Below are 230,686 nucleotides of genomic sequence, written 5' to 3'. Positions count from 1 at the left end.
CCTCAAGAATCCATCCATTACTGGTCCTGCTCGCGTATTTGATTCTGAAGATGACGCAATGGCTGCCATCATGGCGCAAAAGATTAAAGATGGTGACATTGTGGTCATTCGTTACGAAGGCCCCAAAGGCGGTCCTGGCATGCGTGAGATGCTAGCTCCTACCTCCGCCCTGGTTGGTCAGGGCTTAGGCGAGACAGTAGGCCTCATAACCGATGGCCGCTTCTCTGGCGGTACTTGGGGCATGGTTGTAGGTCACGTTGCCCCTGAGGCTTTTGTAGGCGGCGTGATTGCCCTCATTCATGAAGGTGACTCTGTCACGATCGATGCTCATAAGTTACTTATTCAGTTAAACGTTGACGAGGCAGAAATTGCTAAGCGCCGTGCAGCTTGGGTTCAACCAAAGCCACGCTACACCCGCGGCTTGCTTGCGAAATACGCAAGCTTGGCAAGTAGTGCTAGCAAAGGCGCAGTGACTGATTTGGATTTAAAGATCTAAATTGATTCACGCAACTAAAAAGCCCCTAAGTCAAACTAGGGGCTTTTTTATTACTCTTACCACTTGAGATTTAGCTTAGTGCTTGCTTGCTCCGCCATGACCTGCTCCAGCACCCATAGCATTCACAGGCATCTTCACTTCTACCTCACCCGCTTTAGCAAACTTGAGTTTGACTGGAACGGTCTCGCCTGCAGCCAATGGAGCCTTAATGTTCATGAACATTAAATGTAAGCCGCCTGGCTTGAGCTCAACAGCTCCACCTGCAGGCACTACTACCTCTTTAACTTGGCGCATTCTCATGACGTTACCTTCCATTGCCATTTCGTGTAACTGAACTTCACCAGCTACTGGTGAGCTTGCAGAAATCAATTGATCCACAGGCCCCTTGTTTTCGATTTTCATAAAGCCACCTGCAGCCATTTGACCTGGAACAGTAGAACGAGTGTAAGCATTTTCAATTTGCACGCTTCCCACCTTGGCATTTTGTGCATGAGTTAGGCCAACCACACCAAAACTTAATACAGCGACAGATAATGCATTTAATAATGTATTACTTTTCATTGATACATCCTCCTAGTTAATTTTCAAATTCCGATCTATATCTCAGATTAATTTCATTAATTATTCTTATTGAACCAGCTACTTAACTGAGAAAAATCCATAGGCCCCGTTTTTCTATTGGCCTGACCTTTTCTATTCACTAAAATAGTAATGGGAGTTTCTCCGCGCCATTTGGGATCAATCTCATAACGTAAACGCTCGTCAAATGGGCTGCTCACATAATAATGGGTAGCATCATCAAGCTTTGCTTTGGATAGCATCTTCTTAATCATCTCCGGGGAAACATCATCAACCTGAATAAAAATAATCTTCAAGTTTTTATTCTTCTCAACAAACCTTCCCCACTGCGGCATTTCTTTTACACAGGCTGGGCAAGTCACCCCCCAGAAGTGAATGGCTATTGGGTCATGATTCGCAGATTGGAGAATTGAGGGCCACTCACCCTGTTGATATGGCTTTAAATTAATTGGATCAGCATATGCCGCATGACAAATAGCCAGAAAAATGGAAACTGCCAGTACGATTCTCTTCATTACGGTGAGCCTATTTTGATGAATTGATAACCATCATCACGTGTTAGCCAAGACAGATAAACAACATTACCCTGGCTAATTAATAGAGGGTGATCAGAGTAGCCTGATGTTTCAAATACAGCCTGAGGTGGTGACCAAGTGCCGCCATCATCCATAGATTTTTTTAAGTGCACAGTGGAAGACTTGCCATTAAATTCTTTCCATACTAAATAGACCGTATTCTCTAAAGCCAAAATATATGGTCTAGATATATTGGCACCATCAGCACCAATCCTAGTAGGCTTCCCATAACTACGCCCCTGATTGCTTGAGTTTGCATAAAAAACACCTGAACGAGTTTCACCCTGAGTAAACCAAGCAGCATGTATTTTTCCGGACTGGGAAACAGCAATTGCAGGTCCATGATGTGGGCATGCATCCGTCTTCCACTGATCATCTGAAACCCGCCTTATTGGTTCAGCACCCTTAGAGCTAATAATCTGAGTTGCATGATCCCTGATGCCTCCGGGGAAGATTGCTCTATAAATCATGATGGGGTTAGAAGTTACGTCGAGGGCAGTCCCTATGCGACAGCACTCACAACTATTCTCGTTGGCAATACGTTCAATCTGAAAAGTTCGACCATGATCGCCAGAAAAGGAATAGGCAATCGAAGCTCCTAATTTTTTTGCACCACTCTGCTTAGCACTCGCGACTAAGCGTTTATCAATCCAGGCTGCAAAGATGGATCCATCTGGTCTAATTAATATAGAGGGAAAGCGCTGACTAGATCCATCCTCAATCAATGAGACTGGAACAGAGAAGGTGTTGCCACCATCATTAGAACGCGAAGTATTAATCTGAGCGTTCCAATTGGAATCCTTAAAAAAGGCGTAGGCCAAAAATATATTTCCGCTTGAATCAGCGACTATCTGAGGGCGTGCATCACTTCCTGCGTCTAAGGATTTACCATGTTCAGCAATTTTTACAGCTGAATTAAATGTTTTACCCAAATCATTGGATTGAGCAAATGACACTACGCCACCCGCAGTCCAAGTTAGAAATAATTTTCCATCATTGCCTAAAAAAGGAGTCGCAGCGTTTGCGCAATCTAAGCCGTTGCCTATACATACATTTTTAGGCTTTTTAGATACGCTCAGCCCTGAGTGGGATAGGTGATCCATTTGAGCCCATAAGTTACCAGATGCCCCTATGTTCAATAGAGCAAACAGAAGTACCTTACATAGAAAATCACACTGAGATGGATGGCTAATTTTCATAATTTTAAAATGTGATGCGAGCCCCGATAGTACCCGTTTGTGGCTGTCCCCGAATAATTGGACCGCCTGTACCACCAAAAGTTACATAATTTCGATTGAGTAAGTTCACCGCACTAGCAAACATGGTCACATTAGGTGAGATTTCATAGTTAGCTCTCAAGCCTACGACAAAATACGTTGGGACCTCTACTGTATGCAGGGAATCCCACCATGAAGGGCCAATATAGCGGAGGGTAGTTGTTAGGCTTGACTTGACTGTTGGGTAGTAGGTCAAACCCAGATTACCCATTTTGCCTGGCGTACCAGGTAACTGAGAATTAATTGGCTCAGTACTCAAGTTTGCCGCTGCTTGGGATGTCAGAATTGACTGAGTTAAGGTATAGCCGGCTTCCGCTGACCATTGTCTATGAAAGTCATAGCGCCCTTGAACTTCCACACCTTGTGCATGAAGTGTTTGACTATTGGATTGTTGAGTTGCACTGGTACATCCCGAGTACCCGCTTGGGCAATCAACGGTAACAGGATTGATAGCGTTATAGACATTTGCTTTATAACCAGTAAGCTGAAAAATACCTTCATTCCAACGGTAATCAAACCCTGCCTCATAGCCCTTCATTGTTTCTGGAGAAAGATTGGGATTTGCCAATGTATACCTTGAAGTACCGTAGCTACGAATCATGTTATTTAAACCCGGTGCATGAAAGCCTTGATACGCGGCAGATCTTAAATTAATATTTTTAGTCAATTCATATAGCAAACCTAAGTTAGGACTAAATTCGGTCTTGCTTTGATTTGGTGAATTGGTGGGGGTTTGAGTACCTGTCGTCGACTGTACGTAATACGTTGGCACTTGGCTCATCCATTGATCAACACGCGCAGACAGCGTCATTTGCAACGGAATAGACTGAAGTTTAGATTTGACTTGTCCGGAGGCGCCATAAAACTGCTGCTTACCCTGCGCATAAAACCCCGCCCCAGTTGCCACTCCACTAGAGTTAATAACTGCTCCATTATTAATCGCCTCAACAGTTCTAACATCTGCCCCCACTGTAAATTGATCAATCATTTGCTCTTTTAAATCTTGCACATATTGAATTGATCCACCAAGTGTGTTGTAAGGATTTTTATCAATGCGACTCACATAGGGATTGGCTGAAGCAGTTGCTGCAGTTATATTTTGCTGTATGAGGGTAGTGTTTTCATAAAATAGATTAGTGGCTAATTTTTTACCATCCCCAAACCGAGTATTCGTGCCACCTGAAAACGTTGATTCCTGAGTAGCTTTTACCCCCTGAACATAGCCTCCAGTTGGGAGGTTTTGCATTTCGTGATAACCCATTTTGAAGAAGCCATCTGTATCGGGACTGAATTTAAGGGATCCCTGTAGGCGATAGTTCGATCCATTGGCAAACTCCGGGCCCATTCCCTTAGCAACGCCAGTAGAGCCTGTCGATGTAGAGCTAACGGAAGATGATGCAATGCCACCAATATTTCTGGCTGGGTAAATCGTAGCTGCCTGCACATAGCCCGCAGTGTGAAAATAATCTGTAGAAACTCTAAGCTTCAAAACATCATTGATGGCAATATCTTTTGAGGCTGCCACATTTTGCGTGCCATAACTTCCATAGCTCGCTGATACTTCGTTGCCATTGTCCTTCATCGGCTTAGTTGTAATATTAATCACGCCACCCATTCCATAGTTTCCATATAAATTAGAAACACCGCCACGGATGAACTCCACATCTTGAATAGATGACATGGGTACTAAATTCCACTGCACAGTTCCGTACATCGCATCGTTAGCCGGCACGCCATCAATCAATACTAGGGTTCTCGCAGTTCCCAATCCGCGGACATTGATACCCTGTCCAGTAGGGTCCTTCTCATAATATGGCTGATCATTTAGAAAAACGCTGGGCGTATTTTTGAGCACTTGATCAATGGTTTGATCTGGTGATATCTCCAGCTCTTCCTTCGTCAAAACCGTAGTGTTTTGAGTCATATTTTTTAGTTGCGTACCGGATATAGTTGCACTCACCACAACATCCCCCAACTTCTGATCATAATCAGGAGGTGGTGCAATTTGAGCCTTGGCACCCGTAGACAATAGTATTGAAATAGATAGCATGCCAATACATGCACTAATTTTCTTTTGCTTGAACAACATCTTCTTCTCCACACAATATTTATGCAACTTGCCTGGGGCTTGTTGCTAATTACATAGCTTTGCTATGCCCTAAAAGATTTAGGTTTGTGTGGGAGGCGCTGCTGAAGGAGGTCTTACCCAAGCTGCGAGTGGCTTAGGTGATTGATAGAAAAGCTGTGGCAGCAAAGCAAGTGTTTGCGGAGCTTGGAAAGTGAGATTGGTATTGAAGGCTGGTGTGATGGCTGTGTGAGTAATGCAATACGGACATGGCTGAACTGACTCAGCCAACTCTGTTTGCTCAGAGCTTTGAACGCTAATTTGTGACTTTGTGCCATCTGCCGCACAAATCTCCATTGCAAAACCTTGGCCATGCTTCGCTAGCGATACCGCTTGAGAAACTGCTGGCGCAAGCGAACTCATTGCGATTGCTAAAGCGGCAATCCAGTGAATGAGGCGGTTTTTACGGAAATTCATGATGTGGCGATTTTATCGGATTTTTTGTAGGCATAGAAAAAGGGGGCTTATGCCCCCTTCTCTTTGCTCAATTTTTGCTTTTGACTAGATTGAGCTGTATTTTTACTTCTACAGCTTACGCTGCAGCTGCTTTTTTCTTGCCTGTGAGCTTGCCAATTAATGGCCAGAACAACAATACCAAGGCTAGAGTTGTAATACCAGCTACCAAGTAGTTTGAGAAGAACACGTCAACACTACCTTGAGAAATCAACATGGACTGACGGAATGAATCTTCCGCACGGTCGCCCAATACCAAGGCTAAGACCATTGGCGCCATTGGGTAGTCGAGTTTCTTAAAGATGTAGCCGAGCAAGCCAAAGCCCATCATCAACCAAACGTCGAAAGTTGCATTGTGAACGGTGTAAGCACCAACCGCACAAATCACAATAATGACTGGAGCAATGATTGAGAATGGAATTCTCAAGATCGAGGCAAACAATGGAACGCAAGTTAATACAACAAACAAGCCTGCCAAGTTACCCAAATACATACTAGCAATTAAGCCCCAAACGAAATCTGGCTTCTCAACGAAGAGCAATGGTCCTGGTTGTAAGCCCCAGATCAACAAGCCACCGAGCAATACAGCCGCTGTTGGTGAGCCTGGGATACCTAGTGAGAGCATTGGTAGTAAAGCAGCAGTACCAGCAGCATGGGCTGCTGTTTCTGGAGCAACAATACCTTCCATCTCGCCCTTACCAAAGTTCTCGCCCTTCTTGGACACGCGCTTAGCAACGCCGTAGGCCATGAAAGAAGCTGGAGTTGCACCACCTGGGGTGATACCCATCCAGCAACCAATCAAGCAGCTGCGCAGTGTTGTAGCCCAATACTTTGGCAACTTCGCCCAAGTCTCAAGAACCACTTGACGACGAATCTTTGCAGCAGCACCCTTAAACTCGAGGCCTTCTTCCATCGACAACAGAATCTCGCCGATACCAAACAAACCAATAACAGCAATTAAGAAGTCAAAACCACGCATCAACTCGTGACTACCGAATGTCAAACGCAATTGACCTGTCACTGTATCCATACCAACTGAGGCTAGAGCAAAGCCCAACATCATGGCGGAGATCGTCTTAAATGGTGATCCCTTATTCATACCCACGAAACTACAGAAGGTAAGCAAGTACACCGAGAAGAATTCTGGCGGACCAAATTGCAGGGCAAACTTTGCGACCAAAGGCGCCAAGAAGGTGATCATCACAATCGCAAAGAACGCACCAACAAATGAAGATGTGAACGCTGCTGTTAAGGCTTCGCCAGCTTTACCTTCACGGGCCATTGGATAACCATCAAAGGTAGTCGCAACAGACCAAGGCTCACCAGGAATGTTAAACAGAATAGATGTAATCGCACCGCCAAATAACGCGCCCCAGTAAATGCAGGAGAGCATGATGATTGCTGAAGTTGGCGGCATTGTGAAGGTCAATGGCAACAGAATCGCAATTCCGTTAGCGCCACCTAAACCTGGCAATACGCCAATAATCACGCCGAGTGTCACACCAACGATCATTAACAGTAAGTTAAAGGGTGTCATTGCAACGGCAAAGCCGCTGAATAGAGCGTTAATTTCTTCCAACTTGAACTCCTTCTTTTCTAATCTTTTTTAATAGTTATTCTTTTTTACTGCACGCCAATGAACTCAAGCGGATTAATCCAGGAGCCGTGTGGCAATGGAACTTGGAACCAGTACTCAAACATGAGGTACAAGGCCACACTCACACCTACAGAAACTGCTGCTGCTTTCCATAGTGGGTATTTACCAAGCCAGACCATGAATACGGCAATGTAAATTACAGAAGAAACATAAATACCGATCAGCTGAACACCGAGCACAAAGACAATAGCCGGCAACATCACGGCCATCACCTGCTTGAACGATTCTTTATCAACAAATGTTTCTGTCTCTTTTTTCTTATCAACCACTACGGCTTGATAGAGCGTCACTGAGCTAGAGAGCAGAATAATTAAGCTAATGTAGAAAGGGAAATAGCCTGCCTCAGGACCGTCGCTACCCCAACTGGCGCCTAACTTAATGCTTCCTATCATGACCACTAGACCTACGGCAATGAATAAGAGCGCAGTGAAGATATCCATCATCCTGACACTGATCATGGATTCTTGATTTGTATTATTTGTATGTTCAGACATGTGCTTCGTTCGCTAATAAATGGTTAATTAATACTGCTTTGCGTTTAATACTCAGTGCTACTACGTTTTACATTTAAAAAATAGGGCCTCCTCGCAGAGGCCCCATCTCATATCTAAAAAATTACTTAGCTAAGAAACCTGCTTCAGTCATTAACTGCTTATGGAGCACTTCATTCAATGTCAACCAGTTAGTAAATTCTTTACCGGTCATGAATGTTTGGTTAAATGCGCCATCAGCCATGAACTTCTTCCACTCAGGTGTCTGTAGTACTTTCTTGAACACATTGATGTAGTAGTCAATCTGCTCTTGAGTAACGCCTGGAGCCATGAAAATACCGCGCAACATCACGTAGTCAGTAGTAACGCCAGCCTCTTTACAGGTTGGAACGTCATACCATGATTGCGTAGCAGTAATCTTCTCTTTGTAAGGCATACGAGTGTCATCAAATACGCACAAGGCACGTAATTTGTTAGCACGCCATTGAGCGACTGCTTCGATTGGGTTATTCACAGTAGAGTCAACGTGATTACCTACGAGCTGCACAGCAACGTCGCCACCCCCTTTAAATGGGATGTAAGTGAACTTAGCACCAGTAGCTTTCTCAAGGGCAACAGTAATGATTTGATCTTCCTGCTTAGAGCCAGTACCACCCATTTTGAATTTACCTGGGCCAGCTGCTTTAGCGGCGTCGATATATTCTTTGGCTGTTTTGTATGGCTTGTCTACGTTGTTCCACAGCACAAACTGATCTAATGCCAACATGGCTACTGGAGTGATGTCTTTCCAGTTAAATGGGACGCCAGTTGCCAATGGAGTTGTGAACAAATTTGAGAGAGTAATCACAATCTTGTTTGGATCGCCCTTAGCTTCTTTCATTGCCAGGAAACCTTCAGCACCAGCACCAGCAGATTTATTTACTGGAATAACAGCCTGCTTCATCAGATTATTCTTTGTGATGATTCCTTGGATCATACGAGCCATTTGGTCAGCACCACCGCCAGGACCGGCAGGAATGATGAACTCAACTGGCTTAGTAGGTTCCCAAGCAGCGAAAGCAGGTGAAACAGCAGCAGCACCGAGGGCTAATGCGGTAGAAATCAATGCCCCTTTTAACTTCATCTTCATGAACGCTCCTCCAAAAAAATTTGAATACCAATATTACTTTGGCTTTTATTTGTTATGTGAGGATTTTTATCCAAGCTGAGGCGTGAACACTTGATAAAAGTCAACAATTATCAAATGGGTAGTTAGGGCAAACACTAACTCCTAAGTAAAAACCCTAGCAAGACCTTTGCAGGATATTTGCTTAGCGGAATCGATCCAAAAGCTTCTTGCTGACTTTATCCAGTTGAGTGGAATCTTTAATCAAAAATTGCAGGCCATTGGAATCTGCAATCAGAAGCGTATTACCTGCAATGCGACGAATATCTTCCTCACCCTTGAGGCGAATTCTGGTGGGGCCGCGATCGGTTTCGATATCCCAAATGCTCGGGGTGGCAAAAGTGGATACCTCGGTGATTTTTTCAATCACCGGCATGAACTCGCGGGCAGCTAACCCTTCCTCAAGGAGGGCTAACTCGCCTTCAGGAATGGTAGTGATGCCATCAAACCAACATAACTCTTTGCCCGACTGATCCATGATTGAGATGCCAGCGCCTGGTGCGGTAATCGGGAATGCTCTTACCGGATAGACACCAACATGACGAGTACCGACTGCATCAATCAGCACTAGTCGACCAAGGGCATCACGCTCAAGCTGATGTGGCTTTGGATACTGACTCATACCCCACCCCCAGTTTCTTTAGCAATGACTTGGAGACTTTCTTGTTTGAGCTCACTCTCATCAATACTTTCACCAATAGCGCCACCCTCAACCAACTCAGCAGCATGACGCAACTGAGCTTGGTATAGGGCGTAATAAGCACCCTGCGCATCCATTAACTCATCATGCGAACCAATCTCCACGATCTCACCTTTATCGAGCACGACCAAGCGATCTGCTTTTCTTAAAGTAGAGAGACGATGGGCAATCGCAATCGTAGTGCGGCCCTTCACCAAATTATCTAAAGCGCGCTGAATTTCTTTTTCGGTGGTGGTATCCACAGATGAGGTGGCTTCATCCAAAATTAGAATACTTGGATTAATCAACAGCGCACGTGCAATGGAAATACGTTGACGCTCTCCACCCGAAAGAGATTGGCCGCGCTCACCTACTAAAGAGTCATAACCGAGTGGTAAGCGCAGAATAAATTCATGCGCATGTGCTGCGCGGGCTGCTTCAATAATTTCTTCACGAGTGGCGTCCGGTTTTCCGTAAGCAATATTTTCTGCAATCGTGCCAAAGAATAGAAATGGCTCTTGTAAAACCAAACCAATACGTTTGCGATAGTCGGCAATCCTGATGCTACGGATATCACGCCCGTCCAAGGCAATCGAACCAGCACTGACGTCATAGAAGCGGCAAATCAAGTTCACCAAAGTGCTCTTACCAGAGCCACTATGGCCTACTAAACCAATCATTTCTCCAGGGGCAATATCCAGATCAATCCCTTTAGAAACAGCACGGTTGCCATAGCGGAAACCCACACTTCGTAAGGAGATATGGCCTTTCACTGCACCCAAAGGTGCTGGATTAATTGGCTCAGGAACACTCGAAACATGGTCCAAGATATCAAAAATACGCTTAGCTCCAGCCGCAGCTTTTTGCGTATGCGAAACGATGCGACTCATTGAATCGAGTCGAATGTAAAAACGTCCGATGTAAGCAAGGAATGCAATCAATACACCAACGGTGACCTTTTGATGCGCAACCTGCCAAATACCAAAACCCCACACTACCAAAAGACCAGTTTCTGTTAACAGCGTCACCGTTGGGGAAAACAATCCCCATACGCGGTTGACGCGATCATTGATTTGCAAATTGTGTTTATTGGAATCAACAAAACGTTTGAGCTCACGATCTTCTTGAGCAAACGCTTTGACTACCCGGATCCCTGGAATCGTATCAGCCAAGATATTAGTTACTTCAGACCAAACGCGATCAATCTTCTCAAAACCAAATCGCAGCTTATCGCGCACCACATGAATCATCCATACGATAAATGGCAATGGCGCCAAAGTGACTAAGGCTAGCAAAGGATCAATTGATACCAAAATTGCTGCCGTCATCGTAATCATGATGACATCGGTTGCAAAATCCAAAGCATATAAAGATAAGAATACGCAGATACGATCTGTCTCAGCACCAATACGTGCAATCAAGTCGCCAGTTCTTTTGCCACCAAAATACTCTAAAGATAATTTGAGCAAATGCTCAAAAGTTGTGTTCCGCAGATCTGCGCCGATGCGCTCACTCACCAATGCGAGTAAATAGGTTTTCCACCAACCGAGGCCCCATGCAACAACTGCTGCAGCGAAGAGGGCAAGCAGATATTTAGTTGCTAAATCAAAATCAATCGGATTACCTTTTTCATATGGAATCAACACATGGTCCATCAAGGGCATCGTCAAATAAGGCGGAATCAGTGTGGCACCGGTTGACAGTAAAGTCAGAACAAAACCCAGTAAGAGCTCTTTTTTATACGGGCGCGCAAAGCGCCACAACTTAAATAAAGTCCAAGTCGATGGAGGGGCATCCTCCTCTGGATCGCACGTTGGGCAAGCGTCTGAGTTAGCAGGCTTTGGGCTTAAACACACCGGACAAACCTGCTTATCGTATACAGAAGACTCGGGCTCGTTACCAAGCTGGTCACCCCGGATTAACTGCCTAAAACTGCTCTGCAGGCGCAATACTTGGGGATTAACAGCCAAAGTAAAGTACCAAAGCCGCAGCAGGCTAGCCTCAGACTCCAGCTTGAGATGCCCTACTCCAGCGTAATCGCCATGCAAAAGATGGGCTCCAGGGCTAATCGGCCAGAATTCCGAGCGAATACCGTCACTCCAAAATAGACCTGTAGGAATCAAGCAAAGCAGGCTTCTCTCAAAGCGCATTTCACCATCGAGATCAAGCTCAACCCATGCCAGTATGGAGTTGAGATCTTTTACTGGGGATTGAGAAGCTTCTAAAACACTAGCCCAATGACCTGGCAAAGTGTGGGCGGATGGGGAAATTTCAGGCTTCATTAATCCTAAAAGTATAGTGGAGCTAGGTTTTTTAGATTTAGTAATACTGTCAACCTTAGTGGGTAGAAAGCCGTTAAATTGACAAAGTAGGCTTTTTTAAGCATTTTTGCTAATTTTGTGGATTTTGAATAATTACTAGAACTAGAGAGACAGTCTGAGACATCTCCGCCCTCATTTTCCATGTTGGCGCCGTGATCCCCCACTCCACATATGCCCCAATTACTAGATAAAACCATTGAAATCCTGAGCCATAGACATCTTCGTGGCCCCAATATGTGGAGCTATAACCCAGCGCTTGAGGTATTGATTGATATAGGCGACTTGGAAGATTACCCATCTGACCTCATTCCCGGTTTTTACGATCGCCTTAGTAAGTGCCTTCCCAGTCTGCATGATCATCGCTGCAGCTACGGAGAGCCAGGCGGGTTTTTAAAGCGCGTTGAAGAAGGTACTTGGCCTGGACATATCCTAGAACACCTCACCATTGAGCTGCAAAACTTAGCTGGCATTGCGGGTGGCTTTGGCAGAGCTCGGGACGGTGGCCGTCGAGGCGTATATAAAGTCATTGTGAGCGCTACTGAAGAGGCCGTAACATTGCAGGCCTTTCAGTTTGCACGCGATCTTCTCCTCACCTTAATTAAAGATAATGGAGATGCTATTGCGCAAAGAGAACAGATTATTGAAGACCTTCGCGATTTAAGTGATGACCTCTGTCTTGGTCCCAGTACAGCCTGCATCGTCAACGCTGCAACCGCACGAGAAATTCCTTACATCAGGCTATCAAGCGGTAATTTAGTACAACTTGGATACGGTTCTAAGCAAAGACGTATTTGGACAGCAGAAACTGATCAAACCAGTGCCATCGCAGAAACTATCTCGCGTGATAAAGACCTTACTAAGAGCTTACTTGCTAGTGCTGGCGTCCCTACTCCAGAGGGTAGAACTGTTACTAGTCCGGATGACGCCTGGGAAGCGGCGCAAGATATTGGCCTGCCAGTAGTTGTAAAGCCAATTGATGGCAATCATGGTCGTGGTGTATTTATCAACCTCTATACCCAGCAAGAAATTGAAGCGGCATATGCTGTTGCTATTAACGAAGGTAGTGAAGTTTTAGTAGAGCGACACATCATTGGTGACGAACATCGCTTATTGGTAGTAGGCAATAAAGTAGTTGCAGCCGCCAAAGGTGAAACCGTTTGGATTACGGGGGATGGCAAACATACCGTTCTTGAACTCATTCAGATTCAAATTAATTCTGACCCACGTCGGGGTACCACCGAAGAGTGCCCCCTCAATCCAGTACGTATCGATTCTGCGGTTGAGTTAGAGCTTGCACGCCAGAAACTCACTGGTGACAGCATTCCCAGTGTTGATCAAAAGGTACTCATTCAAAGTAACGGTAACGTAGCATTTGATGTAACTGATCTAGTTCACCCTGAAGTAGCTCATCAAGTTGCTTTGGCTGCACGCGTAGTAGGATTAGAAATTGCTGGTATTGACCTTGTGGCCCAAGATATCAGTAAACCACTTGAGTCACAGAATGCTGCCATCGTCGAGGTCAATGCAGGTCCTGGCTTATTAATGCACCTAAAACCTGCCAGTGGCAAACCTCAACCTGTAGGCGAAGAAATTGCAAATCATTTATTCCCGCCAGGTTACGATTTTAGGATTCCTATTGTTGGCATTAGTGGCAATTCTGGAAGAACCATCGTCGCTGAAATGGTTGCCCATTTTATTAGACTGACTAACGCGCATGTTGGCCTCTCTACCAGTAATGGCCTGTATTTCGGTAGTCGCACCATTAAGCAAACCTCCTCTTCTCATTGGGACAATGCGCGACGCACACTACAAAATAGGGCCATCGAAGTCGCTGTAATTGAAAATGACAATGCCTCTCTTTTGCTAGAAGGTCTCGCATACGACCAATGTCAAGTTGGCATCGTTCTCAACATTGATCCGCTTAAGCTCTTTCCAGAACACTACATCAGCGAAGAAGATCAATTATTTAACGTGGTTCGAACTCAGGTTGATGTCGTGTTGCCGACAGGCACTAGCGTGTTAAATGCAGATGACTCCATGATTGTGAAAATGGCCGAACTCAGCAAGGGTGAAGTGATGTACTTCTCTCAAGACCCAGCCTCCCCTGTAATAACTGCTCACCAAGAAAAAGATGGCCGCTCAATCATTGTGGGCCTATCTTTCATTACCCTCAAACAGGGTAAGCTAGATAAATTAGTTATCCCCATCCCCCCAACTGTGAGAGATGCATCTCTTGATTGGGTCTCCAACTTAAGTCTTGCAGCTGCCATTGGAGCTGCTTGGGCTTTAGATATTCCGTTCAACGTTATCGAAGCTGGTGTTGAAACATTTGTTTCCAGCTCCAATATTCCAGCAGGGGCTTAATTGGAAATCACCCGTATTCGCATATTGCGTGGCCCGAATTTATGGAGCCGCCATACTTCTTTAGAAGCAATTGTTTCTTGTGACGAATCAGAGCGCTCAATCGACTTAATTCCCCAATTTGAAATCAAGATTCGCGAACGCTTTCCCCAGTTAGGTAGTATGCGCCGAGGTGGACACAATGAAGCTCTCTCCCTAGCCCATGCCTTGGAGCATGCTGCATTAGGCCTTCAGTCTCAGGCTGGCTGTCCAGTCACCTTTAGCCGCACAGTACAAACTGTTGATGCGGGCGTCTATCAAGTCGTAGTGGAATACACAGAAGAAGTCGTTGGTCGCATGGCTTTTGACTTTGCATTTGGACTAATCCAGGCAACTCTTAATGATGTACCGTTTGATTTAGCAGCTGCCCTCTCAGAATTAGAGGCTTTGTATGAGGATGTACGCCTAGGCCCGAGCACTGGATCCATTGTTGACGCTGCAGTACAAAGAAATATCCCTTATCGCCGTATGACTGAGGGCAGCATGGTGCAGTTTGGTTGGGGTAGCAAACAAAAACGTATTCAAGCCGCCGAGACCAGCGATACAAGCGCAATTGCAGAAGCCATTGCACAAGACAAAGAGCTCACTAAAAATCTCTTAGCAGCCGCTGGCGTATCAGTTCCAATTGGCGAGGTAGTCACCACTGCTGATGATGCATGGCGCGCGGCACAGAAAATTGGCGGCCCCATAGTGCTTAAACCTAAAGATGGTAATCAAGGTAAAGGTGTTGTTGCGAACATTCAAACAGAGGAAGAGATACGTGCTGGCTTTGTTGTGACGCAAGCCTTTGGTCGAGAAACTATTGTGGAGCGCTATTTACCCGGCGCAGACTACCGTTTATTAGTAGTCGGCAATCGCCTATCTGCTGCGGCACGTCGCGAACCCGCTCAAGTGATTGGCGATGACAAGCATACCGTTGCTGAACTAGTTGAGCTGGAAAATAAAAATCCATTACGTGGTGACGGTCATGCAACAGCATTAACAAAGATTCGGTTTGACGATATTGCTCTTGCGCATTTAGCCAGCAATAATCTGAGCCCCAAATACATTCCCAAAACTGGGGAACGCGTTTTGCTGCGTAACAATGCCAACCTGAGTACTGGTGGCACAGCAACTGATGTTACAGATGATGTCCATCCTGATGTTGCAGCCAGCGCTATCGCTGCTGCGCAAATGATTGGCTTGGACATCGCAGGTGTTGATATTTTGTGCGAAGCAATTTACAAGCCTTTAGAAGCTCAAGGCGGTGGAATTGTTGAGGTCAATGCCGCACCAGGCCTACGTATGCATCTCAAGCCTTCCTATGGCAAGAGCCGTCCTGTAGGCGAAGACATCATTAATACGATGTACCCTCTTGGCGAGGATGGCAGAATTCCAGTTGTTGCAGTGACTGGAACCAACGGTAAAACAACTACCGTACGCCTGATTTCTCATCTACTTAATGAGACTGGCCTACGTGTTGGCATGACAACCACTGATGGCGTGTATATCAACCATCGACTGATTGATTCTGGAGACTGCAGTGGGCCCAAGAGTGCTCGTAACGTCCTCATGCATCCCGACGTAGATGCCGCTGTTTTAGAAACAGCTCGCGGCGGAATGCTGCGTGAAGGCTTGGGTTTTGACCGCTGTGAAGTTGCTGTTGTTACCAATATTGGCGAAGGAGATCATCTCGGTCTTAACTACATCACCAGTGTTGAAGACTTAGCGATTCTGAAACGGGTAGTTGTTCAAAATGTGGCGCCGTCTGGCGCCGCAGTTCTCAATGCTACGGATCCTATAGTAGTGAAGATGGGGGATGTTTGCACTGGTCGAGTGATTTTCTTTGCGCAAAATCAACATCACCCCGTGATTGCGGCACATCGAGCTAAAAACAAAAAAGTGATTTACTTTGATGGGGCCTTTATCGTCTGCTCCAAAGGATCACGCGTTCTCTTTCGCTTCCCGGTTAGCGAAATTCCGTTGACCCAGAATGGCGTTTTAGGCTTCCAAATTGAAAACGCCATGGCTTCTATTGGAGCGGCTTGGGCATTAGGCTTGGATGCTGAAAAGATTGCGCGTGGCCTCCACTCGTTTGAGAGCTCTGCAAATGCTGTGCCAGGTCGCTTTAATCAATTCCAGCATAAAGGTGCCACTGTCATTGCTGACTATGGCCACAATCCAGATGCTATGCGCGCTTTAGCTAGCGCAATTGAGGCCATGAAACCCAAGAAGAGTCACGTTGTTATTAGCGGTGCCGGCGATCGTCGTGATGAAGATATTCGCGATCTAACTCGTATTCTTGGCAATAGCTTTGACAATGTCATTCTGTATCAAGATCAGTGTCAGCGTGGCCGCGAAGATGGTGAAGTGCTCAAGCTTCTTCAAGAAGGTTTAGTAGGCACCAAGAAAGCCAAGCAAGTTAAAGAGATTACTGGTGAATTTCTTGCTATTGATACGGCTCTGAATGATTTGTCTGCCGGCGATATCTGCTTGATACTCATTGACCAAGTCGAAGAATCGCTAGCCTACCTTAAAGAGCAGGTTCGGCCATAATCGTTTAATTCATTTTTTAGGCAACGGCCTGAAGTAAAAACGCCAATCAGTGAGTTGGCGTTTTTGTTTGATCTTACTAGCTCAGGAAGAGGCAAACACCTACACCTGCGAATGGTAATGCTGTAAGCGCTCAATCTCTTCTTTAGACCCCAGCATGACAGAGACACGCTCATGTAATTCTGTAGGAATCATGTCCATAATTAATTGGTCACCATTAGTTGATGCGCCACCAGCCTGCTCTACTAAAAAGCTCATGGGATTAGCTTCATACATCAGGCGTAACTTGCCTGGCTTATGGGGTTCACGTTGGTCCCATGGATACATAAAGATACCGCCACGCGATAAGACGCGGTGAACATCGGCAACCATGGACGCAATCCAGCGCATGTTGAAATCTTTATCACGTTCGCCACTGACACCTGCTAAGCACTCATCTACATAGCGGCGCACAGGCTCGGCCCAGTGACGCATATTCGACATATTGATGGCAAACTCTTCCGTTGAGTGCGCAATCTCAACTGCATGCTTAATTAAGATGAATTCACCAGTCACCTTATTGAGCGTAAACATCACTACGCCATCGCCCAGCGTTAATGCCATGGTAGTTTGCGGACCATAGACAACATAACCTGCGGCCACTTGATGACGGCCTGATAATAAGAAATCTGAAGTTTGTAATGAGGCTGCAGGATCCTGCTTCTTGAGTACAGAGAAAATCGTACCGATAGATACATTCACATCGATATTTGACGAACCATCCAATGGATCAAACAATAGCAAGTAGTCGCCAGTGCCCTGAACTGGGAGTGGTAATTCCATTTCTTCGGAAGCCAGACCGGCCAGGGATTTACATCCCTGTACACCATCAATTAGTAAGTCATTGGCAATCACATCCAGTTTTTGCTGAACTTCACCCTGGACATTACCAGTGCCAGCAGAGCCTAGTAAACCAATTAAAGCGCCTTGTGCGACCTCATGACTCAGGGTTGAACAAGTATGTGCAACTGCTAATAACAGTTCTTGTAAGCCAGCGGGTATGCCAGCACCCTTCACCTTAGCGGATATCAGGTATTGCTTGAAATTAGTATTAAAGGTGCTTGAAGCGCTCAAAAGAAATTTCTCCGAAATGGGGTTGGTTCTGCGATGGCTCTATTTTGCCCTGTTCTGAATCGATTAATTACCCAAAGCCTTTGAAACCACCTCTTTCACATCTGGAGAGAGGGTTTCGCAAGCCGCAACCTGCTTTAGGGCTGCCAGCATATGGTCTTGATAAGGCTTGGCAAATTGACGCCAGCGATCTAATCCCCTAGCTAAACGAGCGGCAACCTGAGGATTGATGAGGTTTAAGGCCAAAACGGATTCAGCCCAAAATGCATAACCACTGCCATCTGCCTGATGAAAGCTAGCGGGATTATTCATACAAAAAGCATGAATGACGCTGCGAACTCGGTTGGGGTTATTCATCTTGAAGGCTTCGTGCTCACGCAAGCGCTTGACTTCATTCAATGTCGATTCAGCATTTTCGACTGGGGGTCTGCTTGATTGCAATGCAAACCATTTATCAATGACTAAAGCATCGTCAGCAAACCGGGAATAAAAATCCTCCAAACAAGCAGTCGCTGATTTTGATCCATGAATGGCTAAGCCAGCTAAAGCAGCATATCGATCAGTCATGTTGTCAGCATTCTGATACTGATTGACTGCCATTGGCGCCCAGATCAAAGGGTCCGCTTCAAGCAACATACTTAACGCCAGATTCTTTAAGCCGCGCTTACCAGCGCTTGCTGCATCTGGATTAAATGGTCCTGGCGTTTGCATCTGCTGATAGAGCGCTGCCCACTCGATGCGTAACTCACTAGCTAGAGCATGACGGAAAGCACGACGCGCATGATAAATTTGTTGTGGATCAACGCTCGCACACTGCTCATATAGATAAGTCTCGGCAGGAAGGGTCAGCGCCAGCTCTTTGAACGCGGGATCTAAGTTCGAATCAGTCAACAAAGTGCGATAAGCCTCAATCAGCGCTTTATCAGGCAAACGATTACCCAGAATCATTTGCATTGCCAGTTTCTGACCAGCCTCCCAACGATTGAAGGCGTCATCATCACTCGAGAACATGGTGAGTAGGTCGGCCTCACTTTGATCAAAATCTAAATTAATCGGGGCTGAGAAATTGCGATTAATCGATAACACTGGACGGCTCATCACCTGATCAAAAGTCCAGGCTTGCTGACCTTGTGTTAACTCCAACAAAGTTTCAAGCTGGTCATTTTCAGATGTTAGTAAACGCATCTTCAGTGGAATATGAAAAAGCTTACTATCTTTGTGCGCTGTATTTGCTGAGGGGCTTTGCGTCAAAGTCACTTGATATTGCTTTTTATCCGCATCATAGAGTTCCTCCACCTTGACCTGAGGAGTACCGGCCTGGCTGTACCAGTTTTTAAACTGGGAAAGATCGCGGCCATTGGCATCAGCCATGGCAGCCAAGAAATCATCGCAGGTAACTGCTTGACCATCATGACGCTGGAAGTACAAATCCATGCCTTTACGGAAACCCTCAACACCCAATAGAGTTTGATACATCCGCACTACTTCTGCACCCTTTTCATATACAGTGACGGTGTAGAAATTATTGATCTCTTGGTATTCGTCTGGACGAATTGGATGTGCCATTGGCCCCGCATCTTCTGGAAACTGTAGTTGACGCAATAAGCGCACATCTTCAATGCGCTTTACCGCTCTACCAGACTCAGTCCCCATCTGATCTGCAGAGAACTCTTGATCTCGAAATACAGTTAAACCTTCTTTTAATGAAAGCTGAAACCAATCCCTACAGGTAACTCGATTGCCGGTCCAGTTATGAAAGTACTCATGAGCTACGACGCTTTCTATGTTGGCAAAGTCGGCATCGGTTGCAGTCTCTGCTTGAGCGAGGACATACTTAGTATTAAATATATTCAGGCCCTTATTTTCCATCGCACCCATATTGAAATCACCAACTGCCACAATCATGAAGCGCTCCAGATCTAACTCCAGGCCATAGCGTTTCTCATCCCAACGAATTGAGGCAATTAAAGAATCCATTGCGTGACGGGTCTTTTTCAAGTCATGTGGTTCAACCCAAATCTGTAATAACTTTTTTGCACCGCTGCCTGTAGTGATGGTTTCTTCTATGCATTCCAGTTTTCCGGCAACCAAGGCAAACAAATAAGATGGTTTTGGAAACGGATCTTCCCAAACAGCGCTGTGCCAACCATTCGGTAATTTTTCAGCACTAATGAGGTTGCCGTTCGATAACAACACTGGGCATTCTGACTCACGAGCACGAAGAGTCACGCGATAACGCGCCATCACATCAGGTCTATCGAGGAAGTATGTAATCTTTCTGAACCCCTCAGCTTCGCACTGGGTAAAGAAATTCCCGTTGGAAACATATAAGCCCATGAGCGAGGTATTTTTCTCAGGTACACATACGCAGATAATCTCAACAATGAAAGCTTGCTTACCCTCATTCGGCAAAGCATGGATAGTCAGTGTTTCTGGATTCAGTTCAAACTGGCGATGGGCTTCACCATTAATGCGCAAACTCACGAATTCAAGTTCATAGCCCTGCAGAACTAAAGGTGTACCAGCCTCATGACTAGCGCCAGGCAGAACTTCTAATCGGCTCTTCACTATCGTCCTAGCAGGATCTAAAGCAATGTCTAGATCAACTTGTGAAAAGGTGTAATTGGAAGCGCGGTATTCGAGCCTGCGAAAGCTCTGTGGCAGATCAGTTTTCATAAGGTAATTTTAAGCCCCATGGAAAAATTCGACCTAACCCCAAATAAGAGTAGCAATACCAATGGCGATGAAGGTGACAGCGGCAACCGCATGTACCCACTGAATGGGCATACGATTCGTGAATTTTTGCCCAATCCAAACTGCTGGGGCATTCGCCAGCATCATCCCCAAAGTAGTGCCAACCGTCACAGAAAAGACATCGGAATATTTTGCACCCAAGGCGATCGTAGCGATTTGGGTCTTATCTCCCATCTCAGCTAAGAAAAAGAGTCCGACCGTCAGCATAAATACCTGAAAAGCTCTATCGGCTACTTTTGATCCAGCTGCATCATCAATATGATCAGGCACCAAGAGCCAGAGACCTATTCCCAAAAAGCTTAAGCCCAAAATCCACTTGAGCAGATCTGGACTCATAAAAGTAGTGAGCCAATGCCCCAGTAAAGCCGCACACGCATGATTAGCAATTGTTGCGATGAATATCCCACCAATAATGGCGAGCGCCTGCTTTGGATAACGCGCAGCCAACATCAAAGAGAGTAATTGGGTTTTATCACCCATCTCCGCAAGAGCGACGACGCCGGTAGAAATTACTAATGCAGATAGGTCCATTCTTAGGATAATAGAGGAAAGCTTGGGAGCCTAGACCCCCAAGACACTCCACCATAGGACTGCAATCAAACCATTAGGCAGCCAATAATTCTTCCGCCAATACAAAATCTACTCTTTGCGCTTTAGCAACTGGCTCGGATGTGAGCTGACCTCGGTGCACACTTAAACCATTGCGAAGATGATGATCATGCGAGAACGCCTTCACCATACCCCGATTTGCCAAGGCTTCAATGAAAGGGTAAGTTGCATTCGTCAAAGCAAAGGTAGAAGTTCTTGCGACTGCACCGGGCATATTCGCCACACAGTAGTGCAGCACGCCATCCACGATAAAAGTGGGATCAGTATGCGTAGTGGGTTTGGATGTCTCAAAACAACCACCTTGGTCAATCGCTACGTCTACTACTACTGCACCCGCCTTCATTTTGCGTACCATCTCGCGTGTTACCAGTTTTGGGGCTGCAGCACCAGGTAACAACACGGCACCAATGACCACATCTGCTTCACAAACCTCGAGCTCGACCAAAAGTGGATCAGCATAAAAGGTTCTCACACGATTGCCATAAAGTATGTCAATCTGTCTTAAGCAATCAATATTGCGATCAAAAATATAAACATCTGCACCCATCCCAACTGCCATCTGCAAAGCATTGCGCCCCACAACTCCCGCACCCAATATCACCACTTTTGCAGGTGCTACTCCAGGTACACCCGCCATCAAGATACCTAAACCTCCATTTGTTTTTTCTAGATGCGTAGCGGCTGCTTGTATAGACATTCTGCCCGCAACTTCACTCATCGGGGCTAGAAGTGGTAATGCACCATTAAACGAGGTCACGGTTTCATAAGCAATACAACTTGCGCCTGATGCGAGCAATGCTTTAGTCTGCTGCGGGTCTGGTGCTAGGTGTAAATAGGTAAAGAGAATTTGATCCTCACGCAACATCGCACATTCCTGGGGTTGAGGCTCCTTTACCTTAACTACCATCTCTGCCTTTGCAAAAACTTCAGCAGCGCTATTGATTAATGTAGCACCAGCCAGACGATAGGATTCATCGCTCAAGCCAATTTGCTCACCTGCCCCACGTTGCACTAAGACAGAATGGCCTTGCTTACATAAACCCCTCACATTACCTGGGGTCAAGCCAACACGAAATTCATTATTTTTTACTTCTTGAGGTACGCCAACAATCATTTATGTCTCCTTATTTGAATTCACGACTCAGTTTTGTTTTGCGATGCAAGCCAACGATGTAGAACATGGCGAGATACACACCTAATAAGCACGGACCTAAGACTAAGGCAATCCGTGCATCCTCATGAAAGCCCATCAGCACCACTACTAGGGCAATAAATGCCAATGCGAACCACGAGGAATAGGGCCACCAAGGCGTGCGATATGCCAACTCAGCAACCTGGACTTTTGTCAGTGAGCGACGAAACTGAATTTGCGTGATCAAAATAGCAATCCAAACCATCAAACCGATAAAGGTCACTGCGGCCATGATGTATTGAAATGCTTTATCAGGAACAAAGTAGTTCAGCACTACGCCAGTCATACAAACCGCTACGGTAGCCATCACTGCACGATGTGGAACACCATACTTTGATAACTTCGCAAATGGCGAAGGTGCGTACCCATTGACTGAGAGTGCATAGAGGAGTCGACCACCACTAAAGATGCCGGCATTACAAGATGACAAGGCAGCAGTAATGACTACGAAGTTAATGATTCCAGCCGCTTCGCGTAAACCAATTCGCTCAAACATCACCACAAATGGACTGCCTTGTTGTCCAATCTCATTCCAGGGGAAGATCGCTAAGATGACAAAAATCGCACCCATATAGAAAATGAGGATGCGCCACGCTAATGAGTCGATCGCCATCGGAATAGTTTTGCGTGGATTCTCTGCTTCACCAGCAGATAAACCAATCATCTCAATGCCAACATAGGCAAATAGAACCATCTGCAAAGAGAGTAGCATCCCACTAATGCCATTAGGGAAGAAGCCACCGTGCTGCCATAAGTTAGCAAGGCCAATGGGATTCCAGTCATTAGTAAAGCCAAAGAAAATGACTGAGCCACCCAAGGCAATCATGGCAACAATAGCAACCACTTTGATGAGAGCAAACCAAAATTCAAACTCACCGAATACTTTGACAGCAATGAGGTTAATTAGACCCATCATCAAAATGGAAGATAAAGCCCAGATCCACTGCGGCGTATCAGGAAACCAAATCCCCATATAAATGCCAACCGCGGTAACTTCGGCTATTCCAACGACGATCCAGTAGGTCCAGTAACCCCATCCAACCATGTAGCCAGCAAGAGGTCCTACATAAGTATTGGCATAAGCCGCAAATGATCCTGCGACTGGTTCATGCACTGCCATCTCACCCAAAGTGCGAAGCACGATGAAGGCTACGATACCAGCCAGTAGGTATCCCAACAAAATTGAAGGTCCTGCGATTTGAATCGCACTTGCCGAGCCTAGAAATAATCCAACGCCAATAGTGGACCCCAAAGCCATGAGGCGAATATGCCGCACTTTGAGGTGGCGCTGTAAACCAGTTTGTTCAGTCTGCAAAAGAGACCTCCTTTCGATTTGTCGTTGGTAAATCACCAACGAGGCAAAGTCTAGGGAGGACTGCGCATCTGCACTAGGGGATATAAATGCGCAAAGTATTTAAACAAATAAATTTGATGCGTAATAAATGAGCGTTCTATATTAGAGCAGGCTTAATAGGCTATTAATAAATCTGGGATGACATCAGAATCAGTAATTTCCTACAGGGATTCCCCTTAAGGATTCATAGATGAATTTGAAAGAATGGCTTACTGGGCAGCAATAAGATTCAAAATTTCAGCGGCAGCGGCTAAACCACAAGCTGCCGTGACCATTACGGTAGAGCCATAACCAGAGCAGGCAAGACCACCACTAGCAGCTCCCGCGCGTGGCTCATGAGAATAAATTGCGCGAATACCTATTTTTCTTTTCAAATTTCTAGAAAAGCCATGATCTTGTCTAAGGCCTTGACGCACCTTTGCTAACAAGGCATCTTGCTCAGTTCGCGAAAGATCATCGCAGCGCACAGAAGTAGGATCTGACTTTCCACCGGCTGCACCGCACATCACTAGAGCACGCTCATTTTTGTTTGCCCACACAGCCAAAGCAATCTTGGTTTGCACTGAATCAGTCGCGTCTAAAACAATTGCATTTTCTGGAATCAAGATATCCAGATTTTCTGGCTCCAAAAACGCATCATGGGTAGTCAGCATGATTTCAGGATTAATTTGGCGAATGCGATCAGTCATAGCCTGTACTTTTGCCTTGCCAAACTCACCCTCCAAGGCATGAAGTTGACGATTGGTATTACTTTCGGCAATGTGATCAAAATCGATCAAGACGAGATGTCCGATGGCAGTGCGAGCTAATGCCTCAGCAGCCCATGACCCCACTCCACCTAATCCTGCCACTACCACTGTTGCATGACGAAAACGCTCACGCAGCTCTGGGCCATATAGACGAGCTACACCCCCAAAACGACGATCTCCCAAACTGTCTTCTACCTTGTCTTCTACCATAGACTCTCTTTATACTGAAAAAATGGACTCCATTGCTCAACTCCGCAAAAACTACACCTTCGGTCAGCTTTCAGAGACTGAGGTTTCACCAAATCCACTGAATTTATTTCAAGTTTGGTTTGATCAGGCCGTGAAAGCGGAGTGCCCCGAACCCAACTCCATGACTTTGGCAACTGCAGATTCTGCGGGTAATCCATCAGCCCGTATTGTCTTACTAAAAGGTGCGGATAGCGCTGGTTTCACCTTCTTTACCAATTACGAAAGCCAAAAGGGTAAAGAACTAGCTGCTCGCCCACACGCTGCCTTGTTATTTCATTGGCACGAGCTAGAGCGTCAGGTTCGTATCAAAGGGGTGGTTGAGCGCGTTAGTCCTGCCGAGAGCGATGAATACTTTCACTCCCGACCAGCAGCATCTCGAATTGGCGCCTGGGCTTCACCACAAAGCTCCGAGATTCCCAATCGCGAATTTCTTGAGGAAGCTGAAAAGCGTTTTGCAGCAGACTTTGGAGATAAGCCACCACGCCCAGAGCACTGGGGTGGATACCGCCTACAACCTACTGAGATTGAGTTCTGGCAAGGCCGTCCTTCACGCTTACATGATCGTATTCACTATCAACTTGATGGTGCTCAATGGCGCATTACTCGCTTAGCGCCGTGAAAGATTGAACTACGCTTGACCTAGTTACTCTAGCGAAACTCTGGCGCAATTAGAGATTGAAACTTTGCCCTGAATTTTGCTAACTTAGGAGCAACGACTGCCATACAGTAGCCCTGCCCCGGATGCTGACGAAAATAATTCTGGTGATATTCCTCGGCTGGATAAATAACAGGCGCCATATCAATTTGAGTCACTATTGGATTGGAGTAAATCTTCGCATCCTCTAACTCTTTGACTATTTCATGAGCAGTTGCAGTTTGACTATCGCCGTGAGTAAAAATCACCGAACGGTATTGGATTCCACGGTCATTGCCTTGATAATTTAAGGTAGTTGGATCATGAATCACAAAGAAGATTTCCAATAAATCACGATAGGACACTATCGCCGGATCAAAGTAAATGTCGACGATTTCAGCATGCCCTGTTTGTCCAGAGCAAATAGAGTCATAGTCCGGATTTGGCATTACCCCTCCCGCATACCCGGAGACCACAGCACTTACGCCGGAAATTTGCTGATAAACCGCCTCCAGACACCAGAAACAGCCACCGCCTAAAGTAGCGCGCTCGAGAGTTTGGTGATTTTTGAGAATAGTTTCGTTCATGGCTTTATCCTAATGCCTTATTCAATCGTTTGCTTGCTCTACATAAAACCCCATGCCGATAAACCGCTTCACAATTCAATTAGACGAAATCAAGGCAGCTTATGCCTCAGAACCGAACCCCTCCCTACAGGTTCGCCTTGAGCGGATTGGGCGTATTGAGCGAATGATTGCCGCCAATGAAGAAAAAATCTGCAAAGTTTTGGCTGCAGATTTTGGTACTCGCCACCCCACTGAGAGTCGACTTCTTGAGTTTCAAATGATTTATCAGGCTTGCAAACATGTTCGTCAGAATCTAAAAGAGTGGATGAGGCCGCAACTAGTGCCAACGCCTGGATTTTTGGGTTCATCTCACGCTTGGACACAAATGCAATCTATGGGTGTCGTGGGCATCATGAGTCCCTGGAATTACCCAGTACAACTAGCACTTTTGCCAGCGATCGCTGCTTTTGCAGCAGGTAATCGCGTTTGGCTAAAGCCGTCAGAAAGAAGTTCTCGCACCTCTGGATTCTTGGCAACCTTGATTCAAGAATATTTTCACCCAATTGAATTTTGCGTAAGCGTTGGCGGTACCGAGGTTGCAGAATCTTTTGCAGCACTCCCTTTTGATCATCTATTTTTTACGGGCTCCGGAGATATTGGAAAAAAGGTTATGCGTGCGGCAGCAGATCACCTAACCCCAATTACTTTAGAGCTGGGCGGCAAGTCTCCAGTAATTGTTGACCCCTCAGCCAAGCTCAAAGAGGCAGCTGCTAGCATCATTTATGGAAAGTTAGTGAATGGCGGACAAACTTGCATTGCGCCGGATTACGCCGTCATTCGCGAAAGTGATTGCAATGCATTTATTCAAGAGCTGCAGAATGCAGCGCAAAATCAGTTTTTTAACCCAGAAGAATTCACTGGCCCGATTGATGAGCAGCAGCTTGCACGCTGGCAAAAACTCGTTCAAGATGCAATAGATCATGGTGCACAAGCAATTCCACTGATTTCCCCAAGGAACAATACTGGACTGCCATTTACTCCAGTAGCACTCTTAAATGTTTCTGAGGGTGCGCTGATCATGCAAGAAGAAGTATTCGGCCCCATTCTGCCAATCGTGACAATCAACGATATCGATTCAATCATCCGCTATATTAATGAGCGCCCAATGCCATTAGCCATGTACTGGTTTGGTAGAAATAAAGAAGCGATGAAGCGCGTATTAAATGAAACTCGCTCTGGTGGCGTCACAATCAATGACACCCTTTTGCATGCTGCTGTAGAAGATTTACCCTTTGGGGGCATCGGCACAAGTGGTATGGGCGCATACCATGGCAAAGCAGGTTTTGAGGCATTTAGTCATCGCAAATCTGTTTTAGAGGTGCGCGGTTTCTTTGGCCTTCCTTTTTTATGTGGCACTCAGTTGGCAAGACCACCCTACGGTAAAGGTGTTGAGCGCCTATTGCGTTGGCTCAAATAATCGCTCATCAAAATTTGTTAATAGAGTAGTAGCTTTCCAGCAAAGCCAATTAGCAGAGCTCCAACTAGAAACCAAAGAGCTGCGGCGTAATGAGGGTGACGATTAAAGAAGCTGAGAAAAAATTGCCCAGCACAGATGAGGCTGATCAAGTAGGTCATGCTCACTATTTGCAATACCAGAGCTAGGTATAAAAAGGTATGCACTGGATGCGCATACTCCGGTTGAATAAACTGCGCAAAGAATGAGACAAAGAAAAAGATTGCCTTCGGATTAGTTAAAGATAAAGTCAGTGCAGCTATTGCTGGATGTAGGGTACTTAAGTAATGAGACTGACTATCTCTTGATACCAGTGCTTTAGTGCCGTGCCAACGCGCCAGGCCACTCCGAATAAAACCGTACCCCATCCACGCTAAATAAGCGGCGCCAAGCAAACGCAAGATATTGAATGTGGATGGCGATGAGTTAAGTAAAGTTGCAGCACCTAAGGCGATGCCGATCATCAAGATAGCATCGCCAATAAAAATACCTACGGATGCCCACGCACCAGCGCGCCATCCCTTAACCGCAGCAATCGCCAACACATACAGGGAATTTGGGCCGGGAAATAGGATCGTAAAAATGACACCCACAAGGTATGCAGGGAAATCAATAATGCCCACGCTTGAGGGCGTAATAAACCAATTCATCACCTAATCATAATTAAATTCGGGAAAACCCTTGTAATCACCCTCTTAAAATGTCATAATAAGAGGCTTTTTAAAGCAATTTGATTCATCGCCCCCCAGCTATATTTCAGCGTACCGTTTAGAAGTCATAGACACCGAATTTACAAAACGCGCTGCCGCCTGTCTGATGGTCGATGCCTTTGACCATCACACTCAATAAAAAAACAGAGAGTGTATACACGGAGACATCCCACTAACGGGATGTGTAATAGCATGACTTTTTCTAAAGAAACCATTCCTACTGGAACAGAATTCCAGAATTTCGCCCTAGCGGCGCCACTCCTTAAAAACGTTGCTGAATTGGGTTATACCCAAGCCACTGAAGTGCAAGCTCAGGTTATTCCTGCTGCTCTCGCTGGTGGTGATTTATTGGTCAGTAGCCAAACTGGTAGCGGTAAAACCGCAGCCTTCTTATTGCCTTTGATTAATCAACTCATTGAGGACAATCCAAATGGTTCACCTGTACCAGGTCGCGCACAGCCTAAAGTACTCGTGCTCTGCCCTACTCGTGAATTAGCTCAACAAGTTGCCGCTGATGCAGTGAACTTAGTTCGCGGCATGAAAGGCATTCGTATTGCAACCGTCATGGGTGGCATGCCTTACGGCAAGCAAATCCAAGCACTGAAAGGCGCATTGTTAGTTGTTGCAACTCCTGGTCGCTTACTTGATCTGACCGACAGCAAAGCAATTCGCCTAGATGATGTAAAGCAACTTGTAATTGACGAAGCCGATCGCATGCTCGACATGGGATTTGCTGATGATCTCGAGGCAATTGATAAGCGTTGCGCTAGTCGCACCCAAACTTTGATGTTCTCTGCAACTTTTGCGCCAAAGATTATGTCTTTAGCTAATGAGTTAACTACTAATGCTAAGCGTATTGAACTGGCTCATGCTGGTGAGAAGCACGCGAACATTGAACAAAAGCTACACTGGGCTGACAGCATGTCACACAAGCATAAATTGCTCGAGCACATTTTGGCTGATGCCTCTTTAGATCAAGCGGTTGTGTTTGCAAGCACTCAAATTGAAAGTGAAAAAATTGCTGACACCTTGCGTGCTAATGGCTACGAAGCTAGCGCCTTACATGGTGCCATGCCTCAGGCAGTACGTATGCGTCGTCTTGAGTCACTCCGCAAAGGTCATACCAAGATCTTGGTTGCAACTGACGTAGCAGCTCGCGGTATTGATGTACCACGTATTAGCCACGTGATTAACTTTGGCCTGCCAATGAAACCAGAAGACTACACGCACCGTATCGGTCGTACAGGTCGCGCTGGTCGTAATGGTGTTGCTATCACTTTGGTTGAACATCGTGATCGCGCCAAAATTCGTAATATCGAACGCTTTACACAGCAAGATATCGTTGCTTCAGTGATCGCTGGCCTCGAGCCACAAGCTAAGCCTAGCTTTGGTGGTGGTGGCGGTCGTCCAGGCGGCGGTCGCTCTGGTGGTGGCTTTGGTGGCGGTAATCGCTCTGGTGGCGGTGGTGGTCGTTATGGTTCTGGTGCTCGCTCAGAGTCTCGTTCTGGTGGCGGAGGCGGTGGTAATCGCTCAGGCAATCATTTCGAATCTCGCTCTAGTGATTCCCGTCCTGCTGGTGACTCCCGTCCATCTGGTGACTCACGTCCTGCTGGTGGTAATCGTTTTGCTGATTCACGCCCTACGCGTTCTGGCGACTCACGCCCAGCCGGTGGTAATCGCTCTGGTGACTCACGTCCGTCTGCTGGTCCACGTTTTGCTAAACCCAAAACTGGCGGTCAACGCAGAAGCTTTAGCGGTAACTAAAAATGATTCACCGTCGTCGCCTCCGTTCTTCATGGAATCGAGTCGATTCCGGTGAATTGCATCAAGCGCCACGTCAGTGGCAGTCTTGGCTTAGCGATACCGGCTCTTTAACCCAAAAAATTGAACGTGCAATCGGACAAAAACTAGAGGTAGTAGTTTTGCGTGATTGCCGTCAAAACCTCAATAGCGACGAGAGTCGCTATTTTCATTTCAATATCAAACGCTGTCGCATTCGAGAGGTACTGCTTTGCGCAAACGGCATGCCACTAGTGATGGCCAACAGTATTATTCCTGGTAGAAGCTCGAGCGGTAGTAACCATGAAGTTCTGCGCTTAGGAAAGAAACCATTAGGTGCGGTGCTTTTTGCTAAAACACGGATGCGCTCCAAAAAGAAGCCTCTCAGAGAAATTGCTCGCCTTGATAAACGAAACATCCTATGGAAAAAATGTTTTCAGCAATATCAAAAGTTGCCAGCGGTCAGCTGGGCAAGAAGGACCTTGTATCAACTAAAAGGGCGTCCACTCTTAGTGAGTGAAGTTTTTCTGCCAGCCCTTCTTAACTATCCCAATAATTAGTTAGCTAGCCAGACCTGCGATGCGGCAATTAAAGCCTCATCCCCAGGCTCACAAGTAGTCACTTCACCAAAGCCGATTTGTTCAGCCGCAGCGGCAATATTATGGTGTGAGCAAACAGCTGTAGCGAGAGCAAGCGGCAGTTTAGCTTGACCTAAATACCTGACTGCCTCCGATGAAGTCAGAATCCAAAACGAATTAGCAAACTCCATCTTATGAATTTCATTCCAGGCCGAACTATTAAGATCTAAAGGAACGCGGGCATAGACTGAGAATGCTTCAACTTGCGCGCCAGCATTTTTTAGAGTGTCGGCAAGCCAATCGCGCCCGCCCTCACCTTTAAAGATAATCACTTTTTTAGTGGGCCAATTCCAGTGTAGATTCTGCAATTCGGTCCATAAGCCCTCAGAATCCCACTGCATATTATTCTGAGGAAGAATGACTTTTGCGGGATTAGCCTCAAGACCAATGCCATGATTTTTGAGAGCTGCCATGCTGCTACCACCCATCACCCCAATTGGTACAGGCTTGTTAGATAACGCTTTCCAGGGGCGCTCCAATAAACGCATCGTGCATTCAATGGCATTCGGACTAACAAAAATGGCTAGGTCTGCAGTCTTTAGAGCTGTACCAATCTGTCCCACCAAAAGATCATCGTCCTTTGGGGCAATAGTCAGTAAGGGTAAAGAAATGATCTTGGGGGCAGATTCGGGAGTAAAGCCGCTATTGCGTAAACTCAGCTGAAGCGCCTCTGACAACTGACGCGCCTGCCCACTGGGGCGGGTGATAACAATGGTCTTATTGCTCATCCGCAACTTGTCTAATAGGTCTTGCTTATCAACTTTTACTTAGGCAGGCCATTAGGCAATAAACGCTCAGCACCTTGAGCAATGAGGTCTTGTGCAACCAAGAGACCCAAAGCCTCTGCATCTTCCAAGCTCTTGACGGCACCTTGGGCGCTAGCCAAGCAACTTGCAGTGCCATCGACACTAGCTACAAATGAGCGGATATTCATATGATCTTTGTCCCAAGTGGCATATGCAGCCAAAGGTACTTCACAAGATCCACCTAATTGACGCGACACCATGCGTTCAGCAGTCACCGCAAAGAGTGTTGGCAAATCGTTCAAAGGGGCAAGCCACTCTCTAATTCTGGGATGCTGAGCCAAGGTTTCGATACCAAGAGCGCCTTGTCCCGCAGCCGGCGTGTAAGGATCAATCGGCAGTAGAGCCCGAATGCGGCTTCCTAAACCTAATCGCTTGAGACCTGCTGCCGCCAAAATGATTGCCTGATACTCGCCACGATCGAGCTTACCCATACGGGTATCTAAATTTCCCCTCAAGGGCTGAATCACCAAATGCGGAAATCTGGATCTCAGAACAGATTCTCGTCGCAAACTTGAAGTGCCCACTACCGCACCCTTTGGCAAATCTTCCAAACTAGCATAGTCATTAGAAACAAATGCATCATGGGCATCTTCCCGCACCATGACACAGGACAGATCAAAGCCCTCTGGCATGACCATGGGAACGTCTTTCAAAGAATGCACCGCCAAATCTGCCCGACCATCTTCTAGGGCAGTCTCGAGTTCTTTTACAAATAAGCCCTTGCCACCTACCTTAGAAAGGGCTTTATCCAGTATTTGATCTCCTCGGGTAGTCATACCCAGGATCTGTACATCGCATGCCGGATAGAGCTTTTTAAGGCAATCTCGGACGTGTTCAGCCTGCCACATAGCGAGACGACTCTCACGGGTGGCAATTACAAGGCGCTCAGGAGTACCAGAGTTGGAGGCTATAGGGCTAAAAATAGGTGTTTGGGACATAGCATTTAAAATAATTAAAGATTTACATCAATATACTGCGTTTATGAGCTCATCCAAAAATTCCCTCTCCAACAAAGCCCAAGCTTGGTCGGCTCGGTTTAACGAACCTGTTGACGAACTAGTTCAACGTTATACCGCCTCTATTGGCTTTGATCAACGATTTGCCTTGGTCGATATCGCAGGATCTTTAGCCCACGCTGAAATGCTAGCTACTCAAAAGATTATCGGCGCTCAGGACTTAGCGGATATTCAAAAGGGTATGGCCCAGATCAAAGCCGAAATCGAAGCCGGGGAATTTAAGTGGCAACTAGCGCTGGAAGATGTGCATCTGAATATCGAGGCTCGCCTGACTGAGTTAGTTGGCGATGCTGGAAAGCGTCTTCATACTGGTCGCTCGCGTAATGACCAGGTGGCTACTGATTTACGCTTATGGTTGCGTGGCAGTGTTGATGAAATCGCAGCCACCCTCAAAACCCTACGTAGTGCTTTGCTGAACCTCGCTGAGACTCATGCTGCGACGATCATGCCTGGCCACACTCATCTACAAGTGGCCCAACCAATTACTTTTGGTCATCACTTAATGGCCTATTACGAAATGTTTAGTCGCGATGCGAGCCGTTTGGCTGATCTGCGTGCTCGCTTTAATCGTTTACCACTTGGTGCAGCCGCTTTAGCCGGAACAACTTACCCCATCGATCGCGAGCAGGTTGCCAAGATTTTAGGTTTTGACGGTATCTGCAACAACTCTCTTGATGCGGTATCTGATCGTGACTTTGCAATTGAGTTTTGCGCCTTTGCATCTATCCTGATGATGCACGTTTCCCGCTTGTCTGAAGAGTTGGTACTGTGGCTGAGCCCACGCTTTGGCTTTATTGATTTGCCAGATCGATTCTGTACCGGTAGCTCGATCATGCCGCAGAAAAAGAATCCAGATGTACCGGAATTAGCACGCGGCAAAACTGGTCGCGTCTACGGTGATTTGATCTCTTTATTAACTTTAATGAAGAGTCAGCCATTAGCCTATAACAAGGATAACCAAGAAGACAAAGAGCCCTTGTTTGATGCGGTAGATACCGTACAAGATACCTTGCGCATCTTTGCTGATATGGTCCCCCATATTCAGGTTAAGGCCGATGTGATGAAAGCCGCCGCTGAAGAAGGCTTCGCAACTGCTACTGACTTAGCTGATTACTTAGTTAAAAAAGGCTTAGCTTTCCGTGATGCTCACGAAGCAGTAGCTCATGCAGTGAAAGCCTGTGTAGGCCGCAACTGCATGCTCACCGACTTATCACTCTCTGAATTGCGTTTTGCTTGTGGCTTAGATAACCGTCCTGAGCTCATGGGTGATGATGTGTTTGCCTTACTGACTGTGGATGGCTCCGTGAATTCTCGTCAACATGCTGGCGGTACCGCTCCAGCCCAAGTGCTTGCTGCAATTAAACGGGGTCGCGCAGATCTCTAATCCGCATGGGCTTTTGGGGAACGCTCTCAACAGGGATTGACCGCTTAAATCAATTTCTGGGCAAGGTAGCCGGCATCATGATCTTGCTATCTTGCGTAGTATCAGCCGCTAATGCCCTGGTTCGCTACAGTCTAGATATCAGTAATAACTGGCCACTAGAATTACAGTGGTATTTATTTGCTGCCGCTGTCATGCTGGGAGCTGCATACACCCTTAAGCGCAATGAACATGTTCGAGTCGATCTCATTTACTCACAGCTTTCTGATCGCGGACGTCTTTATATAGACCTTTTTGGTTTGATTGTTTTTTTATTGCCCGCTTGCTTATTGTTCGTCTGGCTATCTTGGACAACTTTGTTTTACCCCTCATGGTTGGTCTCAGAACATTCACTTAACGCAGGCGGCTTGTTGCGCTACCCCATTAAATTTGTTGTGCCTTTTGGTTTCTTTATGCTGAGCCTCCAAGGCCTATCAGAAATCATCAAACGTATTGGCATCCTCAAAGGCAAAGCAACATTACCCGCCGCTGATCTCCATTATGAAAAGCCCATGCAATGATTCCACTTGAATGGATGCCGCCGCTCATGTTTGGTGGGCTGATTGTGTTTATGTTGATCGGTTTTCCGGTGGCTTTTTCTTTAATGGCTGCGGGATTATTTTTTGCTGGCATTGCAATTGCTGAGAATTTCTTTGGCATGCCGTTTTTGCAAGCCATTCCTCAGCGCATCTTTGGTAGCGTTCTTGCTAACGACCTACTTCTAGCAATCCCCTTCTTCACCTTCATGGGCGCCATCTTGGAACGCTGCGGTCTTGCAGAAGAAATGTTGGACTCCATGGGTCAGCTCTTTGGACGCATTCGGGGTGGGCTTGGCTACTCCATCATCATTGTGGGATTTATTTTGGGGGCAATTACCGGCACAGTAGCCGCTCAGGTGATCGCCATGGCAATGATCTCCCTACCTGTGATGATGCGTTATGGCTATAACATGCGCTACGCTACAGGCGTTTTAGCGGCCTCTGGGACCATTACCCAGCTAGTGCCGCCCTCCTTGGTTCTGATTGTCCTAGCTGACCAGTTAAAAACCCAGAGTGGCAGCGCCGATGTGGGCAGCATGTATCTGGGCGCTTGGGGTCCTTCACTCCTGCAAATTGGTCTTTTTGCTCTATACACATTCTTCCTCTCTCGCTTTAGACCCGACTACCTACCTGCGGCTCCTGAAAGCGAACTCACACTCAAGGGCTGGGCGCTCTGGAAAAAATGTCTCATGGGGATCATTCCCTCGGCAGTGCTGATTTTCTTGGTACTGGGAACCATCATGACTGGCATCGCAACGCCAACGGAATCTGGCGCCATGGGCGCGATGGGCGCTTTGCTCTTAGCTTGGATACGCAGGGCCAGCATTCCTAATCTCAAAGGATTAATTCAAGAGGCTTACCAAAACACCATGCGCATTACTACGATGGTGGTTTTTATCTTAATTGGCTCCACCTGTTTCTCGGTTGTCTTTCAAGGAGTTGATGGTGGTCACTGGGTAGAAGAGTTATTTTCTGATTTGCCGGGAGGCTGGATTGGATTCTTAGTTGCTGTGAATCTGTTTGTTTTCTTCTTGGCATTCTTCTTGGACTTCTTCGAAATCGCTTTCATCGTGGTGCCACTGCTTGCGCCAGTCGCCGTCAAACTACTTGGACCAGTGCTGCTCGCCTCCATGAACGGCAATCCCCAAGCAGCAGCTAGTGCTGCTCTAGTGTGGTTCGGCGTAATGCTCTGCGTGAACATGCAAACCTCATTTATGCATCCGCCTTTTGGATTTGCCTTGTTCTATTTACGTGGCGTTGCGCCAAAAGAGGTCAAGAGCAGCGATATCTACTGGGGCGCTTTACCTTGGGTTGTTCTGCAGCTGATCATGGTTGTGGTGGTTGCGGCATTCCCAGCCTTAGTCACCACCCTGCTAGATAAGCCTGCGGCAGTAGTACAAAGCCAAGACTTTAATTTCACAGGCAGTGAAGAAGTTAAACCAGACTCATTGCCAAGCAAAGTTGATGAAGATGCGCCGGTTATCTTTCAGCTAGATAAGCCAGGCAAATAAAAAACCACCCGTAGGTGGTTTTTTATTAAGCAGATCTCAATTACAAAGTGATATCTGGCTCTTGTCTTACGCAATCAACGTAGTACTCGGTACTTCCATTGACGTCACCCTTTACTAAGCCATGAATATCAGTCTCAAAGCCTGGGAATTGCGCATTGAAGTCACGAGCAAAGTAGAGATAATCAATGATGCGTTTGTTGAAGCGCTCACCCGGAATCAATAATGGAATGCCTGGTGGATATGGCGTTACCAACATTGCAGTAATGCGATCTTCAAGTTGATCCAAGGGAACACGATCTACTTTTTTGTGCGCCATCTTTGCCCAAGCTTCTGAAGGCATCATTGCTGGCACCATATCTGAGGTGTACATCTCCGTAGTCATACGGGCAACGTTGCGGCTCTTATAGAACTCATGAATCTGCTGGCAAATATCTTTGAGGCCGACGCGCTCATAGCGAGGGTGCTTGGCAACAAACTCTGGCAACACTTTCCAAAGCGGAGCGTTCTTATCAAAGTGGTCTTTAAACTGCTGTAGCTCAGTTACCAAAGTATTCCAGCGACCCTTGGTGATACCGATGGTGAACATGATGAAGAAGGAATACAAACCGCACTTCTCTACGATCACGCCGTGCTCAGCCAAGTACTTAGTAACAATACTTGCCGGAATGCCCATGGAGCCAAAGTTACCCTCAATATCTAATCCCGGCGTTACCACCGTAGCCTTAATTGGGTCCAGCATATTGAAGTCTTTAGCCAGTTTGCCAAAGTCATGCCAGGCAGCAGATGGCTCTAAGATCCAATCAGAGCGCTCACCAATACCCTCTTCAGCCAGATGATCTGGACCCCAAACCTTAAACCACCAATCTGCGCCGAACTTATCATCTACCTCACGCATCGCGCGACGGAAGTCCATTGCCTCAGCAATAGATTCTTCAACGAGCGTAGTGCCGCCAGGAGATTCCATCATGGCAGCAGACACATCGCAAGAAGCAATAATGGCGTACTGCGGGCTAGTAGAGGTATGCATCAAATAGGCTTCATTGAAGCAATCACGATCAAGCTTTGTATCCTCTGCGTCCTGTACCAATACCTGCGAAGCTTGTGAGAGACCAGCCAATAACTTATGGGTCGATTGGGTTGCAAACATCAAACTCTTTTTAGTACGTTTACGATCCGACCCAATGGCATGCATGTCTTTGTAGAAAGGATGAAATGCAGCATGTGGCAACCAAGCTTCATCAAAATGCAATGAATCGACTTTGCCATCGAGCATGTCTTTAATCATCTCAACGTTGTAAACGATGCCGTCATAAGTACTTTGCGTAAGCGTCATGACCCGAGGCACCACGTTCTTATCCTTAATGAAGGGGTTGGCATCAATTTTCTTCTTGATATTTTTCCACTCAAACTCTTCTTTAGGAATCGGGCCAATAATGCCGAGGTGATTACGCGTTGGCATCAGGAAGATCGGAATCGCGCCCATCATCGTGATCGAATGAATTACCGACTTATGGCAGTTGCGGTCTACCAGTACTACATCACCAGGGGCAACGGTAGAGTGCCAAACAATCTTATTGGATGTCGATGTGCCGTTTGTCACAAAGAACAAATGATCAGCGTTAAAGATACGCGCAGCATTACGCTCACTTTGCAAGACAGGGCCAGTGTGGTCTAGTAACTGACCTAATTCTTCTACAGCGTTACAGACGTCAGCGCGCAGCATGTTCTCACCAAAGAATTGATGGAACATTCTTCCTACTGGACTCTTCAAGAAAGCGACGCCACCAGAGTGCCCTGGGCAATGCCAAGAATAAGAACCTTCAGAGGCGTAATTAGTTAAGGCGCGGAAGAATGGGGGCGCTAATGAATCAAGGTATACCTTAGCCTCACGAATAATGTGGCGCGCTACAAACTCTGGCGTATCTTCATTCATATGAATAAAGCCATGCAATTCGCGCAAAATGTCATTTGGCATATGGCGTGAAGTACGCGTCTCGCCATATAAGAAGATGGGGATATCTTCGTTACGTTTACGTACTTCAGTAATAAAAGCACGCAAATTATTTAATGCAGGTAAATCATGATCTTCAGAGTCAGAGACAAACTCCTCATCATCGATCGACACAATAAAACTAGAGGCACGGGAGGCCTGCTGGGCAAAGGATGTGAGATCTCCATAGCTAGTTAAGCCAATCACCTCCATGCCTTCGTTTTCAATCGCTTCCGCTAAGTCACGAATACCCGAACCTGAAATATTTTCAGAGCGAAAGTCCTCATCAATAATGATGATTGGAAAACGAAATTTCATGTGTACCCTTTAAAGTCGCCAATACAGCGATTAAGCAGATTAAGCAGATTAAGCCTTTGGCAGAGTAACGCCGACTTGGCCTTGATACTTACCACCACGATCTTTGTACGATATGCCACACACTTCATCGCTTTCAAAGAACAGAACTTGTGCGCATCCTTCGCCAGCATAAATCTTTGCAGGCAATGGGGTCGTATTAGAAAACTCGAGTGTGACGTAACCCTCCCATTCAGGCTCAAATGGAGTGACATTCACAATAATTCCGCAACGTGCATACGTACTCTTGCCAACGCACACCGTTAAGACGCTACGCGGGATCTTGAAGTACTCAACTGTTCTTGCTAATGCGAAAGAGTTTGGTGGAATGATGCAAACTGGGCCCTTAAAATCGACAAACGATTGTTCATCGAAATTCTTAGGATCCACGATCGTGCTGTTAATGTTCGTGAAAATCTTGAACTCATCAGCACAACGAATGTCATAGCCATAGCTTGAAGTGCCATAGCTCACAATTTTTTGCCCGGCGGCATCGTGGCGGACCTGCCCAGGTTCAAATGGGCTGATCATGCCTTGCTCGCCCATACGGCGGATCCAGTGGTCAGATTTAATAGTCATGGCCGAATTGTAAAACCATCACAGGCCAGATGCCCACGAATTTATGAGGCGGCAGGTGGAGAGGTAAAAATCACCCTCTCAGGGGCATTGAAGATCTCAAAATGCTTACCGGAACAACGAGATAGCAGTGTGAGATTGGTTTTGCGAGCCAGCTCCAAGCCCATTAAGGTCATGCCAGAGCGGGTCATCAAGAAAGGAATGCCCATCTGAGCGCCTTTAATCACCATCTCAGAGGTGAGGCGTCCAGTAGTAAAGAAGATCAGGTCTTTGCCTGGCTTATCTGCCAACCACATCAGCCCAGAGATTGAGTCAACGGCATTGTGACGCCCAACATCCTCAATAAAATGGAGGAGGCGTACATTATTGTTGCCGTCACGCTCAAATACGGCGCAAGCGTGAACTGAGCCAGATTTTTTATAGATGGTGTCATGAACCCGAATGCTATCAATCAGATCAACGATTGCCTCTTGGGTTAACTGCGGGCCATCCGGCAATCTGATCTCTGCCATCTCCTCCATCAAGCCACCAAACATGGTGCCCTGGCCACAGCCGGTTGTTACAACGCGCTTACTAGTGAGGGCATCGATGTCGACCGTGCTGCGATGAGTTTTGACTGCAGCTGAATCAGTTTCCCAATCCACCTGAATGCTCGCAATATCGTCTGGTGACTCTACTAGGCGTTGATTACGCAAATAGCCCAGAACTAGGGCCTCAGGTGCACTCCCCAAGGTCATTAGAGTGACTACTTCCCGCTTATCCAAGTAAATGGTTAAAGGCCGTTCCCCAGGGATATGGGTGGTCTTGATGCGCCCTGCCTCATCCATGACCCGCACCTCGTGCACCAAGGGCACGGAGGCATGAGACATCTGAATGTTGTGGGGCAAAGCCATAAAACGCCTCTTGAATAGGTTCAAATCGGTGTTAACTTTAACCGCAGACTAAAATTAGTGCTTAAACAGGCCTCCAAGCCCCATAATCTTGTATTGCCATTTGTTATCACTTTTCTATTTAAGTCCGCATGAGTAGCCCCAAACGTCGCTTGCTAGTTACCTCCGCCTTACCTTACGCCAATGGCCAGATTCACATTGGGCATTTAGTGGAGTATGTTCAAACAGATATTTGGGTTCGCTTCCAGAGAATGCGTGGTCACGAAGTGCACTATGTTGGCGCTGATGACACCCACGGCACTCCGATTATGTTGCGCGCTGAAAAAGAGGGTCTCACCCCGAAAGAGCTCATTGCCAATGTTTGGAAAGAACATAAGCGCGACTTTGATGATTTCTTAATCTCGTTTGATAACTACTACACCACTGATAGCCCTGAGAATAAAAAGCTGTCTCAAAGCATCTATCTCAAGTTACGTGATGCTGGCTTAATTGAAATGCGCTCGATTGAGCAAGCATACGATCCCGTTAAAGAAATGTTCTTGCCAGATCGCTTTATCAAAGGCGAGTGCCCCAAGTGTGGCGCAAAAGATCAGTACGGCGACTCTTGCGAAAAGTGTGGAGCAACCTATTCCCCAACAGATTTAAAAAACCCGTTCTCAGTAGTGAGCGGTGCAACACCAATTAAAAAAGTTTCCGATCATTACTTCTTTAAGTTATCCGATCCCCGCTGCGAAACCTTCTTGCGTGACTGGACTCAGGTAAGAACCCCACTGCAACCTGAAGCTCGCAATAAAATGAAGGAATGGGTTGGGCAGCCTGGAGACAGTAATTTAGGTGACTGGGATATCTCCCGTGACGCCCCCTACTTTGGCTTTGAGATTCCGGATGCTCCCGGCAAATATTTTTACGTGTGGCTTGATGCACCGATTGGCTATTACGCCAGTTTCCTCAATTACTGCGAGAGCAAAGGCTTGAACTTTGAGGAGTGGGTCAGGCCAGATACGACCACCGAGCAGTATCACTTCATCGGTAAAGATATTCTGTATTTCCATACACTCTTTTGGCCGGCAACTCTGCACTTTGCAGGTTACCGCACGCCAACCAATGTGTTTGCTCATGGCTTCCTCACGGTTGATGGCGAGAAGATGAGTAAGTCACGTGGCACTTTAATTTCTGCACACAGCGTCATTGAATCTGGGTTTAACCCTGAATGGTTCCGCTATTACTTTGCAACCAAACTGAATGACAGCATGGAAGATTTGGATTTGAATCTTCAAGACTTTGTTGCACGCGTGAATAGCGACCTACTGGGTAAGTACATCAACATCGCCAGTCGCAGTGCTGGTTTCTTGGTCAAGCGTTTTGGCGGTGTAGTTTCTGATGGGGCAATGAACAACCCATTGCTTGCTGATATTGCATCTGCCAGTGAAAAAATTGCTGAGCTATATGAAGCTCGTGAGTACGCCAAGGCATTGCGCACCATCATGGAACTAGCTGACAAGGTCAACGCTTTTGTTGATGAAAATAAGCCTTGGGAAATCGCCAAGGATCCTGAGCGCGAGCCTGACTTGCAAAGAGTTTGCAGCGTCACTTTAGAGGCATTCCGCTTATTAAGTCTTTACCTCAAACCAGTACTGCCAGAAGTTACAGCTGGGGTTGAGGACTTCCTCTCTGTACCAGCAATGACTTGGAATGACGTTAAAACACCTCTTTCCAGCCAAAATCCGATCAAACCCTATAAACACCTCATGACGCGCGTTGAAGCGCCTCAAATCGAGGCTTTATTGGCAGCAAACCTATAAAAATGACCCCAAAAGAGCTAATTTTTAAGAATGAGTCAAAAAGCCGGCAGGTTTGTAGGAAAAATCGTTAATAATGATGAACTAGGCAATACATTGCTTCGCAGTAATTTTTTGTAAGTTATTGAATTAAATAAGAATTTTAGGAAATATGATGGCTAGGTATACATCTGAATTCACCCAGTTCTTAAATGAGCTCAAATCCGAGAAACCACAGCTCGAAGCAGGTCAGCAAGCTGGTCGTGCCCTCCTTTGGGATAAAGAGCCTTTGACTATTGAAGATCAACGTCGCGCTAAGGCAGCTAAATTAAAGCAACGCGCTTACGTGTATTCGAATGACTAACTCAGGTAGTGGCTTAGGGGCAGAGCCAAGCATTCAAACCGAATTGCTTGACAGCACACCGTCGGTGACTGATGGGATGTCTTCGGCATTCGCCAAACTCTATGGTGAGCCGCTATTTAAGCTTCCGACAGATCTCTATATTCCGCCTGATGCTCTAGAAGTTTTTCTAGAGGCATTTGAAGGTCCACTCGATCTTCTACTCTATTTGATTCGTAAACAGAACTTCAACGTACTTGATATTCCAATGGCACAGGTAACTCAGCAGTATCTGAGCTACATCGATCAAATCCGTCATCACAACTTAGAACTTGCTGCCGAATATCTTTTAATGGCGGCCATGTTGATCGAGATTAAATCTCGCATGCTACTTCCAATGAAGAAGGCTGATAGCGATGAAGAGGTTGAAGATCCTCGTGCAGAATTGGTTCGTCGCCTCCTAGAATACGAGCGCATGAAACTGGCTGCACAAGAGCTTGACCAAATTCCACAACAAGGGCGTGATTTTCAAGTTGCCCATGGTTATGTCGACACCACTATTGCAGTGACTTGGCCTGAGGTTAATCAAGATGACCTACAGATGGCTTGGCGTGATGTGCTTCATCGCGCAAAACTGAATCAACACCATACTATTACCCGTGAAGAATTATCTGTTCGCGATTTCATGACGCGCATCTTGCGTCGCTTACAAAACACACGCTTTGTCGAGTTTGGCGAGCTATTTGAAGATGCCATCAAATCTGGTAAAGGTATTCCGGTCGTCATCGTGAACTTCATTGCGATGCTAGAGCTCTCACGCGAGGCTTTAGTTGAAATTACCCAAGCAGAGCCATACGCTCCAATCTACGTTCGCCTTGCCTATACCCCTGTTGCATGAAAATTATTAGCGATATACAAGAGCTGCGCGACCATTTGCGCGGTCAAAATCGTGCGTCCTTTGTGCCAACCATGGGCAATCTCCATGAAGGTCACTTATCACTGATGCGTCTTGCTAGGCAACATGGTGATCCAGTAGTTGCCAGTATCTTTGTGAACCGCCTACAGTTTGGTCCAAATGAAGATTTTGATAGCTATCCGCGCACTATGCAGGCGGATATTGATAAGCTTGAAAAAGAAGGTGTGTATATCTTGTTTGCGCCCACTGAGCGCGATCTATATCCACAGCCTCAAGAATACCGTGTAGATCCGCCTCAACAGCTTGGAGACATCCTAGAAGGTGAATTCCGCCCTGGCTTCTTTAAAGGTGTTTGCACTGTTGTGCTTAAGCTTCTATCTTGCGTACAACCCAAAGTAGCAGTCTTCGGCAAAAAAGATTACCAGCAACTGATGATTATTCGTCAGATGGCAAAACAGTTCACCCTCCCAGTTGACATCATCCCAGGGGAAACCATTCGCGCCGAAGACGGTCTTGCCCTCTCCTCTCGCAATGGCTATCTCTCTATCGAAGAACGTCTAGAGGCACCCGAACTTCAAAAAGTCTTGAAGGAAGTTCGTACGCGCGTGTTGGATCTGAGTGAGCGTAATACGCACTCACTAATCCAGATTGAAAAACTTGCAGTAGATATTCTCACTGGCCGCGGCTGGCAACCAGATTACATTGCCATACGTCAGCAAAGCGATTTAGCCCCAGCCTCAAATGAAAGTTTGCAAGCTGACGAGCCGCTCGTGATTCTGACGGCTGCCAAGCTAGGTAAAACGCGCTTGATTGATAACCTAGAAATCTAATTTCCAAGGATTAGATTTGTAATGCGATTTACAGCGTGAAGAACTGACCCACTTCTAAGTTCAACTCTTTAACTAATTCTGCACCCGTTACTTTTCCTGCTGCGCCTTTTGCTTTAAGAACTTCGATTTGTCCGCCATGACAGGCAACGAAGAATGAGTCCAGAGTAATTTGGGTAATTTCACCAGGCTTGCCTTTAACGGCACCAAAGGTAGCTACTATGTGCTTATGACAATCGTAGATCTGCACTTTTTGTTCGCCAAATTTAGTCCAAGCACCGGGGGCTGGATTAGATGCACGAATCAAGTTGTAGATCTGATTGATATGTGTAGCCCAATGAATTTGAGCTGCATCAATACCAAACCAACCTTCATAATTTGCCAGCGATTCATCTTGGGCAACTTCTTGATGCTGATTAGCAATCACGAGATCTGCAGCTTCAAGTAATGCTTTGATTCCAACTGGAAAAAGATGATCAAAATACACCTTACCCAAAGTGTCATTAGGCCTAATCACAACCTCTTTTTGCAAGATCACCTCGCCTTCATCCAAACCATCAGACGGACGGAAAATAGTGAGGCCAGTTTTATCTTCGCCCAAAGCAATCGCCCAGTTAATGGCGCTAGGACCTCGGTACTTAGGCAATAAAGAAGGGTGGTACTGAATAGTTCCATGCTTTGGAATCTTGCAAAGCTCTTGGGGCACGAACTGCAACACATATGCCATGACGCAGATATCAGCCTTGCTTTCAATCATCGCTTGCGCTGCATCAGGGCCTTTCAGAGTGGCGAATTGCAAAGGGGTTAAGCCCCTTGCAATCGCTGCCTCTTTCAGCACTTCAGGCTTAGTCGATTTCGGATTATCAGGTGGACAAAAGACGGCAACAATTTCATCACCGCGATCCAAAAAAGCCTCTAGGGCTGCCTTACCAAAATCAGCACTACCAATTAGCGCAACCCGCATCTTAGATCACCTTATCGTGGCGCAGAGCAATCAGCTCGTCGGTTGAATAGCCTAGTTCACTCAGAATTTCATCAGTATGCTCACCTAATAATGGTGAACGCGTCACATCAGTTGGGCTATCAGACATCTTGATTGGATTACCTACAGTAAGGTACTTGCCACGAATTGGATGATCCACCTCAACCACAGTTCCGGTCGCACGCAATGCGGGCTCTTCCGCAATTTCTTTCATTGACAAAATTGGACCGCATGGAATGTCGTATTTATTCAAAATATCCATGACTTCAAACTTAGTCTTAGTCATGGTCCACTTTTCAATTTCACCAAAGATTTCCATCAAATGTGGGAGCCGAGCCATTGGGGACGCAAAACGCACATCCGTAATCCAATCCTCACGACCAATCACTTTACAGACTGCCTCCCAAACTGGCCCTTGCACGATAACGTACATATAGGAGTTTGGGTCTGTTTCCCAACCTTTACATTTCACAATCCAGCCTGGTTGACCACCACCAGAGGCGTTACCAGCGCGAGGTACAGAGTCACCAAACTCTCCATTAGGGAATTGTGGGTACTCTTGCATCAAGCCATTACGCTCTAAGCGCTGTTGATCACGCAGCTTCACGCGGCATAAATTCAATACGGCATCTTGCATTGCTGCCAATACTTTTTGACCACGGCCGGAGTGTGTGCGCTGATAGAGCGCTGTAACGATACCCAAAGCTAAATGTAATCCAGTACCGCTATCGCCAATCTGCGCACCAGTCACCATTGGCGGGCCATCATCAAAACCTGTGGTCGATGCTGAACCGCCAGCACACTGAGCGACGTTCTCGTAGACCTTACAGTCCTCGTAAGGGCCAGGACCAAAACCTTTAACCGAGGCCATGATCATCATTGGATTGAGTTCCTGAATGCGCTCCCAAGAAAAACCCATACGATCTAATGCGCCAGGGGCAAAGTTCTCAACCAGAACATCACACTCTTTAATTAAGCGCTCCAGAATTTCCTTGCCTTTTGGAGTTTTGGTATTCACAGTGATTGAGCGCTTATTATGGTTCAACATTGTGAAATACAAACTATCTGCATCCGGGATGTCGCGCAATTGGCCACGAGTAGCATCGCCCTCACCAGATTTTTCTACTTTGATTACATCGGCACCGAACCAAGCGAGTAGCTGAGTACAAGTGGGACCAGATTGAACGTGCGTGAAGTCAAGAACCTTGACCCCTTCTAATGCTTTTGCCATGATTGAAGTCCTAATAAGAATAAAATTTTTAATTGGCGCAATTTTACCAGCGCCGGATTTTGGCGCAATACGGGATGCCTATTTATTAGGCATCCTTGCTATTAATGCCCAAGAATAGCCATTTGACTGCAGACTTTGGACTTTTTCATGATCGAGCAAAGGAGCTTTGTTACCGATAATGCGTAAAAAAGGCGCCCACATGGAGCGCCTTTCAAGTTAAAACGAGTACTACTAATCGTTATTAAACTGCTTTTGCTGCGTGCAACTTAGCGATGTCGTCAGCGCTATAGCCGAGGTCAGCCAATACTTCATTCGTATGTTCACCCAATACTGGTGATGGACCCACTTCGATTTCCAAATCAGAGAACTTGATTGGGCTACCGATAGTCAAATACTTACCACGTACTTTGTGGTCCACTTCAACAATAGAACCACTCTTACGCAAGTCAGGTGATGCAGCCAATTCCTTCATTGACAGCACTGGTGCGCAAGGGATGTCGAACTTACGGAGGATGTCCACAGCTTCGTACTTAGTCTTGTCCTTAAGCCACTCTTCGATTGTTGCGAAGATATCAAAAATCTTATCTTGACGCGCTTCTGCAGTCATGTACGCTGGATCAGTTGCCCACTCTGGCTTGCCCAAAGCTTTAGTAATTGGCTCCCAAGCATGACCTTGAATAGTGAAGTAAATGTAGGCGTTTGGATCTGTTTCCCAACCCTTACACTTCAATACCCAACCTGGCTGACCGCCACCACCAGCGTTACCGCCACGTGGAACTACGTCAGTGAATGTACCGTGCGGGTACTGTGGATACTCTTCAAGGTAACCAACTTTGTCCAAACGCTGTTGATCGCGCAACTTCACGCGGCACAAGTTCAATACGGCATCTTGCATTGAGCAAGAAACTTTTTGACCCTTGCCAGTTTTTTGACGCTGCATCAATGCAGTCAAAATACCAATTGCCAAGTGCATACCAGTGTTGCTATCGCCCAAAGCAGCAGCAGAAACTGTTGGAGGACCATCCCAGAAACCAGTTGTAGAAGCGGCGCCACCAGCACACTGAGCAACGTTCTCATAAACCTTTAAGTCTTCGTATGAGTGACCATCGCTAAAGCCTTTTACAGAAGCCATGATCATCTTTGGATTCAATTCTTGAATGCGCGCCCAGCTAAAACCCATGCGATCCAAAGCGCCTGGACCAAAGTTCTCAACCATGACATCGGAAGTCTTGATCATCTTCTCTAAAACTTCTTTACCTTCTTGAGTCTTAGTATCCAAAGTTAATGAACGCTTGTTACCGTTCAACATAGTGAAGTACAAAGCATCTGCACCTGGAATATCGCGCAACTGGCTACGAGTAACGTCGCCAGAACCTGGACGCTCAACTTTAATTACGTCAGCACCGTACCAAGCCAACAACTGAGTACATGCAGGACCTGCTTGTACGTGTGTGAAATCGATGATGCGAATGCCGTCTAATGGTTTAGTCATGTTTGATTCTCCTTAAAGTATTGCTTATTTATTACTAAATTTAGTTCGAAAATATTACGTCTTGATTACCAATAAATTACTATTAATGCTTAACAGCAGCAGTTGATGGATTCAAGTTAGTTAAACGTCCACTTTCTGTACCAGCAGTTTCATCAATCACAGCATTAATCAAAGCAGGCTTGCCTTCAGCAATCGCTTTAGTCAATGCAGCCTCTAACTCCGCCGGGGTAGTCACGTAGTAACCAACACCACCAAATGCCTCAATCATTTTGTCGTAACGGGCATTTTTCACGAATACTGTTGGGGCCACATCAGCACCGCCAGTAGGATTCACGTCAGTGCCACGATAAACACCGTTGTTGTTAAACACTACTGTTGTGATTGGCAGGTTGTAACGGCAAATCGTTTCTAGCTCCATACCGCTAAAACCAAATGCGCTATCGCCTTCAACCGCAACTGTAGGCAAGCCGCTCGTTACAGCAGCGCCAATGGCGTAGCCCATACCGATACCCATAATGCCCCATGTACCAGAGTCAAAACGTTTGCGTGGCTTGTACATGTCCACGATTGCACGGCAATAGTCGAGTGTGTTTGCACCTTCGTTTACCAAATTGACATCTGGGTTCTTCTTGATCACATCACGAATAGCGCGCAAAGCACCATGGAAGTTCATTGGTGAAGCTTCTTTGGCTAATGTTTCAGCCATCTTCGCCAAGTTCTTATCTTTTTTCTCGTTGATCGCGCTAATCCACTCTGCAGATGGCTTTGGTACTGAAGCAATCCCTTTTAGGAGCTCGCCAACAACAGAGCCAATATCACCAATCAATGGGGCATCGATTTGTACGTTGCTATCCACTTCGTTTGATTGAATATCGATCTGAATAAATTTCTTAGGATCTTTACCCCAGGTCTTGCCTTTACCGTGTGCAAGCAACCAATTCAAGCGCGCACCAACCAGCATCACTGCATCAGCCTCAGCCAATACAAATGAGCGCGCTGCAGAAGCAGATTGTGGGTGGTTGTCTGGCAATAAACCTTTAGCCATCGACATTGGCAGGTATGGAATACCAGACTTCTCGATCAATGCACGAATGTCAGTATCAGCTTGAGCATAGGCAGCGCCCTTACCCAAGAGAATCAATGGACGCTTAGCACCCTTCAATACATTCAATGCACGCTCGATTGCATCAGGCGCAGGAATTTGACGTGGAATTGGATCGATTACTTTAAAGATCGATTTCTTAGCTTCTTCAACAGGCATTGTTTGGGCTAGCAACTGTGCTGGCAAGTCTAGGTAGACGCCGCCCGGACGACCTGAAACGGCCGCACGAATTGCGCGCGCAAATCCGATGCCGATATCTTCAATGTGATTAATACGATATGCAGCTTTGCAATATGGCTTAGCTGCATTGAGCTGATCCATCTCTTCGTAGTCACCTTGTTGCAAGTCAACAATCTCACGCTCACTTGAACCAGAGATCAAAATCATTGGGAAGCAGTTCACAGTGGCATTTGCCAAGGCTGTTAATCCATTCAAGAAACCTGGTGCTGACACAGTCATGCAGATACCAGGCTTTTGAGTCATATAACCTGCAATCGCTGCAGCATTACCAGCATGTTGCTCGTGACGGAAACCAATGAAGCGCAAACCTTCAGCTTGAGCCAAACGGCATAAGTCGGTAATTGGAATACCAACGAGACCAAAAATGGTGTCTAAGTCATTTGCTTTTAAAGCATCGATGACGAGATGAAAGCCATCAGTGACTTGGGTATTTTGATTATCTGTTGTCATAGAAATTTATAGTTAATTACACCGCCCGAACGTAAAGTTCGCTCAGTGCAATTTAGCTTTCGCTAACTGTCTCCAATTTAGTTATTAGTAGTGCCACGGGTAAGAAAACTCTCCCGTTAAGGCTGACATGAATGTTAGGCTTTGGGATCGGGTTCATCATTGACTTCGGTCAATTTCCCCTGAAATCTAGAAACATCTAGGCCTGCTATTTAGATAAAGAGCTCTTTATGCTTTGTTTTAAGGCGGCTCAATGTCTCTGGGGAGAGATTAAGGTAAGCAGCCAGCTCTTTTTTGGGGAGCAACTCAAATAAGTCTTCGTATTTACGCAAGAATCGCTCTACCCGACCTGGTGCATCTAGCATATGCAGCGTGATGGTATGTGCCATGATCTCACTCATTAAGCGCATTACTTCAAACTCAAAGCTCTCTTTGAGGGGCTTATGGGCATCCAGAAATTCAGCCCACTTCTTAAGAGGCATACGGGCAACTCGCGCCTTGGTAACCGAGGCAATGCTATACGGGGCAGCCGTCTTCAGGCGCCAAGCCGCATAACTTGTTTCAATATCTTTTTCGATGGCGAATCGCAAAATCATTTCTTTTGCATCAGCACTAGAGACAATTCGCTTCAAAATCCCATCTAAAACAAAATATTGCTCCATCTGATGGTCGCCTTGATGGAGCAGGATTTCTGATTTTTTCAGGTCTGAAATCACTAAATGACGCTCTAAATCAGCCATCGCTTCAGGATCCAGGCTTTTTAACACCGAGTTTTGGCTCAACTGCAAACGAATCAGGTTTTTTTCGGGGTGTTTATCTAATGCTGTCATGAATCCTTGTTCCTAAAGGGTGCATTGTAGGCTTATTTGACATTCAATACGGTTTAAACCCTATTGATAGGATAAAATTGAAAGGTCGTGGTGCTTTGTTGCAATGCAATAAAGTTAAACGGGAAACACTAAACGTGTGCTGCCCCCGCAACGGTAAGTAAATGCACCCTAACCTCAAGGTAAAGGTGTCAGGAGTCTGAATAAGCCACTGTGCGCGTCAATTGCATGGGAAGGCCAGATTCTGAGATTTACTAGCCCGGATACCGGCCAAGACAGGTGGAATTTTGCGGACGGGGACCTTCGCGCGCCGATGAAGCATCCCCTGCCAGACTGGCATGGTGCCCAATTGACGCCTGAGTACTCTCAATGTGAAATTCTGTTCGACCCAGCTTACGGGGGAGTTAGCTAGGTGATTCGAAGGCAGAAGGTTCATCATGAAGCAGCAGTTCTGTAATAAAGCAATAGTCGCCCTACTTTGTGGCGCAGCAATCACACTCAGCACGGCAGCAATTGCCCAAACCAATCCAACGGTTTCGGTAACAAACTCGCCAAATCCAATGAATCCAATCATTGTGACGGCAACTAGGACCCCGACAAAAGCAAATGACGTTCTAGCTGATAACGTTTACATTGGCTCAGAAGAGATTGCACAGGCAGGTCAAACCAGCCTTGTCGAATTACTTCAACGTCAACGCGGCGTTGAAATATCTTCAGTTGGAGGGGCGGGATCACCTGCAAGTATATTTTTACGCGGAGCTAATTCAAATCAAACACTAGTGTTGATTGATGGTGTAAGAACACAATCAGCGCTTTCAGGAAGCTCTACCTTACAAGCCATTCCACTTGGAATCATCGACCATATCGAAATTGTTTTTGGACCACAAAGCAGTCTTTATGGTTCGGATGCGATAGGCGGTGTTATCCAAATTTTTACCAAGAAAGGAGTTGGGGCTGCAAAAGTTTCAGCATCAACTGGCTATGGAAGCTATGGAACCAGCATCACTGATGCTAGTTTGTATGGATCGCTAGGTGAAAAAAATAATACTAGCTATTCATTGAGCGCAAGCCAAGAGATATCCACTGGTTTTTCAAGCATTGCCAGCAATAATCCCTGTAATCCGAACACACAATCAAGTGCAACCTTGGCCAGCAATTTTTGTAACAGCCCAAAACTTTCAATGGGAAGAACTGGTTACACCAAGAGTGGCGCCTCCGGGAGACTGTCTCAAGAGTGGGATAAAGGCCAAGAGGTTGGTATTCAATTCTTAGCTAGCCGTCTGGAAAATCAATATCCAGTAACTTCATATTATGGAGGAGGTATCGGAGACCAAGTTAATAATCTTGGAGTATTTTCTGCATACTCAAATAATCAAGTTAATCAATACTGGAAAAGTAGTCTTCAGTTATCTCAATCCTACGATTTGGGGCAATACATTTACACATCAGGAAATCCAGTTACTAAAACTAAGTTGTCCACTTACACTTGGCAGAATGACTTGAATATTGGCGAGGACTTGCTGCAACTTATTGCGGAACGAAAGACTGCAAATGCAATCGCAAATGACGGGAACATCAATCAGGATCAAAATACAAATACCTTAGCAGGAGCCTATAAGCTGCAAAGGGGAAGTCATTTAGCAAATCTCGCACTGAGAAACGATAGCATCACCGGATACGGACCACAGACAACTGGAAGTGCTTCGTATGGATACTTTTTTACACAGCATGTCAGAGGAAATATTAACTATGGAACAGGGTTTAAGGCCCCCTCTTTTTATGACTTGTACTATCCAGACTATGGCAACACCAGTCTACTGGCTGAGAAAAGTAAAAATACAGAAGTAGGCTTGCATTATGAGTCGAGAGCCTTAGATCTTCATGCTACTGTCTTCAACAGTACGATTAGCAACTTGATTCAATATACAACTACATCTCCTCCATGTACGACTGCTCAACTAAATGGCTCCCAAGGCGGTTGCGCAGGAAATGCTGGGGTTGCGAAGGTCTCAGGAGTTTCTTTAGGTGGCGTCAGCAGAATTTCTGATCTACTGCTCAGGGCGTCTTTCGACCAACAAAATCCTGTTGCTCAAACTACCGGCTATTTATTAGCGAAGCGTGCAAGGCAATTCGGAAATATTGCTGCGGAATATTTGATTAAATCTACAAAAGTTGGGGTTGAGGGTACGTTTCAAGGAGGGCGCTACAACTCTGGTAACTCAAACTACATGGGCGGCTATGGTCTTTACAACTTATACGCCAGTCATGAGCTTGAAAAAAATCTGAGCCTTTTTGGTCGATGGAACAACGTATTTAATAAAGACTATCAACTAAGTTATGGATACAACACTCCGGGTTCAAATATCTTTGCGGGCATTCGCTACGCAATGTAGTTAAATATGAAAAGCTTCACTCAACCCTCGATCCTCACGCGCTATTTGGCGGTCGGGGGGTTTTTATTTCTACTAGGATTCTCCTTAGCTATTTTTGCTGCACCGGTTTCGGTGGTTGACGATCGAGGTGTTGTGGTGATGTTTGATAAACCACCACAGCGTGTTGTAAGTCTTCTCCCCTCTCTCACTGAGTCTGTTTGTGCCTTGGGAAAGTGTAGTGCTTTAGTTGGTGTAGACCGATTCTCAAATTGGCCACTATCAATTCAAGAATTGCCTAAGCTAGGCGGTATGGGGGATATCAATATCGAGCGTATCGCGCAACTCAAGCCAGATGTTGTGTTGCTGGAAAAAGCCTCACCCGCGATTGCAAGACTCAACTCTTTAGGGGTCAGAACATTTGCACTCGATGTTAAGTCGATGGGTGACGAGGAGCGAGCCCTTAAAAAACTAGATACCTTACTGGGAACATCTGAGAGTACGCGAGTTTGGAATCAGATTCAGAAGGAGATCATGCGCGCCAATAAACAACTCTCTTCCAAGGGTGGCAATATTAGCGTGTACTTTGAGGTAAATCCTGCACCATTTGCAGCAGGTAGAAGCTCCTTTATCGGGGAAATTCTGACTCAATTAAATTTGTTTAATATCATTCCAGAATCTCTCGGACCGTTTCCTAAAATCAATCCTGAGTTTGTGGTGCAGGCTAAGCCTGATGTGATCCTCCTCACCGAATCTACTACCAAAGATATTCAGAAGCGCCCTGGATGGAATTCGATTCCAGCAGTAAAGAGAAATCGCATCTGCAGTTTTACTGCTGATCAAAATGATGTCTTGGTTCGCCCCGGACCACGCATGGGAGAGGCAGCACTAATCATTTCTCAATGCATACAAGAGAAGATGTCATCATCTCAATAATGCAAAAAAATTATTTTCTTGGAAAGCTATCTGGACTGCTTATTTTTAGTGCTGTCTTAGTGCTGATGGGCACCCTACTGGGTAGTACTGGTGCCAGCTGGAATTTCATTGATGCTGACCAAACTCTGGTTTTTGATATTCGGCTTCCACGATCATTGGGGGCTTACCTTGCAGGAGCTTTATTGGGGCTTGCTGGCGGTATTGCCCAAAGCCTATTTCGCAATCCTTTGGCCGACCCCTATTTACTTGGAAGTGCATCGGGCGCACTACTAGGTGTGGGCAGCATCCTTTGCTTTGCTTACCTTGGTAACTCTTGGCTAGAGATCATTGGTCTTAATGGTGGCGCATTTCTTGGAGCGTTAATTGGTGTTCTGGCCTCATTAATTTTGGCGGGCGGCTACCGCGGTTCCTTGCGTCTCTTATTATCTGGGGTGGTAATTAGTGTGATTTTAGGTGCTGCAAATTCCATGTTTACCTTTATTCGCCCTGACCTTTTTCAAAGCATTCAATCCTTTATGCTGGGCAACACCACACTGTTGAGTTGGTCTGGTGTCGAGATCATGGCAATCGCTTTAGTGCTTTGCCTGCTTGTCACCCTCATCATTAGCCCTACACTCGATGCGCTATCACTGGGTGAAAATACAGCTCGTACATTAGGCTTACCTCTAGATCAGTTGCGCCTAGTATTGATTGGCATTCTGGCTCTTGCGACTGGGTGTGCTGTTGCTCAAACCGGCTTGATTGCTTTTGTTGGATTAGCTGCTCCGCACTTAGTCAGAAAGCTGGCCGGCGGAAGACAGCGAGTGCAGCTGTTATTTTCCTGCTTAGGAGGTGGAATCTTATTGCTAAGCTCAGATCTGATTGCACGCACCCTCTTTGCTCCAATTGAAATTCCGGTTGGCCTTGTCACTGCAGTCTTGGGTGGCCTCTATTTGCTGATACTACTAAGAAGAACATCTCTTGGAGGGCGCCCGTGAAAACCCACCAGCTCAATGTATATAGAGGTCCATGCGCCATTCTCTCTGACTTAAATATAGATGTTCCACAGGGCAAATGGACCAGTGTTATTGGGCCTAATGGCGCAGGTAAGTCATCCCTCTTGCAAGCAATAGCGGGCTTACTCAAGTGGGATGGCTCAATTACCATTGATGGTGTAGATATATCTGCATTTACTAAAAAAGATCTTGCTAAGAAAATAGCTTGGCTTGATCAGGGCTCGAGTTCGCCAGATGAACTAGGCGACTCGCTCAGCGTCTATGAGGTCGTCATGTTAGGGCGACTACCTCATCAAGGCTGGCTACATTTACCCTCTGAAACCGATCATCTATTGGTCGAGCAGGCCTTGAAGCAGAGCGATGCTTGGCATTTACGCCAACGCCCTCTTCAGCAACTATCTGGGGGCGAGCGTCAACGAGTCTTATTGGCGCGCCTTATTGCTGTGGGCTCCGACATTCTTTTAATGGATGAACCGTTAGCGAACTTAGACCCCCCTCATCAAGCCGATTTTTTGAAATGGCAAGTCAATTTACTGGGGCAAGGGAAAACCTTGGTCACTGTTTTGCATGAGATTCATTTCGCACTCCGAGCTGACCATGTGATCATGCTCAATAAAGGCAAACTGCATTTTCAAGGATCCAGTCAAGATCCTGCAACCCATCAAGCCCTGATTGCGCTATTTGATGGCCGTATTCGATTAGAAAAGCTTGGTGGAGATTGGATAGCTTTACCCAACTAAGCCCAAAATCGGGGGTTTCACAAAGCATTTCCCTAAGGCTACAATGCCTATATGACCGAGTACAACCCTCACGTCCCAAGCGACTCTGCTGAACCTGATCCGATAGCCGCATCTCTGCAGAGGCTTGCCGGAAAAATTCAGCTAATTTCTGATGCCGTCAAAGCACTACATCAGGATCGCATCCAACTTGAGACCAAAATTGAGGATGCACAAAAACGGGTTCAGCATATTTTGAGTCGCCTGCCAGAGCAGAGTGATGGACGTCAATTGAACTTGCTCAGTGAGCCTGTGACACCAACTAATCCAGAGGATGACAATGAGCCAACAACGCATTGAAGTAACCCTCGCCGGTCAAAAAATTACTTTAGCTACGAGCACTGAGCATGAGCCACTACTTCGTGCAGCCTGCACATTAGTCGATGAGCAAATTCAACTGGCAATTAATGGTGGTAATCGCAGCATCGAACGTGCGAGCATGATGGCCGCGCTGAAGATTGCAGGTGATCTCATTAAGCTCCAAACCGCATCTCAAATTACCTCAGCACAGAGCAGTTCATCCAACCCTAGTTCAGAAGAAATTACTCGGCTCCAGAATGAAATTTATGCTCTGGAAGATCAGGTGGATGCCCTGATGCAAACCCTTTCCCTGCCTGGTTCGCCAAGGCCAATAGTTCCTTGAACCGATGCGCAAGCATCAGGAACGATCTTTACACTGCGGGCGTGAGCGTTTCGAATTTTCAAAGTGGCAGCTTCGCGCTGTTCACTCCCTGAGCTTCTTAATGCACCCGAAGCAGAGTAGCCGTTCCACCTTGAACCTTAGGGTTCAGGATGACGGCCTAGCGGCTAAGGCGGGGAATTCATGTCAATAGCCGATATCGCTATGCTGATGCTGTGCGGAAGCATATCGGGCTTTCTAGCAGGCCTCTTAGGTATTGGGGGCGGCATGATTTTGGTGCCATTCATGATTGTGGTCTTCAACCATTTAGGGTTTAGCCAAAACATCATCGTACATATGGCTATTGCGACTGGTATGGCTACTATCCTCTTCACCACCACCTCAGCCATCTGGGCGCATCACAAACATAACTCGATCGACTGGAAGTTAGTGGCAGCGCTTAGTCCCGGTCTAGTGATTGGCAGTCTGGTTGGTGGTAGTGAGATTTTTGAGGCGATCAACACCTCCTGGCTATCCCTCTTCTTCGCCATTTTTATTGTCTACACCTCGATCCAAATGATCATTAATAAAAAGCCTACGGCTGGACGAGAATTACCTGGTGCATTTGGTCTTTTCTCATTTGGAGCGCTAACAGGCGTAATTGCGAGCCTAGTAGGTGCAGGCGGGGCATTTATTACTGTGCCATTTATGCTTTGGTGCAATGTCAAACCACACACTGCGATGGCAAGTTCGTCAGGCTTAGGATTTCCGATTGCAGCTGCAGCGACGATCGGTTACATGTATGGAAGTTGGGGCAACCCTAACCTTCCCGAAGGTTCACTTGGATTTGTTTACGTACCAGCGGTGCTCTGCATTGTGGCAGTCAGCATATTTACCGCCCCACTAGGCGCAAAGATGGCTAGGAAGCTTAATGTAGCTCAGCTCAAACGCATCTTCGGTGTCATGCTCTTTATGCTTGCAGCTTTCATGTTCAATGAAAGTCGCAAGGCATTTGGTTTTTAAGAAACCGGCTACTGCTCTTAGCTAGTGTATTGCTGACGCAGAATATTCTTCTGAACCTTACCCATTGCATTACGAGGTAAGTCAGAAACAATCTCTAAACGCTTAGGAATCTTAAAATTTGCGATTTGTGTTTTTAGTGTTGCAATCATGGCCTGGGAGTCCAACTTAGCGCCTGCTTTTGGCACAACTACCGCCATTACCGCCTCACCAAAATCAGGATGCGGAATACCAATCACAGCACTCTCATCCACGCCGTCCATATCATCGATAAAACTTTCGATCTCTTTTGGATATACGTTGTACCCACCAGAAATAATTAAATCCTTGCTACGACCAACGATGCAGAGATAATCCTTGGGTGCTTTACCACCATTAGCATCGCCACCCCAGCGACCAACGTCACCAGTCTTGAACCAACCATCCTTAGTAAATTCTTCGGCAGTTTTTTCTGGCATGCGCCAGTAGCCCTTAAATATATTCGGACCCTTCACTTGGATGCTGCCAATTTCATCAGTACCGCACGGCTTATTACTTTCATTCACCACACGTACTTTGACGCCAGGTAGAGGCAAACCAACCGACCCACCTACGCGATTACCTTTATATGGATTAGAAACAAGCATCACGGTTTCACTCATGCCATAGCGCTCAAGAATGGGCTGCCCAATCACTTCTTTAAAAGAGTTAAATGTTTCAGTCAGTAGTGGAGCAGAACCAGAAACAAACAGGCGCATATTGCGCGTGACGCTCTTATTAAAGTTTTTATCTGCGAGCAGTCGCACATAGAAAGTCGGCACACCCATCATCACAGTGGAATTTGGCATGTGATGAATCAATTGCGCAGTATCTAGACGTGGCAACCAAATCATTTTGCTACCGTTAATTAATGCCCCGTGCGCAGCTACAAATAATCCGTGTACGTGGAAGATTGGGAGCGCATGCAATAAGACATCGCCTTTTTTCCAACCCCAAAACTTTTGCAATACCTGCGCATTGCTGCCCAAGTTTTTATGAGTCAACATTGCACCCTTGCTACGACCAGTTGTACCGGAGGTATACAAGATAGCCGCTAAATCATCATCCTTTACAGCAATAGTTTTGAACTTATCGCTTTGACCAGCGGCACGCTCTAATAAGGTGCCTTTGCGATCCTCATCTAGAGTAAAGACATGCTTAGTGCCAGCTTTAAATGCAACCTTAGATACCCATGAGAAGTTTTTGCTACTACAGATAACTACCGCAGGCTCAGCATTCTCTAAAAAGTATTGAATCTCCGCCGCTTGATAGGCAGTATTCAGAGGTAGATAAACATAGCCTGCTTTTACAGTTGCTAGATACAGAAAGAGTGCCTCAGGCGACTTTTCAACCTGAACAGCAACACGAGACCCTGCCGGTAATTTGAGGCTCTTCAGTAGGTTTGCCATCTTGGAAGTAGCGCGCTCCAGATCACTCCAGGAGTAGTACAAACCATCATGCGTTTCCAATGCACAAGCCTGCTTATCTTTTGGAAAACCTGTTTCCAACAAGGAATATAAATTCATTCGAGCCTCAAAAAACCAAACAATAAAAACAAGTATTAATTAATCTAACGTAGCACCAGATTTCTTAACCACACCAGACCAACGTGCTACGTCGGCACGAACCTGCTTGCCGAAGGCCTCACCATACAAATTAGGTGCATCTGAACCACTCTTTTCCCAAATTGCTTTGAGCTTTGGTGTATTCAAGGCCTTTTGCACTTCAACGATCATTTTGTCTACGATTGGTTTAGGAGTGCCAGCTGGAGCAAACATAGAGTACCAAGTAGATACTTCGTAGTCAGGCAAGCCAGCTTCCTTAAAAGTAGGCACGTTCGGGATAGCAGTTGAACGCTTACTTGATGCCACAGCAATTGCCACTAACTTACCGGCATTAATTTGTGGTGCTGAAGTTGCAAGACCATCAAATTCAAGATCAACTTGACCAGCTAACAAGTCATTCATAGCGGGGCCTGCACCACGGTATGGAATATGCGTAATAAAGGTGCCTGTTTGAATCTTAAATAATTCACCGGCTAAGTGATGCACTGTGCCACTACCCGCGCTAGCAAAATTATATTTACCTGGATTCTTCTTCATGAGCTCAATGAACTCTTTAGCATTACGTGCACTCACGCGCTGTGGATTCACCACCAATACTTGAGGAACGCTTGCAATCATCGCGACTGGAGTAAAACTCTTCTCAATGTCGTAATCCAAATTTTTATACATGGATGGAGCGATTGTGTGATGGGTTGCGCCAACTAAAAAAGTATAGCCATCTGGGGCTGCTTTTGCCGCCACTGATGCGCCCACGGTTCCGCCTGCGCCACCCCGATTGTCAATCAGAAATTGTTTACCTAGTTGCTCGGTGAGTTGGGCTGCCAGCGGCCTAGCAAAAGTATCTGTGCCTCCACCTGCGGGAAAGGGAACAACAAAAGTCACTGGCTTATTAGGCCACTCTTGAGCCATGACTGTCAGAGGTGCTGCGCAGAGCAAAAAAAGTGCTTTTTTCAAGGCACTCTTTGAAAATACAAAGGGCTTCATTTTTTGAGTAAACATCGTCATCTCCTTTATTTGCCAAATAATGTATTGGCTTGATTTTTTTAAATGCCAGCTTATTTTAAGGGTACTTATTCCACGACGCGGAAGTCATATTAAGGGAAAACACTAGGGAGCCATGAGGCGACCTACAGCCCTCGAATACACGATTTCACCATTGGCAAAGCGCTCATGGTTGTCCTCCACGCTTCCCAGGTCGTAAAGGTAGTTGACCATCAAACCGGCGGATTGACGCAGCCCTTTGCGTGATAGATCGCCCGCCCAGTTCACCAGATGCAATTTGGCACCATTACCCAAATGAAACTTCGCCACCGGATTACCATCGCGCCCAGTTGAGGCAAGACCCAAATACAGGCTTGCTAAGCTCAATAAAGCTACTTTTTCTTTTTCAGAAGCTAAATCGGGGTGCCATCCAGCCGCTAAACGTTCAACCCAGGATTGACTCTCGAGCCCCAGCACTGCCAAAGCAGCATCGCGCGCCACCTTGAGGTTTGGCTTCAATCTATCGGCCGGCACGCCATCGCTTAAATTCGCACCAGCAGCCACCCAATCCATGAATCCTGGAATAGGCGACAAAGTCACAAAGGTTTTTATTCCAGGGAACTCTGCATGCAATTGTTCGGCTACCCGCTTAATTAAAAAGTTACCCATCGATACGCCGCGAAGTCCAGACTCGCAATTGCTAATCGAATAGAAAACAGCGACTTTGTATTGGGATGCCTGATCTACCGTTTCCGCTTTTTTATCCACCAAAGGTGTGATCACCATTGGAATCTCAGGTAGGAGTGCCACCTCCACAAAAATGAGGGGCTCGCTTGGAAGTTGCGGATGAAAGAAGGCAAAGCAACGACGGTCAGGCTGCAGGCGGCGGCGCAGGTCATCCCAACCATCAATCGCATGAACGGCCTCATGTTGAATCAGCTTCTCAAGCACCTCTGCAGGAGACTTCCAGTCCACCTGATGCATTTTCAGAAATCCTGGATTAAACCAAGAAGACAGCAAGTGGCGCATATCGAAATCCACGGCAGCCAACTCAGGCTTTTTGTCTAATAGCTGCAATAAATCACGGCGCATTTGCACTACAGCAGCCGTACCCTGGCTGGCACGATTTAAGCGGCGAAAGAATTCTTGACGAGGAGACTCGGAAACTTTTTGCAACTGGATGTAATTGCGTGCACTAGAGTCGGCTACAAAATTTTGCGCTGCTTTCAGTACTGCATCAGCTTGGGGGTTGAGCTTCTCAAACAAAAAAGTAAAAAATGAGACGTATTGGTCTTTTGACAACTTCCGATAGTTATTCACCACATCATCAGCCATGCTGAGCGCATTGGATTCTCCTCGCTCCGATATCAGGCGCTTAATAGCGTTATTTGCCTTAGACAAATTTCGAGCTTTAGTGAGCTTCTCCAGCATGGATTTCTTTCGATTAAGATAAATATGACCTGAAATTAGGCGGAATCAGCAAAAAAACCAATGTTTTCATGGGTAATTAAGATCATTTAGGGAACTTAACTACAAAAGAGCCAGAAAATCGGATTTTTAACTACTGATAAGCACCTGTTTTCGTATTTACTCTCACTATAAGGTAAATTCCGAAAATGATCATGGGGATAGAAAGCCACTGACCCATGGAAAGACCCAGACCAAGAAGCCCTAAAAAGGCATCAGGCTCTCGAGCAAATTCTGCCAAGAAACGACAAACACCATATCCCAACAAAAATAAGCCTGAAATCTGCCCCACCCTACGAGGCTTGCTGGAGTAAATCCAAAGAATGATGCCTAGACAAATGCCTTCACCAAAAAACTGGTAAATCTGGGAGGGATGACGGGGAATGGAGTCAACCATTGGGAAAACCATCGCCCAAGGTAAGTCTGTCGGCCTACCCCACAGTTCGCCATTAATAAAATTACCCAATCGACCAAATGCCAGACCAAATGGCACTAGTGGCGCAACTAAATCACTGACAACAAAGAATGAAACTTTGCGACGATAAGCAAACCAGAGCAATGCAAGCAATACACCTAGGAGTCCACCATGAAAAGACATGCCACCCTCCCAGATCTTGAAAATACTTAGGGGATTTGCGAGGTAGTAGCCTGGCATGTAGAACAAGGTGTAACCCAAACGTCCACCCAGCACTACGCCTAAGACACCAACAAATAAAAGATCCTCAAGATCTTTATATGACCAGCCCAAGGATTGATATCGTGGAGCGCGTATGCGTGAACGACCCAGCAATAAAAATTGAGCAAACGCCAAGAGATACATCAAGCCATACCAGTGGATGGCAAACGAGCCAATGCGAATTACGGCAGGGTCAAATTCGGGATGAATCAACATACTGAGGCGCGAACAATAATCACGCTTTAGATTGATCGAAGTTGTGCAGCTCATGACCTAAGTCACGATAGGTTTTGTAACGCTCACGACCAGCAAGGCGCTCCGCTTCATCAATCGTCACAACCTCCACAATTCGAGGAAAGCGGGCAAGTAAACCTGGAACATCAGACGGCATACGCATTCCCAAATGAATCAATACATCTGCATGGGGAAGATGGGATAAAGCAGGTGACAGAAAATCATCCGCCAGCAAAATAGGTGTATCAATTGCCACCTCATCTTCAATCAAGCAATGGGGCAAAAAATCTGTTGCACTAAATGCCCACAGTAATTCATCTAACTTTTTGAGATCTGCTGTCTCGCCCACCATCACAATATTGCGAACAGGCTCACCCACGGGCGTGGCACTCCAGATCTTGCGTGTTAAGCGACAAGCGTATTCCAGCTTGTTGCTAACATTGCTATGAAAATCAATCCGGGCCATGAATTACTTTTGCTCTAGCAAGTAATTTACCAGCAAGGGAACTGGGCGCCCAGTTGAACCTTTGGCAGCGCCACTCTTCCATGCAGTACCTGCAATATCTAAGTGAGCCCATTTGTATTTTTCGGTGAAGCGCGATAAGAAACAGGCTGCAGTCACGCTACCTGCTGGACGTCCACCAATATTAGCCACATCTGCAAAGTTCGATTTCAACTGCTCGTGATAAGCAGCATCCAATGGCAAACGCCATACAGTATCTAAAGAGGCATGACCTGCCTTCGTGAGTGAATTGACTAATCCCTCATCATCAGAGAAAACGCCGCTATGTACATGACCCAATGCAATGATGCAGGCGCCAGTTAAGGTGGCTACATCAATTACCGCTTTAGGCTTGAAGCGCTCAACATAAGTTAAGGCATCACACAGGATCAAGCGTCCTTCAGCGTCGGTATTGAGAATCTCAATCGTTTGCCCCGACATACTCTTCACAATATCGCCAGGGCGAGTGGCATTACCGGAAGGCATATTTTCACAAGTCGGAATCACACCAATGACATTCTTTTTCAGCTTCATCAAAGCTGTAGCGTACATCGTGCCAATGACAGATGCAGCGCCGCACATGTCGTACTTCATCTCGTCCATCGCCTCACCAGGCTTAAGAGAAATACCGCCAGTGTCAAAAGTAATACCCTTACCCACCAGCACAATTGGAGCCTCACCTACTTTGCCTCCGAGGTGACGCATCACAATAAATTGTGGTGGCGTATCTGAACCTTGGGCTACAGATAAAAATGAGCCCATACCTAAAGCTTCAATTTGCTTGCGACCCAAAACCTCAACCTTTAATCCAGTCTTCTTACTTAAGCCTTGCGCTGCCTTACCTAAATAAGTTGGCGTACAAATATTGGGAGGTAAATTACCCAAGTCTTTAGCTAAGTTCATACCCTCAACCATTGCAGCGCCCTCGGGGACTGCGGCCTTGAGTTCCTTAGCACAAGCATCATTTCCAGCAAAAGTGAGGTGGTTAAACGTATCTGCCTTATCTTTGGCCTTGAACTTCATTGCCGGTTGGCGAACCCCAAAGCGATATGCCTGGTCACCAGCATACTGAATGGTCAAGCGCACCTCTTCGGCAATGAACTCTGCGCGATGGCCCAAAGCGAAACTTGGAATAAACCACAAAGCACTTTGGATGGAGCCACCGCTGAGCTGCTTCAATGCGGCGCGCGCAATTTTTGAATATGAGCTCAGACTACGTGCACTCTTAGGCGTAATGTCACCCAAAGAAACCAAAAGAATGCGTTTTACTTTCACTCCAGAGGCGACCCAAGACTTTTCGGCACGAATCACACAGGTTGAGGCCTGCTGAGCATCGAGGTCACCAACGAGATTGGCATGGGTGACAGAACCGCCAAGCAGACGATCTAATTCAACCAAAAGTCCAGATTTAGATTTGGCAGTCTTTAGAGCGTCTAAGTCTGTCTTTGAGTAAGCTAAAACCAAACAGTCGGAGCTCTGCGCCACTAAAGTGGCAAGACCTGCTTTCAGCTGCTTGGGGTTAATCAGATCGGCTTGCGCGAAAATCTTAGTGCTAAATTGGATAGTCATCATGTCTTGAGGTATTTTTAAGTCAATTCAAGGAAAAAAATGGGTGTTTTTCCATTATCCTCCGAGATGCAGGTTCACATCTTGAGTGAGCCAATAACAGTGAACTCGCTATTTATTCATGATTTTTCACCAAGCCCTTCGCCGCGAACTCAGTTTTACGACTGGTGGCGTTTTTTTGGTCCTGGTTACCATCATGATTACCACCCTGGTTATCCGAATTCTGGGCTTTGCAGCCAATGGTGCCGTTAATCCAGAAGATGCTCTCGTCCTCATTGCGTTGGCCACTCTGGGTTATATGGCCGTTCTATTGACCGTCTCTCTTTTTGTGGCAGTTCTCATGGTGCTAGTGCGCTGGTACAAAGATTCAGAAATGATTGTTTGGTTTGCCAGTGGTCTCAGTATTGCTAGCCTCATTCGACCCATCCTGCGCTTTGCAGCGCCGCTCATCGTCATCATTGCCCTTTTAGCCCTTTTTGTTTGGCCTTGGGCTAACCGCGAATCCACCATCATTAGCCAGCGCTTTCAGCAACGGAGTGATGTGTCTATGGTTGCTGCAGGTCAGTTTAGGGAATCAGCCAAAGCCGAGCGTGTATTTTTCATTGAAGAGTTAGATGTTGATAAAAGCGAAGTGAAAAATATCTTTGCAGCAGAAACCAAAAATGGTCGACTGAGTGTTGCCGTTGCCTCTACAGGATTTATTGAGAATGCAGAGCGTGGTGGCAAATCCATAGTACTCAATAATGGCCGACGCTACGAAGGCGTACCAACACAGCCTGATTTTAGGATTCTAGAATTCGCTCAGTACAGTACCCATATCCAAAACAAGAGCACGCTTGATCCAGCGCCACGTGATCGTGAAAAATCGGTATCCGAGTTGTTAAATGATCCCAATGTAGCGGCCGTTAATCCTAATCATGCTGAATTACTTTGGAGGATCGGTTTACCGCTAATGGCACTTGGGCTTGTGTTGATTGCAATCCCGCTTGCCTATGTCAATCCAAGGCTAGGTAATTACACGGCAATGTTTTATGCGGTGCTGATATACCTTATTTACAGCAACCTCTTAAACCTCACGCAAAATTTTGTTTCGCAAGGCAAAGTGAATGTTTTTGTAGCGGCTTGGCCCATACACGCCCTCGCTTTTGGCATAGCTTTTCTACTCATTCGTAATCGTATCAACCCGTCTCTGAAGTGGTGGCGCCGTCAACTACCTGCGTTCTTGGCTAATAGATGAAATATTTATTTCCCTATATCTTTGAACGCTATTTAGCCAGGCAAATTTATGCTGCCTTTGGTTTCATCCTATTTGCCTTAGTCACACTGTTCTTATTTTTTGACATCCTCAGTGAACTTGGTTCAGTTAAAGGTCAATACACCTTGCCACTAGCCTTGCTACATGTTTTATTAAAAGCACCAAGCCGCATTTCTGAAATTATTCCCATCGCTGGTTTGATTGGCAGCATCTATGTATTTGCGATGCTAGCAAGCCAATCTGAGTTCACCATCTTACGTATTGCGGGATTGGATATGCGCAGGGGCTTAACTACCTTAGCGAAGATTTCGTTACCTTTAGTTATTGTGACGCTCGTGATGAGCGAGTGGCTTGGGCCTTACGCCGAAAGCTTGTCTGACCAGATTCGCATGAGGGCTTTGGGCTCATCCTATAGCTCTCAATTCAAAACTGGGGTGTGGGTTAAAGATCGCTTACGTGATGAGGATGGTAGTGGCCCAATTAGGCCGGGAGTTCGATATGTCAACGTTGGCAAAATTGAACAAGATAATGAAATCAAAAATATCCGCATGTATGAGTTTGATGATGCCTATCGTCTGCTATCCATTCGGAGTGCCGTATCTGGGCGCTTTGATCAAACTGGAACTTGGATTCTGGATGACGTTACCGAAACTCGCTTTAAAGAAACTAAGCAGGCCGACCCGCTGAACCCAGTGTATTCAGCGAAAACTGTTGCGCACCCGATTGTCAGCCTAAGCTCTGAAGTCACTCCACAAATCTTGAATGTACTCTTGGTCAGCCCAGAAAAAATGTCGATCTTTAGTTTGGGTCGCTTCATCTCTCACTTAACAGATAACAAACAAGATGCGCAAAGGCACTCCATTGCCTTTTGGAAAAAAGTGATTTATCCATTTACGATCTTTGTCATGCTAGTGCTGGCCCTGCCGTTTGCCTACTTAAAGGTTCGAGCAGGCAGTGTTGGAATTAAGGTGTTTGGCGGCATCATGCTGGGCATGAGTTTCCAACTCTTTAACTCGCTCTTCTCAAATGTGGGGCTTTTAGGATCATGGCCGGCATTGCTGACTGCCCTAACACCTCCATTGGTGTATTTCATTTTGGCAATGGTGGGTTTACGTTGGGTATCTAGAGCTTAATACCTCAAAATCATATAGAATTTGATTCCTATATCTCAGTTGATATAAAGAATGGAATCCATATGAATTTACATCAATTTCGATTTGTGCGTGAAGCCGTTAGGCAGAACTTTAACCTCACCTCGGCCGCTAAGACCCTCTTTACCTCTCAGCCAGGGGTTTCCAAAGCCATTATTGAGCTAGAAGATGAGCTTGGTGTTGAGATATTCCGACGCCACGGCAAGCGTATTCGCTCACTCACTGAACCGGGCAAGCGCATCCTGATTTCGATTGAGCGCGTTTTGGATGAGGTGGAAACCCTAAGAAGGGTGGGTAAAGACTTTGCCAGCCAAGATCAGGGTAACTTTGTGATTGCCACTACCCATACTCAGGCCCGTTATGCCTTGCCTAAAGTGCTCACTGAATTTACAAAACGGTTTCCAAAGGTACGGGTAAGTATTCAGCAAGGTAGCCCAGGTCAAATTGCGGAGCTGCTCATTCATGATCGTGCTGATATCGCAATCGCCACCGAGGGCATTGCCAACACCCCAGGTGTGCTGGCACTTCCAGGCTACCAGTGGCAACACGTCGTCATGGTGCCACTAAGTCACCCACTCCTCAATCAATCCACAATCACCCTAGAAGAAATTGCGAAGTATCCACTAATTACCTACGACAAAGCATTTGCAGGTCGAAGTAAGATTGATGCTGCCTTTGCACAACGCAATCTCAGTCCCGATATTATTTTGGAGGCGATTGATGCAGACGTCATTAAGACCTATGTAGAAACAGGGATGGGCGTAGGAATTGTTGCTGGCTTAGCCTATGATGCAGATCGAGATCGCAACCTCAGAGTCATTCCGGTTAGCCATCTATTTGGCAGTAACGTAACGCATCTAGGTGTAAAGCAAGGCGCCTATTTACGCTCTTTCGTTTTCACCTTCATTGAACTATTCTCACCCACGCTCACCAAGAAAATCGTTGAGCAAGCCATGAATAGCGAATCAGAAACTTACGAAATTTAAGATTTAGAACGGTTCGGGTAGCAAATAACAGTCTGCTTAAGATGGTGCCCCGGGGCGGACTTGAACCGCCACGCCTTGCGGCACCGGATTTTGAGTCCGGCACGTCTACCAATTCCATCACCGGGGCAGGTGTTTGCAGTGGAAATACTGCATTGAAGCTTACTAAGACGTGAGAGTGTAACAAAAAAGTTGTAGGACGCTCATTCTTAGGCTCATAAGACCTTAAAATAGGGTCTTCAAGCCACATTACTCAAAAGGACTTACCCGTATGGCCGGCCATTCGAAATGGGCCAACATTCAGCACCGCAAAGGACGTCAAGACGAAAAGCGCGGCAAGATTTGGACCAAACTCATTAAAGAAATTACGGTTGCAGCTAAATTAGGTGGAGGCGATATCGCTACAAGCCCCCGTTTACGCCTTGCGATCGATAAGGCTAAAGATGCCAATATGCCTAATGACAATGTGCAACGGGCAATTCAGCGTGGTACTGGCTCCTTGGAAGGTGTTAACTACGAAGAAATTCGTTACGAAGGTTACGGCCTCAATGGCGCCGCCATCATTGTGGATTGCTTAACGGATAACCGTACCCGCACTGTTGCTGAAGTACGCCATGCATTTGCAAAAAATGGAGGCAACATGGGCGCCGAAGGCTCAGTTGCCTTTATGTTCAAACACTGCGGTCAGATGTTGTTTGCGCCAGGCACCAACGAAGATCAACTTATGGAGATCGCGCTAGATGCTGGCGCCGAAGATGTCATCACTCATGATGATGGTTCATTTGAGGTGCTCACCCCAGTGCCTGAATTTCCTAAGGTACAGGACGCACTTTACCAAGCGGGTTTAAAAGCAGAGCTAGCAACAGTGACGATGCGTCCTGAAACTGAAACTGAACTCGAAGGTGATCAAGCAGAGAGCATGCAAAAACTATTAGATGCGCTTGAGAACTTGGATGACGTTCAAGAAGTATTCACGAACGCCTCTTTGTAATCGGCCAGCTTTTTAACACTCATCATTAATACATCTTTTAGTCCTTTATGAAAATTCTTTTAATTGGTTCTGGTGGTCGTGAACATGCATTAGCATGGAAGCTAGCGCAATCTCCACAAGTTCAAACTGTATGTGTAGCCCCGGGCAATGGCGGTACAGCTACTGCAAAACAAACTGCAGCCGGTATCCAAAACCTCCCGATCTCAGACCTTCAAGAATTGGCAGACTTTGCCAAACGTGAAAAGATCCACCTCACCGTAGTGGGCCCTGAGGCGCCATTGGCTGCCGGTATTGTGGATGTATTTCGCAAGAATGGATTGCGCATCTTTGGGCCTACTCAGTTAGCAGCCCAATTAGAGTCTTCCAAAGATTTCTCTAAAGCATTTATGAAACGTCATGGCATCCCAACAGCGGAGTATCAGACTTTTTCAAATGCATTAGAAGCTCACGCTTATATTGATGCTAAGGGCGCGCCCATTGTTATTAAGGCGGATGGTCTTGCTGCAGGCAAAGGTGTAGTTGTAGCAATGGATTTAGTCGAAGCTCATGCAGCTGTCGATATGATGCTAGCCGATAACAAACTGGGGAATGCTGGCGCACGCGTAGTCATTGAAGAATTTTTGACTGGTGAAGAAGCTAGCTTTATCGTACTTGTAGATGGCAAACATGTTTTAGCTTTAGCAACTAGTCAAGATCACAAGCGCCTGCTCGATGCTGATCAAGGCCCCAATACTGGCGGCATGGGCGCTTACTCCCCTGCCCCAGTAGTTACCCCAGAAATTCATGCGCGCGCCTTACGCGAAGTCATCATACCGACAGTTAAAGGCATGGAGGCTGATGGCATTCCATACACTGGCTTCCTCTATGCGGGGCTCATGATTTCCCCCGATGGGAAGATTAAGACTTTAGAATTTAATTGCCGTATGGGCGATCCAGAAACACAGCCAATCATGGCGCGCCTGCGGAGCGATCTCGTAAACGCACTTGATCATGCTATTGACGGCACACTCAATGAGGTAGAGTTGGAGTGGGATCGTCGTACTGCCCTAGGCGTGGTATTGGCAGTTCACAATTATCCCGATACTCCGCGTAATGGCGATGTCATTACGGGTATCCCTGCTGATACTGAAGATCAATTGACTTTTCATGCTGGTACAAAGTTACAGGATGGGAAGCTAGTCACCTCGGGTGGTCGTGTCATGTGCGTCGTAGGTCTATCGGATACCGTTCGCGGTGCACAACAAAAAGCATATGAAGCGATTGCTCAGATCCAATTCGATGGCATGCAATATCGCAAAGATATTGGCTATCGGGCAGTGAAATAACTCTAACTAAGAAGGACTTTTCATCCTTGTCATCTACTGAACAGACTCAAATTAATATTGCAGAACTAGAATCTTATTTTTTAGGTCTGCAAGATCGCATTACTACTGCAATGAGTGCGCTTGACGGCAAAGCCTTTGTGGTGGATGCCTGGGAAAAGCCGGAAGATAGCAAGCTGCGGGGTTATGGACATACTTGTACTTTAGATGGCGGCAATATATTAGAAAAAGGTGGTGTGGGCTTTTCTCATGTTCGCGGTGATCAAATGCCTCCTTCAGCTTCACACCATCGCCCAGAAGTTGCTGGACGTAGTTTTGAAGCCATGGGTGTTTCTTTGGTCTTTCACCCAAACAATCCCAAGGTGCCAACCACTCATATGAATGTGCGTTGCTTTATTGCGCAAGCTCCCGATAAAGAGCCCGTTTGGTGGTTTGGAGGCGGCTTTGATCTTACCCCCTACTATGGCGTTGACGAGGACTGTAAACACTTTCATCAAACCGCTAAAAATGCTTTAGACCCGTTTGGCAAAGAGCTATACCCTCGATTCAAAAAATGGTGTGATGAATATTTTTATCTTAAGCATCGTGAAGAGCCCCGCGGTATTGGTGGCGTATTCTTTGACGACTTCAATGAACTGGGTTTTGAGCAAAGCTTTGCCATGACGCGTGCTGTTGGCGATGCATTTATTGAAGCTTACTTGCCGATTGTGGAGCGTCGTTATCAAGACAGCTTCACCCCAGAAGAAAAAGCTTTTCAAGAATACCGTCGTGGACGTTATGTGGAGTACAACTTATTATTTGACCGAGGCACCATTTTTGGCCTGCACTCTGGCGGGCGCACAGAGTCTATTTTGATGTCTATGCCACCCGTAGTGCAGTGGTGGTACAACTGGCAGCCAAAACCAGGGACACCAGAAGCAAAGCTTTACGACTACTACCTTAAGCCGCGCGACTGGCTTGCCTAAATGATCTCAGAACATTTGGTTACCCTAAAAAAAATTGGCATTCTAGGCGGCACGTTTGACCCACCCCATCTTGGCCACATTAAATTAGCAACCCATTTTGCAAAAATCTTGCATCTTGACCAATTGTTGCTCGTTCCCAGCGGGGAGCCCTGGCAAAAAGAGTCTAGCATTACCCCCTCTGAGCTTCGCTTTCAGATGACTGAAGCGGCTGGCATCGATTTAGCTATTGAATTTCTACAGCAGAATTTAGCAACGCAAATTAGTACTGATCGCATAGAAATGGATCGAGCGGGTCCAAGCTACACACTTGATACAGCCAAAGCTCTCAGGAAGCATTTTGGACCCCAGGTTAGCCTGACTTGGCTAATGGGAGCCGATACTCTTCTGAACCTACCAACCTGGAATTCTTGGGATCAATTACTGAATTATCTGAATTTGGCAGTGGCCAGTAGGCCTCACCATTCAATTTCTGCAGAAATAAGCCCTGAAGTGCAGGACTTACTAGAAAAGCATCAATGTATTTATGCCGACGCCCTTGCAAAAAGTCCTTTTGGACGCATCTACTTAGATAACAGTCTATCGGTTGACCTTTCATCTACCGAACTTCGAAATCAACTTAAAAGCGCATCTCGTGAGGAAATTGCACTTAAGCAGATTCCCGCTCACGCTTTAGAAATCATTACAAATTTAGGTCTGTACAAGTAATCAGGCTAAGATCATCCTTATATACAAAATCTCAGAAAAATATTAAAGAAACTATGGAATTAACTAAATTACAACGTGTCGTGATCGATGCTCTGGAAGATGTCAAAGCACAAGATATTCGCGTTTACGACACCACTAAACTCAGCGAGTTATTTGATCGCGTGATCATTGCTACCGGCACCTCCAATCGCCAAACTAGATCGTTGGCCATGTCAGTTAAAGAGGCTGTCAACGCCAAAGGCGGGGAAGTCATCTCAGTCGAAGGTTTAGAGACTGGTGAATGGGTGCTCGTTGATTGCGGCGATATCGTGGTTCATATTTTGCAACCTGCACTGCGCGCTTATTACCAATTGGAAGGTATGTGGGGTGCTAAGCCAGTTCGCGTCAAATTGGCTGCAGACAAGGGTCTTGTAAAGGCAAGCGAACCCGACGACGAAGAGTAATACTTTAGCAATGCGTTTAACGATTGTTTCTGTTGGTCACAAAATGCCAGAATGGGTTGCAACTGCAACCCATGATTACATTAAGCGCATGCCCGCAGATTGCAGCATTGAAATCAAAGAGATCAAACCTGATCTCAGTCCAGTCAAAGAAGCCGTCAAAATTGCAGCAGCTATTCCGAAAGGCTCTCGGGTGATTGCACTGGATGAACGTGGCAAAGATCAGACAACGCAAAATCTAGCTACCCAGTTGGCAGGCTGGCGACAGGAAGGTTTTGATATTACCTTTTTGATTGGTGGTGCTGATGGACTCGATCCCAGCCTGAAAGAGAATGCTCAAGCGATGTGGCGCCTCTCGAGTCTCACTCTGCCACATGCTATGGCCAGAGTCTTGTTAGTTGAGCAACTCTACCGAGCTTGGACTATTTTGCAAGGCCACCCCTATCACCGTGAGTAAGTCTTTTATGTTTTCTTATATTTACCTCGCCTCACAAAGTCCACGACGCCAAGAGATACTCAAACAGATTGGCGTCAATTTTGAGATGCTGGTTGCAGCACCTGGCGAAGATACGGAAACCCTTGAGACACCCCTCCCCAATGAAAAGGGACGTACTTACGTTGAACGAGTTACCTTTGCCAAAAGTGCTATTGCCTTAGCCAGGTGGCAAAAAAGCGGTAAGCCTTGGGCACCTGTCTTGTGTGCAGATACTGCCGTCAGCCTACCTAGCAATCCAGATGGTGAAATCCTTGGAAAACCAAATGATGCTTCCGATGCTAGGCGTATTCTCAAAATGCTCAGCGGTCAAACGCATCAGGTTTTAACTGCAGTTGTACTCACAACTGATCCCAAAATAAATCCTTTGTGCTTGGTACATGTATCTGAAGTGGAATTTGCCCACTTAACTGAAGCACAAATTGAGAGCTATATTCAGAGTGGTGAGCCCTTTGGTAAGGCTGGCGCATATGGCATTCAAGGTCTTGGTGGGGCTTTTATTCCTTCTATTAAAGGCAGCTATAGCGGTATCATGGGATTACCCATTTTCGAAGTTAACCAATTATTAGATTTCGCAAAAGTCGCCCGCATATGAACGAAGAAATCCTGATCAACATCACCCCCCAAGAAACACGGGTGGCACTAATTCAGCAAGGTGCCGTTCAAGAACTTCAGATTGAGCGTACGCGTCAACGCGGTATCGTCGGCAATATCTATTTAGCTAAAGTGGTACGAGTGCTACCTGGTATGCAGTCCGCCTTTATTGAAATCGGCTTAGAGCGCACTGCTTTTATGCACGTCGCCGACATTACTCAAAATAATCCTCAAGCCCAAATCGAAAAACTGCTCTTTGAAGGCCAAAATGTTTTAGTTCAAGTTCTGAAAGATCCTTTAGGAACCAAAGGTGCGCGCCTCACCACCCAGCTGAGTATTGCTGGCCGCAATTTAGTTTACTTACCACCGGCTGGCACAGATGCAGCCGCCGAGAAATATATTGGCGTATCCCAAAGAATTGATCAGCCAGAAGAGCGAGAGGCTATCAAGGTTCGTCTTGCAGGACTCATGCCTGCTGACGAAAAAGGCGGGATCATTGTGCGTACTAGCGCACAAGATGCCAGCGATAATGAGCTTAAGCATGATATGCATTACCTGCGCACAACTTGGGAAAAGATTCGTGAGGCCGTGAATCACAAGGCCGCACCTAGCTTGCTCTATCAGGATCTCAGTCTGGCCGAACGCGTATTACGTGATCTTGCTAGCGAAGAAACTATAAAAATTCGAGTGGACTCAGCAGAGAACTTTGAAAAGCTTAAAGGGTTCGCTACGCTGTATATGCCAAATTTATTGGACAAGCTCACACTGCATCGTGGTGAGCGTGCCTTATTTGATTTATTTGATGTTGATGCCGAAATTAATAAAGCACTCGGCAGAAGGGTGGATCTCAAATCAGGTGGCTACCTGATGATTGACCAAACAGAATCCATGACTACGATTGATGTCAACACTGGAAGTTATGTAGGCGCACGCAATCTAGATGACACTGTCTTTAAAACTAATCTTGAAGCTGCTCAAGCTATTGCCCGTCAATTGCGCTTGCGCAATCTTGGCGGCATCATCATCATCGACTTTATTGATATGTTGAGTAAAGACCATCAAGAATCAGTTTTGCACGAACTCAAGCGCAATTTAGAACGCGATCATGCTCGCACCTCGGTGAATGACTTTTCTTCATTAGGCCTAGTGGAGATGACCCGTAAACGCACCCGGGAATCCCTAGCCCACATCACCTGTGAACCATGCGCTACGTGCCAAGGCAAAGGTGAAATCAAAACTGCGCAAACAGTTTGCTATGAGATTTTGCGCGAGATTGTGCGCGAGCATCGCCAATTTAACCCTCGAGAATTTAGAATCGTTGCAGCACCTGATGTGATTGATCTTTTCCTTGAGGAGGAGAATCAGTTCTTGGCACAGTTAGGTGACTTTATTGCAAAGCCCATCAAGCTCCAAGCAGAAGGCAGTTTTCGCCAAGAACAATACGATATCGTTCTCAGCTAATGATTGATTAAGCATTCGAAAACTGAATACGATGCAAGTTAGCATATAAGCCATCCTTAGTAATCAACTCTTCATGTGAACCATTCTCGATCACATGGCCATGCTCTAGAACCACAATCCGATCAGCATGCTCAATGGTTGATAGGCGATGGGCGATAACCAAAGTAGTTCTACCGGCCATTAAGCGCTCTAAGGCATCTTGCACTTGACGTTCGGATTCAGAATCGAGTGCCGAAGTTGCTTCATCCAAAATCAGAATAGGTGCATCTTTATAGATGGCTCTCGCGATAGCCAAACGCTGGCGTTGTCCGCCTGATAGACGATTGCCGTTATCACCAATTTGAGTATCAATTCCTTCAGGCATCTCTTTCATGAGCGCAGATAAGTTTGCCGCCTCAAGAGCTTCTATGACACGTCCGCGATCAATACCATCAGTGCCAGTAGCGCCATAGGCTACGTTTGCCGCAATACTGTCATTGAATAAAATGACATCCTGACTCACAAAAGCAATCTGTTTACGCACATCAGCCAGCACAATATCCTCCAGCGGAATCTCGTCCAAGAAAATTTGCCCGCTGGTCGGCTTAAAGAAACGCGGCAATAAATTGACCAGCGTAGATTTACCACCGCCAGACGGACCGACAAAGGCAACCACTTCTCCAGGCTTGATATTTAAATTCACGCCAGTGAGAGCATCTTTTCGTCCAGCCTCCTGCTGATATGAGAAACCAACATCTTCAAACCGAATTGCGCCCTTTGCTTTGCCTAGGGATTTCATATTCTCTTTGCGAGATTCATCCTCCTCGAAGGATTGATCCATGAGAGAGAAAATCATTTCTGCCGCAGTCAAGCCACGCTGCAAGGGCTGATTAATATCAGCTAGATGCTTAATCGGTGAGATTACTAACAACATGGCAGTAATAAAAGAGGCAAAGCCGCCAACCGTAGTCCCCTCAGAGGCAGACTGCATCAAGGCGATAACTAAGACGATCGACAGCGCCATCGAAGCAATGAGCTGGGTGATCGGCTGATTCAAGCCGCCTGCAACTGCTGATTTCAAAGCAAATTGACGAAGACGATCCGCTTTTTCCATAAAGCGGTTCATCTCATACTCTTCAGCACCATGCACCTTCACGATCTTGTACCCAGCGGATGATTCTTCAACAATATAGGCAAGCTCACTAGTCATTGTTTGCTGCTCACGATTCAGTGAGCGCAAGCGTTTATTAATCTTTCCAATGATGAAAGCGATGATGGGGAAAATCATCAACACGACTAATGTCAGTTGCCAATTTAGGTAAATCAAGTAGCCAATCAATCCAATCACAGTGAGAGAATCACGCACCAAACTAATTAATATGCCGCCCATAATGGAGAGGGCATTATTCACCTCAAAAACTACCGCATTAATTAAGCTGGATGCAGAGTTCTTTTGAAAGAACGTAGTGCTTGAATGTAGTAATGCCTTAAACATCTGCATGCGCATCTTCAGCAAAACAGCATTGATAACGCGATTTAAAAGATAGCTAGACAAAAATTGCGCCATCCCTCGCACAAAGGCTAGGCCGACCAAGAAAACGGGTACTAGCCAGAGTTTTTGATCCAACTGACCAGTGAAACCACGATCTAGCAGAGGCTTCATGAGGGCCGGCATAGAGGTTTCTGCGCCAGCAACCAGCGCCATGGCCAATATAGAGCCAATAATTAAGCCAATATGGGGCTTAAGGTACTGAATTAAGCGATTTAGGGCGGTACGGTCTTGAGCATTCATATAATGAATTATGCCCACCTTATCCGTCATACTCATTACTCGCAATGAAGAGGCCAATTTGGCCGATTGTTTGGCCTCCCTAGAAGGGATTGCCCAGCAAATCGTGGTGGTCGATACCAACAGCACCGATAACACCCTGGAGATCGCTAAAAAGCATGGGGCGCTTATTAGCCAGCCGGCCGACTGGCCTGGATTTGGCTCCCAAAAGAACCGAGCTTTAGACCTAGCTACAGGTGACTGGATACTTTCCTTGGATGCGGATGAGAGACTCACTCCCGCCCTCAGAAGTGAGATTCTGACTGCAATTCACCATTCAGCCCATGTTGACTGTTTTGCAATTCCACGCCTATCTTGGTATTGCGGTCGTTTTATTCGGCATTCTGGCTGGAGTCCAGATTATGTAGATCGATTATTTAAGCGTGGTACTGCCCGCTTCTCGGATGATCTAGTTCACGAGCGGCTGATACCTAATGGGCAAGTAGCCAAGCTAGAGAATCCGATGTTGCATTTCAGCTTCATGAACTACTCGCAAGTACTCCAAAAGCTAGATCGCTATTCAACAGCTTCAGCAGAGCAAGCATTTTCTAAAGGTAAAAAGAGTAGCCCATTAACTGCAGTACTTCATGGTATTTGGGCTTTTACTCGTACCTACTTCGTACGACTTGGTTTTCTGGACGGCCCCCAGGGTTTTGCATTAGCAATCTCGAATGGGCAAGGGACTTACTATCGCTATATGAAGTTATGGCACTTGCACCAAGAAGCAAACTCCAATAACTTTCTCAGCAAATGATCTCCGTTCTTCTGGCGACCTATAACTGGCCACAGGCCCTCAAACTCTGTCTTGAGTCACTGAGCACTCAAGCAGATTTCCATTTTGAAATCATCATTGCCGATGATGGCTCAACTACAGACACCAAAGATCTCATAGAAGCAATCCAGAAAAATTTCCCAGTAAAAATTACTCATCTTTGGCAAGAAGATCAGGGATTTCGTAAGACCCGCATTCTCAATCAAGCCATTCAAGCGGCTTCCGGTGAATATCTCGTATTTCTCGATGGTGATTGCGTTGTACAGCCAGACTTTATTGCACAACATCGTGCACTGTCTCAGGCAAACCATCTAGTGACAGGTAGTCGTGTTTTACTGAACGACCAACTCAGTAAACAATTGCTTTCATGGCCTCATTGGGACTCCAAGAAATTCACTGATAACTTATTAAGCTATCGACTATCCGGCGGTATCAATAAGTATTGGCCCCTCAAAGTCAAGTTGGGTAATGGCGCCTGGCGCAACTACAAAAAATTTGTCTGGCGCCGTATTAAAGGCTGCAATATGGCATGTTGGAAAGCTAACGCTCTGGCGATAGGCGGCTTTGATGAAACCATGACAGGCTGGGGACATGAAGATGCCGATTTTGTTTTCCGATTACAAAATCGTGGGTTGATTAGAAAATCTGGATCTTGGGCAACTGAAGTGCTGCACCTCTACCACCGCATCAATGATCAATCCAATGCTGCAGAAAATGCGCGTCGCGTCCGTGAAAAAATTCTCGCTAAAGTTAAGTAGGATTTAGTTACATTACCCCTATGTCTGCATTCTCAGCGCTCAAGCCTAAAAAAGTTTTATTTATTGCGACTCGCCAAATTGGCGATGTCCTTGTCACTACACCGCTCATTTCACAAGCTCGTGAACTGTGGCCTGATGCTGAGTTTCACTTTTTGGGCTACCGCGGCAAGCTCGAGATGCTCAAAGGCAACCCCGATATTGCTCAGATCATTGAAACCTCAGATCGCCCCAAGCTTGGGGAATATCTCACTTTATTTTTTAAACTCTTTCAACGTTATGATTTAGCAGTGGTTACGCAACCCAGTGATCGCGCCTATTTCTATGGCCTAGCAGCAGCTCATCACCGCGTGGGCGTTCTAGGTGGCCATCCTCAAGGCCTCACTGAACAAGATAAAGCTAAAAAAAGTAAAAGTGATCAACAAAATGCCTGGAAAAAAACTATTAGCCTGCATACAGTTGACGTAGATTATTTTGCACAACATGTTATTACTGAAAAGCTTCGCCTGCTCGAGATCTTTTATAAAAATCCACTGGAATTATTTAAGAAACCAATCTCGGTAACAGCTCCTGCTGGTGATCCGATTATCCCAAGTATTGCAAGTCAACTTCACTCACCTTATGTGGTGGTTCACCCCGGACCTTTAACCGCATATAAGCGTTGGCCACTTGCGTATTGGCAAACATTGCTGACATGGATTACAAAACAAGGTTGGCAAGTGGTGCTGAGCGCATCTCCCGCCAAGCAAGATCTGCAACTCAATCAAGATATTCTTTCATTGCTTGATGAAGAAACCCGCAAGCATGTCCTTGATACTGCGGGCCAGCTCACTATCCCGCAGGCGGGGACACTGATTCGTGGAGCGATAGCTTATGTTGGGGTAGACACCTCTATTACGCACTTAGCAGCCGCATGCAATTCACCCACCATTGCCCTATTCGGTCCAACACCACCCACCAACTTTGGGCCATGGCCTAATGGTTTTGTTGGTGAACAGCCATATCGATTAAGAGCTCGCTCGCAGACGGTTGGTAATGTCACAATCCTACAAGGGCCTGGTGAATGCGTCCCCTGCCGCAAAGCAGGTTGCGAGGATCGCGCAAGTAGTAATAGCGAATGCTTGGACCAGCTAGACCCAAACCAAGTGATTCAAGCACTGCAAAGCGCTATAAAGAAATAAAACTGATACGCGCTTAGAGGTACTGAACTTGAACAGTATTAGATTGCTTGGCTGCCAAAATTTGATTCAAACTATGTAAGCAAGCGTCATCTGGATAAATTCGGAGCTCTTCCGGAAATTGCATCAGACAGGCTCCACCACTAGTGGTGACTGCAGCAGTAAGCATTAAACCCTTCATGCCTTCGCTAGCGCTTGGCATAGAAGCTACCGCAGGACCTAGCTTAGGATCGCGTACCCGGTTACTCATCAAGTAAGGTCCAATTTGGCTACGTAAGGATTTGAGATCAATTGCTGAATCGATGGATAGATGAAGGTTGCGTGCAAAACGCATACGGGCTCCCGTAATATCCATGACCGCCTCAGAAACGATTCTCACTCCACCAGAAAACTTATCCGGAGTGATATTGACTTTGGCCACCAGCAACTCATCTTCTTTGAGCCAAGAACGATTGGGTTCATAGACTTCGCTGTAGAGCGTCACTTCAATCGCAGCAGTGCCATCATCAATAGTTGCAATCATCATGCGTCCACGCTGCCCAGTCAGCATCCGAGCAGAAGTAATAATGCCGGCGATTAACTGGTCTTTACCCTCAGTCACCTTGACTAATGGCTGGCGAATAAAATGCGCCGTCTCGTCACGATAGGCGTCAAACATGTGGCCAGTTAAACAAAGTCCTAAAGCGCTCTTTTCATCTTGGAGACGTTTCTTTTCAGACCATGGTAATTCGCGAACTAACTCTGGCAAATGACGATCATCTTCTCCTGCCATCTCAAATAAACTCACTTGATTAATTGAGGCTTCAGCTTGTTCGGCAGCCTCAATTGCACGCGCAAGAGAAGCCAATAAAGTAGATCGAATATCGTAAAGATTGCCACCAGCGGAAATGGAGTCCTTATACAAGCTATCAAAGGCGCCAGCACGCATTAAAGCCTCAATCGCTCTACGGTTCACCTGTCTACGATCAACGCGTGCGCAGAAGTCAAACAGATCCTTGAATGGACCGCCAGCCTCACGCGCCTTCACAATCACTTCAATTGCCGCTTCACCAGTTCCCCTAACCGCACCTAAACCATAACGAATATGACTAATCGGGGAATCTGGGGCAGCATCTGGCGCACGTAATGGCGTGAAAACATACACACCAGTATTAATGTCTGGTGAAAACACGCGAATATGATTTGCCAAACAATCGTCATACAGAATCTTCACCTTATCGGTGTCATCCATTGCGAGCGATAAGTTGGCCGCCATAAATTCAGCGGGGTAGTAGGCTTTTAGCCAGGCAGTTTGATATGCCAAGAGCGCATAAGCAGCAGCGTGGGATTTATTAAATCCATAGCCTGCAAAACGCTCCATCAAGTCATAAATCTCGTTGGCTTTACCTTCAGTAATACCGCCTGCTTTTGCGCCATCACTAAAAATCTTGCGATGCTGCGCCATCTCTTCAGGCTTCTTCTTACCCATCGCACGACGCAACATGTCTGCGCCACCGAGTGAGTAGCCGCCAATCATCTGCGCCATCTGCATCACCTGCTCTTGGTAGACCATGATGCCGTAGGTTTCTTGCAGAACGGGCTCAATGCGAGGATCCGGATACTCTACTTTTTGCCGCCCGTGCTTACGTTCAATAAAGTCCGGGATCAGATCCATTGGACCAGGGCGATAGAGCGCGACGAGCGCAATAATATCTTCGAAGCGGTCAGGCTTAGCTTCACGCAGCATGCCTTGCATGCCACGACTTTCTAACTGGAAGACAGCGACCGTATTGGCATTCTTTAAAACTTCAAAAGCCTTTTGATCATCAAGCAGAATTTCACCGATATTCCAATCTTTACGATCGGTATGTAGCGTTTTAATCCATTTCTCAGCAGCTGCCAAAATTGTTAAGGTGGTTAAACCTAGAAAGTCGAACTTCACTAGACCAATCGCCTCTACGTCATCTTTATCAAACTGACTAATGACTGAACCACTCTCTTGGTCTTTGGAGTCTTTCGCCTCTTGCGTATAGAGCGGGCAAAAATCGGTTAAACGACCAGGCGCAATTAATACACCACCCGCATGCATGCCCACGTTACGAGTCATACCCTCTAACTGCTGCGCTAGAGATAACAGTTGACGCACTTCATCTTCATTCTTTTCACGCTCGCCTAATTGCTTCTCTTCCTTCTTGGCTATTTCAATAGTCATGTACTGACCTGGCTTGTTCGGAATCAATTTTGCGATACCGTCAACGAAGTTATAGCCTTGCTCGAGCACACGACCAACGTCACGAATTGCTGCGCGTGCAGCCATTGTTCCAAAGGTAGCAATTTGACTAACTGCATCTTTTCCATATTTATCTTTTACGTACTGAATCACGCGATCGCGCCCATGCTGGCAAAAGTCAATATCGAAGTCGGGCATCGATACCCGTTCAGGATTTAAGAAGCGCTCAAAAAGGAGGTTGTAACGCAACGGGTCAAGATCAGTAATTCCCAATGAATAGGCTACCAAAGAGCCAGCACCAGATCCACGACCGGGGCCAACTGGTACGCCATTATTTTTTGCCCAGTTAATAAAGTCAGCAACAATTAAGAAGTAGCCTGGGAAACCCATTTGAGCAATTGTCTTTACCTCGAACACCAAGCGCTCGTGATACCGGACCTCTTCCTTAGCGCGCTCCTCTGCGTCAGGAAAATTGCGCACCATATGGCGCTTCAGACCAATCTCTGATTGCTGCAATAAATAATCGTCGAGCGTAATACCTGGTGGCGTTGGAAAATCCGGCAAACGCGGCTGACCTAAAGTCAAAGAGAGGTTGCAGCGCTTGGCAATCTCCACGGAGTTTGCAAGTGCAACTGGTAAATCTGCAAAGCGCTTTTCCATCTCCTCTTGAGATAAAAAATACTGCTCTTCATTAAATTTCTTGGTGCGACGAGGATTACCTAAAAGCTCGCCTTCTGCAATACAGACTCGGGCCTCATGGGCTATGAAATCACTACGCTGCATAAACTGCACTGGATGCGTAGCAACAATTGGTAAATCCATTTCACTAGCAAGGTGGCAAGCCAACTGAAGTTGCTGCTCATCCTGAGGATGACCGCCGCGCTGCACTTCAATGTAAAAAGCATTTGGAAATAAGCTCGCCCAACGCTTGGTAGCAACTTTCGCTAAATCTTCTTGACCAGCCAGGAGAGCAGCACCAACATCACCCCAGCGTCCACCTGAAAGCGCAATCAATCCATAAGACAGCGTTCTTTTTGCAGCTTTATCTTCAGCCTTTGAAGCTGGTTCGCTAAACCAGTTGAGATCGACCTCAGCTCGACCTCGGGATTGATTCTCAAGGGAGGCCTTACTTAAGAGCTGGCATAGATTGAGGTAGCCAGAGTGATTTTGTACCAGGAGTAATAAACGATGAGGTTGATCTGGGTCTTGGGGATTGCTCACCCAAACATCCGCGCCTGCGATTGGCTTAATTCCGCCAGAGCGTGCAGCACTATAAAAACGAACTAGGCCAAATAAATTACTTAAGTCAGTGAGAGCCAAGGCGCCCATACCGTCTTTTTCAGCGGCAGCTACCGCATCGTCAATGCGAACAACGCCATCCGTAATCGAAAACTCGGAATGGACGCGTAGATGAACAAAACGGGGTGAAGCCATGAGATCATTTTAGCTGTGCCGAACTTCAAAAACCCCTCACCCCCAGCCGACGGCTATCGCGGGCGATTTGCCCCCTCGCCCACTGGCCCGTTACACGCGGGATCGCTCGTTGCTGCCCTAGGGAGCTGGTTAGATGCCCGTAAAAATCATGGAAAATGGCTACTCAGAATGGAGGATTTAGACGCTCCCCGTTGTATTCCGGGGGCAGATCAAGAAATCCTGCGCCAATTGCTTGCTTGCGGCCTCTCTTGGGACGAGGAGCCAACCTGGCAATCCAAGCACCAAGAGCGCTATAAACAGGCCTTGGAGCGCTTAAATCAGCTCCAAATCATCTATCCCTGCACCTGCTCTCGACAAGCCATTGCAAACGCCCTAGAAGCTCGTGGCGTAACGACTCCCCGCAATCAGGAGATGGTCTACCCCGGAACCTGTCGCCCTCATCAAATTGGCACATACGATGAGGTGGAAAGACCATCAACCGAAGTCGCTTGGCGACTTGCCCTACCACCAGAGATCACCATGCATTTTGAAGATCTGGCCCTGAGCAAGCAAACTCAAGATCTCAATCGAGATGTAGGAGATTTTGTGTTGCGGCGCCGGGATGGCATATTTACTTATCAACTGGCCGTCGTGGTGGATGATGCCGAGCAAGGAATTACGCATATCGTGCGCGGGGCAGATTTACTAGACAACACCGCACGACAAATTTATCTGCAGCGGGTCTTGGAGTATGAAACTCCGAGCTACCTGCATCTACCTTTAGTGCTTGATGAGCATGGCGAGAAACTCAGTAAGCAAACTCTGGCAAGCGCCATTCATATTGAGAATGCGCAGCAGGCTTTACAAGAATTACGTAAAGCTGGAATGCATTTAGGACTGAGAGATCTTCCAGATGGGAAGGAAACTTCGATTGCTGAGTGGCTTTTGGCAGCCACCCAGGCTTGGGACAGAAAAATTACTTTTTCTTAAAGCCGCCAAGTAAAGCGCCGACTGCTGGTTTTGCTGGAATGATGCCGACTTTTTTCTCAGTAGGATTAACAGCCTCTGATGCTGGCTTGACTACAGCAGTAGGCTCATAAGGCTTATAGAAAAATGGATCTGACATTTTTGCTGGTGCATCTGATCTCGACGAATTTCTGCTGGGTGCGGGGCGTGAGCTGCCCTCAGGCAATGGCTGAATATCCAACTTGCGCTTCATCAACTTTTCAATATCGTCGAGTAAACGTTTTTCACTGGCATCAACCAATGCAATTGCATCGCCCTTACTACCAGCGCGACCTGTACGGCCAATACGGTGTATAAAATCTTCAGCATTAAATGGCAACTCGTGATTAATCACGCAAGGCATCGATGGAATATCCAGACCGCGAGCGGCTACATCGGTTGCAACTAAGGCCTCGATCGCTCCAGACTTAAAGGCATCTAAAGTGAGAGTGCGCTCACCCTGACTCTTATCACCATGAATCGCGCCAGCCTTGATACCATCACGCTCCAATGAGCGAGCTAGCCTTGCACAACCTAAACGACTGTTGGTAAAGATGATGCACTGACGAGATAGGCCTTGACGAGTACGCGCTTCAAGTACTTTCACAATTGCCTGTTGCTTATCAGCACTAGCCACCATATGAACTACTTGCTTAACAGTATCTGCCGCGGCATTTTGGCGCGCCACTTCAACAGTCACCGGCGTACGCAAATAACTTTGTGCCAACTTTTTAATCTCTGGTGAAAACGTCGCTGAGAACAAGAGAGTTTGGCGCTGAGCTGGAATCAAATCAATGATGCGCTGTAAGTCAGGCAAGAAGCCCATATCGAGCATGCGATCGGCTTCGTCTAGCACCAGAATTTCTACTTGAGACAGGTTGGCTACTTTAGAGCCTATGTGATCCAGCAAGCGTCCCGGAGTAGCAATCAAAATCTCTACACCACCACGCAGTATGGCCACCTGCTCTTTCATATCCACGCCACCGTAAACCACGGCAGCACGCAAATCGGTGTGCTTGGAATAACTCGCTGCGTTCTCAGCAACCTGAACCGCTAGCTCGCGTGTTGGCGTTAATACTAAAGCACGGATCGGATGGCGAGCAGGCGAAGCACTGCTACTTGCATGACGCAGAATCTTTTGAATGATGGGCAGTACAAAAGCAGCCGTTTTACCGGTACCCGTTTGCGCCGCGCCCATCAAATCGCTTCCCGCCAAAACGTGCGGAATGGCTTGCGCTTGAATCGGAGTTGGAGTGTTGTAACCCTGCTCAGATACCGCTTTTTGAATCTTTGGATCTAAGCCAAAGTCAGCAAAGGTAATTGTTGCTGGGGTGGCGCCACTCTTAGTGGCGCCGGTAGAGGAATTTATTTCAGGAACAGTATTTATCAAGGTAACTTACAGAATGGCTGCAATGCCGGCCTTTGCGGTTTCGGCATCCTCAGTCGATTTAACGCCGGAAACGCCGACTGCGCCGATGGTAAACCCGTTTACCTCGATATTGACGCCGCCTTCCAACATCCCCGAAATATGTGGGGCAGATAAAAAGGAAGTGCGGCCATTATTAATAATCTCTTCGTATACACGACTCTCGCGCTTACCCATGGCAGCAGTACGCGCTTTTTCTTGAGCGATATAAGCGGAGACAGGAGCGCATGTATCACGACGGATCAAACCTAAGAGATGACCACCGTCGTCACAGACAGCAATCGTCACAGCCCAGTTATTGGCTGCAGCGTGCTTGTCAGCTGCATCCAAAATCTTTTGAACATCAGCCTGGGTTAAATACGGTTTAGTTGCCAACATGTGAAGTCTCTCTGTCTCGAATGTGTTTTATTTGATGAAACTGCTATCTTTATAAGTACTTGAATTATAAGGGGTGTAAGCCAGTTGATTCACTAGCCGACACCCCATTTACACCCAACTTACTGATTATTTTAGAAATTCTTGGGCAGCAACAACACCGCTTGCCTTGGGCTTATAGCCTATCGCACCCAAACTCATCTCTACCCCGCTCAGCGCAGCCATCAGGCTAAGCTCATTGCAATCGCCTAAATGACCAATACGGAAGGCCTTGCCTTTGATTTTTCCAAGACCTGTACCTAGGGATAAATTGAACTTCTCCAGGGCATGCTTACGCAAAACATCTGCATTCATACCTTCTGGAGTAGCAATACAAGTAAGTACTGGCGAGTAGCAATCTTTATCTTGGCACTGGATTTCTAGACCCCATGCATTGACTGCTTCACGACAAGCTGCCGCCAAACGTTGATGACGGGCGAAGATAGTATCTAAACCTTCCGTCGTCATCATGTCAATTGCTTCATGCAAGCCATACATTAAATTAGTGCTTGGAGTGGTTGGCCAATAACCTGTTTTATTGGACTCTAAAATTTCATCCCAGGCCCAATAAGACTTTGGCATCTTATTGGTTTTGCTGACTTCAATTGCTTTAGCCGACAGCGCATTAAAACCAATACCTGGAGGCAGCATTAAACCTTTTTGCGATCCAGACACAGTCACGTCAACGCCCCATTTGTCATGCTCATAGTCCGCAGAGCCTAAGCCAGAAACGGTATCAACCAATAACAAGGCCGGATGCTTCAGTGAGTCAATCGCCTTGCGAACTGCCGCAATATTCGAAGTAACCCCAGTAGAGGTTTCGTTATGAACTACACAAACTGCTTTGATTTCATGTCCGGTATCTTTGCGTAAACGCTCTTCAATTACTGATGCATCCACACCCCAACGCCAAGTATCTTGACCAGGCTTACCCACTACCTCAACATTTAAACCGAGACGCTTACCTAAGGCAACCCACAAGTTAGCGAACTGACCAGTTTCATAAAAGAGCACCTTGTCGCCGGGATTGAGAACATTTACCAATGCACCTTCCCATGAGCCGGTTCCAGAGGCAGAGTAAACAATGACTGGTTGCTCGGTCTTAAAAATCTTTTTAATACCTTCCAAAACCTTAAGACCAAATTCCCCGAATTCAGGACCGCGATGGTCGATGGTTTGATAGCTAATCGCTCTCAGGATCCGCGAAGGTACTGGGCTTGGACCGGGGATATGTAAGAAATGACGCCCCGAGAGGTGGTTATCTAGTTTTAGCATGCTGAGTCTCGCTTGGTTTTTGTAGTTAATCTTGGAGCTCAGTGTAAGTCACTTTTGGGCAATTTACAATTTTTGTATGCAAAATAATTATCAAATAATCAAAAAAATAAGCTATTTACAGCATAATTTATGCTTCTAGATGCGTTATAGTAATTATGTATACAAATTTAAGGCATTTCAAATGATGCTCACAACACCAGCAAATACACAAAACCTGCATGAAGCGATCTTTCTTAAGCTCAGGGCTTTATTGGTAGAGGGCGCCATTGCGCCGGGAAGCAAGTTGAATGAACGTGAGCTAGCAGAGCAGCTCAACGTCTCTCGCACTCCTATCCGCGAGGCGATTCGACGCTTGGCCGCTGATGGACTGGTTGAGTTAATTGCTAACCGTGGTGCCATTGCCGTTCAACTGAGCAGAGACGACATCATTCACACCTTTGATGTGATTGCCAATTTAGAAGGCTTCTCTGGAGAGCTAGCAGCACAAAATATTAGTGATCAAACACTAATTGAACTTGAAGCACTCCAATATGAAATGATGGCCTCGTATGCCCGCAGAGATTTATCAAGCTACTATCGACTCAATCTCAAAATTCACCAAGCTATTAATCACGCAGCGAACAATCCTGTCCTTAGCCAACTATTTAGCCAAGTCAATGCTCGCATTGAAGCGCTCCGCTTTCGCTCTAATCAGAATGGCGTCAAATGGGAAAAAGCCGTTGAGGAACATCAAGAAATGTTGGACGCATTAAAGGCTCGCGATAGCGTGCGGATGCGTAAGGTCATGATGCAGCATGTAATGAATAAACGTGAAGTCGTGATTCAATTAATTGACTCAGAATCTCAAGAGAAGGTTGCAGCATGAACAAGCCAGTTGATTTGCCATTGCCAGAATTCGTTGCCAATAAGGCAGAGTTAGCCAAGCGCCTCAGTCAAGAAACCTCTGGTGAAGTGATGACGGACATAGCCAGTCGCGGCCGCTATGCAACCGATGCATCAATCTATCAAGCCATGCCTGTTGCGGTTTTTATTCCCAAAACAGCTGAAGACATTGCGACAGCGATTCAGATTGCAGCTGACCTCGGTATTCCAGTTCTGCCTCGTGGTGGAGGCACTAGTCAGTGTGGGCAGACTACCGGCACATCACTTGTCATCGATAACACCAAATACTTTCGCAAACTCCTGCATGCAGATCCAATCAAGGCCACAGCCATTGTTGAGCCGGGCATTGTGCTAGATCACCTCAATGCTGCACTTAAGCCACACGGCCTTTGGTACCCAGTAGATGTTTCTACTGGAGGACAAGCAACCATTGGCGGCATGGCAGGTAATAACTCTTGCGGCAGTCGATCAATTGCTTATGGCAACATGGTGCATAACGTTTTAGGTATTGATGCCTGGCTGGCAAATGGGCAGGTGGCTAGCTTTGGAAATTATGCCCACAGTTCTGGCGCTGCAAAACAATTGGGCGACTTTGTTAAAGGGCTTGCCAATACATTGCAACCTGAGATCGAGGCGCACTTCCCCAAAGTCTTGCGTCGTGTCGCTGGCTATAACCTAGATGTATTCCATCCACAAAGCGAGCTTCCCTACACCCAAGACGGTAGTGTTAACTTAGCTCACTTACTAGTAGGCAGTGAAGGCACATTAGCGTATTTCAAATCACTTGAGCTGAAGTTAGCGCCATTACCGCAACACAAAGTACTTGGAGTAGTGAACTTTGCAAGCTTCTTCAAGGCAATGGATAGCGCGCAACATATCGTCAAGCTTGGGCCTACCGCTGTTGAGTTAGTTGATCGCACCATGATTGACTTGGCGCGCCACAATCCTAGCTTTAAGAAAACTATTGAGACCGCACTGATTGATGCTAGCGCTCAAACGCCTGAGGCTATCTTATTAGTAGAGTTTTCGGGGGAGGCACATGCACCCTTACTTGAAAAAATAAAATCTTTGCAAAGCTTAATGGGTGATCTTGGTCTTCCAGGCTCTGTAGTTGCGATGCCCGATGCTAGTTTGCAAAAAAATCTCTGGGAAGTGCGTAAGGCTGGCCTGAACATCATGATGAGTCTAAAAGGTGATGGTAAGCCAGTGAGCTTTATTGAGGATTGCGCAGTTCCACTAGAGAGTCTTGCTGAATATACCCAAGCACTCACAGATGTATTTTCAAAATACGGTTCACGTGGCACTTGGTATGCACATGCTTCCGTCGGCACCCTCCATGTTCGCCCTATTTTAGATATGCGTCGTGATGGCGCACAAAAGATGCGTGCAGTTGCCGAAGAGGCGTCTGCCCTAGTTCGCAAATACAAAGGAGCGTATAGCGGTGAGCACGGTGATGGACTGTGCCGTGGTGAATGGATCTCCTGGCAATTTGGCCCAAAGATTACGCAAGCCCTCGCTGAAATCAAACATGCTTTTGATCCAAAGGGATTATTTAATCCCGGCAAGATCGTCAACCCGCCAAAGATGGATGATGCGAGTAACTTCCGCTTCCCACCGAGCTATAAAGTGATTCCGCTGCAACCAGCCTTAGATTGGTCTGCCTGGAATGTACAGAATAATCCCGTTACTGAAGAGACCAGTGCACCAGGCACCGGCGGCGATCCTGCGATGGGCTTCGCTAAAGCAGTAGAGATGTGTAATAACAATGGTCATTGCCGTAAGTTTGATGCGGAAGTGATGTGCCCAAGCTATCGCGTTACCCGTGATGAAAAGCACCTCACCCGTGGCCGCGCCAATACATTACGCCTAGCTCTCTCAAATCAACTGGATATTAAAGACGAGAGTTCACCGCTTGGTAGCGACGCCATTAAAGAAGTGATGGAACTTTGCGTCAGCTGTAAAGCTTGCCGCCGTGAATGCCCTACCGGCGTTGATATGGCGAAGATGAAGATTGAGTTTTTATCTGCCTACAAGAAGCGAACTGGTCATACGATGCGTGACCTCGCTGTTGCCTATTTACCAAAATACGCCCCTATCATCAGCAGCATTCCGGGGCTTCCGGCCTTACTCAATCTACGCAACCACCTTACACCTATAGCTAAGTTACAAGAATTGATTATGGGTATTTCTGCACAAAGAAGTCTGCCAATCTGGAAAGCAAAGACCTTCTGGAATAATCAGAGCGCTATTGCATCCTATCAATTTACTCCCGCAGAACTGAGCAAAGTAGATGCAAATGGTAATAAGGGAGTGGTGTTGTTAGCCGATACCTTCAATGCCTATTTTGAGGATGAGAACTTACGTGCGGCCCTACAAGTTTTACAAGCGGCTGGATATCGTGTTCACATTCCTCAAAAGACTAAAGCTTCAAGCGACAGCACCAATACCTGCTCTAAAGAATTTTGCTGTGGTCGCACATACCTAGCAGCAGGTATGGTCGATAAAGCCAAAGCAAGCCTAGATGAATTAGTCAACCATCTAGCTCCTTTTGCAGAAAAAGATATTCCTATTATCGGCCTAGAGCCTTCCTGTCTTTTCACCTTAAAGGACGAAGCATTAGTGATGGGCTTTGGTGAGCGCGCAGTTACTGTTAGTAAGCATGCGCAGCTCTTAGAAGAATTTTTAGCAAGTGAGGCCAAAGTAGGCAAACTCAAACTGTCATTGAAAACGGCAACGCGCCCGGTGTTATTTCATGGCCATTGCCATCAAAAAGCATTTGCTGCTGTCACGCCTGCAATGGAACTTCTGAAACTCATTCCGAATGCAGAGCCTAAACTAATTGAGTCCTCCTGTTGCGGTATGGCTGGTAGCTTTGGTTACGAAGCAGAGCACATTGAAGTATCCAAACAAATGGCAGAAGCCAGCCTCTTACCCGCGATTCGTAAAGCACCAGATAGTTGGGTAGTCGCAGATGGCACCAGCTGTCGCCACCAGATTGCCGATGGCACCCAAAGAGACGCTGTACATATTGCCAAGATCTTGGCAGCCCATCTCTAAAACAGGATATCAATACCAGCTAACGAATAAGGCCGTACGCTAGCATTAGTAAAGTTCCAGTCAATAAGGCTGGAACTAGACGGTGTGTTGGTTTTGAAACCATCACACCAATACTTAAGGCGCAAATCAGCAATCGAATCCATACGGGTACGGTTGAGAGAAGGCCAATCGGCATGAGAACCATTCTGACAACAAGGGCCGCTACCATCGCATAAGTAACCGCAGAAAGATAGCGAAAGATTTCGCTCTCTTGATTAATTCTTTTGGCGAGCAAAACACCAATGGCACGACAAATATAGGTTCCGATGGTAGCGCCTGCTAAGGCAATCCACAAACCCCAACCTTGGAGTCCAGCATTCATCAACTGATCACCCCTGCCCTTTTGCGCAGCACTTTGCGATCAAATACATAAGCGATCGTTCCTCCTACTAGACCAGTGGTCAGCAAACTGGTGTCGCGATCTAAGAGAAAGAAAAAGGGGCCCAATATAAAACCCAAGCCAATGGCGATTCGGTTAATCCAAGGCTTCACCTCGGCAAAGGTCAGCAAAAAGAATAATGGGTTAATGAAAACGAGGCCAAGCGTGACGTACGGCGGCACGACGCCTGCCAATAAATAACCGAGGATAGTGCCCGGAATAGAAATAATCCAGCACAGTAAACCAAGACCGATGAAGTAACTCGAGCGGTGCTTCGCTTCAATCGTCTGAAACTCACGCATGGAAATAGCCCAAGCAGTCATCGCTAGAAGATGAACCGAGGCATAAAGCCCACGATTACGATCTTTTTCATGAAATTGTGGAAAGAGCGTCACCGTCATCGTGATGAAACGCGAAGAAGTTAAAGTCACTGCGAGGGCAATAGCAATAACTGATGATCCGGTAATTGCCATCTCGAGCAACACTACTTGTCCAGGTAATGCGAACATAAAGAAGCTAGTGGCAGTGGTAAACCAAGCATCCATACCGCTAGTTTTACCCATCGCACCAAAACCCACCATGCCAGCAAAGAGCACCATGGCAGGTGCACCAGCCGCATCCCGAATCCCTGCCCAAAAAGCCTCACTGCGATTTTTATAGCGCTGCACCACTGAAGCTTCTAGCTTGATTTCACTGGGGTCTATAAAAGGTTGATCAGCTGATGACATGCTTTGATTGTAAGAGTTACTCCGTACTTTGCCAAAAAATACTTAGCAACTCAGCGCCCAGTTGATGTGCTCAGCTACCAAGGCATCTGCCAAAGGCAAGGCGCCCTGCAAAGCCTGCCGCAGAAGATCTTTATCTGATTCGGGCAGATCATTAGCTGCTAAAGCATTCCCCATAGCCACTGCTAAGTTTCTGCGCCACCTGGAGTAGCCAATACGACGAATAGCACTACCCTCATGGCGTTTCTCAAATTCATCCTCAGTCCAAGACCAGAGTTGCAAAAGACTTGCCTTCCCGAGGCCATGGCGTTCAGCAAAATCTGGCAAGGCTGTGCGTTGAGCAAATTTATTCCAAGGGCAGATCAATTGGCAGTCATCGCATCCGTAAACACGATTACCCATCGCTTTACGAAACTCTGTCGGAATGGCATCTGGATTTTCAATCGTCAAATACGAAATACAGCGTCTCGCATCCAATTGGTAAGGCGCAGTAATGGCTTGTGTGGGACAAATATCTATACAAGACTGGCAAGTTCCGCAATGCGACTCCTGCTCTTGATCTACAGGCAACGGAACATCAATGAGGATCTCACCCAAAAAGAATGTTGATCCAGATTCACGATTGAGCAACAAGGTATGTTTGCCTCTCCAACCCAAACCTGCCTTACGAGCTAACTCTACTTCCATCAAGGGTGCAGAATCAGTAAACACACGATAGCCAAATGCTCCGATCCGTTCTTCAATCAGTTGAGCAAACTCTTGCAAACGATTGCGCATCACCTTGTGATAATCACGCCCACGGGCATACATCGATACCACTGCTTGAGCAGAATCCTTTAATCTATCCCATTCATGGTGAAAGTCGATTGCGGGAGATAGGTAATTCATGGTGACGCAAATGACTCTCACCGTACCCGGAACTAAGAGGGTTGGATCCGAGCGTAATTGAGCATGCTTGGCCATGTACTCCATCTGACCGTGCCGCCCTTGTGCGAGCCAATCATTCAGACGCTCAGTTGCAACACCAAGATGGGTATCAGTAATGCACAAATCATCAAAACCTAATTTTCGAGACTGCTCACCCAGCCATTCACGCAGATTAGCCTGATCAACAGAGTTAGGTATTTGAGAAGAAGTCATTAGGAATACAGAATGTAGCTTAATAATTGAATAAACTAGGCAAATGGCTCAGATTTCATTTACTCAACATTGTAGGCAAGAAGCAGATACAGCCGCTTTAGCGCAAAAGCTTGCCTCTAGTCTTAGCCATCTTTTTCAAGCCAATCAAAGCGCTCACCTCAATATCTTCCTAAAGGGCGATCTTGGGGCTGGCAAGACCACCTTTGCCCGCCATCTCATTCAAGGCTTGGGATATGAGGGTCGAGTGAAGAGTCCAACCTATACCTTATGTGAACCCTATCCGCTAATAATCCACAGCAAGACTCTAGCGATGAACCACTTTGACCTCTATCGCATGCGAGATCCTTTGGAGTGGCAAGAGGCTGGCTTTGCAGAATATTTTGATGAGCCCGGATTCTGTTTAGTGGAGTGGTCAGAAAAAGCTGAGGGCACGCTTCCTACTTTTGATATTGAAATTCATCTGAGGGCTGGTGCCGATGAAAATGAAAGAAATATCATCTTCCAAGCAAGTTCAAGTCAAGGAATGACTGTTCTCGACAAGATGAATACCTCATAGCAATGAGTAAGCCTCTCATGAATTCCTCCAGAAGAAAGCATCTCAAAACTTCAGCAAAGATGCTGGGCTTTATTCTCTTCTTCAGTGAAGCAGAGATTGCTTGGGGGGCCAAGATCTTGGGTGTACGCATTTGGCCCGCAGAAGATTACACACGTATTACTCTTGAATCGGATAAAGCGCTTCCCATTACCCAACAACTACTTACCAATCCAGATCGTTTGGTAGTTGATGTTCAAGGTATGGAACTCAATTCCACCCTGAAAGATTTAGTAGCTAAAGTCAAACCTAATGACCCTTACGTTTCACAAATCCGGGTGGGGCAATTTCAACCAGGTATGGTCCGCTTAGTATTTGACCTAAAAGAGCCCGTTAAGCCACAACTCTTTACGCTAGAGCCGATTGCGGAATACCAATATCGTATGGTGCTAGATCTTTACCCAACTATCCCACCAGATCCACTGATGGAGCTGGTCAAGAGCAGCGCCCGCAAAGAGAGTGCTCTAGAAAAAGCCAATGAAGAAATTGACTTGATTGCGCAGTTCGCAACTAAGAAAGAAAAAGAGGCTCCGAGGGCGCCAGTGGCCCAAGCCATTCCAGACGTCAAAGAGTCTTCCATCAAAACCAAACATAAGCGCCTTATCACTATTGCAATTGATGCAGGCCATGGCGGAGAAGATCCAGGTGCGATTGGCGCCATGGGCTCTAAAGAAAAACATGTAGTGCTCTCAATTGCTAAGCGCTTACGCGACAAAATTGAGAACGATCCGTATATGCGTCCATTTCTCACACGAGATGGGGATTACTTTGTACCCTTGCATACCCGAGTACAAAAGGCACGCCGCGTTGAAGCGGATTTATTTATCTCGATTCACGCAGATGCTTTTATAGAGCCTAGGGCCAAAGGTGCCTCTGTTTTTGCACTCTCACAAATGGGTGCCAGTAGTACGACGGCACGCTGGATGGCCAATAAAGAAAATTCATCAGATTTAATCGGTGGCATCAATATTAAGACGCAAGACAAGCAGGTAGCTAATCTATTGCTAGATATGTCTACCACTGCCCAGATCAAAGACTCGCTTCAAGTGGGCACCTCCATCCTCAAGCAAATCAGCGGATTTGCCACGTTACACAAACCCAAAGTTGAGCAAGCCAGCTTTGCCGTTCTAAGGGCTCCAGATATTCCATCCATCTTGGTGGAGACAGCCTTCATCAGCAATCCCCAAGAAGAGGCTCGTCTCAATGATGATGCCTACCAAGACCGAATTGCTGAAGCAATTATGAGGGGAATTAAGGACTATTTCTCTAAAAACCCTCCCGTTACCAGACGCGCAAACGCATAGCACTCTTGTAATTACAAGGGGCAGAGGGCAAACCCAGCAAACCCAGGTAAGCCAAACCAAGTTCTTGCTATAATTTCCGTTTTACTGGGTCGGTAGCTCAGTCGGTAGAGCAGCGGACTTTTAATCCGTTGGTCGCGAGTTCGAATCTCGCCCGACCCACCAAGCATTACTAAGCCTCGCTCTGCGGGGCTTTTTACTGCCCAAAGTCTATGAGATCATAGAACCATGTCCAGCAAACTCTATGCATCATTTCTTAAAAAGAATCCAAGCCCTCAAGAGCGGCTTAGTTTAGGAAAATCGATTCGCAAAGAGGTTGATCGTTCCTCACTTGGTCAATTTACTGAAGTGAGCAAGCGCCAAGGACCAATTGAGATTCTGCTTGCTCAAGCTAAAACCCGAATTCCTGAATACGTTCCAATTCGCCATGCTCGAATGGCCGCTGATCCCTTTGCGTTTTTTAGAGGTGGGGCAGCAACTATGGCGCATGACTTAGCCAAACTCCCGAGCCCCTCCATTCAAGTTCAATTATGCGGAGATATGCACGTTAGTAACTTTGGGTTCTTTTCGACAACTGAACACCAATTAGTTTTTGGAATTAATGATTTTGATGAAACGCTTCCCGGAAATTTTGACTGGGATTTAAAGCGGCTGACAGCGAGTGCGATGATTGCCTCGAAGTTACTTGGCCAAGATCAAGCTTATGGAGAGGATATTGTGAGAAATATCTCCAGAACATATAGAAATTATCTTCATCAATATGCCTCTATGCCCTACATTGATCTCAAACGTTCGTATATAGATGAAAAATCATTGACAAGTGTCGCCGCAAAAAATGCAAATGCTGCAAGCCAAAAGTATTTAAAGGGCTTATTAGATAAAGCTCGGAAAAATAGTGGCCATGGCATGCTTGGAAAACTGACAGAGCTAAGTAGCGAGGGAATTCGGCTCATCAATAATCCTCCGCTCATAGAGCATCCCGAATTTTCGCCTCATGGAATAAGAATTACCGTGCTCAACGACGAAGGTTTAAATTCCTATATTCAATCTTTAGCGTCAGATAGAAGACATTTGTTGGAGCGCTACAAATGGATTGATTGGGCAAGAAAGGTTGTTGGGGTTGGCAGCGTAGGCACTGCTTGCTGGGTAATGTACTTCGAGGGGCTCGACGCAAATGACCCACTTTTCCTCCAAACGAAACAGGCGCAAAAGTCGGTTCTGGCTTCCTTTTTTCCAGATACGCAATTTAAGTCGGAAGGAGAACGCGTTGTTGATGGGCAATGCTTAATACAAGGCGCTCCAGACCTCTTTCTTGGCTTTGGAAAAACAGCAGAATCCGATTTTTATGTAAGGCAACTGCGCGACATGAAGGGTGGAATTTCAGTTGGAGGAGACGGCATCAACACCAAAGTATTTCCTGATTTTGCAAAACTCTTTGGATGGGCACTAGCTAACGCCCATGCTCGATCAGGAGATCCTGCGGTTCTTGCCGGCTACTGCGGAAAAAGCGAAGCCGTAGATGATGCTCTCGTCAAATTCTCGATTGCTTACAGCAAACAAAATGAGACTGACTATGCCACATTTTTAAAGGCAATTAAATCGGGCAAAGTCTCTTGTGCTACAGATAATTTCTAAGATCTAGCTACTAAAGAAAAATTTCATGTTTCTACTCAGAGTTTGATGCTGGGATTACAAGCATGAACTTTGTGAAAAGATCAATCACTGCTCTCATAAGCTGCTAGCTTTGCCTTTAATTGGCGCTCCTCTTGAAACCGCTCCGTTTCATCTCGAATGATTGCCGCTATTGCAATAGCTTGCTTTTGCTCATCGAATAACATACTTACTGAGAATGCAATTGAAATAGAGCGTCCATCTTTATGGACTGCAGGGACCCTCAATAAAGTATGTCCATACTTAGTTTGCCCAGTCTGAATGGTATGAAAGTAGCCTTTCGAGTGACGCTCTCTAAAGCGCTCAGGCGTAATGATGCTGAGTGTTTTTCCCAGGGCTTCATCTGGAGTAAATCCAAAGATCCGCTCGGCAGATGCATTCCAGAATAAGATATTTTCATCCCGGTCAGAAATAATGACCGCCTCACCCAGTTGTGACACTAGCGCTTTGAAATCTAAGTCGACTGACATATAAATAGTCTTTGCTATTAAGTTGAATCAATATCAATGTAACAGTAAACGCCACCCTAAAGTGGCATAACTCAAAACTAGCCTATCAGGCAAGATAAGCCAAAGGCTTTTATGATGGGATCTTGCATTATTAACGAGGTCAATCTCACTTGTATTTCAGTAAATATATTTTTCCTATGTGGATGAAGCTCAGCTTATGTATCGGAGTAGCCCTCAGCTGCTCCGTAATGGCGCAGCCTATGGAAAAAAATACTGTAGTTGGCTCAAAGCGTTTTACAGAAAGCTACGTACTCGGGGAACTGGTCAATCAAACATTACGTGATGCTGGCGTTCAATCCATCCATCGGCAAGGCCTAGGCAATACTGCGATTGTCATTCAAGCACTGACAACGGGTCAGATTGATGTTTACCCAGAGTACACCGGCACCATTCTGCGAGAAATTCTAAAGCGCTCAGAAACCCAGTCATCACTGAGTGAGCTCAATCTTTGGCTTAAACCTAAAGGTTTAAAAGTAGCGATACCACTTGGGTTCAATAACACCTATGCACTTGCCATGAGGGCAGAGCAAGCGAAAGCCTTGGGTGTGAAGCGTATTAGTGATGTTGCAAACCTCAGCACTGAGCAGCAAGCCACTTTGCGAATTGCCCTATCTCCAGAATTTAAGACTCGGGCGGATGGTTGGTCTGCGCTGGTTAAAAATTACCGCTTAACAATGAAGCTAGGGAAAGTGCTAGAACATGGCTTAGCCTATGATGCTCTGGCGCGTGGCGATGTGGATATTGTGGATGCCTACTCTACCGATGCTGCAATTGCGCAAAAGAATCTGGTTCTATTAGAAGACGATAGGAAGTCTTTTCCACGCTACGATGCCATCCTGTTGATGCGTTCTGATTTTGATGAAAAGTCTTTACAAAGCTTAGAGGGAAAATTAGACGAATTTACCATGGCCAAGCTCAATGGACTAGCTGAGTCAGGCCTTAGCTTTGAAAAAGTGGCGAATGTATTTTTAAACACTAGCGCCAATGATCAACAGAGTCCTACCCAGCTCTCCCGGTTTTTTAAGCTACTGTTTGGTCCAGATTTTTTTACTGCTCTGCGTGATCATGTTCTGCTGGTACTGATCTCCTCAACGATGGCCCTTCTCGTCGGAATTCCTCTGGGCATTCTGGCATATCGACGACCCCGATATGCAGCTTGGATTTTAGGGGCTACTGGTATTTTGCAAACCATACCTTCACTTGCACTCCTTACGATATTGATTGCCCTACTAGATCAAATAGGTGCTGTACCGGCAGTGTTAGCTTTATTTCTCTATGGTCTACTACCCATTGTGAATGCAACCCATATTAGCTTGGTGGAGGTTCCATCTAATCTAAAAGAAGCGGCGCTGGCTCTTGGATGCAATGAATGGCAATTACTATTGTCTATCGAGCTTCCGTTTGCTCGGCCCGTCATCATGACGGGTTTGGCATCGGCAACCGTGATTGGAGTTGGTACCTGCACCCTAGCAGCGCTAGTAGGTGCCGGTGGATTTGGTGATCGCATAGTAGCTGGGCTGGCCGTAAACGACCACGCGTTGATGCTTGCTGGAGCCATCCCAGCCGCTATGCTAGCTCTGCTAGCTCAAATAATTCTGACGCCAAAACACAAATCAAAAAATATCTAGTATTTGATTTACTTCGGCCTTATTTGAGCCTTGTTTCAGACTTCTTTCGGAGGTCTATGCATTGCACAAATCTTATTGCCAGCGGGATCTCTTAACCACGCTATATAAATAGTTCCAGCGACACCATCGCGGTAGCCAGGATCGCCCTCACACAATGTCCCACCATGCGCAATACCAATTGCATGAAAGGCATCTACATCTGCTATGGATTTAGCAGCAAAGCCAATCGTTCCGCCATTGGCATGAGTAGCTTCCTTGCCATCAATAGGCTTAGTGATGGCAAAAACGCCACCAGGGCCACGATAATAATATCTATCATTACCGAAGCTGCCAGGCTTAACTCCCAATGCCCCTAAAGCAGCATCATAAAAATCTCTAGAGACTTCTAAATCGTTTGCACCTAACATAATGTGACTGAACATAATTTTCCTTATTTAAATACATATACTAAAAATGGCTACGGTTGGACAGACCTAATAGACTGAAAAGAAATGATGTGTCAGGTATTAGCGTAAATTGGCTTTTATGAGACTCATGACATCATCATAAAATTGCTGCAACCTTCTTTTAATCTGGAATAAAGAGCACACGGAGTTTATCTTTGACGAGTCTAAAAAAAATTAATTAGGAATGTTCTGCAAACTAATAACTTACCTATATAGCGATAATACGTACTAGTGCGATATTTGCAGTATCTTTGCGAAAACCCCTCTATTTTGATGCCGAAGTGAATTGCTTGCCACCCCCTGAAGATTTGCCTGAAAATACCGTATGTCTGAATTCTTGAGCAACGATTACCTTCTTTATCCTCCGTACCCACCTGCGTCAACCTTGGCTCAGTGGCTAGAGGAAAGCAATGGCATTACCCGTCAAATTTTCAGCAGTATTTCGATAGCAGATCAGGTAGTTCCTCAGATCAATATCCTCAATCCCCCGCTTTGGGAATTGGGTCACCTAACTTGGTTTCATGAATTCTGGGTTCATCGCGATGGCCAAGAGAGTAAGCCATCATTCATGAAGAACGCAGATTACTTATTTAATTCTTCAGAGATGGCACATCAAGATCGTTGGTCCACGCCAATGCCATCCTTAGATAGCGTGCTGGAATACAACCACAGCGTCATTGAAAGCATCCAAGAGTTACTGCGCGCTACAATTGACAATAAAGTTGCTTACTTTATCCAGCTAGCGATCTTGCATCAGGATATGCACAATGAGGCTTTTGCCTATATGTGGCAGACCATGGGACGCCCTATCCCTTTTGCTCCTTTTAGTCCCTTCACCAAAGAGAGCGAGCTGGAGACCAATTCGCAAACTTGGATTCATTTTCCAAAATCCACGATACAAGCTGGTTCCGAGCAGGGCTCCGGCTTTATTTTTGATAATGAAAAGTGGGCTCATTCTATTGACCTACCCGCATTTGATATTGCCAGTACACCCGTCACCAATGGCGACTATCTAGAGTTTCTAGAATCGCCAGGTAATCTTGCCCAGTCCAGTCCTGTGGCGCCACCATTCCATTGGAAAAAAGAAGGGGATGTTTGGTTAGAGCGAATTTTTAATCAATGGCTACCCCTCAATCACGCAGCAGCTGTTCGTCACATCAGCTATTTAGATGCTCAGCGTTTTTGTGAGCGCAATCAAGTACGCCTGCCTAACGAACATGAGCTTAGCCTACTCATGTCTCAAAAACAGGGAGCTTGGCAATCATCTAACTTATGGGAATGGACTAGCAGCACTTTTGTACCCTTCCCAGGATTTAGTGCCGACCCCTATGTCGACTATTCACAGCCCTGGTTTGATGGCAACTATCAGGTGCTGAAGGGTGGCAGCTCGTTTACCCCTGATCGCTTGAGGAGAGTGGCATTTCGTAACTTTTATCAAGGTCAGAGAAGCGATCATTTTTGCGGCTTTCGTACGTGTTTACTCTAAATTGAGTAAGCTCATGATGTTTCGGTAATCCCTACCTTTAATTTACATTTTGAATCTTTATGACTACACCTTATAACGGCCGCCTTACTTCTTTATCTCATGGTGGAGGTTGTGGCTGCAAGATTGCACCCGGCGTCTTGAGTGACATCCTCAAGGCATCCCCGATGCGCAATCTGCCTGCTGCTTTGTTAGCGGGTTCTGATAACAACGAAGATGCTGCTGTTTATCAGATTAATGAAAACCAGGCGATTGTTGCTACGACGGACTTCTTTATGCCAATCGTAGATGATCCATTTGAGTTTGGCCGCATTGCTGCCACCAATGCAATTTCTGACATTTATGCAATGGGTGCTCAACCCCTGTTTGCACTAGCCCTACTGGGCATGCCAATTCAAGTATTACCTTTAGAAGTGATCCAGCAAGTGACTGCTGGCGGCGAATCTGTCTGTAATGATGCGGGCATCATGATTGCTGGTGGGCACTCGATTGATACGGTAGAGCCAATTTATGGGCTCGTCGCGATTGGTATAGTCGACCCTAAAAAATTGAAACGTAACAGCGGTGCTCAAGCAGGCGATAGCATCATCCTCAGTAAGCCCTTGGGCGTAGGTATTCTCTCTGCAGCATTGAAGAAAGAAGTTCTCTCTGATGCAGGCTATAAAGAGATGATTGCCCTCACTACAAAGCTGAACAAGCCTGGTGTTGCACTCTCCCAACTAAATGGCGTACATGCCTTAACTGATGTCACGGGCTTTGGCTTGGCAGGGCATTTACTAGAGATGGCGCGAGGCTCTAATTTAATGGCCCAAATCGACTGGGATGCTATTCCAGTTGTGCAGGAAGCAATTGAGCACGTCAAAGCGGATATCTTTACTGGTGCATCTACGCGCAATTGGGCTGGCTACGGCAAAGAAATTCAGCTCGCGAGCAACCTAGAGCTATGGCAACAAAATGTGCTTACCGATCCACAAACCAGCGGTGGTTTACTCATTGCTTGCGCACCAGAGCAAGAGGCTGAAGTCCTTTCAATTCTCAATGCAGGCGGCTTTGCTAGTGCTCAGAAAATCGGTCAGTTCGTAGCGGGCAAGGGCTTGTCTGTTACCTAAAGAATTGAACCAATGAAAAATAGTTTGACTGAAGAGTTGCTGGTCAGCCTTAGCGCTGATAAGCCATCGATATCGCCAAAGTTTTTTTACGATGATGTCGGCTCACATCTTTTTGATGTGATTACACTGCTCGATGAATACTATCCAACTCGCACAGAGAAATGGATCATGAATGCCTATCGGCGTGAGATTGCTGATGCTGTAACTCATTGCGACATTTTAGTAGATCTAGGTGCCGGTAATTGTGCCAAAGGAAGTCAACTTTTCACTAGTATTAAGCCAAAACAATATAGAGCGCTCGATATTTCAAAAGAATATTTAGAGGCTGCCGTTGCTGATCTACAAAAGCAGTTCCCTCAAATTGAGATGTCAGCTCATGCCATCGATCTGAGCTTGCCGCTAACGTTTCCTGAACTTCAAGCACTTCGGAAAGTATTTTTCTACCCAGGTTCCTCAATCGGCAACTTTGATCCAGAAAAAGCAGATCAGTTTTTTATAAATCTTACTCAGGAGTGCTACGGGAATGGCGGACTTTTAATTGGAGTTGATCTTGTTAAAGATACACAAACCCTAAACCTAGCCTACAACGACCCTTTGGGAGTCACTGCCGCATTTAATTTGAATGCCTTGCTAAACGTCAATCGACTGATTGGCAGCAACTTTAAACTTCAGGATTGGGAGCACTATGCTTTTTACAACACCTCTCAGTCCCGTATTGAGATGCATCTGCGAGCACGATCTGATGTGCAGGTGACTCTGCCGGGCAATGGAAGTCAAGATCATGTTATTTCCTTTAGTGCAGGCGATTTAATCCATACTGAAAATAGCTACAAATACACCCAGGAACATTTTGTAGAAAAGCTTGGTCGCGCTGGATTCACCAAGATCCAATGCTGGACTGATCCAAATAAGCACTTCCTAGTTTGTTTTGCAAACGCCTAATAGATACTTGTCTTAATCCTTAAGTAGCTGAGTCGTCAGCTCTTGAATCGATTGCATCTCCCGATCAGGGCTTACCAAATCTTTTAGAGTATCAATCTGTTTTTTTAGTGCAGAGTAAAAATCAGGCATGGTTTCAGCACGAGATAGCAAGCTTGCAAGTTCAGCCTCATCGCCCACCGGATAGTAGCCCAGATAGTCATCTCCAAGCAGACCTCGATTCCCCGGAATATCCGAAGCAATCACTGGTACCCCTAGTGCTATTGCCTCTGAAACCACATGGGCGCCGCCCTCCATCCGACTAGAAATCACCATCAGGCGACTCCGAGAGAGCGCCTTTAATGTATCTACATGACTGAGCTCACCAATCCATTGGTAACGCTCTAAAGTTTCGCTATATTCCCCGGCAGTACGTTCCATTTGCTGATTCATGGCCATACCTAAATGCAAGACCATGATCTTTGAATTCAATGGCATTAAGGGGAGACAGCGAGCGATACAAAAAGGATCCTTCTCCTCCCTCAAATGTCCAATCACTATTACCGGGAAATCCGTACTCGTCACTGTATTTGGGGCATCAACCTGAACCGATTGATAAATTACTCGGGCTTTATGTCGCAGATGCGCTGGAATTGAATCTAAGGCTGAGGACTGAAGGACAATCAATTGATCTGCTGTCTCCATTGAGCAAACTACCTCATCATGGACTGCCATATCTCGATACAAATCAGTACCTGTCAAAACCAAGATAATTGGCCGATCAGGGAACTGCTCATGAAACGCCATGATGGATGAATAGCTTCGATAGGCATGCAGCGCTATCAGCATAGCGGCATCGTCACCTGACCAGGATTCACTAACTACAACCGCATAGCCGAGTTTCTCTAAGAAATTCTGCCAGCGTAATGCAGTGATCCGATTTCCGTGCAAACTACCTCGCGGTGCCGGCGTTACGATTTCAATCAGAGGTTTGATGTTGGGCCTATTAAAAAGTACTGTTTTTTGTATCTCTAATGGTAATGGAGATTTACTGTGCTAGTTAAGACACCCCGCGGTAATCCCTACTGATTAAATTACCTACAAATACACTATAGTTAAACCTGTTCCGCTACACCCCCAACTAGTACTAGGACGTAAATGACTCTTACTGAACTTCGCTATATCGTCGCAGTTGCACGTGAACGCCACTTTGGAAGAGCGGCAGATGCCTGCTTTGTATCTCAGCCCACCCTATCAGTAGCCATCAGAAAACTAGAGGAAGAGCTGAATACGCAAATCTTTGAGCGTACCAATACTGAAGTTGCAATGACTAGCCTAGGCTCACTGATTGTGGATCAGGCTCAAAGAGTGCTTGAAGAGGCTAATTCCCTAAAGCACTTGGCAAAGCATGGCCAAGATCCTTTATCTGGACCACTCAGGCTTGGTGCGATCTACACCATTGCGCCTTACCTACTACCCAGCTTAGTGCGGGTTGCAAGAGAGCGCTTGCCTCTTGCCCCTTTATTTTTAGAAGAAAACTTCACCGTTCGCCTTCTTGAAGTCTTACGTCAAGGAGCCTTAGATTGCATTGTGATTGCAGATCCTTTTGCCAGCACTGGGCTCAATCAAATTGATTTGTATGACGAACCTTTTTTAGTAGCAGTACCTAAAGGTCACCCTTGGGAAAATAGAACATCCATTCCGCATCGAGAGCTGAAAGAGCAAAATACTTTGCTACTAGGTACTGGGCACTGTTTTCGAGACCATGTGCTGGGCGTCTGTCCAGAATTGAATCGACTGGGCTCTGGAACAACGATTGGCGAACAGCGAAGCTTTGAGGGCTCATCCCTGGAAACGATTCGACAGATGGTAGCCAGTGGCATCGGCATTTCAGTACTGCCTAGAACGTCCGCCTCTGATAATGCATCTGCTGATCAGCTCATTCGCTATATTCCATTCGAGGATCCTATTCCCACCAGACGAGTTTGTCTCGTCTGGCGGAAAAACTTCCCACGCGCTGCTGCGATGAATGAACTAGCCGAAGTAATTCGTCAATGCGCCTTACCTGGCGTTCAATATCTTTAAGATCTAATGCTTGCTTTAGTTCAAATCAGAAACGAGCGAAGCTAATGTTTCTGAAGGAAGGGTTTGTACATGCATCGGATAACCCTTGTGATCACAGCCAACCATCATCTGAGCGCCAGCCTTTAGTGCCATCTTCATATCAGCCGTGAGATCAAAGCGCATGAAATGCACCGCAGAAGTTTTTTCGGCAGTAGAGCGCTCTAAGTCTTCGTCAGCAATTGCATAGACACGTGCTTGACCTTCGATCTCAATAAAAATCTTGTGCTCTATACCCACTAACTTCGCAAGCGCAACTTTACGATCCGCTTCATTGGGATACTCAATCATCATAGTGGCTTTGAAATCTGAACCACTAGGCACTAAGGGGTTGTAGGCATTTAACTCATCTTCGATGCCAGCATCTTCAAATGTTTTTTCTACACGCAGCATCTCTTGAATTTGATAGCGCATTAAAAACTCATTCTCAAAAATTAGTGTTACGTGATCTCCAAGATGCACGGTTCGAAGGCGGCGTTCTTTAATTGCCTTTTCACGAAAGACGGGACGCTCTTTGTGGTAAGTCTCAAGACTTAAAAGACTATCGCGTGTAATGATTCCCATACTGCTTTCTTCCTTTATTTGTATGAATTAAAGACCATATGCTTTTGCAAGCAAGGTCAATGGGTGAGCCATCTCGGACTTAGGTAAACCTAACTCTTCCATACCTTGCTCAATATGATGACCCGCTAGCTGACAGTCAGAGCTAATATAGTTTGATTCTTCCTCAGCCATTCTTCTAAATACAGGCTTACCAATTTTCATTGCCATTTCATGAAACTCTTTCTTAACACCCCAAGTACCGGAATGTCCTGAACAACGCTCTACAACATTCACCTCAGTACCAGGTACTAGCTTCAGAGTTTCTGCAGTTTTTTGACCTACGTTTTGAACCCGTGAATGGCAGGCCATGTGGTAACTGACATGTCCGAGCTCTTTACTAAAATCCTTCTTCAAGAGGCTATCTGAGTTTCGTGCCATAAAGTATTCAAAGGGATCCCACATCGCCTCTTTTACCAATTGCGTATCAGCACAATCTGGGAACATGAGTGGCAATTCTTGCTTAAACATCAAAGTGCATGATGGGATTGGAGTCAAGATAGCATAACCTTCACGTGCTAACTTAGCCAACTTCGGAATATTTTTTTCCTTGTTCTGTGCAACAGACTCTAAGTCACCCAACTCGAGCTTAGGCATGCCACAACAAGCTTCTTTATCCACAAGCTCATACGGAATAGCATTGTGTTTCAGAATCTTGATGAGATCCTGCCCTATGCCTGGCTCGTTGTAATTGATATAGCAGGTGGCATAGATAGCAACTTTTCCAGGCGTCTTAGCACCATCTACTACTGGCAGATTTTCAGATTTCTCGGCTAACTGTGGGAATGTTTTAGGGGCATATTCAGGGATCCATGCATTCTTATCTACTCCCAAGGCGCCATCCATCACCAAACGTGCCAGCCCAGTGCTATTCACAGCATTGACTGCTTGCGTAACAATTGGAATACCAGCAAAGTGGCCAAGCTTATCTGTGGAGGAAAGTAGCTTGTCGCGGAATGTAGCTTTGTCATCCTTGAAATTCACTGCCTTTGCACGAAGCATTAAGTGAGGAAAATCAATATTCCAAGGGTGTGGAGGAACATAAGGACATTTGGTCATGTAGCAAACATCGCACAAGTAGCATTGGTCAACTACCTTTTGGTAATCGGCCTTATCAACCTGCTCCATCTCCAAATCTTCAGTAGCATCAACCAGATCAAAAAGGGCTGGGAATGACCCGCAAAGACTGACACAGCGACGGCAACCGTGACAAAGATCGAAGACACGTTCCATCTCAGCTTCTAGATCAGCTTTATCGTAAAACTTAGGGTTTTGCCAATCCAAAGGATGTCTGGTTGGGGCCTCTAAACTACCTTCGCGAGTTGTCATGTATATCCTCTACTATTTGAACGTATGCAATGCATTAATTTTGTAGGGGTAAGTTTAGAGCTCGGCGAGTCGATAGTGAAATTGTATTAATTAACAATCTTCATAGAAAATACCTAATTAGCTTGATTAAACCCAATTAGAAACCCTCTCAATTGATAAATAATAGGTAGTAACCACTAACTTTTATTCAACTCCATTCCTTATTCAACGCACTGGATAGCAAAAAACCTCATAAAATAGCTTTAATTAGCGTTATATTTTATTAATTGATATTTACTTATCAGTTGTTTTTAGCTATCAAGTCAATACAAAAATATGATTATTCAAATCCACAGATTTGTTCATAATCATCGGCAGGTGAACTTTACAAAGCTAGTTACTTAGCGAATCACCCTATTTCAACTAACCGTTTTTAGGAGTTAATCATGGCTAAAACTGTAAAAGGTACAAAGACTGAGCAGTCTTTGAAAGAAGCATTTGCTGGAGAATCACAAGCGAACCGTCGTTATTTGTATTTCGCGAACCAAGCTGATATCGCTGGTGCGAACGATGTTGCAGCAGTTTTCCGCTCAACAGCTGAAGGCGAAACAGGTCATGCCCATGGTCACATGGAATACTTGATCGAAGGCGGCGCAGGCGAGCCAGGTACTGGTATGCCAGCTAAGACAGTTGCCGAAGCATTGCAAGCAGCTATCGCCGGCGAAACACATGAGTACACAGATATGTACCCAGGTATGGCTAAGACAGCACGCGACGAAGGCTTTGACGAAATCGCTGACTGGTTTGAAACATTAGCTAAGGCTGAGCGTAGCCACGCTAATAAGTTCACTAAGACTTTAGAAGCACATTTGGCAAACGCTTAATTAGCTAAGTCATTTAATTTGAGAGCCCTCGAATGAAAATTCGGGGGCTTTTTTAGGCCTACTCAATCCAAGCTGGATGCTTGTGCATGACCGAATTAAACAATTCGGATTCAATCAGTTCACCAAGCCAATTCTGAATGTTGGGGAGCGGCAATCGCTCAAAGTTTTTTTGATCAGACATTGAAAATTGCCGAATAAACGGAAAGATAGCTACGTCTACCCAAGATAGCTTATTACCCATTAAATAAGCATTTAATTTCAGCGCGGCCTCCATTGGTCCGAGCATCAACTCTATTGCGGCATTCAAAATCGCTTCTCGATTGAGATGAGGATATCTCTCGGGATACTTGTATTGATCTAATAGAGTTTTAAATGGGCCATCATTTTTTTCGAGCCACTCTATCGAGATTAGTTGATCAACCTCCAGCCAACCATCTGGATCAGAAATACCCAAGGCCCAGCGCATGATGTCCAGACTCTGATCCAGGATTAGCTCATCAACACACAAAACTGGAACAGTTCCTTTGGGGGATACCCGCAACATGGATTGTGGTTTATCGCGCAAAATAATCTCCCGGTGCTCATATTCAATACCGGCGTATTTCAAAGCCATACGAGCCCTCATTGCATAAGGGCATCTACGGTAAGAATACAAAATTGGTCTCATCGCAGCATTATCAAGCCAGTGCTCAATTTACTGATCTAAAAAAACGATCATTTATATCATTATTATTTGTTATACAAATATAGCATTCCGCTTCAGAATGACTCCTGTCGTGCATTAACTCATTTATTTTTAACAGGAAAACCCCATGTCATTAATCAACACACCAGTAATTCCATTCAAAACCCAAGCTTTCCATAACGGTAAGTTTGTCACCGTTTCCAATGAGTCCCTCAAAGGTCACTGGTCGGTATTCATTTTTATGCCAGCAGCATTCACATTCAACTGTCCAACAGAAATTGAAGATGCAGCTGATAACTATGCTGAATTTCAGAAAATGGGTGCAGAGGTTTATATCGTTACTACCGATACTCATTTCTCACACAAAGTATGGCATGAGACTTCACCTGCAGTAGGTAAGGCGAAGTTTCCATTGGTTGGTGATCCAACACATACATTGACACGTGGTTTTGATGTGCATATTGATGAAGAAGGTCTTGCTTTGCGCGGTACATTCATCATCAATCCAGAAGGTGTTATCAAGACCGCTGAAGTGCACTCAAATGAGATCGCTCGCGAAATCTCTGAAACATTACGCAAAATCAAGGCTGCTCAATACACAGCTGCTCACCCAGGCGAAGTATGCCCAGCCAAGTGGAAAGAAGGCGCAGCAACATTGACTCCATCTTTGGATCTCGTAGGCAAGATCTAAGTATCAAAGTCAGAAGTAATTAGCAATCAATAGACTCTCTTTGGAGAGTCTATTGGGCAGGATGAGAAACAAAATCCCTACCCAATAGACTCATCAAGATTCAACACTAAGGAATACAGCATGTTAGATACCAATATCAAAACCCAACTCAAAGCCTATTTTGAAAAAATAGAAAGCCCGATTATTTTAGAAGCCACTTTGGATGACAGTACTCACGCGGCTCAAATGCTAGAGCTACTGAATGAAGTTGCCGAGCAATCTACTAAGATCACTGTAAAAACCTCAGGTAGTAGTAAAAATATTCCTAGCTTTACCGTAGGTAAGGTGGATGAAGTTGCTCGTATTGCATTCTCTGGCCTACCTATGGGTCATGAAATGACTTCTTTCATTTTGGCTATTTTGCAAGCTAGTGGCTACCCACCAAAGGTTGAGCAAGATGTGATCGAGAGTATTAAAAGCTTGGAAGGTAAAAAGCACTTTCAGACATTCATTTCTTTGTCATGCCATAACTGCCCGGATGTTGTTCAGGCCCTAAACCTGATGGCCGCTCTTAATCCCGATATCGAACATGAAATGATTGATGGCGCCCTCTTCCAGGGTTTGGTTGATCAATATCAAATCATGGCTGTACCTACCGTGATTCTGAATGGCGAAGTATTTGGTCAGGGTCGTATGAGCGTTGAAGAAATTGCTGCTAAATTGGATACCAATACCTCAGCACGTGATGCAGAAAAATTGAGCGCTAAAGCTGCTTATGACTCTCTGATTATCGGTGGAGGACCAGCAGGTGCTTCAGCTGCAATTTACTCTGCCCGTAAAGGAATCAGGACTGGTGTTGTGGCTCAACGCTTTGGTGGGCAGGTAGCTGATACCGTAGGGATTGAAAACTTCATTTCCGTTAAAGAAACTGAGGGCCCTAAATTAGTGATGGCGCTTGAGCAGCACGTCAAAGAATACGAAGTCGATGTCATGAATCTGCAGACCGCCAAGAGCCTGAGCAAGACTGGCGATGAGATTACGATCACCTTAGAAAATGGTGCCGTTCTGAAGAGTAAGACAGTCATTCTGAGTACAGGTGCACGCTGGCGCGAAATGAATGTGCCGGGCGAACAAGAGTACCGCGGTAAAGGCGTTGCTTACTGCCCTCACTGTGATGGTCCGCTCTACAAAGGCAAGCGTGTCGCAGTAATTGGTGGAGGCAACTCTGGGGTTGAGGCTGCAATTGATTTGGCGGGCATTGTGAGTCATGTCACCTTAGTTGAGTTTGACACTAAGTTGCGTGCCGATGCCGTGCTGCAGAAAAAAATGCATAGCATGCCTAACGTTACGGTAATTACTAACGCATTAAGTAAAGAGGTGTTGGGTGCCGACGGTAAGGTAACTACCTTGCGCTATGAAGATCGCACTAACAACCAGATACATGACATTGCGCTTGAGGGTATCTTTGTTCAGATCGGCTTGCTACCGAATACAGATTGGCTCAAGGGTGTGATTGATTTATCTCCTCGCGGTGAAGTGATCATCGATCAAAAAGGTGAGACTTCCATGCCCGGTGTCTTTGCTGCCGGAGACTGTACTACAGTACCTTACAAGCAAATTATCATCGCTATGGGTGAAGGAGCAAAGGCATCACTTTCAGCATTTGATTATTTAATTCGCTCATAACAGCGAGCTCGCTCAGACCCCAATCAGGTCTGAGCGCCAATCATCTAGCTTTCGGCTGCTACCTGTGCCTCAGCAAATCTCATTTCTAAAGCGAGACGCTTAAAGGCCGACTGATCTGGATATTGTTTTGCCAAATAATAAATAAGCTCACGATCAGTTTTGCCAAACTGATGATCCTTAAGCATCGTTCTTAAAGCCCAAATTAACTGCAGGGAGGCGCGCTCATCTAACAAAATACTCGCCTTGTCTTCTGCACTCTCATCTAACTCTTGAAGATTAATTTCTTTGGCAAAGGATAGTAGCTTTTGTGGCATGTCCCACTTGACAACATTATGAGCCCAATACAAAAAACGTTTTAAGTCGACCCGCATATTCTGAGCGGAAAAATTTTGCATCCAAGCATGCTCGATCAGCAGATCTAGCTTAAGCTTAAAATCAGAATAGAGGTCTTCAAAATTATCCCGGTCGAAATGGAGCTCTCCCGCAGAATCCCTTCTTGGGAATTTAATTTGACGGGGATTTATTCCGAGCACTAAAGCAGCCGCTTGCCATGTATAAACATATTGCTTAGAAACCCAATGGTCCCAATCCAATTCAGTCATAAATTTCACTTCATTTGATATCAATAAGAACATAGCTTACTACGCCTTAGATATTAAATATTGAGAAGTGGTGGGGACTGAGTGAGATAGACTCTTGATAACCCAACCCACTTGTATCTACGTAAACTCTGTATTTCAAAAATAAGACCTTGAGGCTCATAAAAACCTCAAAGTACGGCCTTGATATGGTCTTAGTTCTTTGAACCTTCTGAGGTTTTAGAAGCCTCAGAGGCATATTTTTCAGCGATAAAAGAGAAATGTTTTTTGACTTCAGAGTCTATCGCAACATCTTCAGATTTAAGAGGCCCTGAATTTGGTTTAGCCTCATACATAAAAAAGTAGAACCCCGCTATCATCACTAATAGGGCAAAGCTAATCGGGCCAATATATGTCCTCATGGGCTTTTTCCAGCTTAGGATATCTTGACAATATCAGCCCGGAGAGGATGAATTACATTTGGCAATATTTCTGTTGGATTGAATGATCTTGCAAGCCGCTCCTGCCAAAGTAGTCGATCCTTAACCAAATCATCAATTTCTAATTGAATAAATGTTGCTGAGACTGCTGATAAATCACTCTTTGCTTGGAACTGGTTCATAACCTTATCTCCTAATAAAAGCGTCAACACATGATTACTATCCTAGACGCTCTTGCAAGCGAGATAAAGCTATTTGAGCAAGTAAAAGCCGTTTTCTCGCCTAATGAAATATTTTCATAAGTAATTGATTTATATCTATTTTATTAATGGCAATGAAGGCAATTACTACCCTCGGAATACTCTTTAGGTAGATAAATGAGTAACTTCATTAATCTATCGAAAGATTTTAAAAAATATATAAGGTAAGCATTAGAACTTGTTGATAAATATGGAATTTTATCGTTCTGGGCATTTCAATATAAATAAAAGTAGTGCGAGAAGGCTTACTTATACCCAAATTGTCTGCATAAAGACTGAAACCAAAATTAAGGGTCTATCTCTTAAACATTAATCATTTCCCAGCTACCTTTTAATTTCACATGAAAGGCATCGGTATAGCGATAAAACTCAATTTCATTAAAGCGTCCATCAGCATTCAAAAGATGATTAAACAAAGCAGAAATATTCCAGGGCTCCCAATCAAAGCCTGGTTTTTCTGCCCATACCTTGGTGCCCTTTTCCTGCTTAATAAACTGACTCATAAAACCAATCATCGTGGCAACATCTTCGCCATAGGTCACAACTGCGCGTAAATATTTAGGCTCATCAAAAAACTTCATTTGTATAACTAAATAGGGTAAGGCAAAGGCTAAACATTTATGCCTGCGGGAGTTGCGAAAATAAACCTGTTTGGTAACTGACCATGGCTGATCTGAGCTATTTAGAGAAAAGTCAAAGACCCAAGAAGTATTGTAAAAAAAGATGCATTGGCGACCAGCTATTTCATTAATGACTTTTTGTAGAGGAGTAGTCTCGCGAAGTAATCGCAAGTGCTCTATAGGGTGAAGCTTGTCTTCTTTTTTAGATGCTGAATTATCTATATCACTCACTCTTGCCTCTTAAATTGCTCAAAGATGAATGCTGACTTATCACCTACGTCTCTACTAATACGATAGACATAATTCTGATCGTAGATAAAAAAATATTTTCGTAAAAATGGATCAGCCAATACAATCTTTTTAAAATTACCTTGGCCAAGGTTATTTACCAGGGCCACAATCTTCTGAGAATCAATTGTAGGGGTTTCAAGTAAAGCTTGCTGAGCTTGCACTCTTGTCAATAATTCAGCTTTATTGGTTGACCCCTCATAAAAAGCTGGGCAACACTTTACAACGCCCTTGGGCCGAGCTCCAAGCCATACAAACTCATCGTTACCATACTTTATTGCAGCAGGAGTAATCGACAGCTTTTGAGCGCTGCCTTCTGCCACCCATACCCCCAACCAGCGCTCATTGATAGCTACAGTTTGAGTATTAAGCTCAGCTGGAGCTGCATCACTACCAGATGTTTCTGTACTAGCGTTTGGATTACTAGAACTAGTCTCTACAGGACCCTGAATTTCTATAGCCTTAGGGGCCTCGACAATCTCAGGGCCAACGATATTTTGAGAAAGTGCGTAAAACATGCCCCCTAGGACAATTAAATACAGCATGGAGCCGATGATCATGGTGATGGGCAATGAATTTCTAGATCCTTGCCCGACTCTGCGTGAAGTATTCACAGGTGATTGGGTGTGAGCGACTTTTACTGATTCAGAGGTGGTTTCGGAGAAGTTATCCTTTAAGGAATCCAGGGAGGGGGCTGTGTGGCTAGGATGCTGTGATGGACACTCTAGCGAATGTGCATAAGATAAAGCCTCCTCCAAACTTGCAAAGACTTTATTGCGGCATACCAATTGGTTTAATACCGCATTTCTCTCTAGATTGTATTTAGTAACCAAATACAACTTATAGGCATCGTGTTGCAAGTCTTTGGGGCCAGAGTATCTCGCACCCCTTTTTTGGGGCATCGGAAAAAAAATCCCCGCAACTAAAAAAGCTAGTCCCACCAGTAATTTAAATTGCACTGGATTTTGTATTTGACTCCGAATAAATTGCTGCAATCCCTCGCTATCCAGTCCCATAACTTGACTTTGGACTGCAGCGAACAACAAAGTAAGACCGCACAAAACAGCGATCACCTTCAATACAATCTGCGAGTAGCGAGAATATGCTGAATTGTCAGGCACTAAAATTCCTTAATAAATATAAAAGGAGTACATATTGAACTCAAGGACCCAAAAAAAATTTCTACCAATTAATCTATTTGGCGGCCCACTGTATGATCAAACCAATGCCATTATGCTCAAGCCGAAAGCCCTAAGGATGGACTAGGATATGCGTTTTGGAGGGGCGCCATCCGCTACTTGCTGTTGACTGGACTCCCCCCCTTTTGGGCTAGCCGAAGGATCTGGCTCTTTATCTTTAGCGGCCTCTTTTGGAGCCTCTGCAGGCTCGTCAATTCTTACAAAAGTATCCGTTGTACCAAAGTTATCGACCCAGTGGAAGACTTCCATAAACTGTTCTTTGGGCATAAAACGCAAAGCGGAGTCATCGTAATTTTTATACTCAACATAGCTCACGCCTAACTCATTGGGAGTATAGAGTCGCTTCACGGCAACTCGATGTCCATATTCATCTTCAAATACGTCGTTTCTGTACGGATCTTTCGTGCTTGTCATGAGTTAATTGTCACCCCTTCTCAAGAAAGAGGGCACCAAGCCCACCTTCTTCAATCGATGTTCTGTTGAGCCTTCATCTTTTAGCTCCGACACAGGTAAGGTGTTTGCAATGCCGCCGTAAAAATTGAGGCCACGTGCTCTTTCACGATAATCATCTAGGACGCTCACTTTTTTCACGATCGCACGATTTAAAGAGTTGCCACTAATCGAAATTGATTTTCTAACAATGTTCCGTTCAATGATTTTTTTAGAAATATATTTCCCAAAAATAGAAAAATTCTCTGCAATTTTTTGATCAGGACAGACACATAAAAAATCTTCATACACATAACTATCAATTGCTGGTGTTCGATAGACAGGTGGAGTAATTTGGCAATTCATGAGAAAGTCTAAGTTGGTAAATGTTGCGTGTGAAGAGTACCCCTCTTCCACCTTACTAGGAACCACCAAAATAAACTGTTTGTTGACCGCAAGACGAGACATGCACTGTTGCGCATATTTCAGAATGAAAATTTCAGTACTTGCCATTTCAAATTTAGAGTTCGAACTGGGCACTAAAACCATATCAAAATCTAAGATAAATTGTTCAGACATAGCCGGCGTCCAAGTGAGGTCACAAATACAGACCTCAACTCCGGATGAATACTTGCGAACGCCCGAGCGAGCACTCAGAAGAGCCGCCCCGCTACTTTCATAATTGACGTCTAGGCAATGGACTTGGACGCCAATATCTGGCGCTTTCTTAGCCCAGCGAGAAGAAGATGCTTGAGGATCCATGTCAATCAAGGATACTTTGATGTTTTCTTGTATCGCAAGATAAGCTGCTAGGTTAACGGCAATCGTGCTCTTACCAACACCACCCTTTTGGTTGGTCACTAGAATTTTGATTGTGCCATTGGTATACATATTAATAACTCTTTTTTGCCAAAAATACTCGGATCCTATTTGTCATCATGATCATCATCGCTGATAATTTTGGAAAGTAGCCCGCTCAAACGTGCGCCTTGTTCGATACCAATCTGAGCGTAAATAATATCTCCATGGACATCTGCGCCACTGTGTAATTCCACTCTTTCAGTTGCAAGCACATTGCCTTCTACTCGGCCTGCAACCAAAACTCGCACCCCAGAAATATTACCTTGTACTAAGCCAGTTTTACCAAGCGCAATACAAACGTCTGCTCCTGCCTTAGTTTTGATATCACCAACCACCGTACCATCGATTCTTAGAGACTTTGTTGCCAACAAACTCCCAGTGATTTCTAAATCAGACCCAATAATTGAGCCGAAGGTTTCTTTAGATGGATCAAGTAAGCGTATTACAGTATTTTGTTTCAAAGCAATATTAGTTGCAGGTTAGTTTTTATTAAATTTACCGCTAATCTTGCCGCCACGTTGAATATGAATATATTTGTAGTTGATATTTCCACTCACGTTAGCAAGGGGGCCAACATTCAAGTCATCGCAGTTGACATCACCCTTCAAGTTTCCCTTAATCACCAGGTTTTCAGTGTTAAGTTCACCATCAACTTGGCCGGTAGAATCAATCAAAACAGATTTGGCGGTGACCTTACCACGCACAATCCCAGATATATTCAAGACTCCATCAGAAACTATCGTACCTTCAAAGGTAAAACCTTCACTCAGAATCGATGGCTTGGTATTGATGGGAGAACGAGTAGGCATTTCACTTCTAAAATTTTGATCGACTGGCTCAGATTCAAGCTCTTCGGGCGCATTTGACTGAGAAAAATTGTCAGTCTGCTCTTGCATATCTTGCTCTGGGTTATTTTGTGAAGTGGAATTTTTTGAAAAGATAGACATCGTCGTATGTTCTGCTTAAGATGATTAGGAATGGGGATTGAGATTATGTAATTCACCATGCAAATGGCCACCTTTTTCAATCTCAATTTCAGAATAATTAATAGAACCGCTAACCTTACCAGTAGACCGAATAATTAAACTACGGGTTGAAGAAATATACTCATTCACTTCACCGCGAATATCTACAGTCTCACCAGACAATTTGCCACGTACGACACCCGTTGCCTCTATGATGACTTGTTTTGCAGTAATCTCACCCTCAACGACTCCTGAAATGGAGGCAATATCTGGAACTTCAAAATTCCCTTTGAGAACCACACCTTCACCTACAAATAGGCAACCTTGTTGATTTGCTTCAGCCATGCTTAACACTCCTTGGGCGCAGTACTTCTATTATTGACATTAATTACAGTGATTTTATCAGTTGAAACACCCTTCTAGGGCTTAAACGCACTATATATGAACAATTTAAATATTTCACGCCCCAAAATTTACCCTCTATTTATGACAAAAAAATGGACCTTGATGGTTTTAACGGCTTTTTTACTTAACCCGCTTAATGCCAGCTATGCTGGGTGGAGCTTTGTCTCCTCTGATGCACTGGGAAATAACTATTACTACGATGATAGTAAAACCGTCAGGGAATCCCAATCAGAGCAAGTGAGCACCTGGCTATTAACAAGCTATTCTCAAGCTCTCTCTGGCCCAAATGGAGAACCTACTCTTTCTGTAATTCAAGACATATCCTACTTTTGCCGTGCTGGCTATGAGAGCTATAAGCAGTTTTATATTGGCTATTACGCAGGTTCGGAGGGCTCTGGCACCAGTTTGGGGGCTGAAAATACCCCGAACTCGCCCTGGGAACGTGTCATTCCCGATACGATGAGTGATGTCTTATTCCAGTTTTTTTGTAAACTAGGTCAGCCCAATAAGGGTCAAAGCGACAAGTAGTCGCTGGAGCTAATTACTGCTTCACTTCTGGAGCAGAGTCTGGCTTATTTTCAGCAGCGTTTGCAGGTTTGGAGAAGTAACTCATTGGATAAGTAGTCTCGGCTCCAAATGGCCCCCGAATCCAGATTTGATCGTTATATCTCACGTAGCAACTGCGGCTCACGCTACCTGTGGCACTGACGCTGTAGGAAAAAAACCAATTGGGCTCAATCCTGCCTGTTTCAGAGGTACAAGGCTGAGCGGTAATGTACAAAATATCGCCATGGGCCGGCATTTGGCCAATGATTGCTCCTTGAGCTATTGGATTGCCTAATAGAAAGCAGCCAGCTAACAGGATTTTAAAAGTGGGACGTAATAAATTCATGGGGAGCGAATGACAGGATCACTGTAAAGTAAACTTGTTGGTATTATAGGGTACCTTGTAGCTCAAGCTAAGTAATTTTATTCAAAAAAATCAAGCACTTATAGATTATCAATGCAACTATTTTGGGTTTCTGGATCGACTGGTTCGATTAAACAAATCAATATCACCAAAAAGAGTGTCTTACGCTTAGTGGCTGTTGTTAGCTGCGCGTTTTGCGCCTTTGGGATTTTGATTTTTTATACCGGCATTACCATTGCATTTGAAGTTAACCCTGAACTAGCTAAAGAAGTTACCGGAGTAGTCACACCTGAAGAGCGCTCAAGACTAGACGGTATGTATCGTCGAGAGCTGGCTTCATACCAAGAGCGTCTCAAGGAGGCCAGCACCACCTTTAATGAACTCAAAGCCATTAAAGACCGCTACCTTGCCATCTCTACCCCAAGCACTATTAAAGAGAAGCTCCTAGATCCCGCACACCTTGGCGGCCCTCTAAAACCAGTGAACTTTCAATTAGATCCCACCAAAGCATTGGTCGATAATCTTGAGGATCTTGTCAACAAATCAAATCAAATTCTCGATATTGCCACCAAGTTAGAGCCTGAGTGGCAAAAGCAATATAGCTGGCTCAGAGCCCTACCGATTGGTCCGCCGATTGATGCTAGGCTGGGTATGACCAGTAACTTTGGTGTCCGTATCGACCCCATCACTCAGCAATTGGCACAGCACTCTGGCATTGACTTTATTACCCCGACAGGCACACCTATTGTGGCATCAGGTGATGGCACGGTGCTTAAGTCAGCGTTTGATCCAGCGTACGGCAACTTTATTGAAATTGCCCACAACGAAGGCTTTGTTTCTAAGTATGCTCATAACAGCAAACTCTTGGTCAAGGTGGGGCAACTGGTGAAGCGCGGTCAAGTGATTGCACATTCAGGATCTACCGGCAGATCGACTGGCCCGCATCTTCACTATGAGATCCATCAACACAATACTTATCTGAACCCAGCAAAGATTCTGGTTTACGCCCCACCCTCAAAGTATTGGTAAGCCCACTTAGACCTCTACAACCTTCTAGGCTCATAGCGAATGGTTTTGAATGTCTCCGCTACTAGACAATTCAACAAGTACCTTCTACTAAGCAAGTTCTCTGTGAAGTAACCTTTATTGAGCTATGCCCCGACTATGAAACCTTTCTACAAATACCTCATCAGCGTACTCATCTTCTTAGGCCTAGCAGTTTCGATTGATCAATTCATTTGTAATAAATGGGTCTACCATGATTACGCTGCCGGCATGGATCTTAAGCTGGCCTGTTTTTGGAAGTCTTAAGCTTTTCCTTTTTAGCAGCTTTACTCAAATAACTTGATCCCTCAAACTCTTTTTTACTAAAGCACAACTGTCACTCATGACCGTAAAAAATGCTGCAGATATTCTGGCGCACCTTCATCAAGGGCAAGTTAATCTAGGGGTAAAACGTATTGAGTCTCATGATGCCCAAGTTGCTCAAGCTATTTTGGATCATCTCTTTAGCTTTGAAGACTTAGTATTTTTATCTGATATTGATATGCAGACGCTCCTGCTCAAGATTTCCGATAAGACCTTAGTTATTTGTTTAAAAAATGTTAGCAAACCGCTTGGTATCAAAATACTGAGAGCCATGACTAAAGCTAGGGCAAGCAGTATCGGGCAAGATTTACAAAATAGTGAAAAGTTAAGAGTCTCAGAAATCGAGGCAGTGCATTTAGAGGTGTTAAAAGTGGCTTATGAGTTACACCAAGCTCAAAAAATCATACTACGTAAATCTGCCGTAGATGAGAAATACATTTAAGCTGTCATGGGCATTTCAGATACATTAACAATGATTGCCAAGCTAGGCATTACTTAATATCACTGACCACAACTAAACAGAAATGCCCGCCCTGAATGAGTTACTTATGAACGCCTGCTTCTTGCATAGCCAATGCATGCGCTTTGCGCTCAGCAATCTTTTGCGCCGTCTTTTCGATCTCATGATTGTGCAATAAAACTTCATGCAATCTGCGATAGAGAAACTCCAAAGAGATGGCAATAGCAAGCAACACAAAAAAAGTGATCCACTTGTCATAAATCAGGCAAAGATCAGCTGCAGTTAAGCCCGCCAGGGCTTTTAAGCGAATAAAAGTGGTTTCAGGAAAATGTACCGACAATACGCTCATGATTAAGAATGCTTATTAATGGATGATTAAATGTAACAAAAAGTTATTGCAATATAAAGTCGCACTGCACAAAAACAGGGCCTCCCTAGGCCATATGCCTTTTTGCCCTATCTTTCGCGCATCTTTTAGTTACGACATTTCAGGCATTCCCGTTAAGAAACCATAATAATTATAGGGTCTATATACGATCTTGATGTATTTTACTTATGTAATTTAGGTCCACTGACCCCCATCGAGTAGTACCTGACTTTCCTGCAAATCAATTAATTTAATCAATCCAGGCTGTAATACTTCGCTTAATTGAAACGGTAATCGCTTTTGTACACTGATTTCTTGAGCAAGCTGAGCAATACTGTTTAGTGGCAACCCCCTGAACTGTGGCAGAGCAATCACAATCTTGTTGCCTGCCGTAGGGACTCGTAAGGTATACACTTCCTTAAAGACCTCTTGATAGGTTCGCAGCATCGACCTGTAGAGCGGATTGACTTTAGGGGTACTCCACATATTGGCGATAATCGCGCCAGAGGGCTTGAGCGCATTTTTAAGTGAGAGCAAAAACTCCCTAGTTGCCAAATGCGTGGGGATCCCTGCTGCCGTATAGGCATCTAAAAAGATGAGGTCATAAGGCTTTTGAACATTTTCAATAAATGCTCGGCCGTCTTGAATGTACGCCTTCAATAAGTCATCTTCCAGAAAATTAAAATACTGTTTGGCCAAGGTAATAATTTGTGGATCAATATCGACCACATCTATTTGGGCAGCTGAGTAATATTTACGCAAAAACATCGGAATATTGCCACCCCCTACCCCAAGCACCAAAATGCGATCGAGCTGCTGGGTAAAGGCCAGGCCAATCATGGCTGATCTAGCATAGGGCAAACCCAAATAATCAAGATCGCCTTTTTTGACCACGCTTTGACGTGGTCCATGTTGCCCAAAGCGCAGTGTACGAATTCCGTCAAGATCTTGAGTCACCCTCGTTAGCCCAAACATCGTTTGGCCTTCATAGAGCAAATCTTCTTTAGTCGTGACGAGCCTTACACCGTCAGCCGACCTCACAACAGATAGGAAGGTCTTAATTTTGGTAAGCATGGTTAGGGGTGATCACGCTAGTGCCTAAATATATGTTGAGTATGAAAAAGGGGCAGCTTTTGTAAAGAATCTGATTTCACTCGGAAAATTGCTATTTCATTTTACAAAAGGCAGTTTTTACTCCTACTTCGCTAATTTATCTATTGCATATTCATGCTCATCAACTCTATCGAATTGCAGGACTTGCGAACCCTAGACCGTCTTTGAGCGCAAACCTAAGACGATTCATGCTACTGCTATCGCAAGTTAATAAGGTAAACTTGCAGTGCATTATGGTAATAAAAACTATTGTTTAAGATAATCAAACCAAAAACATCGAAATTTAAACAATGGCTTAATTAGGCTCTAGCTGTCGAATAAACATTAAATTTTTGGAGTTAATTAAATTATTCCCACTAAATTAAATCAGGGCAGGCTACCGTTCATTATCTGCGCCCCGCCCTATAGAAACTCCTCTGCGGGCATAACTTGTTTACATGAATTATGCGACATGTTGGTTAAATTGGGCTATGAAGCTCACCTTGTCATTATGGGTGGTTTTGCTCCAAATTTTACATTTCACACAGCGCAGGACTTAAGCCACCTACACCCCGATCTCAAACATTCGGGACAATTTTCTTTGGATGAACAAGAGAAACTTAAAATAATTCTTGATGAGGGCGTCACAATTTATCCAGAAGTGGTTGTCGGCAACCCGCTAGGCGCAAAAAGAATTGTGCGCTACTTTCTAAACCATGATGGCGCCGTAACGGGACATAAATCAAACTTTACTAAAGATGATTTTATTCTCGCATACACGAGTCTTTATTTTAAAGACCCACATCATGTTTTGAATAAACCCATTACAGATAATAATTTTAATGATACGAATGCGCCAATCTGGGATAATAGGACCATTAATGCAACTTACATTGGTAAAGGTAGCAACTATCTAAAATGTCATGTCATTGAAAATACATTAGAAATCGCCAGGGAATGGCCTGCGACCAAGCATGAACTAAGCTTACTATTGAAAAATACCAAATATTTATATTGCTGGGATAATCTGACCCAATTATCTGCTGACGCAATTTTATGCGGCGCAAAAATAGTACTTTTACAGGACTATCAAATTAATAGACTAAGTGGACAACTTGGTAACTTTCCTTATTTAATCGGAACTATAAGAGGCAATAGGATTGAATTAAATGAATACGAAAACTATGAGTCAGACAGGAAGTCTTTCATTGAGGATTATAAATTCCGGCTAAATAATTGGGATAAAAATGTGAATGAATCAGTTATAGCTATTGTCAACTTTTTTCTGTAACCCCCTGCCATCAAACAACATATTTATGAATCCAGCCGTCCTTATTACTTGCGCAATCAATCCACCCTCTGGCATCAAGTATTTGAACTTAAGCGATCCGACTCAGCGATTAATAACTACAAAGTCCTCTGTATATTTTTGGGCTTCAATTGGAATCAAAAAGCTCTTAATTGTTGATTCAACTTCAACAAGTGTGTTGGATGAAAATGAACTTGAAACTTTAAAGATCTCAGGTATTGATGTTGAACAGATTACTTTTCAACAAAAAGATGAATCTATGATTCAAAAGGGTAAAGGTTATGCCGAAGGAAAACTTATTGAATTTGCATTAAATCACTCTAGAATTTTGAAAAGTGAAACTTCTTTCTTCAAAAGCACTGGAAAAGTTTTTTGCCGCAACCTACCAAAAATTATCAATTTAATAAGTACAAGTGAAGTTAAAAGTATTTTTTGGTCACTTTTTGAGCATGGTAAATTTGATACTGTAGATACGCGCTTTTTTTACGCTTCGATTGAAGATTGCCGCACAATACTTCTTCCAATTTATGATAGTTTAAATGAAACAACCATCGGCAAGTGTATTGAAGAAACACTTCCCATATATTTTGATCAGCTATTAATTAAAGGTAGATCTCTTCGACCTCAATTATCCGGCTTTGCAGGTGGCCATGGAAAGCAGTGGGAAGAAACTCATCTAGGGGATATTGAAAATTCTTTTCCTTGCTGGTTTAAAAAATGAGTTCGAATAGCTAATGCCATAGAATTAAAAAATTCTCTTGGAAAAATATCCCACAATAAATTAAGAATCTCGTAGTAGCGCCCAGAAAAGATTACCGCATACTGAACCTGGTTAAATCCGAATCAAACTTAATTGCTACGCACCAATAAAAGCTTTAGAGTTAGCGTTTTAAGTCTAATTTTTAGACTGATTAATATTTTGATGACACGAATCCTTAAAAATCCTAGTTGAAATAAATAATTTTTTTCTTTACACACTCAATTTCATAACGAATTTGAATTTGAATTTACCGTTCTAGGGAACCTGTAATCAGGCACATCTTACCCATCACCCCTCTTTACCTTACCCCGCAAATCCTTCCAAATCCCCCTTAACCCTCTCTATGACACCCTCCCAATCCCCCATCTTTTCTTGTTGATAGAGCGTAATTGTTGGGTACCAAGGACTATCTTTTCTATCTAATAGCCAACGCCAGCAAGTATCAAATCGATTTAATAGCCAGACGGGTTTACCCATTGCTGCAGCTAGGTGTGCTGTTGAGGTATCTACACTAATAATGAGATCCAGATTCGCAATCAGTGCTGCCGTATCTGAAAAGTCCTCCAGTTCACTCACAAAGTTATAAAAATTTGATGGATCCCAATATTGATTACCGCTTTGGATAAGTTCAGATTCTGCAGGCTCGCCTTTTTGCAAGCTATAAAAATCGATATCTGGAATGCTAATTTGAGCGATTTGGGCAAGAGGAATATTGCGCCTAGCATTCAGACTCCAAAGCTCGGGTTGATTGGGACGAAAGCCCCCATTCCAAACAAGACCTACTTTAAGCTTTTGGTGCGCTGCTAGCTTGGTTTTCCAATAATCCTCTTGTCTTGGGGGTGCTTTAATGTACGGAACCTGATTGGGGATGCTCTCAATTTCTGTTTTAAATGCTAGAGGCAAACTCAAGAGTGGGCATTGGTAATCAAATGCAGGTAAGGGATCACCCATCGCCACAAGCTGACTAACGCCTTCTAAGTTTTGCAGCAGTTTAATTAAAGGGCGTTGCACTTCTAAAATGACTGTAGCGCCAAGCTGGGCGACTAAAGAAGCATAACGACAAAATTGAATTGTGTCTCCTAACCCCTGCTCCGCATGGAGCAAGATGGTTTTACCCACCAGGGATTGTTCTCCAAGCCACAGGGGCTGAGGGAAGTTTCGGTTACTTTGTAGGCGAGTGACGCTCTCGTTCTTCCAGCGCCATTCATATTCTTGCCAACCATCCTTAAAATTACCCAGTAACAAGTGGCATAAAGATAAATTGTGGTGCGCAACCGTATAGTCGGACTTAATCTCAATAGCCTTCTTGTAACTTACTAGGGCTTCATCAAACCGTTTGAGATCTTTTAAAGTAACCCCCCGATTAGAGTGCGCTTCTGCGTAATCAGGCTTCATGCGTATGGCTGTATCAAAGCTGACTAGAGCCTCCTCGAAACGCTGAAGTTCTTGTAAGTTAACACCACAATTAGAGTAGGCTTCTGCATAATGGGGATTGATGCGAAGCGCATCGTTGTAACTGATTAGAGCCTCTTCAAAACGCCGGAGTTCTTTTAAGACATTGGCACGATTAGCATGAGCTTCTGCATAATCAGGCTTGATGCGAATCGCTTCGCTATAACTAGCTAAGGCCTCCTCTAAACGTTGAAGAATTTTTAAGGTAACGCCGCGATTGGAATAGGCTTCTGCGTAGTGGGGGTTAATGCGAATCGCTGTATCGTAACTCGCCAAAGCTTCTTCTAAACGCTCAAGCTCTTTTAAGGCGTTGCCGCGATTAGAGTGGGCTTCTGCGTAATCAGGTTTGATGGCAATAGCCTGATCGTAACTGGCAAGTGCCTCATCTAAACGTTGAAGCTCTTGTAAAGCAATGCCGCGATTAGAATAGGCATCTACAAAATTAGGATTGACCTGTATTGCTTTAGTTAAGAAATCAACCGCTTTTGTAAATTGCTTGGTCTGGGTGAATAATGTACCTAACAATTGTAATGCATCAAGATGATTAGGCTGCAATATTAAAGCCTGCTCATAAAGTACTTGCGCTTCTTTAAACCTACCTTGCTGATGCAAGGTAAAGCCTTGTTCTACTAAGCGCGATACTAGATCTTGATGTGACACTTATTTAACTAGGCTGGATTACTTGCACTGAGGGACATTGGATATGGTAATGGTTAATACATTCTATCTAATAAGATCCGAATTAAGATGTCAGATTATTACTTACATATTACTTTAATTATTACTTAGCCCATGCAAAATAAAACCTATATGGTTATTGATCAAAAAGTATGCAATTAAAAATAAAAATGGGTTATTTTTTAATTAACTACTGTTTAAGCTCTGCACCGCAAATCCTTCCAAATCCCCCTTAACCCTCTCTATGACACCCTCCCAATCCCCCATCTTTTCTTGTTGATAGAGCGTAATTGTTGGGTACCAAGGACTATCTTTTCTATCTAATAGCCAACGCCAGCAAGTATCAAATCGATTTAATAGCCAGACGGGTTTACCCATTGCTGCAGCTAGGTGTGCTGTTGAGGTATCTACACTAATAATGAGATCCAGATTCGCAATCAGTGCTGCCGTATCTGAAAAGTCCTCCAGTTCACTCACAAAGTTATAAAAATTTGATGGATCCCAATATTGATTACCGCTTTGGATAAGTTCAGATTCTGCAGGCTCGCCTTTTTGCAAGCTATAAAAATCGATATCTGGAATGCTAATTTGAGCGATTTGGGCAAGAGGAATATTGCGCCTAGCATTCAGACTCCAAAGCTCGGGTTGATTGGGACGAAAGCCCCCATTCCAAACAAGACCTACTTTAAGCTTTTGGTGCGCTGCTAGCTTGGTTTTCCAATAATCCTCTTGTCTTGGGGGTGCTTTAATGTACGGAACCTGATTGGGGATGCTCTCAATTTCTGTTTTAAATGCTAGAGGCAAACTCAAGAGTGGGCATTGGTAATCAAATGCAGGTAAGGGATCACCCATCGCCACAAGCTGACTAACGCCTTCTAAGTTTTGCAGCAGTTTAATTAAAGGGCGTTGCACTTCTAAAATGACTGTAGCGCCAAGCTGGGCGACTAAAGAAGCATAACGACAAAATTGAATTGTGTCTCCTAACCCCTGCTCCGCATGGAGCAAGATGGTTTTACCCACCAGGGATTGTTCTCCAAGCCACAGGGGCTGAGGGAAGTTTCGGTTACTTTGTAGGCGAGTGACGCTCTCGTTCTTCCAGCGCCATTCATATTCTTGCCAACCATCCTTAAAATTACCCAGTAACAAGTGGCATAAAGATAAATTGTGGTGCGCAACCGTATAGTCGGACTTAATCTCAATAGCCTTCTTGTAACTTACTAGGGCTTCATCAAACCGTTTGAGATCTTGCAGGGCATTACCCCGATTAGAGTGCGCTTCTGCGTAATCAGGCTTCATGCGTATGGCTGTATCAAAGCTGACTAGAGCCTCCTCGAAACGCTGAAGCTCATGCAAAACATTTCCACGATTGTAGTAAGCTTCAGCGTAATCGGGATTGATGCGAAGCGCATCGTTATAACTAATCAGAGCTTCCTCAAAACGCCGAAGTTCTTTTAAGGTAACGCCGCGGTTGGAGTAGGCTTCTGCATAATGAGGATTAATACGAATGGCTTGATCACAACTGATCAGAGCCTCGTCTAAACGTTGAAGAATATTTAAGGCAACACCACGATTAGAGTAGGCTTCTGCGTAGTGGGGGTTAATGCGAATCGCTGTATCGTAACTCGCCAAAGCTTCTTCTAAACGCTCAAGCTCTTTTAAGGCGTTACCGCGATTAGAGTGGGCTTCTGCGTAGTGGGGAGCAATACGAATCGCTTCGTTGTAGCTAATTAAAGCCTCATCAAAGCGCTCTAGATTTTTTAAGACAATCCCCCTATTAGAGTAGGCTTCTGCGTAATGGGGATGAATGCGAATGGCCTCGTTGTAGCTAATTAGAGCTTCGTCTAAACGCTGAAGCCCTTGCAATACAACGCCTCGATTAGAATGGGCTTGTGCGAAATTGGAATTAATGCGAATCGCTTGATCGAAACTCAGTAGGGCTTCGTCTAAAACCCCAAGCTCTTGCAGGATAACGCCGCGATTGTAATAGGCATCCTCATAATCATGCTTAATGCGAATAGCTTCGTTATAGCTCGCTAAAGCTTCATCAAAACGCTGAAGCTCCTTTAATGTGTTTCCACGGTTAGAAAAGGCCTCCGCATAATGAGGATTAATATGAATAGCCTGGTTGTAACTCTCCAAGGATTCTTCAAAACGTTTAAGTTCTTGTAAGATGACGCCGCGATTAGAAAAGACTTCTGCATTACTGGGATTGATACGAATAGCTTCGTTGTAGCAGATTAGAGCCTCGTCAAAGCGACGAAGTTCTTGTAAAGCAATACCGCAATAAGAAAAACAGTTCGCATGATTTTGATTGATCTGGATCGCTTTAGTTAGAAAATCAACGGCTTTGGTAAATTGATTGGTCTGAGTGGACAATATACCCAATAACTGTAGGGCATCAAAATGATTAGGCTGTATCGCTAAGGCTTGCTCGTAAAGAACTTGTGCCTCTTTAAGTTTTCCTTGTTGATGCATGGCTAATGCCTGCTGAATCAAAGTTTCTAGTTGACCTTGTCGTAGAGAATACTTAGCTGAGCTCGGTAAATTACGTTTAGGGATATTAAGTGGACGAGACATTGGCAAATTCTAATATATTTGGTTTTTAATTTCTACGCTTAAAAAGAAATCAACGGCCTTATGCTTCGTAAAGCCTTTTAGATGTTCGCATGACTTGCCCTTAGTTCTTTAGAAATTTCCATAGTAGTATTTAGCCCATATGAGATGTTAGAACCAATCGAAAGGTTTGAGTGGAGACAGTTTGATTAATCCTTCAATGGATTTTGTAACCCTTATGGCAATAAAGTAACTCTTTCAACCCATTTTCATAAAAAAATAGGATTTATGCTGCGTGGATTAGGCAATAATTAAAGAAATGATGAATTTTGAGGGGGAATAATATTGAGCAATAGAGCGATAAATCCGTTGATTGAATATCTAGAGCAAAACCCTAGCGGCCAGATTGTTCATCGCTGGCGACATTATTTCGACATATACCACCGACACCTGTCACGCTTTCGGGGAGAACCAATAACAATGATTGAAATTGGGATTTTTAACGGGGGCTCTTTAAAGATGTGGAAAGATTATTTTGGTTCCATGGCAACAATAGTTGGGGTTGATATCAATCCGGGCTGTAAAAAATATGAAGAGCCAGGAATTGAGGTGGTCATTGGGGATCAAGCTGACCCAAAATTCTTGCAGGAATTATCTAAGCAGTATCCAAAATTTGCCGTTGTGATTGATGATGGGGGCCATAGAATGGAACAGCAAATTACAACTTTAGAGGGACTATATGCTCCATTGCGTGATGATGGCGTTTACCTTTGTGAAGACACTCATACCTCTTATATGCCAGCCTTTGGAGGGGGACACTTAAAGACAGGCACGTTTATTGAGTATTCAAAAAAACTAATAGATCAACTCAACGCCTTTCATGTCGAGGAAAGCCCTTCTTTATCGAAAAATTACTTTACACAAGCAACTGACTCAATTCATTTTTATGATAGCGTTGTAGTGATTGAAAAGAAGTCTCGCATACAACCAAATCAAGTCGTTTATGGCAATCAAGCCGATTTTACTTATGTTGCGCCATCGCTTTCTGGTAAAAGTCCTTAGAATAATTCTTTTTACCTTTCTATAATCTAGAATGCCTTAATTGAAATAACGATATAGCCCAAACTTAGGTGTGCCAAGGCAAATACGATTTTCTTTATATTCATTTAATCTGGCTCTAGTCTTATTTACTTACCGTCACCAAACAACGGGATCAGTGATAGCTTTATATTGCATATAAGAGATTACCAATTAGTTTTTATGAGACATATTATTTATTGTTAAAATTTATTAATGTCTCGCCGACCGAGTATTCCTAATAGCAAGTGATCAGGCTTAGCCAAATGATGCAAGAAAATCAAATATCTGATTTAGTTGAAAAAGGCATTGCCTTACATCATGAAGGGAAGCTTGAAGAGGCGGAAGCCATTTATCAACTAGTACTAGCAATAGAGGCAAATCATTTTGATGCGCTACAGCTGTTAGGTACTTTATCAGTTCAGACTAAGCAATTTACAAAAGCGCTTAATTTCTTAACTAAAGCATTAAAAATTAACCCCGATTACGCAGAAGCCTACTCTAATTATGGCCTTGCATTAAAAGAACTTCAGCGTTTTGAAGAAGCACTTCTCAGCTATAACAAAGCTATTGAAATCAAACCCGATTACGCAGAAGCCTACTCTAATCGTGGTAATGCCTTAAATCAACTTCAGCGTTTAGAAGAGGCTCTTGTAAGTTACGACAAGGCGATTGAGATCAAGCCTAATCTTGCCGAAGCCCATTTCAATCGAAGTAATGTCTTAAAAGAACTTCAGCGTTTAGAAGAGGCTCTTGTAAGTTACGACAAGGCGATTGAGATCAAACCCGATTACGCAGAAGCCTACTCTAATCGTGGTAATGCCTTAAATCAACTTCAGCGTTTAGAAGAGGCTCTTGTAAGTTACGACAAGGCCATTGAGATCAAACCCGATTACGCAGAAGCCTTCTCTCATCGCGGAAATACCTTAAATCAACTTCAGCGTTTAGAAGAGGCTCTTGTAAGTTACGACAAGGCGATTGAGATCAAACCTAATATTGCAGAAATTCACTTCAATCGCAGCCTTATCTTAAAAGATCTTGGCAGGCAAAGTGAAGCAAAGGACAGCTATAACCAAGCTTTAAGTATTGATCCCGACTTTGCCTTGGCTCGTTGGGGACGAGCTATATCCGTATTACCCATCATTCAAAACCATATTGAGGCATCCAAATCCTCTCGTGTAGAATTTTTACAAGAATTATCTGATATGGACATCTGGTTTACACAAGAACGTCTTGAGGATGGGCATAAAGCTGTCGGATCAGCACAGCCTTTTTATCTCGCTTACCAAGAAGTGAATAATCGAGAGCTCCTTTTAAAATATGGGGCACTATGTCACAGACTTATGAGACATTGGCAACGAAAAGAAAGTTTCTTTCCTGAGCCAAATCTTTTTAATAAACCCATAAAACTAGGAATAGTTTCTCACCATATTCATCAACACCCTGTTTGGGATGCAATTACTAGGGGGTGGGTTGAGCATCTTGACCCTAATCGTTTCGAGTTGATTTTTTTCTATACTGGATACAAGATTGATAAAGAAACAGAATTTGCAAAATCAATTTCGAAAGACTTCATTACATGCGGTGATGATCTAAGTTCTTGGGTGAACGCTATTATTGCCGCCCAAATTGATGTTTTGTTATACCCGGAAATTGGAATAGATCCGATGTCAGCAAAGCTAGCTAATCTGAGATTAGCTCCGGTCCAAGTTGCATCATGGGGCCATCCGAACACAACTGGATTTCCAACAATTGATTACTACCTATCTGCAGATTTATTGGAACCTGATAACGGTGAAGAACACTATACAGAGCAGCTAATTAAATTGCCCAACTTGGGCTCTCACCATAAACCTTCAAACTTAACTCCCATTTATACGGATTTAGAAAAATTCTGCATTAAGGCAGACCAACCTTTGCTACTCTGTCCCGGTACGCCGTTTAAATATCAACCGCAGCATGACCATATTTTTGTTGACATAGCCAAACGGCTGGGGAAATGCCAATTTATATTCTTTATATATTCAAATAAACAACTCACTTATCTTCTTCAAGAGCGGCTTACTTTGCAATTTTTGGAGTCTGGGCTCGATATTCAAAACTATTGTGTTTTTATACCTTGGCAGCCCAAGTCGGCTTTTTATGGCTTAATGAGTCGAGCTGATATTTATCTTGATACTATCGGCTTCTCTGGATTCAACACAGCATTTCAAGCAATCGAATGTGGACTTCCTATTGTTACCCGCGAGGGAAAATTTATGAGGGGACGCTTAGCAAGTGGAATTTTAAAAAAAATAGGTTTGCAGGAGTTAATAACCCAAGATGACGATGATTTTGTAAATCTAACAGTAAAAGTTATCACCGACCAAAAATATAATCGATTTATTAGCAATAAAATTATGGAAAGTCGTGATTCGCTGTATTTTGACCTTAAGCCTATTAGGATGCTTGAGCAATTTTTAGAAGATTCATATTTGAAATCAAAAAACACCTTACCAATTTCATCTTAAGGCATGACTCTGTTAGTTACTATTTAATAGCGTAAACTACTTCTTAGAGATTTGATCTTTCTTATTTTTTAAACTATCCAAAGGAATTTCACAGGTCACTAAGCTTCCTGAATTTGACATTGATTTAATTGAAATTGATTGTCGACCAACTTGCCCTTTAGCTTAATTTATCAATTTTTTTCCAGGTTATTTGAATCCTCGCCAAATTAGGCTATATTAGATTTTTGGCAACTTCCAAACAAAAACCTATGTACATCCTTCGCAATTTTAGTAGAGCCGTCTTAGCCTTCAGCACCGTCAGTCTTTTAGCCTGCGGCAACAATGACCCCGCTCCTAAAGCGGAGATTTGGCTACCGGATACTGTAAGCGTCAAGCTACCGATGGAAGAATATGCTGGCATCCCATTTAATATCAGCGGACAAGAGGCGATTGAAAAATTTAAGTGCACCCAATATGACTTAACCTATAGTTGTAAGGTTAAAAATGGTGAAAAAGATGAAGATCTTTGGCTGATCTATAACGAGGCTGGTCGCATGGTCCTTATGAAAAAAGAGTTGGGGTACTACAAGCAAGAGGTGGCAGATGCGATTATTGAACGCTTCACTATCAAATATGGACTAGATTACAGCCCCTCCGCCGGTCAAGAAAGCGCTTTTGCATCCGGGGTTCGTAAGACAAAAAGTTATGTTTTTGGAGGCGGACAGGTAGCCTTTCAGATTGGCAGAAGCCTCAATAACCGCAATGAATTAATGCTGGTTTACTTTTTCCCTGAAGATGTCGGCGCCACCTTTGCCAAGAGCGTCATGAACTAACCAAAATCTTATCTAGATCTGCCAGTCGACGCTAGTGAAGCTAACTTTTGCTAAATTAAGGGTTTACCCGGCTTGAGCTGAGTTGCAACAAAGTCCACCTGAGGAATTTCGCCAGGCGCGCCTGATTCCTTGGTGTCATAAGCCCACGCCAAAATTTGGGCAATTGCCTCAAACAGAGGTAAGGGAATAGACTCTCCAATCTCCAGTTGACTATACAAGTAGCGCGCCAAAGGAGGAATTTGGGCTATAGGGACATTAAAGTCTTTGGCAACCTCTTGAATGCGTAAAGCCATCTGGTCGGCCCCTTTAGCAACTACGATCGGTGCTGACATCTTTTCCATATCGTAGCGCAGTGCTACAGAGTAGTGTTCTGGGTTGGCTAACACTACGTCTGCCCGCTCTATGGCTGCCATCATCCTCGATGCGGAAATTTGCCGCTGCATTTGACGTAAGCGCTGCTTAATCTCAGGGGAGCCTTCAGTCTCCTTACCCTCCTGCTTCATTTCTTCAGGACTCATTCGATTTTGCTTGCGAAAGTCAAATAGTTGCAACCAAGAGTCCCCAACCGCAATTAATAATAAAGGTAAAAGCAGCAGCATAAAACCATCCAAGATAAAAGTAGATGTTTGCATTAGTGCTGCATCAAAGCCTAAATTGATAATCGAACGAATGTAAGTAAATAAACCCACTAAATAGGTAAAACCTACCCCGAGCATGAGGGTAGTCTTAATGAAGTTTTTTAATAGCTCACCTAAGGTTTTCAGGTTGAACATCCGCCCTATACCTGCAACGAAATCCAGCTTTTCCAACTTAAATTGGGGGGCAAAATAAGCGCGAAAGTTCACTAAAGATAGAGGCCCTAAAACGCCTATAATCCATAACGGTATGAGAAGCACAGCCAGGAGGAGGAGCACCATGAGAAGCGACCCTCCCAACCACTCCTGCACATGATCCATCAACTTTGCAGGCTCTGAAAACTGGAAGATTGCTTGGGTCATCAATACCAACTGCTTGACCAAGAGAGGGCCTATCCACACCAAAAAAATGGTGAAAACAATCATTACAACGAAAGTGGTCAGATCGCGGGATTGGGGTAATTGCCCCTGCTCTCGCGCACGGGCAATGCGCCGCTCAGTCGGTTCTAGTTCCTTTTCTTGGGAGTCATCTCCTCCATCAGCCAATCTTTACTCCCATTCATCATTCAAAATATGGCTCAAGCTTACACCTAGAGAGCCTATTGTTCCTGAATTTCTTACGGTCAATTCGGAGATGAAGTTAGGGTCGGGGTTTTGCTATGGCAGGGTCTTTTTGAGGGTAGCAATTTTTGCTTCAGCTGTCAGTAATTCCTGGGGGGTTAAAGATGTCTTGAGCTTTGCCAACTGTGAGGAGGCTATTGGATTTCCAGTGGCATCAGACAATGACATCCAGAGATAAGCTTTTGGTAAATCTACCGGAATTTGCCCACCATCCATGTACATGTGAGCTAAGTTATATTGCCCCACTGCGCTACCAGCCATCGCCGCTTTTTCAAACCAAAAGAGGGCCAATTGTGAGCTGTCCTCTAAATTGACGATCTTTTGGTACAAAACTCCCAATTCGAGCATGGCCTCAATATTGCCCTTCTCGGCCGCACGGTTTAACCAAACTAAGCCCTGCTCAATATTTTGTTTGGTGCCAATACCTTGGATATACATCAAAGACAAATCATACTGAGCCTTGGTATCCCCAGATTCTGCGAGTCCTTGAAACAACTGGTAGGCCTTCGTGTAATCACCAGCAGCATAAGCAGACCTTGCCTGCTGGTAATCTGAACAGGCCAATAATAGGCCACAAAAAGCCATCAACAATGAAATGCTTAAGCCTGTGTACCAATTCTGATGGGGCATGGCTAGAGCAGTCAAGTACGAGAGTTAGCTACTGCTTACTTTTTACTTGGCGGAGCTGCCGGCTTCTTCTCTTCAGGCTCTTCCGCATCCTCATCTGGCGGGGTATCGCTAGCCTTCGGCAAATTCACTGGCAAGGCCGGTTCAACATAGTAACTTGCACCTAGATCTCCACCAATCATTCTGGCAAAGCCGCCAAAATAACGACGCGCCAGATCCGGGTAGTATGGGGCACTGGCTAAATAGCCTTTGGAGCGAATACAGGCACTATTGTTAACGCTTCCTTCGCAACTAGCGATTGCCGCTAATCGACCAACCTCAAATTGCTCACCTAAGATAAAGCCAGAAATTAGAATAACTAGGGGCAGAATGAGCCAAAGCAGGAGCTTTTTAGCCAACTGTATTAAGGATTCAAGCTTTTCATTCATAACTGTTACTTTCCGATCAATAGCATATCAATGTTGCTGAGCCTTCTTTGGAGCACTTTGCACTAAATCCTCCGGTAACTTTCGCCAGGTCGCAATAGGCTCCTTATTATGCAACTTTGCATACACCTTAATAATTCTAGGATCTGCAGGGTTCAGATTATCCTTCATTGCGTTATACATCTTTGCACCAGCAATTTGGTTGCCCTGCTCAATATAGGCATTAGCAGCATTGTAAAAATACCCAGCCGCCTTTTCTTGTTGTGGGTTACCAACAATGGTCGTTAGATAAAGATTTCCTAAATATTCACATGCGCTGGGATTTTGAATTTTAGCCGGCACGATAAAGTGCTTTTCCGCTAATAAATATTGTTTTTTAGCATAACGACGAAAAACGGTATTCGTTAAAATGAAATCAGGGTGAGTTACGATCTCAGCTTGACGATCGTAGTACTTCATGCGCTCAAAAGCGATTAAGCCCCGATAATAATTTGCCTGCACATCCCCCTCTGCTGCTAGGGTATCGAGTTTTTCTAAGATCCCTAAAGCCTCCTTGCTATAACGCAGTACTTCATCCTCTGGCTCAATACATTTGGGGTTCTTAACACAAGCAATCGCAACAATAGTTTTATCAAAGCTGCGCTTATAACGTCTATAGAGTTTTTTTGCTTCAGTCGCAGGACCTACAAAAGGCTCGTTAGAGGTTTTGGCTTCAGAGCTGCTCTTTTTTTGTACATCCTTTTCTTGAACTTTAGGGTCTGCAGCCGTGCCCACTATGGGCACAAGTATCATGAAGGCAAGAAGGATTCTAGAGAGCAGTGACAAGGCTTTACCTCGCAGGCTTGCCTGTAGCCGGTTTATCTACTTTAGAGGTATCCATTGCTGGCGCTATAGGAGCATCCTTAGATAAAAATTGGGCGGGCGCTCTTAAATTTGCCGGAATCTCTTGTGCCCCTTTTGGCAATTCCTCTTTCTGCCTCTCAATCGGTCTTTGCACCGGCTTTTCTTCTTTCTTAGGCTTTCTATTTAAGAGCGTAATCGAAATACGTCGATTTAAGGGATCACTTAAATCAGCAGGATTCAAAGGAATCGTATCGGCAAAACCAATTACTTGGGCAACATTTGAAGGCGCTAAGCCCCCGGAAATCATTTCCCGGCGTGCCACGTTAGCGCGCTCACTAGAAAGCTCCCAGTTGGTGTAACCTGCCTCACCATTAGAGAATTTTGCAGCGTCTGTATGGCCCTCAATACGAATCTTGCCTGGATTATCATTCAAGGACTTTCCGATCACACGGAGCAAGCGTCGTGCTGCCACACTAGGTACAACGCCACCGCTATTAAATAGTGGCTTCCCTTTTTCATCAACGACCTGAATCCGTAAGCCCTCGGAAGTAATGTCCATAAAGAGTTGTCCTTTGATGTTCTTTAACTCAGCATCAGACTCAACACTTTTTTCAATTTCCGATTTAACTGCTTCATTTTTTGTTCTATCTTTACGGGCATTTTCGACATCAGTTACCGATGAGTCACTGATACGGCGCTGCTCAGTATCCGCATCAGCCTTGGCTTCTACTCCAGCCACCTTCGAAATATTATCACCACCACCCTTGATAATGCGGGTGGTCTCACCCGACCCTTGGCCACCACTCATGGAAACGCGCATCGGATTTTGAAAGTAGGAGGAAATACCAGCTAAGTCACCTGCTGTAGTGGATCCTAAAACCCACATCAACAAGAAAAAGGCCATCATCGCCGTCACAAAGTCGGCGTAAGCAATTTTCCAGGCGCCACCATGGTGACCATGACCACCTTTTTTAACGCGCTTAACGACAATTATTGGCGCGTCGGACTTAGCCATAGTACTTACTTCCCTTTAGCAGCTTTGGTACCTTCATCCAGCTCAGTAAATGTTGGGCGTTGATAAGTAAAGAGCACTTTACGTCCAAATTCTACAGCTGCTGCAGGGGGGAAATTATTTAAGCTAGCAAGCAATATTGCTTTGATTGCCATATAGGCTCTAGTTTCAGATTCGGCTTGCTGCTCTAAAACTTTGGCGACTGGTTGCACAAAAGCGTAGGCCAACAAAATACCCAAGAAGGTACCTACAAGCGCAGCACCAATGAGTTTTCCTAACTCTGCTGGAGGTAAACCAATGGAACCCATGGTGTGAACCACACCCATCACCGCCGCCACAATACCAAATGCTGGTAGACCATCACCCACCATCGTGACCGATGCAACAGGTATATGGCTCTCTTGATGATGAACATCTAACTCTTGCTCCATCAAGCTTTCAATTTGAACTAGATCTAATGAACCACCAAGCATCATCCGCAAATAGTCGGTAATAAAGTCTACCAAATGGTGATCTTTTAAGATGTCTGGATAAGCCTCAAAAAGTGGGCTTGATTCAGGCTCCTCTATATCACCCTCTAGGGACATCAAGCCATCACGTTTCACTTTCTGCAAAATCTCAAACATGAGGCAGAGTAAATCTAAGTGTTTTTTCTTTTGGTCGCCAGCACCTTTAAAAGCCCCACCCAGAGCTCCTAAAGTTTTCTTCAGATTGATGATGGTATTTGAGGCAATCATCGTACCAAGTGCAGCCCCAACAATGGTCAAAACCTCGGTAGGTTGCCATAAAACCGCTAAATGACCACCATGCAGAGCATAGCCCCCTAGGGCACAACCCATCGCAATAATCCAGCCTAATGGAATATTCATACTTCTATTTACTCAATTTAAAGTTTTGAAAATAAGTTACTTTGCTGTAGTCTAGCAAACATTGCCTGAGCAGCGTTTAATAAGGTCTGGGACCTAGTAAAAGCTGCTGTTGCTTCAGCCATATCAGTGTCTAAAAGCGCTGAGGATGCAGCAATCAATTCAGTTCTGACAGCAACTACCGTTGCTTGTGCATTATCCACCTGCTTAGAAATACCCCCACTAGTCTGTTGCGCTTGCATCAACTGCGTATATGAAGTGTCTAAACCGCTCGATACCTGTGCACCAGTTTTAGTTGTTGTTAAGCCCTGAGATTTTTGTGTCAAATAGGTTACAAAAGCGTCTATATTTAGATAAATATCAGCATCTTCTGAACCTGCCAAAGAGCCATTTGCTCCAAAAGCATCATTAAAAGCAACGCCAGAAGCCACGGTAACCCCTGGCTCAATTTGAACACTATTAGTATCATCAGGAAAGATTGCGTGGCCAGTAGAGTCTGTTGCCGTCATTTGACTCTGAATAGCATCTCTTATTTGTTCAGCTTGAATAGCCAAAGCGGCAAAGTTAGACTGATTTAAAGAGGCGTTTTGAGACTGTATGAATGTTGTTTTAAGCTGTGTAAGTTGATTTAGGATGCTATCCATTTGGGATTGCGCATCATTATGATTGTTTGTTGCAATTGCCTGATTAGATTTGAACATCTGCAGGCGAGATATATCAAAATCTAACTCAACCCCTCTTGAGATAGCGTAAACGTTATCTGAAGCCTTGGTGTAATTCTTGCCAGAACTGATTTTTTGTTGCCACGCAGTTGCGTCATTTAAGGCGGTGTTCATAGAATCAACGCCAGCATTGATAACTTGGTTTGAGCTTATTCGAATAGACATTATTTATCCTAATTCATAATTGATAAAAGGGCGGTAAACATTTGATTGTCTACTTGAAGCACTTTTGTAGATGCCGAATAGAGCTGTTGATACTTTAATAAATTTGCTGCCTCTTCATCCAAATTAACACCTGAAATCGAATCTCGTTCATCAGTTAAAGTTTTTAAAACTGCTTGATCGGCTTTTTGACTACTTCTCCATGAGGCAACCTGAACACCCACATCACTCACTAAACTCGAAGTAGCATTTGCAAAAATAGATATTCTGTTAGAGGTTGTATTGGCCAGATCCGAAGTGATAATAGGCTCTCCATCATCATCAAAGTATGTCGATGGGTCTTGAGGCGCAATGGATACAAAATTACTGGCAACCAACCCTGCTGAAGTCATCGAATTACCAGAATCACCTAAATCAGAGTAAAGAGTAGTCATCCATGAGTCTAGGGCAATATCTGGTACATCATCAGCATAAGCAGTACTATCATCATCAAGATCAAAAATAGTGGCTGATCCCACCTCAAATCCAAAAAGTCCAACACCCGAGCTAGCACTAGCAATTGCTGTATTTGCAACCTTAACCAATCCAATAGCCAACGAGTCTAATCGCTGATTAATTTTTGGTACAAAACTATTGGCCAACTCCAGCAATGCACCTGCTTGCCCACCGTCTAAGTCCTGAATATTCAATATGGTTGAATTATTAGTACCACTTTTCAAAGAATATGTGCCGCTGCTATTGATTAGCAATTTATTGGCCATGGCTCCTTCTACTAAGGCCATTCCACCTACTAATTGCGTAACCGTACCATCTCCATTAATCAGGGTTTGACCACCTACTAATTTTTGTAATTGCGAACTTAATCGATCACGCTCATCTAATAAATCAGCAGATGGTGTTGAATTTCCTGCGCTAGTACTCTCAATAATTTTCTGATTGATTTGCGCTAGTGCTGGCAGGAGTGTATTGACTTGTTCTGCTGTATCAGACAAGCCTTTTTCTGCATCATCTTCTATTTGCGAAACCAAGCTTGTTATTCCGGTCATACGCTGTGCAACATCATTTGCTGCTGCGGTAATAGCCGCTGCCTGTGACTTACTAGTAGGATCTGCTGCGTAAGTCCCCATCGCATTAAAAAAATTACTTATGGCGGAATTTAATCCAGTAGAAGCGCCAGATACTAGAGTATCAATTGATTGCGTATATTGCACCAATGTATCGGAATAGCTAGACTTTGCCTCTTGATTCAATAGTTGACCATTGACTAAAGCTGAATATTGGCGTGTAAAACCACCCACCGCAAAGCTTGTGCCATTTAGCATCAAGTTGTTGGGTGCCATTGCATTTATGGTTGCAGTTGCGGATCGGCGAGTAAAGCCATCGACTGAAGCTCCAGCGACGTTTTGCGAGGTAATTAAGACTCCCGCCTGCGCTATGTTTAGCGCAGCCATTGCTGAATCGGTGATTGAATAGACGCCCATATAGTTTCCTTACTAAGGAGTAGCCCCAAATCCATTCGGTCTTTGCAATGACTGCAAAGTTTGCGCTGTAACTGGTGCTGAGCGAGGGGTTTCTAATGGTTTAACGGCTACTTTTTCATTTCCGATTAGCTTTCCTGCATTAGCCTGTGCAATTAATTGTTCCGCCATCTTATTTCCAAATCCGACACCTGGCCCCTTTGAGAGCATATCGGCAACATGGTCGTCCATCATCTCTAAGTATGATTTAGAGGCGCTATTTTGCCCATCCATTCCATTTAAGCTGGTATTGCGTGCTGAACTAAGCATCTGCCTAATTAAAGTGCGCTCAAAACCCTGTGCTGCCTGCTTTAATTTGGCTTCATCGCTTAAATTAGTTGAGCTAGTTTTTGTAGCTGTACCTTGTAAAAGTCTAACTACATCATGATTAATTGAAGGTGTTAATTGATTAGCATCCATTAAATTACCTCTAATTCTGCCCGCAGCGCTCCAGCGGCTCTCAGTGACTGTAAAATTGAAATCAGATCCTGCGGAGTAGCCCCCATCATATTGAGCGCTTTAACCACTTGGTCTAAAGAAGCACCGCCAGGAACTGAAATTAAACTATTTTCTTTTCCACTATCGCTGATAGTTGCAGTATCTTCGGTAACTGTTGTTGTCTGACCGCGACTAAATGGCAACGGCTGACTCACCGTTGGAGACTGCTGTATTTTGACGGTTAAATTTCCATGGGCAACTGCTGAAGGTGATAATCGGACTGCTTGATTCATGACAACAGAGCCTGTTCGTGAATTTAATATCACCCGCGCAGGTTGACTGCCCATCAGCACGTCTAAATCTTGTAACGCTGCCATAAATGCTGTTCTTTTTAATGGCTCTGTTGGTACTCGTACGTTGAGTGATCGAGCATCAATTGGCAAAGCAGTGCCAATTCCAAAGCGACGACCAATCGTCTCGGCGGTTCTTTGCATTAAAGAAAAATCAGCTTGACGTAAATCGAGTTGTACAAATTCATCAACTAGCAGAGCCGGCACAGCTCTCTCTACAATACCGCCTGAAGGGATTCGACCGGCAGATAGATGATTAACAGAGGTTGAGGCCCCACCTGATGCAGCCCGTGAACCTCCGATCACAACATTACCCTGAGCCTGTGCATAAACCTGACCATCAGCAGCTTTGAGTGGTGTCATCACTAAAGTGCCACCCTTTAAGCTAGTGGCATTACCCAAAGAAGACACTGTTACATCTAACTGCTGTCCGGGCCTAGAAAGGGCTGGAAAATCTGCAGTGACCATCACCGCTGCCGTATTACGAAGCTGAGTTTGATTCCCTGTTGATGGTAAGGTTACGCCCAAAACTCCAATCATTTGTAAAACACTTTGGAGAGTAAATGGCGTCTGTGTTGTTTGGTCACCTGTACCATCCAAGCCAACCACTAATCCGTAGCCTACCAACTGATTTGATCTTTGCCCTGCTATGTCAGTAAAATCTTTGATGCGATCAGCAAAGCAAACACTATTAAAACAACCTAGGCTTACTAGAATTAGTAGGCCTTTAGTCCATCGCAAAGTTACATTATTCATCTTCATCAGAATGGTGCGAGCTTCAGCATTAAACGCGTAAACCATCCGGTACCCTGGGTGTCATCTGTCGCACCGCGTCCGCGATACTCTATTCGAGCATCAGCTACTTGCTGTGAAGAGACTTGATTAAACACAAGAGTATTGGGGTTCACGATACCGCCAAAACGAATAATTTCCTCTTCATTACTAACGGCAACTTGTTTTTCTCCAGCAACAACTAAGTTACCATTAGAAAGAATCTCTACAACAGTTACAGTGATCGTACCAGCAAAGGTATTACTAGCGGCACTTGTACCTGCGCCCTCACTCTTGATATCTCCAGTACCGCTAAAGTTAGCTGCGTTTGCAAGACTAAACATAGCACCATTAAAAGTCGGGCTATTATTACCAAAGGTTGAGGTGCCATTTGCTTTTCGTGCAGCCGTCATACCAGAATTTTTTGCCGCACTGGTGGTTTCATTCAACACCACTGTGAGAGTGTCTCCTACGTTTCGAGCACGACGATCCTCAAAAAGTGGTCGATGACTCACTGCATTAATATAGGGTCCACCTGAATTAGCTGGATATAAGCTCCCCATATTCGCAGAGGTTTCCTGAATCGGACGTGGTCTTGCAGTAGTAGGAGTGGATAGTAAAGAAGGGCGATCTGCACTAGCACAAGCGCCCAACAAAATGGCACTCATGGCACTCACAAAGACATATCGTAAAGATCTACTGAGCTTCATCATCATTGACCTAAATTAGAGACGCGCTGCAAAATTTGATCAGAGGCAGATACAGCTCTAGTGTTAATCTCATAAGCTCGCTGTGCTGCTATTAAATTCACAAGCTCTTCGGCCACATTCACGTTGGACTGCTCGATGTAGTACTGATTCATCGTACCAAATCCATTTAATCCTGGTAAACCATTCGTTGCATTACCGGATGCTGGCGATGCAATATAGTTTCCGCCACCAAGTGCAACTAAGCCCGCAGGATTAATGAAGTTAGCCATGGATAATTGACCAACTTGCGTTATAGTTCCGTTTTGATTTGTAGCTTGTACTACACCTGAAAGGCTGATAGTAACGCCCGTTGCGGTAATCGGAATAGTCAATCCAGGTGAAACTACATTTCCGGATGATGTGACAATTTGTCCCGTTGCACTTGTACTAAACTGGCCATTACGGGTATATGCAGTAGTTCCATCAGCAAGTGCAATTTGAAAAAAGCCATTACCGTTAATAGCAAGGTCATATTGATTACCCGTTTTAAATAATGTACCTTGTAGATTATTACGCTCAGTAGAGGTAATCGCTGATCCAGATCCAATCTGCAGACCTGTTGGTAAAAGATTTTGCGCATTTGCTGCTGAGCCAGCAGCGCGAACAGTGGTGTAGAGCAAATCCTGAAATAACGGCTGGACCCGCTTATATGCAGTTGTAGATGAGTTAGAAAGATTATTAGCAATCGTATCTAGATTCATCTGCTGGGCATCCATGCCCGTCTTAGCTATCCATAATGAACGTATCATTTTTTTATCTTCTTATATTAGCTACGTGATAGTGATAACAGCGTAGTAGCAGATCTAGCATTTTGATCGGCCATCGTGATCGAGCGGGTGTTTAAATCAAATAATCGGCTTTGACCAATCATCTGCACCATCGCCATGGTTGGATTAACATTACTTTGCTCAAAAGCCCCCTGCACCACTTTGACACGCGAGTCAGAAGCTGCTTGCTCTCCTGGTAGGTCAAATAAGCCATCTTCTGCGCGCACTAAATTATTGGTATTTGGGTTAACTAGCTTTAACTTGCCGACTTGATTGAGAAACTGCGTTCCAGGAACCTGGGTATAAATTGCGCCGTCCTCAGCTATTTGCATTATTGATCCGGTTGGAATTGTGATGCTACCTCCATCACCGACCACTGGTATATCCTTGCCGATACTCAAAATTCCTTGGTCATTCACCATAAACTTACCAGCGCGGGTATAAGCCTCTTTCCCATCGGGCCTGCGGACTGCAAAAAACCCATCTCCTTTAATAGCTGCATCCAAGGGATTTGAAGTTGTTTGTATCGGCCCACCTGTAAAGTTACTCCCTGGGGTAGTTTCAACAGAAAATACTCTAGTGTCTGCTCCATTTCCTGTAAATGGTTCACCATCGCCTTTTAGAGGCACAGCACGAAACGCACTTATCACTTCCCTAAAACCGGGCGTTAAGCTATTTGCCAGATTATTGGAGGTAACAGCCAACTGATTAGTTGAAGCTGTTGCCCCCGTCATGGAAGTGTATGCGTATCGATTAATCATAATTTAGGAAGTGCTGCTTATCGACCCATATTAATAGCATCATCAATCAATGTGGAAGCCTGTAGTTTCAATGCTTGCGAAGTTGCTGAATACTGTCTTTGCAACACCATCAACTGAACTAGCTGAGACGTTAGATCCACATTTGAGGCCTCTAGTGCCTTAGATCGCACCTGACCCAATAAGCCACTTCCTGGAGCACTCAAAATAGGTTCGCCAGATGCGTCTGTTGCTGTAAATGTATTACTACCATTTGGCATTAAGCCATCAAGATTATAAAATTGTGCCAGTATTAACTGTCCCTTAACAAGAGTTTCACCGTTGTCATATGTTGCAACTAATTTGCCATCACTATCAATTGCATAGCTAGATAAATTAGACACGGTATGACCATCCTGACTATTAGCATATGTTTGAGAAGGCGCAGTCAGCGCTGTCATATCATCGCTAGTAATCGTAAATTGCATAATTCCGTAATCATCTGTACGACCATAGTCACCAGCGACACTTGAACTTAAGGCATTTATATATAAACTGGTTGATGCATCATTTTCAGGCGTTCCATCTGACCCCAATTGCAGGGTATCGATATTTTTACCCCCTAAAAAAGCCATGGTGCCAATGGACATTTGCTGAGTGTAGGTTGAAAGGTCGCTTTGCTGAATAAAATTCACATCAGCATCGGTATCTGGGTCATGGCCGACTTTGTTGCCATCAATGGTTGCATACACCTCAAATCTAGTTACGCTTGCTGTATATTTTGGGGTAGTAGTGTAGACACCGTTTGCCTCTACACCTATTCTCGTTTGGGTAATCGGAACATGTGTTCCATCAGATAAGGTCAGATCATAGGTTGATCCAATTGTATTTAATGTACCTCCTGTCAGGGTTTTCACAGCTCCTGTAATTGTTACATCTTCAGTATTAATCGTATTTCCACTGCCAAGAGCTCTCGCACCTGATGTAGTGACATACTTTTTATCCTCGCCTTTATAGGTACTTGCGATTAATGCTAACTGCTCGTTGTTTGGGCGTGTTATCGACTGAGTTGGATTGTAGGAGTAGCCACCCTCATCATCAAGTTCCAACGTTAAAGCCTGGGATGAAACTTGTTTATAGTATTTAGCTAATATATGTGCGGTACCATTTTGATCGTATATAGTCTGCGATGTTGCTTGGCTGTAGGTACTGCTATTCGTCGGACTAAAGGCATAGTCCAATGCACCATCTCTGGTATCCAAGTTCAAAGCCACTACCGAATTTTGAGTAGGTTGCGATGGCAGGGGGGTTTGATCTAATGTCATCACTGATTTTGCGCCAGCAATAATATTTCCAGATTCGTCTGATGGGTATCCAACTACTAGCAAGCCGCTTGGATTAACCATTCGGTTTTCACTATCGGTACCGAATTGACCGTTGCGGGTATATTCAAACTTACTTGGACTTTCTGTTGGAACAGTTCCAACAACGTCTTTTGCTAACATGAACATTCCAGGGCCAGTGATTGCTAAATCCAATGGATTTTGTGTAGATGTCACCGATCCATAGGATTGATCTCTTCTAATGGCTTGCTGTTGAGAGCCCATACCAACGCGATCTTTTGCCTGCGCATCATTTGCTTTAAAATACATATCAGCAAAGACAAACTGACCATTTTTATATCCAACCGTTTGCGCATTGGCGATGTTATTACTGACAACGTCAATTGCTTGTGAAGTTGTTGTTAAACCTGCTAATCCGATTCCATATCCCATTTTCGACTCCTTATCGTAATTTCTTTATTGATTTAATTGACCCATTGCTGGATTGTTGATGCATTAATCTGTCTTCCATCTTGTAAGGTGAGCAACGTTTCGCCTTTAGCTCCCTTAGTTACTGCAGCTACAGGGGATGCCACATAAGCTGTTAGAGACTCAGTTCCACCAGATGTATTTGTTCCGCTAATACTTATGCTGTATGTCCCTGCGGTTACTGTATTACCATCCGCATCTGTACCATCCCATGCAAAATTTCTCATTCCAGCAACCACAGCACCCAGACTTGCGCTATTGATTACATTGCCACTAGCATCTTTAATTGTTGCCACTGCTGAGCTCATCGGATTTGCAGCATTTGCACCCAAGATCACTGGGCTTGTTCCATCAAAAGCAATTGTGTTTCCTGCCACTGCTGGACTATGTCCTATGAGCGATGCTTGATTCATAAAGTCAACACTCTGCATTTGATTGAGCATCGCCGTCATTGAGGTGTTCATATTGCTCATGCTCGTCACCATATTGAGCTGAGACATTTGTGCCGTCATGGTAGAGGCATCCATTGGCGCCATTGGGTCTTGATTTTGAATCTGCGCTATTAGCAACTTTAGAAAATTCTGAGTTTCATCTGCTGCCGATGTTCCAATCGATGAAGATGAAGCAGACGTGCTCTTAGCTAGAGCTGGATCGTATACCGGGATGTTGCTCATCGGACCTGTTGTTGTCATATCTTCCTCAGCTCTTTATCTGTTCAAAAAAACTAGCGACCTAAATCTAAGGTCTTCAACATCAATTGACGTGAAACATTCATTGCTTCAATATTCATTTGATAAGAACGTGATGCTGAGATCATATTGACCATTTCTTCAACTGGATTCACGTTAGGCATTTCTACATAGCCCGCAGCATTGGCTTTGGGATGCCCTGGCCGATACTCCATTCGAAGTGCGGCATCGCTCTCTACAATGCTTTTCACAGCAACCCCTGATCCTGGAGAGCCTGGTTTCATCAAGGCACTAAATTCAACTTGTCTAGCACGATAAGGTCGGCCATCGGGACCAGCAACACTCTCGGCATTGGCAATATTGGAGGCGGTCACATTCAAGCGCATAGCTTGCGCCGTTAACCCTGAAGACCCAATATCATAAGCAGCAAGTAGACTCATGAGGGCTGCCCTTTAATGGCGGTTAAGCGACTATCTAGAGTGCCACCTAAAAAACGGAGTGCAGCCTCGGTAAATACTGAGTTTTTCGTAAACTCACTCAACTCCACGTCACTATCGACTGTGTTGTCGTCTTTAGACGGCTGATTTGGTACGCGATACATTAGACGAGGGTCATCCTTACTATTGCTGCCTTCAATGTGCCCAGCATGAGTTGTCGTCATGGACACACCTGTTGAGGGTAACTTGCCTTCCAATTGCGCCTTCAACACGTCAGCAAAGCGTATATCTCTAGCTTTAAAGCCAGGAGTATCCGAGTTTGCCAAGTTGTTACTCAAAATTTGCTGGCGATAAGTACGCAACTTCAGCGCGGTTTCACCAAACATTAATGAGTCGTATTGCGGCACTGCATTCATTTCATCTCCTCCCCTAATTGGGAATGATCTAAACCGAGGGGAAAGTCCTCATGAATGAATATGCAAGGAGCGTGCCAGTTTTGAAAATATATGAATATATGCCCGCCCTTTCTGGCGAGGACCAGAATAAATGGGGGGAATATGGGGCAGAGCCCTTAATAGGCAAAAATTGCCTATTAAGGGCTTGATTTGGCAATAATTACCAAAAAAGATAGTAAATCTTGATAAAAATTAGAAAATTTGGAAGCTTATCTAAATTGAGCTATTAGTTCTAGTTCAATCTTTTTTAGCGCGCTTGACCAATCCCCCAATTGATCCTGTCTAAAGATTTTAATTGTTGGATACCATGGCGAAGACTCGGTGTTTATTAACCAACGCCAATCGGCGTTATCACTCAGCAAGAGCCATGCCCTCTTGCCCATAGCCCCAGCAAGGTGGGCAATACTAGTATCTACGGTAATGACTAGGTCTAAGCAGTCAATTAACGCCGCGGTTTCATTAAAATCAGTTAGGTTGTTTGCATAATTTGAAATAAAAGGATTTCTTTCCAATACCTTTAAGTCAAAATCACTTAATTCCTTTTGCAGACTTACATACTGCAAATCGCTTGGTAAGAATGAAATTATCTGAAGTAAGGGGACGCTCCTATTGGCATTCTCTTTAAATAAGGTATTGCCACTCCATACCAATCCAATTCTAGGCTTTTGCTTTCGGCCAAGCCTATTTTTCCATTCCGATACTTTAATAGGACTACTAAAAATGTAAGGATTGTCAGAGTGAATATCAATACATTTTTCTTGTAAAACAAAAGGGAGACTTAGCAACGAACTTCTGTAGTCACATTCCGGTAATGCCCCCTCAATGCTGATAATGTTCCATAAGGGGTTTGATTCCGACAATAAGTCAACTAAAGATTTTTGAACTGCGACAGTTACGCGAGCATTTAGATTGGCAATCTTTTTTACATAACGATAAAACTGAATAGTGTCACCTATCCCCTGCTCACTGAAAAGTAAGACAGACTTATTTGCCAATTGATCCAATTCAATATAGCTATATTGAAGTTCTTGTCTTACCAAAGGAAATGCTGGAGCCCTTTTTAACCTAGCCTCATAAAGCATCCACCCCTCTTCAAACCTTCCTAGCTTTAACAATACTAGACCCTTATTCCATAGGGCCTCTGAATAATCGGGTCGCAGAAGAATTGCACAATCAAAACTGTGAATAGCGGCATCAAAATACTTATGCCCCAATTGCGCAATACCGCGATTATTAAAAGCCTCAGGAAAATCATCTTTTAGATTAATTGCCAGATCAAAGCTATTGATAGCATCATCAAAATACTTCTTTTCTAATTGAGCAAGACCTCGATAATAAAAACTCATTGGATCTTGTGATCTGAGCTTTATCGCCTGATCAAAGCTATTAATAGCACTGTCAAAATACCTCTTTTCTAGCTGGGCTAGACCCCGTTTCGTATAGTAAAGCACAACGGAAGGATTTAAAGATATTGCCAAATCAAAGCTTGCTATTGATTCATCCAATAACCCCTCTTGGTGAAGCGCACAACCAAGATTTGCATGAAATTCAGGTACATTATTATGAGGCGATGCAGAAATTGCTTTGTTAATAAGGGCTATAGCATGCGGGTATTCTTTTTTTTGCAAAGCGATAAGGCCCAATAAATTCATAGCATCGGTATGCCCCGGATCTTTAATGAGAATTTTTTCATAAATTAAACCAGCCTCCTCAAGCATTCCATTTTGATGAAATGCGATAGCCATATCTACCAAATCAAATATCTGAGAATGGCTATTTAATTCAAAAGCAATCTTCTCAGAAATATTAATATTTCTGAGAGATTGATTAGAAATTTTTTTTATTTGACTCATGGCATTGGCTTTAAAGTCACTTTATCGATCTATCACTACTTAGTCGCTTTAACTAATCTATCGCCTTTAGGCTGCAGGGGCCGTGCATTCATCGGGTACATGCGATCAAAATTCTTTACTTGCTCCTCACTAACATAAATCGGATTTTTCAGAACAAGCCAAAGAACATTCTCAGTACATGGTGGCTCTGTTAAAGATCCCATATACGTGAAATAGTTTTTATCCGCTGGCAATAATTGATTAATATCAATCATGACTCCAGGCATCTCGGTCTTACCCTTAACTAATGGGACGTTATTCCAGAGGGTATTAATAAAAGCATTTTCTTTAACAGCATCATCACCCCACCAATATTTTCTCGAACTTGCTGGTTTAACTGTGCTCATTAAGACTGCGACAACTGCAATGCTGCCTTCATGGTGCTGGTGTACTAAATGTGCCACCATATCAGTGCGCTCTCCATTGATTGCCTCTTCGCTAGGCTTATGGAAGTGAAACTGAACTAGTCGATATTGCCTTCCATCCACCATCAGATTGCTGCCCTCACCATAATTCACCATGATGGTATGGCCATCATCGATGATGGATAAAGGTGATGCTCTATAAATAAACTCTATGGGGTTTAATTCTGCTTTGACAGCCCTATCAACATTGATATTAATAGGCGACTGACTCTTTCCCTTGAGGCAGGCTAAGTTCTCTTTACCTAAATTACCCCAGTTATCTGGGCCGCCTGGTCCATCAAAATACGACCATTGATGAGCATGCAATTCTTTTTCAGCAGGCTTAGTGGACGCTTTTACTACAGGCTTATTTTTTGTTTCTTTAGAAACAGGGGCGGAGCCACCAGCCGGTAAGTCGCTAGTTCGAATAACAATATCGCCCGATCCCTTACTGATTTTATTTGTCAGCGCCTTACTCATCTCATCATCACTTGATGGCGCTGGAGATACTGTTACCTTGGCCTTATCAACAACTTTATCCGCTACATTGGCGGTTGGAGCAGGATCAGATGCCATTACCGGTCGCGTAGGCAATAGGCAAAGAGCAAGGGCTAATGCCAAAGCATAAGGGCTGAGCATTCTATTCATCATGAGTTTGCTTACGGCAATATTTGCAATTTCGTTTAAGAAAGATTTGCAAATATATTTTTAGAAGGCTTAAATACCCACTTAAACCGGTCTATTTGAGGCTCCATTACCAACAACTAGGCAAGTTGAACTATCGGAGGATGCTTATTTTTACTTCCTAGCGGGCTTCTTAGCGGGACTGGTGGGTGCAACATTACTATTGCTTGAAGTTGGCAGTGGATCTATCTGAGGGGTGCGACTATTACCAAACATCCACTCACACTTCATCAAACCTGCAGTATCTTGCCGACTATCAAGCGGTGTTGACTGCTTTAATGCCACCTCAAGGGCTGCATCACTTGGTGGTGGGGTTAAATCATTGCTAGTGTACCATTTCAGAAATCGTTGATACCAACCTGCTTTTGGCATCTTACCAGGATCAGCATAATAATTAGAGCTGCAAATCTGCAACCTTCTTTCAATTTCACTGGCAGGCAAATAGTAGCCCTCAATTAATAAATCGGCTATCTTTCCGTTGCAACGAGCCCAACTGGCCAACTCTATTTTAGCTCCTGTCGTATTCGATACAGGTTTTTCCAATACAAGAGAATCAATTTCACATTGCATGCGTTGGCCACGTATTTTTAACTTATTGCATGTTTCAGGGCCAGTATCAGCATATGGATCATTTTTAGATGTCGCAATTGAAAAAGGGAATTTCTTATCACATTCATCGGGACCATCTGGCGCTTGATTGAGTGAATTTTGTCTTAAAACTAACTGCTCATTTGGGGTAAGCCCCTCCTCAACTGAAATTGTTACTAGAGGGGGCATATCTGATGGATTTACACTCTGACAGCCTGCAGAAAAGCTAGCAATAATTAGTAAAACTCCACCTATTGATTTAAGCGGGATTTTTAAATTCGGATTATTTTCCATTAGGCATCTCCAAACCCTGACGGATAAGTTGCAAAGGATTTTCAAGAGAGCGCTCTAAAATAAACTGCAGATCTGGCAAGATCAAAAAGATTACTAAAAAGGCTAAGGGTATGCTAATTGCAAACCCCACAGAAAATAAATTCATTTGCGGGCTAGTTCTTCCTAAAAACGCTTGAATTAGATTAAACATCATATAAACCAGCAGTACTGGCATCGATAGAATTAAGCCCAAACGAAATGATGCGGAAAATAAATCTATCAATCCTTTAGAAGTCCAAGATTGCGGCCAAACGCCTAATGGCACTGTTTTAAAACTACTCAAGACTAAATCGATTAAAACTAAATGAATATTGAGTGTAAATGCAAGCGCCAAAACCACCAAGCCTAAAAACTGTGACACCAAGCCAGACGCCAAAGAAGGATCGAAAAAGTTAGTGGATGCAAAACTAAAGCCAGCTAAAAAAGATAGCACTTCTGCTGCAATATCAACCACCATAAATGCTATGCGTACAGCAAATCCAATGAAAGCACCAATAGCTAACTCAATCGCCGAAGCAAAAAAAGTAATACTTCCTGGGTATGGAATTTTTTCAGTTCCTAGTAGTGGCAGAAGATAAATACCAAATGCCAAAGCAACAAATAGACGAAACTGTAACGGAATTGTTCTTAAGGCGAACATGGGTGCAGTCAAAAGTAGTCCAAAAACTCTTAACGAGGCGAACATAAAGATCGCCATGTACTGCTCAATTTGTAGGCCGCTTATGGTCAACATGAATTAACTGACTAATCCTGGTATTCGCGCAAAGAGCTCTCTCATGTAATCCGTAAACAAAGACAGAGTGACTGGGCCAGCAACAATAACAACACCAGCAAATACTATTAGCTTTGGAATGAATGCAACTGTGGACTCGTTAACCGAGGTGGCTGCTTGCAAAATACCAATGATTAATCCTACGACTAATAGTGCCATGAGTATGGGTCCCGCTAAAACTGCCACCATCCTCAAGGCCTGATAAACCAAATCGAGAACGACCCCACTCTCCATGACAGTTAATTTATATAACTTTGGACTAATGAGGTCGAGAGCAAGACCCAACCATCTGCCAAGGTAAATACAATCAACTTCAATGGTAAGGAAAACATCATTGGTGAAACCATCACCATACCAAGAGAAGTTAAGATGCTAGCAACTGCAAAATCAATCACTAAAAAAGGTAAGAAAATAACGAAGCCAATTAAAAAACCTGTCTTAATTTCCGAAATTGCAAATGCTGGAATTAAAACCGTGAACGGAACATCTTCACGCGCTTCAATTTCTACGCCATATAACTTGACGAATAAATTTAAATCGTCCTTACGTGTTTGTTTCAGCATAAATTCTTTTAAGGGCTTTGATCCAATTTCTATCGCTTGAGGGAAAGCCATCTTACCGACAGAATATGGTTGATAAGCATTTTTATACATAGAATCAAAAACTGGATTCATGATGAATAAAGTCAAAAATAAGGAGAGCCCTATTAATACGATATTGGGCGGCATAGTCGTTAGCCCCATCGCCTGACGTAGCAATGAAAATACAATCAAAATCCTTGTAAAGCTGGTCATCAAAATTAATGCCGCAGGCAAAAAACTCAGCGCAGTAAGAGCCAGTACTGTTTCAACTGGTACTGAGTAGGATGTACCCCCACCGACCTGCTTTGTGGTTACTAGCGGTAAAGTTTGACTCCAAGCAATCAATGGGAAAAACCCGAGTAGTCCTATTACCCCTGTAATGTAAAAGGTAATCTTATTTTTCAACCGATTTTCCTTTTGACCAAAGCGCGTAACTGATTGGCAAAATCAGTGCTACTGGGCTGAGGTTTCATGTTAGCTACATCTTCAGGATCTAATTCGGTCAACAAATTAATTTGGGTTGGGGTATGCCCGATTACCAAAATGCGATTGAGTACATTCACAATAACGACTCGCTCTCTTGGGCCTAGAGCCTGTTGTGCCAAAATCTTGACATGGGGATTGCTTGCGCGCACTGCAGAATCACGTTTTACTAAATATGCTACAACCCAAATCAGTGCCGCAGCGAGTGCCAGCCAGATGAATGAGAAAAGCAGCATGCCACCAACTGATGTGCCCATTTAAAATTAACGATTAATTTTACGCAGACGCTCTGCGGGGGTAACAATATCAGTCAAGCGGATACCATAACGATCATTCACAATTACCACTTCACCTTGGGCCACTAGACATCCATTCACAACTACCTCTAGCGGCTCTCCAGCAAGAATATCGAGCTCGATAACAGAACCATAAGTGAGATTCAAGAGATTGCGAATTTGCATTTTTGCGCGTCCAAGCTCAACTGTGACTTGAACCGGTACATCCATCACTAAATCAATATCATTAAAATCTGCGCCAGATTTCGCGCCATCCTCTAAGTTATTAAATGTGGCTTTACGAAGGGAACCAGAAACATCAGCACTCGTTAGTGTTTTCGCTAAATCATTATCGTTTTCAGCCATCTTGATCCTCTTTAATCTCTTCTATGCCTGCTTGATACCTGGGTTCATTTGGGGTCTAGCTCATCCGCAAGCTGACCTATTGTATCGCTTGAAACGTCAGTTTCATTGGGTTTAGGAGCTTGAATTGGACTATGGGACTGAGAGTGCTCCCCAGACTGCTCATACAACTCCCCTTTTTCCGCACTTCGCATCATACTTGGGCCTAAGCGCGCTTTTTCTAGGGGGCTTTTTAAAAATTCTGCAGGATGTTGAATCGTGCTTACTTTGACTGAATAGCGGCCTTCTTTTACACCATATTGCCCCTTAATCACTGGCAAGCCATCAACATAAACTGTAACTGGATCATTAATCTCAATTGGAATAATGTCCCCAACCGATAGAGATGTAATTTCACGCAAGAGCATCTGCTTACGTGCCAATACCGCTACTGCAGTCACTGGAGCCTCGTGAACTTGATCGTTTAATAAATTAGTCCAATGCTCATCCGGCTCACTTGCAAAGCCTTGCATGTTGTTATACAAAATGGCTTTGATTGGCTCCATTACCCAGAATGGAATGCACAGGTCGACATCACCTGGCCTACCATTGATCTCAATAGTAAATTTAGAATGGAGCACCATCTCCCCAGGAGAAGTGATTTTGGCGAATCCAAAGTTAGTCTCTTGTCGCATGAAATCAAACTTAATTTCGTAAACTGCTTTCCAAGCCTTCTCGTAGTCATTTAGTAGTGCATCAACAAGACGACGAATAATTCGCAACTCAGTGGGTGTGTACTCACGCAAACTCAGTCTAGGCGCCAGTCGACCTTCGCCACCAAACATATTATCAATCGCGATATAGACAACTCCAGGATCTACGATCCAGCATCCAACACCGCGCAATGGACGTATGCCAACAATATTAATATTCGTGCGCTCAGGGAATTCGGATACAAATTGCTCGTAGCTTTTAACGCTCGGCATATGCATCTGCACCTCAATCGGTGCTCGGATCATGTTAAACAGGGATAAACGGACCGCCCGACAAAAGCGTTCGTGTATGAGCTCCAACGTCGGCATGCGCCGACGAGCAATAATCTTCGATTTGTCGAACATTGACTGCTGATCTTCAGCCGCAATGTTCATCTCGACATTGATTGCTCCTGTCGCCATATCTTCCTAAGTGGACTGTCTAGTAGATATTTTACTGCATTACAAAAGTATTGAATAGAACCGCCTGAACAGGTAGATCCATCTCCGTAACATTCCAAAATTCTGCCGCAGCCCTGGCAGCTTCACCAGTAATCTTCTGACCTGAAGAAGTTTCTTTTGGTACAGCGCCAATTCTCTCTAAATTCTGAATATCAGCTGTTGATGGTTGTTGCTGAAGTATGTAAATAGCAGTTAACTGCGGGGCAATAATTGAATTAATTACCAGTGCGACCTCGCGAGCCATCATTGTTTTGCCCTCTACAGTCGCTAATTCTTGCATTTGGCGTGAGGATAAAACTGTAATGACTTTATCCCTGATAACGGGCATAAACTTCTTGATCTTATCTTCAGTAGATCCATCATTTGTTCTAAGTACCATCTTGGTCTGCAGGTAATGCTCTCCTCCTCTGCCAGGGAGGTTTACGATCATTTCATCTAGAGCAATGTAAATAGGGGCTGCATTATCTTTGCGCTCCATCAATTGCTTCTTCAGAATATTTTCAGGGCGTTTATCTTCAGCTTCTTGCTGTCTTTTAAGCTCAGCGTTATGTTGCATATAAAAATAGCCGCCAACTACTCCAACCAATACTACTATCAATCCTATGATTAAAAATAGCATTTTTTTGCTTTTAGGCTTTTCCTCTTCAACCTGTACCTGCTCTACGATAGGTGGAGGAGGTACCCCGCCATTTACATCTAAGGTGGGCTCTACGCGTTCTTCATCAGCCATGCTAATTCCCTTTTATTTTCATCATATTAAGCAAACAGATGAACTGTTCCGCCAGCACCCGTATTATGACCCGAACCCATAAGACCTATTGCTGCAAGGTTTTTAGGGTTGGGATTCACAATCTGCTGATTAGCATAATAGTCCTGACGGGCATTATTAAAGGATTGGCCAGATGCCTGTTGAGACTGATTTTCCTGCCTAAGATCAAGGGAAAGATTGAGGCCCATTTGTGCAAATTCTTGCTTTAAGTTTTGACCGCCCTGGTCTAAGCGAGATTTTGTGGCATCACTTGCACCTTCGACGATCAAATGAGCATAGCCATTTTGGTTAATATGTAGATCGATTCGGATGGTACCCTGCTCTGGCGGCGTTAATTCAAACATAATACGGCCGCCACCAGACTTAGCAGCACTCATGATCTCACTATGTAAGGGACCACTCACTAAAGAAGCTTCTGTTTGCTTGATTTGAAACTTTTGGAGTGCCTCTGAGGTCTGACTATCCAAGCGCGCAAGGCCACTATATTGAGTGCTTAGGCTATTGGCATCTTGACCAGCTAATTCTGTTATCTTCTCACGCTCTGGATTCTGAGAATCAGACTCAGGTGTAAGGCGGGGTAAGGTATCAAGCCCTTTATTTTCTTTGGATGCCTGACCTGCAAATAAAGGCATCAAAGCATTATCAGTGTTCTTCGTGTTTTGAGAAACCGTACTCGGAGTATTTTGACGATCCATCTCAATACTTCTGTCTTGTGAAGTCTGTAAGGTGAGCTTTTCTGCAACTCCTAGGGTCGAAGCAATAGTCACCGCTTCTTGCTTAAGGTCTGATGAAGAAGCTTGCGTCTTCATTTGTGTAGTTTGGCCAAATAAACTAGCCAATTGGGGCGTTAATGGCAAATTACTTTGCTGCGCTAGATCCTGGATCGCACTAGCGAGCTCTGGGGTCAGCGTAATTTTAGGGGCTTGGCTAGCTGCTGTTTGGCTAGTTTGGCTCGCTTGAGCAACCAGTCCCTTTAACTGCTCTAGGGCACTGGCTTGGACAGCCGTTGTAGGTTGCGCTTGCTGCGCTAGATCCTGGATCGCACTAGCGAGCTCTGGGGTCAGCGTAATTTTAGGGGCTTGGCTAGCTGCTGTTTGGCTAGTTTGGCTCGCTTGAGCAACCAGTCCCTTTAACTGCTCTAGGGCACTGGCTTGGACAGCCGTTGTAGGTTGCGCTTGCTGCAACATTTGCATTAACTGAGCAACTTGGGGGTTTTGAGGAGTTAAGTTATTTCCTTGCCCAGTATCCCTCATTGCTTTTGCAAGCGCTTGTGTGATTAACCAGTTTTGCTGGGGATTGATGTTTTGACCTTTCAGACCAAGAGCGCCAGGTAAATTCAATCCAGCCGCTGTCTTGCTTGAATCTACCGCATTCACCCCAACACCACCATTAGGCAATGGATTTACCATTGCTGGCTGATTAACGACTGGATTAATGAGGCCTTGCGCTGCTAACTGAGCTGCCAGCAACTGCATAGGATCGGTAATTTTTGCAGAATCTTTATCTTGCTTTGTAAATCCAGGCAAATTTTGCATACCTAGAGTGCCTAAACCATTTTTTAGGCCACTTAATTTATCTGAATTTGTCCTCGCATCCATGCGGGCTAGCATCTTTTGGTTTAAGGATGTCAAGAAAGTATCAAAACCAATAGGCATGGCAGAGCCACCGGCAAGACTACCCGGTTGAGCAATAGCCTCGCTTATGGGGCTAAATGCTGCTTGCATCTGTATTTGACTAACTGTTGGCATGCTCTCTCCAAATGGAACACTACCAACTATGCATCTTTCGTGCCAGATTTATAACTCAGCCTTGCTGAGAAGTTATCTTCAAACTGGCTTAACTCTGCTTTAGCCTGTTTTCTTTTGGCCTCTCGGTGCATTTTATCCACCAACTTAGATAGCCCCCGAGTACGCATTCTGGCCATAGTAGCTGTTTTTAAGGTGTCCTCAGAGGCTCTGGCTAAGCCTTGAATCTGCCCATCCATCTCAATGGCGCTGTGCAGCAGCTTTTCTCTAAAAGCATTGGCATCTTGGATGAAGGCTACCGAAGATCCTCCTTTTGCACCTGCAAGCATTTGGGATTCATAGTCTTTGGCGTATGCAAGCACCTGATCTTTAAAGGCTTTTTGCTGATTTACTTGACTAGCTACGCGTTTTGCCCGCGCCATAGCTTGATCTTCCCGTATTTTGGCTAAACGATGTAGGAGCTCTATGGCGTTCATCAGATTTACAGATTAGGCGGACTAATTTCAGCCAACAAACTTTCCGTTTGGTCTATGGAAACGGTTACATCGGCGTCTTGCTGTAAAAAGGCTTGGATTTTTGGCCAAGCTTGCAAAGCAGCATCTAATTCTGGGTCACTACCCGCAATATAGGCACCCATTGAGACGAGATCCCTGCCTCGCATATATCGGCTGTATAACTGCTTCATTCTTCTGGCAGAGAGCAAGTGCGCTTTAGACACTACTTTTGGCATGACACGAGAAATTGACTTCTCTACATCTATAGCTGGGTAGTGTCCGCTATCAGCCAATTCTCTAGAGAGGAAGAAGTGTCCATCCAAAATACCGCGTGCGGTATCGGCAACAGGATCGTTAGTGTCGTCACCCTCCAGTAACACAGTATAAAAAGCAGTGATCGAGCCATCGGGGTTGGCGCCATTTCCAACTCGCTCGACTAGCTCTGGCATGCGGGCAAATACACTGGGAGGATAGCCACGTGCAACCGGCGCCTCTCCTAAGCTGAGGCCAATTTCTCGCAAAGCCATTGCATAACGGGTAAGTGAATCCACAATCAGCACTACATGCTTACCTTGATCTCGAAACCAAATCGCAACATCGGTTGCGTATGACGCTCCTTTTGAGCGCGCCAAAGGAGAAGCGTCTGCAGGTGCCGCAACAACAACGGCGCGCTTGAATGATTCAGGGCCCAAAGTGTCTTCACAAAACTCCCGCACTTCACGCCCACGTTCGCCAACAAGACCAATCACAATGACATCGGCAACACAATTGCGCGCAAGCATACCTAGTAAAACACTTTTACCCACACCAGAACCCGCAAATATTCCAACGCGCTGGCCACGACCTACTGTTAACAAACCATTTACTGCTTGAATACCAACATCCAAGGGTTCGTGAATAGGCGTTCTATCCAAGGGATTTAACATTCTTTGGATGATGGGTGAAAATTGTTTTTCACCATAACCCTTACCATCGATTGGTCGACCTAAACCATCGACTACTCTGCCTAGCAAACTCTCGCCAATCGTCAAGGGTTCATCTACGCTACTGGAGATATAACCTGCACCAGAGTTAAAGGGCGTATTTGCTGGATACACCAATGCACCTGGCGAAATATTTTCCATAGCATCAATCGGCATCAAATAGGTAATTGCACCATTGAAACCAATACACTCGGCATCGTAAGTCTTGCCGCCCAATTCAGATAGGATGGTAGCGCCCGACCCAATGCTCATCGGCAAGCCTTCAACCTCTAAAACAATTCCGGAGACGCGCTTTAACTTTCCTTCTCGAATTGAATAAGGCGTTTGCATTAAATGTTGACGCCGCATCTCAATCTGATCTACTAATTCCCGAGCTTGCAAAACACTCATTTTTGATTCGCCTGACTATCGGGATCAATTTCAGAATCGCTCTGTACATCTTCCTCAGGATACGTCTCACTATCAGACTGATGATCTAAAAGTTCAGTAGTGATTTTTGAATCAATCTCTTTTTTTTCCTGCATTACGGCTCCATCTAAACCTAAAGCCGCCTTCACTAATGCAATACGCGCCTCTACCCCCACATCAATGCGAGCGCCACTCACCTCTACATAAGCGTGCCCTGGACGAACATCGGCGTCTACTAAGATCGTGCAATTAAATGGCAAGCCTGGGTCTTCAATAATCCTTCTCCAAGTTTCTACTTCTTCAGCGCGTAAGCGGAGATAGAGATTCTCACCAGGTCGAGGTAAACGCATCAGCGCTTCTTGCACAGCCATAACAAATGGAGCGCGCTCCATTGAACTGTTAGCGCTTAAACGTGAGGCGATTTCAAAACTAAACTGAGTTAAAGGTGCTGCAATTGCCTCGGGCATTCCAACAAGCGACTCTAAAAGTTGCCCCAAAGCATTTTGCAAACGAAGTGTCTCTTGCTCAGCGTCTTGATACCCCGCTTTATACCCCTCGTCGTAGCCAGTTGCCTTACCTTCGTCGTAACCAGCTGTGCGCCCTTCTACAAAACCCTCATTAGAACCGAGCTCATAGGCTTCTTCATAAGCGTCATGTCGAATTGCTTCGACTTCCTCAACGGTGGGGTAATGAATCGGAGCCACCTTAGGTGGCTTAGGAGGTTTAGGGGGATCAAAAGAAGGTGGCTCCCATCGCGTTAGCAGGGAGTCCTCATCAGAGGAAGGCATCAGCGGACTTACCTCTCTCCATATTGACTCGACCTTCCTCACTCAAGGCACGAGCGATTGCAATCACATCTTTCTGACTTAACTCGACTTCAATTACCTTCACAGGCGGTCTTGTTTCAAGATCCTCACGCACTGTATCGGCAGAGCGTTTTGCCATATTTTTAAAGATTTTTTCACGTAATTTAGGACTTGCACCTTTCAATGCAATAATGAGTGTCTCTTGCGGAACCTCTGTCAATAAAGTCTGCAATGAACGATCTTCCAACTCCAAAAAGTCTTCGAAGACAAACATTTTTTCTTGAATGGCATCAGCCAAGTCACTGTTGTAGTTTCGAATATTTTCTAGGGCGACTTTATCCAAACCACCCGAGAGCATATTCAAAATCTCGGCAGTAGGTACTACGCCGCCAACAGTACTGCGACGAAAATCCGAATCTGGGCCTGAAGAGCGGGACATTACTTCGTTCAACTCTTTCAGAGCAGCTGGCTGCACTTTTTCTAAAAGAGCGATACGTAAGATGAGTTCGTTACGCAGCTCATCTTGGAATAGCTTGAGCAAGCCAGCAGCTTGAGTGGGATCTAAAAATACCATTACTGTTGCGATAATCTGCGGATGTTCATTTTTGATGAGCTCGTACAGAACATCTGACTCCATGCGCTTCAGGGTTTCGATACCAGACATGTCCAGCGTAGACTCAAGGCGGCCTAGAAGATCTGAAGCTCCTTCCGCGCCCATTGCTTTGGTAAGCATGTTCTGCATAAAGTCATCAGTGTCAAATGCAACTTGTGTATTGTTGGAACTAACATCCTTAAATTGCCGCAATACTTCCAACACCAAATCTCTACTCAAAGATCGCACGACCGCCATCTTTCCTGATAGGCGTTGCACCTCAAATGGAGTCATGCCACGCATCACATTAGCCGCAGATTCAGCACCAACAGCCAAAAGTATTACTGCAGCACGAGAAGCGCCGTCCAAATCATCGAAAGAAATCGTACCGCCAACAGGCGCAGCTTTGACACCCTCTTTCAGAGCCTCTGCTATCGATAGCGATTTTTCTACGGGAGCTTCATCAGCCAAAACAGATTCTCCTCATGTTATGCGGCGGGCGCAGCTTCAGCATTACCAGCATTTTGCTTAGCCGCATCTTCAGACAGCCACTCTTTGAAAATTGCAGAAACAGCTCGAGGATTATTTTCCACAAAATCTTTCGCGTACTGAAGTAGCTCTTCGTACTCTTGCTTCTTCTCTTCGTCGATCCGTTTGCGCTCTTCCTCTGTCCGTTTTCGATCTTCTTCAGCTCTAGCACGCTCTTCTTCTTCAGCAAGGCGCTGGCGCTCACGCAAGAGCTCCACTTCCATACGGCGCTTTTCACGCGCCCGAGGATCCATCTGCGCCATTTCAGCTTTAATCTTCTCGTCAAACTCTTCCTCAATACGCTGCTCTTCCATAACCTCGTCCTTTTTGGGAGGAAAGAGTAAGGGACGTACGACTCCAAAAAACATTAAACCAAGCGAACCTAAAATAATTGCAAACTTGAAAAATTCTTTGCTTAATTCAATGACCCCAGCTTGTTTATAAAATGGTGGTTCATCACTCACTTCAACCTTAAATGGGATATTGGCAACACTGACACTATCTCCACGCTTTTCTGAAAAACCCACAGCATCTCTTACCAAATTATTGATTTGATCAAGCTCTTTAGCATTGTAGGGAATTGGCTTTCGAGGATTGCCTTCCTTATCAACGCCAGGGGGCTGTTTGTAGTTCACCACCACGCCAGCAGACACTCTCCTAACTTGACCTTTTTCAGACTTAATTCTCTGAATAGCCCGGTCAAGCTCATAGTTGATCGTGGCATCTTTTTTGATATTGCTCGCGCTAGAACCTGAACTTGTAGGAGGTGCATTGAGATTTTGTGGTCCCGCTCCGCCAGTAGCCGCTTGAGTATTAATCGGCGCTTGCGCAGCACCTGGTGCTTGATTGGTTAAAGCGCCAGGAACACCAGAGGTAGTCGAGCTGGGTGTGGCAGCTTCATTGGTTTGTTGACTGCGAATCGAAGATTGATTGGGTGGCGAATTACGACCAAAAGTTTCTTCAGTTCTTTCTAGTTCGCCAAAATCCATATCGACCGTGACTTGGGCTCTGACATTTTCCTTACCAGTGACGGGCTCTAGGATCGATTGCACTCGCTTGGATAGCGCACCCTCAAGTTCGGCAACATACTTTAGTTGCGTGCTGTCTAAGCCTGCCAGACGCTGTGCATTAGGGGCAAGCAAACTGCCTTCCGAATCGACAATCGTGACATTCGCTGGACCAAGGTTTGGAACGGAGGAGCCCACCAAATTGGTAATCGCTGCAACTTGCTGAGGATCTAAAAAACGTCCAGGATGCATTGTCACTATGACGGAGGCCGTCGGCTTTTCCTGTTCGCGCATAAATGCGGTTTGCTTAGGAATTGCCAACATCACTCTTGCAGATTTGACTTGCGCTAAGGAGCTGATACTGCGGGCTAACTCACCTTCTAAACCACGCTGGTAGTTAACTTGCTCAACAAATTGGCTCGTTCCCATTTTTTGGTTTTCAAGCAGCTCAAAACCCACATTACCAGCCTTGGGTAGGCCCTGACCCGCCAAACGGAGGCGAGTTTCATAAACCGCTGATTCGGGCACTAATATGGCCGCCCCGCCTTCGGTGAACTTATAAGGCACATTCATTTGCTGCAAAGCCGCTACGATCGCCGCTCCATCTCGCTCATTAATGCTCGAGAACAAAATGCGATAGTCATCTTTGCTTTTTCCAGAGACAGAAACAAATACCAGTACAGCAATGACCAAAAATACTGCTGCTGACAAAATTAGACGTTGCTGGGCATTGAGTGCTTTTATGCGATTTTGTAGGCCAACTAAACTTTGGGGGAGGGCTACACCGCCCCCGCTAAAAGCGCTGGCTGGAGCTACTGGGGCAGCGGCCACCTGCGAGCCAATATTGACTACTGCCGCATCTCGTTCGCTTTCCTGTAATCCGGGTTGCGTTTCTTCACTCAATTTTGATAGATTCCGTCATGTCAGGGCTGATTCTGAAAAAGATCATAACACTATATATAGAACATTTTTGCCTATTTTGCCTAAATGTTGATATCCTAGGAGTTAATTGGATAAAAAAACGGCAAATATTGCCTACTTACCGCCACTCCTTAAAGAATAGTTAATTGACCCAAAATATCAGTAAATTGCCCCCCAAGCAGGAAACACTAGATGCCACCAAACATCTGGAAGAGGCTTTTGCGATTTTCTACGCAGAATCTCAGAAACTCGAGGCCCAACAGGCAGCCCTGCAGGACAAGATCAATCAGCTCAGTAGCGAACTACAAAAATCCAATCAACGTCTGGCGATTCTGCTCAATGCCATCCCAGCCGGGGTTATTTTGCTGGAAAACGAGGTGGTGTTATTACATAATCCAGCAGTACTGATTTTTCTTCCTGAATTAAAACCAGGAGTGACTTTTGAAATTCCAGCTGATTGGCTACCCTCTATTACCCCAGGGGAATATGTCATTGCAGAAAATGGTGCCCATCAACGCTTACAAAAAACGGTTCAAGTCATTCGAATCAATGAAGGCTCGCGCAGTTTTATTCAAATTCAAGACATCACTACCAACATTTCGCGGCATGAAGAAACACAACGAGAAAATCGTTTGGCGGCCATGGGGCGCATGGCTGCCGGCATAGCCCATCAATTTCGTACGCCGCTAGCAACGGCACTGCTTTATGCATCACATCTTTGCGATGGAGAAATTAATACTGACACCGCTAAGGAGTTTGCTGATCGCCTGCGTAAGCAACTATTAGATCTTGAGAAACTATCTCAAGATATGTTGCGCTTTATTTCAAACAAACCAAATAAGGCAGTATTAGTAAACGCCACCCAAATCATTGAAGATGCTCAAGCTAGCATTCAATTTCTCTTTAAGGCTAAGCAAGTCAGCCTGTCGGTCACAACAAGCAATATCAATCATGGAAGTCTGTTAGTTGAGCCCAAAGCAATATCCAATGCCATTGTCGCAATTCTAGAAAATGCGCTCGCAGTTTCTAAAGCCAATGAAACGGTCAGCTTAATGGCTTCAAGCGATCAGCAAATGCTAACGATTACGATTTCTGATCAAGGCCCAGGCATCTCCAAGGAGATCCTCAATTCCTTGTTTGAGCCATTTGCCACCACGAGTGCCAATGGCACTGGGCTTGGTCTTTCTATTGCCAAAAATACCATTGAAACGCACCGAGGCAGTATTAGCGCGGAGAGTTCTAAACAGGGCGCAGTCTTTAAGATCAGCCTACCTTATGACCATTCTTCTTTAATTCATTAACCCAGAAAACTTCTATGCGTGCCAGCGACCCACAGCCATTTCCCGTAATTTTGATTGAAGATGATGAAGACCTCAGAGAAGCAATTGCCGTCACTTTACGCATGAATAAAATTGACTTTGTGACGCACCAACGGGCTGAAACAGTCATTCCTTTATTGCGTCCCGACCTAAAAACGGTTTTAGTAACCGATTACAAATTACCAGGAATGACTGGCTTAGATTTACTAAAGATCGCACAAAAAGAATGTCCTGATCTTGCGGTTGTCATCATGACCGCCTTTGCAGACGCCAAACTAGCGGTAGAGGCCCTGCGAGCTGGTGCAAGGGATTTTTTAATTAAACCGTTTGTACCGCAACAACTCATTGATATCATTGCGCGCAATCAACCCGAATCTATTCAAACATCTGAAGTAGTAACCCCTACCCAAGCTTCACAACTAGTCGGCTCTGAGATTCGCAGCCCCGCACATCAGTTAATTGCCGCTGATCCCGAAACAATAGCAACCTTTGCTCGCTGCGAGAGAGTAGCCGGGACCGACACGAGCGTTTTGGTCACCGGCCAATCTGGTGTTGGCAAAGAATTGGTAGCGCGTCATATACATCTACATTCCAAAAGAGCCAATGGTCCCTATATCGCAATTAACTGTGCAGCGATTCCCGATACCCTACTTGAATCCATTCTTTTCGGACATGAAAAGGGTTCCTTTACTGGCGCAACTAAAGCCCAAACCGGTAAGTTTGAGCAAGCTCATAAAGGCACGCTTTTTTTAGATGAGATTGGTGAAATGCCTGCCACTTTGCAAGCCAAGCTATTACGGGTGTTGCAAGACAAAATGGTGGAACGCATTGGCTCTACTGAGCTAATACAGGCCGATGTTAGGGTCATAGCAGCAACCAATCGCAATCTTCAAGAGCAAGTCAAGAGTGGCCATTTTCGGGAGGACCTATACTTTCGACTGGCAGTATTTCCAATCCACGTTACTGAACTTCGTAAGAGGCCGCTGGATATCTTGCCACTAGCGGATTTCTTTTTATCCCGTTACCGCATGAACATTGGCCGAGATGAACTGGTGTTGAGTGAGGGGGCAAAAAAACTACTGAAAACGTATTCTTGGCCAGGTAACGTTCGGGAATTAGAGAATATTATCCAAAGAGCCGTATTACTTGCTGATGGTGATCAAATTTTGGCTGGGGATTTGGAACTGGGGGATTTAGGAGCGAATTCACTCGGAATAGCAAAAAATGCTATTCCTGACCTCTCCTCCACTGAAGAGCCTATTATGGATGCACCGAAAAGTGGCACAAATATTGCATCAGATATTGATGAGATTGGGCAAGACATTGATTCAGTAGAGCGTGATCATATTCTGAAGGTTTTGGCCAAAGTGGATGGCAATAGAACCAAGGCAGTAGAAATATTAGGAATTTCGGCTCGAGCATTACGTTATAAGCTGAAATCTTATAAAGAAGCTGGCTTTATTAATAACTGATTTTGTTAGATAATATGACAATGAGTACTCCAAACGTAGATGCCATGATTACCCGGATGCAAGCACTTGCTGCTGCAGCCAGTGGTAAACCTGTCGCTACTGATGCTCAAAGCGCCAACGGGGTTGATTTCTCGGCAATTCTGAAAAATGCGATCGAGAACGTCAATACCGCTTCAAATAGCGCCCAAGCAAAAGCTCAGTCTTTTTCCACTGGGGCATCAGATACCTCATTAGAGGATGTAATTGTTTCTCTCCAAAAAGCCAATCTCTCACTGCAAGGCATGATCGCTGTACGAAATAAACTGGTTGAGGCCTACAAAGAAGTGACCAATCTTCAGGTCTAAGTCTAGCTCTCAGCGCTTAGGTTTTTTGTAAGGTTTGATTTTCTACTTCAAACTTTTTTAGTTTTAAAGTAACTTGGTATTAGAGTAGTTATTCCTCCACAGGCTTTTCGAGCGTTTTGCCATCTAATTCATATGCCCATGCGAGTACTTCTGCTACCGCAGCATATAGCTTAGGGGGAACCAATTCATTTAGTTTGAGCTGCATTAAAAACTCAACTAGCTCAGGCTCTATTTTGGTCGGAATGCCTAATTCCTTCGCTTTTGCCAAAATAGCTTCAGCAATAAAACCTTCCCCTTGCCCCGTAATCCTAGGCGCGGCGCTATTCATTTCATACTTCAGCGCAACTGCCTTGAGGATCTTTTTCTCTTCCTTATCGTGCATTACTCAGGCGCCTCTATTTGACCTAAACTAACCCTCGTCTCGGGATCAATTTGCGTGTGCAATTGGTCTTCTAATGTAGCAAACGCTTTCGACATGCTTGCTTGCGCCGCGGGATCTGCCTGAACGATTAACTGCAGACTTTCGCCAAACTGAGTGCCAATAATCTTTAATGGACCTAAGTTAGGTAAGCCCACTTCTAGGGTTATACGACTACCCTTTTCCAGTTGATTTGGCTGATGAGGATCTGATTGCCAGGCATCTTCACGATATAAACGACCCTGAACATTGGGCATTAACTGACCTTGCCACAATAAGTCACCACGCAATAATAGGCGCATCGAATCACGAATGATTGGCGCATCGTTTGATAATTGCGCCATAAGTTCACTGGCTTTTTGCTTGTCACCTGCCGTCAGAAACGAATCCATTTTGTCATCGGCACTGCCCGCAGGAAATAGCACACGTTTTAACTGATCGGCCGCAAAAATACCAGAAGCTTGCAAACTTAGGTATAGAGCCCCCATGACCACTTTTGGATCCTGCGTGCCAGGCTTACTGGGATCTACTACTGGCCAATTCACCACTACGCTTTTAGTCTGATTTAAGTTGACTTGATTTTGTGTACCGGGAGCTATTTCTGGGGTATCAGCAATCAAAGTTTCAGAAAGCAACTGCCCTAAGGCGGCGCCTCCCAAACTATCCATCCTGCTTAAACTCTCAGATACTAGATTGTTTAAATTAGCCTGCGTAAGCTTCGCTGACAGATTAGATTTACCCAAAGCAAGGTTCGAAATTTCTAATAACACTGCTTGCTGAGCACTGGGTTCACCAGACTCCAGCATAGTTGTTAATTCTGCAAGATTACCATTTTGCAGGGCAGTTCTGACAGCATTTCCTGCAGCCGAGTCCACTACTGGCATTGGCATATTGAGCGCTAAACGCGGATCAATTGCATTCAGGCTTTCTACAGTAGATGGAGCAGATGGTGGGGTAACTAAGTCATTTTTACGGACATCCACCATTGGGTTGATGGTTAGGCTTGAAGGTATTGGTATTGGCATATCACCTCTTCCACCTAAAATATCCCCTAAATCTTACTTATGTGTTTTTTGACTAAAAACACACCACTTAGTAACTATTAAACTCTGTCAGAGATCTCTACCCATGCCTCATAGAGTGGAGTTAATGTGTTTATCACATCCTGCACCTTATCTGCCGAACGTTCAGCGCGAGCAGAAATCAATTCTTGTATTGACCAAAGGTAAATTACGCTCAGATTTTCAGCAATTTCTTTGCCTTTTTTATAATCTAAACAGCCAAGCAAGCCTTTAATAATCAAGTCACTTGCCTTAACAAAACTATCGGCGGGCATCTGATCGTTTTCAAGCGCCTTTTTTGCGGTAGTTAAATGATCAAATATACGCTCATGAATCAATACAATAAGTTCTCGTGCATCAGCCGCCATCACCGAGGTTAGGTTATTTCCATCTGCGTATTTTAAGGCTGCTTTATTCATAATTACACTTTTCGAAATCCGTCAATTAACTAGTTATTATTCTGACCGTCAACCAAACCTGCTAATGCGCTGGTTAAAGCGCTACTAGTATTATTTAATTTGAATAATAGCGCATTTAAGCTAGAGTACTGGCTGATATAGCTTTTTTGCTTAGAATCGAGGCGCATTTGCAATGCCACCTCTTTTTCACTCATTTGATATAGATCATCTTGTTCGTTACTAATGGATTCATTTAAGTCACCGCCGACCTCAATTTGTGAAGTCAAAAACGCATCTAGATTCTCGGTGTCAGAAAAACTCGTTGAACCAATATTAATTCCAGAGGCTAAGATAGTTGCAAGACTATCGGTACTAGCATAATTTACCGCATTAAATTCAAGCGTACCATCTGAATTGATGTCGATACCTAGTTCATATAAATCCAAGGCAGTAGAAACGCCGCCACTTTCATAAGTAATGCCTGTTGAGAGCATAGACTTAATTTGATTGATAAAAAATAGGGTTCCGGGCGATCCCGCTAAGGAACCAGCTGCAGTAGAACCTTCGCCCTTTTGCGTGAGTTTTTTGGACATCGCAGTAAGGTCATTAAACGCGGTAATGAATGCCTGAATTACCTCCTGACCGTTATCAGGGCCGGCCGCTAGAGTGATGGTGGCGGCCTGAACTGTAGTGCTAACTAAATTGAATGTTGTACCAGATAGTACATCGCTAATATTATTGGTAGCCCTCTTAAAATCAAGTCCATTTAAGGTAAATTCCGCATCTTGAGCTTGATTACCATAAGCTGTATCAGATCCTAATACAGCTGCAGCTGAAGAGATTGATGCACCACGTAAACCAAAAATGACATCATCTTCAGTACCAGATTGAGTGCCCTGGATAATCAATTCATATTTACCGGATACATTACTCTCAATGCTGGCAGCAACATCTATTCCAAGCCCATTAATCCAGGTTCTCAAATTTTCAATAGTGGTTGTACTGTCTACAGCTAAGCTCTTGGTTTCGCCCGCGAATATTAGATCAAATGTACCAGTAGCGGTGAATCCAGCCAAGGCATTATTAGTTTCAAAGTCTGCAGATAATGCATCATGCGCACTAAAAGTGACATCATTGTCCTCACCAGATTGAGTTCCCTGAATGATCAAAGCATATTGGCCGGATGTCGTTTGGGTAATGCTGGCGGCAACATTTAAACCTAGTCCGTTAATAAAGGTACTCAAATCTTCAATAGTGGTTGCACTATCTACAGCTAAGCTGTTAGTTTCACCCGCTACTATTAAATCAAACGTACCCGTCGTGAATCCTGCCAATGCATCATTGGCTGTAAAGGCTGAATTGGCAAAGATATATTGGGCAGGCTTGGCTAGCTTATCAACCTCTATTTCATGGCTACCAATTAATGCGCCCGTTGAACTAGAGACCGTAACTGCCGATTCATTTGAGCTGCTAGCAACTGCCGCAGAGTAAGAGTCTGGATTTTCAACAGCCTGAAGGGCTGTTTGGAATGCTGCCACTTTGCTTTTTAACTGCCCCAAGTCACTAATCAGTAAATTTTGGCTGATAATTTTCGACTGCAATGCAACCAAAGGCCTGTTCTCTATGGCCATTAAACCTTCGACCATGCCAGCTACGTCAATTGCTGCTGTGCCAGAGCCAATACTTGATGTAGCCATTTTTTATCGCCTTAAGGAGTCAGCCCATAAAACTGACGTATTAATATCCTAAGTGTTGCAAGTTTTGTGCCATTATCAAAGCGGGCAACAAATCATTAGGCTTTTTGATTTACTAGAGCAGAGATTTGGGTCAGGCTGTGCGCTATTCTAATCATCTCTTCTGATGGCAATTGTCTGACTACCTCACCAGTTGCGGGATTGGTGACTCTCACAATGTGGTGACCTGTCGTTCCATCTATTGAGAAATTCAAATTGCGCCCCATGGTACTGACAAACTTTTGCATTTGCTCGGCTGCTCTCGCAACTGTTTCACGTGATGGCTGCGTCACTTGGTTAATATTAGAAGGCCTAAATTCTGCACTAGCTGCCGCTGCAACAACTGCTGCATCTGTGTTTGTTTTTCCAACCGTGCCTGAAGTGGTTCCGTTGGGTTGATTTAACTTAGACGAACTAGCCGCAGATGAAGCTACGCTTCTTGCTGTTATCTCGCTCATCTTTTACTCCTTAAAAAAGTTAATAGGGGCCAGTTTTTACCCTGGCCCCACCATCATAGTAAATTACTTCAACAGTGACAAGATCACGTTTGGCATCTGATTAGCCTGTGCTAGCATTGCTGTAGATGCTTGCTGCATGATTTGACCCTTGGTTAATGCTGCAGTTTCTGATGCAAAATCAGTGTCCACAATAGCAGAACGCGCTGAAGTTAAATTAGCACTTTGTGCCTGCAAGTTTTGAGCAGAATATGTAGCGCGTGAGATCAAGGCGCCCATTTTGGCTCGCTCTGAAGAAATGCTTAGCAAATCAGTGTCAATGCTTGAAAAGGTGCTGGCAGTAGAGGTAATAGCAGCATTTGCTGTTATGAAATCAATCGTAGTGGATGTTGAAACACCGGACTGAACGCCATAAGTTGAACCTGCAGTTGTACCAACCAGGCTGATTCCGTTGTAAACAGCTTCAGATCGTGTTAAGGCAATTTGTGCCACGATTGCAGTCGCTTCAGTAGTAATTTGAGCAACCTGAGAAGAACTTAAAGCTTCATTTCCTGCTTGAGTACCTAATGATTTCATGCGTAACAACATATCCTGGATTGTTGCCAGCGCTGTTTCAGTCACCTGAGCCATACCAATAACGTCGCTTAAATTGCGGTTTGCTTGGTCAATGCCGTAAATTTGAGACTGCATACCCATACTAATTGCGAGACCAGCAGAGTCGTCTTTCGCGCTATTAATACGCAGTCCTGATGATAGGCGCTGTACTGAAGTCGCTAATTTGCCTTGCGCAACGCTCAAGTTATTTTGAGCGTAAATGGAAGCCATATTGGTGTTAATTACCGTTGCCATGTTTTTCTCCGTTATTTCAAGTTAGTTTCAAGTTAGAGAGGACCAACATCAAATAGCTCCTCATACCTATTCTGTTACGGTGGTGCCAAGGAAAGTGTTTAGGTATTCTTCACTCTACTTCCCTGAACTAGCATTGAATAACATAAGTCATTGTTTTAATTAGATTTATTTTAATATAAATGTAAGTAATCAATTACTTATTACACTATGATTTATCCTAATTTGGTCTAAAGTGAGTCCTGAGGGCAAGATAAGAAATGCTTTGGATAGACTAATCTGCATCCCTAATATCCGCATCAATCATGGCATCTGGTCAATTAATGCCTTTTTTGCCCACACCACGAAATTCTCACTAAAATCATCCTTAGATCTAGTTTTGACCATTTATGAAGGTGTTTTCCCATGACCATGGAATTTGACAATCCCCGTTTGCAGGCTGGCATCTCTAACCTAGAGCGCGGTCGCTTCGAGGCCGCTTTTGAGGTCTTTTTTGACATCGCCGTTAATGAGGCTGATGAAGAAGCTGCCTTTGCTCTGACGAGAATGTGCTTTGATGGGCAATTAAATCCTGAGCAGGTCAATAAGTTATTTGAATGGCTCAATTCGTATAGCCGAAACAGTAATGGCTATGCCAACTTTAACGTGGGTCTGATGTATGAATTGGGTATGGGTGAAATTGCCCGTAACGTGAAAACAGCGGTGCAATACTATGAAAAAGCCATCAAAGATGAGGTATTGGATGCCTATTGCAATCTGGGCAACATATATGTATTCGGAACAGGTATTGACCAAGGCGTACCCAAGGACATCCCTAGGGGCGTGGAATTACTCACTGTGGGAGCTAATGCGGGTAGCCGAGTGGCGGCCTATAACCTAGGTACTTTGTATGAAAAAGGCACTGCTATCCCCCAAGACTATGACAAAGCCTTCTATTTCTTGACTCTGGCCACCCTACAAAAACATGAACACGCCCACCGCTGTCTGATTATTTTTGAAAAGGCGATTAAGGGCGATTTCACCAAAGTCTATGATGCTGCAGAGCAGCAGTTCTGGAAAATTCAAAATATGCGCAAACTCTATCGCTCGCTGTAGTAACTGCCCTTATTAGCTGTCGCAAGGAGAGCACCCCGTTAAATATATAAATATAGCTTTCTAGCCCCCAGGAAAAGCTCGTTGGGAGCAACATCAAAACTATTTGCTATCTATGAAGTTGCATGGCATTTCAAATAACTGAAAGATCCCAAAATTCGAGCCTATACTATATTGAGCTACCTTGCGGTAGTCGTGAAGGAGGGTGCAGCTTTCCTTGACCGACCCCAAGAAAGGTACTCCATGTCCAGCGCCATCAATGACTCAATTCCACAGCCGCCTCTGTTGGTCCCCAAATCATTAATTGCCTCTAAAACCCCTGTCAGTGACCCTAATAGCAGCGCCAGCATCCCGGTTTCAGTCACAAAGATTAAAACAACAGCCGAGATCACGGCCACGGCACCTCTGCAGGTTGGCTCAAGCACGATTCATCTCAAGGCGTAGGTCGCACGTTCGAATCGGGTAGTACACCAAAGCCAAAAGCAAATAAAACACAGCTTGCAGGACCTCAGCACTTAAGAAAAGCAATTCATATCTTTTCTTTTAGCTTTAACGACTGAAGGGCAAACTTGGTCTACCCAAGATCACAGCCAGCAGGTCATGAGGAAATTTTTGCCTTTTTTCACACTTTTGGGGCTTTTTTACCCCTATTTTTAGTGTGAATGGGGTATATTTAGTGGCAATTATTTCCTTTTCTACCATATGTAGTGGTTTTGTTACTTTTTTACGTTTTTACTTTTAAGGCAACTTTTGAAGGCTTTCTTCACGTCCTCTTGTTTAGCCGCACTAATTAAGATATGAAGATCTTAGGTTTCGAGCTCACTAAGCTGCAGCCATCAGCGCAAGGTGCTATACCCGTCTTAGTTTTGCTTGTCTTGATTATGATGCTGGTGCCTTTGCCAGCACTTTTGTTAGATGTACTCTTTACCTTCAATATCGCACTGTCCATCATCGTTCTTTTTACTGCGATCAATATTAAGACTTTTAAGGACTTTGTTGCCTTTCCGACAGTGCTGTTGCTCACTACTTTGCTTCGCCTTTCCCTTAACGTAGCTTCTACCAGAATAGTGCTTATGGAAGGTCACAAAGGCACCGATGCTGCCGGAAAAGTGATCGAGGCCTTTGGGGTTTTCTTGATTGGGGGTAATTTCGCAGTTGGTATTGTGATCTTTATCGTGATTACGATTATTAACTTTGTGGTCATCACCAAAGGTTCGGGGCGAGTCGCTGAAGTTTCTGCCCGTTTTGCCTTAGATTCAATGCCCGGTAAGCAAATGGCAATTGATGCCGATCTTAATGCCGGCCTAATTCAACAAGAAGAGGCTAAATCACGGCGCGCTGATGTGGCTCAAGAAGCAGACTTTTTTGGCTCCATGGATGGTGCTTCCAAGTTTGTACGGGGCGATGCCATGGCGGGCATCATGATTTTGGTCATTAACCTCATTGGCGGAATACTGATTGGGGTTTTGCAACACAACATGGATTTTGGAAAAGCCTTAGCCACTTTTGCCGCCTTAACCATTGGTGATGGCTTGGTTGCACAAATCCCTGCTCTTATTATTTCTACTGCAGCTGGTATTTTGGTGACTCGCGTTGCCACTGAAGATGATTTTTCTGGCCAGGTCTCTAAGCAATTTGAAGCCAATAGCAGCGCGCTAGGTGTAGTAGCCGGGGTATTGGGAATCCTAGGGGTTCTGCCGGGCATGCCGCACGTTATTTTTCTGGGCTTTGCGGCGCTCTTTGGGGGCTTAGCCTACTTAGCACATCAAAAGATTAATCGCCAAACCAAAGCAGCTGAACTAGCCGCTTCACAGCCAGCCGCTGTCAATCAAGAATTGGAATGGAAGGATGTTCCAATTGTGGAGCCTCTGTCTTTAGAGCTAGCCTACCGACTTATTCCGCTAGTAGATAAAGGTGATGAAAGTGATTTGATAAAACGGATTCGGGCGATTCGGCGTAAGTTTGTCTCTCAAGTCGGCTTTTTAATTCCCTCAGTACACATTCGTGATAATCTGCAACTCAATGCTGAAACCTATCGTATTTTGCTCTATGGTGCAGAGGTAGGTCGCGGTCAATGCTTACCGGATCGTTTGCTGGCAATTCAGCAAAGTGGTGATGAAACCATGCCTGGTTTAGCAGTAAAAGATCCCACTTTTGGCATGCCTGCAGTTTGGATTGATCGCAAGCTGCGCGACGAGGCAATCGCAAAAGGTTATACGGTAGTTGAGCCAGCCGTAGTAATCACCACCCATTTAGATCATTTAATACATCAGCATGCCGCTGAACTTTTGGGGCGTCAAGAGACTCAAGATCTCATTGATCATTTTAAGATGAGTTACCCCAAGCTAGTAGAGGACGTTATCCCAAAAGTGGTGAGTCTTGCCCAGTTACAGCGTCTTTTGCAACTCTTGCTCGATGAAAGTATTCCGATTAAAGATATGCGTACCATTCTAGAAGTGGCTAGTGAGCATGCTGCCAAACTCAATGATCCCCTTGAAGTCTTGTCACATATTCGCTATGCACTAAGACGCACCATTGTGCAAGACTCTCTCGGTGAAGGTAGCTCATTCCAAGTGCTAGGTATACAACCTGAATTTGAACGCTTAATTGAGCAATCTATTGGTCAGGGGGCTATTGCACCAGATGGCCTCATAGAACCCTCACTCGCGAGGATGTTTGGTGAAGAAGTGATTAGCGGGGTTCAAGAGTTAGAGAGTCAAAATCTTCCACCAGTCATTGTCAGTGGCACTCGGACCCGTATGACGCTATCTCGGATTGCAAGACGGGTCTGCCCCCAAGCGATTGTTTTAGCCTTGAGTGAGTTACCGCCCACATCCAACCTTGAGTTTTACAAAGTACTTTGTGCCCAAACGGGCAAAAACCCCTAAAATATTCACAGCAACCCTATTTGGAGCAACGCTATGGGCCCCCAAAAATTTACAGCCTCTAATTCGGCAGAAGCCTTAAAGCTGATTCGCAAGCGAATGGGTCCGGATGCTATGGTGATCTCGACCACAGATATTGACCAAGGCGTAGAGATCATTGCCATTAGCTCCGAAGATCTTGCTTCACTCTCAGACCCCTCTTTAGCCAGTAGTAAGGTTGCAAAAAAACCAGGGGGCTACTCACCCAATTACTCATCAGACAGACCGATTGGACGCAGCAACTCCTTTAGTAACTTAGGCAGTAACTCAGGTAGTAATTTCGGCTCTAGCTTTGATCGTGCGATTGCTCCGCCAAGTGCTCGTAATCCGTTTAGCGCAGATTTACCATTAGGCTCTTTGCGCCGCAATCCCGCCAGAGCGCAACATTCTGATCGCACAGAGCGCTCAGTCAGGGCTCCAGGCTCAGAAACTTTTACGCCCGCCTCTTTTAATGGCGCTGAACGCATTCGTCGCGGAGATGTAAATGTTGTTAATCCATCGAATAACGATGCCTTCTTTAGCGCTAGCGCTAGCGCCGCTGTTAGCGCCAAAAAGAAACAAGATGCGGTTGCCTTTGCAGAAGCAAAAGCAGATGCTAAGGCAGCGCTCAATCCAGTCCCTTTTGCTAGTGAAATCTTTGCTGCAAGTGCCCCCAGTACTAGCAGCGCCGCGCCCTCAATATTAGCGAGCACCAACACTGATACCGCAACCGCAATCAGCATGCTGCCAGCGAACGCAGCGGCCAGCAATCCAAAAGTAGAGCAATTGCTTGCTGAAATTAGTGAAGTAAAGTATTTGTTGCAATCGCATGTGGCTGGTAATTTATGGGGCAACATACAACAAGAAAGCTCGCACGTAACGGAGATTGTGAAGCACTTACTGAATAGTGGCTTTTCTCCTAAGTTATGCGCTCAAATTGCGCGTAACTTACCAGACGACTTTAATACCCCACAGCTCATTAAAAACGCGCGTGAACAAGTAAAGTGCTTAATCAAAACTTCTCGGGCGTTTGAAATCTTTGATCGCGGTGGTGTCTTTGCCTTTATTGGTCCGACTGGTGTAGGTAAAACCACTACTGTTGCCAAGATCGCAGCGCGTTGTGTTCTGCGCTATGGCCGCAATCAAGTGGCACTGCTCACCACCGATACCTACCGAATTGGGGCTCAAGAACAACTTAAGACCTATGCAAAAATTTTAGGTCTGTCTGTTACAGCACTGCGCGATAGTGAAGATTTAGCAAGCAAAATTAAAGAATTTTCTAATCGCAAAATTATTTTGCTAGATACCGCAGGCGTGAGTCAGCGCGATACTCTGATGGTTGAGCAATGCCAACTTCTCCAAAATGGATCAGATCGTGCAAAACGGATTTTGGTAATGAGCTCTACTACCGATTTACGCACCCAAGAAGAGGTAATTAATTTGCATAACCAAGCAATGCAAAATAGCCACAACAATAAATTAGACTCAGTCATCATTACCAAGATTGACGAAGCAGCCCACTTGGCGCCAGTAATTGATAGCGTCATTCGTCATGATTTGTCGATTTTATTTGTTTCGAATGGTCAGCGGGTGCCAGAAGATTTAAGTCTGCCCGATATCAACTATCTAAGTCATCGTGCTATGGCAATGCGTGCTTTTTCTGAAACGTTTTCTATCACTGACGAACAGGTTCCCGCTCTTTTATCCGATCACCTAGGTGACTGGATTCGCAAAGTCAATTCATGAACACAGTAGTGAGTGGTAATGATCAAGCTGAGGGGCTACGCAATATTTTTGGCGCAGAGCTGTGTCGCGTTATTTGCATTGCAAGCACCTTAGATGCAGACAGCACAATTCATTTAGGTCATGGTACAGCACAAAGTCTTAAGCAACACAATAACCACGTTTTGCTAGTCGACGAAATTCCCCTTGCGCAACGTAAAACAATGTCAGGGTTCTTATATCCCACACGCTATGATTTGGGCCAAGTTTTTAATAATGCAGTTCCACTTTCCCGCAGTATTCGTCAAATTGATGAACATCTTTGGTATGCCACTAGTACTAAACTACGATCTGAAGTGGAGCACCGCTTTGCAAAATATCCCCAGCTAGATGTTCGACTGATCCAAGAGCAGTTGGGTATTGACTATGTCATCTTTCCCACGATTGATCCGCAAGCTCAAATTGTGGCATTTTATGGCAGCAATATTCAGCGGATTTTAGTAACCGCCGGCGATCAAGCATCGCTTACCAAAGCCTTGGTGATGTTACGCCAAATGGCAATTTTTCAAGTGGATGAACCACTTGCAGTTATCATCGTTGGGGGAGAAGATGAGGCTGCAGGTACCGCCGCCTTCGAACGATTACAAAATGCTGCCAGATCTGCCTTGCATGAGGAGATTGAATTGATTGGCTGGATTGCTGCGGTAACTGCTCAGCGGGTCACTTTGGATACAGATGATCTAAGCTGGAACCCGCCAAGCGAAGGCCCGCAAGAAGAATTTGTTTTACCAATGGGCTTTTTTAAAGCAATTTCTGCGAAAATTAGCAGTTAAGTATTTAGTACTTCCTCTTTAGACCCCCTTAACCGATTAAGCGATCTGTCATTGAAGCCTTCTAGTTATTTTGCGTCTCTTGATATTGATGAAGCCATTCGCACTCATTTACCCTTGGTAAAGCGGATCGCCCACCAGGTTTGCTCTCGCTTACCGCCTAATGTTGAAGTAGACGATCTCATTCAGGAAGGATTAACCGGCTTACTAGATGCTCTCAAACGCTATGAACCCCAACCCAATTTACCGTTTGAGGCCTATGCTAAAACCCGCATTCGGGGCGCCATTTATGACTCATGTCGCAAAAATGATATTTTGCCGCGCAATCAGCGGGATGAATTAGTTGGTATAGAAAAAGTGACTCGCCAGTTAGAGCAAACCTTAGGACGGCACCCATCGGAAAAAGAAATTGCCCAAGGTGCTGATTTGAGCATTGAAGCGTACCATGCCATCATTACCAATATGGTGCATTTAATGCCTCTTGACGATTTATCTGATGATCTCATGCCTTCAGATACCGATGAATCTGACCCGATGCGCTCGGTAGCAATGAGTCAATTTGCAGAACGGATAGCCCTCATATTGTCAGGCTTACCTGATAATGAAAAATTAGTGATGGCACTGCATTACCAGGAAGATCTTTCTTATCGAGAAATTGCCCTTGTCATGAACATTACACCTGGGCGCATTAGCCAGATTCATACGCAAGGCATGATCCGTATTCGGACAAAGCTAAATACTTAATTCTTTCAAAGTTTTTTTCCTAGACTTTGCGGGAGAGTACACCGCCCACTGATCCTGGTACCCCTCCATCACTTCCGTAAGTAGCGCTAGGAGCTTGCTGTGCAATAAAAGACTGCATGGCAGAACTGCGTTGCATTGCTAAGCGAATCAGATCGCCATTGATTTGATGGTTAACCGAGGCTTGTTCTAATAGCGCTAATAATTGGGTCGTTTGTGCTGGCTCAAATTGATGAATATCTTGCTTGAGCTTGTCAGTGCCGCCTGGATAACTCTGTATGGCGTCTAGGGCCTCATTAGTACTATCCAGTGAAGCTGGTAGTTGATCCATATTGCTCGATTCCAATGCGGCGCGCAAACCCCCAATAGCACCTGCAATACCGTTTAAGAAATTCAATAAATCATCAAAAGACATTGATGAGTCTGCTTTTACCATCTTATATCTAGATTTCTTTCGAAAAACAATGGGAAGCTCAGAATCTGAGCGATATTAAGACCAAACCAGCTGAATTAAGCAGGTCTTAGACCTTAACTTTGCGAGCGATTTGGTTTTTGCCCAATTGCTGCAACAACGTCTTTTAGCATTGATTGGGAGATTTGTGCGTAATCAATTTCAAATTGACCGCTGGCTACTTTATCACGCAGTTTTTTAATTAGCAGATCATCGCTAACCTGATTAGCTTCAGTGGTACTACTTTGTGCTTCAGCAAGTTTAGCTGTCAGTCCAATATCTAAGTTCACTGCAGGGCGAGCCACAGCTGGTGCTGGAGTTTGATTTAATGCAGCATTACTAGTGCTAGCGGCTGAGTTTGAACCTGGCACAGCTTTCGCTGTTCCAACATTTGGCGGAATTAGTGGTGCATTCTCGTTAATTTTCATCTCATTCTCCTCAGTGCTGCTCAGGAAAGCACAACCTTTGTACTTTCTTAATATCAATGTTACTTCAAATTAGTAATTTATTCCATATTAACGCCAATAATTCCCGGCCTCAATACCTTGCCTTGTAAAACCTGTCCATCAGACAAACGCACTCTCACCATATCCCCAATCATTCCAGGGGTTTGGGCAATGCCTTCACCAGAAACCTGAAAATCTTTGCCTGTCAATTGGATCCTAACGGGATCCCCTACTTTTATTACGGCAGATTCTTTTAAATCGTTTAGCCCAATGGGCATGCCCATTTGTAAAGCTTTACCCAAAATCCGCTCATAAGCCGCCCTAGGGTTTCTTAGCACATCATCTGGTAGAACAGTTAAATCACCCTCAATTACTCGAATATCCCCAATTTCGAGCTTTTGGCCAAAGGGGAGGTATCGGCTAGCCACAACATAATCCCCATAAGCATGGATATTGACCGGGACATTGATTAACCAGGCAGCTTTAGTACAACGCAATTGAATTATCGACCTTCCCCATAAACGCGAGCCTAGGGGGGTCAAAATCTCAACATTACCGCCTAAGCAGGCTGGAATCGTCAAGTTCGACTCAAGCCACTCCGTCTCCACCCGCAAGCCATTGACAGTGGGGCTCTTCTGAATAAATCGCTTAATAGCCTGTTCAATTTCAGGAGGTAAAGCAGCATGAAGTCCTAGAGAGAGCGTACTTAATAGGAACCCCATCAAAAAACGATTAAAAAGCGGCATTATTTGGTAAACCGATCTAGAGCTACCCAAGGATACACATTATTCATACCATCTAAAGCTATGCCGGCTAACCAATAAGGTCGCTCTAGTAATTTAGGGATATTGAGGTGAATATTCATATTCTGAACCCCTAAAAATTCATGTGCATAAATAGAGTAATGCTGATTACCTACTAGCAGATTAATCATCCTGGCGGGATGCAAAATCTCACCCAATGCATCTACCTTGCTATCCACCGCTTTATTAAGAGGCTCTTCCCCTAAATACTGGATTGCAGAAATAGCATAGTTTTGCCCGTGCCGCCCAAAAAAGACCATGGGCATTCTTAATAAACTAGATGGGCACGATAAACGAACCCCTTCATGATGCATTTCGAGTGAGCCCCCAATTTCGGCCATCATTTTGCCTGCAGACAACAGATGTTCCGCTGATAAGGATATGTGATCTAAATCAATAAAAATCATTAAATCTTGCTGAACTGCAAAAATACTCGGACAAGGCGGCAAAATGCTAATGATCGTGACTAGTTGTTGCACGATCTCAGGATCGGCATACACCTCATCAATCAAGAGCTCCTCTGTCAAATTCTCAAATACATGGCGTAATGATTGTTGACCAGCTTTAGTGAGCTCATCTTGCTCACGCCCGAGCAAGAAATCAAGCTCTACAGCATTCCAGTTGTCAGTCTTGGTAACTAAACTTCGTGCTATTTGCATACGATTGAGGTTATGAGTGCGATCCAAGGAAAAGTGCTTATCTAAGAAACGCTGGCTACCTGAATAATCTAATGCATTCTCGCGCTCTAGAGGACGAGTCAAACCCTCGGGAAAAGAGAATGCTTTGGGCTCAGGAGGAATAAAAACTACCGGAGACTCTTCATAAAGACGCGGCGCAAATAGAGCGCTCAATTCTGCGATGGAAGGTTCTGGCGATAATTCCTGGATAGTTGGGATAACTGGAGAAGCAGGCAACTCAGAGATTAACGCTTTGCTAAAGACCAATTCCTCTTCTTTGCTGCTGATAGTCTCAATCGCTTCCTGAGTCATATCAAGAGTTGCCTCAGCAGGAAGATCTTGCGCTAATGCATCAGGATTTTTGGTGATCGGCAAACCATTTTTGATTTGCGATAAATTGGCGGCAAATAATACTTTTGCTTGATTTAATTGCTCTTGAGTACAAGAGACCCCGCTCGCTACTGATGGATGCGTGAATGCGACTTCTGACCTCACTAGACTGACTAGATCATCCAGCATCAAAAAAGATTGCGTATCATTTTTCTTAAAACACTGCGCTAGTTCACTAGTCATCTCACTTAAAGTATCTAATCCAGCGCCATCTAGAGCATTAGCCAAATCAACGCTATGCATGATTAATGGCTCAATCGAGACTGCTGACACCGAACCTTTTTTGGGGGCAGCCGTCTCCAGACCTTCAATAGCACGATCAATATCGATTAAAAACAGGGGTTTTTCTTCGGCCATATTTACATTACGCCTTATAAAAAATCAATTGCATTAGACCCTTGCTTCTCTTTTTAATTCAGAAAAAGCTTTATTTAAGCCATCAAACTCACCTTGCCATAACTGAAGATCACGCATTACCTGTTTAGCATCCATACTTAAGAGCTCAATAGCTTCTAAAGAAATCAATGGCGCTTGCTCATCTACGGGGGGTGCCTGCTCTAATGCAATAGCCAGTGTCGAACGCATTTTCGATACTGTAGCCTCAACTCTTTCTACCAATAAATTTAGCTGCTCTGTTTCCACGGCAAGCTGTTTACTTGAATGGTTATCCAGTATGGCCAAGTAAAGACGGACACCCTGTTGCTTTAAAGCAGAAAAAGCATCTTGAAGCTGGTCTAAAGGCCCGCCCCTACTAATGCCCATCTCTTGACTGTAAGGTGAGTTACTACTTTTATCAGTTACATTTGTACGAATCTGGCCACTCTTCTCATGCAGAGTGTCAATCGAATGACGTAACTTTGTATTGAGCTGCGCAAGTACTTTAAAGTGCGTGTCAATTTTATTGATTTTATTTTTTAAATCATCACTTAACTCAGAAATGACGTTCATTACCGTCTTCACATTGAGCTGGTCTGTCGACTGGTCAGGATCACCGCTTTGTGAATTAGTCTTGGATGTTTTGTTGTTTGGCGCACTAGCAAAGCCTAAGTCAATTGTTTTTAATAGTTGACCGGCAGCCCTAGTCTGTTTTGATGCCCGCTGTAAATTTTGCGCATTACGCCTGGTATTCACAAGCGCCATATAAGTACCCAAGATAATTCCAAAGGCAGCAATGATCGAAACTAAAGTTAAACCCAGAAATCCGCCGGCACTTTTAAAATCAAAATATTCAATTGATTGAGATTTTTTTTGCGCAGCAAGACGTAAAGACCCATAGTCATTGGCAAACTCTTTAATGACTCTCATATTCAAAACATAAGCATTCAGTACTGATGCGCTTTCTTGCGGTAACTTCGAGTACCAAGGAGTTTGCGGTGTCTTAGGCGCTACATCTGTGAGCTTGAGATTTGACTTACCGGCTGTTTTTTTACCAATGTCAATTTCCAGGAGCACTTTTTGCTCAATCACTGCAGCGAGTGCTTTTTGGAGATCTACAGATGTCGCAATATCAGTGACATTCTTTTGCCAAGCATTGTAGGCTTTGACATATTCATTTATGCATTCAGCATATTTTTTTACTGCAGATTCAAGGGGTAATTTGTCTAAGTCTAGCGGGCCTTTAGGTCCAATTAAGACCTCACCAGACCTTGCTAAGACCATCAAATCATTTAAGTTTTTTTCTTGCGCAAGTACCACTCCAATTGCCCGCTCAGTATTTTTAGCGCTTATCAGCACCTCTAGGGGAGTAGAAGGCTTTGGATTTTTCTTGTTTTTTTCGGCTGGCTCTATCTGCTCAGGTTTCTCATCATCATTTTTTTTATCGGACTTGATGGCATATTTCTCAGGTTTACCGAAAACTACTTGCATAAGCTTTGAGTCCACTCTTTGAAAGAATGCAATGATAGTATTGTCGGATAGCGGCAACAAAGGAGTGAATGATTCTACATCCTTGGTAGCGCTGGAATTTTTAATGACTGGAGCCGCTACTCCGCTACTCAAAGACTTCAATGCAGTAGGTTCACTTATCCCCTTGGTCGACACAGCAGATTCTAGATTAGGATTTAACTCAGGCTGATTTTTCAAGTCTGAAGTCGCTGATTTTAAAAATATCTCAGCTTTTTTTAAGTTCGCAAAAAAGGCAGGCTCTAAGATAATTGGGCCATTTGTTTGTTGCTGTAACTCTTTTAAGAAAGGAATCAAACGTAATACTTCAATCTGTTCGCTATCAATTGATTGCAGGAACTTGCCTTCCGTTACCCAAGAGCGTGCAGAGAGAAAAGCACCAATACTGGCAGCCAATACCAGCACAAACGAGATATATGCAACCCATTGCCACAAAAGAATAGGGCGCTGTGAAAAGATATGACTATTATTTTTCTTATTCATGTAAATGATCTCGACTAGCGATTAAGTGACTGATCGGTATTGTCGGTCTTAAGAGACCCCTACCAAATGATAATCAGCGCCGTTGTGATAAAAGAATGAAGAATCAGGTATCGTCTCAGCGTAAAAAGGACCCACAATATTATTGACCCTAAAACCCAAACCTTCTTGAGGGCCATTTCTCAAAACAATGATCCAAGGTGCGCTGGATTGCTTTAGGGTCTGCTGCCAATCCACAAAACTATCTCCGCGTTGATCAAAGCGCAGTAATTGAAAATGATTACGCAAGCAAATGGGTTCACCCTTATAAACTACAACACCATTTATACGAAGATCTTTCATCAACTGCTCAGACTCGGGGTGTAAAAAGACGGCATGTATGAATTTTGTTGAAATCGCATAACGGCCGCCATTAATACGCATTCCTAACCAGTAATCTTGCATTTGCAATGTTGTCATGACTTTTTTCCAGATTCACGACGCTGATACCAAAATATGACAAGTGCCACAGCAAAAATAAACACGCTGCACACAAAACCAACAAATGCATCTCCGATCCCCGTCATATAAGATACATTTCTAGCCTCAATCTTACGTCTCTGGGAAAAGTAAATATCAATGTTCTCTGCAACTTTTTTACTATGCCAGACAACTATATCTTTGGTTTGCAATTTGACTGGGTTTACACCGGTTGGGTCAATCACGTTTTTAGCAATTGCATTTAGGCGTCTAGCAATTTGCATTAAATCATTGGACACTTCGGCTCGCCAATCTACCGGGATCGTTGACAATATATCCCGACGATATTGCTCTGCAAGGCGCCTTGTCTCAACTTCTGTCAGATAGATCACATCACCCGGAAGAATGAATTTAATCCCGCAATTACTTCCCGTTATTGACGTCCTATCAGGCATACGCATTACAACAGTAAAACTATCTTTTTTATTTCTCAATAATTTAACGTTTACATCCGAAGAAGTCTTTTCGTTTAGTGCGAGATAAAAACCTAAAGCAGATTCAATCTTTGTTGAGTTAACAGATAGGATTAAATCGCCCGGTTTGATTCCTGCTGCTTCAGCGGGCGACCCAAGCTCAATTGACTCTACAGTGGGCAATTCAACTGCCAGCAATGATGCAGAACGTTTATTTTCAAATTCTGAAAAAAATTGAAAAGTCCGATTCACTGCCTCGTCTGTATTTACTGGAATAATTGCCCCATCAACCAATTTTGGAATATCGCCTGACTTTAAGCGTCGCTGATTTTTATTGAGGCGAACATCAATTTTTTGAGTCGCAACAAAATCCTCCAGTACTGGCATCGCGACTTTCAGTTGCTTTAACTCCGTAGAAGATTCTGATAAATCATTTGCCGCTCCAAGCAACACCAATAAAGAGACTGCAAATAGGAATCCAGAAAAGGTTAAAAACCAAAAATAAATATTTTTTTGTGAATAGAAAATATTTTCTTTAAACACGATGATCATTCACTTTTACGAGGCTTAGAATTAAACTTACTTCCACCAAGCTTATCGCTAGCGTTATTTAAAATGAAACGCTTTTTTAACATCTCTACTTCACGATGCTCTGCCATTAACTGAACCTCAGTCTTGCGCTTATCCATTAATAGGCGGCAACTAGCGAGATCATCTATCCACTCACCAGATTTCATTTCAATAATTGCAGTTTCCAAAATCTCTCTGCCGGTTAATTCATTAGCCTTAATACGCACTACAAATAAGCGAGTGCTATCAACATCTCGGAGAGTTAATTCAACAAAATAGGTTCTCGCAAAGCGATGATTTATAGCGCTCAGCGTATAGGGATAGTTTTGTAAAGTAAATTGAATAACAGTACCATCATCTAATGGCATCGGCTCTACCTTAAGCTCCGTGATGCCTGCTTTGGCATGCCACTCCAAATCTGTTTGCTGAGCTTCTATATTTTTTCTGGGGAAAGCTCGAGTCTCAAAATAAATTTGATAGAGAGTTTCAGGAAGATGTCTTTCAAATGCAAGATTTTTTAACACATCAGCCGTAGAAGTAATGCGCAAGCGTTCAGCCATTAAATCCAACTTCATATTGGCGATCTTTTGATTGATCACCTCTTCAAGCTGGTTTGTCTTATGTAAGCTGGTCACCATGACAGGTTCAACTGGCGCTGATGAACCGGTATTTTTTACATCATCAACCACTTTGCTATAAAAATCACGAATAAAAAAATACAGCAGTGGAATGAGCATGATCGTACTCAAGATCATAATCAATTTTCCACTTGTAATATTAGTAAACAAGCTCATGACTTTAGCTTCATTAAATTAGAGTGCAAACACTGCGCTTATTCACACCAACTAGCCGCCGCATACCAGCGATTTAAGCGCCCTTGTACGCGGGCATTTTCAATGGCATTTCTAGTGGACTCAAAATCTTTCAGCGCATTCTTGCTAGGGTTGTAAAGTTCACAGCCTGCTCGAATTCGATCAAGCGCCTTACCAGGTCGAACATTGCGGATGATTAAATCGATACCACCTGAGCGAGATTTTTGGCGCTCAAAGTATCCTGAATGCCAATAGCGCCCCACTTCAACCTCTGTTGCGCCCAAACGAATATCTAGCAAAATACCATGATCAGAAATATCGCTCACTCTTGCCAGTAATTCTTGACCAGCCCCCAGTGACAAAACGAAATTAAACTGCTCATCACTGGGCCCCAATGTCCTAAACTCTTTACGACGCTGGATCACAATAAGATCTTGCGGCAGTGCGCAGGTTATCAAACTACCATCTTCATGCATCCTAAAATCACTAGACAGAAACTGCATCTTTGAGTTTTCATTGCAGGCTACAACAATCTGACTAGTGCCAATAATGCTGCTGATCCCCCTAGGAGGCTCGGTCTCGGGCTTCATCACGAGTAATCCTTTATAAATATCAAGGACAGTTACCGCAAACTCTGAGCCAGATCCATCAATGGCATGCACCCCTGCCAATGGGGTTTTACTAATCTCTCGAAGCATGGTTTTAGCAATAGCCGAGGGCTCTATGTGGAATTGAGGATCTATTTTTTCAATTAATTCGGGGAGATAGGTAATGATAGGCATATAGATTGGAATTAAGTTAAGGATTGCAGACTTGTTTTTGTATGATTGCCAGAGCGCTATCCTCCGGCACTGGATCATCCGCTAAGTTGAAGCCAGTCTCTGTTTGTAAAACCTTCTTACCCTGTGCATTTGGTTCGGAGTATTGAATGGTAGCCAAGGTGGAGTAAGTCATATATTTACAATTGAATAAAATATTGCTGCGCACGGATCCAATGCGTTGTTTCGTGGGCTCATCTATTTTTTGGCGATTGGTAATAATCCACACCTTTTTTGACTCTGGAGGCAATGCCTTAATAGAGCTTTTATAGTAAGCAATGGAATAGCCTTTTTTATCCACCACACTCACCATATCATTTTCGGCCTGAGCCATTGCAATGCTCGACCCAGAAGAGCCCAAAAGTAAAATAAAGGTTAAAAAAAGGTGGGGGGAATAAACCATGCTAATAATCCAAATGAATGGACGATTATACGATTTTATGGTCTAAATTGAATCACTTAAGATGGTTTTGCCACTTTTAGGACAATTGCTGAAGTATTCAGAATTAACCCTAAATAAACATCAAAATCAAGCCTATTTCTGCCCCTCAGGCTTAACCTCTAATGATTCCTCAACGGCAAGGGCCTCTTTGTCGATCACATTTTTCACCCAATAGCGTGCTGCAGCAATATTAGTCGTGTAAAAAGCAATTTTGTTGTTTTTTTCTATGGCGTAAAAGCGATCACCACGTATACGGTGCTCTGTAATGACAGGATTTTCCATAATATGAAACGCTTTATATAGTCTATTGATACCTTATTACGGTCAGTTTGCTTAGTTTGCTTAGTTCAATTTAGACTAAGTTTCCTAAAAATACCCAGAAAATTTCTTAACCCTTTAATTTATATGGATTTTTTATTATAAATGGTTAGAATGATTGTAGTTGATTGCACTCTACTCTTGCAACCGAGAAATAGATCAAATTTAGACAAATTATATGGGCCGAAAGCCTCCAAAAACCCTCTTTTACAGCGTTGAGTTAGGTCAGCAACGATAGAATTTTCACTAGCGAACCACAAGAAAATATAAAAATGGCTATTTCGCTTAATACTAGAGTTAGTCAGCAGGTCACCCTAACACCTCAACTGCAACAAACAATCCGGTTATTGCAGTTATCCAATAACGAACTAGAGCAGGAATTAGCAAAGGCCGCCGAAGATAATCCCTTACTGGAGTTTGAGCCTAATCCAGAAATTGAGTTTAATGTCTCACAATCTTCTGAACGGGTTGAACAGACACAAAACTCATGGACCTCAAGCAATAGAGCATCGCAGGATGATGATGACGACTGGGCAGAGCGCTATGAGCGCATAGCTCATCAACAAACCCTTTTAGAGTATGTCGAGGAGCAAATTCATCTCCTTCATATCAGTCCACAAGAGCGGTTAATCATCACCTACCTAGCGGGCTGTCTGGATGATAGAGGTTATCTAATTGATGATCTCGAATCAATTCATACTGAGATCAAAAATGAACTCGATAGTCAAGATTCAAATACATTTCATCTATTGGAGTCTGCGCTCAAAAAATTACAGTCACTAGATCCGCCCGGCATTGGTGGACGTAATTTAGCCGAATGTCTTTCCCTGCAAATTGATCGTATTTTGGAAAAGCCTACACCCGATCAATCAGCATGGGAACTAGCCAAATATATTGTCAATACCCATTTAAGTAAGGTTGGCTCAAAAGATTGGCTTAAGATCAAACAAGCAAGCAGCAAAACTGAGGCGGAAGTCCTCAAAGCAGTAGAGCTCATCCGCAGTTTGCAACATAATCCCGGCGCTTACTTCGACCGCGAAAACGACCAATGGATTCTGCCTGATGTTGTGGTCAAATCCATCAACAAATTATGGATTGTCGAATCAAACCCAAATGCTAGACCACGAATCTCACTCAATGGCGAGTACGCCAAAATACTCAAAGAGAGTGGCCAAGGAAAAGCCGATGGAGTCTTAAAGCAAAAAATTCTAGAGGCAAGTTGGCTTATCAAAAATATAGCTCAGAGAGAGGATACGATCCTCAGAGTAGCAAATGAAATAGTCAAACATCAACAAAAATTTTTTTCCATGGGCGCAATTGGAATGAAGCCACTTGTTCTTCGTGAAATAGCAGAAACATTAGAAATGCATGAATCCACAATTTCGAGAGTGACGACACAAAAATATCTATCCTGTCCGCTCGGTATTTTTGAATTCAAATACTTTTTTAGTAGCCAATTAAACTCCGATAAAGGCGTCACAATATCTTCGACAGCAATCCAAGAACTGATTAAGCGAATTATTCAAGAAGAGCCTGCAGTAAAACCCATTTCTGACAGCAGAATTGCTAAGTTACTGGGCGATCAAGGCTATGAAATTGCTAGGCGAACGGTAGCTAAATATCGAGAAGGAATGCGCATTCCAGCAGTGCATCTTCGAAAAAAATAAATCCCTAAGAGTAAAACTCGACGCAGTTCTTTCCAGCCTTTTTAGCTAGGTACATTGCTTTATCAGCCCTCTCAATCAAGTCGATTGAATTGAGATTCATACCATCCAAGATTGCAATGCCAGCACTTGCGCTAAGCGTTAATTGCAATGACTCATGAGATTCAAGCTGAAGAGCTTGCGAGATTGCTGCTAGCAATCGATTGGCTAATTGACTGACTAAATCTTTGCTTGTGATGGCCTGTAACACCAAAACGAACTCATCGCCACCCCACCGACAGGCTAAATCCTGTGCACGAATAGACGCAGAGATTCTTCTGCCGATAATTGATATCACCTCATCTCCAGTGCTATGGCCATACTGATCATTGATTGCTTTGAAGTCATCAAGATCAAGAAATATTATGGCTGTTAAATGATCTTTCTGAAGAGTCTTCGATAAAGTAAATTTGAGTTTTTCTAAAAAACTAGTGCGGTCCAATAAGCCAGTTAAATGGTCATGCCTAGTTTCTACTCCAAACTCCTCGCCATAAATCATCAGATCCAGTATGCGCCGCTGAACAGCTGTTGTATTGCTACCTTCATGAAAATATTTCAATAAATCATTTTGATTTGCTGCCTGTACAAACTGCTGCAAGCTGGCGACTAAGTTTGAAAAATACTCAGCTGCTTGAATTGAATCATTAGCATAGTCTCTGCTTACATTCAAAGTATTCTCATTCAAGCCTTCTTTTTGCGTAAGGGCATTGTCAACACCCACCTTTTTATAGTCCCCCTCCATTTGAATTCCCTATAGTCAATTGCTAAGCGTTACGGTAGAAGATGGGGGATCTGAATACTCACCCTAGATAAACGAATGTCTAGCTTAGTTGCAAACAATCTTCTTAATATCCGACTCAGTTGTAGTGGGCTCAATTTTCATGACATTAGATTTATTTTTCTCAGAGTAAATCTCGTTAAGCTTTTTGGTCTTGGCATCAAAATACATGTAAGAAATTAGATAATAGAAGGTACTGTTGTCCTTGCAATCGATGGCGCCACTTGCACTGAATAAGTTGAAAGTTTGACTATTTGGAGCTGTTTGATTTTCATTGAAATGTGCGGAAACAGTAAACCAAACATAAGGCCCTTCCGCCTTTCCCCAGCCTGATAATAAGTACAGGGTACTTTGAGTATTTTTACTCAATATAGTGTCTTTATCGTTTGCTAACTTTGGTTCAGATTTTTGTAAATTTGATTTGAGAGACTGAGATTCCTGTGGAGATTTTGCAGGGACGATTGTCACCCAAAATGACATGATTAAAAAGCTGATGACAATCTTCATCATTGCACTCCTGCTTTCTTGAAGCCTTGCCACTTCTCAAAAGCTAGAGGGATAGTTTTACTATCCTCTAGTCCATAAAAGGTCAACTCCCCACTTTTTCTAAGGGCTAGATATACTTTGCCATTGGCGGGCTCAATTACAAAAGCGGCGCTAGATTCCTCACAATCTGACTTTTTACACCCTATACCTAGCAATTGGCTGCCTACATAAACGATGGGTACACTATTTTCAAATGCATTTTGAAATGCCTCAACGTCTGCTCCAAGCATATAAGCAAGAATGAATTTTCCATTCGCCCGCGTTGTCAATATCGAGGAAGGACTGCCAACCAATAAAGGAGCGTAGGTTGCTAGATTTTTTCTCAAATCATTGAATTCTATTTCTTGTTCTTTGGCGAGGATTTTTGCTGCATTTTCTTTCTCATATTCGCCCTTATATTCCCAAACTTTGAAAGAAGCGTATGCTAAAACGAGGATGATCAATGCATAAAGAAGCCACTTGGTGAAATTCATCACCAACTTCTTTATTTTTACAGCAATAGATATTGGTTGTTTGGGCATAGTTCAGGCGAAATCGAGTTGATCATCCTGCAAATTGAATTTGCTATTATTAGCTAACTATAAAGCATATCTTTTGAGACCCCTTAAAGTAAGCACAAAAAGGCAACCGAGCTCCGCAAACACTAAGCAAATTCGACTTTTTTCTATTAATTACCTACTATGAAGCCTTATTTATCATATCGATGTTTAATTTCACCCCAAGGCCTATGTCATCGGTTAGGATTAAAAAATGTAGTAAATAAATTATCTCTAGTGTCGGGTAAATATGAGTAATCTGGATGAATCCGTTGTTAATGAGCTGAAAGAAGTTAATAAACATCTTTCGATAATCGGCGCGCTCTTACAGCAAAAAGATCAAAAATTGGATGAGAGTTTAAATGTCATCCGCAAGGACCTTTGGAATATTAAAAATATTATTTCTGAGGAAATAGCCCAGAATAAAAGTCTACAAAATGGTATGGAAAAAACTATAGAAAACACTATAGAAAAAACCCTACTTAAGTCTATAGCCTATGTATTCGCTGCGGGAATAATTCTGTACATAGTAGGCAGATTTTTTCTGTGAACCTTAGCAACAAGCTATTGAGATAAAAATACAACCTCATTATGACTCCTGACACAACAAATCGCCAAAAAAGCTATGCTCACATTGCTAAGCTTTTAGAATCCGCGAGCAAATCTTATGAAAATGCTGCACTTGGTTTAGAACAAGGCGGGAGTGAAGAACAGGCTTATCAGCACATTAAAAAAGCTCGCATCACCTTAGAGGCGGCATTACCAGAATTTTTCACTCCGCATAAACCACTCCCTACTAACAAAATAGTTCCAGAGAAACGTGATTACTCAATTCTTAAGATAGGTTTGATAGCAGGATTAATCGTCGGCGTCTTATATATATTTGTTGTCTATGGGCCAACAGGGGATTTAAGTAAAAGCTGGAACACCGAAAATTTTCAGAAGAACGTTGCTTATCCCAAATAACTATTTTTAATCTACTTTTCTTACATACTCGATCTTGACTGAATAATCTGTGGGGCCTGTTAATCGCTGCCAGATTGTATCGCTCTCCATCTCTCGATTGACTACCTGATAGCCTACAGCATAAGTACCTTGAGTAGTGAGCAGATTAGTAGAACAAATACGCATCCCATCGCGATGCGAAACTTCTGCAATATTATTAAAAGAGAGTGTGCGTGAATCTTGAATCAATGCCTCGTGATTCCGAATCTCTTGGTTTAACAATATTTGTATGTATTCGTCCTTACATTCAGGCAGATCCCGAGTGTAATAGCTGTAAAAAAGCCCCCCTGAAGCTATTAATAAAACAAAGAGGCCTAGAAGGAGGGATGGGATTTTAATCGGAGCAGACATCTTTATGTCAACATCTCTAGCTTATGAGCGCGCTTGTTGACTGCAACTCATCAATCGAACAATCACACTAATTTTTAATATCACTCTGCTTTAGCCAATAGAACAACATTGCTCGGTATCCCTTCATTGCTCAAAGTGAGATTTTTTTGCTCAACCGCATCTGGCAATAAACATCTAAGATTGCCGTTGACCTTAGCATCTGGGTGCACATTAATCTGCGCATAAGTAACATCCCCAATGACTACCGCTCCAGGATAAATTTCAACACGTCCTTTTGCAAAAACCGAACCTTCGATTCTTCCAATAATGATTGCATGTGGGCTATAAATATTCCCTAATAAGAATCCAGTTGATCCAATTACAGCTGTATAGCCATTACCAGCACCTTCTTCCTCAGCCTGGGAAATATCGCCAATTAAATGCCCTAATAAAAGCATGTTTCCACTATGAATAAAGTCACCCTTCATAATGGAACCGGCCCCAACTGTAGTCAAATAAGTCAGTTGAGTATCTGTATTGGGATTACTTTTTTTAGAAAATTCAAACATTTGCACACCTTAATTTTGTTTCTTTTAGCTTGTGGAAACTTTACAAGGAAACTTCCAGTAATTTAATCTGCTTTGCACCTACACTTGGTGAGCGTACTCTCCAACCCTGAAAATACATTTCAACACTGTCTAAATCCTGAGTAATCACCACAAATGGAGGGGTACCTCGAAATGCGTAAGAAGCATTTGACTCTAGATTAACGACGGTTTGTTTCCCTGAATTATCTACAACGCAAACGGCTTGCTTAATAAGAGATTTGATATTCACAATATCTCCCCGTTTAGAGGGATTCGGCGATTGATAAGTGGGCAATTGTGCCTCTTGTTTATAAGGACATTGCTCACTAGGAGTAGTTTGAAGCGCTTGAGCTGGCTGAGTTTCTGGTGGTTTTACTGTAGTGTCAGAACTCTCGGGCTTGAGAGCTAAGTCTTCATCAGGCTTTAAATCCTGAACATCGTTGGCTACTACGGCCTTCTGTGGGGGGTTTACTAGTCCAATAGCTAAATTGATGATGTTGAACCGATCATTTAGTCCATAAATAGCGCCCGTCAGCACTAAAAAACTAAATACGATCGTCATCACTCTTATTGTTACTACACTATTACCAGCAGTACTTAACTTAAAGCCGTGTTCTACATTAACCTGATTCAGCGTCTCTTCCAAATTAGAAACCTGAGGATTTGCAAGCACTGCGGATAATATGGTTTCGTTTCTTGGCGGGGGGTTCTTTGAGCCTGAATCAACTCCGGCTACCTCATGTTTTTTAGAGGCTGAAGTTTCTTGAACTTCAACTGACTCAATTAAAGTTTCGTCAATCGATTCCGTGGCACTGGGATCTGTCAAATAGGATGATTCATCTAAGCCCAAGACTCTGCCAACTCGTTTAGCGGTAGCGATCTTTAATTCAAATGTGTAGAAAGAGCTCATGCCGCCCTCTTCTAACTCCAAAATCATTTTGGTGGACAAACAACATGAGTTGGCAAACTCTGCTCTGGCTAGATTCTTTTTCTCTCGAGCATCTTTTAATACTGAGCCAATAATTTCTAGTTGTGCATAGTGCTTGTGAGGCCGCATTGATGTAACGCCATTAAATTGTTGCAACGCACAAATTATCTTGAATACCCAAGACATCTTTTTTAGAAAACGATGAAACCTTCATTATTAAGCATCGTATCAAATTATCATTACATACGCCTACAAAAAAGAAAAAATCTCAATGCACCTCAATGCACCTCAATGCACCTCAATGCTAGAATTCTTACAGGACAATTTAAGGGTTAATAATGCAGTTAATTTGGATTTCTGGGTCTACTTCATCCATGAAGCAGATAAAAATTACCCGTAAAACCGTCATTAAGATTGCGCTTTTATCCTTTAGCGTATTTATTCTGATTGGCATGAGTATCCATTTTTTTGGCTTTAGGGTGGCGATCCGCTTCAACCCAGAAATGGCAAAACAAATGGGGGGGGTCATTTCCCGTAAGGAGATGGACGATTTAGAGATTATTTACCAGCAAAAAATCCAAACATTTCAGACGCAACTCCCCATAATTGAGAGCAAAATAGTTACTCTTAAGAACCTAAAGGATCAGTTTGTGGAACTATCTATACCCACAAGCGCCAAGGATTAAACTGCATTTTAAAAGTTCACTTAGTAACATGCCCCTGTGAAGCTTTTTCCAAGTCGTTGGTATTGTTATATTATTAGGATGTACTTACTTATTCAGGAAATATGATGGCCGATAACAATCCTAGAGGATCACTTTTTGTAGGCGAAGGGGTCATTGTCAGGGGGACCTTTGAGGTACCAGAAATGGCAGTGGTTGCAGGCCTTGTAGAGGGTGAACTGAACACTAAAGAAGTTTTGGTTGACACCTCAGGAATTGTTAATGGAAGAATTAATGCGGAAGTTGTTGAAGTTCGTGGTGAAGTTACCCAAGGCCTCAATGTTACGAATCATTTGAACGTTCGATCCAGCGCAAAAATTACTGGTCTTACTCAATATGCTGAAATGAGTGTAGAAAAAGGAGCAAAGCTGAGTGGTGAGCTGCGCCTAATTGATGCCCCCATGCCCTCCACCAAGCACTCTTTTGGTGAAACTGACATCTATCCAAAAGATGAGATTAGCGATACTGAATAAATACAGGCTCATTTCATATTTTGAGCATGCATTCCTAAATTATTGACTTTTAATTTTGTTCCAATTTGCCTGGAAAATTGCGGTTGAATCAGTTGCACCCTCTGGTTCTTCGCCACTTTTGGAAATCATCAAACCATTTAACTTGGCACCGTGCTCAATACCCAGCTGGCCATAAGTAATATCTCCACGCACTTCCGCCCCCTCGTGCAACTCCACGCGCTCAGTGGCATAAATATTACCCTCTACTCGCCCCGCAACTAGGACCCTAAAAGCATTGATATCGCCTTGCACCATGCCAGTACGTCCAAGAGCAATGCTCACGTTTTTTCCTTGGCGTGACTCTATATTTCCAACTACGCGTCCATCAATGCGTAAACTTTCATTCGCAACAATTCGCCCATGAACCTCTGTAGCTGGCCCCACTATTGTTTCAAAGGACTCCATTGTGGGCTGTAAAAACTTAATAGACTGTGATTTTTTGAAGACCATTTTTCATTCCTTTGACTATTATGTAATGGCGCAATAAGTTACTTATTCCAATATTCCCGCTGGACGACTATTCTATCTTTATCTAGACTATCTTTAGGGAATTTAATCATGGTCTTCATGATTATTGGATTGGAAGGGTGCGCAATAGTGAGTATCCACTAACTATATTTCAGATTGATGCGCCATCAGCAGCAACTCCGCTAGGTGCTTTACCTTGCGACCAGTTTCTTGCTCAATCTGCTCTCTACAACTAAAGCCATTAGTCAGAATGATGGTCTCTTGCTCGGCGGCTCGAATTGCTGGTAGCAACACTAGTTCACCAACCGCTTTGGATATTCCAACATGCTCTGGATTAAATCCAAATGAACCAGCCATGCCACAGCAACCACTATCAATGAAGTTTGCTTTAGCACCCAAAGCGGCTAATAAGGCTATATCACCCTTAGTGCCAAATAGTGATTTCTGATGACAATGTGAATGGACTAGGACATTGCAGTCCAGCGGTGGCGGGATATAGCCCTGCTCATGCAAGAAATCCCCTAATAAATAGTTACTCGATGCTAAAAGAGTTGCCCTTGGATCATTCGGGAAAAACTTCAGCAATTCATCTTTAAATACCGACATACAGCCTGGCTCAAGACCGACTACTGCAATAGGGGAATTGGGATTTTCATTAATCTCACTTCCGATTGCATCTAGAATTTTCTCTAGCTTCTGTTTAGCAAGATCTAAATATCCAAAGTCATATAAAGGGCGGCCACAGCATAGAGGCGTTTTTGGTAAGGTCGCTTCAAAGCCTGCATGGGCAAGTACCTCAACAGCTGCATTAGCAACCTCTGGATGAAAATGCTCGCAGAATGTATCTACCCACAGAATGACTTTCTTCTGGCCAATATTTGCATTCTTTGTTGGCTTAAATTGCTTCCTAAATGACTGGCTTGCAAATTTAGGCAGGCTACGCTCTTGCGCCACGCCACCAACCCATTTGGCAAGACTAGAGATGATGGGTGTTTGCATAATGCCATTTAGCAGCCAAGAAAACTTGCTGGCCAATGGCGCCCAATCGCCAATGCGGCCCATAGTGAGGGCTTGACGAGGCCTGCTGTTGGTCTCGTGATAGTGAGATAAAAACTCGGCCTTATAGGAAGCCATGTCAACGTGAGCTGGACAGTCGCTCTTGCAGCCTTTACAAGAGAGGCAGGTATCTAAAGCTTCTTTAAGTTCCTTGCTTTCCCAGCCATCTTGAATCACTTCACCCTGGATCATTTCCCAAAAGAGTCTTGAGCGTCCACGAGTAGAGAAACGTTCTTCTTTTGTAGCGCGATAACTTGGACACATCGTGCCTACTTTTTCACTACGGCACTTGCCCATACCAACGCAACGCTCAACCGCCCTCTGAAAGCCATTGCCCTCTTGGCTCAAGAAATTCAGACGCGTCTTGATATTGACGATTTTGTATTCTGGGCCCATACGCAGATTCTCATCTACGCGGTAAGGGTGAACTACTTTGCCAGGATTGAGTTTGTTTTGAGGATCCCAAATGCGTTTGAACTCATGCATCGCGCCCATCAACTCTTCACCAAACATAATGGGGAGGAATTCTGCTCTGGCCTGACCGTCACCATGCTCACCTGTAAGCGAGCCACCAAATGCAACTACTAAGGTTGCCGCGTCACGAATAAAAGATCTAAATTTGGCAACACCCTCTGCGGATCGAAAGTTAAAAGTAATACGTGCATGGATACATCCATCTCCAAAGTGTCCATAGAGCGAAGTTTCATACTCGTATGAGTCCACTAATTTCTGGAAAGCTCGCAGGTACTCCCCTAAGCGAGCTGGATCAACCGCAGCGTCCTCCCATCCCACTACTGGGTCAGGAGAATTTGGATCAATGGATAAATGGGTAGCAGATGCGCCATTTTCACGAATCGACCAAATGCGCTTTTGCACTAATGGATCGGACTCTAACCAAGTCGACGGACTGGGGCCTTTAGTTCTTGTTTTGAAATACTCCTGCGCTTTTTCAGCCTGAGCAATTGCACCTTCAACGGTATCGTCACCGAACTCCACAACTACCCAAGCATTTCCAGTTGGTAATAAGTCGATCTCCGCTTTTGCTAAATTCCGCTCTTGCAAACCGCGGATGATTTTGTAATCCAGGCCTTCGATTGCAATGGGGTTAAAAGATTGATACTCGGGTACAGCATCACCTGCCACGTAAATGTCCTCGAATCCCAATACCAACACAACACGTTTAGCAGGGCTCTTCACCAACCTCACCTTAGCAGCGAGTGTTAATGCACAGGTCCCCTCGGTCCCGACCAAAGCCTTGGCAACGTTAAATCCATTTTCTGGCAAGAGTTGATCTAAGTTGTAACCAGAGACGCGACGCTTAATATTCGGGAAGCGCGCACGAATGAGATCAGCATAGCGATCACGTAAAGTCAGCAAGTCTTGATAGATCTGACCTTTACGTCCACCAGCAGCAATGATTTCTTGTAACTCCTGATCGGATGTTGGGCCCACCCAAAAACGCTCACCATCGTAAGTCAGAATTTCTAAAGCTTCGGTATTCTCCAGCGTCTTGCCTGCCATCACAGAATGGGCACCGCAAGAATTATTAGCGACCATACCGCCTAAGGTACAGCGGCTATGGGTAGAAGGATCTGGGGCAAAAGTTAAGCCATGCAATTCAGCAGCATCACGTAGTGAATCACAAATGACTCCGGGTTCAACAACAGCATTACCAGCCGCAGGATCTAAGGAAAGAATGTGGTTGCAATACTTTGAGATATCAAAGACCACCGCATTATTGACCGTCTGGCCATTCATGGAGGTGCCGGCGCCACGCATGAGTACCGGAGCCTTGTTGCGATGACAAATCTCGATACCTTTGACAAATTCTTCAGTATTTTTCGGAGTCACAACCCCAATCGGAATTTGACGATAATTAGAAGCCTCTGAGGCATAAACCGCCTGATGAGCCGTATCAAAATGAACGGAGCTTCCAAGAGCCGCTGTGAGCTCAACGTTAAGCTGCTCCCACTGAGAAATACCACCCATATTCAATCCTTGTTAGATGCAATGGCCCCTTTGGGGGCATTGGATATTTTATCAACTCCCAGCAATTTCTGTGTGGGCCGCTTGTTTGACAAAAGCCTCATAGCAAGCAAGAATCTCCCTCATGAATAAAGCACCTAAGGTACTGGCATTTGATGTATTTGGCACCGTTGTTGACTGGCATGGCTCCATAGCCGCAGAAGTCACTCGACTAGGGCTTCCGGTTGATCCCGATGCCTTTGCTACAGCCTGGCGCCAAGGTTATAGGCCAGCTATGGCTCGGGTACGCTCTGGCGAACTACCTTGGACCAAAATTGACGATCTCCATCACATGATTCTGATTGATGTGCTTAAGGCATTTAAAGTCCACTCTTTATCTGAAAATCAAATACAGCATCTCAATCTTGTTTGGCATCGACTCAATCCCTGGCCAGAGGCTGTTGAGGGTCTACACAAACTTAAAAGTCAGTTCACGATTGTGACTCTCTCAAATGGTAATATGGGCTTATTAGCTGACATGGCAAAGAATGCAGGCTTGCCATGGGACTTAATTCTTTCGGCTGAAGTTTTCCGTCATTACAAACCAGACCCCGAAACCTATTTGGGTGTAGCTGACATCTTTAACCTGACTGCTGTAGAAGTCATGTTGGTTGCAGCGCATAAGGATGATCTAGAGGCTGCCCATGCCTGTGGATTACAAACAGCATTTATTGAGCGCCCACTGGAGTTTGGTAAAAATCATTTGCGCAATGATCTGCATGTAGAACAGTTCACTAATTACCATGCAAAAGACTTTCTGGATCTTGCGCGCCAGTTGGGCATATCAGATCCAGATCAACACTAGACGTATTCAGCAACCTCTACGAGATTATTGTCTGGGTCGCGCAAGTAGACCGAACGAATGGGTCCAAGGGCACCTCGTCTAGGTACTGGACCAACATCAATAGCAACACTATGTTTCTGAAGATGTGCAATGAAGTCATCCAAGGGAATTCCTGAAATTAAACAAAAGTCTCCCGAACCTATCGTGGGCACTTTAGCCTTGGTAGGCGTCTCAGTATCTTTATCCTGAAGGTTGATTTTTAACTGCCCGAATCGCAATGAATAACGCGGCTGACCTTCTGGGCCAGTAAAAAACTCACGCTCAAAACCCAATGCTTTTTCATACCACTGAGTCGTGAGCTCAATATCAGTCACAGTCAGAACAATGTGATCAATGCGATCGATGATATTTTTCAAACTAGCCTCCAAGATGATTGGCAATAATTTAGCAACTTACCCAAAACATCATACCGAAGAATTGAAGGGGATAGCTATACAGAAGTTTTAGAGATGAAGAAAGCCTTCGGCACCTCAGTACACCACACTACACCGTCCCCTACTTGGCCTGTTTGGCAAATAGTCACGATACGGTCCATCAGGACTTCTGCAATCTCATCGTTACAGACGATTTCAATCTTCACTTTTGCCGAGTAGTCAGTTAACTCATCTTTGATATTGAATTTGGCTGTTCGATTAGGCGCGCTACAGCCCTCAACCTTAGTCACAGTCATGCCTGGAAAACCCGGGGTTTCCAATAATGCTGTTCTGAGTGCAGCTAATTTATTTGGGCGAATGACCGCCTTCACTTCCATCATGCTTCCACCTCTTTATCTTCAAACCATCTATATAAAACTGGGAGTACCAGTAATGTTAATGCGGTTGAGGTAATCAAACCTGAGATCACCACAGCTGCTAGCGGGCGTGTCACCTCAGAACCTGGGCCACCAGAAAATAGCATTGGCACCAAAGCCAACATAGCGACTGAGGCAGTCATCATGACTGGCCTAAAGCGGTGGCCGCAACCATGTAATAGAGCATCTTCCATAGAGTAACCATCTTCACGTAATTGCTTAATAAATGAAATCAGCACCACCCCGTTCAATACAGCAATACCCCAAAGATTAATAAACCCAACCGCCGCTGGCACAGATAGATACTCTCCAGATATAAATAAACCAAATACACCACCGATCGAGGCAAATGGTAAGACCAAAATAATCAGTCCAGCCAAGCGCAAGGACTTGAAAAGCATGAAGAGTAGGAAATAGATCGCCAAGATTGTTAGCGGGATAATGATCATCAAACGCGCCATCGCCCGTTCCATGTTCTCAAACTGGCCACCCCACTGCAGTGAATAACCTTGCGGAAGTTCCACCTGTTTGGCAATCAACTCTTGGGCCTCTTTAACAAAGCCTCCCAGATCTCGCCCATCTACGTTTACACCTACGACTAAACGTCGCTTGCCAGACTCTCGAGAAATTTGCGCTGGACCATCGACGAGAGCAATATCTGCTAGGTCGCGCATGAGTACCTGAGCGCCGTCTGGAGAATGCAAAATAATATTGTTGATTGCATCTACGTTATCTCGGTAAGGGGCTGGATAACGTAATAGCAAGGGAAATCTTCTCTCACCTTCATACACAATGCTGGCTTGCTTGCCACCAATCGCAGTTTCAATCACATCATTGACATCAGAAACATTAATACCGTAGCGGGCAATTGCATCACGGTTAATAGTAATGTTTAAGTAATTTTGTCCAGAAGCCTGCTCGATACGTAAGTCATTACTGCCTTTCATTTTGGTCAAAATCTGACTAATTTGACCGCCTAGCTTTTGCAGCGTAACTAAATCATCTCCAAAAATTTTGATGGCTACCTGTGAGCGAACACCGGAGACCATCTCGTCAACCCTTGCTGCGATTGGCTGGGAAATAGAGAGCTCGATACCTGGCAAAGTCTTTAACTTGTCACGGATCTGCTGAGCGATTTCTTCCTGACTAAATTTGCGATCACCTGTAGACTTGAGCGTCACGATCGGATCAGATTCATTAGGCTGTCCAGGGTCTGCGGGCGACTCACCCTTTCCTAGGCGAGATACTGCCATCTTCACATCCGGGATCGTCATGATGCGTCTAATTGCCTCAAACTCCAGCTTAATAGATTCATCTAAAGAAATATTAGGGGCACGTACGATGACTGGCGTAATAGAGCCCTCTTGCATCACAGGAATAAAAGCTTTTCCAAGAAGGGCAAAGCCAATGATGCTGGCAACTAATCCTATTAATGATCTTTTGACAACCAACTTTGGATTGGCAAGACACCAATGTAACCAGCGCTCATAGGGAGCTCGCAAACGAGCCACAACCTTTGTGTCATCTTCACTTCCACCTTTGAGGATGTAAGAGCATAAAACTGGCGATAAGGTGAATGAAAGAATGAGTGAGATGGTTAATGCGATTGCAATCGTAATGGCCATTGGCGCAAACATTTTTCCTTCCATGCCCTCCAAAGAAAGAAGCGGCATGAAAACCAAAATAATGATGCCAACACCAAACAGCACTGGAGTACCAACCTCAGTAGCAGCCTCCAAAATAATACGAATCTTCGACTCGCCCATTTTGAGTCTTTCACCTAGCTTTGCAAAGGTGTTTTCTACAACCACTACAGATCCATCCACCATAATGCCAATCGCAATCGCGAGACCACCAAGGGACATTAAGTTAGCAGAGATGCCATACCGATTCATTACCAAAAAAGTTAATAGCGGCGTCAAAATTAAAGTCGCCACCACAATGAGAGATGAACGAACATCACCTAAGAATAAAAATAGCAGAATGACTACGAGAATGACGCCTTCAATCAATACTTTGGCGACATTAAACATCGCCGCATTGACAAGATCTGTGCGATCGTAAAACGGCACGATTTGCAGTCCGTCAGGTAATAACTTGCCCTCATTAATCTCGGCTACTTTGAGCTTAATACGATTAACCACTTCGCGCGCGTTACCACCACGGATCATTTGAATGATCCCAGCAACACTCTCGGTATAGCCATTCTTAATGGCAGCTCCCTGCCGAATTTCGCTACCAATAGTAACTTCAGCTACGTTCTTCACATAGACCGGAATGCCCTTTACTTCCTTGAGAATAATTTTTCCAATATCTTCGGGTTTAGTAATGAGTCCCACGCCACGTATGAGATAGCGCTCTGCATAAGTAGGTAACTGCCCACCGCCGGAATTAGCATTGTTTCTGGCAAGTGCTTCATAGATATCTCGAAGACCTACTTGATAGTGACGCAATCTTTCAGGATTGACTAAGACCTGGTACTCGCGTGCATAACCGCCTTGCGTATTAATCTCTGCAACACCTGCGATAGATCGCAACATCGGACGAACAATCCAATCTTGAATCGTGCGACGCTCCTCAAGCTCTTCAACCGTCAGCTGCCTATCGCCATCCGATGGATGGTCGAGTGTGTATTGATAAATTTCCCCCAAACCAGTCGACGGTGGCGCCATAACGGGAGTAATACCCAATGGCATAGCAGAGGCCACTTCAATCAAGCGCTCCGTAACCAGCTGTCTGGCAAAGTAAAGATCTGTCTTTTCTGAAAAGACCAAAGTAATGACTGAAATACCATTGCGATTGAGTGAGCGCATTTCAGTTAAGCCGGGCAAGCCCGTCATACCCAACTCAATTGGAACTGTGACGAATCGCTCAACCTCTTCCGGAGATCTGCCTGGGGCCTCTGCTGCAATTTGGATTTGGACGTTAGTTACATCCGGAAATGCGTCGACCGATAGGCGCTTAGTTGCCAGTAATCCAGCAACGAACAACACCAGCGCAATGATGACAACTAATAAACGCTGCTGCAGTGAGAGACGAACAATCTTTTCAATCATCGCGACTAACCACCACTCAACTGTCTCTTACGTTCAGTATTTAAATGGAAGGCACCATTAACGGCGATTTCCTGACCATCCTTCAGACCGGAAATGACTGGGCGATAGCCCTTGCCCTCTGGACCTAATTTAACCGTGACCATCCGATAGGTATCTTCATCCTCACGAATAAATACGTGATCATGATTATCTTCACGAATCACCGCGCTAGAGGGCACTAGTAATCGCTCAGTAGGCTGGCTCTCAATCATCATGGTTGCCAACATGCCTGGCTTGATAAGACTATCTTTATTGGGCACTTCCATTCTGACGACAACTGTGCGTGTTTGCGGGTTGACGATCGAATCGACGTGAGCAACAACACCCTCAATTGATGCATTTCTTAAGGCCGGAATAACTAAGGTTACTTTCTGACCCTTATGAATAAGGTAGGCATTACTCTCTGGAATCTCCGCAACAGCCCAAAGAGTACTTAAGTCAGCAACTGTAAATAAAGCATCAGCAGGTTGAACTACCTGCCCCTTATTAATTTTGCGCTCAACAATTTCACCAGGGATGGTTGCGATGACATTATTGATTGATTCAATCACACCTGATTTAGCCAAACGATCAATGCTAGGTTGATCCATTCCCTGAACGCGTAATTGGTCGTTCGTGGCTCGAAACTCTGCCCTTGCACTACTCGCTTCAGCCTCGCGTCTTTGTAGCTCTGCTAAGGCAATTACATCCTCTTTGTATAAAATTCTGGCACGATTAGCGGCTTGATCAGCCAGCTGACTAGCACTCTTTGCCTTCAAGTAAGACAGCTGAGATTGGGTCAATTCAGTTGAAGTAATTTTTGCCAAAATATCACCCTGCTTAACACGCTGTCCCGGTATCGCCAAAATATCGGACACACGACCCGTGACATTTGCACCAATACGCGATAAAAATAGTTCATTGAAATCAACACGTCCAGATGCACGCAGTTCCTCTACAAAGGTACCGGTGTAGATGCGACCGTCGGTAATCATATTCCGCAAGTCGTTATTCACAATCACCACATTTGGATCTTGAACAGTTTTAATGCTTGGGCTACGATCAAATACGTTGAAGTAATTGAGGATGATCAAAAATAAACAAAACCACGGAAGATAAAAAAGGCTTTTCTGCGTCCACTGAGGACTCTTGTCATATTGCTGAGCCACCCGAGGCAGGTGGGCGGTAAACCACTCATGGGTAAGTACATATAGATCATTTTGAGTTTTGATGACAACAGCGGTCCATTCTTGCACATAGACTTTTGCAATTGCCAGGTATTGGGTATACCAAGCCTTTAACTGATCCATCATTACTGTGAACTTTTGCTTCATTGCTTTCCACTCTCAATTTTTGCAATCCACTCTGGGGTTGCTCTTAAACGCTGAATCTCCGTAAGGACCGAAGCCAAATCAAAGCGAGCCTTAATCAAGTCATTACGAGCCACCCTGAATGTTCTTTGCGCATCTAAATACTCAAGCATGCCACGCTCACCATACCGATAGGAAACTTCAGCAATTCGTCTTGCACTCGAAGCCAACTGAACAACCTCTTGGTCCAATATTTTTACCTGATAGCTCGTCATTTGGTAAAGCTTATAAGCAGTCTCTAACTGCTGCTCCAGACTTTGACTCTGGGCATTTAATTGGTTCCTGGCTTTAGAAGCATTAGCCTCTGCCTCCGCTATCTGACCACCCTTAAAATCCCAAATAGGAATACTGACCACCAAGCCATAAAGACGATCGGTAAAGTTAGGGTCGTTATATTGCTGGGCTTTAATGGAGAGTCGAGGTAAGCGAGAGTTCTGCTCAAAACTCAGCTTGGATTCGGTTGCCTCGACTTCTGCTTTTGCCTTCTGCAACTCAGGGCTTTGCGCATGAAGCTCACTGAGTAATATTGGCAAGGGAGGTAATGGCTCCATCTTTAAGGGTTGCGAAACCACCTCATAGTCCGGTGGCAAGCTATGTCCTACTACTTGCCTGAGCTGACCCTTGGCCTGCTCAACCCTCAACTTGCTTGATTCAGTATTAATTTGTGCATTCAGAAATTCAGTTTGCGCGCGAATCAATTCAAATCGTGCGGTATCACCGACGTCATAACGAATTTGCATGCGATCACGAATTTGCTTTGTCAAACCTAAATCTTCTTCCGCAGCTTTTAATTCTGCATCGCGACGCATCAATTCATAAAAACGCTGCTGGACTCTAGAGATCATTTCAATTTCAAAAGCAATCCGAGTCGCCTCTGCAGCGCGGACATTTGCTTCAGCAGCATTTACTCTGGGATAGCGGGTGTATGGCATGTCCAGAGGCTGAGTTACCGACCAGGAGGAAACATTGCCCGTAGTGAGCGGCCCAGTTGCTGACCTCTGTTGTCCAGTGTTCATTTCAAACTCAGGATTTGGAATCGCGCGAGCCGAAGAGAGTTGCCCCTTAATCGCCTTAGATTGATCTCTTGCGCCTAGTACTTGAGGGCTGGACTCTAGGGCCATTCCAATCAGCTCATTGAGTGAAAGTGGTTTTTGACCTTGTGCATTCACTCCTCCTGCACATAGGATGCTAACCACAAAGATAAGCGCAGAACTTAAGCGATTCATTACGACAACTTTAGAGAATAGGTGCGGTAACCAATTATCTAGCCTAGTAGACGTAAAAATATGAGAAATTCGCCAGATTAGGGATCTGGGTATGATTTTTAACGGGCAAATCAAATTTAAAGACTGAAAATTCACGGGATAGCCATTTATAAAAATTAAAATGGTCTTGCCTTGATATTGACTCACCCTTATACCGGACCTAAAGGTCGGACTGTCGGCATAAGAGACTCAGAAAGCTGAGCAGGCTACTCCCCATATGTGAATCTTTATTAGATCATACTTATTGCAAATATATTGAATTAGGTGTGTTTTATTAATATATAGGCATGTTTCGAAAATGGGTAATATGGATACAGTCATGAACGGAGATGCCAGTCAAAAACTCATAGCGCCATTTTCGATTGGATATTGGCCTAATGGCAGCCCCAACCATCAAAGGTTTAGATCAAAAAAACCTATTAATGCAAGTATCACTTTTACTTTTTAGGTTTTAGTGCAGAGCCAGTTTTCTCCCTATCTGAAGACTGATTCATACTCTCCATACCCTTCTCAAGGCTGGAAAATGAATTCGTCATGGCCGCTCGAATTAATTCAAAATTTTCAAGGGCACTATTAAAGGAGACTTTAAATATCGAGGTGTATGGCTCAGCACCGGCAGGAGAATTTTGTGTTGCCTCATTCACAAAATGAATTAAATCATGTTGAGACTCTTTGATCATTGCCTCAGCAATTTTTGCCAACTCTTTATTTCCACTAGCTAAGGCTTGAAAGAGTTGGGACTGATACTCGGCCACCTCTTTGGCAGCGTCTTGCAATACCTCAGCATGAACATAATCAAATGCCGCCTTAGGATCCTGTGTTTTCATCAGCTCTGCTACTTTGGCTTGCATTCGAGAGGAGAGATCTTGTGCAGCACGCTGATTTAATTGGGCAATCTCCTGAGCACTAGTAAGCGCTGCCTGGCCAACCGCCTGAGCAGCCTTCATACCCTTGGTCTGATTTGCCATTCCGCCTAAATCAAATGGATTTTTACTCATACACGTCTCCCTAGTTCTATTGGTGATTGATTCAATCTACTCCCGAATGAAAAGCATTGAGATAGAGAAATACCACTAGAGATGGACAAAAATGCAAAAGAGCGCCCATAGGCGCCCTTTTTTAGTAAAGCAAGTCAACTTACCCTAGTTTAGCGTACGACGATATTAGCACCCTGACGCAATTGAGATAAGAACTCAAACTGCTTTTTTTGCATCAAGCCATTACGAATGGCTGCCTTAGCCTGCTCATAGGTTGGAGGCTTGCTAAATTTTTTATCTTCCAATTTAATTAAGTACCAGCCCTGGGGCATCTGAATCGGTGCCGGAGAAATCTGACCCTTGGACAAGCCTATTAATACGGTAGCAATCTGTGGCAAAGTCTGTCCTGCTTGCACCCAACCTACTGCCCCACCCTGAACCTTATTTGGCGCGAGTGAAACACTCTTAGCCACTTTATCGAAGGACTCACCTTTTTTAATTCTGGCTAGCGCAGCTTGTGCGTCAGCCTCAGTAGCAACAGCAATATCACTCACCTTATATTCCACAATCATGCCCTGCGATCCTAGAGTAGCAATCTCACGGTTGTACTCAGCTTGAACATCAGTATCGCTCACCGGGTTTCTTGACATATATGTAGATAACTCGAGATCTGCTAAATAATTTTGGCGAATCAGAGCCAGTTGACTATTAGCCCGATCAGAATTTGCGAGCCCATCTTTTTCGGCTTGTTGCGATAAAAGAGAAATTTCAATCATTTTTCCTAGAACTGCCTTACGCAGCTCTGGAGAATCTTTTTGACCTTGAGATAACGCCACCTGAATACCTTGCTCAACAGCATCGTTCGAAATGATGACGCCATTAACAGAAGCAGCAGCATTGATTGGTAGCGCATCCTGAGCAGATGAAGAGCCTACAAAACTAATTACAAGCAAAGCGCTAAGAAAAAAACGAATGGCATGGGATTTCATGAATAACTCTTTTCTAAAATGTAGAAGTAATCTTAACAGTTAGCAACTACTAAAAGGTGAAGGTCGTAGGAATGGGTTCAAAGGGTGCAGAAGACTCCGCGCCCTGTGCTTCAGCCTGCTCCTCACCATCGGGATTTTTAATGTAGTGAGAATCAATAGATGCATTTGGTTTCTGACTGACAGGCGGTGACTCCAAGTAAACCGGGCCTGCAGGAGTCTCCGCAGGGGCAATAGGCTGATTATTAAACTCTTGGATTTGCTTGGGAGTGTAGGGTGAGAATGTCTGTGCAATGACAGTTATTGGAAACACAAAGCAGAGAGTTGCCCTAAAGAGAGTAATTGCTTTAAGACGAATGGAGATATTCATGAATCTTTCTTAGCTTAGGCTAATAAGCCATCTGCAATTAATTTAATACTCGCGATCAACAAGAAAATTTGAACGATGATGTAGTACCACTTTACTGAAATCTTCTCAGCTAAATAAAACCCTAAATAGACACCCACCGGCACCAAGGGCAATAGTAGGATTGAAGTGGCTAGTTGCTTAAAGTTCAGCAAGTCAAGATAGGCATATGGAACCAATTTCCCAAAATTGATACAAGTGAAAAATATCCCCAAGGTTGAGGTGTATACGATAGGTAAAACTTTTTCCCTCAACATATAGATCGTGATTGGCGGACCGCCTATATGCGCAATAAAAGAGGTAAATCCAGATACACCCCCCATCAATCTACCGAGCCAAGGAAATGGCCTAGCCTCTTTTAAATCAATACGCGACATCACTACACTTTGAATCAAAAAGAGTAAGGTAAAAATACCGATCGAAAGAGAGAGAATTTTAGGAGTAATGGCCGAAAAGAAGAGGTAGCCTAAAAGCATTCCAAATGCAGCAGGTAATAACACTAACCTCAGTATTCGCCAATCGGCATTTTTAAGGAATCGTCTCAGTCCAACTAAATCAATTGCGATCAAAAGTGGCAACATAATTGCTAAAGCCTCATTGATGCTGGACTGACTTGCCATCAGGGGGAGTGAAAGCACTCCCAGGCCAGCACCGAACCCACTTTTAGAAATACCCACAATAATGACGCTAATTGCCGCAAATACAAAGAAGGCTAAAGAGTGGTCGTCAAAGGCTTGAAGCAAAGAAATCATGAGGAGCTTGCTAAATACGTAATTAATAGAAATTCATTTTAGGGCTAAAAGCTTTTAGGGGGGACCTAAAAAAGGTATCCTAAGGCGATCAGACTGCCCAATTGATCACTCATGAATATACCTACCCCATTTACCAACAAGACCTATGCGCTTGGTGATGGGGGCTATTACCAGATTCGCTCTATTCAAGCGGATGATCGTGAGCGAATTATTGAGCTATTCAATCACCTTTCGCCCGATAGTCGCTATCTTCGATTTGCCCATGCAATCTCCAAACTTCCAGATGACTTTCTTGATGACATCTTGCACTTGGACTATAAAAAAGAAATGGCATTACTTGCGGTAATCACCAGCCTCACTGGTACCGAGGAGATTATTGGGATTGCACGCTATGTGACGCCGCCCAATCAAAATGCTTGTGAGTTCTCCCTGAGCGTGAGTGATAACTACACTACACATGGTATTGGCACACATTTAATGCTTGATCTTATTGAACATGCCAAAAAGAATGGATTGCAAGAAATGATTGGATATGTTTTGATTAAAAATTCTAGAATGCTTCATCTTGTCTCTGATCTGGGCTTTCAGACTCACAGGCAAGATGATGACCCTGACTTTAAAACTGTGAGCCTGCCACTGTGAACCAATCTAACCAAATCCACTCAGAAAATTCAATCCTTATCTTGATCGATTTACAGGGGCGTCTGATGCCTGCGATTGATCAAGGTGAAGCAGTGCTCAAGCAATGTATTCGCACGGCTCAAATTGCCCAACTACTCGAGATTCCGATTATTGGCACAGAGCAAAGTCCAAATAGTTTAGGAAGTAATCTCGACTCTATTCAGTCTTTTTGCAGTAAAACGATTGAGAAAGAGCATTTCAATGCCTGCGCTGATGGCCTGACTGCCGCCATTCCTGATAATCGCCAACAGTGCATTCTGATGGGATGCGAAACCCACGTTTGCTTAATGCAAACTGCGCTTAATCTCATTGATAAAGGCTACGATGTTTCCGTAGTGGTAGATGGAGTTGGCTCACGCTGGGCACTTGATAAGCAAATTGCACTTGATCGACTAAACATTGCTGGAGCACGACTTATTACGGCGGAGATGCTCGGATTTGAGTGGCTAAAGACAGCGCAAAATCCCGTCTTCAAAGAAGTTCTTGCGCTACTAAAATAATAGGGCTGGGCTTGCGAGTCTTTATTTGCTATTCTGCAGCATCACTTAAAGGATTCCTATGACGAACGACACTCAAACCCAAAACGACGAAGATTTTGATTACGGGTGCGAATGCGCTATGACGCTCTTGAATGAGCCCACTGAAGATTGCTTAAATGATCTGATTGATGAGCTTGATGAAGATGGCATGATCGCTACAGAAGTAGTTTATGGTCTCTTAGCAACCATCCTCATGAGCATCACCTCAGAGGATGAAGATGATGAGGAAGTGCAGTAAAAGAAACTAAGCTGAGACTTTAAGGGCGAACTGATCCATGGTGCACGCCATGGTGATGTCTAGCTCGGTTAAGGCCTTCATGGAATGGGTGCTCAATCGCACCGATACTTTATTCCAAGCGTTTGACCAGTCTGGGTGATGATCTAACTGCTCAGCAAAATCTGCACACAGCGTCATGAATTCAAAAGCCCTCTTAAAGTCCTTAAATACAAATACCCGCTCTAGCTCTTGAGTATCCAGATTTACCCGCCACTCAGGTAACACTTTTGCAAAATCAAAATCTTGAGCAAGTGTATTGGGTTTAGACATTGGGAGCTCCTACACTCTGAGATAGTTTCTGTAAATCATCCGGGTAAAGCCAACGCCACTCACCCTCAGCCAAATCTACTGGCATGATGAATTGTCCGATTTCAGTTCGATGAAGCTTGGCAACATGATTGCCTACCGCAGCCATCATTCGTTTTACTTGATGATAACGACCCTCAACAATAGTCATTGCCAACACATTCTCTCCAAGCTGCTTGCATGCTGTGGCAAAACAGGGCTTTGGATCATCATCCAAAACAACCCCTGTTAATAAATGATCGATCTGCTTTTGGGTAATGGGCTCAGGAGTGGTGATCTCATAAACCTTGCCAATGTTTTTCTTGGGTGTAGTCATCTTATGAATAAACTGGCCATCATCTGATATCAAAATTAAGCCAGTAGTGTCAAAGTCTAAGCGCCCGACACATTGCAAGCCTCGTTCTACAAAAGGTTTAGGCAGCAAACTGTAGACGCTGGGATGATGCGTAGTTTTATGAGAGCACTCATAGTTTGGCGGCTTATTAAACGCAATATAAGCTTTTTCATGAAACTCCCAATCTTTGCCCTCTACGTTAAGCATTAACCCTTCGGTAGCAATGCGCTCCTCTGGATCATCCGCCGGAACACCATTAACCTTGACTAGGTCGGCATAGACTAAATCGCTGCAATAGCGCCTGGTACCAAAGCCTTGGCTAAATAGTATTTTTTCGAGAGAAATTGGTTTGGCCATATCTTGCCGAGAATACTACAAAGCCACTCTCACAGTAGTCGTGGAATGAAGCCGTTATGATGGATACATATCGCCTCCGAGCTTCTTACTTACTACCACCATGCTCTCAACCCCAGCATCCAGAAATCCTCTTCATACTCGTGAAATTACTTTTCAGGGCTATGCTCGCGAGGATGGCTTATGGGATATTGAAGCGCATTTGCGAGATTTTAAATTTCAGCCATTTACTACCGGCGGAAAAACTTGGGAGCCGGGCCAAGCCTTCCACGATATGTGGGTTCGTATTACCGTCAATACTGAGTTAGTGATTCAAGCAATTGAAGTGGCCATGGACAGCCATCCCCACCCAGAATGCCCGCAAGTGATACCTCCAATGGATGCGTTGATTGGAGCGCGCATTGGCAAGGGTTGGCGCAAAACGATCAATGAACACCTTGGAGGCATTAAGGGGTGCACTCATTTACGCGAACTTCTCAGCAATGTAGCTACCGCCGCATTCCAGTCTATTCCAGGCGCATTATTTGACCCGGATGACAACAAACCGCCACTCTATTTGGGAACCTGTAAATCTTGGGATTTCAATGGACCAGTGGTGATGCGCGTCTACCCCAAGTTTTACAAATGGAAGCCGACAGTCTAAGTTTTCTTAAAGTTCACCACGGTGAATATGAAAAGGGTTGAAGGCCTGTTGCACTGGCATGAGTTCTAATAAATTAATGTTCATATGACTTGGTAAGTTAGCAGACCAATAAATAGCCTCCGCTACATCATCCGCACTTAATGCTTTCACTCCGGTGTAGACCTTATCAGCCTTAATATCATCACCCTTAAAGCGCACATTCGAAAACTCAGTTCCAGAACACATCCCTGGCTCAACGCAAGTAACACGCACTGGTGTACCAATTAAATCTGCCCTGAGATTTAAGCTAAATTGATGAACAAAGGCTTTAGTACCTCCGTAGACGTTACCCCCTGGATAGGGATAACTTGCCGCCACTGAGCCTAGATTAATCACATGTCCACACTTGCGCTCCACCATGCCCGGTAAAAAGGCACGCGTCATATGTACTAGCCCCTTGATGTTGGTATCAATCATTCGATCCCAATCTGCAAGAAAAGCTTGATGTGCCAGCTCAAGACCTAAAGCCAATCCAGCATTATTTACTAGTACTGTCACCTTAGCAAAATCAGTTGGTAGTGTGGCAGCGAGTCCATCAACCTTTGCGCTATTGCAAACATCAACGACTAAAGTGAGTAATTTTTTCTGCTGCTCCGCCGGAAGAGATGCCTTTAGAGCCTCTAGGCGCTCAACTCTTCTGCCTAGCGCAATCACTTGATGGCCATGCGCTAAAAATCGTCTCGCAGTTGCCTCTCCAAAGCCAGCAGTAGCGCCGGTAACTAAAACGGTATGTTCCATATTCTTCTACTTATTTCATGTAATTGACTGAGTCATTTATATTACTGCGTATATGAGATTGTTACGTATTTTTGCCCACTGCCTAGTTTCCTTAGGCTTAATAGGAAATGCTGCTGCTGATGAAAGCAAGTTTTCAGGAGGCTTTTTAAATCTAGAGAAAGCATCCGATCAATACTCGAGTCAGCGGGTTCTGGAATTTTGGGGATATCACAATACCTTTGGAGAACAAACCCAAAGCGATACTTTGAAGCTTCGCTACTACCAGCCTCTGCAGTTTGACCAGTGGCGAGGCACTATGCGGCTCGATACCTCCTATGTTTCAACTTACGGACCCACTCTAGCCGAGCAGTCATCTGGCACTTATAACGCCGGTAATACCATGCTCACGGTCTAGGGAAATCACCCCAGCATTCTCAAAAATTGGGAAGGTATATTAGGCGCTCGGGTTGTCTTTCCGTTTGGTAATAACGGGCAATGGGCTGCCGGCCCTCAGATCGGCACAGTATATGTACCAAACAAAGGCAGCGACTCACGACTCTCAGACTTTTCACCTTTACTCAGGTATATGTATGGATTTGATACCAAGGGTAATTCGTTTGCTAGCAATCCCAATCAACCACCCCTCGTACGTAATCTCAATATTTTTCCAACACTTGGATTTAATATCTCTCCCAATACTCAAATTCGATTGTGGGATGAGAATGGAATCATCTTGAATACCGGTGGAGGGGGTGGCTGGTTTGTCCCGCTCGATGCCATGGTGACTCATCGCCTTAATAAAAGTTTTTTATTCGCGGTGGGTGCCAGCAAACAGGTCGTGCAAAGCTATCCTGTTTACGACTGGTCTTTTTATGGAAAGCTATCGTTTAATTTCTGAGTAGCACTTAACCCAGATTGACCAAATGATCTTTATGAACAGCAGCTGCTTTCGATTTCACTAAAGCCTCTACCAACCAAACTTGAAAATCTTCACTGCTCATATTGAGCTGCTTGCGAATACTTTCCAATACAGGCGTACCTGCAATCCACTGATTGACCTCTGCTAACTTCTGACTACGCCATTCCAACAGTTTGTACTTCAGCAGGACCTTAGCACCATGACGTGCATTGCGGTCAGCATCACTTGAGAGGTAATCGAGGCGCGATTTTGCAGTCTCAATTGACTGCCTGACATCCGTAAAAGGCTTGCCATGCCCAGGAATAACTAAGGCAACAGGGAGACTCTCAATCAACTCTAAGGTCTGCGCTACCTCCTCAAAACCACCCTCACCCCAGAGCTCAGGAAAGATGACTCCAAAGCCTTCCTCCCATAGCGCATCAGCCGAGATCAAGATTTGATGCTGCTCTTGGTATAACATGATCGAATGGTTGTCATGGCCAGGGGCTGCCAGAATTTGCCAGCGATAAGGTCCTAAGATAATTTCTTCGCCAGGCACAAGCAGGGCATGATGCGTGAAGCGTGGACATTCTTGCCCCAATTGCTGAAAGCTCAGCAAATCCTCATTCCAGTCTCGTATGGCGATTGCTTCTGCTTCTGGTATCCATATCTCACAATCGAATGTCTCTGATAAGACTGTGTTACCACCACAGTGATCTGAGTGCAGATGAGTATTCACTACTTTATTTAGCGTTTCCAAGTGATGTTGCTTAAGCGCATGAGTGACTAGATCAACAGTTAACTGCTGGTGTGCACAGTAACCGCTATCAACTAGCGATACATCTTCCTCACTAAAAAGTAATACATTATTTGCCGATAACCACCCGCGCTCGAAAATTTCAATTCCGGGTGGGAGCAAGTAATTGCCAATCCGCTTTTCAAGTACCTTCATTTTTCTGCGAAGTGATTTCTAGCTTTTGAATATCAAATTGTTGTTGCTTTAGGCGCTGCAATAAATCAGCATAGACTTTTGGGTCGACCTGAGGGGTTCTTGATAGCACCCAAAGATATTCTCTTCTAGGGTCGCTCACAGCAGCTAATTGATATTGTGGATCTAAATCAATGACCCAGTAGTCACCCCACACTAAGGGTAAAAAAGAGAGCCACTCGGGTGCGAAACGCACCTCTAATTTGGGTGAATCCTTACTACCAATTTGGCGAGCCAAACCCTCTGCCTCTGAAGTCTCACCAGTAGCAGTTTTACAGCTATTGAGGACCCGAAGATTGCCATCGGGCTTAGCGCTATAAACCGCTTTGGTGTTGGAGATACATTTTTTCTGAAACCAGTTTGGGAATTTTGCAATCTCATACCATGTACCTAGGTAGCGAGGAACATCTAAAGTAGCTATGGTCTTGACACCCTGATCACCCTGCTGCGCCAAGACTTGGGACGATCCAAGACAAATCAATAGGATGCCCAATATAGAGATCAATGAGGCGCGGGAATGTGGAAATAAGGTCATGAGCGAAATATTCTTAAATGGTAGATCGCTTGCCCAAGAGCTTACGAATATAAGGAATCCTACAACATAACAGCAATAGCAAAACCACTGCATAGATTGTGACGGTATCTAAATCATTCTTGCCCGCCTTATGCCACCAATAGTGGAGAATTGCAGTACAGGCAATGAGATAGATGAGTCGATGTAAGTGCGCCCAGCGACGACCCAATTTTCTTTGGGCCGAATGGGTAGAGGTCAGCGCTAGTGGAAATAGCAAAACCAGGCTAATAAAGCCCATCGTAATAAAGGGCCGCTTCACTACATCTTTCAACATCTCTATTAGATCAAAATCCTGATCTAGCCAAAGCCAAATGGCAAAATGAAGCGATGCGTAAAAGAAACTAAATAGACCTAACATTCTGCGATGCCGGATCCACGTCGTTGAATTCGTTAACAAACGCAATGGCGTCATCGCCAGCGTTAGGCATAAGAAAACTAGCGCCCATGTTCCTGTTGAGCGCGTAATGAACTCAATCGGATTCGCGCCCAAACCATCAGTAAATCCCAACCAAATCAAACGATCTAATGGCAATAAGGCTAATAGGAAGATCAGTAGCTTCATCCAGCTTTACTTATCGTGCTGCATTAATAGAATTTCTTCAAATCCATCCCAGCATACATACTCGCCACTTGATCGCCATAACCATTGAACATTTGGGTTTTGATTTTGGGAGCAAAGCCACCTTTAGAGTCGCCAATACGACGCTCGGTCGCCTGACTCCAGCGAGGGTGATCTACCAAAGGATTTACATTGGAATAAAACCCATACTCGCGTGCGTCAAACTGGCTCCAGCTAGTCTTGGGCATTTCTTCTGTTAAACGAATTTTCACAATCGACTTGGCGCTCTTAAATCCATATTTCCAGGGCACCACGATTCGGACTGGGGCGCCATTCTGCTTTGGTAACGTTTCGCCGTAAAGACCAAAAGTGAGCAGTGTCAGGGGATTCATAGCCTCATCCAAACGTAGACCTTCTCGATAAGGCCAATCGATAATCTGGCTCTTCAGTCCCGGCATTTGCTTGCGATCAGCTAAGGTAATAAATTCAACATACTTTGCGGAGCCTAAAGGCTGCACCTGATTCAGTAATTTCGATAGAGAGTAACCATCCCAAGGAATGACCATCGACCATCCCTCAACGCAGCGCATACGATAAATACGCTCCTCCATCGGAGCGAGCTTTAGCAAGGCATCTATATCTAAAGTCATTGGTTTTTTAACCAAACCTTCAATCGATACAGTCCATGGCCGAGTTTGCAAACTATGGGCATTAGCAGCGGGATCTGATTTATCCGTTCCAAACTCATAGAAGTTGTTATAGCCAGTGACATATTGATAACTAGTTGATTCCTCTTTCAGAACAAAGTTTGGGTTTGGCGTAGCAATTAACTTTTGCGCATTACTAGCAAGAGCCTCACGTGAGAACCAAGGTGCGAGCGCTAGACCAAAAGCTCCGGCCGCAGCATGCTTGATTAGGTCACGGCGCCTCTCAAAGACTGCTTTAGGAGTAATTTCCTGGGAAAGCCGCTTTTGCTCATTTGTGGACATATCAAAGTCTCCTCAATGGATTTAATCTAATAGTGACAGTAGACCTTATTCTCCTACGCCTATCAATTTATTGCTGAGCTACTGCATCCAGCTAAAGGGCGCACAAGAAAAAAGGGTAAACCAAACGGTTTACCCTTTTTGTGAAGCAAGCTTATTTTAAGCAGCTGATGCCATTTTTAAGATGCCATTCAAGGTAGTGCTTGGACACATCACAGCCACGAACTTGTCGTGATCAGGCATATAGTAACCACCAATATCCGCTGGTTTTCCTTGTACCGCTTTGAACTCGGCAACAATCTTTTGCTCGTTTTCAGTCAAGGCTTTTGCAAGCGGAGCAAAGTGGGCTTGCAATTCTTTGTCTTCGGTTTGAGCAGCTAAAGCTTGAGCCCAGTACATCGCCAAATAGAATTGGCTGCCGCGATTATCTAACTCACCAGTACGTGGTGATGGAGACTTATTGTTATCCAATAATGTGCCAGTTGCCTCATCTAAAGTGCGAGCCAGAATTTTCACTTTTGAATTATTAGTTTTATCACCAATATCTTCCAAAGAAACTGCCAAGGCCAAAAACTCACCTAAGGAATCCCAGCGCAAATGGTTTTCTTCGACCAGCTGTTGAACATGCTTAGGAGCAGAACCGCCTGCACCAGTTTCAAAGAGACCGCCACCAGCCATTAAAGGCACGATAGATAACATCTTGGCACTAGTACCGAGTTCCATAATTGGGAATAAGTCGGTAAGGTAATCACGCAAAATATTACCGGTCACAGAAATCGTATCCTTACCGCGAATGATGCGCTCTAAGGTGTAGCGCATTGCACGAGTCTGAGACATGATCTGGATATCTACACCGGTTAAGTCGTGCTCTTTCAAATAGGCTTGTACCTTCTTGATCAACTCAGCTTCATGTGGACGGTACTCATCTAACCAAAATACGGCAGGAGTATGTGACAGGCGTGCACGATTGACTGCTAACTTCACCCAGTCACGAATCGGCGCATCTTTTACCTGACACATACGCCAGATATCACCCTCTTCGACATTCTGCTCCAACAAGACTGTGCCATCATCCGCAACAATGCGAGCTACACCAGTCTCAGTAATTTCAAAGGTCTTGTCATGTGAACCATATTCTTCTGCCTGCTGAGCCATCAAGCCCACATTAGGTACTGTACCCATTGTTTTGGGATCAAAGTTACCGTGCGTCTTGCAGAAATTAATAATCTCTTGATAGATGCGAGCGAAAGTACTCTCAGGAATGACCGCTTTAGTGTCATGCAAGCGACCGTCAGCACCCCACATCTTGCCGCCCACACGAATCATCGCTGGCATCGATGCATCTACGATCACATCACTTGGTGAATGGAGATTGGTAATGCCTTTAGCAGAGTCAACCATCGCCAATGCTGGACGGTGTTCATGGCATGCATGCAAGTCTTGGATGATTTCTTCGCGCTTGGATTCTGGCAAAGTCTTGATTTTTTCATACAAACTACTCATACCGTTGTTTGGGTTTACACCCAATTCTTCAAACAACTTGCCATGCTTTTTAAATGCATCTTTGTAGAAAATCTTTACAGCATGACCAAATACGATAGGGTGTGACACCTTCATCATGGTGGCCTTAACGTGCAAGGACAACATCATGCCAGTCTTGTAGGCATCTTCAATTTCTTTTTCATAGAACTCGCAGAGTGCTTTTTTACTCATGTACATGCTGTCAATAATTTCACCAGCGAGCAACGAGACTTTTGGCTTGAGAACAATCGTCTTACCACTCTTCGTTACCAGATCCATCTTCACATCACATGCTTTAGTCATCGTCATTGACTTCTCACCCGCATAGAAGTCGCCACCATGCATATGTGATACGTGTGTTCGGGAGGCTTGGCTCCACTCACCCATCGAGTGCGGATTCTTACGGGCATAGCGTTTAACGGCATTTGGTGCGCGGCGATCAGAATTACCTTCGCGCAATACAGGGTTTACTGCACTACCTAAACATTTGGAGTAACGCGTACGAATTGCTTTTTCAGCATCATTTTTAGGATCATCTGGAAAATCAGGAAGTTTGTAACCCTTGGCTTGCAATTCTTTAATAGCGGCAAGCAACTGTGGAACTGACGCACTGATATTAGGCAACTTAATGATGTTGGTATCAGGCAATAAAGTCATGCGGCCCAGCTCACCCAAATTATCGGGAACTTTTTGCTCAGCCGTTAAGCAATCAGAGAACTCTGACAAAATACGTGCCGCAACAGAAATATCGCTTTCTATAACCTGAACTCCTGCTGGAGCCGTAAAAGTACGAATGATTGGCAAGAATGCACAGGTCGCCAATAAAGGCGCTTCATCTGTCAGCGTGTAAATGATCTTTGATGTCTCTGAAGCCATTGATGTTTCCTCGATATGGGTAAATATTAGGGGTCGGCCTTATACCGAACCACTCTCGCATTCCGTACGCAACACTTCAGGCGCTTTTGGCTGTCTTGGGTGTCATTTCACGCACTGGACCGAGAAATCTATTTTAAATCATCGACCCCAGCAATTTCAGGGGATTTAGCCTGCAAATGAGTCCAAGTGCATCAATTTAAGGGAATCCACCGAGGTGAGCCCATATCGACTTACATCGTAAACTGGACTGCATGATGAATAAGCACCCCCTGCTCAATAAAAACCTTGTACTGTTGATTCTCTGCCAGGGCTTGTTTTTAACCAACAATGTGACCTTTATCGCTATTAATGGCCTAGTTGGACTCAGTCTGAGTCCGGTTGCCTGGATGACTACCTTACCTGTCATGGGCTATGTTGTGGGGGGCGCCTTCTCAACCTCCATCGTCGCTAAAACCCAAAATTGCTTTGGCCGCAAGATTTCTTTTCAGCTTGGTCTCCTGGTAGCAGTATTTTCAGCCCTTCTGTGCGCCTACGCTGCCGTTTCCAAAAACTTCTGGCTTCTGGTGCTCGGCACCTTTATTGCCGGCTATTACAGTGCTAATGGGCAACTCTATCGATTTGCGGCTGCTGAGTTAACTGCGGTCAGTCAGAGAGATAAAGCAGTCTCTTGGGTGCTGGCTGGCGGAATCCTAGGGGCCGTCATTGGACCCAACCTCGCATCTTGGACCAAGGATTTCTTTGACACTGCTTTTTTAGGGGCTTACCTCTCCCTCTCGATAGCTGGCTTGATTGGCATCTTCGTGATGCAATTCATTCACTTTCCGGATGAGTTCAAGACTCAGCACTCACTTTCTGCCGGCAGAAGTCTCAAAACTATTTTGCAGCAACCGGTCTTTATGGTTGCCGTGATTGGCGCCTCTCTGGGGTATGGCGTCATGAATCTCCTCATGGCGGCTACCCCACTTGCCATGCAAATTTGTGGACTCCCGTTTTCGGACACGGCTATAGTTTTAGAGTGGCATGTGATTGGTATGTTCGCGCCTGGGTTTTTTACCGGTTCACTCATTCAGCGCTTTGGCACACTCAAAATCATGGGTGTTGGAGTTGCCCTCAATCTCCTGTGTATTGCAATCGCACTCACTGGTGTCAACTTCCACCAATTTTTAATTGCCTTATTTTTATTGGGCGTTGGCTGGAACTTTTTATTTACCGGATCCACATCATTAGCGATGACTGCATACCGACCTGAGGAGCGAGACAAAGCTCAGGCAGCCATTAACTTCTTTGTCTTTGGCACGATGGCTTTTACTTCCTTTGGCTCTGGAGCGCTGATTACCTCGCAGGGCTGGAATATCCTCAATCTAGGATCGCTGCTTCCCGTTGCCGTCACTGCCGGTGCTTTGCTTTGGCTTAGCGCTAATCGTAAGAAGGCTAGCGCCTCCCCTACCGTTTAAGAAGCTTTTGCTAAAGGTAGATTGAAGAGTAGATTTTGCGGTTTGAGTTTGAGTTGCTTCTCATCATTCATCGCAATACCCATGTACACCGGCTTTCCAGCCTGAGATTGGGTCACTGCAGCCTCATCAATAAAGTCCAAACGGAATAAGCAAATTACCTTCTCAAGCTCGTCGGTGTCAACCGGCTCTTTGTTGTAAAGTTTATTTAGGATATCCGTCGCAGCAGCATCTAGTCCAACATGCCAAGACCATTTTGGATCGGAGATTTGCTGCATCGGCGTAATGCGCACCTGGGCACCTAAAAAATGTTGCACCCATTTCTCGAGGACGCGGCAAAAATGATTAATAGGCGGCTGACCAAAGTTCAACTGCACTGCAAAGTCATAATCTTCACTCTTTTCCCAATAGAGCTCGGCATTTTCTTCATGCAAGACATCTAAGTCGATAGAGCGCATAGACATCGACTTGCTCTTGAGCAGATCCATGATGTTGCCAGTCTCCCCTGCCTGCGCATTTCGAGTCACGACCTCATCATCCGCGCCCATCACCACGCCGTCTTCCAACACAGTGATCTTTTGAGTCCGAAAGAAGAGCTCACCCATACGCGCATCCAAGGGATGGCAATCCTCACCCAAAATATGTCGAATAAATATTTGCGCTAGTTGAGATATAAATAGAGGTGGCACATCTACGCCATCACCCTTAAACAAGCTCATATAAAAGTTTTCTAAAGAGCTAGCAGCCAACAGCTTGGCCCGATACCTCAGCCACACTTGGTAGTTCACCTGAATATCAGGATCTGCCATGCCAGCAATTTCTTCATCGGCGATAGCTGCCCGAGGGTTCTCGCTTAAGCGCTGATGTAAGGCGCGTTCAACAGCGCATGACTCAGGAACAAGGTTTAACTCAGGGCGTAATAAGTAGGTGCGCAGAAAATCATCGGTTACCAGCAATTGCTTGTCAGACCCCACTGTCAGGGTTTTGTATGCAGAATGAGGCCAGAAATTTGTCATGTTAGTTTGCTCGAACAAAAAGATTACGCTCAGAATATACTAGCCCCTCAATTTCAGCCAAAGAGGAAGATAAACATGAGCGAACTCCAAAAAGTAGATACCGTTGTGGGCGATGGTAAAGAAGCGATTGCCGGCAATCATGTAGATGTGCATTACACCGGCTGGTTGTTTGATGAACAGGCGCCTGACCATAAAGGTCAGAAGTTTGATAGCTCCTTAGACCGTGGCCAATTATTTAGTTTTCCCTTAGGCGCTGGCCATGTCATTAAAGGCTGGGATGAAGGCGTACAAGGTATGAAAATTGGTGGTAAGCGCACCTTAATCATTCCATCTGAGATGGGTTACGGCCCACGTGGTGCGGGTGGTGTTATTCCCCCAAATGCAACACTGGTATTTGATGTGGAGCTTCATGGCGTAAATTAATCTCGCCTTGTACTCGAAAGTAATAAGGCCACTCGGTTCAATAAACTGAGTGGCCTTTATCTTTCCCCTGGGAAAAACTACAGATCTTATGAGCGCAAATCTTTGCCGTTCAAAGTGAATTTATTCGGTGTTGCTGGCTGACACAAACTAATTAAACGATTTCTTTCGGCCAGTACCTTATCGGCATAGCCACCATCATTCTCTGCATTTGCAGCACCAACATAGTATTTCAAGCCATTACGCAATGAACCGCTAGTAGCAATCAAATACTTGAGGATGTAAGCGCCCACCCGAATATTGACTTCCGGCTTTACCGCATCAGTAGCGCCGCCATACAGGGCGTACTTATCTTTATGAATCGTAGTCATCACCTGCATCAAGCCTTCAGCACCAGCGTGACTTTTAATAACAGGGTTGAAGTTCGACTCAACAGAAATCACGGCGAGCAATAAAACGGGATCGATTTTGACTTCTTTTGCAATCAACACAGTATTCGAAACATATTCCTCAATCTTGGCACGATCTAATTTGTACTTCTTCTCGAAGAAATCGGCTACTGCGCGTTGATTCTGTATAGACACCATCAACTTTGAATCCAGTGCCTCAGGATCAATTTTTGAAGTGGGAATGCGATCAGCCAAATGGGATATCGGCTTTACCTGAGTGTGCGCCACTGAGGGCATCAACAGAGCAACTGTTTGTTGCTTGGCGCTAAATAAACCACTGCCAGGCATGGCCGATGAATTTCCGTAAAGCACATTAGCAATCTCAGCATCTGCAGATACCTTGGGAGCTGCATCTTGATACTGATACAGGATGCCAAAACCATTTGGCCACACTATATGACGGGCTTCGTCTGGAACCAGGATTCGAGCTAAATCGAATGCACCCGCTTGAGTTCCGTTACCCGAGAGCCAGAGTCCGACAATCATAAAAACAGTCGAAATCAATAGACCATTCATGACCCGATAGACAGGAGTTAGTGCGTGAGCCAACAAATCCTTAGCGTGAGCCGTTGCTGGCTGCGCTAATTGCATGTCACTCGCTTTGGTAGAAAAACATTTAATCATTCGTAGTCTTGCAGCACTCCAAAAATCAAACATCTGATTTATGTTGCAATGCAATAAGTTAAAAACATGAGTCACTCTAAAAAGGTTCTTATATCAAGTCAAGAATAAGGAATATGATTTCCATAACTTATAGGTCTTGAAATGCAGGTGATCTCTATTAACACCTCTAGATTTGATATTTATCCATTTAAATTCAATGGCTTAAAGAAGTTAGTAGGGGCTTATTTCATATAATAAAAAAGTGCTTAAATTACGACTTTTTTACTATTTTTACTCTTCAAAAGAGATGTCTGACCCGTACATCTAGTATTTTGAAGGTCTAAATATTCTACCGGTAGTGTTTTTCCGCTCACAAGCTCAAGTTGTGCCTTAGCCTATTTTCATGATTTGCGATCGCATAAAACATCAGCCAAAAGTCTTTCAAGCACACATCAACACCAGTTTTATAGCTAGCTTGATCACAAAACTTTGAACCCCTTGGGATGACACTCATTACACTGACATGCAATGAATTTACTGGCCAAACTCTTCTTATTTAGTTCGCTTTGGCTTCCACTGAGTGCGTTGGCACTCTTCGATCAATGCCAAGATCTATTCCCAGCCCAACAAATACCCAGCACTGCCCAAGTAGGTCGGGACCTCTGTTTTGATGATTTTGCGGTCTATTACTCGCCTTCAGATAAAAAGCCCATTTATACCGTTGAGAAGTTAAATGGCGAGAAACTTCAGGCGCCACACCCACGCCGTACCAATCAGTTCTACGAAGAAGCCAGGCTCCCAGCGCATGAACGCGCCTTACTGGCAGACTATCGCGGTAGCGGATATGACCGGGGTCACAACGTACCAGCTGGCGATATGACAAGTGAACGGGGCATGGCGCAGTCATTCTCCCTCGCAAATATGATGCCGCAAGCAAGGCAAAACAATCAGGGTATTTGGGCCAAACGAGTGGAAGAGCCGACTAGGATGTATATCAAGCGCGCACCGGGCAATGTTTATGTCTTTACCGGGTCAGTGGGTAATGCCGGCAGTATTGGCAAAGGCAAGGTCACCATTCCGAGTCATCTCTATAAGTTGGTCTATGATCCCGCCAAAAAGCTAGCTTGGGCATACTGGGTTGAGAACACAGATGATGCGCAAATGACTGCCCCAATTTCTTATGCTGAATTGATTCAGAGGACTGGCATCGACTTTCACCTAGCGCTAGAGGGCAGCGAGAGCAAGTCTAGTAAACCAGCTGAAAAAAGTAGTTCGGAATCTAAACCCACGGTGGGTGGGTGGTATCCCGTCTTTTTTGATCAGTATTCGGCTGAGAAGCTTGTAACATTGATCTCTCATATCAAAGCGGGGAAGGTTGCCAGCGTCCAGATTCAATACGACCGCAATCTCGAGTTAGCTCAAAAGCTAGTGCAAGAAATTCAGGTGCAAAGCTCATTGCAGGCCACCCTCTCCCAAAGTAGTCCGCCAGACTCAGCCAATGTGATCTATGAACGTAATCGCGTCATAGCAATAGTGCGCTCTAAATAAATCTTTATTGCTCTCGATTGCGAGGAGCAATTCCATGAGCCCGTTGGATGGGGCCTAATAATCCACGCAAGCCATTGTGATCTAGGGTGTGCATTAACTCCAGCAACTGCCCAAGCTCTCCCTTAGGAAATCCCTCGCGCGCAAACCACGCCAAATAATTACTAGGCAGATCTGCAAGTGCTCGGCCAGCATGTTTGCCGAAGGGCATCTTCATTGTGACCAGCTTCACCAGGGCTTCAGAATCCATAGACCCAAATACTACAAGATCGGGAGTACTTCTAGACAAAAACTCAACAACAAAGCTCTCAGGGTCATTTTCTCAATTGAGAATTATTCTCATTTACTGTATATTGAGAATCATTCTCATTTACTTTTATTGACCAGACCAGCAGACCATGAAAATGACTATCAAAAGACTTGTTGCCTTTAGCATCCTATTAGCCACAGCCCTACACTTCTCGTTCGCCAATGCGGGTGAAGGTGCATTTGGTTGGATTTACACCCTCGATCTCCAGCCCAAAGGAAAGCTCGAGTTTGAGCAGCGCTTGCAACTGAATAAACAACAAGCTGCCGGCACCTACGATGCGTGGACAGCTAGAACTGAGTTGGAGTATGGCCTTACCAATGATTTACAAATTGCTGGCTATATCAATTCCTACTACACCAGCGCAAGCCAGAATTACACCAATCCAGAAGCCTGTGGTGATAGCTCAAGTTGCACCGGTGGTTATGGCGTGCCATCTAGTCATGACCCTGCTACTCCTTATAGGAAAAGCGGTATTGAAGGCGGCTCCTTAGAAGCCATTTATCGACTAACCAATCCAGTGACATCACCAGTGGGTGTGGGCCTGTATTTAGAGCCGACCTGGGGCAGAAACAAAGATGAAATTGAAGCGCGCTTACTCTTGCAATCGAATTTCATTGATGATCGATTGGTCTTGGCAGGCAACTTAGTTGTAGCCAATGAACGTTTGAAGTTTATCGAGAATGGCAACGTACCAGAATCAATGCTCGACCTCCTTGTGGGCGCTAGCTATCGATTTGCACCTAAATGGTCCGCCGGTGTTGAGGCACGTTTTCACAATGACTATTCAGAGTTAAATTTACACAATCAAGTCCAACGTGCAACTTTTGTTGGGCCCAATATGCACTATGCCGCAAAAGACTGGTGGGTCACTGGCGCTTGGCGTTATCAACTCAAAGGTGGCACTTGCATGGGTGGCGGCGAAGCTGAGTGCTCCAATGCTCGCGTCTGGGATAGCCATTCAGTAAACGAATTTATCGTCAAAGTTGGATTTCCTTTGAACTAAAGAAATAAATATGAACTGGAAACCCAACCCTCTATTCATGCTTGGTCTAGCTATAGCAACTGCACCAATCATTGCCCAGGCCAAGATTTATGTATCCGTTGAACAAGCCCAGCAGATACTGATACCGAATAAATCACTTATTAAAAATCCCATCATCATCACCGATGAGCTGCAAGACAAAATGCGCTCAGCCTCGAGTATTCGTCACCCCTTTCAAGGAGATCGAATTTGGAGGGCGGCTGATGGGAGTTGGTTCATCGTAGATGAGGTTGTCGGTAAACATGAAATGATTACTTACGCAGTTGCACTCAATCCATCGGGTGCAGTCACTGGAATTGAGATTCTGGAATATGTTGAATCTTATGGCTACGAAGTTGCAGAAGCCAACTGGCGAAAACAGTTCCTTGGAAAGACGGCTGCAGACCCCATCAAGCTTAATCAAGATATTCAGAATATTGGTGGCGCTACCCTCTCTTGCAAACATCTGACTGATGGCGTCAAACGGGTTGCAGTTTTATATGACATCGCTTTAAAAAATCAGGCCTTAAGTCTAAAAGCAAAATGATTCGCTGCAAACCGCTCTTAGGTACCTTCGTAGAAATCAGGATTGAAGATCCATCACCCACATTGAAAGCACTAGATGAGGCTTTTTTAGCCATAGAAGAAGTGCAATCTCTGATGGGTTTCCACAATCCTAATAGCCAGCTTTCCCAGATCAACGCCAGATCCTATGTAGAGCCTATTCGGATTCACCCCTGGACGGCTGAAGTGTTGCGAGTAGCAAAGGAGGTTTTCCTCCAATCCCAAGGAGTATTTAATTGTGGAGTTGGTCATTGTCTGATGGAAGCAGATCTACTCCCTAGGCATTTCAACCTCAATGACTACTCATTTGGGGGTATTGAGGATCTCCAATTTATTGAATCTACCTTGGTTCGATCGTCGCTACCGCTTTGCCTTGATCTTGGCGGTATTGCCAAAGGATATGCAGTTGATAAAGCGGTTGAAATATTAATCGCTAACGGTATCCAAACTGGATCAGTCAACGCGGGTGGGGATATCCGCGTATTTGGGGATCGTTCCCAAGATATTCAAATCCGTAACCCATCAAAACCGCATGAACTCATCCAGATCGGCAGTATGACAAAAGGTGCGATTGCTACGAGCAGTCTCTACTTTGCAAATCGCAATATCAGTGCAAAAAGTTTTATGGTGCACCCCATCAGTCAAGAGCATGTTGAGTTTTCAGAGTCTTACTCAGTAATCGTCAGTAGATGTGTCTACGCAGATGCCTTAACCAAGGTAGTGAGTATTTCTGGAAATTCTCACCATCCTTGCTTGAGTTATTTTTCTGCTCAAGCAATCCGCATCCCCAATACCCAATCCCCGTGAAAAATACAAATCGCCTTGGAAAAATGCCCACATGGCAGAAATACTTTGTTCAAATTGCTATGTTGAGTTGCTCCCTCACTGGAACAGCGTATTTACTTGGCCATGAATTCCATATTCAAAGGGCTATTTTCGGAGCTCACTCAGTATTGGCATGGCACGGCATTGCCGCCATATTAGCTACGATAGCTCTAGGCTCAGCCTTACCCTTTCATCTAAAAGCAGGTCTCAAATCCAAGAGGAAGCTATGGAGTGGCTTGAGTCAATTGGCTTTTTTAACCATCTTATTAGTATCGGGCGCCTTGTTGTACTACGGCCCCGCAGAAATTCGGGATGGGGTCATTGCGACACACTGGATGATTGGTATTGCCTTCTTGGCCATCTTTTTACTACACGGTGTTTATTCTAAAAAGGCATATTGAATCATAGCCTTTCAAAATAATTGATTACTTCTTACAGTAATGCTTATAAAGCAAACTCATTACTGCGACTGCAACCTCACTAGATAGGGTGTAATAAATTTGCTTACCCTCTCTTCGTGTTTTAACTAGCTTTTCCTTGCGCAAAACGGTAAGTTGCTGCGAAAGAGTTGGTTGATGTAAATCTAATGCAGCCTCTAACTCACCAACACATTTTTCTGCTTGTCCGATTTCACATAGGAGCATCATGCGATCTCGGTTAGATAAGACCTTCATCAGCTTACAAGCATCATCTGCAGCTGACTGCATCTTCTTTAACTCTGCCTTAGAGATAGGCATATTTATTGTCATTCTCTGTTCAGAGTGCATTTAATGGAATTTTTAAATATGAAACTCCATTGCTTTCAGCCTCAGGAAAATGTCCAGCTCGTATATTGACCTGAATGGAAGGCAAAATTAATGTTGGCATCTCTAATGTGTTATCTCGTGTAGTACGCATTTGAACAAATTGCGCTTCAGTCACACCATCATGCACATGGATATTATTTGCTTTCTCATCAGCAACGGTGCTCACTCCAGTCGCAGGCCGATTATTGGGTGGATAGTCATGACACATATACAACTTGGTTTGACCGGGATAAGACAAAATCTTTTGAATAGATCGATAGAGCGTCTTTGCATCACCACCCGGAAAATCACAACGGGCTGTGCCAACATCTGGCCTAAATAAGGTGTCACCCACAAAAATAGCGTCACCGATTTCATAAGCCATACAAGCTGGTGTATGGCCTGGTACGAAGAGTGCTTTTAAGGAGAGGTTGCCGAATGCAAGTGACTCACCCTCTTTTAACAAGTAGTCAAATTGAGCTCCATCTGCCTTAAAGGAATCATCAAGGTTGAAGACGCCTTTAAATACTTCCTGCACATGGGTAATATGATCCCCAATCACCAACTTACCACCTAGGTGACTTTGCAAGTAAGGGGCAGCCGTTAAATGATCTGCATGAGCATGGGTCTCTAAGATCCAATCCACTTGGAGTTGGTGCGCCTTTACAAATGCAATCACCTCGTCAGCAGACTTGGTACTAGTTCTCCCTGATTTAGGGTCATAGTTCAGCACAGAGTCAATGATGGCGCAAGGAGCTCCCTCACGCTCATAAACCACATAGGTATAGGTCCATGTTTCTGGGTCAAAAAAGTCTTTAATCAAGGGGGTGGGCTTTGTAGTCAACTGATTCTTTCGGGTGCGTAAATAGTATATATATTTATATACTATATTAATATAAAATAAATTGCAATGGACTATTCCTCTCTCATCAGCCCAGCACTAGGAATACTAGTAGGCGTCCTCATGGGCCTAACTGGTGCGGGGGGCGGAATTTTATCTGTACCACTGTTAGTTTTCTTCCTAGGCTTGTCAATTGCAGAGGCAGCGCCGATTGCGCTATGTGCCGTTGCCCTAGCTTCCACCATTGGCGCTATCCTGGGCCTCAAAAATAAGATCTTGCGCTATAAAGCGGCAGGCTTTATGGCGATCTTTGGTTTAGCGCTATCTCCACTGGGACTTTGGCTTGCGCCTCAGATTCCGAATGCACCCCTACAGATACTCTTTAGTTTCATCTTGTTATATGTAGCTATCCGATTATTGAGTCAGGCGCGCAATCAAATTAATGGCATCCCTGACGAAAAGAGAAAGCCTCCACCTTGCCTCATCAACCCTGCCATTGGGAAACTCCAATGGACACTGCCTTGCGCTCGCGCCCTCATGCTCGCCGGTAGTATTGCAGGCTTTCTATCTGGCCTACTTGGTGTTGGGGGTGGCTTCATCATCGTACCTGCACTAACTCGCTATACCGACCTACCTATCAAATCAATTGTTGCTACCTCGCTGGGAGTGCTCGCCATCATCACTGGTGGCGGAGCAATATTCTCGGCAGCTAGTGGTAGCTTAAATATCTTAGTTGCCGCGCCTTTTGCGCTTGCGGCTTTGGGCGGGCTATTAATTGGACAGCTACTGGGTAAAAAATTAAGTGGTTCATACACTCAACTGATTTTCTCAATCTTCACTTTAGCGATTGCAATGAGTTTATTGATTAAAGGCGTACTCAGTTTGAATCTGTGATGCCATCTTGCTAATTCAAAACAAGAAAGTTAAAGAGCTGATTTAATCTCCAATAGAAAAAGCCCTCTTTCGAGGGCTTTTGAATAACACGGTGCTACTAAATATTAGTGGCTACTAGCCCCTAGCGATAAAGGTCGTTTTAAAAAAACTGACGACTTTGTTCTCGTAATGTGGGCCAGAAAAGATTGACGACCAAACCGGCAATGACCAAGCTTGCAGCCTCGACTTTCCAGGCCGGTAAAGCCTCCCCCAAAAAGAAGGCAGATGCGCCCATGCCAAAGATAGGCACAAGCAAGGGTGCGGGAGCCACCACAGCCGCTGGATGCTTCGAGAGGAGCCAACCCCAGGCTGCATACCCAAAAAGGGTGTTAGCCCAAGACTGCCAGAGCACCCCAATCCAAGCTCCCATGGGAGCCACCAGGGTGACTTCCCATAAATGACTGGCGCCACCCTCAAAAATGAGTGAAACAAGCAGTAAAGGAGGTATTGAGAATGCGCTTGCCCAAACAACATAAGACAGCATGTTGATGGCACCTGCCATACGGCTCACCGTATTGGCAACTCCCCAGGATAGGCCGGCAAAAACCACCAAGGCTAAACCTAAGAAAGTTGTCGTGGCATCTGTGTGTAGCGCAATAATTCCTAGGCCAATCATGGCAATGGCAACTGCAACCGCTTGATAAGGCTTAAGCCCCTCTTTTGCAAAGAGCATTGCAAAGCCAATCGTAAAGAACACTTGTGTCTGAACTACCAATGAAGCCAGGCCTGGAGAAATCTGGCTATTCACTGCGTAATACATCACCCCAAACTGACCTACTCCGGTGGCTAATCCATAAATACACAAATTAATCCAAGATACTTTGGGTCTGCGCAGGAAAAATACAAAGGGTAACAAAACAAAGATATAGCGCAATGCGGCAAAGTAAAACGGCGGGAAAGACGCCAAACTGTTTTTAATCACCACAAAGTTAGTGCCCCACACCGCCACAATTCCTAAAGCCAGCAGTAAATGACTGACAGGCAATTGATTCTCTGGCTGATGATCGCGCAAGGCTTGCGAACTATTCACCAGTAAGTAATTCTGCGGCGCGTTGCGTAATCATCATCGTAGGTGCCGCAGTATTGCCAGAAGTAATCGTTGGCATCGCAGATGCATCCACCACTCTCAGATGATGAATACCCCGAACTCGTAATTGAGTATCCAGCACTGCCATCGGATCATCGTCGCGCCCCATCTTGCAGGTGCCTACTGGATGGAAAATCGTCGTACCAATATCACCAGCAGCTTTGATGAGCTCCTCGTCAGTTTGATACTGCTTGCCTGGCTTATACTCATCAGGCGTGTACGGTTTGAGCGCAGGACTTTCCACAATCTTGCGCGTAAGACGTAATGAGTCGGCAGCAACTTTGCGATCTTCATCAGTCGATAAATAATTTGGCGCAATTACTGGAGGTGCTTCTGGATCAATCGAGCTGATATGAACACTGCCGCGAGATGTTGGTCGCAAGTTACAAACGCTCGCAGTAATCGCATTAAAGGAATGTAAATCTTCACCGAACTTTTCTAGTGATAGCGGTTGAACGTGATACTCCAAATTAGCAGAAGGCTGATCTGGTGAGCTGTATGCAAAAGCCCCTAACTGTGAAGGAGCCATCGACATCGGGCCAGAGCGCTTAAACACATACTCCATACCAATTAGCAGTTTGCCAAGCAAAGAATTCGCT

At 44.6% G+C, this 230,686-nt stretch carries 229 protein-coding genes, 2 tRNA genes, 1 other RNA gene, 2 pseudogenes and 1 riboswitch (2 of these 235 cut by a window edge); of the genes and pseudogenes, 89 read left to right on the top strand and 145 right to left on the bottom strand.

Annotated features, from left to right (window positions below):
* Window positions 1-496, top strand: partial view of a dihydroxy-acid dehydratase gene (gene ilvD / locus CL55_RS03015; RefSeq protein WP_046329804.1) — the final stretch only. 1,196 nt of this gene lie to the left of the window's left edge; the window shows 496 of its 1,692 coding nt (coding positions 1,197-1,692); its start codon lies beyond the left edge, outside the window; its stop codon occupies window positions 494-496.
* 75 nt (window positions 497-571) lie between these two features.
* Here ilvD and CL55_RS03010 read toward each other — a convergent pair whose 3' ends face one another.
* From CL55_RS03010 to CL55_RS02965, 10 genes are all read right to left on the bottom strand, one after another.
* On the bottom strand, window positions 572-1,057 hold the full coding sequence (locus CL55_RS03010; protein ID WP_046329803.1) for a copper chaperone PCu(A)C: 486 nt from the start codon (window positions 1,055-1,057) through the stop codon (window positions 572-574).
* 56 nt (window positions 1,058-1,113) lie between these two features.
* Entirely contained in the window at window positions 1,114-1,590 is a 477-nt protein-coding gene (locus CL55_RS03005; RefSeq protein ID WP_046329802.1) for a TlpA family protein disulfide reductase, read from the bottom strand.
* Window positions 1,590-2,753 carry a sialidase family protein gene (locus tag CL55_RS03000; protein WP_046329801.1) on the bottom strand — a complete coding sequence of 388 codons (1,164 nt, stop codon included), beginning with the start codon at window positions 2,751-2,753 and terminating at the stop codon, window positions 1,590-1,592. The genes CL55_RS03005 and CL55_RS03000 overlap by 1 nt, the downstream gene beginning before the upstream one ends.
* A 100-nt stretch (window positions 2,754-2,853) precedes the next feature.
* Window positions 2,854-5,016, bottom strand: coding sequence for a TonB-dependent receptor (locus tag CL55_RS02995; RefSeq protein ID WP_046329800.1), 2,163 nt, complete (start codon window positions 5,014-5,016; stop codon window positions 2,854-2,856).
* A 78-nt stretch (window positions 5,017-5,094) separates the two neighbouring features.
* Window positions 5,095-5,469 carry a DUF2946 domain-containing protein gene (locus CL55_RS02990; protein ID WP_046329799.1) on the bottom strand — a complete coding sequence of 125 codons (375 nt, stop codon included), beginning with the start codon at window positions 5,467-5,469 and terminating at the stop codon, window positions 5,095-5,097.
* A gap of 115 nt (window positions 5,470-5,584) precedes the next feature.
* Window positions 5,585-7,084 carry a tripartite tricarboxylate transporter permease gene (locus CL55_RS02985; protein WP_046329798.1) on the bottom strand — a complete coding sequence of 500 codons (1,500 nt, stop codon included), beginning with the start codon at window positions 7,082-7,084 and terminating at the stop codon, window positions 5,585-5,587.
* A 44-nt stretch (window positions 7,085-7,128) separates the two neighbouring features.
* On the bottom strand, window positions 7,129-7,656 hold the full coding sequence (locus CL55_RS02980; protein ID WP_046329797.1) for a tripartite tricarboxylate transporter TctB family protein: 528 nt from the start codon (window positions 7,654-7,656) through the stop codon (window positions 7,129-7,131).
* 121 nt (window positions 7,657-7,777) lie between these two features.
* Window positions 7,778-8,776: a Bug family tripartite tricarboxylate transporter substrate binding protein gene (locus tag CL55_RS02975; RefSeq protein ID WP_205621330.1), complete on the bottom strand. Its 999-nt coding sequence runs from the start codon at window positions 8,774-8,776 to the stop codon at window positions 7,778-7,780.
* A gap of 187 nt (window positions 8,777-8,963) precedes the next feature.
* Window positions 8,964-9,440, bottom strand: coding sequence for a cyanophycin metabolism-associated DUF1854 family protein (locus CL55_RS02970; RefSeq protein WP_046329795.1), 477 nt, complete (start codon window positions 9,438-9,440; stop codon window positions 8,964-8,966).
* Complete coding sequence (locus CL55_RS02965) at window positions 9,437-11,779, bottom strand: cyanophycin metabolism-associated ABC transporter (RefSeq protein WP_052728740.1); 2,343 nt, start codon at window positions 11,777-11,779, stop codon at window positions 9,437-9,439. Before CL55_RS02965 ends, CL55_RS02970 begins: the two co-directional genes overlap by 4 nt.
* 210 nt (window positions 11,780-11,989) lie before the next feature.
* On the opposite strand from CL55_RS02965, the gene CL55_RS02960 reads away from it, so the two are divergent.
* Window positions 11,990-14,182, top strand: a complete 2,193-nt coding sequence (locus CL55_RS02960; RefSeq protein ID WP_046329794.1) for a cyanophycin synthetase — start codon at window positions 11,990-11,992, stop codon at window positions 14,180-14,182.
* The gene (gene cphA, locus CL55_RS02955; protein ID WP_046329793.1) at window positions 14,183-16,753 is read left to right on the top strand and encodes a cyanophycin synthetase; all 2,571 of its coding nucleotides are present in this window, start codon (window positions 14,183-14,185) and stop codon (window positions 16,751-16,753) included.
* A gap of 99 nt (window positions 16,754-16,852) precedes the next feature.
* On the opposite strand, the gene CL55_RS02950 is transcribed toward cphA, so the two are convergent.
* The 6 genes from CL55_RS02950 to CL55_RS02925 form a co-directional block, all read right to left on the bottom strand.
* Window positions 16,853-17,863 carry a class 1 fructose-bisphosphatase gene (locus CL55_RS02950; RefSeq protein ID WP_046329792.1) on the bottom strand — a complete coding sequence of 337 codons (1,011 nt, stop codon included), beginning with the start codon at window positions 17,861-17,863 and terminating at the stop codon, window positions 16,853-16,855.
* A gap of 63 nt (window positions 17,864-17,926) precedes the next feature.
* The gene (pepN, locus tag CL55_RS02945; RefSeq protein WP_046329791.1) at window positions 17,927-20,536 is read right to left on the bottom strand and encodes an aminopeptidase N; all 2,610 of its coding nucleotides are present in this window, start codon (window positions 20,534-20,536) and stop codon (window positions 17,927-17,929) included.
* A gap of 33 nt (window positions 20,537-20,569) precedes the next feature.
* Window positions 20,570-21,145: a TMEM165/GDT1 family protein gene (locus CL55_RS02940; RefSeq protein ID WP_046329790.1), complete on the bottom strand. Its 576-nt coding sequence runs from the start codon at window positions 21,143-21,145 to the stop codon at window positions 20,570-20,572.
* Between the two features lie 73 nt (window positions 21,146-21,218).
* Window positions 21,219-22,337: an alanine dehydrogenase gene (ald, locus tag CL55_RS02935; RefSeq protein WP_046329789.1), complete on the bottom strand. Its 1,119-nt coding sequence runs from the start codon at window positions 22,335-22,337 to the stop codon at window positions 21,219-21,221.
* A gap of 10 nt (window positions 22,338-22,347) precedes the next feature.
* On the bottom strand, window positions 22,348-23,673 hold the full coding sequence (locus tag CL55_RS02930; RefSeq protein WP_269464921.1) for an amino acid permease: 1,326 nt from the start codon (window positions 23,671-23,673) through the stop codon (window positions 22,348-22,350).
* 305 nt (window positions 23,674-23,978) lie between these two features.
* Window positions 23,979-24,728, bottom strand: a complete 750-nt coding sequence (locus tag CL55_RS02925) for a tRNA threonylcarbamoyladenosine dehydratase (protein WP_046329788.1) — start codon at window positions 24,726-24,728, stop codon at window positions 23,979-23,981.
* Window positions 24,729-24,750: 22 nt separating this feature from the next.
* Here CL55_RS02925 and pdxH point away from each other — a divergent pair, with 22 nt between their 5' ends.
* Window positions 24,751-25,386, top strand: coding sequence for a pyridoxamine 5'-phosphate oxidase (gene pdxH / locus CL55_RS02920; protein ID WP_046329787.1), 636 nt, complete (start codon window positions 24,751-24,753; stop codon window positions 25,384-25,386).
* Between the two features lie 29 nt (window positions 25,387-25,415).
* Here the strand turns inward: pdxH and msrA are convergent, their stop codons facing one another.
* Entirely contained in the window at window positions 25,416-25,988 is a 573-nt protein-coding gene (gene msrA / locus CL55_RS02915; RefSeq protein ID WP_046329786.1) for a peptide-methionine (S)-S-oxide reductase MsrA, read from the bottom strand.
* Window positions 25,989-26,040: 52 nt separating this feature from the next.
* Here msrA and CL55_RS02910 point away from each other — a divergent pair, with 52 nt between their 5' ends.
* Window positions 26,041-27,444 carry an aldehyde dehydrogenase family protein gene (locus tag CL55_RS02910; RefSeq protein WP_046329785.1) on the top strand — a complete coding sequence of 468 codons (1,404 nt, stop codon included), beginning with the start codon at window positions 26,041-26,043 and terminating at the stop codon, window positions 27,442-27,444.
* Window positions 27,445-27,461: 17 nt separating this feature from the next.
* On the opposite strand, the gene leuE is transcribed toward CL55_RS02910, so the two are convergent.
* Window positions 27,462-28,130: a leucine efflux protein LeuE gene (gene leuE / locus CL55_RS02905; protein WP_046329784.1), complete on the bottom strand. Its 669-nt coding sequence runs from the start codon at window positions 28,128-28,130 to the stop codon at window positions 27,462-27,464.
* 252 nt (window positions 28,131-28,382) lie between these two features.
* On the opposite strand from leuE, the gene CL55_RS02900 reads away from it, so the two are divergent.
* Together CL55_RS02900 and CL55_RS02895 are read left to right on the top strand one after the other, a co-directional pair.
* Window positions 28,383-29,954 carry a DEAD/DEAH box helicase gene (locus tag CL55_RS02900; RefSeq protein ID WP_046329783.1) on the top strand — a complete coding sequence of 524 codons (1,572 nt, stop codon included), beginning with the start codon at window positions 28,383-28,385 and terminating at the stop codon, window positions 29,952-29,954.
* Window positions 29,955-29,956: 2 nt separating this feature from the next.
* Entirely contained in the window at window positions 29,957-30,529 is a 573-nt protein-coding gene (locus CL55_RS02895; protein WP_052728739.1) for a chorismate--pyruvate lyase family protein, read from the top strand.
* Here the strand turns inward: CL55_RS02895 and CL55_RS02890 are convergent.
* Together CL55_RS02890 and hemC are read right to left on the bottom strand one after the other, a co-directional pair.
* Entirely contained in the window at window positions 30,526-31,335 is an 810-nt protein-coding gene (locus tag CL55_RS02890; protein WP_046329782.1) for a uroporphyrinogen-III synthase, read from the bottom strand. The genes CL55_RS02895 and CL55_RS02890 overlap by 4 nt on opposite strands.
* Before the next feature lie 35 nt (window positions 31,336-31,370).
* Entirely contained in the window at window positions 31,371-32,351 is a 981-nt protein-coding gene (gene hemC / locus CL55_RS02885) for a hydroxymethylbilane synthase (protein WP_046329781.1), read from the bottom strand.
* Between the two features lie 43 nt (window positions 32,352-32,394).
* Here hemC and argH point away from each other — a divergent pair, with 43 nt between their 5' ends.
* Genes argH through CL55_RS02870 form a run of 3 tightly spaced genes read left to right on the top strand, consistent with a single transcriptional unit; the run spans window position 32,395 to window position 35,899 of the window.
* Window positions 32,395-33,813 (top strand): argininosuccinate lyase, encoded by a 1,419-nt coding sequence (argH, locus tag CL55_RS02880; RefSeq protein ID WP_046329780.1) that lies wholly within the window; start codon window positions 32,395-32,397, stop codon window positions 33,811-33,813.
* Between the two features lie 5 nt (window positions 33,814-33,818).
* Entirely contained in the window at window positions 33,819-34,370 is a 552-nt protein-coding gene (locus CL55_RS02875) for a TRAP transporter small permease subunit (protein WP_046329779.1), read from the top strand.
* The gene (locus CL55_RS02870) at window positions 34,367-35,899 is read left to right on the top strand and encodes a TRAP transporter large permease (RefSeq protein ID WP_052728738.1); all 1,533 of its coding nucleotides are present in this window, start codon (window positions 34,367-34,369) and stop codon (window positions 35,897-35,899) included. Before CL55_RS02875 ends, CL55_RS02870 begins: the two co-directional genes overlap by 4 nt.
* A 40-nt stretch (window positions 35,900-35,939) precedes the next feature.
* Here the strand turns inward: CL55_RS02870 and CL55_RS02865 are convergent, their stop codons facing one another.
* The 3 genes from CL55_RS02865 to CL55_RS02855 are packed head-to-tail and all read right to left on the bottom strand — an operon-like array spanning window position 35,940 to window position 39,706.
* Window positions 35,940-38,207, bottom strand: coding sequence for an arginine/lysine/ornithine decarboxylase (locus CL55_RS02865; protein ID WP_046329778.1), 2,268 nt, complete (start codon window positions 38,205-38,207; stop codon window positions 35,940-35,942).
* Window positions 38,208-38,255: 48 nt separating this feature from the next.
* Window positions 38,256-38,822, bottom strand: a complete 567-nt coding sequence (dcd, locus tag CL55_RS02860) for a dCTP deaminase (RefSeq protein WP_046329777.1) — start codon at window positions 38,820-38,822, stop codon at window positions 38,256-38,258.
* A gap of 41 nt (window positions 38,823-38,863) precedes the next feature.
* Window positions 38,864-39,706: a formate dehydrogenase accessory sulfurtransferase FdhD gene (locus CL55_RS02855; RefSeq protein WP_046331110.1), complete on the bottom strand. Its 843-nt coding sequence runs from the start codon at window positions 39,704-39,706 to the stop codon at window positions 38,864-38,866.
* Window positions 39,707-39,840: 134 nt separating this feature from the next.
* On the opposite strand from CL55_RS02855, the gene metG reads away from it, so the two are divergent.
* The 4 genes from metG to panC all read left to right on the top strand — a co-directional run bounded on the left by metG (window position 39,841) and on the right by panC (window position 43,573).
* Window positions 39,841-41,511 carry a methionine--tRNA ligase gene (gene metG, locus CL55_RS02850; RefSeq protein WP_082091881.1) on the top strand — a complete coding sequence of 557 codons (1,671 nt, stop codon included), beginning with the start codon at window positions 39,841-39,843 and terminating at the stop codon, window positions 41,509-41,511.
* 148 nt (window positions 41,512-41,659) lie between these two features.
* Window positions 41,660-41,851: a DUF3460 family protein gene (locus CL55_RS02845; RefSeq protein ID WP_418054929.1), complete on the top strand. Its 192-nt coding sequence runs from the start codon at window positions 41,660-41,662 to the stop codon at window positions 41,849-41,851.
* 76 nt (window positions 41,852-41,927) lie between these two features.
* Window positions 41,928-42,725, top strand: coding sequence for a segregation and condensation protein A (locus CL55_RS02840; protein ID WP_237150549.1), 798 nt, complete (start codon window positions 41,928-41,930; stop codon window positions 42,723-42,725).
* Window positions 42,722-43,573: a pantoate--beta-alanine ligase gene (gene panC, locus CL55_RS02835; protein ID WP_046329775.1), complete on the top strand. Its 852-nt coding sequence runs from the start codon at window positions 42,722-42,724 to the stop codon at window positions 43,571-43,573. The genes CL55_RS02840 and panC overlap by 4 nt, the downstream gene beginning before the upstream one ends.
* A 28-nt stretch (window positions 43,574-43,601) precedes the next feature.
* Here panC and CL55_RS02830 read toward each other — a convergent pair whose 3' ends face one another.
* From CL55_RS02830 to CL55_RS02810, 5 genes are all read right to left on the bottom strand, one after another.
* Window positions 43,602-44,534, bottom strand: a complete 933-nt coding sequence (locus CL55_RS02830; RefSeq protein WP_046329774.1) for a methionyl-tRNA formyltransferase — start codon at window positions 44,532-44,534, stop codon at window positions 43,602-43,604.
* A 1-nt stretch (window position 44,535) separates the two neighbouring features.
* A complete protein-coding gene (gene frc, locus CL55_RS02825) occupies window positions 44,536-45,783 on the bottom strand; it encodes a formyl-CoA transferase (RefSeq protein WP_046329773.1) in 1,248 nt (415 codons plus the stop codon).
* Between the two features lie 241 nt (window positions 45,784-46,024).
* On the bottom strand, window positions 46,025-47,275 hold the full coding sequence (frc, locus tag CL55_RS02820) for a formyl-CoA transferase (RefSeq protein WP_046329772.1): 1,251 nt from the start codon (window positions 47,273-47,275) through the stop codon (window positions 46,025-46,027).
* An 82-nt stretch (window positions 47,276-47,357) separates the two neighbouring features.
* Entirely contained in the window at window positions 47,358-49,067 is a 1,710-nt protein-coding gene (gene oxc / locus CL55_RS02815) for an oxalyl-CoA decarboxylase (protein WP_046329771.1), read from the bottom strand.
* Window positions 49,068-49,276: 209 nt separating this feature from the next.
* Window positions 49,277-49,894 carry a Crp/Fnr family transcriptional regulator gene (locus tag CL55_RS02810; RefSeq protein ID WP_046329770.1) on the bottom strand — a complete coding sequence of 206 codons (618 nt, stop codon included), beginning with the start codon at window positions 49,892-49,894 and terminating at the stop codon, window positions 49,277-49,279.
* A gap of 71 nt (window positions 49,895-49,965) precedes the next feature.
* A riboswitch (cobalamin riboswitch) is annotated at window positions 49,966-50,180 on the top strand.
* A 148-nt stretch (window positions 50,181-50,328) separates the two neighbouring features.
* Here CL55_RS02810 and CL55_RS02805 point away from each other — a divergent pair.
* The 8 genes and pseudogenes from CL55_RS02805 (at window position 50,329) to CL55_RS02775 (ending at window position 56,609) form a co-directional block, all read left to right on the top strand.
* Window positions 50,329-52,284 carry a TonB-dependent receptor domain-containing protein gene (locus CL55_RS02805; protein ID WP_052728736.1) on the top strand — a complete coding sequence of 652 codons (1,956 nt, stop codon included), beginning with the start codon at window positions 50,329-50,331 and terminating at the stop codon, window positions 52,282-52,284.
* A 6-nt stretch (window positions 52,285-52,290) separates the two neighbouring features.
* Entirely contained in the window at window positions 52,291-53,196 is a 906-nt protein-coding gene (locus CL55_RS02800) for an ABC transporter substrate-binding protein (RefSeq protein ID WP_082091879.1), read from the top strand.
* A complete protein-coding gene (locus tag CL55_RS02795) occupies window positions 53,163-54,173 on the top strand; it encodes a FecCD family ABC transporter permease (protein WP_237150527.1) in 1,011 nt (336 codons plus the stop codon). Before CL55_RS02800 ends, CL55_RS02795 begins: the two co-directional genes overlap by 34 nt.
* Window positions 54,170-54,931 (top strand): ABC transporter ATP-binding protein, encoded by a 762-nt coding sequence (locus CL55_RS02790; RefSeq protein WP_052728735.1) that lies wholly within the window; start codon window positions 54,170-54,172, stop codon window positions 54,929-54,931. Before CL55_RS02795 ends, CL55_RS02790 begins: the two co-directional genes overlap by 4 nt.
* A 51-nt stretch (window positions 54,932-54,982) precedes the next feature.
* Complete coding sequence (locus tag CL55_RS02785; protein ID WP_046329767.1) at window positions 54,983-55,267, top strand: hypothetical protein; 285 nt, start codon at window positions 54,983-54,985, stop codon at window positions 55,265-55,267.
* Window positions 55,242-55,472 (top strand): annotated as a pseudogene (locus CL55_RS10890) (cell division protein ZapA); the annotation flags it as partial. The gene CL55_RS02785 and the pseudogene CL55_RS10890, both read left to right, overlap by 26 nt.
* Window positions 55,473-55,571: 99 nt before the next feature.
* A non-coding RNA gene (ssrS, locus tag CL55_RS10505) (6S RNA) lies at window positions 55,572-55,790 on the top strand.
* A complete protein-coding gene (locus CL55_RS02775) occupies window positions 55,791-56,609 on the top strand; it encodes a sulfite exporter TauE/SafE family protein (RefSeq protein ID WP_046329765.1) in 819 nt (272 codons plus the stop codon).
* A gap of 17 nt (window positions 56,610-56,626) precedes the next feature.
* Here the strand turns inward: CL55_RS02775 and CL55_RS02770 are convergent, their stop codons facing one another.
* The 6 genes from CL55_RS02770 to CL55_RS02745 all read right to left on the bottom strand — a co-directional run bounded on the left by CL55_RS02770 (window position 56,627) and on the right by CL55_RS02745 (window position 63,618).
* Complete coding sequence (locus CL55_RS02770; protein ID WP_046329764.1) at window positions 56,627-58,150, bottom strand: malonate--CoA ligase; 1,524 nt, start codon at window positions 58,148-58,150, stop codon at window positions 56,627-56,629.
* A gap of 39 nt (window positions 58,151-58,189) precedes the next feature.
* Complete coding sequence (locus tag CL55_RS02765) at window positions 58,190-59,188, bottom strand: Bug family tripartite tricarboxylate transporter substrate binding protein (RefSeq protein ID WP_052728734.1); 999 nt, start codon at window positions 59,186-59,188, stop codon at window positions 58,190-58,192.
* A gap of 108 nt (window positions 59,189-59,296) precedes the next feature.
* Complete coding sequence (locus CL55_RS02760) at window positions 59,297-60,601, bottom strand: malonyl-CoA decarboxylase domain-containing protein (RefSeq protein WP_046329763.1); 1,305 nt, start codon at window positions 60,599-60,601, stop codon at window positions 59,297-59,299.
* 130 nt (window positions 60,602-60,731) lie between these two features.
* Window positions 60,732-61,529, bottom strand: coding sequence for a prolipoprotein diacylglyceryl transferase (lgt, locus tag CL55_RS02755; protein WP_046329762.1), 798 nt, complete (start codon window positions 61,527-61,529; stop codon window positions 60,732-60,734).
* Window positions 61,530-61,548: 19 nt separating this feature from the next.
* Window positions 61,549-62,013 carry a DNA polymerase III subunit chi gene (locus CL55_RS02750; protein WP_046329761.1) on the bottom strand — a complete coding sequence of 155 codons (465 nt, stop codon included), beginning with the start codon at window positions 62,011-62,013 and terminating at the stop codon, window positions 61,549-61,551.
* 3 nt (window positions 62,014-62,016) lie between these two features.
* On the bottom strand, window positions 62,017-63,618 hold the full coding sequence (locus tag CL55_RS02745) for a leucyl aminopeptidase (protein ID WP_082091878.1): 1,602 nt from the start codon (window positions 63,616-63,618) through the stop codon (window positions 62,017-62,019).
* Window positions 63,619-63,736: 118 nt separating this feature from the next.
* On the opposite strand from CL55_RS02745, the gene lptF reads away from it, so the two are divergent.
* From lptF to CL55_RS02730, 3 genes are all read left to right on the top strand, one after another.
* A complete protein-coding gene (lptF, locus tag CL55_RS02740) occupies window positions 63,737-64,852 on the top strand; it encodes an LPS export ABC transporter permease LptF (protein ID WP_046329760.1) in 1,116 nt (371 codons plus the stop codon).
* Window positions 64,849-66,003 (top strand): LPS export ABC transporter permease LptG, encoded by a 1,155-nt coding sequence (gene lptG, locus CL55_RS02735; RefSeq protein WP_046329759.1) that lies wholly within the window; start codon window positions 64,849-64,851, stop codon window positions 66,001-66,003. Before lptF ends, lptG begins: the two co-directional genes overlap by 4 nt.
* Window positions 66,004-66,065: 62 nt before the next feature.
* Window positions 66,066-67,007 (top strand): CysB family HTH-type transcriptional regulator, encoded by a 942-nt coding sequence (locus CL55_RS02730; protein WP_046329758.1) that lies wholly within the window; start codon window positions 66,066-66,068, stop codon window positions 67,005-67,007.
* A 42-nt stretch (window positions 67,008-67,049) separates the two neighbouring features.
* Here CL55_RS02730 and CL55_RS02725 read toward each other — a convergent pair.
* A tRNA-Leu gene (locus CL55_RS02725) sits at window positions 67,050-67,134 on the bottom strand.
* Window positions 67,135-67,275: 141 nt separating this feature from the next.
* On the opposite strand from CL55_RS02725, the gene CL55_RS02720 reads away from it, so the two are divergent.
* The 8 genes and pseudogenes from CL55_RS02720 (at window position 67,276) to rng (ending at window position 73,975) form a co-directional block, all read left to right on the top strand.
* Window positions 67,276-67,995, top strand: a complete 720-nt coding sequence (locus CL55_RS02720; RefSeq protein WP_046329757.1) for a YebC/PmpR family DNA-binding transcriptional regulator — start codon at window positions 67,276-67,278, stop codon at window positions 67,993-67,995.
* A 47-nt stretch (window positions 67,996-68,042) separates the two neighbouring features.
* On the top strand, window positions 68,043-69,320 hold the full coding sequence (gene purD, locus CL55_RS02715) for a phosphoribosylamine--glycine ligase (protein ID WP_046329756.1): 1,278 nt from the start codon (window positions 68,043-68,045) through the stop codon (window positions 69,318-69,320).
* Window positions 69,321-69,370: 50 nt separating this feature from the next.
* On the top strand, window positions 69,371-70,282 hold the full coding sequence (gene hemF, locus CL55_RS02710) for an oxygen-dependent coproporphyrinogen oxidase (RefSeq protein ID WP_046331103.1): 912 nt from the start codon (window positions 69,371-69,373) through the stop codon (window positions 70,280-70,282).
* Window positions 70,283-70,987, top strand: coding sequence for a nicotinate (nicotinamide) nucleotide adenylyltransferase (nadD, locus tag CL55_RS02705; RefSeq protein WP_046329755.1), 705 nt, complete (start codon window positions 70,283-70,285; stop codon window positions 70,985-70,987).
* A 53-nt stretch (window positions 70,988-71,040) separates the two neighbouring features.
* Window positions 71,041-71,427: pseudogene (gene rsfS / locus CL55_RS02700) on the top strand (ribosome silencing factor); the annotation flags it as partial.
* 13 nt (window positions 71,428-71,440) lie between these two features.
* The gene (gene rlmH, locus CL55_RS02695; RefSeq protein WP_046329753.1) at window positions 71,441-71,884 is read left to right on the top strand and encodes a 23S rRNA (pseudouridine(1915)-N(3))-methyltransferase RlmH; all 444 of its coding nucleotides are present in this window, start codon (window positions 71,441-71,443) and stop codon (window positions 71,882-71,884) included.
* 7 nt (window positions 71,885-71,891) lie between these two features.
* On the top strand, window positions 71,892-72,515 hold the full coding sequence (locus tag CL55_RS02690; RefSeq protein ID WP_046329752.1) for a Maf family protein: 624 nt from the start codon (window positions 71,892-71,894) through the stop codon (window positions 72,513-72,515).
* Complete coding sequence (gene rng / locus CL55_RS02685; RefSeq protein ID WP_046329751.1) at window positions 72,512-73,975, top strand: ribonuclease G; 1,464 nt, start codon at window positions 72,512-72,514, stop codon at window positions 73,973-73,975. Before CL55_RS02690 ends, rng begins: the two co-directional genes overlap by 4 nt.
* 7 nt (window positions 73,976-73,982) lie before the next feature.
* On the opposite strand, the gene msbA is transcribed toward rng, so the two are convergent.
* Window positions 73,983-75,746, bottom strand: a complete 1,764-nt coding sequence (gene msbA / locus CL55_RS02680; protein ID WP_046329750.1) for a lipid A export permease/ATP-binding protein MsbA — start codon at window positions 75,744-75,746, stop codon at window positions 73,983-73,985.
* 10 nt (window positions 75,747-75,756) lie between these two features.
* Between msbA and CL55_RS02675 the strand changes: the two genes are divergently transcribed.
* The 3 genes from CL55_RS02675 to CL55_RS02665 are packed head-to-tail and all read left to right on the top strand — an operon-like array spanning window position 75,757 to window position 78,490.
* Complete coding sequence (locus CL55_RS02675) at window positions 75,757-76,536, top strand: glycosyltransferase family 2 protein (protein ID WP_046329749.1); 780 nt, start codon at window positions 75,757-75,759, stop codon at window positions 76,534-76,536.
* On the top strand, window positions 76,533-77,312 hold the full coding sequence (locus CL55_RS02670; protein WP_046329748.1) for a glycosyltransferase family 2 protein: 780 nt from the start codon (window positions 76,533-76,535) through the stop codon (window positions 77,310-77,312). Before CL55_RS02675 ends, CL55_RS02670 begins: the two co-directional genes overlap by 4 nt.
* A 20-nt stretch (window positions 77,313-77,332) precedes the next feature.
* Complete coding sequence (locus CL55_RS02665; RefSeq protein WP_046329747.1) at window positions 77,333-78,490, top strand: glycosyltransferase family 9 protein; 1,158 nt, start codon at window positions 77,333-77,335, stop codon at window positions 78,488-78,490.
* Window positions 78,491-78,503: 13 nt separating this feature from the next.
* On the opposite strand, the gene dnaE is transcribed toward CL55_RS02665, so the two are convergent.
* Window positions 78,504-82,130 (bottom strand): DNA polymerase III subunit alpha, encoded by a 3,627-nt coding sequence (gene dnaE / locus CL55_RS02660; RefSeq protein WP_046329746.1) that lies wholly within the window; start codon window positions 82,128-82,130, stop codon window positions 78,504-78,506.
* 15 nt (window positions 82,131-82,145) lie between these two features.
* Here dnaE and gluQRS point away from each other — a divergent pair, with 15 nt between their 5' ends.
* Window positions 82,146-83,099 carry a tRNA glutamyl-Q(34) synthetase GluQRS gene (gene gluQRS / locus CL55_RS02655; RefSeq protein WP_046329745.1) on the top strand — a complete coding sequence of 318 codons (954 nt, stop codon included), beginning with the start codon at window positions 82,146-82,148 and terminating at the stop codon, window positions 83,097-83,099.
* Here gluQRS and CL55_RS02650 read toward each other — a convergent pair.
* The 3 genes from CL55_RS02650 to CL55_RS02640 form a co-directional block, all read right to left on the bottom strand.
* The gene (locus tag CL55_RS02650) at window positions 83,086-84,504 is read right to left on the bottom strand and encodes a DEAD/DEAH box helicase (RefSeq protein WP_046329744.1); all 1,419 of its coding nucleotides are present in this window, start codon (window positions 84,502-84,504) and stop codon (window positions 83,086-83,088) included. The two genes, gluQRS and CL55_RS02650, sit on opposite strands and share 14 nt — an antisense overlap.
* Before the next feature lie 6 nt (window positions 84,505-84,510).
* Window positions 84,511-84,915, bottom strand: coding sequence for a GlcG/HbpS family heme-binding protein (locus tag CL55_RS02645; protein WP_205621327.1), 405 nt, complete (start codon window positions 84,913-84,915; stop codon window positions 84,511-84,513).
* A gap of 129 nt (window positions 84,916-85,044) precedes the next feature.
* Entirely contained in the window at window positions 85,045-86,229 is a 1,185-nt protein-coding gene (locus tag CL55_RS02640; RefSeq protein WP_046329742.1) for a pyridoxal-phosphate-dependent aminotransferase family protein, read from the bottom strand.
* 181 nt (window positions 86,230-86,410) lie between these two features.
* On the opposite strand from CL55_RS02640, the gene CL55_RS02635 reads away from it, so the two are divergent.
* Window positions 86,411-87,094 carry a GntR family transcriptional regulator gene (locus tag CL55_RS02635; RefSeq protein ID WP_046329741.1) on the top strand — a complete coding sequence of 228 codons (684 nt, stop codon included), beginning with the start codon at window positions 86,411-86,413 and terminating at the stop codon, window positions 87,092-87,094.
* Entirely contained in the window at window positions 87,091-90,168 is a 3,078-nt protein-coding gene (locus tag CL55_RS02630; RefSeq protein WP_046329740.1) for an FAD-binding and (Fe-S)-binding domain-containing protein, read from the top strand. Before CL55_RS02635 ends, CL55_RS02630 begins: the two co-directional genes overlap by 4 nt.
* Window positions 90,169-90,187: 19 nt before the next feature.
* Here the strand turns inward: CL55_RS02630 and CL55_RS02625 are convergent, their stop codons facing one another.
* Genes CL55_RS02625 through queG form a run of 3 tightly spaced genes read right to left on the bottom strand, consistent with a single transcriptional unit; the run spans window position 90,188 to window position 92,451 of the window.
* Complete coding sequence (locus tag CL55_RS02625; RefSeq protein WP_046329739.1) at window positions 90,188-90,529, bottom strand: AzlD domain-containing protein; 342 nt, start codon at window positions 90,527-90,529, stop codon at window positions 90,188-90,190.
* Window positions 90,529-91,314 carry an AzlC family ABC transporter permease gene (locus tag CL55_RS02620; RefSeq protein ID WP_046329738.1) on the bottom strand — a complete coding sequence of 262 codons (786 nt, stop codon included), beginning with the start codon at window positions 91,312-91,314 and terminating at the stop codon, window positions 90,529-90,531. Before CL55_RS02620 ends, CL55_RS02625 begins: the two co-directional genes overlap by 1 nt.
* A 42-nt stretch (window positions 91,315-91,356) precedes the next feature.
* A complete protein-coding gene (gene queG, locus CL55_RS02615; RefSeq protein ID WP_046329737.1) occupies window positions 91,357-92,451 on the bottom strand; it encodes a tRNA epoxyqueuosine(34) reductase QueG in 1,095 nt (364 codons plus the stop codon).
* 43 nt (window positions 92,452-92,494) lie between these two features.
* Between queG and tsaE the strand changes: the two genes are divergently transcribed.
* The 4 genes from tsaE (at window position 92,495) to CL55_RS02595 (ending at window position 95,979) form a co-directional block, all read left to right on the top strand.
* On the top strand, window positions 92,495-93,007 hold the full coding sequence (gene tsaE, locus CL55_RS02610; protein WP_046329736.1) for a tRNA (adenosine(37)-N6)-threonylcarbamoyltransferase complex ATPase subunit type 1 TsaE: 513 nt from the start codon (window positions 92,495-92,497) through the stop codon (window positions 93,005-93,007).
* 2 nt (window positions 93,008-93,009) lie between these two features.
* Entirely contained in the window at window positions 93,010-94,347 is a 1,338-nt protein-coding gene (locus CL55_RS02605) for an N-acetylmuramoyl-L-alanine amidase (protein WP_046329735.1), read from the top strand.
* Between the two features lie 86 nt (window positions 94,348-94,433).
* Window positions 94,434-94,509, top strand: a tRNA-Lys gene (locus CL55_RS02600).
* Between the two features lie 63 nt (window positions 94,510-94,572).
* Window positions 94,573-95,979, top strand: a complete 1,407-nt coding sequence (locus CL55_RS02595; protein WP_046329734.1) for a DUF2252 domain-containing protein — start codon at window positions 94,573-94,575, stop codon at window positions 95,977-95,979.
* Between the two features lie 80 nt (window positions 95,980-96,059).
* On the opposite strand, the gene CL55_RS02590 is transcribed toward CL55_RS02595, so the two are convergent.
* Complete coding sequence (locus CL55_RS02590) at window positions 96,060-96,485, bottom strand: PAS domain-containing protein (RefSeq protein ID WP_046329733.1); 426 nt, start codon at window positions 96,483-96,485, stop codon at window positions 96,060-96,062.
* 239 nt (window positions 96,486-96,724) lie between these two features.
* On the opposite strand from CL55_RS02590, the gene CL55_RS02585 reads away from it, so the two are divergent.
* A complete protein-coding gene (locus CL55_RS02585) occupies window positions 96,725-98,152 on the top strand; it encodes a glycine betaine ABC transporter substrate-binding protein (protein ID WP_237150526.1) in 1,428 nt (475 codons plus the stop codon).
* Between the two features lie 35 nt (window positions 98,153-98,187).
* Here CL55_RS02585 and CL55_RS02580 read toward each other — a convergent pair whose 3' ends face one another.
* Complete coding sequence (locus CL55_RS02580) at window positions 98,188-98,574, bottom strand: VOC family protein (protein WP_046329731.1); 387 nt, start codon at window positions 98,572-98,574, stop codon at window positions 98,188-98,190.
* Window positions 98,575-98,923: 349 nt separating this feature from the next.
* Between CL55_RS02580 and CL55_RS10445 the strand changes: the two genes are divergently transcribed.
* Genes CL55_RS10445 through egtD form a run of 3 tightly spaced genes read left to right on the top strand, consistent with a single transcriptional unit; the run spans window position 98,924 to window position 102,132 of the window.
* The gene (locus CL55_RS10445; protein WP_052728733.1) at window positions 98,924-100,084 is read left to right on the top strand and encodes an SUMF1/EgtB/PvdO family nonheme iron enzyme; all 1,161 of its coding nucleotides are present in this window, start codon (window positions 98,924-98,926) and stop codon (window positions 100,082-100,084) included.
* A 59-nt stretch (window positions 100,085-100,143) separates the two neighbouring features.
* On the top strand, window positions 100,144-101,190 hold the full coding sequence (gene selD / locus CL55_RS02570) for a selenide, water dikinase SelD (RefSeq protein ID WP_046329730.1): 1,047 nt from the start codon (window positions 100,144-100,146) through the stop codon (window positions 101,188-101,190).
* Between the two features lie 12 nt (window positions 101,191-101,202).
* Window positions 101,203-102,132, top strand: coding sequence for an L-histidine N(alpha)-methyltransferase (egtD, locus tag CL55_RS02565; protein ID WP_046329729.1), 930 nt, complete (start codon window positions 101,203-101,205; stop codon window positions 102,130-102,132).
* 12 nt (window positions 102,133-102,144) lie between these two features.
* Here the strand turns inward: egtD and senB are convergent, their stop codons facing one another.
* Window positions 102,145-103,086, bottom strand: coding sequence for a selenoneine biosynthesis selenosugar synthase SenB (gene senB, locus CL55_RS02560; protein ID WP_046329728.1), 942 nt, complete (start codon window positions 103,084-103,086; stop codon window positions 102,145-102,147).
* 180 nt (window positions 103,087-103,266) lie between these two features.
* On the opposite strand from senB, the gene CL55_RS02555 reads away from it, so the two are divergent.
* A complete protein-coding gene (locus tag CL55_RS02555) occupies window positions 103,267-104,193 on the top strand; it encodes a LysR substrate-binding domain-containing protein (protein ID WP_046329727.1) in 927 nt (308 codons plus the stop codon).
* A 15-nt stretch (window positions 104,194-104,208) separates the two neighbouring features.
* On the opposite strand, the gene CL55_RS02550 is transcribed toward CL55_RS02555, so the two are convergent.
* Window positions 104,209-104,793: a DUF3501 family protein gene (locus CL55_RS02550; protein WP_046329726.1), complete on the bottom strand. Its 585-nt coding sequence runs from the start codon at window positions 104,791-104,793 to the stop codon at window positions 104,209-104,211.
* Between the two features lie 27 nt (window positions 104,794-104,820).
* Window positions 104,821-106,158: a heterodisulfide reductase-related iron-sulfur binding cluster gene (locus CL55_RS02545; protein WP_046329725.1), complete on the bottom strand. Its 1,338-nt coding sequence runs from the start codon at window positions 106,156-106,158 to the stop codon at window positions 104,821-104,823.
* A gap of 425 nt (window positions 106,159-106,583) precedes the next feature.
* Between CL55_RS02545 and CL55_RS02540 the strand changes: the two genes are divergently transcribed.
* Window positions 106,584-107,021 carry a rubrerythrin family protein gene (locus CL55_RS02540; protein ID WP_046329724.1) on the top strand — a complete coding sequence of 146 codons (438 nt, stop codon included), beginning with the start codon at window positions 106,584-106,586 and terminating at the stop codon, window positions 107,019-107,021.
* Window positions 107,022-107,079: 58 nt separating this feature from the next.
* Here CL55_RS02540 and CL55_RS02535 read toward each other — a convergent pair whose 3' ends face one another.
* Window positions 107,080-107,688, bottom strand: a complete 609-nt coding sequence (locus tag CL55_RS02535; RefSeq protein WP_052728731.1) for a glutathione S-transferase — start codon at window positions 107,686-107,688, stop codon at window positions 107,080-107,082.
* A gap of 145 nt (window positions 107,689-107,833) precedes the next feature.
* On the opposite strand from CL55_RS02535, the gene ahpC reads away from it, so the two are divergent.
* Window positions 107,834-108,397 (top strand): alkyl hydroperoxide reductase subunit C, encoded by a 564-nt coding sequence (ahpC, locus tag CL55_RS02530; RefSeq protein ID WP_046329722.1) that lies wholly within the window; start codon window positions 107,834-107,836, stop codon window positions 108,395-108,397.
* A 120-nt stretch (window positions 108,398-108,517) separates the two neighbouring features.
* On the top strand, window positions 108,518-110,062 hold the full coding sequence (ahpF, locus tag CL55_RS02525) for an alkyl hydroperoxide reductase subunit F (protein WP_046329721.1): 1,545 nt from the start codon (window positions 108,518-108,520) through the stop codon (window positions 110,060-110,062).
* Between the two features lie 44 nt (window positions 110,063-110,106).
* On the opposite strand, the gene CL55_RS02520 is transcribed toward ahpF, so the two are convergent.
* The 9 genes from CL55_RS02520 to CL55_RS02475 all read right to left on the bottom strand — a co-directional run bounded on the left by CL55_RS02520 (window position 110,107) and on the right by CL55_RS02475 (window position 116,047).
* Window positions 110,107-110,697 carry a hypothetical protein gene (locus CL55_RS02520; protein ID WP_046329720.1) on the bottom strand — a complete coding sequence of 197 codons (591 nt, stop codon included), beginning with the start codon at window positions 110,695-110,697 and terminating at the stop codon, window positions 110,107-110,109.
* A 379-nt stretch (window positions 110,698-111,076) separates the two neighbouring features.
* Window positions 111,077-111,262 (bottom strand): hypothetical protein, encoded by a 186-nt coding sequence (locus tag CL55_RS02510; RefSeq protein WP_046329718.1) that lies wholly within the window; start codon window positions 111,260-111,262, stop codon window positions 111,077-111,079.
* 380 nt (window positions 111,263-111,642) lie between these two features.
* Complete coding sequence (locus CL55_RS10605; RefSeq protein WP_156156259.1) at window positions 111,643-111,921, bottom strand: hypothetical protein; 279 nt, start codon at window positions 111,919-111,921, stop codon at window positions 111,643-111,645.
* A 266-nt stretch (window positions 111,922-112,187) separates the two neighbouring features.
* Window positions 112,188-113,369 carry a hypothetical protein gene (locus CL55_RS02500; protein WP_046329716.1) on the bottom strand — a complete coding sequence of 394 codons (1,182 nt, stop codon included), beginning with the start codon at window positions 113,367-113,369 and terminating at the stop codon, window positions 112,188-112,190.
* Window positions 113,370-113,510: 141 nt separating this feature from the next.
* Window positions 113,511-113,861, bottom strand: a complete 351-nt coding sequence (locus tag CL55_RS02495; protein ID WP_046329715.1) for a hypothetical protein — start codon at window positions 113,859-113,861, stop codon at window positions 113,511-113,513.
* A gap of 3 nt (window positions 113,862-113,864) precedes the next feature.
* Entirely contained in the window at window positions 113,865-114,767 is a 903-nt protein-coding gene (locus tag CL55_RS10440) for a ParA family protein (protein WP_052728730.1), read from the bottom strand.
* Between the two features lie 35 nt (window positions 114,768-114,802).
* Window positions 114,803-115,198, bottom strand: a complete 396-nt coding sequence (locus tag CL55_RS02485; RefSeq protein ID WP_046329714.1) for a bactofilin family protein — start codon at window positions 115,196-115,198, stop codon at window positions 114,803-114,805.
* 18 nt (window positions 115,199-115,216) lie between these two features.
* The gene (locus tag CL55_RS10435) at window positions 115,217-115,684 is read right to left on the bottom strand and encodes a bactofilin family protein (protein WP_052728729.1); all 468 of its coding nucleotides are present in this window, start codon (window positions 115,682-115,684) and stop codon (window positions 115,217-115,219) included.
* Window positions 115,685-115,708: 24 nt separating this feature from the next.
* Window positions 115,709-116,047 (bottom strand): bactofilin family protein, encoded by a 339-nt coding sequence (locus tag CL55_RS02475; protein ID WP_052728728.1) that lies wholly within the window; start codon window positions 116,045-116,047, stop codon window positions 115,709-115,711.
* Between the two features lie 96 nt (window positions 116,048-116,143).
* On the opposite strand from CL55_RS02475, the gene CL55_RS02470 reads away from it, so the two are divergent.
* Window positions 116,144-116,635 carry a surface-adhesin E family protein gene (locus CL55_RS02470; RefSeq protein ID WP_046329713.1) on the top strand — a complete coding sequence of 164 codons (492 nt, stop codon included), beginning with the start codon at window positions 116,144-116,146 and terminating at the stop codon, window positions 116,633-116,635.
* A gap of 13 nt (window positions 116,636-116,648) precedes the next feature.
* Here the strand turns inward: CL55_RS02470 and CL55_RS02465 are convergent, their stop codons facing one another.
* On the bottom strand, window positions 116,649-116,999 hold the full coding sequence (locus CL55_RS02465) for a hypothetical protein (RefSeq protein WP_046329712.1): 351 nt from the start codon (window positions 116,997-116,999) through the stop codon (window positions 116,649-116,651).
* A 111-nt stretch (window positions 117,000-117,110) separates the two neighbouring features.
* Between CL55_RS02465 and CL55_RS10430 the strand changes: the two genes are divergently transcribed.
* The 3 genes from CL55_RS10430 (at window position 117,111) to CL55_RS02455 (ending at window position 118,827) form a co-directional block, all read left to right on the top strand.
* Window positions 117,111-118,046 (top strand): M23 family metallopeptidase, encoded by a 936-nt coding sequence (locus CL55_RS10430; RefSeq protein WP_052728727.1) that lies wholly within the window; start codon window positions 117,111-117,113, stop codon window positions 118,044-118,046.
* A gap of 135 nt (window positions 118,047-118,181) precedes the next feature.
* Entirely contained in the window at window positions 118,182-118,328 is a 147-nt protein-coding gene (locus CL55_RS10600; RefSeq protein ID WP_156156258.1) for a hypothetical protein, read from the top strand.
* Between the two features lie 76 nt (window positions 118,329-118,404).
* Entirely contained in the window at window positions 118,405-118,827 is a 423-nt protein-coding gene (locus CL55_RS02455; RefSeq protein WP_046329711.1) for a FliG C-terminal domain-containing protein, read from the top strand.
* Window positions 118,828-118,927: 100 nt separating this feature from the next.
* Here the strand turns inward: CL55_RS02455 and CL55_RS02450 are convergent, their stop codons facing one another.
* On the bottom strand, window positions 118,928-119,194 hold the full coding sequence (locus tag CL55_RS02450; protein WP_046329710.1) for a hypothetical protein: 267 nt from the start codon (window positions 119,192-119,194) through the stop codon (window positions 118,928-118,930).
* 213 nt (window positions 119,195-119,407) lie between these two features.
* The gene (locus CL55_RS02445) at window positions 119,408-120,286 is read right to left on the bottom strand and encodes a spermidine synthase (protein WP_052728726.1); all 879 of its coding nucleotides are present in this window, start codon (window positions 120,284-120,286) and stop codon (window positions 119,408-119,410) included.
* A gap of 490 nt (window positions 120,287-120,776) precedes the next feature.
* Here CL55_RS02445 and CL55_RS02440 point away from each other — a divergent pair, with 490 nt between their 5' ends.
* Window positions 120,777-121,595, top strand: a complete 819-nt coding sequence (locus CL55_RS02440; protein ID WP_046329709.1) for a hypothetical protein — start codon at window positions 120,777-120,779, stop codon at window positions 121,593-121,595.
* A 25-nt stretch (window positions 121,596-121,620) separates the two neighbouring features.
* Complete coding sequence (locus tag CL55_RS02435; RefSeq protein ID WP_046329708.1) at window positions 121,621-122,334, top strand: hypothetical protein; 714 nt, start codon at window positions 121,621-121,623, stop codon at window positions 122,332-122,334.
* 342 nt (window positions 122,335-122,676) lie between these two features.
* Here CL55_RS02435 and CL55_RS02430 read toward each other — a convergent pair whose 3' ends face one another.
* Both CL55_RS02430 and CL55_RS02425 read right to left on the bottom strand, forming a co-directional pair.
* Window positions 122,677-124,485: a tetratricopeptide repeat protein gene (locus CL55_RS02430; RefSeq protein ID WP_052728725.1), complete on the bottom strand. Its 1,809-nt coding sequence runs from the start codon at window positions 124,483-124,485 to the stop codon at window positions 122,677-122,679.
* 204 nt (window positions 124,486-124,689) lie between these two features.
* Window positions 124,690-127,080: a tetratricopeptide repeat protein gene (locus CL55_RS02425; protein ID WP_052728724.1), complete on the bottom strand. Its 2,391-nt coding sequence runs from the start codon at window positions 127,078-127,080 to the stop codon at window positions 124,690-124,692.
* A gap of 456 nt (window positions 127,081-127,536) precedes the next feature.
* Between CL55_RS02425 and CL55_RS02420 the strand changes: the two genes are divergently transcribed.
* The 3 genes from CL55_RS02420 (at window position 127,537) to CL55_RS02410 (ending at window position 131,455) form a co-directional block, all read left to right on the top strand.
* Window positions 127,537-128,118, top strand: a complete 582-nt coding sequence (locus CL55_RS02420) for a class I SAM-dependent methyltransferase (protein ID WP_052728723.1) — start codon at window positions 127,537-127,539, stop codon at window positions 128,116-128,118.
* 281 nt (window positions 128,119-128,399) lie between these two features.
* Entirely contained in the window at window positions 128,400-130,643 is a 2,244-nt protein-coding gene (locus CL55_RS02415) for a tetratricopeptide repeat protein (RefSeq protein ID WP_046329707.1), read from the top strand.
* Between the two features lie 224 nt (window positions 130,644-130,867).
* Window positions 130,868-131,455 carry a hypothetical protein gene (locus tag CL55_RS02410; protein ID WP_156156257.1) on the top strand — a complete coding sequence of 196 codons (588 nt, stop codon included), beginning with the start codon at window positions 130,868-130,870 and terminating at the stop codon, window positions 131,453-131,455.
* Between the two features lie 50 nt (window positions 131,456-131,505).
* Here CL55_RS02410 and CL55_RS02405 read toward each other — a convergent pair whose 3' ends face one another.
* The 33 genes from CL55_RS02405 to fliF form a co-directional block, all read right to left on the bottom strand.
* The gene (locus CL55_RS02405) at window positions 131,506-132,636 is read right to left on the bottom strand and encodes an EscU/YscU/HrcU family type III secretion system export apparatus switch protein (RefSeq protein WP_046329705.1); all 1,131 of its coding nucleotides are present in this window, start codon (window positions 132,634-132,636) and stop codon (window positions 131,506-131,508) included.
* Window positions 132,637-132,747: 111 nt separating this feature from the next.
* On the bottom strand, window positions 132,748-133,341 hold the full coding sequence (locus CL55_RS10425) for a tetratricopeptide repeat protein (RefSeq protein ID WP_052728722.1): 594 nt from the start codon (window positions 133,339-133,341) through the stop codon (window positions 132,748-132,750).
* Between the two features lie 35 nt (window positions 133,342-133,376).
* Window positions 133,377-133,766 carry a hypothetical protein gene (locus CL55_RS02395; RefSeq protein WP_046329704.1) on the bottom strand — a complete coding sequence of 130 codons (390 nt, stop codon included), beginning with the start codon at window positions 133,764-133,766 and terminating at the stop codon, window positions 133,377-133,379.
* 27 nt (window positions 133,767-133,793) lie between these two features.
* Window positions 133,794-134,555: a hypothetical protein gene (locus CL55_RS02390; RefSeq protein WP_156156256.1), complete on the bottom strand. Its 762-nt coding sequence runs from the start codon at window positions 134,553-134,555 to the stop codon at window positions 133,794-133,796.
* 37 nt (window positions 134,556-134,592) lie between these two features.
* Window positions 134,593-135,621 carry a flagellar motor protein MotB gene (gene motB / locus CL55_RS02385; protein ID WP_052728721.1) on the bottom strand — a complete coding sequence of 343 codons (1,029 nt, stop codon included), beginning with the start codon at window positions 135,619-135,621 and terminating at the stop codon, window positions 134,593-134,595.
* A gap of 5 nt (window positions 135,622-135,626) precedes the next feature.
* Window positions 135,627-136,487, bottom strand: coding sequence for a flagellar motor stator protein MotA (motA, locus tag CL55_RS02380; RefSeq protein WP_046329702.1), 861 nt, complete (start codon window positions 136,485-136,487; stop codon window positions 135,627-135,629).
* Between the two features lie 17 nt (window positions 136,488-136,504).
* The gene (locus CL55_RS02375; protein WP_046329701.1) at window positions 136,505-137,371 is read right to left on the bottom strand and encodes a flagellin N-terminal helical domain-containing protein; all 867 of its coding nucleotides are present in this window, start codon (window positions 137,369-137,371) and stop codon (window positions 136,505-136,507) included.
* An 8-nt stretch (window positions 137,372-137,379) separates the two neighbouring features.
* Window positions 137,380-138,849, bottom strand: a complete 1,470-nt coding sequence (gene flgK / locus CL55_RS02370) for a flagellar hook-associated protein FlgK (RefSeq protein ID WP_046329700.1) — start codon at window positions 138,847-138,849, stop codon at window positions 137,380-137,382.
* A 12-nt stretch (window positions 138,850-138,861) separates the two neighbouring features.
* A complete protein-coding gene (locus tag CL55_RS10420) occupies window positions 138,862-139,305 on the bottom strand; it encodes a hypothetical protein (protein WP_052728720.1) in 444 nt (147 codons plus the stop codon).
* Window positions 139,305-140,474, bottom strand: coding sequence for a flagellar basal body P-ring protein FlgI (locus CL55_RS02360; RefSeq protein ID WP_237150525.1), 1,170 nt, complete (start codon window positions 140,472-140,474; stop codon window positions 139,305-139,307). Before CL55_RS02360 ends, CL55_RS10420 begins: the two co-directional genes overlap by 1 nt.
* Entirely contained in the window at window positions 140,435-141,160 is a 726-nt protein-coding gene (locus CL55_RS02355; RefSeq protein WP_046329699.1) for a flagellar basal body L-ring protein FlgH, read from the bottom strand. The genes CL55_RS02360 and CL55_RS02355 overlap by 40 nt, the downstream gene beginning before the upstream one ends.
* Complete coding sequence (gene flgG / locus CL55_RS02350; RefSeq protein ID WP_046329698.1) at window positions 141,157-141,942, bottom strand: flagellar basal-body rod protein FlgG; 786 nt, start codon at window positions 141,940-141,942, stop codon at window positions 141,157-141,159. The genes CL55_RS02355 and flgG overlap by 4 nt, the downstream gene beginning before the upstream one ends.
* Window positions 141,943-141,959: 17 nt before the next feature.
* A complete protein-coding gene (locus CL55_RS02345) occupies window positions 141,960-142,721 on the bottom strand; it encodes a flagellar basal body rod protein FlgF (RefSeq protein WP_082091875.1) in 762 nt (253 codons plus the stop codon).
* Between the two features lie 17 nt (window positions 142,722-142,738).
* Window positions 142,739-144,472 (bottom strand): flagellar hook protein FlgE, encoded by a 1,734-nt coding sequence (locus tag CL55_RS02340; protein ID WP_046329697.1) that lies wholly within the window; start codon window positions 144,470-144,472, stop codon window positions 142,739-142,741.
* Between the two features lie 32 nt (window positions 144,473-144,504).
* Window positions 144,505-145,200 carry a flagellar hook assembly protein FlgD gene (locus tag CL55_RS02335; protein WP_046329696.1) on the bottom strand — a complete coding sequence of 232 codons (696 nt, stop codon included), beginning with the start codon at window positions 145,198-145,200 and terminating at the stop codon, window positions 144,505-144,507.
* Window positions 145,201-145,232: 32 nt separating this feature from the next.
* Window positions 145,233-145,637 carry a flagellar basal body rod protein FlgC gene (flgC, locus tag CL55_RS02330; protein ID WP_046329695.1) on the bottom strand — a complete coding sequence of 135 codons (405 nt, stop codon included), beginning with the start codon at window positions 145,635-145,637 and terminating at the stop codon, window positions 145,233-145,235.
* Window positions 145,634-146,050, bottom strand: coding sequence for a flagellar basal body rod protein FlgB (gene flgB / locus CL55_RS02325; protein WP_046329694.1), 417 nt, complete (start codon window positions 146,048-146,050; stop codon window positions 145,634-145,636). Before flgB ends, flgC begins: the two co-directional genes overlap by 4 nt.
* Window positions 146,051-146,298: 248 nt before the next feature.
* On the bottom strand, window positions 146,299-147,942 hold the full coding sequence (locus tag CL55_RS02320; protein ID WP_046329693.1) for a tetratricopeptide repeat protein: 1,644 nt from the start codon (window positions 147,940-147,942) through the stop codon (window positions 146,299-146,301).
* A 35-nt stretch (window positions 147,943-147,977) separates the two neighbouring features.
* A complete protein-coding gene (locus CL55_RS02315) occupies window positions 147,978-149,036 on the bottom strand; it encodes a carbonic anhydrase (protein WP_052728716.1) in 1,059 nt (352 codons plus the stop codon).
* Between the two features lie 147 nt (window positions 149,037-149,183).
* A complete protein-coding gene (locus CL55_RS02310) occupies window positions 149,184-149,951 on the bottom strand; it encodes a hypothetical protein (protein WP_046329692.1) in 768 nt (255 codons plus the stop codon).
* On the bottom strand, window positions 149,941-150,723 hold the full coding sequence (locus CL55_RS02305) for a flagellar biosynthetic protein FliR (protein WP_046329691.1): 783 nt from the start codon (window positions 150,721-150,723) through the stop codon (window positions 149,941-149,943). Before CL55_RS02305 ends, CL55_RS02310 begins: the two co-directional genes overlap by 11 nt.
* A 3-nt stretch (window positions 150,724-150,726) precedes the next feature.
* Window positions 150,727-150,996 (bottom strand): flagellar biosynthetic protein FliQ, encoded by a 270-nt coding sequence (locus CL55_RS02300; protein WP_046329690.1) that lies wholly within the window; start codon window positions 150,994-150,996, stop codon window positions 150,727-150,729.
* 5 nt (window positions 150,997-151,001) lie between these two features.
* On the bottom strand, window positions 151,002-151,748 hold the full coding sequence (fliP, locus tag CL55_RS02295) for a flagellar type III secretion system pore protein FliP (protein ID WP_046329689.1): 747 nt from the start codon (window positions 151,746-151,748) through the stop codon (window positions 151,002-151,004).
* Window positions 151,745-152,083 (bottom strand): flagellar biosynthetic protein FliO, encoded by a 339-nt coding sequence (gene fliO / locus CL55_RS02290; protein WP_046329688.1) that lies wholly within the window; start codon window positions 152,081-152,083, stop codon window positions 151,745-151,747. Before fliO ends, fliP begins: the two co-directional genes overlap by 4 nt.
* Before the next feature lie 6 nt (window positions 152,084-152,089).
* Complete coding sequence (gene fliN / locus CL55_RS02285; protein WP_046329687.1) at window positions 152,090-152,467, bottom strand: flagellar motor switch protein FliN; 378 nt, start codon at window positions 152,465-152,467, stop codon at window positions 152,090-152,092.
* A gap of 44 nt (window positions 152,468-152,511) precedes the next feature.
* Complete coding sequence (gene fliM / locus CL55_RS02280) at window positions 152,512-153,618, bottom strand: flagellar motor switch protein FliM (RefSeq protein WP_052728715.1); 1,107 nt, start codon at window positions 153,616-153,618, stop codon at window positions 152,512-152,514.
* Between the two features lie 31 nt (window positions 153,619-153,649).
* On the bottom strand, window positions 153,650-154,387 hold the full coding sequence (locus tag CL55_RS10415) for a flagellar basal body-associated FliL family protein (RefSeq protein ID WP_052728714.1): 738 nt from the start codon (window positions 154,385-154,387) through the stop codon (window positions 153,650-153,652).
* A gap of 26 nt (window positions 154,388-154,413) precedes the next feature.
* A complete protein-coding gene (locus CL55_RS02270) occupies window positions 154,414-156,174 on the bottom strand; it encodes a flagellar hook-length control protein FliK (RefSeq protein WP_046329686.1) in 1,761 nt (586 codons plus the stop codon).
* 26 nt (window positions 156,175-156,200) lie between these two features.
* Window positions 156,201-156,647 (bottom strand): flagellar export protein FliJ, encoded by a 447-nt coding sequence (locus tag CL55_RS02265; protein ID WP_046329685.1) that lies wholly within the window; start codon window positions 156,645-156,647, stop codon window positions 156,201-156,203.
* A gap of 5 nt (window positions 156,648-156,652) precedes the next feature.
* Window positions 156,653-158,038, bottom strand: a complete 1,386-nt coding sequence (locus CL55_RS02260; RefSeq protein WP_046329684.1) for a FliI/YscN family ATPase — start codon at window positions 158,036-158,038, stop codon at window positions 156,653-156,655.
* Entirely contained in the window at window positions 158,035-158,844 is an 810-nt protein-coding gene (locus CL55_RS10410) for a FliH/SctL family protein (protein ID WP_052728713.1), read from the bottom strand. The genes CL55_RS02260 and CL55_RS10410 overlap by 4 nt, the downstream gene beginning before the upstream one ends.
* Window positions 158,831-159,925, bottom strand: coding sequence for a flagellar motor switch protein FliG (fliG, locus tag CL55_RS02250; protein WP_052728712.1), 1,095 nt, complete (start codon window positions 159,923-159,925; stop codon window positions 158,831-158,833). Before fliG ends, CL55_RS10410 begins: the two co-directional genes overlap by 14 nt.
* Window positions 159,926-159,942: 17 nt before the next feature.
* Complete coding sequence (gene fliF, locus CL55_RS02245) at window positions 159,943-161,892, bottom strand: flagellar basal-body MS-ring/collar protein FliF (RefSeq protein ID WP_052728711.1); 1,950 nt, start codon at window positions 161,890-161,892, stop codon at window positions 159,943-159,945.
* A 164-nt stretch (window positions 161,893-162,056) separates the two neighbouring features.
* On the opposite strand from fliF, the gene CL55_RS02240 reads away from it, so the two are divergent.
* From CL55_RS02240 to fliE, 3 genes are read left to right on the top strand one after another with little or no spacing between them, the layout of a single operon-like run.
* A complete protein-coding gene (locus CL55_RS02240; RefSeq protein WP_046329683.1) occupies window positions 162,057-163,211 on the top strand; it encodes a sensor histidine kinase in 1,155 nt (384 codons plus the stop codon).
* 14 nt (window positions 163,212-163,225) lie between these two features.
* Window positions 163,226-164,701 (top strand): sigma-54-dependent transcriptional regulator, encoded by a 1,476-nt coding sequence (locus CL55_RS02235; RefSeq protein ID WP_046329682.1) that lies wholly within the window; start codon window positions 163,226-163,228, stop codon window positions 164,699-164,701.
* 20 nt (window positions 164,702-164,721) lie between these two features.
* Window positions 164,722-165,045 (top strand): flagellar hook-basal body complex protein FliE, encoded by a 324-nt coding sequence (gene fliE, locus CL55_RS02230; RefSeq protein ID WP_046331082.1) that lies wholly within the window; start codon window positions 164,722-164,724, stop codon window positions 165,043-165,045.
* Window positions 165,046-165,133: 88 nt separating this feature from the next.
* Here fliE and CL55_RS02225 read toward each other — a convergent pair whose 3' ends face one another.
* The 6 genes from CL55_RS02225 to CL55_RS02200 all read right to left on the bottom strand — a co-directional run bounded on the left by CL55_RS02225 (window position 165,134) and on the right by CL55_RS02200 (window position 169,959).
* The gene (locus tag CL55_RS02225) at window positions 165,134-165,427 is read right to left on the bottom strand and encodes an EscU/YscU/HrcU family type III secretion system export apparatus switch protein (protein WP_046329681.1); all 294 of its coding nucleotides are present in this window, start codon (window positions 165,425-165,427) and stop codon (window positions 165,134-165,136) included.
* Window positions 165,427-166,488 (bottom strand): hypothetical protein, encoded by a 1,062-nt coding sequence (locus CL55_RS02220; RefSeq protein ID WP_156156255.1) that lies wholly within the window; start codon window positions 166,486-166,488, stop codon window positions 165,427-165,429. Before CL55_RS02220 ends, CL55_RS02225 begins: the two co-directional genes overlap by 1 nt.
* A 77-nt stretch (window positions 166,489-166,565) precedes the next feature.
* Window positions 166,566-166,943: a flagellar export chaperone FliS gene (gene fliS, locus CL55_RS02215; RefSeq protein ID WP_046329679.1), complete on the bottom strand. Its 378-nt coding sequence runs from the start codon at window positions 166,941-166,943 to the stop codon at window positions 166,566-166,568.
* A 29-nt stretch (window positions 166,944-166,972) separates the two neighbouring features.
* A complete protein-coding gene (gene fliD, locus CL55_RS02210; protein WP_046329678.1) occupies window positions 166,973-168,619 on the bottom strand; it encodes a flagellar filament capping protein FliD in 1,647 nt (548 codons plus the stop codon).
* A gap of 95 nt (window positions 168,620-168,714) precedes the next feature.
* Window positions 168,715-169,113: a flagellar protein FlaG gene (locus CL55_RS02205; RefSeq protein WP_052728710.1), complete on the bottom strand. Its 399-nt coding sequence runs from the start codon at window positions 169,111-169,113 to the stop codon at window positions 168,715-168,717.
* A 63-nt stretch (window positions 169,114-169,176) separates the two neighbouring features.
* On the bottom strand, window positions 169,177-169,959 hold the full coding sequence (locus CL55_RS02200; protein WP_046329677.1) for a flagellin: 783 nt from the start codon (window positions 169,957-169,959) through the stop codon (window positions 169,177-169,179).
* 402 nt (window positions 169,960-170,361) lie between these two features.
* On the opposite strand from CL55_RS02200, the gene CL55_RS02195 reads away from it, so the two are divergent.
* From CL55_RS02195 to CL55_RS02170, 6 genes are all read left to right on the top strand, one after another.
* Complete coding sequence (locus CL55_RS02195) at window positions 170,362-171,051, top strand: tetratricopeptide repeat protein (protein ID WP_046329676.1); 690 nt, start codon at window positions 170,362-170,364, stop codon at window positions 171,049-171,051.
* A 240-nt stretch (window positions 171,052-171,291) separates the two neighbouring features.
* Window positions 171,292-171,492 carry a hypothetical protein gene (locus CL55_RS02190; protein WP_046329675.1) on the top strand — a complete coding sequence of 67 codons (201 nt, stop codon included), beginning with the start codon at window positions 171,292-171,294 and terminating at the stop codon, window positions 171,490-171,492.
* Between the two features lie 353 nt (window positions 171,493-171,845).
* Window positions 171,846-173,936 carry a flagellar biosynthesis protein FlhA gene (flhA, locus tag CL55_RS02185; protein WP_046329674.1) on the top strand — a complete coding sequence of 697 codons (2,091 nt, stop codon included), beginning with the start codon at window positions 171,846-171,848 and terminating at the stop codon, window positions 173,934-173,936.
* A gap of 33 nt (window positions 173,937-173,969) precedes the next feature.
* A complete protein-coding gene (flhF, locus tag CL55_RS02180) occupies window positions 173,970-175,697 on the top strand; it encodes a flagellar biosynthesis protein FlhF (protein WP_046329673.1) in 1,728 nt (575 codons plus the stop codon).
* Window positions 175,694-176,506: a P-loop NTPase family protein gene (locus CL55_RS02175; protein WP_046329672.1), complete on the top strand. Its 813-nt coding sequence runs from the start codon at window positions 175,694-175,696 to the stop codon at window positions 176,504-176,506. Before flhF ends, CL55_RS02175 begins: the two co-directional genes overlap by 4 nt.
* A gap of 51 nt (window positions 176,507-176,557) precedes the next feature.
* Window positions 176,558-177,247 (top strand): FliA/WhiG family RNA polymerase sigma factor, encoded by a 690-nt coding sequence (locus CL55_RS02170; protein ID WP_052728709.1) that lies wholly within the window; start codon window positions 176,558-176,560, stop codon window positions 177,245-177,247.
* Window positions 177,248-177,266: 19 nt separating this feature from the next.
* Here CL55_RS02170 and CL55_RS02165 read toward each other — a convergent pair whose 3' ends face one another.
* The 11 genes from CL55_RS02165 to CL55_RS02115 all read right to left on the bottom strand — a co-directional run bounded on the left by CL55_RS02165 (window position 177,267) and on the right by CL55_RS02115 (window position 186,249).
* Window positions 177,267-177,680 (bottom strand): flagellar protein FlgN, encoded by a 414-nt coding sequence (locus CL55_RS02165; RefSeq protein WP_046329671.1) that lies wholly within the window; start codon window positions 177,678-177,680, stop codon window positions 177,267-177,269.
* A gap of 92 nt (window positions 177,681-177,772) precedes the next feature.
* Window positions 177,773-178,123 carry a hypothetical protein gene (locus CL55_RS02160; RefSeq protein WP_046329670.1) on the bottom strand — a complete coding sequence of 117 codons (351 nt, stop codon included), beginning with the start codon at window positions 178,121-178,123 and terminating at the stop codon, window positions 177,773-177,775.
* Between the two features lie 77 nt (window positions 178,124-178,200).
* Window positions 178,201-178,887, bottom strand: a complete 687-nt coding sequence (gene flgA / locus CL55_RS02155) for a flagellar basal body P-ring formation chaperone FlgA (protein WP_046329669.1) — start codon at window positions 178,885-178,887, stop codon at window positions 178,201-178,203.
* Window positions 178,887-180,368 carry a hypothetical protein gene (locus tag CL55_RS02150; RefSeq protein WP_046329668.1) on the bottom strand — a complete coding sequence of 494 codons (1,482 nt, stop codon included), beginning with the start codon at window positions 180,366-180,368 and terminating at the stop codon, window positions 178,887-178,889. The genes flgA and CL55_RS02150 overlap by 1 nt, the downstream gene beginning before the upstream one ends.
* A gap of 33 nt (window positions 180,369-180,401) precedes the next feature.
* Window positions 180,402-182,396 carry a hypothetical protein gene (locus tag CL55_RS02145; protein WP_046329667.1) on the bottom strand — a complete coding sequence of 665 codons (1,995 nt, stop codon included), beginning with the start codon at window positions 182,394-182,396 and terminating at the stop codon, window positions 180,402-180,404.
* Between the two features lie 48 nt (window positions 182,397-182,444).
* Window positions 182,445-182,852 carry a hypothetical protein gene (locus tag CL55_RS02140; RefSeq protein WP_046329666.1) on the bottom strand — a complete coding sequence of 136 codons (408 nt, stop codon included), beginning with the start codon at window positions 182,850-182,852 and terminating at the stop codon, window positions 182,445-182,447.
* Window positions 182,849-183,868: a PDZ domain-containing protein gene (locus tag CL55_RS02135; protein WP_170216984.1), complete on the bottom strand. Its 1,020-nt coding sequence runs from the start codon at window positions 183,866-183,868 to the stop codon at window positions 182,849-182,851. Before CL55_RS02135 ends, CL55_RS02140 begins: the two co-directional genes overlap by 4 nt.
* 5 nt (window positions 183,869-183,873) lie before the next feature.
* Window positions 183,874-184,644: a hypothetical protein gene (locus CL55_RS02130; RefSeq protein WP_156156254.1), complete on the bottom strand. Its 771-nt coding sequence runs from the start codon at window positions 184,642-184,644 to the stop codon at window positions 183,874-183,876.
* An 83-nt stretch (window positions 184,645-184,727) separates the two neighbouring features.
* The gene (locus CL55_RS02125) at window positions 184,728-185,489 is read right to left on the bottom strand and encodes a PilZ domain-containing protein (protein ID WP_046329663.1); all 762 of its coding nucleotides are present in this window, start codon (window positions 185,487-185,489) and stop codon (window positions 184,728-184,730) included.
* 16 nt (window positions 185,490-185,505) lie between these two features.
* Window positions 185,506-185,859 carry a surface-adhesin E family protein gene (locus CL55_RS02120; RefSeq protein ID WP_156156253.1) on the bottom strand — a complete coding sequence of 118 codons (354 nt, stop codon included), beginning with the start codon at window positions 185,857-185,859 and terminating at the stop codon, window positions 185,506-185,508.
* 201 nt (window positions 185,860-186,060) lie between these two features.
* The gene (locus CL55_RS02115) at window positions 186,061-186,249 is read right to left on the bottom strand and encodes a hypothetical protein (protein ID WP_046329661.1); all 189 of its coding nucleotides are present in this window, start codon (window positions 186,247-186,249) and stop codon (window positions 186,061-186,063) included.
* Window positions 186,250-186,557: 308 nt separating this feature from the next.
* On the opposite strand from CL55_RS02115, the gene rpoN reads away from it, so the two are divergent.
* Window positions 186,558-187,952 carry an RNA polymerase factor sigma-54 gene (gene rpoN, locus CL55_RS02110; RefSeq protein WP_046329660.1) on the top strand — a complete coding sequence of 465 codons (1,395 nt, stop codon included), beginning with the start codon at window positions 186,558-186,560 and terminating at the stop codon, window positions 187,950-187,952.
* A gap of 4 nt (window positions 187,953-187,956) precedes the next feature.
* Here the strand turns inward: rpoN and CL55_RS02105 are convergent, their stop codons facing one another.
* From CL55_RS02105 to CL55_RS02095, 3 genes are all read right to left on the bottom strand, one after another.
* Complete coding sequence (locus CL55_RS02105; RefSeq protein WP_046329659.1) at window positions 187,957-188,730, bottom strand: GGDEF domain-containing protein; 774 nt, start codon at window positions 188,728-188,730, stop codon at window positions 187,957-187,959.
* 84 nt (window positions 188,731-188,814) lie between these two features.
* The gene (locus CL55_RS02100; protein WP_156156252.1) at window positions 188,815-189,276 is read right to left on the bottom strand and encodes a surface-adhesin E family protein; all 462 of its coding nucleotides are present in this window, start codon (window positions 189,274-189,276) and stop codon (window positions 188,815-188,817) included.
* Entirely contained in the window at window positions 189,273-189,833 is a 561-nt protein-coding gene (locus tag CL55_RS02095) for a hypothetical protein (RefSeq protein ID WP_046329657.1), read from the bottom strand. The genes CL55_RS02100 and CL55_RS02095 overlap by 4 nt, the downstream gene beginning before the upstream one ends.
* 265 nt (window positions 189,834-190,098) lie before the next feature.
* Between CL55_RS02095 and CL55_RS02090 the strand changes: the two genes are divergently transcribed.
* Window positions 190,099-190,398: a hypothetical protein gene (locus tag CL55_RS02090; protein WP_046329656.1), complete on the top strand. Its 300-nt coding sequence runs from the start codon at window positions 190,099-190,101 to the stop codon at window positions 190,396-190,398.
* 41 nt (window positions 190,399-190,439) lie between these two features.
* On the top strand, window positions 190,440-190,814 hold the full coding sequence (locus tag CL55_RS02085) for a hypothetical protein (RefSeq protein WP_046329655.1): 375 nt from the start codon (window positions 190,440-190,442) through the stop codon (window positions 190,812-190,814).
* A gap of 6 nt (window positions 190,815-190,820) precedes the next feature.
* Here CL55_RS02085 and CL55_RS02080 read toward each other — a convergent pair whose 3' ends face one another.
* The 3 genes from CL55_RS02080 to CL55_RS02070 form a co-directional block, all read right to left on the bottom strand.
* Complete coding sequence (locus CL55_RS02080; protein WP_046329654.1) at window positions 190,821-191,075, bottom strand: hypothetical protein; 255 nt, start codon at window positions 191,073-191,075, stop codon at window positions 190,821-190,823.
* A gap of 209 nt (window positions 191,076-191,284) precedes the next feature.
* On the bottom strand, window positions 191,285-191,752 hold the full coding sequence (locus CL55_RS02075; protein ID WP_046329653.1) for a bactofilin family protein: 468 nt from the start codon (window positions 191,750-191,752) through the stop codon (window positions 191,285-191,287).
* Between the two features lie 40 nt (window positions 191,753-191,792).
* Window positions 191,793-192,827: a helix-turn-helix domain-containing protein gene (locus tag CL55_RS02070; RefSeq protein ID WP_046329652.1), complete on the bottom strand. Its 1,035-nt coding sequence runs from the start codon at window positions 192,825-192,827 to the stop codon at window positions 191,793-191,795.
* Between the two features lie 245 nt (window positions 192,828-193,072).
* Here CL55_RS02070 and CL55_RS02065 point away from each other — a divergent pair, with 245 nt between their 5' ends.
* Together CL55_RS02065 and CL55_RS02060 are read left to right on the top strand one after the other, a co-directional pair.
* On the top strand, window positions 193,073-193,384 hold the full coding sequence (locus CL55_RS02065; protein WP_156156251.1) for a hypothetical protein: 312 nt from the start codon (window positions 193,073-193,075) through the stop codon (window positions 193,382-193,384).
* Between the two features lie 101 nt (window positions 193,385-193,485).
* On the top strand, window positions 193,486-193,893 hold the full coding sequence (locus tag CL55_RS02060) for a bactofilin family protein (RefSeq protein ID WP_082091873.1): 408 nt from the start codon (window positions 193,486-193,488) through the stop codon (window positions 193,891-193,893).
* Window positions 193,894-193,932: 39 nt separating this feature from the next.
* On the opposite strand, the gene CL55_RS02055 is transcribed toward CL55_RS02060, so the two are convergent.
* Window positions 193,933-194,382 (bottom strand): bactofilin family protein, encoded by a 450-nt coding sequence (locus tag CL55_RS02055; protein WP_046329649.1) that lies wholly within the window; start codon window positions 194,380-194,382, stop codon window positions 193,933-193,935.
* 162 nt (window positions 194,383-194,544) lie between these two features.
* The gene (locus CL55_RS02050; RefSeq protein WP_046329648.1) at window positions 194,545-197,445 is read right to left on the bottom strand and encodes an FAD-binding and (Fe-S)-binding domain-containing protein; all 2,901 of its coding nucleotides are present in this window, start codon (window positions 197,443-197,445) and stop codon (window positions 194,545-194,547) included.
* Window positions 197,446-197,566: 121 nt separating this feature from the next.
* Between CL55_RS02050 and CL55_RS02045 the strand changes: the two genes are divergently transcribed.
* A complete protein-coding gene (locus CL55_RS02045) occupies window positions 197,567-198,286 on the top strand; it encodes a haloacid dehalogenase type II (RefSeq protein WP_046329647.1) in 720 nt (239 codons plus the stop codon).
* On the opposite strand, the gene CL55_RS02040 is transcribed toward CL55_RS02045, so the two are convergent.
* From CL55_RS02040 to CL55_RS02000, 9 genes are all read right to left on the bottom strand, one after another.
* On the bottom strand, window positions 198,283-198,672 hold the full coding sequence (locus tag CL55_RS02040; protein WP_046331079.1) for a VOC family protein: 390 nt from the start codon (window positions 198,670-198,672) through the stop codon (window positions 198,283-198,285). The genes CL55_RS02045 and CL55_RS02040 overlap by 4 nt on opposite strands.
* 83 nt (window positions 198,673-198,755) lie before the next feature.
* A complete protein-coding gene (locus CL55_RS02035) occupies window positions 198,756-199,079 on the bottom strand; it encodes a P-II family nitrogen regulator (protein ID WP_046329646.1) in 324 nt (107 codons plus the stop codon).
* The gene (locus tag CL55_RS02030) at window positions 199,076-202,171 is read right to left on the bottom strand and encodes an efflux RND transporter permease subunit (RefSeq protein WP_046329645.1); all 3,096 of its coding nucleotides are present in this window, start codon (window positions 202,169-202,171) and stop codon (window positions 199,076-199,078) included. Before CL55_RS02030 ends, CL55_RS02035 begins: the two co-directional genes overlap by 4 nt.
* 5 nt (window positions 202,172-202,176) lie before the next feature.
* Entirely contained in the window at window positions 202,177-203,523 is a 1,347-nt protein-coding gene (locus CL55_RS02025; protein WP_052728708.1) for an efflux RND transporter periplasmic adaptor subunit, read from the bottom strand.
* The gene (locus CL55_RS02020; RefSeq protein ID WP_046329644.1) at window positions 203,520-204,785 is read right to left on the bottom strand and encodes a TolC family protein; all 1,266 of its coding nucleotides are present in this window, start codon (window positions 204,783-204,785) and stop codon (window positions 203,520-203,522) included. The genes CL55_RS02025 and CL55_RS02020 overlap by 4 nt, the downstream gene beginning before the upstream one ends.
* Window positions 204,786-205,261: 476 nt before the next feature.
* Complete coding sequence (locus tag CL55_RS02015; RefSeq protein ID WP_046329643.1) at window positions 205,262-205,822, bottom strand: phasin family protein; 561 nt, start codon at window positions 205,820-205,822, stop codon at window positions 205,262-205,264.
* Between the two features lie 149 nt (window positions 205,823-205,971).
* The gene (locus CL55_RS02010; RefSeq protein WP_046329642.1) at window positions 205,972-206,790 is read right to left on the bottom strand and encodes a peptidylprolyl isomerase; all 819 of its coding nucleotides are present in this window, start codon (window positions 206,788-206,790) and stop codon (window positions 205,972-205,974) included.
* A gap of 49 nt (window positions 206,791-206,839) precedes the next feature.
* Window positions 206,840-207,157 carry a hypothetical protein gene (locus CL55_RS02005; protein ID WP_052728706.1) on the bottom strand — a complete coding sequence of 106 codons (318 nt, stop codon included), beginning with the start codon at window positions 207,155-207,157 and terminating at the stop codon, window positions 206,840-206,842.
* Window positions 207,158-207,171: 14 nt separating this feature from the next.
* Window positions 207,172-207,945 carry a sulfite exporter TauE/SafE family protein gene (locus CL55_RS02000; protein ID WP_046329641.1) on the bottom strand — a complete coding sequence of 258 codons (774 nt, stop codon included), beginning with the start codon at window positions 207,943-207,945 and terminating at the stop codon, window positions 207,172-207,174.
* A gap of 111 nt (window positions 207,946-208,056) precedes the next feature.
* Between CL55_RS02000 and CL55_RS01995 the strand changes: the two genes are divergently transcribed.
* From CL55_RS01995 to CL55_RS01985, 3 genes are read left to right on the top strand one after another with little or no spacing between them, the layout of a single operon-like run.
* Window positions 208,057-208,587, top strand: coding sequence for a GNAT family N-acetyltransferase (locus CL55_RS01995; RefSeq protein ID WP_046329640.1), 531 nt, complete (start codon window positions 208,057-208,059; stop codon window positions 208,585-208,587).
* Window positions 208,584-209,126 (top strand): isochorismatase family protein, encoded by a 543-nt coding sequence (locus tag CL55_RS01990; RefSeq protein WP_082091872.1) that lies wholly within the window; start codon window positions 208,584-208,586, stop codon window positions 209,124-209,126. The genes CL55_RS01995 and CL55_RS01990 overlap by 4 nt, the downstream gene beginning before the upstream one ends.
* Window positions 209,127-209,184: 58 nt before the next feature.
* A complete protein-coding gene (locus CL55_RS01985) occupies window positions 209,185-209,403 on the top strand; it encodes a hypothetical protein (protein WP_046329638.1) in 219 nt (72 codons plus the stop codon).
* Between the two features lie 6 nt (window positions 209,404-209,409).
* Here the strand turns inward: CL55_RS01985 and CL55_RS01980 are convergent, their stop codons facing one another.
* Together CL55_RS01980 and CL55_RS01975 are read right to left on the bottom strand one after the other, a co-directional pair.
* Entirely contained in the window at window positions 209,410-209,712 is a 303-nt protein-coding gene (locus CL55_RS01980; RefSeq protein ID WP_046329637.1) for a 4a-hydroxytetrahydrobiopterin dehydratase, read from the bottom strand.
* Window positions 209,705-210,439 carry a pseudouridine synthase gene (locus tag CL55_RS01975; protein ID WP_046329636.1) on the bottom strand — a complete coding sequence of 245 codons (735 nt, stop codon included), beginning with the start codon at window positions 210,437-210,439 and terminating at the stop codon, window positions 209,705-209,707. Before CL55_RS01975 ends, CL55_RS01980 begins: the two co-directional genes overlap by 8 nt.
* Window positions 210,440-210,539: 100 nt before the next feature.
* Between CL55_RS01975 and CL55_RS01970 the strand changes: the two genes are divergently transcribed.
* Window positions 210,540-211,079, top strand: a complete 540-nt coding sequence (locus CL55_RS01970; protein WP_046329635.1) for a DUF2889 domain-containing protein — start codon at window positions 210,540-210,542, stop codon at window positions 211,077-211,079.
* Window positions 211,080-211,085: 6 nt separating this feature from the next.
* On the opposite strand, the gene CL55_RS01965 is transcribed toward CL55_RS01970, so the two are convergent.
* Window positions 211,086-211,856 carry an SDR family oxidoreductase gene (locus CL55_RS01965; RefSeq protein ID WP_046329634.1) on the bottom strand — a complete coding sequence of 257 codons (771 nt, stop codon included), beginning with the start codon at window positions 211,854-211,856 and terminating at the stop codon, window positions 211,086-211,088.
* A 52-nt stretch (window positions 211,857-211,908) separates the two neighbouring features.
* Here CL55_RS01965 and CL55_RS10725 point away from each other — a divergent pair, with 52 nt between their 5' ends.
* Window positions 211,909-212,250 (top strand): hypothetical protein, encoded by a 342-nt coding sequence (locus tag CL55_RS10725; protein ID WP_205621285.1) that lies wholly within the window; start codon window positions 211,909-211,911, stop codon window positions 212,248-212,250.
* Window positions 212,251-212,421: 171 nt separating this feature from the next.
* Entirely contained in the window at window positions 212,422-212,733 is a 312-nt protein-coding gene (locus CL55_RS10720) for a hypothetical protein (protein ID WP_205621284.1), read from the top strand.
* Window positions 212,734-212,740: 7 nt separating this feature from the next.
* On the opposite strand, the gene CL55_RS01955 is transcribed toward CL55_RS10720, so the two are convergent.
* The 5 genes from CL55_RS01955 to CL55_RS01935 form a co-directional block, all read right to left on the bottom strand.
* Complete coding sequence (locus tag CL55_RS01955; RefSeq protein WP_046329633.1) at window positions 212,741-213,685, bottom strand: MBL fold metallo-hydrolase; 945 nt, start codon at window positions 213,683-213,685, stop codon at window positions 212,741-212,743.
* Entirely contained in the window at window positions 213,672-214,256 is a 585-nt protein-coding gene (locus CL55_RS01950) for a lipocalin family protein (RefSeq protein ID WP_046329632.1), read from the bottom strand. The genes CL55_RS01955 and CL55_RS01950 overlap by 14 nt, the downstream gene beginning before the upstream one ends.
* Window positions 214,257-214,269: 13 nt before the next feature.
* On the bottom strand, window positions 214,270-214,857 hold the full coding sequence (locus tag CL55_RS01945) for a protein-methionine-sulfoxide reductase heme-binding subunit MsrQ (protein ID WP_046329631.1): 588 nt from the start codon (window positions 214,855-214,857) through the stop codon (window positions 214,270-214,272).
* A gap of 23 nt (window positions 214,858-214,880) precedes the next feature.
* Window positions 214,881-215,843, bottom strand: coding sequence for a protein-methionine-sulfoxide reductase catalytic subunit MsrP (msrP, locus tag CL55_RS01940; RefSeq protein ID WP_046329630.1), 963 nt, complete (start codon window positions 215,841-215,843; stop codon window positions 214,881-214,883).
* Between the two features lie 156 nt (window positions 215,844-215,999).
* Entirely contained in the window at window positions 216,000-218,237 is a 2,238-nt protein-coding gene (locus CL55_RS01935) for an NADP-dependent isocitrate dehydrogenase (protein WP_046329629.1), read from the bottom strand.
* Between the two features lie 251 nt (window positions 218,238-218,488).
* On the opposite strand from CL55_RS01935, the gene CL55_RS01930 reads away from it, so the two are divergent.
* A complete protein-coding gene (locus tag CL55_RS01930; RefSeq protein ID WP_046329628.1) occupies window positions 218,489-219,691 on the top strand; it encodes an MFS transporter in 1,203 nt (400 codons plus the stop codon).
* Here the strand turns inward: CL55_RS01930 and CL55_RS01925 are convergent.
* Window positions 219,688-220,704, bottom strand: a complete 1,017-nt coding sequence (locus CL55_RS01925; protein WP_046329627.1) for a DUF6352 family protein — start codon at window positions 220,702-220,704, stop codon at window positions 219,688-219,690. The two genes, CL55_RS01930 and CL55_RS01925, sit on opposite strands and share 4 nt — an antisense overlap.
* Before the next feature lie 75 nt (window positions 220,705-220,779).
* Between CL55_RS01925 and CL55_RS01920 the strand changes: the two genes are divergently transcribed.
* Complete coding sequence (locus CL55_RS01920; protein ID WP_046329626.1) at window positions 220,780-221,127, top strand: FKBP-type peptidyl-prolyl cis-trans isomerase; 348 nt, start codon at window positions 220,780-220,782, stop codon at window positions 221,125-221,127.
* 86 nt (window positions 221,128-221,213) lie between these two features.
* Here CL55_RS01920 and CL55_RS01915 read toward each other — a convergent pair whose 3' ends face one another.
* Entirely contained in the window at window positions 221,214-222,230 is a 1,017-nt protein-coding gene (locus CL55_RS01915) for a transglycosylase SLT domain-containing protein (protein ID WP_237150524.1), read from the bottom strand.
* A gap of 474 nt (window positions 222,231-222,704) precedes the next feature.
* On the opposite strand from CL55_RS01915, the gene CL55_RS01910 reads away from it, so the two are divergent.
* Complete coding sequence (locus tag CL55_RS01910; protein WP_046329624.1) at window positions 222,705-223,724, top strand: DNA/RNA non-specific endonuclease; 1,020 nt, start codon at window positions 222,705-222,707, stop codon at window positions 223,722-223,724.
* 4 nt (window positions 223,725-223,728) lie between these two features.
* Here the strand turns inward: CL55_RS01910 and CL55_RS01905 are convergent, their stop codons facing one another.
* Window positions 223,729-223,971: a DUF3820 family protein gene (locus tag CL55_RS01905; RefSeq protein WP_046329623.1), complete on the bottom strand. Its 243-nt coding sequence runs from the start codon at window positions 223,969-223,971 to the stop codon at window positions 223,729-223,731.
* Window positions 223,972-224,119: 148 nt separating this feature from the next.
* Between CL55_RS01905 and CL55_RS01900 the strand changes: the two genes are divergently transcribed.
* Genes CL55_RS01900 through CL55_RS01885 form a run of 4 tightly spaced genes read left to right on the top strand, consistent with a single transcriptional unit; the run spans window position 224,120 to window position 226,842 of the window.
* Window positions 224,120-225,034 (top strand): DUF6662 family protein, encoded by a 915-nt coding sequence (locus tag CL55_RS01900; RefSeq protein WP_052728705.1) that lies wholly within the window; start codon window positions 224,120-224,122, stop codon window positions 225,032-225,034.
* Between the two features lie 10 nt (window positions 225,035-225,044).
* The gene (locus CL55_RS01895) at window positions 225,045-225,599 is read left to right on the top strand and encodes an FMN-binding protein (protein ID WP_052728704.1); all 555 of its coding nucleotides are present in this window, start codon (window positions 225,045-225,047) and stop codon (window positions 225,597-225,599) included.
* Window positions 225,596-226,423: an FAD:protein FMN transferase gene (locus CL55_RS01890; RefSeq protein WP_046329622.1), complete on the top strand. Its 828-nt coding sequence runs from the start codon at window positions 225,596-225,598 to the stop codon at window positions 226,421-226,423. The genes CL55_RS01895 and CL55_RS01890 overlap by 4 nt, the downstream gene beginning before the upstream one ends.
* Complete coding sequence (locus CL55_RS01885; RefSeq protein ID WP_046329621.1) at window positions 226,420-226,842, top strand: hypothetical protein; 423 nt, start codon at window positions 226,420-226,422, stop codon at window positions 226,840-226,842. The genes CL55_RS01890 and CL55_RS01885 overlap by 4 nt, the downstream gene beginning before the upstream one ends.
* Window positions 226,843-226,866: 24 nt before the next feature.
* On the opposite strand, the gene CL55_RS01880 is transcribed toward CL55_RS01885, so the two are convergent.
* Entirely contained in the window at window positions 226,867-227,178 is a 312-nt protein-coding gene (locus CL55_RS01880; protein ID WP_046331074.1) for an ArsR/SmtB family transcription factor, read from the bottom strand.
* A gap of 19 nt (window positions 227,179-227,197) precedes the next feature.
* The gene (locus CL55_RS01875) at window positions 227,198-228,070 is read right to left on the bottom strand and encodes an MBL fold metallo-hydrolase (RefSeq protein ID WP_046329620.1); all 873 of its coding nucleotides are present in this window, start codon (window positions 228,068-228,070) and stop codon (window positions 227,198-227,200) included.
* 66 nt (window positions 228,071-228,136) lie between these two features.
* Between CL55_RS01875 and CL55_RS01870 the strand changes: the two genes are divergently transcribed.
* Entirely contained in the window at window positions 228,137-228,961 is an 825-nt protein-coding gene (locus CL55_RS01870; RefSeq protein ID WP_046329619.1) for a sulfite exporter TauE/SafE family protein, read from the top strand.
* A 139-nt stretch (window positions 228,962-229,100) separates the two neighbouring features.
* Here the strand turns inward: CL55_RS01870 and CL55_RS01865 are convergent, their stop codons facing one another.
* A complete protein-coding gene (locus CL55_RS01865) occupies window positions 229,101-229,985 on the bottom strand; it encodes an EamA family transporter (RefSeq protein WP_205621323.1) in 885 nt (294 codons plus the stop codon).
* Window positions 229,986-230,022: 37 nt separating this feature from the next.
* Window positions 230,023-230,686, bottom strand: partial view of a GMC family oxidoreductase gene (locus CL55_RS01860; protein ID WP_046329618.1) — the 3' portion only. The gene runs 980 nt beyond the window's last position; only the last 664 of its 1,644 coding nucleotides appear in the window; the start codon falls outside the window, past its right edge; the stop codon is at window positions 230,023-230,025.

It is taken from the genome of Polynucleobacter duraquae, from assembly GCF_000973625.1.
GTDB classification, from domain to species: domain Bacteria; phylum Pseudomonadota; class Gammaproteobacteria; order Burkholderiales; family Burkholderiaceae; genus Polynucleobacter; species Polynucleobacter duraquae.
This window is presented reverse-complemented; position numbering and strand designations above follow the sequence as displayed.

Coding starts and splice junctions, on each gene's coding strand:
- CL55_RS03010 (WP_046329803.1), bottom strand. CDS start 1,057: ATGAAAAGTAATACATTATTAAATGCATTATCTGTCGCTGTATTAAGT.
- CL55_RS03005 (WP_046329802.1), bottom strand. CDS start 1,590: ATGAAGAGAATCGTACTGGCAGTTTCCATTTTTCTGGCTATTTGTCAT.
- CL55_RS03000 (WP_046329801.1), bottom strand. CDS start 2,753: ATGGATCACCTATCCCACTCAGGGCTGAGCGTATCTAAAAAGCCTAAA.
- CL55_RS02995 (WP_046329800.1), bottom strand. CDS start 5,016: ATGTTGTTCAAGCAAAAGAAAATTAGTGCATGTATTGGCATGCTATCT.
- CL55_RS02990 (WP_046329799.1), bottom strand. CDS start 5,469: ATGAATTTCCGTAAAAACCGCCTCATTCACTGGATTGCCGCTTTAGCA.
- CL55_RS02980 (WP_046329797.1), bottom strand. CDS start 7,656: ATGTCTGAACATACAAATAATACAAATCAAGAATCCATGATCAGTGTC.
- CL55_RS02975 (WP_205621330.1), bottom strand. CDS start 8,776: ATGAAGTTAAAAGGGGCATTGATTTCTACCGCATTAGCCCTCGGTGCT.
- CL55_RS02970 (WP_046329795.1), bottom strand. CDS start 9,440: ATGAGTCAGTATCCAAAGCCACATCAGCTTGAGCGTGATGCCCTTGGT.
- CL55_RS02965 (WP_052728740.1), bottom strand. CDS start 11,779: ATGAAGCCTGAAATTTCCCCATCCGCCCACACTTTGCCAGGTCATTGG.
- CL55_RS02960 (WP_046329794.1), top strand. CDS start 11,990: ATGCCCCAATTACTAGATAAAACCATTGAAATCCTGAGCCATAGACAT.
- pepN (WP_046329791.1), bottom strand. CDS start 20,536: ATGAAAACTGATCTGCCACAGAGCTTTCGCAGGCTCGAATACCGCGCT.
- CL55_RS02940 (WP_046329790.1), bottom strand. CDS start 21,145: ATGGACCTATCTGCATTAGTAATTTCTACCGGCGTCGTCGCTCTTGCG.
- ald (WP_046329789.1), bottom strand. CDS start 22,337: ATGATTGTTGGCGTACCTCAAGAAGTAAAAAATAATGAATTTCGTGTT.
- CL55_RS02930 (WP_269464921.1), bottom strand. CDS start 23,673: ATGGCTTTGGGGTCCACTATTGGCGTTGGATTATTTCTAGGCTCGGCA.
- CL55_RS02925 (WP_046329788.1), bottom strand. CDS start 24,728: ATGGTAGAAGACAAGGTAGAAGACAGTTTGGGAGATCGTCGTTTTGGG.
- pdxH (WP_046329787.1), top strand. CDS start 24,751: ATGGACTCCATTGCTCAACTCCGCAAAAACTACACCTTCGGTCAGCTT.
- msrA (WP_046329786.1), bottom strand. CDS start 25,988: ATGAACGAAACTATTCTCAAAAATCACCAAACTCTCGAGCGCGCTACT.
- CL55_RS02910 (WP_046329785.1), top strand. CDS start 26,041: ATGCCGATAAACCGCTTCACAATTCAATTAGACGAAATCAAGGCAGCT.
- leuE (WP_046329784.1), bottom strand. CDS start 28,130: ATGAATTGGTTTATTACGCCCTCAAGCGTGGGCATTATTGATTTCCCT.
- CL55_RS02900 (WP_046329783.1), top strand. CDS start 28,383: ATGACTTTTTCTAAAGAAACCATTCCTACTGGAACAGAATTCCAGAAT.
- CL55_RS02895 (WP_052728739.1), top strand. CDS start 29,957: ATGATTCACCGTCGTCGCCTCCGTTCTTCATGGAATCGAGTCGATTCC.
- CL55_RS02890 (WP_046329782.1), bottom strand. CDS start 31,335: ATGAGCAATAAGACCATTGTTATCACCCGCCCCAGTGGGCAGGCGCGT.
- hemC (WP_046329781.1), bottom strand. CDS start 32,351: ATGTCCCAAACACCTATTTTTAGCCCTATAGCCTCCAACTCTGGTACT.
- argH (WP_046329780.1), top strand. CDS start 32,395: ATGAGCTCATCCAAAAATTCCCTCTCCAACAAAGCCCAAGCTTGGTCG.
- CL55_RS02875 (WP_046329779.1), top strand. CDS start 33,819: ATGGGCTTTTGGGGAACGCTCTCAACAGGGATTGACCGCTTAAATCAA.
- CL55_RS02870 (WP_052728738.1), top strand. CDS start 34,367: ATGATTCCACTTGAATGGATGCCGCCGCTCATGTTTGGTGGGCTGATT.
- CL55_RS02865 (WP_046329778.1), bottom strand. CDS start 38,207: ATGAAATTTCGTTTTCCAATCATCATTATTGATGAGGACTTTCGCTCT.
- dcd (WP_046329777.1), bottom strand. CDS start 38,822: ATGACTATTAAATCTGACCACTGGATCCGCCGTATGGGCGAGCAAGGC.
- metG (WP_082091881.1), top strand. CDS start 39,841: ATGAGTAGCCCCAAACGTCGCTTGCTAGTTACCTCCGCCTTACCTTAC.
- CL55_RS02845 (WP_418054929.1), top strand. CDS start 41,660: ATGATGGCTAGGTATACATCTGAATTCACCCAGTTCTTAAATGAGCTC.
- CL55_RS02840 (WP_237150549.1), top strand. CDS start 41,928: ATGTCTTCGGCATTCGCCAAACTCTATGGTGAGCCGCTATTTAAGCTT.
- panC (WP_046329775.1), top strand. CDS start 42,722: ATGAAAATTATTAGCGATATACAAGAGCTGCGCGACCATTTGCGCGGT.
- CL55_RS02830 (WP_046329774.1), bottom strand. CDS start 44,534: ATGCGGGTTGCGCTAATTGGTAGTGCTGATTTTGGTAAGGCAGCCCTA.
- frc (WP_046329773.1), bottom strand. CDS start 45,783: ATGGCAAAAGCATTAGAAGGGGTCAAGGTTCTTGACTTCACGCACGTT.
- frc (WP_046329772.1), bottom strand. CDS start 47,275: ATGACTAAACCATTAGACGGCATTCGCATCATCGATTTCACACACGTA.
- oxc (WP_046329771.1), bottom strand. CDS start 49,067: ATGACAACAGATAATCAAAATACCCAAGTCACTGATGGCTTTCATCTC.
- CL55_RS02810 (WP_046329770.1), bottom strand. CDS start 49,894: ATGACAGCATTAGATAAACACCCCGAAAAAAACCTGATTCGTTTGCAG.
- CL55_RS02805 (WP_052728736.1), top strand. CDS start 50,329: ATGAAGCAGCAGTTCTGTAATAAAGCAATAGTCGCCCTACTTTGTGGC.
- CL55_RS02800 (WP_082091879.1), top strand. CDS start 52,291: ATGAAAAGCTTCACTCAACCCTCGATCCTCACGCGCTATTTGGCGGTC.
- CL55_RS02795 (WP_237150527.1), top strand. CDS start 53,163: ATGCATACAAGAGAAGATGTCATCATCTCAATAATGCAAAAAAATTAT.
- CL55_RS02785 (WP_046329767.1), top strand. CDS start 54,983: ATGACCGAGTACAACCCTCACGTCCCAAGCGACTCTGCTGAACCTGAT.
- CL55_RS02775 (WP_046329765.1), top strand. CDS start 55,791: ATGTCAATAGCCGATATCGCTATGCTGATGCTGTGCGGAAGCATATCG.
- CL55_RS02770 (WP_046329764.1), bottom strand. CDS start 58,150: ATGAATTTATATTCCTTGTTGGAAACAGGTTTTCCAAAAGATAAGCAG.
- CL55_RS02765 (WP_052728734.1), bottom strand. CDS start 59,188: ATGTTTACTCAAAAAATGAAGCCCTTTGTATTTTCAAAGAGTGCCTTG.
- CL55_RS02760 (WP_046329763.1), bottom strand. CDS start 60,601: ATGCTGGAGAAGCTCACTAAAGCTCGAAATTTGTCTAAGGCAAATAAC.
- lgt (WP_046329762.1), bottom strand. CDS start 61,529: ATGTTGATTCATCCCGAATTTGACCCTGCCGTAATTCGCATTGGCTCG.
- CL55_RS02750 (WP_046329761.1), bottom strand. CDS start 62,013: ATGGCCCGGATTGATTTTCATAGCAATGTTAGCAACAAGCTGGAATAC.
- CL55_RS02745 (WP_082091878.1), bottom strand. CDS start 63,618: ATGACTATCCAATTTAGCACTAAGATTTTCGCGCAAGCCGATCTGATT.
- lptF (WP_046329760.1), top strand. CDS start 63,737: ATGATTTTTCACCAAGCCCTTCGCCGCGAACTCAGTTTTACGACTGGT.
- lptG (WP_046329759.1), top strand. CDS start 64,849: ATGAAATATTTATTTCCCTATATCTTTGAACGCTATTTAGCCAGGCAA.
- CL55_RS02730 (WP_046329758.1), top strand. CDS start 66,066: ATGAATTTACATCAATTTCGATTTGTGCGTGAAGCCGTTAGGCAGAAC.
- CL55_RS02720 (WP_046329757.1), top strand. CDS start 67,276: ATGGCCGGCCATTCGAAATGGGCCAACATTCAGCACCGCAAAGGACGT.
- purD (WP_046329756.1), top strand. CDS start 68,043: ATGAAAATTCTTTTAATTGGTTCTGGTGGTCGTGAACATGCATTAGCA.
- nadD (WP_046329755.1), top strand. CDS start 70,283: ATGATCTCAGAACATTTGGTTACCCTAAAAAAAATTGGCATTCTAGGC.
- rlmH (WP_046329753.1), top strand. CDS start 71,441: ATGCGTTTAACGATTGTTTCTGTTGGTCACAAAATGCCAGAATGGGTT.
- CL55_RS02690 (WP_046329752.1), top strand. CDS start 71,892: ATGTTTTCTTATATTTACCTCGCCTCACAAAGTCCACGACGCCAAGAG.
- rng (WP_046329751.1), top strand. CDS start 72,512: ATGAACGAAGAAATCCTGATCAACATCACCCCCCAAGAAACACGGGTG.
- msbA (WP_046329750.1), bottom strand. CDS start 75,746: ATGAATGCTCAAGACCGTACCGCCCTAAATCGCTTAATTCAGTACCTT.
- CL55_RS02675 (WP_046329749.1), top strand. CDS start 75,757: ATGCCCACCTTATCCGTCATACTCATTACTCGCAATGAAGAGGCCAAT.
- CL55_RS02670 (WP_046329748.1), top strand. CDS start 76,533: ATGATCTCCGTTCTTCTGGCGACCTATAACTGGCCACAGGCCCTCAAA.
- CL55_RS02665 (WP_046329747.1), top strand. CDS start 77,333: ATGTCTGCATTCTCAGCGCTCAAGCCTAAAAAAGTTTTATTTATTGCG.
- dnaE (WP_046329746.1), bottom strand. CDS start 82,130: ATGGCTTCACCCCGTTTTGTTCATCTACGCGTCCATTCCGAGTTTTCG.
- CL55_RS02640 (WP_046329742.1), bottom strand. CDS start 86,229: ATGCTAAAACTAGATAACCACCTCTCGGGGCGTCATTTCTTACATATC.
- CL55_RS02635 (WP_046329741.1), top strand. CDS start 86,411: ATGATGCTCACAACACCAGCAAATACACAAAACCTGCATGAAGCGATC.
- CL55_RS02630 (WP_046329740.1), top strand. CDS start 87,091: ATGAACAAGCCAGTTGATTTGCCATTGCCAGAATTCGTTGCCAATAAG.
- CL55_RS02625 (WP_046329739.1), bottom strand. CDS start 90,529: ATGAATGCTGGACTCCAAGGTTGGGGTTTGTGGATTGCCTTAGCAGGC.
- CL55_RS02620 (WP_046329738.1), bottom strand. CDS start 91,314: ATGTCATCAGCTGATCAACCTTTTATAGACCCCAGTGAAATCAAGCTA.
- queG (WP_046329737.1), bottom strand. CDS start 92,451: ATGACTTCTTCTCAAATACCTAACTCTGTTGATCAGGCTAATCTGCGT.
- tsaE (WP_046329736.1), top strand. CDS start 92,495: ATGGCTCAGATTTCATTTACTCAACATTGTAGGCAAGAAGCAGATACA.
- CL55_RS02605 (WP_046329735.1), top strand. CDS start 93,010: ATGAGTAAGCCTCTCATGAATTCCTCCAGAAGAAAGCATCTCAAAACT.
- CL55_RS02595 (WP_046329734.1), top strand. CDS start 94,573: ATGTCCAGCAAACTCTATGCATCATTTCTTAAAAAGAATCCAAGCCCT.
- CL55_RS02590 (WP_046329733.1), bottom strand. CDS start 96,485: ATGTCAGTCGACTTAGATTTCAAAGCGCTAGTGTCACAACTGGGTGAG.
- CL55_RS02585 (WP_237150526.1), top strand. CDS start 96,725: ATGGAAAAAAATACTGTAGTTGGCTCAAAGCGTTTTACAGAAAGCTAC.
- CL55_RS02580 (WP_046329731.1), bottom strand. CDS start 98,574: ATGTTCAGTCACATTATGTTAGGTGCAAACGATTTAGAAGTCTCTAGA.
- CL55_RS10445 (WP_052728733.1), top strand. CDS start 98,924: ATGTCTGAATTCTTGAGCAACGATTACCTTCTTTATCCTCCGTACCCA.
- selD (WP_046329730.1), top strand. CDS start 100,144: ATGACTACACCTTATAACGGCCGCCTTACTTCTTTATCTCATGGTGGA.
- egtD (WP_046329729.1), top strand. CDS start 101,203: ATGAAAAATAGTTTGACTGAAGAGTTGCTGGTCAGCCTTAGCGCTGAT.
- CL55_RS02555 (WP_046329727.1), top strand. CDS start 103,267: ATGACTCTTACTGAACTTCGCTATATCGTCGCAGTTGCACGTGAACGC.
- CL55_RS02550 (WP_046329726.1), bottom strand. CDS start 104,793: ATGGGAATCATTACACGCGATAGTCTTTTAAGTCTTGAGACTTACCAC.
- CL55_RS02545 (WP_046329725.1), bottom strand. CDS start 106,158: ATGACAACTCGCGAAGGTAGTTTAGAGGCCCCAACCAGACATCCTTTG.
- CL55_RS02540 (WP_046329724.1), top strand. CDS start 106,584: ATGGCTAAAACTGTAAAAGGTACAAAGACTGAGCAGTCTTTGAAAGAA.
- CL55_RS02535 (WP_052728731.1), bottom strand. CDS start 107,688: ATGAGACCAATTTTGTATTCTTACCGTAGATGCCCTTATGCAATGAGG.
- ahpC (WP_046329722.1), top strand. CDS start 107,834: ATGTCATTAATCAACACACCAGTAATTCCATTCAAAACCCAAGCTTTC.
- ahpF (WP_046329721.1), top strand. CDS start 108,518: ATGTTAGATACCAATATCAAAACCCAACTCAAAGCCTATTTTGAAAAA.
- CL55_RS02520 (WP_046329720.1), bottom strand. CDS start 110,697: ATGTTCTTATTGATATCAAATGAAGTGAAATTTATGACTGAATTGGAT.
- CL55_RS02510 (WP_046329718.1), bottom strand. CDS start 111,262: ATGAACCAGTTCCAAGCAAAGAGTGATTTATCAGCAGTCTCAGCAACA.
- CL55_RS10605 (WP_156156259.1), bottom strand. CDS start 111,921: ATGAAGTTTTTTGATGAGCCTAAATATTTACGCGCAGTTGTGACCTAT.
- CL55_RS02495 (WP_046329715.1), bottom strand. CDS start 113,861: ATGACAAGCACGAAAGATCCGTACAGAAACGACGTATTTGAAGATGAA.
- CL55_RS10440 (WP_052728730.1), bottom strand. CDS start 114,767: ATGTATACCAATGGCACAATCAAAATTCTAGTGACCAACCAAAAGGGT.
- CL55_RS10435 (WP_052728729.1), bottom strand. CDS start 115,684: ATGTCTATCTTTTCAAAAAATTCCACTTCACAAAATAACCCAGAGCAA.
- CL55_RS02475 (WP_052728728.1), bottom strand. CDS start 116,047: ATGGCTGAAGCAAATCAACAAGGTTGCCTATTTGTAGGTGAAGGTGTG.
- CL55_RS02470 (WP_046329713.1), top strand. CDS start 116,144: ATGAACAATTTAAATATTTCACGCCCCAAAATTTACCCTCTATTTATG.
- CL55_RS02465 (WP_046329712.1), bottom strand. CDS start 116,999: ATGAATTTATTACGTCCCACTTTTAAAATCCTGTTAGCTGGCTGCTTT.
- CL55_RS10430 (WP_052728727.1), top strand. CDS start 117,111: ATGCAACTATTTTGGGTTTCTGGATCGACTGGTTCGATTAAACAAATC.
- CL55_RS10600 (WP_156156258.1), top strand. CDS start 118,182: ATGAAACCTTTCTACAAATACCTCATCAGCGTACTCATCTTCTTAGGC.
- CL55_RS02455 (WP_046329711.1), top strand. CDS start 118,405: ATGACCGTAAAAAATGCTGCAGATATTCTGGCGCACCTTCATCAAGGG.
- CL55_RS02450 (WP_046329710.1), bottom strand. CDS start 119,194: ATGAGCGTATTGTCGGTACATTTTCCTGAAACCACTTTTATTCGCTTA.
- CL55_RS02445 (WP_052728726.1), bottom strand. CDS start 120,286: ATGCTTACCAAAATTAAGACCTTCCTATCTGTTGTGAGGTCGGCTGAC.
- CL55_RS02440 (WP_046329709.1), top strand. CDS start 120,777: ATGTTGGTTAAATTGGGCTATGAAGCTCACCTTGTCATTATGGGTGGT.
- CL55_RS02435 (WP_046329708.1), top strand. CDS start 121,621: ATGAATCCAGCCGTCCTTATTACTTGCGCAATCAATCCACCCTCTGGC.
- CL55_RS02425 (WP_052728724.1), bottom strand. CDS start 127,080: ATGTCTCGTCCACTTAATATCCCTAAACGTAATTTACCGAGCTCAGCT.
- CL55_RS02420 (WP_052728723.1), top strand. CDS start 127,537: ATGATTGAAATTGGGATTTTTAACGGGGGCTCTTTAAAGATGTGGAAA.
- CL55_RS02415 (WP_046329707.1), top strand. CDS start 128,400: ATGATGCAAGAAAATCAAATATCTGATTTAGTTGAAAAAGGCATTGCC.
- CL55_RS10425 (WP_052728722.1), bottom strand. CDS start 133,341: ATGCCCCATCAGAATTGGTACACAGGCTTAAGCATTTCATTGTTGATG.
- CL55_RS02395 (WP_046329704.1), bottom strand. CDS start 133,766: ATGAATGAAAAGCTTGAATCCTTAATACAGTTGGCTAAAAAGCTCCTG.
- CL55_RS02390 (WP_156156256.1), bottom strand. CDS start 134,555: ATGATACTTGTGCCCATAGTGGGCACGGCTGCAGACCCTAAAGTTCAA.
- motB (WP_052728721.1), bottom strand. CDS start 135,621: ATGGCTAAGTCCGACGCGCCAATAATTGTCGTTAAGCGCGTTAAAAAA.
- motA (WP_046329702.1), bottom strand. CDS start 136,487: ATGAATATTCCATTAGGCTGGATTATTGCGATGGGTTGTGCCCTAGGG.
- CL55_RS02375 (WP_046329701.1), bottom strand. CDS start 137,371: ATGTCTATTCGAATAAGCTCAAACCAAGTTATCAATGCTGGCGTTGAT.
- flgK (WP_046329700.1), bottom strand. CDS start 138,849: ATGGGCGTCTATTCAATCACCGATTCAGCAATGGCTGCGCTAAACATA.
- CL55_RS10420 (WP_052728720.1), bottom strand. CDS start 139,305: ATGGATGCTAATCAATTAACACCTTCAATTAATCATGATGTAGTTAGA.
- CL55_RS02360 (WP_237150525.1), bottom strand. CDS start 140,474: ATGGTTTACGCGTTTAATGCTGAAGCTCGCACCATTCTGATGAAGATG.
- CL55_RS02355 (WP_046329699.1), bottom strand. CDS start 141,160: ATGATGATGAAGCTCAGTAGATCTTTACGATATGTCTTTGTGAGTGCC.
- flgG (WP_046329698.1), bottom strand. CDS start 141,942: ATGATACGTTCATTATGGATAGCTAAGACGGGCATGGATGCCCAGCAG.
- CL55_RS02345 (WP_082091875.1), bottom strand. CDS start 142,721: ATGATTAATCGATACGCATACACTTCCATGACGGGGGCAACAGCTTCA.
- CL55_RS02340 (WP_046329697.1), bottom strand. CDS start 144,472: ATGGGATATGGAATCGGATTAGCAGGTTTAACAACAACTTCACAAGCA.
- CL55_RS02335 (WP_046329696.1), bottom strand. CDS start 145,200: ATGACAACAACAGGTCCGATGAGCAACATCCCGGTATACGATCCAGCT.
- flgC (WP_046329695.1), bottom strand. CDS start 145,637: ATGAGTCTACTTGCTGCTTATGATATTGGGTCTTCAGGGTTAACGGCG.
- flgB (WP_046329694.1), bottom strand. CDS start 146,050: ATGAATGCAGTGCCGCAATACGACTCATTAATGTTTGGTGAAACCGCG.
- CL55_RS02320 (WP_046329693.1), bottom strand. CDS start 147,942: ATGAGTCAAATAAAAAAAATTTCTAATCAATCTCTCAGAAATATTAAT.
- CL55_RS02315 (WP_052728716.1), bottom strand. CDS start 149,036: ATGATGAATAGAATGCTCAGCCCTTATGCTTTGGCATTAGCCCTTGCT.
- CL55_RS02310 (WP_046329692.1), bottom strand. CDS start 149,951: ATGGAAAATAATCCGAATTTAAAAATCCCGCTTAAATCAATAGGTGGA.
- CL55_RS02305 (WP_046329691.1), bottom strand. CDS start 150,723: ATGTTGACCATAAGCGGCCTACAAATTGAGCAGTACATGGCGATCTTT.
- CL55_RS02300 (WP_046329690.1), bottom strand. CDS start 150,996: ATGGAGAGTGGGGTCGTTCTCGATTTGGTTTATCAGGCCTTGAGGATG.
- fliO (WP_046329688.1), bottom strand. CDS start 152,083: ATGGGCACATCAGTTGGTGGCATGCTGCTTTTCTCATTCATCTGGCTG.
- fliN (WP_046329687.1), bottom strand. CDS start 152,467: ATGGCTGAAAACGATAATGATTTAGCGAAAACACTAACGAGTGCTGAT.
- fliM (WP_052728715.1), bottom strand. CDS start 153,618: ATGGCGACAGGAGCAATCAATGTCGAGATGAACATTGCGGCTGAAGAT.
- CL55_RS10415 (WP_052728714.1), bottom strand. CDS start 154,387: ATGGCTGATGAAGAACGCGTAGAGCCCACCTTAGATGTAAATGGCGGG.
- CL55_RS02270 (WP_046329686.1), bottom strand. CDS start 156,174: ATGCCAACAGTTAGTCAAATACAGATGCAAGCAGCATTTAGCCCCATA.
- CL55_RS02265 (WP_046329685.1), bottom strand. CDS start 156,647: ATGAACGCCATAGAGCTCCTACATCGTTTAGCCAAAATACGGGAAGAT.
- CL55_RS02260 (WP_046329684.1), bottom strand. CDS start 158,038: ATGAGTGTTTTGCAAGCTCGGGAATTAGTAGATCAGATTGAGATGCGG.
- CL55_RS10410 (WP_052728713.1), bottom strand. CDS start 158,844: ATGCCTTCCTCTGATGAGGACTCCCTGCTAACGCGATGGGAGCCACCT.
- CL55_RS02235 (WP_046329682.1), top strand. CDS start 163,226: ATGCGTGCCAGCGACCCACAGCCATTTCCCGTAATTTTGATTGAAGAT.
- fliE (WP_046331082.1), top strand. CDS start 164,722: ATGAGTACTCCAAACGTAGATGCCATGATTACCCGGATGCAAGCACTT.
- CL55_RS02225 (WP_046329681.1), bottom strand. CDS start 165,427: ATGCACGATAAGGAAGAGAAAAAGATCCTCAAGGCAGTTGCGCTGAAG.
- CL55_RS02220 (WP_156156255.1), bottom strand. CDS start 166,488: ATGCCAATACCAATACCTTCAAGCCTAACCATCAACCCAATGGTGGAT.
- fliS (WP_046329679.1), bottom strand. CDS start 166,943: ATGAATAAAGCAGCCTTAAAATACGCAGATGGAAATAACCTAACCTCG.
- fliD (WP_046329678.1), bottom strand. CDS start 168,619: ATGGCTACATCAAGTATTGGCTCTGGCACAGCAGCAATTGACGTAGCT.
- CL55_RS02205 (WP_052728710.1), bottom strand. CDS start 169,113: ATGAGCGAGATAACAGCAAGAAGCGTAGCTTCATCTGCGGCTAGTTCG.
- CL55_RS02200 (WP_046329677.1), bottom strand. CDS start 169,959: ATGGCAACGGTAATTAACACCAATATGGCTTCCATTTACGCTCAAAAT.
- CL55_RS02195 (WP_046329676.1), top strand. CDS start 170,362: ATGACCATGGAATTTGACAATCCCCGTTTGCAGGCTGGCATCTCTAAC.
- CL55_RS02190 (WP_046329675.1), top strand. CDS start 171,292: ATGTCCAGCGCCATCAATGACTCAATTCCACAGCCGCCTCTGTTGGTC.
- flhA (WP_046329674.1), top strand. CDS start 171,846: ATGAAGATCTTAGGTTTCGAGCTCACTAAGCTGCAGCCATCAGCGCAA.
- flhF (WP_046329673.1), top strand. CDS start 173,970: ATGGGCCCCCAAAAATTTACAGCCTCTAATTCGGCAGAAGCCTTAAAG.
- CL55_RS02175 (WP_046329672.1), top strand. CDS start 175,694: ATGAACACAGTAGTGAGTGGTAATGATCAAGCTGAGGGGCTACGCAAT.
- CL55_RS02165 (WP_046329671.1), bottom strand. CDS start 177,680: ATGGTAAAAGCAGACTCATCAATGTCTTTTGATGATTTATTGAATTTC.
- CL55_RS02160 (WP_046329670.1), bottom strand. CDS start 178,123: ATGAAAATTAACGAGAATGCACCACTAATTCCGCCAAATGTTGGAACA.
- flgA (WP_046329669.1), bottom strand. CDS start 178,887: ATGCCGCTTTTTAATCGTTTTTTGATGGGGTTCCTATTAAGTACGCTC.
- CL55_RS02150 (WP_046329668.1), bottom strand. CDS start 180,368: ATGGCCGAAGAAAAACCCCTGTTTTTAATCGATATTGATCGTGCTATT.
- CL55_RS02145 (WP_046329667.1), bottom strand. CDS start 182,396: ATGAATAAGAAAAATAATAGTCATATCTTTTCACAGCGCCCTATTCTT.
- CL55_RS02140 (WP_046329666.1), bottom strand. CDS start 182,852: ATGACAACATTGCAAATGCAAGATTACTGGTTAGGAATGCGTATTAAT.
- CL55_RS02125 (WP_046329663.1), bottom strand. CDS start 185,489: ATGCCTATCATTACCTATCTCCCCGAATTAATTGAAAAAATAGATCCT.
- CL55_RS02120 (WP_156156253.1), bottom strand. CDS start 185,859: ATGGCTCAGGCCGAAAATGATATGGTGAGTGTGGTGGATAAAAAAGGC.
- CL55_RS02115 (WP_046329661.1), bottom strand. CDS start 186,249: ATGGAAAATCCTGTCATTACAGAGCACCGTATACGTGGTGATCGCTTT.
- rpoN (WP_046329660.1), top strand. CDS start 186,558: ATGGCTATTTCGCTTAATACTAGAGTTAGTCAGCAGGTCACCCTAACA.
- CL55_RS02105 (WP_046329659.1), bottom strand. CDS start 188,730: ATGGAGGGGGACTATAAAAAGGTGGGTGTTGACAATGCCCTTACGCAA.
- CL55_RS02100 (WP_156156252.1), bottom strand. CDS start 189,276: ATGATGAAGATTGTCATCAGCTTTTTAATCATGTCATTTTGGGTGACA.
- CL55_RS02095 (WP_046329657.1), bottom strand. CDS start 189,833: ATGCCCAAACAACCAATATCTATTGCTGTAAAAATAAAGAAGTTGGTG.
- CL55_RS02090 (WP_046329656.1), top strand. CDS start 190,099: ATGAGTAATCTGGATGAATCCGTTGTTAATGAGCTGAAAGAAGTTAAT.
- CL55_RS02085 (WP_046329655.1), top strand. CDS start 190,440: ATGACTCCTGACACAACAAATCGCCAAAAAAGCTATGCTCACATTGCT.
- CL55_RS02075 (WP_046329653.1), bottom strand. CDS start 191,752: ATGTTTGAATTTTCTAAAAAAAGTAATCCCAATACAGATACTCAACTG.
- CL55_RS02070 (WP_046329652.1), bottom strand. CDS start 192,827: ATGCGGCCTCACAAGCACTATGCACAACTAGAAATTATTGGCTCAGTA.
- CL55_RS02065 (WP_156156251.1), top strand. CDS start 193,073: ATGAAGCAGATAAAAATTACCCGTAAAACCGTCATTAAGATTGCGCTT.
- CL55_RS02060 (WP_082091873.1), top strand. CDS start 193,486: ATGATGGCCGATAACAATCCTAGAGGATCACTTTTTGTAGGCGAAGGG.
- CL55_RS02055 (WP_046329649.1), bottom strand. CDS start 194,382: ATGGTCTTCAAAAAATCACAGTCTATTAAGTTTTTACAGCCCACAATG.
- CL55_RS02050 (WP_046329648.1), bottom strand. CDS start 197,445: ATGGGTGGTATTTCTCAGTGGGAGCAGCTTAACGTTGAGCTCACAGCG.
- CL55_RS02045 (WP_046329647.1), top strand. CDS start 197,567: ATGAATAAAGCACCTAAGGTACTGGCATTTGATGTATTTGGCACCGTT.
- CL55_RS02035 (WP_046329646.1), bottom strand. CDS start 199,079: ATGATGGAAGTGAAGGCGGTCATTCGCCCAAATAAATTAGCTGCACTC.
- CL55_RS02030 (WP_046329645.1), bottom strand. CDS start 202,171: ATGATTGAAAAGATTGTTCGTCTCTCACTGCAGCAGCGTTTATTAGTT.
- CL55_RS02025 (WP_052728708.1), bottom strand. CDS start 203,523: ATGAAGCAAAAGTTCACAGTAATGATGGATCAGTTAAAGGCTTGGTAT.
- CL55_RS02020 (WP_046329644.1), bottom strand. CDS start 204,785: ATGAATCGCTTAAGTTCTGCGCTTATCTTTGTGGTTAGCATCCTATGT.
- CL55_RS02015 (WP_046329643.1), bottom strand. CDS start 205,822: ATGAGTAAAAATCCATTTGATTTAGGCGGAATGGCAAATCAGACCAAG.
- CL55_RS02010 (WP_046329642.1), bottom strand. CDS start 206,790: ATGAAATCCCATGCCATTCGTTTTTTTCTTAGCGCTTTGCTTGTAATT.
- CL55_RS02005 (WP_052728706.1), bottom strand. CDS start 207,157: ATGAATATCTCCATTCGTCTTAAAGCAATTACTCTCTTTAGGGCAACT.
- CL55_RS02000 (WP_046329641.1), bottom strand. CDS start 207,945: ATGATTTCTTTGCTTCAAGCCTTTGACGACCACTCTTTAGCCTTCTTT.
- CL55_RS01995 (WP_046329640.1), top strand. CDS start 208,057: ATGAATATACCTACCCCATTTACCAACAAGACCTATGCGCTTGGTGAT.
- CL55_RS01985 (WP_046329638.1), top strand. CDS start 209,185: ATGACGAACGACACTCAAACCCAAAACGACGAAGATTTTGATTACGGG.
- CL55_RS01980 (WP_046329637.1), bottom strand. CDS start 209,712: ATGTCTAAACCCAATACACTTGCTCAAGATTTTGATTTTGCAAAAGTG.
- CL55_RS01975 (WP_046329636.1), bottom strand. CDS start 210,439: ATGGCCAAACCAATTTCTCTCGAAAAAATACTATTTAGCCAAGGCTTT.
- CL55_RS01970 (WP_046329635.1), top strand. CDS start 210,540: ATGCTCTCAACCCCAGCATCCAGAAATCCTCTTCATACTCGTGAAATT.
- CL55_RS01965 (WP_046329634.1), bottom strand. CDS start 211,856: ATGGAACATACCGTTTTAGTTACCGGCGCTACTGCTGGCTTTGGAGAG.
- CL55_RS10725 (WP_205621285.1), top strand. CDS start 211,909: ATGAGATTGTTACGTATTTTTGCCCACTGCCTAGTTTCCTTAGGCTTA.
- CL55_RS10720 (WP_205621284.1), top strand. CDS start 212,422: ATGTATGGATTTGATACCAAGGGTAATTCGTTTGCTAGCAATCCCAAT.
- CL55_RS01955 (WP_046329633.1), bottom strand. CDS start 213,685: ATGAAGGTACTTGAAAAGCGGATTGGCAATTACTTGCTCCCACCCGGA.
- CL55_RS01950 (WP_046329632.1), bottom strand. CDS start 214,256: ATGACCTTATTTCCACATTCCCGCGCCTCATTGATCTCTATATTGGGC.
- CL55_RS01945 (WP_046329631.1), bottom strand. CDS start 214,857: ATGAAGCTACTGATCTTCCTATTAGCCTTATTGCCATTAGATCGTTTG.
- msrP (WP_046329630.1), bottom strand. CDS start 215,843: ATGTCCACAAATGAGCAAAAGCGGCTTTCCCAGGAAATTACTCCTAAA.
- CL55_RS01935 (WP_046329629.1), bottom strand. CDS start 218,237: ATGGCTTCAGAGACATCAAAGATCATTTACACGCTGACAGATGAAGCG.
- CL55_RS01930 (WP_046329628.1), top strand. CDS start 218,489: ATGATGAATAAGCACCCCCTGCTCAATAAAAACCTTGTACTGTTGATT.
- CL55_RS01925 (WP_046329627.1), bottom strand. CDS start 220,704: ATGACAAATTTCTGGCCTCATTCTGCATACAAAACCCTGACAGTGGGG.
- CL55_RS01920 (WP_046329626.1), top strand. CDS start 220,780: ATGAGCGAACTCCAAAAAGTAGATACCGTTGTGGGCGATGGTAAAGAA.
- CL55_RS01915 (WP_237150524.1), bottom strand. CDS start 222,230: ATGTTTGATTTTTGGAGTGCTGCAAGACTACGAATGATTAAATGTTTT.
- CL55_RS01910 (WP_046329624.1), top strand. CDS start 222,705: ATGAATTTACTGGCCAAACTCTTCTTATTTAGTTCGCTTTGGCTTCCA.
- CL55_RS01905 (WP_046329623.1), bottom strand. CDS start 223,971: ATGGATTCTGAAGCCCTGGTGAAGCTGGTCACAATGAAGATGCCCTTC.
- CL55_RS01900 (WP_052728705.1), top strand. CDS start 224,120: ATGAAAATGACTATCAAAAGACTTGTTGCCTTTAGCATCCTATTAGCC.
- CL55_RS01895 (WP_052728704.1), top strand. CDS start 225,045: ATGAACTGGAAACCCAACCCTCTATTCATGCTTGGTCTAGCTATAGCA.
- CL55_RS01890 (WP_046329622.1), top strand. CDS start 225,596: ATGATTCGCTGCAAACCGCTCTTAGGTACCTTCGTAGAAATCAGGATT.
- CL55_RS01880 (WP_046331074.1), bottom strand. CDS start 227,178: ATGCCTATCTCTAAGGCAGAGTTAAAGAAGATGCAGTCAGCTGCAGAT.
- CL55_RS01870 (WP_046329619.1), top strand. CDS start 228,137: ATGGACTATTCCTCTCTCATCAGCCCAGCACTAGGAATACTAGTAGGC.